Annotated in this window: 216 protein-coding genes, 1 tRNA gene, 1 rRNA gene, 1 pseudogene and 1 riboswitch (1 of these 220 cut by a window edge); of the genes and pseudogenes, 97 read left to right on the top strand and 122 right to left on the bottom strand. The window is 69.9% G+C overall.

What is annotated here, in order from left to right:
* On the bottom strand, positions 1-948 hold the 5' portion of the coding sequence (locus ACFYXF_RS22345) for an NCS2 family permease (RefSeq protein WP_389351605.1). It extends 465 nt beyond the left edge of the window; 948 of the gene's 1,413 nt are visible here — the first part of the coding sequence; it begins with the start codon at positions 946-948; the stop codon falls past the left edge of the window.
* Between the two features lie 113 nt (positions 949-1,061).
* On the opposite strand from ACFYXF_RS22345, the gene ACFYXF_RS22340 reads away from it, so the two are divergent.
* Both ACFYXF_RS22340 and ACFYXF_RS22335 read left to right on the top strand, forming a co-directional pair.
* Positions 1,062-1,322: a DUF2530 domain-containing protein gene (locus ACFYXF_RS22340; protein ID WP_389351603.1), complete on the top strand. Its 261-nt coding sequence runs from the start codon at positions 1,062-1,064 to the stop codon at positions 1,320-1,322.
* Positions 1,323-1,542: 220 nt separating this feature from the next.
* On the top strand, positions 1,543-3,963 hold the full coding sequence (locus ACFYXF_RS22335) for a cation-translocating P-type ATPase (protein WP_389351602.1): 2,421 nt from the start codon (positions 1,543-1,545) through the stop codon (positions 3,961-3,963).
* A gap of 15 nt (positions 3,964-3,978) precedes the next feature.
* Here the strand turns inward: ACFYXF_RS22335 and ACFYXF_RS22330 are convergent, their stop codons facing one another.
* The 4 genes from ACFYXF_RS22330 to ACFYXF_RS22315 form a co-directional block, all read right to left on the bottom strand.
* Complete coding sequence (locus ACFYXF_RS22330) at positions 3,979-4,905, bottom strand: hypothetical protein (protein ID WP_389351600.1); 927 nt, start codon at positions 4,903-4,905, stop codon at positions 3,979-3,981.
* A gap of 195 nt (positions 4,906-5,100) precedes the next feature.
* Positions 5,101-6,027 carry a hypothetical protein gene (locus ACFYXF_RS22325; RefSeq protein WP_389351598.1) on the bottom strand — a complete coding sequence of 309 codons (927 nt, stop codon included), beginning with the start codon at positions 6,025-6,027 and terminating at the stop codon, positions 5,101-5,103.
* A gap of 15 nt (positions 6,028-6,042) precedes the next feature.
* A complete protein-coding gene (locus ACFYXF_RS22320) occupies positions 6,043-6,840 on the bottom strand; it encodes a hypothetical protein (RefSeq protein WP_389351596.1) in 798 nt (265 codons plus the stop codon).
* Positions 6,841-7,064: 224 nt separating this feature from the next.
* Positions 7,065-10,208, bottom strand: coding sequence for a sacsin N-terminal ATP-binding-like domain-containing protein (locus ACFYXF_RS22315; protein ID WP_389351594.1), 3,144 nt, complete (start codon positions 10,206-10,208; stop codon positions 7,065-7,067).
* Between the two features lie 185 nt (positions 10,209-10,393).
* Here ACFYXF_RS22315 and ACFYXF_RS22310 point away from each other — a divergent pair, with 185 nt between their 5' ends.
* Entirely contained in the window at positions 10,394-11,278 is an 885-nt protein-coding gene (locus ACFYXF_RS22310) for a prohibitin family protein (protein ID WP_389351592.1), read from the top strand.
* Between the two features lie 122 nt (positions 11,279-11,400).
* Complete coding sequence (locus tag ACFYXF_RS22305) at positions 11,401-11,817, top strand: hypothetical protein (protein ID WP_389351590.1); 417 nt, start codon at positions 11,401-11,403, stop codon at positions 11,815-11,817.
* Between the two features lie 4 nt (positions 11,818-11,821).
* Here ACFYXF_RS22305 and ACFYXF_RS22300 read toward each other — a convergent pair whose 3' ends face one another.
* Positions 11,822-12,784: a DUF3027 domain-containing protein gene (locus tag ACFYXF_RS22300; RefSeq protein WP_389351588.1), complete on the bottom strand. Its 963-nt coding sequence runs from the start codon at positions 12,782-12,784 to the stop codon at positions 11,822-11,824.
* A gap of 438 nt (positions 12,785-13,222) precedes the next feature.
* On the opposite strand from ACFYXF_RS22300, the gene ACFYXF_RS22295 reads away from it, so the two are divergent.
* The 4 genes from ACFYXF_RS22295 to ACFYXF_RS22280 all read left to right on the top strand — a co-directional run bounded on the left by ACFYXF_RS22295 (position 13,223) and on the right by ACFYXF_RS22280 (position 16,720).
* Positions 13,223-14,647 (top strand): MFS transporter, encoded by a 1,425-nt coding sequence (locus ACFYXF_RS22295; RefSeq protein ID WP_389351586.1) that lies wholly within the window; start codon positions 13,223-13,225, stop codon positions 14,645-14,647.
* 72 nt (positions 14,648-14,719) lie between these two features.
* Positions 14,720-15,199, top strand: coding sequence for a DUF2771 domain-containing protein (locus ACFYXF_RS22290; protein WP_389351584.1), 480 nt, complete (start codon positions 14,720-14,722; stop codon positions 15,197-15,199).
* Positions 15,169-15,879 (top strand): futalosine hydrolase, encoded by a 711-nt coding sequence (locus ACFYXF_RS22285; RefSeq protein WP_389351582.1) that lies wholly within the window; start codon positions 15,169-15,171, stop codon positions 15,877-15,879. Before ACFYXF_RS22290 ends, ACFYXF_RS22285 begins: the two co-directional genes overlap by 31 nt.
* Complete coding sequence (locus tag ACFYXF_RS22280; protein ID WP_389351580.1) at positions 15,863-16,720, top strand: 1,4-dihydroxy-6-naphthoate synthase; 858 nt, start codon at positions 15,863-15,865, stop codon at positions 16,718-16,720. Before ACFYXF_RS22285 ends, ACFYXF_RS22280 begins: the two co-directional genes overlap by 17 nt.
* A gap of 26 nt (positions 16,721-16,746) precedes the next feature.
* Here ACFYXF_RS22280 and ACFYXF_RS22275 read toward each other — a convergent pair whose 3' ends face one another.
* Complete coding sequence (locus ACFYXF_RS22275) at positions 16,747-17,130, bottom strand: cold-shock protein (RefSeq protein ID WP_389351578.1); 384 nt, start codon at positions 17,128-17,130, stop codon at positions 16,747-16,749.
* A 175-nt stretch (positions 17,131-17,305) separates the two neighbouring features.
* Between ACFYXF_RS22275 and ACFYXF_RS22270 the strand changes: the two genes are divergently transcribed.
* On the top strand, positions 17,306-17,560 hold the full coding sequence (locus tag ACFYXF_RS22270) for a hypothetical protein (protein WP_369037413.1): 255 nt from the start codon (positions 17,306-17,308) through the stop codon (positions 17,558-17,560).
* On the opposite strand, the gene ACFYXF_RS22265 is transcribed toward ACFYXF_RS22270, so the two are convergent.
* Both ACFYXF_RS22265 and ACFYXF_RS22260 read right to left on the bottom strand, forming a co-directional pair.
* Positions 17,533-18,180 carry an HAD family hydrolase gene (locus ACFYXF_RS22265; RefSeq protein WP_389351575.1) on the bottom strand — a complete coding sequence of 216 codons (648 nt, stop codon included), beginning with the start codon at positions 18,178-18,180 and terminating at the stop codon, positions 17,533-17,535. The two genes, ACFYXF_RS22270 and ACFYXF_RS22265, sit on opposite strands and share 28 nt — an antisense overlap.
* 26 nt (positions 18,181-18,206) lie before the next feature.
* Positions 18,207-19,223: a hypothetical protein gene (locus ACFYXF_RS22260; RefSeq protein WP_389351573.1), complete on the bottom strand. Its 1,017-nt coding sequence runs from the start codon at positions 19,221-19,223 to the stop codon at positions 18,207-18,209.
* Positions 19,224-19,498: 275 nt separating this feature from the next.
* Between ACFYXF_RS22260 and ACFYXF_RS22255 the strand changes: the two genes are divergently transcribed.
* From ACFYXF_RS22255 to ACFYXF_RS22245, 3 genes are all read left to right on the top strand, one after another.
* Positions 19,499-22,042, top strand: a complete 2,544-nt coding sequence (locus ACFYXF_RS22255; protein WP_389351571.1) for a helicase-associated domain-containing protein — start codon at positions 19,499-19,501, stop codon at positions 22,040-22,042.
* 192 nt (positions 22,043-22,234) lie between these two features.
* On the top strand, positions 22,235-22,363 hold the full coding sequence (locus ACFYXF_RS22250) for a hypothetical protein (protein ID WP_369037653.1): 129 nt from the start codon (positions 22,235-22,237) through the stop codon (positions 22,361-22,363).
* Between the two features lie 91 nt (positions 22,364-22,454).
* Positions 22,455-22,676 (top strand): hypothetical protein, encoded by a 222-nt coding sequence (locus ACFYXF_RS22245; protein ID WP_389351569.1) that lies wholly within the window; start codon positions 22,455-22,457, stop codon positions 22,674-22,676.
* A gap of 4 nt (positions 22,677-22,680) precedes the next feature.
* Here the strand turns inward: ACFYXF_RS22245 and ACFYXF_RS22240 are convergent, their stop codons facing one another.
* From ACFYXF_RS22240 to fxsA, 6 genes are all read right to left on the bottom strand, one after another.
* Positions 22,681-23,232, bottom strand: a complete 552-nt coding sequence (locus ACFYXF_RS22240) for a hypothetical protein (protein ID WP_389351567.1) — start codon at positions 23,230-23,232, stop codon at positions 22,681-22,683.
* A 44-nt stretch (positions 23,233-23,276) separates the two neighbouring features.
* Positions 23,277-24,386, bottom strand: a complete 1,110-nt coding sequence (locus tag ACFYXF_RS22235; protein WP_389351565.1) for an aKG-HExxH-type peptide beta-hydroxylase — start codon at positions 24,384-24,386, stop codon at positions 23,277-23,279.
* 174 nt (positions 24,387-24,560) lie between these two features.
* Positions 24,561-25,769, bottom strand: coding sequence for an FxsB family cyclophane-forming radical SAM/SPASM peptide maturase (locus tag ACFYXF_RS22230; RefSeq protein WP_389351563.1), 1,209 nt, complete (start codon positions 25,767-25,769; stop codon positions 24,561-24,563).
* Between the two features lie 108 nt (positions 25,770-25,877).
* On the bottom strand, positions 25,878-29,921 hold the full coding sequence (fxsT, locus tag ACFYXF_RS22225; RefSeq protein ID WP_389351561.1) for an FxSxx-COOH system tetratricopeptide repeat protein: 4,044 nt from the start codon (positions 29,919-29,921) through the stop codon (positions 25,878-25,880).
* A gap of 12 nt (positions 29,922-29,933) precedes the next feature.
* Entirely contained in the window at positions 29,934-31,265 is a 1,332-nt protein-coding gene (gene fsxC / locus ACFYXF_RS22220) for an FxsC protein (protein WP_389351559.1), read from the bottom strand.
* A gap of 132 nt (positions 31,266-31,397) precedes the next feature.
* Complete coding sequence (gene fxsA / locus ACFYXF_RS22215; protein ID WP_389351557.1) at positions 31,398-31,580, bottom strand: FxSxx-COOH cyclophane-containing RiPP peptide; 183 nt, start codon at positions 31,578-31,580, stop codon at positions 31,398-31,400.
* A gap of 206 nt (positions 31,581-31,786) precedes the next feature.
* Here fxsA and ACFYXF_RS22210 point away from each other — a divergent pair, with 206 nt between their 5' ends.
* Positions 31,787-33,436, top strand: coding sequence for a DNA repair helicase XPB (locus ACFYXF_RS22210; protein WP_389351555.1), 1,650 nt, complete (start codon positions 31,787-31,789; stop codon positions 33,434-33,436).
* 40 nt (positions 33,437-33,476) lie between these two features.
* On the opposite strand, the gene ACFYXF_RS22205 is transcribed toward ACFYXF_RS22210, so the two are convergent.
* Positions 33,477-33,662, bottom strand: coding sequence for a hypothetical protein (locus ACFYXF_RS22205; RefSeq protein WP_389351554.1), 186 nt, complete (start codon positions 33,660-33,662; stop codon positions 33,477-33,479).
* 342 nt (positions 33,663-34,004) lie between these two features.
* Between ACFYXF_RS22205 and ACFYXF_RS22200 the strand changes: the two genes are divergently transcribed.
* The 3 genes from ACFYXF_RS22200 to ACFYXF_RS22190 all read left to right on the top strand — a co-directional run bounded on the left by ACFYXF_RS22200 (position 34,005) and on the right by ACFYXF_RS22190 (position 40,441).
* On the top strand, positions 34,005-36,041 hold the full coding sequence (locus ACFYXF_RS22200) for a HelD family protein (RefSeq protein WP_389351552.1): 2,037 nt from the start codon (positions 34,005-34,007) through the stop codon (positions 36,039-36,041).
* A 165-nt stretch (positions 36,042-36,206) separates the two neighbouring features.
* Positions 36,207-36,578: a hypothetical protein gene (locus ACFYXF_RS22195; protein WP_389351550.1), complete on the top strand. Its 372-nt coding sequence runs from the start codon at positions 36,207-36,209 to the stop codon at positions 36,576-36,578.
* A complete protein-coding gene (locus ACFYXF_RS22190; RefSeq protein WP_389351548.1) occupies positions 36,575-40,441 on the top strand; it encodes a hypothetical protein in 3,867 nt (1,288 codons plus the stop codon). Before ACFYXF_RS22195 ends, ACFYXF_RS22190 begins: the two co-directional genes overlap by 4 nt.
* Before the next feature lie 7 nt (positions 40,442-40,448).
* Here ACFYXF_RS22190 and ACFYXF_RS22185 read toward each other — a convergent pair whose 3' ends face one another.
* Both ACFYXF_RS22185 and ACFYXF_RS22180 read right to left on the bottom strand, forming a co-directional pair.
* Complete coding sequence (locus ACFYXF_RS22185; RefSeq protein WP_389351546.1) at positions 40,449-41,141, bottom strand: copper homeostasis protein CutC; 693 nt, start codon at positions 41,139-41,141, stop codon at positions 40,449-40,451.
* Between the two features lie 83 nt (positions 41,142-41,224).
* The gene (locus tag ACFYXF_RS22180) at positions 41,225-41,914 is read right to left on the bottom strand and encodes a maleylpyruvate isomerase family mycothiol-dependent enzyme (protein ID WP_389351544.1); all 690 of its coding nucleotides are present in this window, start codon (positions 41,912-41,914) and stop codon (positions 41,225-41,227) included.
* 46 nt (positions 41,915-41,960) lie between these two features.
* Between ACFYXF_RS22180 and ACFYXF_RS22175 the strand changes: the two genes are divergently transcribed.
* Positions 41,961-42,668: a hypothetical protein gene (locus ACFYXF_RS22175; RefSeq protein WP_389351543.1), complete on the top strand. Its 708-nt coding sequence runs from the start codon at positions 41,961-41,963 to the stop codon at positions 42,666-42,668.
* 51 nt (positions 42,669-42,719) lie between these two features.
* Positions 42,720-43,811: a GNAT family N-acetyltransferase gene (locus ACFYXF_RS22170; protein WP_389351541.1), complete on the top strand. Its 1,092-nt coding sequence runs from the start codon at positions 42,720-42,722 to the stop codon at positions 43,809-43,811.
* A 17-nt stretch (positions 43,812-43,828) separates the two neighbouring features.
* On the opposite strand, the gene ACFYXF_RS22165 is transcribed toward ACFYXF_RS22170, so the two are convergent.
* Both ACFYXF_RS22165 and ACFYXF_RS22160 read right to left on the bottom strand, forming a co-directional pair.
* A complete protein-coding gene (locus ACFYXF_RS22165) occupies positions 43,829-44,101 on the bottom strand; it encodes a DUF4031 domain-containing protein (protein WP_389351539.1) in 273 nt (90 codons plus the stop codon).
* Complete coding sequence (locus tag ACFYXF_RS22160) at positions 44,098-44,490, bottom strand: hypothetical protein (protein WP_389351538.1); 393 nt, start codon at positions 44,488-44,490, stop codon at positions 44,098-44,100. The genes ACFYXF_RS22165 and ACFYXF_RS22160 overlap by 4 nt, the downstream gene beginning before the upstream one ends.
* Positions 44,491-44,546: 56 nt before the next feature.
* Here ACFYXF_RS22160 and ACFYXF_RS22155 point away from each other — a divergent pair, with 56 nt between their 5' ends.
* The 4 genes from ACFYXF_RS22155 to ACFYXF_RS22140 all read left to right on the top strand — a co-directional run bounded on the left by ACFYXF_RS22155 (position 44,547) and on the right by ACFYXF_RS22140 (position 47,759).
* Entirely contained in the window at positions 44,547-45,509 is a 963-nt protein-coding gene (locus tag ACFYXF_RS22155) for a MurR/RpiR family transcriptional regulator (RefSeq protein ID WP_389351536.1), read from the top strand.
* Between the two features lie 45 nt (positions 45,510-45,554).
* Positions 45,555-46,502 carry an N-acetylmuramic acid 6-phosphate etherase gene (murQ, locus tag ACFYXF_RS22150; RefSeq protein ID WP_389351534.1) on the top strand — a complete coding sequence of 316 codons (948 nt, stop codon included), beginning with the start codon at positions 45,555-45,557 and terminating at the stop codon, positions 46,500-46,502.
* A 38-nt stretch (positions 46,503-46,540) separates the two neighbouring features.
* Positions 46,541-47,074, top strand: a complete 534-nt coding sequence (locus ACFYXF_RS22145; protein ID WP_389351532.1) for a GNAT family N-acetyltransferase — start codon at positions 46,541-46,543, stop codon at positions 47,072-47,074.
* Between the two features lie 94 nt (positions 47,075-47,168).
* Entirely contained in the window at positions 47,169-47,759 is a 591-nt protein-coding gene (locus tag ACFYXF_RS22140) for a hypothetical protein (protein ID WP_389351530.1), read from the top strand.
* A gap of 9 nt (positions 47,760-47,768) precedes the next feature.
* Here the strand turns inward: ACFYXF_RS22140 and ACFYXF_RS22135 are convergent, their stop codons facing one another.
* The 3 genes from ACFYXF_RS22135 to ACFYXF_RS22125 all read right to left on the bottom strand — a co-directional run bounded on the left by ACFYXF_RS22135 (position 47,769) and on the right by ACFYXF_RS22125 (position 50,607).
* Positions 47,769-48,038: a PIN domain-containing protein gene (locus ACFYXF_RS22135; RefSeq protein ID WP_389351528.1), complete on the bottom strand. Its 270-nt coding sequence runs from the start codon at positions 48,036-48,038 to the stop codon at positions 47,769-47,771.
* Positions 48,029-48,235, bottom strand: a complete 207-nt coding sequence (locus ACFYXF_RS22130) for a type II toxin-antitoxin system VapB family antitoxin (protein WP_389351527.1) — start codon at positions 48,233-48,235, stop codon at positions 48,029-48,031. The genes ACFYXF_RS22135 and ACFYXF_RS22130 overlap by 10 nt, the downstream gene beginning before the upstream one ends.
* Before the next feature lie 107 nt (positions 48,236-48,342).
* Positions 48,343-50,607: an MMPL family transporter gene (locus tag ACFYXF_RS22125; protein ID WP_389351525.1), complete on the bottom strand. Its 2,265-nt coding sequence runs from the start codon at positions 50,605-50,607 to the stop codon at positions 48,343-48,345.
* Positions 50,608-50,720: 113 nt separating this feature from the next.
* Here ACFYXF_RS22125 and ACFYXF_RS22120 point away from each other — a divergent pair, with 113 nt between their 5' ends.
* Both ACFYXF_RS22120 and ACFYXF_RS22115 read left to right on the top strand, forming a co-directional pair.
* On the top strand, positions 50,721-51,467 hold the full coding sequence (locus tag ACFYXF_RS22120) for a TetR/AcrR family transcriptional regulator (RefSeq protein ID WP_389351523.1): 747 nt from the start codon (positions 50,721-50,723) through the stop codon (positions 51,465-51,467).
* A gap of 125 nt (positions 51,468-51,592) precedes the next feature.
* Positions 51,593-51,889 (top strand): DUF6355 family natural product biosynthesis protein, encoded by a 297-nt coding sequence (locus ACFYXF_RS22115; RefSeq protein WP_389351981.1) that lies wholly within the window; start codon positions 51,593-51,595, stop codon positions 51,887-51,889.
* Positions 51,890-51,937: 48 nt separating this feature from the next.
* Here the strand turns inward: ACFYXF_RS22115 and ACFYXF_RS22110 are convergent, their stop codons facing one another.
* Entirely contained in the window at positions 51,938-52,141 is a 204-nt protein-coding gene (locus ACFYXF_RS22110; RefSeq protein WP_389351998.1) for a hypothetical protein, read from the bottom strand.
* Entirely contained in the window at positions 52,138-52,350 is a 213-nt protein-coding gene (locus ACFYXF_RS22105; protein ID WP_389351521.1) for a hypothetical protein, read from the bottom strand. Before ACFYXF_RS22105 ends, ACFYXF_RS22110 begins: the two co-directional genes overlap by 4 nt.
* Positions 52,351-52,470: 120 nt before the next feature.
* On the opposite strand from ACFYXF_RS22105, the gene ACFYXF_RS22100 reads away from it, so the two are divergent.
* The 4 genes from ACFYXF_RS22100 (at position 52,471) to ACFYXF_RS22085 (ending at position 55,361) form a co-directional block, all read left to right on the top strand.
* Positions 52,471-53,313, top strand: a complete 843-nt coding sequence (locus tag ACFYXF_RS22100) for a Scr1 family TA system antitoxin-like transcriptional regulator (RefSeq protein ID WP_389351519.1) — start codon at positions 52,471-52,473, stop codon at positions 53,311-53,313.
* Positions 53,294-53,503 (top strand): DUF397 domain-containing protein, encoded by a 210-nt coding sequence (locus ACFYXF_RS22095; RefSeq protein ID WP_389351517.1) that lies wholly within the window; start codon positions 53,294-53,296, stop codon positions 53,501-53,503. Before ACFYXF_RS22100 ends, ACFYXF_RS22095 begins: the two co-directional genes overlap by 20 nt.
* Before the next feature lie 293 nt (positions 53,504-53,796).
* Positions 53,797-54,624 (top strand): hypothetical protein, encoded by an 828-nt coding sequence (locus ACFYXF_RS22090; RefSeq protein ID WP_389351979.1) that lies wholly within the window; start codon positions 53,797-53,799, stop codon positions 54,622-54,624.
* A 62-nt stretch (positions 54,625-54,686) separates the two neighbouring features.
* Positions 54,687-55,361: a Uma2 family endonuclease gene (locus ACFYXF_RS22085; protein WP_389351515.1), complete on the top strand. Its 675-nt coding sequence runs from the start codon at positions 54,687-54,689 to the stop codon at positions 55,359-55,361.
* A 29-nt stretch (positions 55,362-55,390) separates the two neighbouring features.
* Here ACFYXF_RS22085 and ACFYXF_RS22080 read toward each other — a convergent pair whose 3' ends face one another.
* Positions 55,391-56,254 carry an NAD(P)H-binding protein gene (locus tag ACFYXF_RS22080; RefSeq protein WP_389351514.1) on the bottom strand — a complete coding sequence of 288 codons (864 nt, stop codon included), beginning with the start codon at positions 56,252-56,254 and terminating at the stop codon, positions 55,391-55,393.
* 135 nt (positions 56,255-56,389) lie between these two features.
* Here ACFYXF_RS22080 and ACFYXF_RS22075 point away from each other — a divergent pair, with 135 nt between their 5' ends.
* Positions 56,390-57,076, top strand: a complete 687-nt coding sequence (locus ACFYXF_RS22075) for a TetR/AcrR family transcriptional regulator (RefSeq protein ID WP_389351512.1) — start codon at positions 56,390-56,392, stop codon at positions 57,074-57,076.
* Between the two features lie 75 nt (positions 57,077-57,151).
* Here ACFYXF_RS22075 and ACFYXF_RS22070 read toward each other — a convergent pair whose 3' ends face one another.
* The 7 genes from ACFYXF_RS22070 to thrC all read right to left on the bottom strand — a co-directional run bounded on the left by ACFYXF_RS22070 (position 57,152) and on the right by thrC (position 65,312).
* Positions 57,152-58,639 (bottom strand): subtype B tannase, encoded by a 1,488-nt coding sequence (locus ACFYXF_RS22070; RefSeq protein ID WP_389351510.1) that lies wholly within the window; start codon positions 58,637-58,639, stop codon positions 57,152-57,154.
* A 223-nt stretch (positions 58,640-58,862) separates the two neighbouring features.
* Positions 58,863-59,996 carry an NADH:flavin oxidoreductase gene (locus ACFYXF_RS22065; RefSeq protein ID WP_389351508.1) on the bottom strand — a complete coding sequence of 378 codons (1,134 nt, stop codon included), beginning with the start codon at positions 59,994-59,996 and terminating at the stop codon, positions 58,863-58,865.
* Positions 59,997-60,159: 163 nt separating this feature from the next.
* Positions 60,160-60,735: a hypothetical protein gene (locus ACFYXF_RS22060; protein ID WP_389351506.1), complete on the bottom strand. Its 576-nt coding sequence runs from the start codon at positions 60,733-60,735 to the stop codon at positions 60,160-60,162.
* 269 nt (positions 60,736-61,004) lie between these two features.
* On the bottom strand, positions 61,005-62,627 hold the full coding sequence (gene groL / locus ACFYXF_RS22055; RefSeq protein ID WP_235477236.1) for a chaperonin GroEL: 1,623 nt from the start codon (positions 62,625-62,627) through the stop codon (positions 61,005-61,007).
* 333 nt (positions 62,628-62,960) lie between these two features.
* Positions 62,961-63,167 carry a cold-shock protein gene (locus ACFYXF_RS22050; RefSeq protein WP_019057200.1) on the bottom strand — a complete coding sequence of 69 codons (207 nt, stop codon included), beginning with the start codon at positions 63,165-63,167 and terminating at the stop codon, positions 62,961-62,963.
* Between the two features lie 454 nt (positions 63,168-63,621).
* A complete protein-coding gene (locus ACFYXF_RS22045; protein ID WP_389351503.1) occupies positions 63,622-63,897 on the bottom strand; it encodes a MoaD/ThiS family protein in 276 nt (91 codons plus the stop codon).
* A 98-nt stretch (positions 63,898-63,995) separates the two neighbouring features.
* The gene (thrC, locus tag ACFYXF_RS22040) at positions 63,996-65,312 is read right to left on the bottom strand and encodes a threonine synthase (protein ID WP_389351501.1); all 1,317 of its coding nucleotides are present in this window, start codon (positions 65,310-65,312) and stop codon (positions 63,996-63,998) included.
* 17 nt (positions 65,313-65,329) lie between these two features.
* Positions 65,330-65,476: riboswitch (SAM riboswitch) on the bottom strand.
* Positions 65,477-65,636: 160 nt separating this feature from the next.
* Here thrC and ACFYXF_RS22035 point away from each other — a divergent pair.
* Both ACFYXF_RS22035 and ACFYXF_RS22030 read left to right on the top strand, forming a co-directional pair.
* A complete protein-coding gene (locus ACFYXF_RS22035) occupies positions 65,637-66,581 on the top strand; it encodes a glucosyl-3-phosphoglycerate synthase (RefSeq protein ID WP_389351500.1) in 945 nt (314 codons plus the stop codon).
* A gap of 99 nt (positions 66,582-66,680) precedes the next feature.
* Positions 66,681-68,090, top strand: a complete 1,410-nt coding sequence (locus ACFYXF_RS22030) for a trehalose-6-phosphate synthase (protein WP_389351498.1) — start codon at positions 66,681-66,683, stop codon at positions 68,088-68,090.
* Here the strand turns inward: ACFYXF_RS22030 and otsB are convergent.
* The 4 genes from otsB to ACFYXF_RS22010 form a co-directional block, all read right to left on the bottom strand.
* A complete protein-coding gene (otsB, locus tag ACFYXF_RS22025; protein ID WP_389351496.1) occupies positions 68,077-68,904 on the bottom strand; it encodes a trehalose-phosphatase in 828 nt (275 codons plus the stop codon). The two genes, ACFYXF_RS22030 and otsB, sit on opposite strands and share 14 nt — an antisense overlap.
* 250 nt (positions 68,905-69,154) lie before the next feature.
* Positions 69,155-69,400 (bottom strand): DUF3263 domain-containing protein, encoded by a 246-nt coding sequence (locus tag ACFYXF_RS22020; RefSeq protein ID WP_389351495.1) that lies wholly within the window; start codon positions 69,398-69,400, stop codon positions 69,155-69,157.
* 36 nt (positions 69,401-69,436) lie between these two features.
* Positions 69,437-70,720, bottom strand: a complete 1,284-nt coding sequence (locus ACFYXF_RS22015) for an extracellular solute-binding protein (RefSeq protein ID WP_389351493.1) — start codon at positions 70,718-70,720, stop codon at positions 69,437-69,439.
* Positions 70,721-70,861: 141 nt separating this feature from the next.
* A complete protein-coding gene (locus ACFYXF_RS22010; RefSeq protein ID WP_389351491.1) occupies positions 70,862-72,115 on the bottom strand; it encodes an ABC transporter substrate-binding protein in 1,254 nt (417 codons plus the stop codon).
* A gap of 156 nt (positions 72,116-72,271) precedes the next feature.
* Between ACFYXF_RS22010 and ACFYXF_RS22005 the strand changes: the two genes are divergently transcribed.
* From ACFYXF_RS22005 to ACFYXF_RS21995, 3 genes are all read left to right on the top strand, one after another.
* A complete protein-coding gene (locus tag ACFYXF_RS22005; protein ID WP_389351490.1) occupies positions 72,272-73,219 on the top strand; it encodes an ROK family protein in 948 nt (315 codons plus the stop codon).
* A gap of 131 nt (positions 73,220-73,350) precedes the next feature.
* Complete coding sequence (gene nagA / locus ACFYXF_RS22000; RefSeq protein WP_389351488.1) at positions 73,351-74,481, top strand: N-acetylglucosamine-6-phosphate deacetylase; 1,131 nt, start codon at positions 73,351-73,353, stop codon at positions 74,479-74,481.
* A gap of 32 nt (positions 74,482-74,513) precedes the next feature.
* A complete protein-coding gene (locus ACFYXF_RS21995) occupies positions 74,514-75,464 on the top strand; it encodes a 1-phosphofructokinase family hexose kinase (RefSeq protein WP_389351486.1) in 951 nt (316 codons plus the stop codon).
* A 108-nt stretch (positions 75,465-75,572) separates the two neighbouring features.
* Here the strand turns inward: ACFYXF_RS21995 and ACFYXF_RS21990 are convergent, their stop codons facing one another.
* Entirely contained in the window at positions 75,573-76,571 is a 999-nt protein-coding gene (locus tag ACFYXF_RS21990; RefSeq protein ID WP_389351485.1) for a CBM35 domain-containing protein, read from the bottom strand.
* 167 nt (positions 76,572-76,738) lie between these two features.
* Positions 76,739-78,484: a diguanylate cyclase CdgB gene (cdgB, locus tag ACFYXF_RS21985; RefSeq protein ID WP_389351483.1), complete on the bottom strand. Its 1,746-nt coding sequence runs from the start codon at positions 78,482-78,484 to the stop codon at positions 76,739-76,741.
* 317 nt (positions 78,485-78,801) lie between these two features.
* On the opposite strand from cdgB, the gene ACFYXF_RS21980 reads away from it, so the two are divergent.
* On the top strand, positions 78,802-79,434 hold the full coding sequence (locus tag ACFYXF_RS21980) for a flavin reductase family protein (protein WP_389351481.1): 633 nt from the start codon (positions 78,802-78,804) through the stop codon (positions 79,432-79,434).
* Positions 79,435-79,524: 90 nt separating this feature from the next.
* A complete protein-coding gene (locus tag ACFYXF_RS21975; protein ID WP_389351977.1) occupies positions 79,525-79,998 on the top strand; it encodes a GNAT family N-acetyltransferase in 474 nt (157 codons plus the stop codon).
* Positions 79,999-80,165: 167 nt separating this feature from the next.
* Here ACFYXF_RS21975 and arfB read toward each other — a convergent pair whose 3' ends face one another.
* Positions 80,166-80,603, bottom strand: a complete 438-nt coding sequence (gene arfB, locus ACFYXF_RS21970) for an alternative ribosome rescue aminoacyl-tRNA hydrolase ArfB (RefSeq protein WP_389351479.1) — start codon at positions 80,601-80,603, stop codon at positions 80,166-80,168.
* A 178-nt stretch (positions 80,604-80,781) separates the two neighbouring features.
* Here arfB and ACFYXF_RS21965 point away from each other — a divergent pair, with 178 nt between their 5' ends.
* Both ACFYXF_RS21965 and ACFYXF_RS21960 read left to right on the top strand, forming a co-directional pair.
* Positions 80,782-81,357: a TerD family protein gene (locus tag ACFYXF_RS21965; protein WP_030043541.1), complete on the top strand. Its 576-nt coding sequence runs from the start codon at positions 80,782-80,784 to the stop codon at positions 81,355-81,357.
* A 142-nt stretch (positions 81,358-81,499) separates the two neighbouring features.
* Positions 81,500-82,000 carry a hypothetical protein gene (locus tag ACFYXF_RS21960; RefSeq protein ID WP_389351476.1) on the top strand — a complete coding sequence of 167 codons (501 nt, stop codon included), beginning with the start codon at positions 81,500-81,502 and terminating at the stop codon, positions 81,998-82,000.
* A 233-nt stretch (positions 82,001-82,233) separates the two neighbouring features.
* On the opposite strand, the gene ACFYXF_RS21955 is transcribed toward ACFYXF_RS21960, so the two are convergent.
* Positions 82,234-82,932, bottom strand: a complete 699-nt coding sequence (locus ACFYXF_RS21955) for a pentapeptide repeat-containing protein (RefSeq protein WP_389351475.1) — start codon at positions 82,930-82,932, stop codon at positions 82,234-82,236.
* A gap of 142 nt (positions 82,933-83,074) precedes the next feature.
* Between ACFYXF_RS21955 and ACFYXF_RS21950 the strand changes: the two genes are divergently transcribed.
* Positions 83,075-84,343, top strand: a complete 1,269-nt coding sequence (locus ACFYXF_RS21950) for an NAD(P)-binding protein (RefSeq protein ID WP_389351472.1) — start codon at positions 83,075-83,077, stop codon at positions 84,341-84,343.
* Between the two features lie 64 nt (positions 84,344-84,407).
* A complete protein-coding gene (locus tag ACFYXF_RS21945; RefSeq protein WP_389351470.1) occupies positions 84,408-85,388 on the top strand; it encodes a zinc-binding dehydrogenase in 981 nt (326 codons plus the stop codon).
* A gap of 143 nt (positions 85,389-85,531) precedes the next feature.
* Here ACFYXF_RS21945 and ACFYXF_RS21940 read toward each other — a convergent pair whose 3' ends face one another.
* Positions 85,532-86,929, bottom strand: coding sequence for an NAD(P)/FAD-dependent oxidoreductase (locus tag ACFYXF_RS21940; RefSeq protein WP_389351468.1), 1,398 nt, complete (start codon positions 86,927-86,929; stop codon positions 85,532-85,534).
* Between the two features lie 11 nt (positions 86,930-86,940).
* Positions 86,941-87,594 carry a rhomboid-like protein gene (locus ACFYXF_RS21935; RefSeq protein ID WP_389351466.1) on the bottom strand — a complete coding sequence of 218 codons (654 nt, stop codon included), beginning with the start codon at positions 87,592-87,594 and terminating at the stop codon, positions 86,941-86,943.
* A 33-nt stretch (positions 87,595-87,627) separates the two neighbouring features.
* Between ACFYXF_RS21935 and ACFYXF_RS21930 the strand changes: the two genes are divergently transcribed.
* Positions 87,628-88,521 carry an aminoglycoside phosphotransferase family protein gene (locus ACFYXF_RS21930; protein WP_389351465.1) on the top strand — a complete coding sequence of 298 codons (894 nt, stop codon included), beginning with the start codon at positions 87,628-87,630 and terminating at the stop codon, positions 88,519-88,521.
* A 3-nt stretch (positions 88,522-88,524) separates the two neighbouring features.
* Here the strand turns inward: ACFYXF_RS21930 and ACFYXF_RS21925 are convergent.
* Positions 88,525-88,601, bottom strand: a tRNA-Thr gene (locus ACFYXF_RS21925).
* 226 nt (positions 88,602-88,827) lie between these two features.
* Here ACFYXF_RS21925 and ACFYXF_RS21920 point away from each other — a divergent pair.
* The 3 genes from ACFYXF_RS21920 to ACFYXF_RS21910 all read left to right on the top strand — a co-directional run bounded on the left by ACFYXF_RS21920 (position 88,828) and on the right by ACFYXF_RS21910 (position 91,546).
* Positions 88,828-89,964: an ABC transporter ATP-binding protein gene (locus tag ACFYXF_RS21920; RefSeq protein ID WP_389351463.1), complete on the top strand. Its 1,137-nt coding sequence runs from the start codon at positions 88,828-88,830 to the stop codon at positions 89,962-89,964.
* A gap of 201 nt (positions 89,965-90,165) precedes the next feature.
* Entirely contained in the window at positions 90,166-90,615 is a 450-nt protein-coding gene (locus ACFYXF_RS21915) for a hypothetical protein (protein ID WP_389351462.1), read from the top strand.
* Positions 90,616-90,814: 199 nt separating this feature from the next.
* Positions 90,815-91,546: an NDP-sugar synthase gene (locus ACFYXF_RS21910; RefSeq protein WP_389351461.1), complete on the top strand. Its 732-nt coding sequence runs from the start codon at positions 90,815-90,817 to the stop codon at positions 91,544-91,546.
* A 90-nt stretch (positions 91,547-91,636) separates the two neighbouring features.
* Here the strand turns inward: ACFYXF_RS21910 and ACFYXF_RS21905 are convergent, their stop codons facing one another.
* The 6 genes from ACFYXF_RS21905 to ACFYXF_RS21880 form a co-directional block, all read right to left on the bottom strand.
* A complete protein-coding gene (locus ACFYXF_RS21905; protein WP_389351459.1) occupies positions 91,637-93,334 on the bottom strand; it encodes a DoxX family membrane protein in 1,698 nt (565 codons plus the stop codon).
* 117 nt (positions 93,335-93,451) lie between these two features.
* On the bottom strand, positions 93,452-94,393 hold the full coding sequence (gene rlmB, locus ACFYXF_RS21900; RefSeq protein ID WP_389351457.1) for a 23S rRNA (guanosine(2251)-2'-O)-methyltransferase RlmB: 942 nt from the start codon (positions 94,391-94,393) through the stop codon (positions 93,452-93,454).
* Between the two features lie 120 nt (positions 94,394-94,513).
* Positions 94,514-95,917 (bottom strand): cysteine--tRNA ligase, encoded by a 1,404-nt coding sequence (gene cysS, locus ACFYXF_RS21895; RefSeq protein ID WP_389351455.1) that lies wholly within the window; start codon positions 95,915-95,917, stop codon positions 94,514-94,516.
* A 388-nt stretch (positions 95,918-96,305) separates the two neighbouring features.
* Positions 96,306-96,821: a 2-C-methyl-D-erythritol 2,4-cyclodiphosphate synthase gene (gene ispF, locus ACFYXF_RS21890; RefSeq protein WP_389351453.1), complete on the bottom strand. Its 516-nt coding sequence runs from the start codon at positions 96,819-96,821 to the stop codon at positions 96,306-96,308.
* Positions 96,811-97,563: a 2-C-methyl-D-erythritol 4-phosphate cytidylyltransferase gene (gene ispD / locus ACFYXF_RS21885; protein WP_389351451.1), complete on the bottom strand. Its 753-nt coding sequence runs from the start codon at positions 97,561-97,563 to the stop codon at positions 96,811-96,813. Before ispD ends, ispF begins: the two co-directional genes overlap by 11 nt.
* A gap of 350 nt (positions 97,564-97,913) precedes the next feature.
* Complete coding sequence (locus ACFYXF_RS21880) at positions 97,914-98,396, bottom strand: CarD family transcriptional regulator (protein ID WP_003953493.1); 483 nt, start codon at positions 98,394-98,396, stop codon at positions 97,914-97,916.
* A 579-nt stretch (positions 98,397-98,975) separates the two neighbouring features.
* Here ACFYXF_RS21880 and ACFYXF_RS21875 point away from each other — a divergent pair.
* A complete protein-coding gene (locus ACFYXF_RS21875) occupies positions 98,976-99,641 on the top strand; it encodes a DUF461 domain-containing protein (RefSeq protein WP_389351449.1) in 666 nt (221 codons plus the stop codon).
* Between the two features lie 107 nt (positions 99,642-99,748).
* Here ACFYXF_RS21875 and ACFYXF_RS21870 read toward each other — a convergent pair whose 3' ends face one another.
* Together ACFYXF_RS21870 and ACFYXF_RS21865 are read right to left on the bottom strand one after the other, a co-directional pair.
* On the bottom strand, positions 99,749-100,429 hold the full coding sequence (locus ACFYXF_RS21870) for a response regulator transcription factor (protein ID WP_235477186.1): 681 nt from the start codon (positions 100,427-100,429) through the stop codon (positions 99,749-99,751).
* Entirely contained in the window at positions 100,426-101,751 is a 1,326-nt protein-coding gene (locus tag ACFYXF_RS21865; RefSeq protein WP_389351447.1) for a sensor histidine kinase, read from the bottom strand. Before ACFYXF_RS21865 ends, ACFYXF_RS21870 begins: the two co-directional genes overlap by 4 nt.
* Positions 101,752-101,953: 202 nt before the next feature.
* On the opposite strand from ACFYXF_RS21865, the gene phoU reads away from it, so the two are divergent.
* The 4 genes from phoU to ACFYXF_RS21845 all read left to right on the top strand — a co-directional run bounded on the left by phoU (position 101,954) and on the right by ACFYXF_RS21845 (position 105,082).
* Positions 101,954-102,643 carry a phosphate signaling complex protein PhoU gene (gene phoU, locus ACFYXF_RS21860; protein WP_389351445.1) on the top strand — a complete coding sequence of 230 codons (690 nt, stop codon included), beginning with the start codon at positions 101,954-101,956 and terminating at the stop codon, positions 102,641-102,643.
* A 612-nt stretch (positions 102,644-103,255) separates the two neighbouring features.
* Positions 103,256-104,392 carry a sugar ABC transporter substrate-binding protein gene (locus ACFYXF_RS21855; RefSeq protein WP_389351443.1) on the top strand — a complete coding sequence of 379 codons (1,137 nt, stop codon included), beginning with the start codon at positions 103,256-103,258 and terminating at the stop codon, positions 104,390-104,392.
* Between the two features lie 143 nt (positions 104,393-104,535).
* A complete protein-coding gene (locus ACFYXF_RS21850; protein ID WP_389351442.1) occupies positions 104,536-104,784 on the top strand; it encodes an SCO4226 family nickel-binding protein in 249 nt (82 codons plus the stop codon).
* A 73-nt stretch (positions 104,785-104,857) separates the two neighbouring features.
* The gene (locus tag ACFYXF_RS21845) at positions 104,858-105,082 is read left to right on the top strand and encodes a hypothetical protein (protein WP_389351440.1); all 225 of its coding nucleotides are present in this window, start codon (positions 104,858-104,860) and stop codon (positions 105,080-105,082) included.
* Between the two features lie 130 nt (positions 105,083-105,212).
* Here ACFYXF_RS21845 and ACFYXF_RS21840 read toward each other — a convergent pair whose 3' ends face one another.
* A complete protein-coding gene (locus ACFYXF_RS21840; RefSeq protein WP_389351438.1) occupies positions 105,213-106,025 on the bottom strand; it encodes a hypothetical protein in 813 nt (270 codons plus the stop codon).
* 162 nt (positions 106,026-106,187) lie between these two features.
* Entirely contained in the window at positions 106,188-106,949 is a 762-nt protein-coding gene (locus ACFYXF_RS21835; protein WP_389351436.1) for a phosphoglyceromutase, read from the bottom strand.
* A gap of 162 nt (positions 106,950-107,111) precedes the next feature.
* On the opposite strand from ACFYXF_RS21835, the gene ACFYXF_RS21830 reads away from it, so the two are divergent.
* Positions 107,112-108,431 (top strand): MDR family MFS transporter, encoded by a 1,320-nt coding sequence (locus ACFYXF_RS21830; protein ID WP_389351434.1) that lies wholly within the window; start codon positions 107,112-107,114, stop codon positions 108,429-108,431.
* Here the strand turns inward: ACFYXF_RS21830 and ACFYXF_RS21825 are convergent.
* Entirely contained in the window at positions 108,406-108,861 is a 456-nt protein-coding gene (locus ACFYXF_RS21825) for a DUF2000 family protein (RefSeq protein WP_389351432.1), read from the bottom strand. The genes ACFYXF_RS21830 and ACFYXF_RS21825 overlap by 26 nt on opposite strands.
* Positions 108,862-108,910: 49 nt before the next feature.
* Between ACFYXF_RS21825 and ACFYXF_RS21820 the strand changes: the two genes are divergently transcribed.
* Positions 108,911-109,720, top strand: a complete 810-nt coding sequence (locus ACFYXF_RS21820; protein WP_389351430.1) for an AraC family transcriptional regulator — start codon at positions 108,911-108,913, stop codon at positions 109,718-109,720.
* A gap of 6 nt (positions 109,721-109,726) precedes the next feature.
* Here ACFYXF_RS21820 and ACFYXF_RS21815 read toward each other — a convergent pair whose 3' ends face one another.
* Both ACFYXF_RS21815 and mshA read right to left on the bottom strand, forming a co-directional pair.
* Positions 109,727-110,218, bottom strand: coding sequence for a YbjN domain-containing protein (locus ACFYXF_RS21815; RefSeq protein ID WP_389351428.1), 492 nt, complete (start codon positions 110,216-110,218; stop codon positions 109,727-109,729).
* Positions 110,211-111,515 (bottom strand): D-inositol-3-phosphate glycosyltransferase, encoded by a 1,305-nt coding sequence (gene mshA / locus ACFYXF_RS21810; protein ID WP_389351427.1) that lies wholly within the window; start codon positions 111,513-111,515, stop codon positions 110,211-110,213. The genes ACFYXF_RS21815 and mshA overlap by 8 nt, the downstream gene beginning before the upstream one ends.
* A 178-nt stretch (positions 111,516-111,693) precedes the next feature.
* On the opposite strand from mshA, the gene ACFYXF_RS21805 reads away from it, so the two are divergent.
* From ACFYXF_RS21805 to ACFYXF_RS21795, 3 genes are all read left to right on the top strand, one after another.
* Positions 111,694-112,506 (top strand): class I SAM-dependent methyltransferase, encoded by an 813-nt coding sequence (locus ACFYXF_RS21805; RefSeq protein ID WP_389351425.1) that lies wholly within the window; start codon positions 111,694-111,696, stop codon positions 112,504-112,506.
* Between the two features lie 221 nt (positions 112,507-112,727).
* Entirely contained in the window at positions 112,728-113,804 is a 1,077-nt protein-coding gene (locus ACFYXF_RS21800) for an NlpC/P60 family protein (RefSeq protein ID WP_389351423.1), read from the top strand.
* 311 nt (positions 113,805-114,115) lie between these two features.
* The gene (locus ACFYXF_RS21795) at positions 114,116-115,531 is read left to right on the top strand and encodes a PP2C family protein-serine/threonine phosphatase (RefSeq protein WP_389351421.1); all 1,416 of its coding nucleotides are present in this window, start codon (positions 114,116-114,118) and stop codon (positions 115,529-115,531) included.
* A 10-nt stretch (positions 115,532-115,541) separates the two neighbouring features.
* Here ACFYXF_RS21795 and ACFYXF_RS21790 read toward each other — a convergent pair whose 3' ends face one another.
* From ACFYXF_RS21790 to ACFYXF_RS21780, 3 genes are all read right to left on the bottom strand, one after another.
* Complete coding sequence (locus ACFYXF_RS21790; RefSeq protein WP_389351419.1) at positions 115,542-115,880, bottom strand: DUF2516 family protein; 339 nt, start codon at positions 115,878-115,880, stop codon at positions 115,542-115,544.
* A 140-nt stretch (positions 115,881-116,020) separates the two neighbouring features.
* Positions 116,021-116,704, bottom strand: coding sequence for a hypothetical protein (locus ACFYXF_RS21785; protein ID WP_389351418.1), 684 nt, complete (start codon positions 116,702-116,704; stop codon positions 116,021-116,023).
* 101 nt (positions 116,705-116,805) lie between these two features.
* Positions 116,806-117,285, bottom strand: a complete 480-nt coding sequence (locus ACFYXF_RS21780; protein ID WP_389351416.1) for a helix-turn-helix domain-containing protein — start codon at positions 117,283-117,285, stop codon at positions 116,806-116,808.
* 99 nt (positions 117,286-117,384) lie between these two features.
* Here ACFYXF_RS21780 and ACFYXF_RS21775 point away from each other — a divergent pair, with 99 nt between their 5' ends.
* The 3 genes and pseudogenes from ACFYXF_RS21775 (at position 117,385) to ACFYXF_RS21765 (ending at position 119,327) form a co-directional block, all read left to right on the top strand.
* Entirely contained in the window at positions 117,385-117,918 is a 534-nt protein-coding gene (locus ACFYXF_RS21775) for an NUDIX domain-containing protein (protein WP_389351415.1), read from the top strand.
* Between the two features lie 89 nt (positions 117,919-118,007).
* A pseudogene (locus ACFYXF_RS21770) lies at positions 118,008-118,534 on the top strand (TetR/AcrR family transcriptional regulator C-terminal domain-containing protein); the annotation flags it as partial.
* Between the two features lie 82 nt (positions 118,535-118,616).
* Positions 118,617-119,327 (top strand): alpha/beta fold hydrolase, encoded by a 711-nt coding sequence (locus tag ACFYXF_RS21765; RefSeq protein ID WP_389351413.1) that lies wholly within the window; start codon positions 118,617-118,619, stop codon positions 119,325-119,327.
* 19 nt (positions 119,328-119,346) lie between these two features.
* Here ACFYXF_RS21765 and gap read toward each other — a convergent pair whose 3' ends face one another.
* The 5 genes from gap to ACFYXF_RS21740 form a co-directional block, all read right to left on the bottom strand.
* A complete protein-coding gene (gap, locus tag ACFYXF_RS21760; protein WP_389351411.1) occupies positions 119,347-120,345 on the bottom strand; it encodes a type I glyceraldehyde-3-phosphate dehydrogenase in 999 nt (332 codons plus the stop codon).
* A 127-nt stretch (positions 120,346-120,472) separates the two neighbouring features.
* On the bottom strand, positions 120,473-121,429 hold the full coding sequence (locus ACFYXF_RS21755) for a GlxA family transcriptional regulator (RefSeq protein ID WP_389351409.1): 957 nt from the start codon (positions 121,427-121,429) through the stop codon (positions 120,473-120,475).
* Between the two features lie 83 nt (positions 121,430-121,512).
* Positions 121,513-121,896 carry a VOC family protein gene (locus tag ACFYXF_RS21750; protein WP_389351408.1) on the bottom strand — a complete coding sequence of 128 codons (384 nt, stop codon included), beginning with the start codon at positions 121,894-121,896 and terminating at the stop codon, positions 121,513-121,515.
* Between the two features lie 20 nt (positions 121,897-121,916).
* Entirely contained in the window at positions 121,917-123,389 is a 1,473-nt protein-coding gene (gene rox, locus ACFYXF_RS21745; RefSeq protein ID WP_389351406.1) for a rifampin monooxygenase, read from the bottom strand.
* Entirely contained in the window at positions 123,382-124,332 is a 951-nt protein-coding gene (locus tag ACFYXF_RS21740; protein ID WP_389351404.1) for a sigma-70 family RNA polymerase sigma factor, read from the bottom strand. The genes rox and ACFYXF_RS21740 overlap by 8 nt, the downstream gene beginning before the upstream one ends.
* Positions 124,333-124,446: 114 nt before the next feature.
* On the opposite strand from ACFYXF_RS21740, the gene ACFYXF_RS21735 reads away from it, so the two are divergent.
* The 4 genes from ACFYXF_RS21735 to ACFYXF_RS21720 all read left to right on the top strand — a co-directional run bounded on the left by ACFYXF_RS21735 (position 124,447) and on the right by ACFYXF_RS21720 (position 128,301).
* Positions 124,447-124,791, top strand: coding sequence for a hypothetical protein (locus ACFYXF_RS21735; protein WP_389351403.1), 345 nt, complete (start codon positions 124,447-124,449; stop codon positions 124,789-124,791).
* Between the two features lie 85 nt (positions 124,792-124,876).
* Positions 124,877-125,359 (top strand): helix-turn-helix transcriptional regulator, encoded by a 483-nt coding sequence (locus tag ACFYXF_RS21730; RefSeq protein WP_389351401.1) that lies wholly within the window; start codon positions 124,877-124,879, stop codon positions 125,357-125,359.
* A 10-nt stretch (positions 125,360-125,369) separates the two neighbouring features.
* Positions 125,370-125,780: a VOC family protein gene (locus ACFYXF_RS21725; RefSeq protein WP_389351400.1), complete on the top strand. Its 411-nt coding sequence runs from the start codon at positions 125,370-125,372 to the stop codon at positions 125,778-125,780.
* Between the two features lie 82 nt (positions 125,781-125,862).
* Complete coding sequence (locus ACFYXF_RS21720) at positions 125,863-128,301, top strand: ATP-binding cassette domain-containing protein (RefSeq protein WP_389351398.1); 2,439 nt, start codon at positions 125,863-125,865, stop codon at positions 128,299-128,301.
* Between the two features lie 386 nt (positions 128,302-128,687).
* On the opposite strand, the gene ACFYXF_RS21715 is transcribed toward ACFYXF_RS21720, so the two are convergent.
* A complete protein-coding gene (locus ACFYXF_RS21715) occupies positions 128,688-130,988 on the bottom strand; it encodes a PQQ-binding-like beta-propeller repeat protein (RefSeq protein WP_389351397.1) in 2,301 nt (766 codons plus the stop codon).
* Positions 130,989-131,123: 135 nt separating this feature from the next.
* Positions 131,124-131,681 (bottom strand): HAD domain-containing protein, encoded by a 558-nt coding sequence (locus ACFYXF_RS21710; RefSeq protein WP_389351395.1) that lies wholly within the window; start codon positions 131,679-131,681, stop codon positions 131,124-131,126.
* Positions 131,682-131,862: 181 nt separating this feature from the next.
* On the opposite strand from ACFYXF_RS21710, the gene ACFYXF_RS21705 reads away from it, so the two are divergent.
* On the top strand, positions 131,863-132,693 hold the full coding sequence (locus ACFYXF_RS21705; RefSeq protein WP_389351393.1) for a nitroreductase/quinone reductase family protein: 831 nt from the start codon (positions 131,863-131,865) through the stop codon (positions 132,691-132,693).
* A gap of 103 nt (positions 132,694-132,796) precedes the next feature.
* Here ACFYXF_RS21705 and ACFYXF_RS21700 read toward each other — a convergent pair whose 3' ends face one another.
* The 4 genes from ACFYXF_RS21700 to ACFYXF_RS21685 form a co-directional block, all read right to left on the bottom strand.
* Positions 132,797-134,869 (bottom strand): HelD family protein, encoded by a 2,073-nt coding sequence (locus tag ACFYXF_RS21700; protein WP_389351392.1) that lies wholly within the window; start codon positions 134,867-134,869, stop codon positions 132,797-132,799.
* A 41-nt stretch (positions 134,870-134,910) separates the two neighbouring features.
* Positions 134,911-135,573 (bottom strand): TetR family transcriptional regulator, encoded by a 663-nt coding sequence (locus ACFYXF_RS21695; RefSeq protein ID WP_389351390.1) that lies wholly within the window; start codon positions 135,571-135,573, stop codon positions 134,911-134,913.
* Between the two features lie 78 nt (positions 135,574-135,651).
* A complete protein-coding gene (locus ACFYXF_RS21690; protein ID WP_389351388.1) occupies positions 135,652-137,829 on the bottom strand; it encodes a phosphotransferase in 2,178 nt (725 codons plus the stop codon).
* Between the two features lie 92 nt (positions 137,830-137,921).
* Complete coding sequence (locus tag ACFYXF_RS21685; RefSeq protein WP_389351387.1) at positions 137,922-139,025, bottom strand: phosphotransferase family protein; 1,104 nt, start codon at positions 139,023-139,025, stop codon at positions 137,922-137,924.
* A 290-nt stretch (positions 139,026-139,315) separates the two neighbouring features.
* On the opposite strand from ACFYXF_RS21685, the gene ACFYXF_RS21680 reads away from it, so the two are divergent.
* Positions 139,316-140,068 (top strand): HAD family hydrolase, encoded by a 753-nt coding sequence (locus ACFYXF_RS21680; protein ID WP_389351385.1) that lies wholly within the window; start codon positions 139,316-139,318, stop codon positions 140,066-140,068.
* 15 nt (positions 140,069-140,083) lie between these two features.
* On the opposite strand, the gene ACFYXF_RS21675 is transcribed toward ACFYXF_RS21680, so the two are convergent.
* Positions 140,084-141,046: a winged helix-turn-helix domain-containing protein gene (locus ACFYXF_RS21675; RefSeq protein ID WP_389351383.1), complete on the bottom strand. Its 963-nt coding sequence runs from the start codon at positions 141,044-141,046 to the stop codon at positions 140,084-140,086.
* Between the two features lie 175 nt (positions 141,047-141,221).
* Between ACFYXF_RS21675 and ACFYXF_RS21670 the strand changes: the two genes are divergently transcribed.
* Positions 141,222-141,404, top strand: coding sequence for a hypothetical protein (locus ACFYXF_RS21670; protein ID WP_389351382.1), 183 nt, complete (start codon positions 141,222-141,224; stop codon positions 141,402-141,404).
* Here the strand turns inward: ACFYXF_RS21670 and ACFYXF_RS21665 are convergent.
* Positions 141,395-142,186 (bottom strand): HAD family hydrolase, encoded by a 792-nt coding sequence (locus tag ACFYXF_RS21665; protein WP_389351380.1) that lies wholly within the window; start codon positions 142,184-142,186, stop codon positions 141,395-141,397. The two genes, ACFYXF_RS21670 and ACFYXF_RS21665, sit on opposite strands and share 10 nt — an antisense overlap.
* Positions 142,186-143,067: a GntR family transcriptional regulator gene (locus ACFYXF_RS21660; protein WP_389351378.1), complete on the bottom strand. Its 882-nt coding sequence runs from the start codon at positions 143,065-143,067 to the stop codon at positions 142,186-142,188. Before ACFYXF_RS21660 ends, ACFYXF_RS21665 begins: the two co-directional genes overlap by 1 nt.
* 170 nt (positions 143,068-143,237) lie before the next feature.
* Between ACFYXF_RS21660 and ACFYXF_RS21655 the strand changes: the two genes are divergently transcribed.
* Positions 143,238-143,426 carry a hypothetical protein gene (locus ACFYXF_RS21655; protein WP_389351376.1) on the top strand — a complete coding sequence of 63 codons (189 nt, stop codon included), beginning with the start codon at positions 143,238-143,240 and terminating at the stop codon, positions 143,424-143,426.
* 25 nt (positions 143,427-143,451) lie between these two features.
* On the opposite strand, the gene ACFYXF_RS21650 is transcribed toward ACFYXF_RS21655, so the two are convergent.
* The 3 genes from ACFYXF_RS21650 to ACFYXF_RS21640 form a co-directional block, all read right to left on the bottom strand.
* Positions 143,452-144,309, bottom strand: a complete 858-nt coding sequence (locus ACFYXF_RS21650) for a winged helix-turn-helix domain-containing protein (protein WP_389351975.1) — start codon at positions 144,307-144,309, stop codon at positions 143,452-143,454.
* 249 nt (positions 144,310-144,558) lie between these two features.
* Positions 144,559-145,833, bottom strand: coding sequence for a GNAT family N-acetyltransferase (locus ACFYXF_RS21645; RefSeq protein WP_389351374.1), 1,275 nt, complete (start codon positions 145,831-145,833; stop codon positions 144,559-144,561).
* 285 nt (positions 145,834-146,118) lie between these two features.
* Positions 146,119-146,700 (bottom strand): aerial mycelium formation protein, encoded by a 582-nt coding sequence (locus tag ACFYXF_RS21640; RefSeq protein WP_389351373.1) that lies wholly within the window; start codon positions 146,698-146,700, stop codon positions 146,119-146,121.
* A 157-nt stretch (positions 146,701-146,857) separates the two neighbouring features.
* Here ACFYXF_RS21640 and dtd point away from each other — a divergent pair, with 157 nt between their 5' ends.
* On the top strand, positions 146,858-147,283 hold the full coding sequence (gene dtd, locus ACFYXF_RS21635) for a D-aminoacyl-tRNA deacylase (protein WP_389351371.1): 426 nt from the start codon (positions 146,858-146,860) through the stop codon (positions 147,281-147,283).
* Between the two features lie 13 nt (positions 147,284-147,296).
* On the opposite strand, the gene ACFYXF_RS21630 is transcribed toward dtd, so the two are convergent.
* The 6 genes from ACFYXF_RS21630 to ACFYXF_RS21605 form a co-directional block, all read right to left on the bottom strand.
* On the bottom strand, positions 147,297-148,262 hold the full coding sequence (locus ACFYXF_RS21630) for a YgfZ/GcvT domain-containing protein (RefSeq protein WP_389351369.1): 966 nt from the start codon (positions 148,260-148,262) through the stop codon (positions 147,297-147,299).
* Between the two features lie 10 nt (positions 148,263-148,272).
* Positions 148,273-148,734: a Fur family transcriptional regulator gene (locus tag ACFYXF_RS21625; protein ID WP_369036179.1), complete on the bottom strand. Its 462-nt coding sequence runs from the start codon at positions 148,732-148,734 to the stop codon at positions 148,273-148,275.
* Positions 148,735-148,750: 16 nt separating this feature from the next.
* Entirely contained in the window at positions 148,751-149,326 is a 576-nt protein-coding gene (locus tag ACFYXF_RS21620; protein WP_369036178.1) for an FABP family protein, read from the bottom strand.
* 258 nt (positions 149,327-149,584) lie between these two features.
* Positions 149,585-150,433, bottom strand: a complete 849-nt coding sequence (locus ACFYXF_RS21615; protein WP_389351366.1) for a hypothetical protein — start codon at positions 150,431-150,433, stop codon at positions 149,585-149,587.
* Positions 150,430-151,296 (bottom strand): hypothetical protein, encoded by an 867-nt coding sequence (locus tag ACFYXF_RS21610; protein WP_389351364.1) that lies wholly within the window; start codon positions 151,294-151,296, stop codon positions 150,430-150,432. The genes ACFYXF_RS21615 and ACFYXF_RS21610 overlap by 4 nt, the downstream gene beginning before the upstream one ends.
* Positions 151,293-152,048 carry a hypothetical protein gene (locus ACFYXF_RS21605; RefSeq protein WP_389351363.1) on the bottom strand — a complete coding sequence of 252 codons (756 nt, stop codon included), beginning with the start codon at positions 152,046-152,048 and terminating at the stop codon, positions 151,293-151,295. Before ACFYXF_RS21605 ends, ACFYXF_RS21610 begins: the two co-directional genes overlap by 4 nt.
* A gap of 131 nt (positions 152,049-152,179) precedes the next feature.
* Here ACFYXF_RS21605 and ACFYXF_RS21600 point away from each other — a divergent pair, with 131 nt between their 5' ends.
* Complete coding sequence (locus ACFYXF_RS21600) at positions 152,180-152,542, top strand: DsrE family protein (protein WP_235477124.1); 363 nt, start codon at positions 152,180-152,182, stop codon at positions 152,540-152,542.
* On the opposite strand, the gene ACFYXF_RS21595 is transcribed toward ACFYXF_RS21600, so the two are convergent.
* The 17 genes from ACFYXF_RS21595 to ACFYXF_RS21515 all read right to left on the bottom strand — a co-directional run bounded on the left by ACFYXF_RS21595 (position 152,536) and on the right by ACFYXF_RS21515 (position 166,830).
* A complete protein-coding gene (locus ACFYXF_RS21595; RefSeq protein ID WP_389351361.1) occupies positions 152,536-152,925 on the bottom strand; it encodes a VOC family protein in 390 nt (129 codons plus the stop codon). The two genes, ACFYXF_RS21600 and ACFYXF_RS21595, sit on opposite strands and share 7 nt — an antisense overlap.
* Positions 152,926-152,935: 10 nt before the next feature.
* Positions 152,936-153,196, bottom strand: a complete 261-nt coding sequence (locus ACFYXF_RS21590) for a DUF3099 domain-containing protein (RefSeq protein WP_389351360.1) — start codon at positions 153,194-153,196, stop codon at positions 152,936-152,938.
* Between the two features lie 76 nt (positions 153,197-153,272).
* Positions 153,273-153,560 carry a DUF1416 domain-containing protein gene (locus ACFYXF_RS21585; protein WP_093780197.1) on the bottom strand — a complete coding sequence of 96 codons (288 nt, stop codon included), beginning with the start codon at positions 153,558-153,560 and terminating at the stop codon, positions 153,273-153,275.
* Between the two features lie 65 nt (positions 153,561-153,625).
* Entirely contained in the window at positions 153,626-154,465 is an 840-nt protein-coding gene (locus ACFYXF_RS21580; protein WP_389351359.1) for a sulfurtransferase, read from the bottom strand.
* 134 nt (positions 154,466-154,599) lie between these two features.
* Positions 154,600-154,680, bottom strand: a complete 81-nt coding sequence (locus ACFYXF_RS21575; protein WP_351335063.1) for an Ms5788A family Cys-rich leader peptide — start codon at positions 154,678-154,680, stop codon at positions 154,600-154,602.
* Between the two features lie 222 nt (positions 154,681-154,902).
* Positions 154,903-155,634 carry a DUF2993 domain-containing protein gene (locus ACFYXF_RS21570; RefSeq protein ID WP_389351357.1) on the bottom strand — a complete coding sequence of 244 codons (732 nt, stop codon included), beginning with the start codon at positions 155,632-155,634 and terminating at the stop codon, positions 154,903-154,905.
* 57 nt (positions 155,635-155,691) lie between these two features.
* The gene (locus ACFYXF_RS21565) at positions 155,692-156,945 is read right to left on the bottom strand and encodes a hypothetical protein (RefSeq protein ID WP_389351355.1); all 1,254 of its coding nucleotides are present in this window, start codon (positions 156,943-156,945) and stop codon (positions 155,692-155,694) included.
* Between the two features lie 20 nt (positions 156,946-156,965).
* Positions 156,966-157,790: an IclR family transcriptional regulator gene (locus tag ACFYXF_RS21560; RefSeq protein ID WP_389351353.1), complete on the bottom strand. Its 825-nt coding sequence runs from the start codon at positions 157,788-157,790 to the stop codon at positions 156,966-156,968.
* Entirely contained in the window at positions 157,787-158,512 is a 726-nt protein-coding gene (locus ACFYXF_RS21555; protein ID WP_389351351.1) for an MBL fold metallo-hydrolase, read from the bottom strand. Before ACFYXF_RS21555 ends, ACFYXF_RS21560 begins: the two co-directional genes overlap by 4 nt.
* Positions 158,503-159,702 carry a M20 family metallopeptidase gene (locus tag ACFYXF_RS21550; protein ID WP_389351349.1) on the bottom strand — a complete coding sequence of 400 codons (1,200 nt, stop codon included), beginning with the start codon at positions 159,700-159,702 and terminating at the stop codon, positions 158,503-158,505. The genes ACFYXF_RS21555 and ACFYXF_RS21550 overlap by 10 nt, the downstream gene beginning before the upstream one ends.
* Complete coding sequence (locus ACFYXF_RS21545) at positions 159,699-160,649, bottom strand: ABC transporter permease (RefSeq protein WP_389351347.1); 951 nt, start codon at positions 160,647-160,649, stop codon at positions 159,699-159,701. Before ACFYXF_RS21545 ends, ACFYXF_RS21550 begins: the two co-directional genes overlap by 4 nt.
* The gene (locus ACFYXF_RS21540; protein ID WP_389351346.1) at positions 160,646-161,599 is read right to left on the bottom strand and encodes an ABC transporter permease; all 954 of its coding nucleotides are present in this window, start codon (positions 161,597-161,599) and stop codon (positions 160,646-160,648) included. Before ACFYXF_RS21540 ends, ACFYXF_RS21545 begins: the two co-directional genes overlap by 4 nt.
* Positions 161,592-163,151, bottom strand: coding sequence for a sugar ABC transporter ATP-binding protein (locus tag ACFYXF_RS21535; protein ID WP_389351344.1), 1,560 nt, complete (start codon positions 163,149-163,151; stop codon positions 161,592-161,594). The genes ACFYXF_RS21540 and ACFYXF_RS21535 overlap by 8 nt, the downstream gene beginning before the upstream one ends.
* A gap of 4 nt (positions 163,152-163,155) precedes the next feature.
* Entirely contained in the window at positions 163,156-164,235 is a 1,080-nt protein-coding gene (locus ACFYXF_RS21530; protein ID WP_389351342.1) for an ABC transporter substrate-binding protein, read from the bottom strand.
* A gap of 277 nt (positions 164,236-164,512) precedes the next feature.
* A complete protein-coding gene (locus ACFYXF_RS21525) occupies positions 164,513-165,637 on the bottom strand; it encodes a hypothetical protein (protein WP_389351340.1) in 1,125 nt (374 codons plus the stop codon).
* Positions 165,638-165,647: 10 nt separating this feature from the next.
* Positions 165,648-165,902 carry a MoaD/ThiS family protein gene (locus ACFYXF_RS21520; RefSeq protein WP_235477113.1) on the bottom strand — a complete coding sequence of 85 codons (255 nt, stop codon included), beginning with the start codon at positions 165,900-165,902 and terminating at the stop codon, positions 165,648-165,650.
* 64 nt (positions 165,903-165,966) lie between these two features.
* Positions 165,967-166,830, bottom strand: a complete 864-nt coding sequence (locus tag ACFYXF_RS21515) for an alpha/beta hydrolase (RefSeq protein ID WP_389351338.1) — start codon at positions 166,828-166,830, stop codon at positions 165,967-165,969.
* 185 nt (positions 166,831-167,015) lie between these two features.
* Between ACFYXF_RS21515 and ACFYXF_RS21510 the strand changes: the two genes are divergently transcribed.
* The 6 genes from ACFYXF_RS21510 to ACFYXF_RS21485 all read left to right on the top strand — a co-directional run bounded on the left by ACFYXF_RS21510 (position 167,016) and on the right by ACFYXF_RS21485 (position 172,864).
* On the top strand, positions 167,016-167,819 hold the full coding sequence (locus ACFYXF_RS21510; protein ID WP_389351336.1) for a response regulator transcription factor: 804 nt from the start codon (positions 167,016-167,018) through the stop codon (positions 167,817-167,819).
* Positions 167,820-167,959: 140 nt separating this feature from the next.
* Positions 167,960-168,985 carry a LacI family DNA-binding transcriptional regulator gene (locus tag ACFYXF_RS21505; RefSeq protein WP_389351334.1) on the top strand — a complete coding sequence of 342 codons (1,026 nt, stop codon included), beginning with the start codon at positions 167,960-167,962 and terminating at the stop codon, positions 168,983-168,985.
* Positions 168,986-169,116: 131 nt separating this feature from the next.
* Positions 169,117-170,337 carry a trypsin-like peptidase domain-containing protein gene (locus ACFYXF_RS21500; RefSeq protein ID WP_389351332.1) on the top strand — a complete coding sequence of 407 codons (1,221 nt, stop codon included), beginning with the start codon at positions 169,117-169,119 and terminating at the stop codon, positions 170,335-170,337.
* 50 nt (positions 170,338-170,387) lie between these two features.
* A complete protein-coding gene (locus tag ACFYXF_RS21495) occupies positions 170,388-170,585 on the top strand; it encodes a hypothetical protein (protein WP_389351330.1) in 198 nt (65 codons plus the stop codon).
* 81 nt (positions 170,586-170,666) lie between these two features.
* Positions 170,667-171,404, top strand: a complete 738-nt coding sequence (locus ACFYXF_RS21490; protein WP_389351328.1) for a response regulator transcription factor — start codon at positions 170,667-170,669, stop codon at positions 171,402-171,404.
* Positions 171,401-172,864 carry an ATP-binding protein gene (locus ACFYXF_RS21485; RefSeq protein WP_389351326.1) on the top strand — a complete coding sequence of 488 codons (1,464 nt, stop codon included), beginning with the start codon at positions 171,401-171,403 and terminating at the stop codon, positions 172,862-172,864. The genes ACFYXF_RS21490 and ACFYXF_RS21485 overlap by 4 nt, the downstream gene beginning before the upstream one ends.
* Positions 172,865-173,189: 325 nt before the next feature.
* Here ACFYXF_RS21485 and ACFYXF_RS21480 read toward each other — a convergent pair whose 3' ends face one another.
* The 6 genes from ACFYXF_RS21480 to ACFYXF_RS21455 form a co-directional block, all read right to left on the bottom strand.
* Positions 173,190-174,068: an ATP-grasp domain-containing protein gene (locus tag ACFYXF_RS21480; RefSeq protein WP_389351325.1), complete on the bottom strand. Its 879-nt coding sequence runs from the start codon at positions 174,066-174,068 to the stop codon at positions 173,190-173,192.
* Positions 174,069-174,437: 369 nt separating this feature from the next.
* On the bottom strand, positions 174,438-174,788 hold the full coding sequence (locus ACFYXF_RS21475) for a hypothetical protein (RefSeq protein WP_389351323.1): 351 nt from the start codon (positions 174,786-174,788) through the stop codon (positions 174,438-174,440).
* A gap of 362 nt (positions 174,789-175,150) precedes the next feature.
* Positions 175,151-175,951, bottom strand: a complete 801-nt coding sequence (locus ACFYXF_RS21470) for a PaeR7I family type II restriction endonuclease (RefSeq protein WP_389351321.1) — start codon at positions 175,949-175,951, stop codon at positions 175,151-175,153.
* Positions 175,952-175,963: 12 nt separating this feature from the next.
* Positions 175,964-177,640, bottom strand: coding sequence for an Eco57I restriction-modification methylase domain-containing protein (locus ACFYXF_RS21465; RefSeq protein ID WP_389351319.1), 1,677 nt, complete (start codon positions 177,638-177,640; stop codon positions 175,964-175,966).
* Positions 177,641-177,700: 60 nt separating this feature from the next.
* Positions 177,701-177,922 carry a DUF397 domain-containing protein gene (locus ACFYXF_RS21460; RefSeq protein ID WP_389351317.1) on the bottom strand — a complete coding sequence of 74 codons (222 nt, stop codon included), beginning with the start codon at positions 177,920-177,922 and terminating at the stop codon, positions 177,701-177,703.
* On the bottom strand, positions 177,919-178,731 hold the full coding sequence (locus ACFYXF_RS21455) for a helix-turn-helix domain-containing protein (RefSeq protein WP_389351316.1): 813 nt from the start codon (positions 178,729-178,731) through the stop codon (positions 177,919-177,921). The genes ACFYXF_RS21460 and ACFYXF_RS21455 overlap by 4 nt, the downstream gene beginning before the upstream one ends.
* A 137-nt stretch (positions 178,732-178,868) precedes the next feature.
* Here ACFYXF_RS21455 and ACFYXF_RS21450 point away from each other — a divergent pair, with 137 nt between their 5' ends.
* The gene (locus tag ACFYXF_RS21450) at positions 178,869-179,141 is read left to right on the top strand and encodes a hypothetical protein (protein ID WP_389351314.1); all 273 of its coding nucleotides are present in this window, start codon (positions 178,869-178,871) and stop codon (positions 179,139-179,141) included.
* A 158-nt stretch (positions 179,142-179,299) separates the two neighbouring features.
* On the opposite strand, the gene ACFYXF_RS21445 is transcribed toward ACFYXF_RS21450, so the two are convergent.
* Positions 179,300-180,277, bottom strand: a complete 978-nt coding sequence (locus ACFYXF_RS21445) for an AraC family transcriptional regulator (RefSeq protein ID WP_389351313.1) — start codon at positions 180,275-180,277, stop codon at positions 179,300-179,302.
* A gap of 151 nt (positions 180,278-180,428) precedes the next feature.
* Between ACFYXF_RS21445 and ACFYXF_RS21440 the strand changes: the two genes are divergently transcribed.
* Together ACFYXF_RS21440 and ACFYXF_RS21435 are read left to right on the top strand one after the other, a co-directional pair.
* Positions 180,429-182,534, top strand: coding sequence for a pectinesterase family protein (locus ACFYXF_RS21440; protein WP_389351311.1), 2,106 nt, complete (start codon positions 180,429-180,431; stop codon positions 182,532-182,534).
* A gap of 171 nt (positions 182,535-182,705) precedes the next feature.
* Positions 182,706-183,428, top strand: a complete 723-nt coding sequence (locus ACFYXF_RS21435; RefSeq protein WP_389351309.1) for a response regulator transcription factor — start codon at positions 182,706-182,708, stop codon at positions 183,426-183,428.
* Here the strand turns inward: ACFYXF_RS21435 and ACFYXF_RS21430 are convergent.
* The 3 genes from ACFYXF_RS21430 to ACFYXF_RS21420 form a co-directional block, all read right to left on the bottom strand.
* Positions 183,386-185,164, bottom strand: coding sequence for an ABC transporter ATP-binding protein (locus ACFYXF_RS21430; protein ID WP_389351307.1), 1,779 nt, complete (start codon positions 185,162-185,164; stop codon positions 183,386-183,388). The genes ACFYXF_RS21435 and ACFYXF_RS21430 overlap by 43 nt on opposite strands.
* An 85-nt stretch (positions 185,165-185,249) precedes the next feature.
* A complete protein-coding gene (locus ACFYXF_RS21425; protein ID WP_389351305.1) occupies positions 185,250-185,378 on the bottom strand; it encodes a hypothetical protein in 129 nt (42 codons plus the stop codon).
* Positions 185,379-185,780: 402 nt separating this feature from the next.
* On the bottom strand, positions 185,781-187,595 hold the full coding sequence (locus ACFYXF_RS21420; RefSeq protein WP_389351303.1) for a bifunctional metallophosphatase/5'-nucleotidase: 1,815 nt from the start codon (positions 187,593-187,595) through the stop codon (positions 185,781-185,783).
* Between the two features lie 190 nt (positions 187,596-187,785).
* Between ACFYXF_RS21420 and mshD the strand changes: the two genes are divergently transcribed.
* From mshD to ACFYXF_RS21370, 10 genes are all read left to right on the top strand, one after another.
* Positions 187,786-188,721 carry a mycothiol synthase gene (mshD, locus tag ACFYXF_RS21415; RefSeq protein WP_389351301.1) on the top strand — a complete coding sequence of 312 codons (936 nt, stop codon included), beginning with the start codon at positions 187,786-187,788 and terminating at the stop codon, positions 188,719-188,721.
* 93 nt (positions 188,722-188,814) lie between these two features.
* Positions 188,815-189,201 (top strand): GntR family transcriptional regulator, encoded by a 387-nt coding sequence (locus ACFYXF_RS21410; RefSeq protein ID WP_389351300.1) that lies wholly within the window; start codon positions 188,815-188,817, stop codon positions 189,199-189,201.
* Positions 189,198-190,088 carry an ABC transporter ATP-binding protein gene (locus tag ACFYXF_RS21405; RefSeq protein ID WP_389351298.1) on the top strand — a complete coding sequence of 297 codons (891 nt, stop codon included), beginning with the start codon at positions 189,198-189,200 and terminating at the stop codon, positions 190,086-190,088. Before ACFYXF_RS21410 ends, ACFYXF_RS21405 begins: the two co-directional genes overlap by 4 nt.
* On the top strand, positions 190,085-191,152 hold the full coding sequence (locus ACFYXF_RS21400) for an ABC transporter permease (RefSeq protein ID WP_389351297.1): 1,068 nt from the start codon (positions 190,085-190,087) through the stop codon (positions 191,150-191,152). Before ACFYXF_RS21405 ends, ACFYXF_RS21400 begins: the two co-directional genes overlap by 4 nt.
* Positions 191,149-192,141, top strand: a complete 993-nt coding sequence (locus ACFYXF_RS21395) for an ABC transporter permease (RefSeq protein ID WP_389351296.1) — start codon at positions 191,149-191,151, stop codon at positions 192,139-192,141. The genes ACFYXF_RS21400 and ACFYXF_RS21395 overlap by 4 nt, the downstream gene beginning before the upstream one ends.
* 299 nt (positions 192,142-192,440) lie before the next feature.
* The gene (locus ACFYXF_RS21390; RefSeq protein ID WP_389351294.1) at positions 192,441-194,672 is read left to right on the top strand and encodes an RNA degradosome polyphosphate kinase; all 2,232 of its coding nucleotides are present in this window, start codon (positions 192,441-192,443) and stop codon (positions 194,670-194,672) included.
* On the top strand, positions 194,653-195,798 hold the full coding sequence (locus ACFYXF_RS21385) for a CHAD domain-containing protein (RefSeq protein ID WP_389351292.1): 1,146 nt from the start codon (positions 194,653-194,655) through the stop codon (positions 195,796-195,798). The genes ACFYXF_RS21390 and ACFYXF_RS21385 overlap by 20 nt, the downstream gene beginning before the upstream one ends.
* A complete protein-coding gene (locus tag ACFYXF_RS21380) occupies positions 195,795-196,220 on the top strand; it encodes an NUDIX hydrolase (RefSeq protein ID WP_389351290.1) in 426 nt (141 codons plus the stop codon). The genes ACFYXF_RS21385 and ACFYXF_RS21380 overlap by 4 nt, the downstream gene beginning before the upstream one ends.
* Before the next feature lie 293 nt (positions 196,221-196,513).
* Positions 196,514-197,359: a hypothetical protein gene (locus ACFYXF_RS21375; RefSeq protein ID WP_389351973.1), complete on the top strand. Its 846-nt coding sequence runs from the start codon at positions 196,514-196,516 to the stop codon at positions 197,357-197,359.
* A 168-nt stretch (positions 197,360-197,527) separates the two neighbouring features.
* On the top strand, positions 197,528-197,716 hold the full coding sequence (locus ACFYXF_RS21370) for a hypothetical protein (protein WP_389351288.1): 189 nt from the start codon (positions 197,528-197,530) through the stop codon (positions 197,714-197,716).
* Between the two features lie 32 nt (positions 197,717-197,748).
* Here ACFYXF_RS21370 and ACFYXF_RS21365 read toward each other — a convergent pair whose 3' ends face one another.
* Positions 197,749-198,069: a metal-sensitive transcriptional regulator gene (locus tag ACFYXF_RS21365; protein WP_389351286.1), complete on the bottom strand. Its 321-nt coding sequence runs from the start codon at positions 198,067-198,069 to the stop codon at positions 197,749-197,751.
* Positions 198,070-198,314: 245 nt separating this feature from the next.
* On the opposite strand from ACFYXF_RS21365, the gene ACFYXF_RS21360 reads away from it, so the two are divergent.
* Together ACFYXF_RS21360 and ACFYXF_RS21355 are read left to right on the top strand one after the other, a co-directional pair.
* Positions 198,315-198,935, top strand: a complete 621-nt coding sequence (locus ACFYXF_RS21360; RefSeq protein ID WP_235477082.1) for a DUF47 domain-containing protein — start codon at positions 198,315-198,317, stop codon at positions 198,933-198,935.
* A 7-nt stretch (positions 198,936-198,942) separates the two neighbouring features.
* Positions 198,943-199,941 (top strand): anion permease, encoded by a 999-nt coding sequence (locus ACFYXF_RS21355; RefSeq protein ID WP_389351284.1) that lies wholly within the window; start codon positions 198,943-198,945, stop codon positions 199,939-199,941.
* Between the two features lie 296 nt (positions 199,942-200,237).
* Here ACFYXF_RS21355 and pstB read toward each other — a convergent pair whose 3' ends face one another.
* From pstB to pstS, 4 genes are all read right to left on the bottom strand, one after another.
* On the bottom strand, positions 200,238-201,014 hold the full coding sequence (gene pstB / locus ACFYXF_RS21350) for a phosphate ABC transporter ATP-binding protein PstB (protein ID WP_105974052.1): 777 nt from the start codon (positions 201,012-201,014) through the stop codon (positions 200,238-200,240).
* A gap of 71 nt (positions 201,015-201,085) precedes the next feature.
* Positions 201,086-202,138 (bottom strand): phosphate ABC transporter permease PstA, encoded by a 1,053-nt coding sequence (gene pstA / locus ACFYXF_RS21345; RefSeq protein ID WP_389351282.1) that lies wholly within the window; start codon positions 202,136-202,138, stop codon positions 201,086-201,088.
* The gene (pstC, locus tag ACFYXF_RS21340; RefSeq protein WP_389351280.1) at positions 202,135-203,142 is read right to left on the bottom strand and encodes a phosphate ABC transporter permease subunit PstC; all 1,008 of its coding nucleotides are present in this window, start codon (positions 203,140-203,142) and stop codon (positions 202,135-202,137) included. Before pstC ends, pstA begins: the two co-directional genes overlap by 4 nt.
* 110 nt (positions 203,143-203,252) lie before the next feature.
* Positions 203,253-204,380, bottom strand: coding sequence for a phosphate ABC transporter substrate-binding protein PstS (gene pstS, locus ACFYXF_RS21335; protein ID WP_389351278.1), 1,128 nt, complete (start codon positions 204,378-204,380; stop codon positions 203,253-203,255).
* Between the two features lie 423 nt (positions 204,381-204,803).
* Here pstS and ACFYXF_RS21330 point away from each other — a divergent pair, with 423 nt between their 5' ends.
* Positions 204,804-206,369: an FAD-binding oxidoreductase gene (locus ACFYXF_RS21330; protein WP_389351276.1), complete on the top strand. Its 1,566-nt coding sequence runs from the start codon at positions 204,804-204,806 to the stop codon at positions 206,367-206,369.
* A gap of 2 nt (positions 206,370-206,371) precedes the next feature.
* Here the strand turns inward: ACFYXF_RS21330 and ACFYXF_RS21325 are convergent, their stop codons facing one another.
* Entirely contained in the window at positions 206,372-207,109 is a 738-nt protein-coding gene (locus ACFYXF_RS21325; protein ID WP_389351274.1) for a CAP domain-containing protein, read from the bottom strand.
* A gap of 636 nt (positions 207,110-207,745) precedes the next feature.
* Here ACFYXF_RS21325 and ACFYXF_RS21320 point away from each other — a divergent pair.
* Complete coding sequence (locus ACFYXF_RS21320; RefSeq protein WP_389351272.1) at positions 207,746-210,943, top strand: alpha-L-rhamnosidase; 3,198 nt, start codon at positions 207,746-207,748, stop codon at positions 210,941-210,943.
* A 227-nt stretch (positions 210,944-211,170) separates the two neighbouring features.
* Here the strand turns inward: ACFYXF_RS21320 and ACFYXF_RS21315 are convergent, their stop codons facing one another.
* From ACFYXF_RS21315 to ACFYXF_RS21300, 4 genes are all read right to left on the bottom strand, one after another.
* Positions 211,171-211,908, bottom strand: coding sequence for a phosphatase PAP2 family protein (locus ACFYXF_RS21315; RefSeq protein ID WP_389351270.1), 738 nt, complete (start codon positions 211,906-211,908; stop codon positions 211,171-211,173).
* A 274-nt stretch (positions 211,909-212,182) separates the two neighbouring features.
* The gene (locus ACFYXF_RS21310; RefSeq protein WP_389351268.1) at positions 212,183-213,190 is read right to left on the bottom strand and encodes an NlpC/P60 family protein; all 1,008 of its coding nucleotides are present in this window, start codon (positions 213,188-213,190) and stop codon (positions 212,183-212,185) included.
* A gap of 87 nt (positions 213,191-213,277) precedes the next feature.
* A complete protein-coding gene (locus ACFYXF_RS21305) occupies positions 213,278-214,054 on the bottom strand; it encodes a trypsin-like serine peptidase (RefSeq protein WP_389351266.1) in 777 nt (258 codons plus the stop codon).
* 95 nt (positions 214,055-214,149) lie between these two features.
* Positions 214,150-214,740, bottom strand: a complete 591-nt coding sequence (locus tag ACFYXF_RS21300) for a hypothetical protein (protein ID WP_389351264.1) — start codon at positions 214,738-214,740, stop codon at positions 214,150-214,152.
* 358 nt (positions 214,741-215,098) lie between these two features.
* On the opposite strand from ACFYXF_RS21300, the gene ACFYXF_RS21295 reads away from it, so the two are divergent.
* The 7 genes from ACFYXF_RS21295 to ACFYXF_RS21265 all read left to right on the top strand — a co-directional run bounded on the left by ACFYXF_RS21295 (position 215,099) and on the right by ACFYXF_RS21265 (position 224,094).
* Positions 215,099-216,457: a peptidase S8 gene (locus ACFYXF_RS21295; RefSeq protein WP_389351262.1), complete on the top strand. Its 1,359-nt coding sequence runs from the start codon at positions 215,099-215,101 to the stop codon at positions 216,455-216,457.
* Positions 216,458-216,875: 418 nt separating this feature from the next.
* Entirely contained in the window at positions 216,876-217,193 is a 318-nt protein-coding gene (locus tag ACFYXF_RS21290; RefSeq protein ID WP_235477065.1) for a hypothetical protein, read from the top strand.
* A gap of 229 nt (positions 217,194-217,422) precedes the next feature.
* Positions 217,423-218,304, top strand: coding sequence for a hypothetical protein (locus tag ACFYXF_RS21285; protein WP_389351260.1), 882 nt, complete (start codon positions 217,423-217,425; stop codon positions 218,302-218,304).
* Complete coding sequence (locus ACFYXF_RS21280) at positions 218,294-219,637, top strand: hypothetical protein (protein ID WP_389351258.1); 1,344 nt, start codon at positions 218,294-218,296, stop codon at positions 219,635-219,637. The genes ACFYXF_RS21285 and ACFYXF_RS21280 overlap by 11 nt, the downstream gene beginning before the upstream one ends.
* A complete protein-coding gene (locus tag ACFYXF_RS21275; RefSeq protein ID WP_389351256.1) occupies positions 219,634-221,193 on the top strand; it encodes an SCO6880 family protein in 1,560 nt (519 codons plus the stop codon). Before ACFYXF_RS21280 ends, ACFYXF_RS21275 begins: the two co-directional genes overlap by 4 nt.
* A 13-nt stretch (positions 221,194-221,206) precedes the next feature.
* On the top strand, positions 221,207-222,640 hold the full coding sequence (locus ACFYXF_RS21270) for an ATP-binding protein (RefSeq protein ID WP_389351254.1): 1,434 nt from the start codon (positions 221,207-221,209) through the stop codon (positions 222,638-222,640).
* A 5-nt stretch (positions 222,641-222,645) separates the two neighbouring features.
* Positions 222,646-224,094: a type IV secretory system conjugative DNA transfer family protein gene (locus ACFYXF_RS21265; RefSeq protein WP_389351971.1), complete on the top strand. Its 1,449-nt coding sequence runs from the start codon at positions 222,646-222,648 to the stop codon at positions 224,092-224,094.
* Here ACFYXF_RS21265 and ACFYXF_RS21260 read toward each other — a convergent pair.
* Both ACFYXF_RS21260 and rrf read right to left on the bottom strand, forming a co-directional pair.
* On the bottom strand, positions 224,083-224,640 hold the full coding sequence (locus ACFYXF_RS21260; protein ID WP_389351252.1) for a GNAT family N-acetyltransferase: 558 nt from the start codon (positions 224,638-224,640) through the stop codon (positions 224,083-224,085). The two genes, ACFYXF_RS21265 and ACFYXF_RS21260, sit on opposite strands and share 12 nt — an antisense overlap.
* A 73-nt stretch (positions 224,641-224,713) precedes the next feature.
* Positions 224,714-224,818 (bottom strand): 5S ribosomal RNA (gene rrf, locus ACFYXF_RS21255); the annotation flags it as partial.

Below are 224,818 nucleotides of genomic sequence, written 5' to 3'. Positions count from 1 at the left end.
GACCTTGTTGATGCCGGGCATATTGCCCCGGGCATCGGTCAACCTGGCCTCGTCACCGACACCCATGATCGTGCCCATGGCGTCGAAGAAGCACGAGAGCAGCACGGTGAACACGAAGAGGGTGCCGGTCAGCACACCGACCTTGTCGAACCCGCCGAAGAGACTGACCTTGCCGATGAGCCCGAAGTCCGGGCTGGCGACCGGGTTGCCGGGCCACTTGGGCGTGGTGAGCCCCCAGGAGGACACGGAAGCGACGGCATCGATGACCATGGCAAGCACGGTCATGGCGACGATGGAGATGAGAATCGCGCCGGGCACCTTGCGGGTGATGAGCGCGAGGGTGAGCAGAGCACCCAGCACGAAGACGAGAACCGGCCAGCCATTGAGATGACCGTCGCCGCCGAGCTGGAGCGGAACGGTGGTCTGGGCGGCATCCGGAATCCGGCTCACGAACCCGGAGTCGACGAGCCCGATCAGCATGATGAACAGCCCGATGCCGATGGAGATGCCCTTGCGCAGCCCGAGCGGCACGGCGTTCATGACCCGCTCACGCAAGCCGGTGGCAACAAGCAGCATCACAACAAAACCCGCGAGTACGACCATGCCCATGGCGTCCGGCCAGGACATACGGGGTGCGAGCTGGAGTGCGACGACGGTGTTGACCCCGAGCCCCGCCGCCAGCGCGATGGGCACGTTGCCGACAACACCCATCAGCAGTGTGGTGAAGGCGGCGGTCACGGCGGTGGCGGTGACCAGCTGACCGTTGTCCAGCTGATGGCCGTACATGTCCTTGGCGCTGCCGAGGATGATCGGGTTCAGCACGATGATGTAGGCCATCGCGAAGAAGGTGGCGAACCCGCCGCGGACCTCCCGGGACAGGGTGCTGCCCCGTTCGGAGATCTTGAAATAGCGGTCGAGGGCGGCCGTGGCGGGGGCCGAGGTGGACATGCGCGCTCATGTTTCTGTTGGCGTTTCGTACGAAAGAAATGAGCCAGGCTCAAGTCGTTTCAGTATGAACATATGAGGCCGGATTGACGAATCGGGCCTCGTAAGCTGTGCCCATGGCGAAGTGGACACCGAAGCACGAGGCGCCGGCACCCCTGGAGGGCCCCGTCGTCGCCACCATCACAGGCGGCACGATCCTCTGGTTCGTCCTCTTCCTGGCCCAGCTCCCCTTCTACGGCTGGTACGCGGACCACAACCACGAGTGGTGGGTGTGGACGTGCCTCGCGGGGGCGGGCCTGGGCCTGATCGGGATTTGGTACGTCCGGAAACGGGACGCGGCGATCAGACGGTCCCATTCCAGCCCGTCCGGCGATTGAGGACGAGCGCGTTCAGCGCGATGGGGGGTCTGGGGGCGCAGCCCCCAGGAACGGGATGGGACGGGCAGGGGCGGCGGGGGCGAAAACCCATCCACCCGCACCCCCTACACACCCCCGACTACAACCACCGCACCATTTCCCACCCCACCCCTCCTCCCCAGGTCGGATCTTTGCCGCACTCAACGGGTGAAGCCCCAAATCCACCCGTACCGTCGAACACATGACGCACATCGACGCCGGCGCCGAACTCGATCCTGTGCACCCCGTACCCCTGCCCCTCCCCAGCGCGCCCCACAGCAGCACCCCCCGCGCACAAGGCCTCACCACCACCGAGGTAGCCGAACGCGTCGCCCGCGGCGAGGTAAACGACGTCCCGGTACGCAGCAGCCGCAGCATCGCCGAGATCGTCCGCGCGAACGTCTTCACCCGCTTCAACGCGATCATCGGCGTCCTCTGGCTGATCATGATGTTCGTCGCCCCGTTCCAGGACACCCTGTTCGGCTACGTCATCCTCGCCAACACCGGCATCGGCATCATCCAGGAGTGGCGGGCGAAGAAGACCCTCGACTCCCTCGCCGTGATCGGCGAGGCCAAACCGACGGTCCGCCGCGACGGCGTCGCCGCGGAGGTCAGCAACTCCGAGATCGTCCTCGGGGACCTGATCGAGATCGGCCCCGGCGACAAGATCGTCGTGGACGGCGAATGCGTGGAGGCAGACGGCCTCGAAATCGACGAGTCCCTGCTCACCGGCGAGGCCGACCCCGTCGTGAAGCAGCCCGGCGACCAGGTCATGTCGGGGAGCTTCGTGGTCGCGGGCGGCGGCGCGTTCACGGCGACGAAGGTCGGCCGCGAGGCGTACGCGGCCCAACTCGCCGAAGAGGCCTCCCGCTTCACCCTCGTCCACTCGGAACTCCGCACCGGCATCTCGACGATCCTCAAGTACGTGACCTGGATGATGGTTCCGGCCGCGATCGGCCTGGTCATCACCCAACTGGTCGTCAAGGACAACGACTTGAAGGACTCGATCGCCCGCACGGTCGGCGGGATCGTCCCGATGGTCCCGGAGGGCCTCGTCCTCCTCACCTCCGTCGCCTTCGCGATCGGTGTCATCCGGCTCGGCCGACAGCAGTGCCTCGTACAGGAGCTGCCCGCCATCGAGGGCCTCGCCCGCGTCGACACGGTCTGCCTGGACAAGACGGGCACGCTGACCGAGGGCGGCATGGACGTGACCGAGCTGCGCGCCCTCAACGGCAGCGACGAGACGTACGTACGCAGGGTCCTGGGCGCCCTCGGCGAATCGGACCCCCGCCCGAACGCCTCCCTCCAGGCCATCATCGACGCCTACCCGGACAGCGAGGACTGGCGCTGCACGGAATCGCTCCCCTTTTCCTCGGCGCGCAAGTACAGCGGCGCGTCGTTCAGCGAGGGCAACGGCGAGAGCAGCACCTGGCTCCTGGGCGCCCCGGACGTGTTGCTCTCGCCCCAGGACCCGGCCCTCGCCGAGACGGACCGCCTGAACCAGGCCGGCCTGCGCGTCCTCCTCCTCACTCGCGCCACCCGCGACCTCGGCCACCCGGAGGTGGCCACCAACACATCCCCAACGGCTCTGGTCGTCCTGGAGCAGCGTCTGCGCCCCGATGCCGCCGACACCCTCCGCTACTTCGCCGAGCAGGACGTCGACGCGAAGGTCATCTCGGGTGACAACGCGGTGTCGGTCGGCGCGGTGGCGAGCAAACTGGGCCTGACCGGCACGACGGTGGACGCCCGCCAACTCCCCACCGAGACACAGGAGATGGCGCAGGCGCTCGACGAGGGCACGGTGTTCGGCCGGGTCACCCCGCAGCAGAAGCGGGACATGGTGGGCGCGTTGCAGTCACGCGGGCACACGGTGGCGATGACGGGCGACGGCGTGAACGACGTACTGGCCCTGAAGGACGCCGACATCGGCGTGGCGATGGGATCGGGTTCGGAGGCGACACGGGCCGTGGCCCAGATCGTCCTGCTCAACAACAGCTTCGCGACGCTGCCTTCGGTGGTGGCCGAGGGCCGCAGGGTCATCGGCAACATCACGCGAGTAGCAACCCTCTTCCTGGTGAAAACGGTCTACTCGGTCCTCCTGGCTGTCCTGGTGGTCTGCTGGCAGGTCGAATACCCCTTCCTGCCACGCCACTTGACCCTGCTCTCCACCCTGACGATCGGCGTCCCGGCGTTCTTCCTGGCCCTGGCCCCCAACAAGGAGCGCGCGAGGCCCCACTTCGTACGCCGGGTCATGCGCTACTCGATCCCGGGCGGCGTACTGGCAGGAGTGGCAACCTTCGCCACGTACCTGATAGCCCGTCACTACTACACAGGAGAGGGCGCGTTGGACGCGGAAACAAGCGCGGCGACGTTGACCCTGTTCCTGATCTCGATGTGGGTGCTGGCGATCATCGCCCGCCCGTACACCTGGTGGCGGATCGCCCTGGTCGCGTCGATGGGCGCGGGCTTCCTGCTGGTGCTGGTCGTACCGCCGCTCCAGGAGTTCTTCGCGCTGAAGCTGGTGGGGACGACGATGCCGTGGATCGCGGTGGGTATCGCGACGGTGGCGGCGGCCATCCTGGAGCTCCTGTGGAGGTGGGTGGACCGCCGCTTCCCGGCGTAGTTCGTACGGGTGCGCCTACTTCACGTCGATGAAGTCGGCGGCGGCGCTGGCGCCCACGGTGGTCTTGGTCCCCGCGAAGACGTACTTGAAGAACCCGTCGGCGGTCGCCTTGACGGTGGTCTTCAGGTCACCCGTGGTGGTCGTCTTGATGGTCTTGACGACGGTGTAGGTGGTGGTGCCGTTCTTACGGAACTGGAGCTGCACCGGCTGGGTCGCGTACCCGGTGTAGTTGGGCCCGTCCCAGTTGGCGCGGGTCAGCTTGCCGGTGACGGTGATGGTCTTGCCCTTCTTCACCGGCTCCGGGGTGGCGTTGACCGTCAGCTTGGAGACGCGCCGCACGGTCGTGGTGCCGAGGTCGCCCTGCTGGGCGATGCCGACCTTGGACGGGTCGAAGGTGTCGCTCTCGGGGTCCTGCCCGTTGAAGGCGATGGCGAGCCCGCCGGCCGTCCAGGTGGCCCCGGCGTCGGTGTTGGTCAGGTCGCCCTCGCCCGGGTAGATGTCGAGGTTGGCCTTGCAGTTGGCGGTCGTGGTCGAGGTGGCCGTGCAGGTGCCGGCCTTCTCGCCGAAGATCACGTTGTCCGGCGTCGCGAAGTCGCCCCGGTACAGGTACGGCCCGCTGTCGAAGTCGGCGGCCTTGATGTTGACCTCGGTGCCGTGGGTCAGCGTGTAGGTGACCGGGACGACGAGGTGTCCACCGGCACCGGCGTTGATCGACTTGGCGACCTTGAAGTTGGAGAAGCTGACGTTCAGCTTGTACGGCTCGTCGGCGGCGACGGGCGAGGTGATGAACGCGGACCTGCCGCCCGCCAGGATCTTCGCGGCGGCCGCGTGGTAGCCGGAGTCGGCACCGGAGGCGTGGACATCGGCCTGCGCGGCCGGCACGGCGAGGGCGGAGAGGGCCAGGGCGCCGGAGACGGCGGCCACAGTGGCACGTATACGCATGCGTGTTCCCCAAGGAGGAGAAGGTGATCGTGGAGCCTGTTGGCCCCCATGATCAGATCCCTTGCGGGGGTGGTTGGTTGCGCGGGGGTGACGTAATTTTGCGCACCCCTTACACACACGCCCGCCGCCGGCCCCGGGAACGCGGGAGCCGGCGGCGGTACACACACTGCGTGGCGGCTACTTCACCCCCGCTGACTACTTCACATCGATGAAGTCGGTCGCGGAACCGAGGGCGGCGGTGGTCGCGGTGCCCGCGAAGACGTACCGGAAGTACCCGTCGACGTTCGCCTTGACGGTCGTCTTCAGGTCACCCGTGGTGGTCGTCTTGATGGTCTTCAGGGTGGTGTAGGTGCTGGTGCCGTTCTTACGGAACTGCAGCTTCACCGGCTGGCTGGCGTACCCGGTGTAGTTGCCGGCGTCCCAGTTGGCGCGGGTCAGCTTGCCGGTGACGGTGATGGTCTTGCCCTTCTTCACCGGCTCCGGGGTGGCGTTGACCGTCAGCCTGGAGTGACGCAGGAGGTTGGGGCCGGCGATGCCGTCCTTCTCGACGTATCCGACCTTCGTGACGTCGAAGTCGTCGCTGCTGAGATCCTGACCGTTCCAGGCGATCGCGTACGCGTACGCCTTCCACTTCCCGGCGGTCTCGTTGAACAGGTCCTCGCTCGGGCTGATCACGATGGACTGGGTGCAGTTGGCGACGGTCGCCGAAACGGCCTTGCAGCTGGCCCAGTCGTCGCCGAACAGCCCGAACTCGGAGTCGATGTACGTCGTGCCGTAGTACAGCTCGACGTCGGTGAAGAAGTCCTCGGCGGCGATGTCGACATCGGCACCGTGGGTCAGCGTGTAGGTGATCGGCACGGTCAGCTTGCCCGTGGTGCCCGCCACGATCGACCTGCCGTTGTTGACCTTGATGTTGGAGAAGGAGGCGTTCAGAACGTACGGCTCGGCGACAGCGGCGGCCGAGGCACTGAACGCGGACTTGCCGGAGGCGGCCTGCCCGGCCTCACGGACCTTGGCGACATCGGCCCGGGACACCGAACCGTCGGCCTGCGCGGCAGGCACGGCAAGGGCGGAGAGGGCCAGGGCGCCGGAGACGGCGGCCACGGTGGCACGTATACGCATGCGTGTTCCTTTTCTCTACTTCACGTCGATGACGTCACCGATGGCCGTGATCGGCGCAGTCGTCGTCGAGCCCGCGAAGGCGAAGCGGTAGGTGCCGTCGACCGACGCCTTGACGGTCGTCTTCAGGGCGCCCGCGGCACCCGCCTTGACCGTCTTGACGGTGGTGTAGGTGCTGGCGCCCGTCTTCTTGAACTGGAGGGTCACCGGGGCGTTGACGTAGCCCCCGTACTTGTTGGTGTTCCAGTTGGCGCGGGTCAGGGTGCCCTTGACCGTGATGGTCGCGCCCTTCCTGACCGGCTCCGGGGTGGCGTCGGTGTTGAGCTTGGAGTGGAACTTGATCTGGGTGGTGCCGAGATCGCCCTGGGCCTTGTATTCGCCCTCGCCCGCGATGTCGACGGCGACGGCGCCCACCTTCCACGTGCGCGCGTCCGTGTTCCGGAGCCTGGCGTCTTCTCCGCTGGTGTGCAGGGCGAAGGTGGACTTGCAGCTGGCGGTGGTCGTCGAGGTGGCCGTGCAGGTCGCGGGGTCTTCACCGCCGAGGCGGACCTTGTCCACGTCGACGGTCCCCACGTAGAGGAACGGAAGGACCAGGAGCTTGTCCGAGCTGATGTCGAGGCCCTCGGCGTGCTTGAACGTGTACGTCACCGGCACGGTCGCGGTCCCGGTGGCCTTGGCCACGATCGGCTTGCCGTTGTTGATCGTCACCTTCGTGAAGGTGACGTCGGGCGCCGAGGCGGCGTGCGCGGCGGGCACGGCGAAGGCGGAGAGGGCCAGGGCGCCGGACACGGCGGCCACAGTGGCACGTATGCGCATGCGTTTCCCCAAGTGGAGAAAGGGGGTCCGGCGGTGGCCGTCCGTACGGAATCCATCCGTCACGGATCGTGGTCGCACCAGGACCCAAATGATCTTGGAGTCTGTTGACTCGCTCGCTCAGATCCGTGACGGATGGGAATGGTTGTACGGAAGTTGCGGAAGTTTTGAAGACCGCGCAGATTTTTACGTACGCATTACCGCAGCACCCCCACCGCCCCCGCGCCTCAGTCGAACCAGCGGTCCCGCGCCAGCTCCGTCGTCCTCGACGGATCCTCCAGCAGCGCCGCCACCTCGAACCGGCGCGGCCACTGGCCGGCCGCCCAGGCGAGCCCCGCCGCGACGCCCTCCAGCGTCGAGGCGTGCAGCACCCCGTCCCGCGTCCGTCGCCAGTCCAGCTCCACGCCGTCGACGACCAGCTCCTCGTGCTCGACGTACGTCGCCGGGGTCGCCGGACCGAGCAGCACCCGTACCGACTCCGGTACGTCGTGCTCCGCGCCCTCCGAGGTCACCTCGCCGGTCACCGACTCGCTGAGCCGCCGTACCTGGAACAGTTCCGCCAGCTCGGCCGCCCGCGCCGGGCGTACGGGGAGCAGCGGCACCCCCGCCGTGAAGGGCAGCAGGTCGGGCGAGTCGACGACCACGGCGTCGGCCGCGTCCACCACCTCCACGTGACCGTCGACCACCGCCCGCAAGTCATCGGGCAGCGTGACCTGTTCGGGGTCGAGGTCGGCCAACGCCCCGTAGAGGGCGTGCAGTTGGACCCCGCTCACGTCCCGGTCCGGGTCGGCGAGGCGGTCGAGGAGTTCGGCCGCGCCGCCCGGCTCGTCGAGGAGCGCGGCCACCGACGTCCGTACGCCCAGTGCCCGCAGCACCTGCTCGTCGTCGAACCCGGTCGCGTCGGCCTCCTCGTACAGGCCGCGCAGGAGCGGGTCGCCGCCCGCCGCGAGGAGACCGGCCGGCCTGCGCCCGTCCAGCACCGGGTTTCCGCGCAGCCACCAAGCCGTGTACGGCCGTACGAGTTCATGCGTGCCGTCGGGCAGCAGGACCCGCACCGGCTGGACGATCGCGTCCCGCAGCGGCGGCTGGGCCAACAGCGCCAGGGCCTGGGGCCAGCGGTCCTCGTCCACCAGGTCCAGGTCCCGTACCGCTACCAGTTCCGTGGCGACGGGAGGCACCGGTGAGTCCGGGAAGCGGTCGAGGATGTCCTCGCTCCACACGTCCACGGCGTCGAGCAGGCCCGGGTCGTCGGGTTCGGCGAAGTCGCTGTCCCGGGGCTCCAGTTCGTCCGGGTCGAGGACGACGTCGGTGGCGCGGACGAGCGCGAAGTTGGCGAGGACTCCGCATGCGGCGAGGGGCTGCTCGCCCCACCTGTCCGCCAACTCGGCGTCCACCGCCGCCAGTTCGCCCTCCCTGATGACCTCGGCGAACGGGCTGCCGGGGAGGACGAGTTCACCGGCGGGGGCCAGCTCGCCGTCCTCGTCGGGGAGAGCGAGGGCGCCGAGCCAGGGCTCGTCACCGGGTTCGAGGCCCGCGTCCCGGACCAGGGCGAGGACCGTGTCGGCCAACTCGTCGGCGTCCGGGGCGTCTTCGTCGTCCCACGCCATGACGGCGTCCTCGTCGAGGGAGGCGGCGACGGCGGCCCGTACCTGGGGAGTCGTGAGGACGGCTCGCGGGGTGGCCGGGAGGGCGCCCAGCTTCTCCAACAGGGGGTGCGCGGCGTCCGGGTGGGCAACCTTGAGGCCGAGGCGGGCGAGCGTCTCGGGTGCGGGCGCGCCCTGCCCCTCCCCACTCGTGGGCAGCAGAACCTGGCGGGGGCCGATGGTCGTACGCCCGTCGGCGAGCGGCACGGGCAGTCCGGTCAGCCGGTCGGGGTCGACGCCGGCCAGGCTGTCGTACAGCCGGTGCCACCACTCGGGCGCCTTCTCCAGGCCCGCAAGCCGGTCGACGGCGTCGGTCAGCGGGACGCGGGCGACGCCCAACGTCCGCAGTTCCACCCGGCGTTCGAGCCCGCCGGGCAGCAGCGTGGGCAGCACCTCGGCGAGGACGCGCACGGTGTCAGCCCCGGCACCCTCGACGACCTCCGCGTCACGGGGCCGGAGGGCGGAGGGCAGTTCCTCATCATCACCCGGGTCAAGTGCGGGCGGCAGGAAGGCGGTTCGCGGCAGCCGTTCGAGGATCGCGTGCCGCAGCTGCCCGTCCAGCTCACCCTTGCCGAGCGAGCCGGGCACGAGCGCGATGATGCCCTCGCCCACCGGGTGCCAGTCGGCGAGGAGTTCGGCGTACGCGTCGGCGGCGCGCTGCACCAGGAAGTCGGCCAGCGGGCCCGGCGCGGCATGCCGGCGGGCGGTGTCCAGCGGCAGCGAGGCGATGAGCAACGCCGGTACGCCCAGGGGCTCGTCGCTAGGTGTGGGCGCGTGTACGACGGGGCTGGTCCGGGGCGGTACGGGAGTGCCGTCGGTGTCGACGGGCACGGCCCAGGTGACCGACCAGAAGGGACGCAGCCGCTCCTCGACCGGCCGCCCGGCCAACAGGGCGGATTCCAGTGGCCCGTGCGCGGAGACGGTACGCCAACGGCTCGTACCGTCCCGCGAGTCCTCCACGAGGGTCAGGGCGTCGTCGGTGAGCCGCCGCAGCGTACGAGGGGCCTGCTCCCCCACCTCGATGACGACCTCCTCCAGACCCGGCAACGTCAGGAGCAGCGCGTCGTCGACGCCGCTGAGCAGCCGCTCCGCGAGATCCTCGGCGGCGGTGTCGCGCAAGGGGAGGATGACGGCCGTGTCGTACGGGTCGGGGGCGGTGCCCTCGGCGGCGAACGGCAGCCGGAGCAGCGGCACATGGCCGTCGCGGCGGCGGATCTCGTCACCGAGTCCGGGGCTGTGCCGGGCGGTCTCGGCGGCCAGCTCGCGGGCCTCGGCGAGCGCCCACCGCACACCGCCGTGCCGTCCGACGACGGCGGGCTCGTCGCTCACGGCGAGCACGGCGGCGAAGCCGACGCCGAACCGTCCGACGGCGCCCGTCTCCTGGCCGTCCTGGGCGTCCCGCTTGGCGGAGGCGCGCAGCGTGGAGAGGGACTCGACGCCGGTGGCGTCCAGCGGTGCACCGGTGTTGGCGGCGACGAGGACGCCGTCGCGGAGGGTGAGACGGAGCCGTCCGGGCACGCCTGCCCGCGCCGCGGCATCGGCGGCGTTCTGGGCGAGCTCGACGACGAGCCGGTCCCGGTACCCGCCGAGGACCAGATCCTCCTCGGCGTTGGCATCCTCACGGAACCTGGCGGGGCTGGTCGCCCAGGCGTCCAGAACACCCCGGCGCAGACGGGCCGTACCGAAAGGGTCCGCGCCCTCAGCTGCTGGCCGCACGAACTTGCTCACGTACGTTCACTCTCCTCATCGGCGTGAGCAAGAAGGTACCGCGCGCCGGACGGGGCCCCCGCCCACCGGACCACGAAACCGGCGCCCCTTACCATTCCCTCCGGATCACGCCCAAGCCGGCGCCGATCCACCGATCCGGCACCCCGTACCCACGGTCGGTTGCCTGTTTCCCAGGGGGGATCCCGATGTTCGTGCTGTCCATCCTGCTGCTCATAGCGGCAGTCGTGCTCTTTCTCGTCGGCCGTGGCAAGGACCGCGGCTGGAAGATCGGGGCCGCGCTCAGCGCCGTCGGAGCCGTGCTGGCCGGTGTCTTCGCCTGCGTCCATGTCGTGAGCGCCTACGAGGTCGGGGTGCCGGTGACCTTCGGGAAGATCGGGAGGCCGCTGAACTCCGGCGTCCAGTTCAAGTCGCCGTTCACCGAGGTCACGTCCTTCTCCACGCGTCCCGTGGACCTCAACCTGTACGACAAGGACGTGGTCGAGGTCCGCTCGGCGCAGGGCGGGGTGCTGTACGCGGACGTCACCATCAAGTGGGCCGTCATTCCGGCCAAGGCGGTCGAGCTGTACCGGCTGGCGGGCAGTGAGGAGGCGGTCGAGGAGCGGCTGGTGCTGCCGGACAGCCGCGAGATCATCCGCAACGTCTTCGCCAAGCACACCAGCGAGGAGGGCTACGCCTCCGCCCGCGAGCAGATCGGCTCGGAGATCGCGGCCCTCGTCAAGGAGCGGCTGGCGCCGCGCGGGATCGACGTCACCAACGTGAACCTGCGCAATGTGAAGCCGTCGGACAAGCTCCAGGACCAGATCGACAAGAAGATCCAGCAGGAGCAGGCCACCGAGCGGGCGGTGGAGGCGGCGCGCACGGCCAAGGCGGAGGCCGAGCGCAAGCGGATCGAGGCGGAGGGCATCGCCCGCGCCAACGAGATCCTCGCGAAGTCGCTGAGCGACAAGGTGCTGTACAACCAGTGCCTGGAGGCCTTCAAGGAGGCCGCCAAGGCCAACCCGGTGTACGCGGTCCCGTGCGGCACGGACGCGAACGGCACCCCGGTCATCGTGGACGGCACCAAGAACTAGACCCTGCCCCCTGTCAGGCCCATCGCGCGCGGGCACCGCCGGAGACGTACGAGAGAAGTACCCAGCCGGAACTGAGTACTTGCGCTCTGTCCGGTGCCCGCGTGGGCCGGGACGCTGGGGCCATGCGACAACGACAAACCGCGCTCCAGCTGTCCGAGGCTCTCCTGCTGGCCGTGGTGGCAGCGGCGATGTGGGCGGCCTGGCTGGGCTGGGACCAGCAGCGTGACGTGCACCCCGACGGTTCGACGACCGGACCGTACGAGGCGTGGCAGGTGATCGGGCTGGTGCTGACCCTGCTGGCGCCGGTGTACTGGGCCGCCTCACGGCGCCACTTCGTGGCCGTGCCCGGCGTCACGGTCGGCCTGACCGCCGCCGCCTTCCACGACTGGTCGGACGACGCCAGCGGCCTCTACGTGATCGGCGTGGGGATGGTCATGCTGGGCAGCCTGGCCGCGACCGCCGCTGTCTCCGCCGTGATCGCCCACGTGAAGCAGGACCGCCGACCGTCACCCCCGGGAATCGCGCCCCTAGGGGTGTAGGCCCCTAGGAGTGCCCCAGCTCCGCCGTGTCCTCGTCCGTCCCGCCCACCGACACCGAACCCGAATCCGCCGCAGGCCTCAGCGGGAACGGGTCCACGATCGTCTCGTCGATCACGTGCGGCGGCGGAACCGGAGGCTTCGGCATGATCGCCGCCTCCGAGTGGCCGCCGCAGCCGTACGCCAGGGACACCACTCGGCCGTCCGCCGGGGCGAACTCGTTCGTGCAGACGCCGAACGCCTGTCCGAGCGAGCCTCCGATGGCCACCAGGAATCCGCAGCTCACACAGGTCGCCGGGGCGGCCTGGGCCATGGGGGTCTTGGGGCCGTAGGCGTCCTCCCAGCGGTCGGCGGCGCTGTGGAGGCCGTACCGGGACAGCACGCGCGCCCGGCGCATGCCCAGTTCCTCCGCCACCGCCGCGATCGAACCGCGGGCCGGCACCACCGTGAAGTCGGACGGTGAGCCCGCCGTGATGTCCGCGTCCTCGGCGTCCGCCAGGTCCGCCGCCAGCTCCACGGAGGCCGAGGCTGCCGCCGAACCGGCCGCCGAGACCACCGAGTTGGGCAGGGGCTCGTCCTCGCCCGAGTAACCCGGCTCCAGGCGCAGATCCTCCGCGTCCGTCGGGAGCAGGTCGCCGGGGCCCATGTCGCCGGGGCGCAGGCGCTCGCTCCACGGCACCCATTCCGGTGCCTGGAGGGCGTCCGGGCCGGGGAGGAGGACCACCTCGTCCAGGGTGACCAGCTTGGCCCGGGACGCCCGGGCGACCGTCACCGCCCAGCGCCAGCCCCGGTAGCCGAACTCCTTGCACTCGAAGAAGTGCGTCACGACGCGGTCGCCCTCGGACATCAGGCCCGAGTGTTCGCCCACCACGCCTGGTGCCGCCGCCTCCTCCGCCGCGGAACGGGCGAGGTCGACGGCCTCGGCGCACAGGCGGTCGGGGGTGCGGCTTCGCGTTGTCGCTGCGCTCACAGGTATCGCTTCTCTCCTACGCCGTCTCACGAGTGCGCCCGTCCCGACGGGGTGCGAACGGTTGCGAACGGAGCGGACCAGAGGGCCGCGTCGACGTCCGCGCCCGATCGCGCTCGGGCGCACCTACGTCATCCATTCTGCGGGATGGCCGAGAGGCGCGCGGCCGAGAACAACCGCCACTGCGCGCTACGCACGCTACCTTCTCCAGAGCCCGGGGCCCACACCGACGGGACGGTTCGCGACGACCGACATCCAACTGTGGCAACTCCGGCCCCTCTCAGACACCGTTCCGACGCGCCTCTCACGCCACTCTTCCCAGCCCCCGATGGCCGGAAAACACCCCACGGGCCCCCGCTCTCCCCCTCCTGCCCCACCTCACTCGGCCCCATACGCGCGGTAACCGCACTAGGTACGGGCTTCTCGGGGCACTATGGCGGGGTGGCAAGCGAGAGGTCGCCCCACGGCGCCACCGGAGTCGGTGGGGTCCAGGGGAGCAACCGGCGTGGCGCACGGGACCGGGTGAACGGGTCCGTGCGTGCCGTCGGGCGTGCCCTGCATTTCCCCGTCACCGGTACCGCCCGCGGAATCCGGAAGGCCACGCACGCGCACGGGGCCGGTGAGTCCGGGCTCGGCAAGCTCATCGAACTGCACGCGGTGAACGGCGCCGGCGACGTCATGATCACCATCGCCCTCGCCTCCACCGTCTTCTTCTCCGTCCCCACCGACGAGGCACGCGGGCGCGTGGCCATCTATCTCGGCATCACCATGGCGCCCTTCACCCTCCTGGCCCCCGTGATCGGCCCCCTCCTCGACCGCCTCCCGCACGGCCGCCGCGCCGCGATGGCCGGCGCGATGCTCGCCCGCGCGATGCTCGCCCTGCTCCTGGCGGGCGCGGTCGCGACGGGCAGCCTTGAGCTGTACCCGGCCGCACTGGGCGTCCTGGTCGCGTCAAAGGCGTACGGCGTCGTCCGCAGCGCAGTGGTCCCCCGCCTCCTCCCACCCCGCTTCTCCCTGGTGAAGGCCAATTCACGGGTCACGCTGAGCGGCCTGCTCGCCACCGGCATCGCGGCCCCCATCGGCGCCGGACTCCAGGTCCTCGGCCCGCGCTGGCCGCTCTACGGCGCCTTCGTGATCTTCATCGCGGGTACGTTCCTGTCCTTCACGCTCCCGTCCAAGGTGGACTCCGCCAAGGGCGAGGACACGGCCCTGCTGGCGGCGGACCCGGATCATCTGCACGGCCCGCACCTGCGCCCCGTCAAACGGCCCGGACTGCGCACGGTCGGTACGGCCGTCACCCACGCCCTCGGCGCCAACGCCGCCCTTCGCTGTCTCTCGGGCTTCCTCACCTTCTTCCTCGCCTTCCTGCTCCGCGAGCATCCGCTGACCGGCGAGAGCGCCGCGTGGTCGCTGGGCATGGTCGCCGTCGCGGCGGGCGTCGGCAACGCGCTCGGTACGGCGGTCGGGGCGGCCGTGAAGCAGCGTGCGCCCGAGCTGATCGTCGTGACGGTCGTCGCCGTGGTCCTCGGCGCCACGATCGTCACCGCGATCTTCTTCGGCGCCGCCCTGGTGGCCTGTCTCGCGGCGGTCGCCGGGTTCTGCCAGGCCCTCGCCAAGCTGTCCCTGGACGCGCTGATCCAGCGGGACGTCCCCGAGCTGGTCCGCTCCTCCGCGTTCGCCCGCTCGGAGACGCTGCTCCAGATGGCCTGGGTGCTCGGCGGCGCGGTCGGTATCGCCCTGCCCCTGGACGGCACCCTGGGCCTCGGGGTGGCCGCCGCGATCGTCGCCACGGGCTGGCTGACCACGGCCAAGGGCCTGATCGGCTCGGCCCGCCACGGCGGCCGGGCCCACCCCCGCGTCGCCTGACACCTCTCACCGGGACCCGGCACGCCGTACCCACGTGACAACCGTGCCCCGGGTGCCCGATAGCCTTCGGCCATGACCTCGTTGCGTTCCGCTTCCACTGCGCGCCGTCGCCGCGCTGTTGCCGCCGTCGGCGCCGTTGGTGCCGGACTGCTCGTCCTGTCCGCCTGCGACAAGCCGACGCCGATCTCCACGATCACCGTCGGCCGTTCCTCGGTGAACTCGGAGGCCTCCTGCTACGACGACGGCAAGGAGCTGAAGACCGCCGACGTGGCCGCGTGCCTCAAGGACACGGACATCAAGAGCATCAAGGTGGACCCGGACGAGACCGTGCGCTTCGGTGTCGACCCGGAGATCGCCGACAAGGGCTGGACGATCCTGATGAACGGTCAGCCGCTGACCGACTCCAGCACCAAGACGTACCGCACGATCCCCGGCAGCGTCTTCTTCAACGCCCAGTACGGCGCCCAGGGCAACTCGACGCTCGTCTCCGTCAAGGAGGGCGAGAACGAGGTCAACGGCCTGTGGTCGTTCCGCCTGAAGAAGGACTCCTGACCACGTCAGGGGTACGAGTCCTGATCGCCACCGCGGTCCCCGCCGAACGGGACGCGGTGGCACAGGCGTTCGCGGATCCGGTGGGGATCGACATCATCGCCGTGGGAGTGGGCCCGGCGGCCTCCGCCGCGTCCACCGCGACCGCCCTCACCACGGCCGCCCTCCGCGGCACCCCGTACGACTTGGTCGTCTCGGCGGGCATCGCCGGCGGTTTCCAGCCGGAGGCGCCGGTCGGCTCGCTGGTCGTCGCCGACGAGATCACCGTCGCGGACCTGGGCGCCGAGACCCCGAAGGGCTTCGTTCCGGTCACGGATCTGGGCTTCGGCACCGTCACCCACAGTCCGCCGGAATCACTCGTACGGGATCTCACGACCGTGACAGGCGCCCGCGCCGGCACCGTCCTGACCGTCTCCACGGTCACCGGCAGCGCCGAGCGCGCCGCCGAACTGCGCGCCCGGCACCCCCGCGCCCTGGCCGAGGCGATGGAGGGCTTCGGGGTCGCCGAGGCCGCCGCAGCGCACGACGTCCCGGTACTGGAGATCCGGGCCGTGTCGAACCCCGTGGGCCCCCGGGACCGAGCCGCCTGGCGCATCGGCGAGGCGCTCACGGCCCTGACGGAGGCGTTCGGGAAGCTCGGACCGGTACTGGAGAGTTGGACCCCACATGAGCCCAAAGCCTGAACAGCCGCTACAGATCGCGTACTCGCCCTGCCCGAACGACACCTTCGTCTTCGACGCCTGGGCCCATGGCCGGGTGCCGGGCGCGCCCGCGCTCGACGTGACCTTCGCGGACATCGACATCACCAACGGCATGGCCGAGCGCGGCGAGTTCGACGTGCTGAAGGTGTCGTACGCCGTGCTGCCGTACGTCCTCGACGAGTACGCGCTGCTGCCCTGCGGGGGCGCGCTGGGCCGGGGCTGCGGCCCGCTGGTGCTGACGCGGGAGGCGGGGGCGGATCTGACCGGCCGTACGGTCGCCGTGCCGAGCGAGCGGTCGACGGCGTACCTGCTGTTCCGCCTGTGGGCGGCGGACACGATCCCCGGCGGAGTCGGACGGGTGGTCGTGATGCCGTTCCACGAGATCATGCCCGCCGTGCGGGACGGGAAGGTCGACGCCGGGCTGGTCATCCACGAGGCGCGCTTCACGTACCAGAACTACGGCCTGCACAAGCTCGCGGACATGGGCGAGCACTGGGAGTCGACGACCGGCCTGCCGATCCCGCTCGGCGCGATCATCGCCAAGCGCTCACTGGGCCCCGAGAAGCTGCAACTCCTCGCCCAGGCCGCCCGGACCTCCGTACGAGCCGCCTGGGACGACCCGGAGGCCTCCAGGGCCTATGTCCTGGAACACGCCCAGGAGATGGACCCGAAGGTCGCCGACCAGCACATCGGCCTGTACGTCAACGAGTTCACCGCCGACCTCGGCGAGGACGGGTATGCGGCGGTCAGGGGGCTGTTGACGCGCGCGGCGGCCGAGGGGCTGGTGCCGCCCCTCGGCCCGAACGCACTCGATTTCCCCTAGGTCTGCTGGAAATCTTCAGGAATGGCTTACACGTCCAACTGGTCGGCGACCGCCCGCAGGAGGCCCGCGATCTTCTTGCCCGAGGTCTTCTCCGGGTAACGGCCCCTTTCCAGCATCGGGGTGATGTTCTCCAGGACGGTCGTCAAGTCCTGGACGATGGAGGCCAGTTCGTCGGGCTTCTTGCGCTGCGCCGCCGCGACCGACGGGGTCGGGTCCAGGATCACGACCGAAAGTGCCTGGTCACCGCGTTGCCCGGCGACAACTCCGAACTCGACGCGCTGGCCCGGCTTGAGGGAATCGACTCCGGCGGGCAGGACCGAGGAATGGACGAAGACGTCACCGCCGTCGTCGCGGGAGAGAAAGCCGAAGCCCTTCTCACTGTTGAACCACTTGACCTTGCCGGTGGGCACGTCTGTTCCTCGTCCTCGTACTCGTCGGAAAACTGCTTCGGGCTGCTGGAGGAAAACGAGCGCTGATAGCACTTGGGCGGGTCGCTGGACCCGCCGGTACCAAGGCTAATGGTCGACAGGCAGGTGACAAGACGTCGCCGGGTTGTTCCTTCGGGCAGGGAACTACCCTGGTCGAGTGCGTGACAAAACCCAAACGAATTCCGCCGCGGCCGGAGATCGGCTGATCCGTGTCGGTGCCATCGTGTTCTTCGTCGGTGCGGTGGCCACTTTGGTCACCGTGGCCCCATTCCTCCTCGGCACGACGCCATTCCCCACGTACATGTTCGGTTTGAGCATGCTGATGGGCGTCGGCTTCCTCGTCGCCGCCGCGGGCGTCCTCCGGTCGGTGGCCGAGGGCAGGCGTCAGGCGCGCGCGTCCACACCGCTGTAGGCGGCCAGCCAGGCCGGGAAGTGGGTGAGGTCGTCGAGGACGACGTCCGCGCCCGCCTCGCGCAGCTCAGCGGCGTCGCAGGGCCCCGTGGGCACGGCCACCGACAGGGCACCGGCGGTGCGGGCGCCGCGCACGTCCCCGACGTGGTCGCCGACGTACACGCTCGCGCCGTGCTCGCGCAGCGCCACCGCCTTCTGCTCGGCCCAGAGGTTCCCGATGACCGCGTCGGGCTCGATCCCGAGGTGCGCGAGGTGCAGCTCGGCGTTCGGTTCGTACTTGGCGGTGACGACGATCGCGCGCCCGCCGGACTCCCGTACGGCCGCTATCGCCTCACGGGCGCCGGTCATCGCGGGGGTCGCGGTGATGGCGATGGCCGGATACATCTCCCGGTAGAGGTCGCTCATCTCCGCGATGCGATCGGCCGGAAACCAGTGCACGAGTTCGTCCGCGAGCGGCGGTCCGAGCCGCGTGATGGCCAGATCGGCGTCGATGAACGTGCCCGTCCGCTCGGCGAGCGCCACGTAACAGGCGTGGATGCCGGGCCGGGAGTCGATGAGGGTCATGTCGAGGTCGAACCCGACGGTGAGCGGGCCGGGGGGTGTGGATGTCATATGCACCATTGTGCGGGAGGCGCGGATCGCGGTCTTCAGCGTGGGCGCTGGGACCGCCAGACCAGGAACAGCGCGGAGGCGACGGCGGCTCCCCGGACGACCCAGGGCCAGGTCTGGCCGATGGCCTCGTTCATGTGCCCCTCGGCGATGGGGTCGCCCCAGCGGCCCTGCGTACGCCCCCACAGCCACCCGGCACCGGCGGCGACCGCCGCGCCCGGGAGGTAGACGACCGCCCACTTGGTCTCGGCCTGGGAGAGCCGGCGCGAGGCGTAGGCGATGGCCCACCCGAGGAGCAGGGCGTAGAGGTTGCCGAGGACCGCTCCCGCGACGAGGAGGGCGGCGGCGAGGAGGAGCAGGGGGTTGGTCCAGCGGCCGGAGGGGACGGGAAGGCGCAGCCGGAGACGCCGCCGGGGAGCGCCCGGCTCGGCCTCCTCCAACTCGGCGGCCTGCTCGACGGGCTCGTCGGCCGGCTTGGCCTGCGGCTTGTCGAGTCTTGGCCGCGTCGGCTTGAGCAGGTCGGGGATCTCGATCCCGCCGACGAACCCGGCCGGAAGGCTGTCGGCGTCCGCGAGCGAGCCCCTGCCGCTACCGCTGCCGGCCAACCACCAGTCCGTGTCACCGGGTTGGTCGGTGCCGGTGAGCTGGGGCGGGGCGGGGTCTCCTTCGGAGGGAAAGGGAGCGAACACCTCGGTCTCGGTCTCGGTCTCGGTCTCCGCGGGGCGCGGGCGCGGTACGAGGCGGCCTAGCCCCTTGCCCTTGCGCTGGGGCTCGTCGCGATCGCGCTGTACGGGGACGGAGGCGCGCGGTGCTTCGGACGCACCGGCGCCGCCGCCGATGCCGGCGACGACCTCGTCGGGGGTGCCGATGCGGTCGAGGATGCGGCGGACGGAGGCGGGGCTGTCGACCGGGGTCTTGGCGCGGCGGCGGTCGATCTCGTCGCGCAGCCCCGAGACGAGGCGCATACGGTCGCCGGACGGCAACTGGCGCTGCTGGGCCAGGTCTCCGACCTTGCTCAGATACTCGTAGACGACCTGGTCGCTCTCGATACCCACGAACCCAGACGTTACCGGCCGGGCCACTTTTCCTCGCCCCCGCCGCCCCTACCCGTTCCCATCCCTGGGTGCTGCGCCCCCAGACCCCCCTTTGTCCTCAAACGCCGGACGGGCTGAAAGATCCAGCCCGTCCGGCGTTTGAGGACGAGCGCGTTCAGCGCGATACGGGGGTTCGGGGGCAGCGCCCCCGAGGATGGGACGGGTAGGGGCGGCGGGGGCGAACCCCTCACGGCGCGCACCCCCACCCACCGGCACCACCCGCTACCGTGGTCAGGATGAGCACCGAGGAGACACCGGCGCCGCGTTCGCTCGCGGAAGCGCTTCGCGCGCGGGACGACGCGTCCCTGGCCGCGCTGCTGCGCAGCCGCCCCGACCTCATCACCCCCGTCCCGACCGACCTCACACAGCTGGCCACCCGCGCCGGCACCCGCGCATCGGTCGTACGGGCCCTGGAACGCCTGGACAGGTTCACCCTCCAGACGGCACAGGCGCTGGCCGTCGCCCCGGACCCGGCGGCGTACGAGGATCTGCTGGCGCTGCTCGCCGGCGACGCGGCCGATCCCGCCGTCGCCGCCGCCCTCCCGCGTGCCCTGACCGTGCTGCGCGAGCAGGCCCTGGTGTGGGGCGGTACGGACCGCCTCCGCCTCGTCCGTACCGCGCGCGAGCTGCTGGCGCCCTCGCCGCAGCATCCGTCCCCGACGGGACTCGGCCCGACGGTCGCGGAGGCGACGGCGGGCATGTCGCCGGGGCGGATCCAGGAGATCGTGACGGCGGCGGGGCTCACGTCGACGCACGACTCGGTGAGCGCGGTGGCCTCGCTGACCGCGCTGTTCACGGACCGGAAGAGGATGGCCGCGCTGCTGGACTCCACCTCGCCGGACTCCGTCGACGTACTGCGGCGGCTGGTCTGGGGGCCGCCGTACGGCCAGGTCACCGCCGAACCGGCCGCGCATCTGCGCCTGTTGCTGGACCGGGGGCTCCTGCTGCCCACGGCGCCCGGCACCGTCGTACTGCCGCGCGAAGTGGCCCTGCATCTGCGCGAGGGCCGGGCGCACCGTACGACCGAGCCGTTGCCGCCGGGTGTCGAGCCGGCCGCGACCCATCGTCCACAGGTTGTGGACAACGCGGCGGCCGGGCAGGCGTACACCGCGCTCGCGACCGTCGAGGAGCTGCTGAAGGAGTGGGACGAGGGCGGCCCGGCGGTGCTGCGGGCCGGTGGGCTGAGCGTCCGTGACCTCAAGCGGACCGCCGTCGCCCTCGACCTCTCCGAGCCGGTGGCCGCCTTCTGGGTCGAACTCGCCTACGCGGCGGGCCTGTTGGCGTCCGACGGCGAGGCCGACGAGCGGTACGCGGCGACCCCGGCGTACGACGAGTGGCTGGAGCTGCCCGCCGCCACGCGCTGGGCACGGCTCGCGGAGGCCTGGCTGACGGCGACCCGGACGGCCGGCGTGATCGGCGGCCGGGACACCAAGGACCGCACGCTGTCCGCGCTCGGGCCCGGCCTGGACCGGTCGGCCGCGCCGGAGGTACGGCACCGGGTGCTGACCCTGCTGGCGGCCCTCCCGGAGGGCACGTCACCGACCGTCGAGTCGGTGCTGGCCCGGCTGCACTGGGAGCGTCCGACGCGCGGCCCGCAGCAGGAGAGGGACGGCGGTGACGAGGATCTGCGCACCCGGCTCGCCCGCTGGGCCCTCTCCGAGGCCGAGTCGCTGGGTGTCACCGGCCGGGGCGCGCTCTCCGCACAGGGCCGGGCCCTGCTGGGCCTCCCCGCGGCTCCCGCGAAAGCGCCCGAGCCGACGGGCCCCGGCGACAAACTCCCGGTCCACCATCACCGGCATCCCGCCCCGGAACCCCTCACCGCCCCCGAACAGGCCACCGCCTCCGCGACGGCCGCACGCCTCCTCACCCCGCTCCTCCCCGAGCCGCTCGACCACGTCCTGCTCCAGGCGGACCTGACGGCGGTGGCCCCGGGCCCGCTCAAGCGCCCGCTGGCCGAGATGCTCGACGTGCTCGCGGACGTCGAGTCGAAGGGCGGCGCGACTGTCTACCGCTTCACCCCGGGCTCCGTACGCCGTGCCCTGGACGCCGGCCGCTCCGCCTCCGACCTGCACGACTTCCTGACCGCCCACTCCCGTACGCCGGTCCCGCAGCCCCTCGCCTACCTCATCGACGACGTGGCCCGCAGACACGGGCATCTGCGGATCGGCGCGGCCTCGGCGTACGTGCGCTGCGACGACGACGCGGTGCTCAGCGAGATCCTCGCCGACAAGCGGTCCGCGAATCTGCGGCTGCGGCGCCTGGCGCCCACGGTGCTGGCCGCCCAGACCGACCCGGCCTCGCTCCTCGACGGGCTGCGCGGCATGGGGTTCGCGCCGGCCGCCGAGTCCGCCGAGGGCGACGTCCTGATCACCCGGGCGCATGCCCATCGCACCCCGCCGCGCACGGCCCCGGACCCGGTGCCGGACGGCCCGCCGGCCCCCGACGGCACGCTGCTCTCGGCGGCGATCCGCGCGATCAGGGCGGGCGACCTGGCCTCGACGACCCCGCGCAAGCCGACGGAGACCCCGGCCACGAACGGCGACCTCCCGCGCACCAGCTCCGCCGAGACCCTCGCCACCATGCAGGCCGCCGTGATGACCGGCGAGGCGGTGTGGATCGGGTACGTCAACGCGGAGGGCTCCGCCAGTCAGCGCGTCATCGCGCCGATCCGCGTGGAGGGCGGCTTCGTGACGGCGTACGACCACACCGCGGACGAGGTACGGACGTACCCGCTGCACCGGGTCACGGGCGTGGCGGAGCTGGCGGACGACCAGCCGTAACCGCCGCCGTCACTCGTACGGGTGGCGCCCCGAATCCATGCGCGCCACGCCGGAGACTTCCCACGCACGAGGGAGCTTCGGGCCTGTCCGGCATCCCTGAACGGACCGCTGGGCAGCCACGGAACGTCCTGATCAAGTGGTGCATCAAGTCCCAAGTGGTGCATCAAGCGCAGTGAGAGGAAGTCCCGTCCCATGCGTTCTGCCCGTCGTGTCGCCACCCTCCTGGCCGCCACCGCCCTGCTGCTCGGCGCCTTCACCACCCAGGCCGCGGCCATCGGCATCGACATCGCCGGCCTGGTCATCGAGACCCCGGCCATCTGACGCGGGCGCCGGGCCCGGCGCCCCGGGCCCGGCCCGCCCCTCCCCCCTTGCTGCAATCCCTGTCTCTGCCGGAAAGGCTTCTGAAGTCCCCATGCGTGCCAAACCCCCCGCCCGCACCCGTTCCGTCGTCGTCCTGACCGCCACCGCCGTGCTGCTCTCCGCTGCGGCCCTCGTCGCCGTACTCGCGCCCGATTCCTCGGCGGCCACGTCCGCGCTGCCGCTTCCGCTGCCCGGTGTGGAGTCCCTGGTCACCGAGGGCGTCACCATCGAAGGACCGCTGGTCAACAACCTGTCTCTGCCCTTGTTGAAATAACCGGTCAGCAGGCCGCGACCCGGGCATCCGAGGGCAGGCCGAAGTGGGCTCGGGCGGCGGTCTCCAGGGGGGTGGACGAGAGGGTGTCGTCGGCGTCGGACTCGGTGAGGAAGCCGAAGTGGGCCTCCGTCCACTCCGCGTACCCCGCGCCGTCCGGCGGCTCCTCCCGCGACACGACGCGGTAGCCGCCGGGGGCGTCGTCGTCCCGTTTCAGCCGCACGACCTGCGGGTATCCGGAGCCGCCGCACTCCACGAGAGCGCCCGCGCGGGTCCCGTACGCCATGCACAGGGTGTTGACACCGGCCCGTACGAATCCGTCGCCGTCCGCACGGAGTTCGAGCGGCTCCGCCCGGCAGAACCACCGCACCCCGCTCCCGGGCACGGTCTCCTCGTAGCCGCTGCCCCGGGAGTCGGCCACGAGCCGGGTCTCGATCACGGGCCGTATCTCGCCCCACAGGCGGGTGTCGATCCCCGTCGGCCACAGCACCCACGCACCCGTGGCCACCAGGACGACCACAGCTCCGACACCGGGTCCCCAGACGCGTACGGACGTCACCGTGAGCTCCTCCCCGCCCGTGCGCACCGCTCGGGTCCGCCCGTTCAGACGGTCGGAGGGGGCTCGAGGTTGCCGGGGACCGCCCTTGAACGGGCGAGGGCGCGGCGCATCTCCTCGGTGAAGCGGCGGCCGGGGGGCAGGAGTTCGCCGCTGCCGAGGAGCGTGCCGACGGCGTCGCGGGTGTGGCCGTACCAGGTGGTGTGCTCCTGCTCAGCCCGGGGGTCGGGCGGGGCGGCGGCCCGTTCGGTGTGCCAGAAGTCGCAGACGCCGAGGTGGGCGTAGGTCCCCTGGAGGAGCGCGTCGAGCGGACGCGGGTCGGGGCGCCAGGGGGCGTCGTAGCGAGCCGGGGAGGGCGGGCCGTACAGCGGGACCAGGTCGAGCAGGGCGCCGAGCTGGACGTGCAGGAACTCGTGGACCAGGGTGAGCGCGAGGAGCACGGGGTCGCCGGGCGGGGAGAGGGCGACGGCGCCGTAGGCCCGGCGGGCGGCCGAACTGACCGACGTACCGCCGGGGGCGGGGTGCAGCGGCACCAGGGTGGCCAGACAGGCGGCGACGGCGCGGGCGTGCCAGGGATGACGGCGCACGAGAACCCGCCAGGCACCGTCCAGCAACCGCTGCCAGTGGCGGACCTCGTCGGCGGTCTGCGGGCCGGCGGGCAGGTGGCCGTGGACGGCGCGGAAGGGGCCCCGGTCGTCGAGCCGGACGCGAAGCACGACGCCGTCGCACTCGGCGGACAGCACCCGCGACCCGGACAGCGCGTCCGGCCCACCCCGCACCAGCTCACCGAACCAGCCGAGATCGGGCCGCCCGCCCTGCGCCGACTCGGCCAGCGCACGGGCCAGCCCCTCGTCCAGGTAGGGGTAGAGCATCGTCCGCCGCCAACGGTCCGGATCCTCGCGGTGCAACTCGGACAGCCGCCTGTACGGCTCCTCGAAGCCGGCGTCGGGGGGCAGTGCCCGACGCAGGGCCACCGCCAGCAGCATGCGTTTGCCCAACTGGCCCCGGCACAGCACAGCGACGGCGGCGGCACCGCCCCGGGCACGGGCGACGGCGTCGAAGAGGTCGGGGTCGAGGTCGTGGGAGGCGAGGGGGCTGGGGGCGGAGGGGGTGTCAGGGGGTGGACCGGCAGGCCGGAGGGAGGCTGGGTCGGACACGGGGGCTCGCTCCTCGCGGGTCGAGGCGGGCGCGGGGCACCGCCGTCATCTCGGAACCGACCGCGCGGGCGTCGTCCCGACACCGGACGCATCGGCGTCGGCTCGGTATCGGCCGCACCGCCTCGGTCTCGGCACCGGACATGCTGCCGTCGCCCGGCACCAGCCGTCCCACCCTCACCCCGGCACCGACCGCGCCGGCGCCACAAGAGCCGGGACGTCCACGCTCAGGCGACCGGCGATGTGGTCGACGAGGACCGCCAGGTCCGGGCAGTAGACCGACGGGGCCGCGAAGGGGGTGGGTGTCGCCCCGGGACGGTAGCGGTGGGCGTACAGGCCGCCGCCGCAGACCTCCGCGCGGGGGCAGGTCGTGCAGACCGGGGAGAGGCCGGCCCTGCCGCGTTGGCGGGCCCGGAACGCCTCGTGGCGGGCCGCGTCCGCGAAGGTGTGGGTGAAGACGTCCAGGCCGGTGGCCGGGGCGCCCGGGTAGGTGACCTTGAGGGAGTCGGCCTGTTCGATCGTGCCGTCGGTCTCCACGACCACCAGGTCGACCGGGGCGAGCCCGACCGACTCGCTGCGGGCGGTGCCGCCGAGCAGCAGGACCGCGATCTCCTCGAAGAGCCGGATACCGGTCCGTCGGCTCGGGGCTCCGTACCAGTGGTCGAACACCGTGCAGAGCCAGCGCGCGTACGGCACCGGCTCCTCCGGATCGGCTCCGGGTGCCGTGCGGGGCGGAGTCGTGCGGCCCGGCAGGCCCGGTGGCGGGGTGTGCCAGGTGGCGTGGGGCAGGAGCAGGTCCAGGCGGGGCGGGGCGAACTCCAGCAGCGCCTCGTACGTCTCCACCGGGTCGGCGGTCAGGTCGATCGCGCACAGTACGCCCGCGTACAGGGGGCGGTACGGGCCGTCGGCGAGCAACCTCAGCGCTCGTGCGACTCCCGCGTGGCTGCCGCGGCCGTCCGGGCGCCTGCGGTGCCTGTCGTGGCTGGCCGGGGTGCCGTCCAGGCTGACGCCGATCCGTACGCCGTACCGGGCCAGGACCGGTAACAGCGCCGGGTCCTCCGCCAGCCGCAGGCCGTTGGTCTGGAGCGTGAGCCGCAGGGCCGCCACCCCGTCCAGGGCGTCGACGAGCACCCCCAGCAGGGCCTCCAGCCGCGCCGCACCCACCAGCAGCGGCTCGCCGCCGTGCAGGATGACCTGGACCTCGGCCAGCCCATGGGCGCGGGCGTGCTCGGCGATGAGGGCGGCGGCGCGGCGGACCGTCGCCAGATCCATGGCCCGGGGACGGTCGCGCCAGCTCTGGTCGGCCGACTCGTACACGTAGCAGTAGTCGCACGCGAGATTGCAACGGCTGTGGATCTTCAGCAGGAACTGCCGGAAGGGAACCATGGTCCGGCCTCGCTGGATCAGGGGGTGCGGCTTGCGGGTGGCGGCAGCCTACCGCCTGTCAGTTACCGCCCGGGCGCCCTCCCATGACGCGGACTCATACCCCTCCGCTCACGTCGTCGGCGGCTCGATGTCCGAGTCCAGCCGTACCCCCTCCGCGATCGCCCGCGTCGTCGGGTGCTCAGGACCCAGCGTGCGCCTGGCCCGCTCCAGGGCGTCCGCGCGCAGGTCGTCCGCCTCCGTCGTGCGGTTCAGGACGCGCAGGCTCAGCGACAGGTTGGAGGTGCAGCCGATGACGTCGTAGTGGTCGGGCCCGAGGACGGGCAGCAGGCCGTCCCGTACGGCGGTCTCCAGGGCGACGGCCTCCTCGGTGCGGCCCACCGCCACCAGGTCGTTGGCGTGGTTGAGCATGCAGCTGTACGTGTACAGGTGCGACTCCCCCAGGACGGCGCGCAGTTGCTCCGTCGTACGCCCCGAGAACGCGAGCGCCTCCTCCACGCGGCCCAGCAGCCGCAGATACACCGCCATGTTGCTGGCGCAGACCAGGGTGACCGGGTGTTCCTCCCCCAGGTAGTCCTTGTAGCGGCCGAGGGCCCGCTCGGCCAGCTCCAGCGCCTGGCCGGTCTCGCCGAGCGCGGCGAAGTCGCTGGCCAGGTTGCAGGCGGCAGCGAGGGTGTCGTAGTGGTCGGCGCCATGGACCAGGAGGAGACGGTTGTAGATGTCCTGGTCGATGTCGTGGGCCTCGCCGTAGCGGCCGTCCCGGCGCAGCGCGACGGCCAGGTTCTTGCGGGCCCGCAGGGTGTCGCTGTGGCCGTCGCCGAGGATCTGCTGGTAGAGGTGGGTGGTGGTCTCCAACAGCCGTAGCGCCTCCGCCAGTTCCCCGGTCTCACGCAGGTCGCGGGCGTAGTTGTTGGCCAGGCTCAGGGTGCGCGGCTTCATGCTGCCCTGGTTCTGGCGCTGCCGTTCGTAGACCGAGCGGTGCAGTGCCAGGGCGGCCCGGCGGTCGCCGGCCAGATACTCGGACATACCGAGGTTGTTGACGTACATCAGAGTCCGCTGGTGGTCCTCGCCGAACTCGCGGCGCGCCACCTCACAGGTGTTCCGGTCCAGTTCGCGGGCCTCCTGGTAGCGGCCGAGGGCCCGCAGGTCGGCGCCGACGTTGTTGGCCGCGGCGAGGGTGGCGGGGTACTCGGCGCCCCTGGTCGCGGTGAACCTCCGCAGCACGTCGGAGTCGAGTTCGTACGCCTCCGCGAGTCTGCCCTGCGAGCGCAGTACGTTGCCCAGCTGGGTGCGGAGCTGCAGGGTGAGCACGTCGTCGGAGCCGCCGCCCGGGAAGCCCGGCCGCCCCCAGCGTTCCAGGGTGCGGGTGGCGAGGTCGTGGGCCGTGCTGTAGAGGCTGCGCTTCCACAGGTAGCGCACCGAGTCGATGATGAGTCTGCGGACGTCGGGGTTGGGGTCGGCCGAGGCGCGCGACGGTTCCAGGTGCGCCACGAGTTCGTTGTACTCGTTCCAGTCGGCGGTCGCGTCCGGGTTGCCGGGGTTGGCGTCCGCCAGTGCCCTGTGCACCACTCCGCGCAGCTCCGTCCAGCGCGGGCCGACGTCGTCCCGGATGACCGCCTGGACCAGCCGGTGCACGGTGAGGGTCTCGCTGCCCTGGTCGGTGCGGGCCAGCCCGAACCTGCTGAGGGCGCGCAGCAGTTGGGCGACGGCCATGTCGTCGCGGAGTTCGTCGCCGTCCGGGGTGAGGGCGCTGGTGACGGCACGGCTGTAGAGGAGCCGCATGGGGATCGGGTCGGGGCCGAAGAAGGAGCAGATCTCCAGCATCTCGGCGGCCGCCTGGTTGCGCTCGCGCAGCTCGGCCACCGCCAGCTTCCAGGTCATGGCGGCGGAGGTGGGGTACTCCCTGGGCGGCAGCGAGGTGTCGTCGAGGATGTCCGTGGGCCGGTCGCGGAGCCGGGCGAGGTACATCTCGACGGGCATGCTGCTCTGGCTCAGCCAGACCGCCGCCTGGCCCACCGCGAGCGGCAGGTCGCCGAGTTCGTGGGCGACCTGTTCGGCATCCTCGACGGCGAGCAGCGGGCTGAACCTGTTGAGGAGTTCGACGCTCTCCGCGCGGGTGAACACCTCCACCTCGGCCCGGCCCACGCTGTTGACCCAGGCCCGGTCGCGGGAGGTGACGAGCACATGCCCGCCGGGCGGCCCCTCGGGCAGCAGGCCCTCCAACTCGTTGGGGCTGCCCGCGTTGTCGTACACCAGGAGCCAGCGTTTGTACGGCCGTCCCTGCCCGAGCGCGCGCAGCACGGCCTCGGCGGTGCTGCCCACGTCCTCGCCCCCCTCCAGGTCGAGGTAGGGGGCGAGGTCGGCGAGGGCGGAGCGGATGTAGCCGGGCTGGGCGGCGTCGATCCACCAGACCACGTCGTAGGCGGACTTGTAGCGGTGGGCGTACTCCAGGGCGGTCTGGGTCTTGCCCATGCCGCCGAGGCCGTACAGCACCTGACTGGGTACGGCCGCCGCGGGGCCGGTGGTGAAGTGGTCGCGAAGCCGCTCCAGGAGCGGGCCGCGTCCGGTGAAGGTGAGGTTGCGGGAGGGCAGGCGCTGGGCCCCGGGTACCGAGCCGGGGAAGCTGGGCAGGGTGGTGCCGGCGGCCGGGGTCGAGCCGTCCGGGAGCCGACGGCCCGGGGGCACTCCGAACACGGTGACGAGCTGGTCGAAGGCCTCGGCCGGGCCGCTGCGGCCGAGGTCGGCGGCCGTGCTGTCGAGGTAGGCCTCGGCGGCGGCCGGTTCGAGGTCCGGAAGGCGGACCGCGAGCATGCCGGGGCCGTCGGCCGTCTCGTGCCCGGCGAGCTGGAAGCGGATCGCGGCGGCCCGGGGCTGGGCCGCGTACTCGGGGGACAGCAGGGCCAGCAGCCGGCCCTGGCCGCCCAGGGTGCCGGCCACCTCGGGGAGCACGCCGCCGACCGGGCCGACGGTGCTGTGCAGCGAGACCTGGTAGCCGACCGACTCCAGGGCCTCCGCCGCCCACTCGGCCCACATGCGGCCGAGCGGTGCGTAGCTGACGTAGATCTGGGTGGGCAGGGTGCGGGGGACGCGCAGATAGGCGGTGCGCAGTTCGGCGCGCCGCTCCGGGGGCAGCGGGGCGAGACGGCGGACCTGCCCCTCCGATATCCATTCGGTGAGCCGCTCGAAGGCGGTGAGCAGCGAGCGTTCCTGGCGCGGCCGGTCGGCGATCGTGGCGGGTATCTCCTCGTAGGCGTAGAACGCCTTGTACGGGATCTCGATCTCGCCCCAGTAGCGGGCGTGCTCCTCCTCGCCCAGCCAGGACAGGAAGGGGGCGAACTCGGTGCGGCTGAAGTCCCGTCCCGCCTCCAGCCGTTCGGTCTCGGCCTCCTCGACCCGCATGGGGACCGGCAGCACCCTGATGGGCCGGGGCGCGGTGCGCTGTACGGCGGCTGCCGCGTCCACGCCGCCCCGGATGCTCTGGACGCTCATGGTGAAGCAGTCGACGAGGATGTCGGGGAGCAGGATCGTGCAGATGCCGGAGGTGTCGCTGACGCCGGTCCGGCTGTCGATCAGTACGTAGTCGTAGGAGGAGATCATCTCCTCGCGCAGGGCCTGGAGGAAGTGCCCGCCGCCGCGCTGGTCGTAGAAGGTGTGCCAGTTGAAGCTGGTGACGGCGGCGGAGTAGGCGGCCGACTGGCGTCCGGCGGGCACGAAGTCGAGCCGGCCGCCGGAGGGCAGCTCCAGGAGCAGTCCGATGGTGTACGGCGACAGGTCGGCGGCGGCCCGCAGCCAGTCGTCGGCCTCGGCGGTGGCGGTGGCGGCCGTGCGTGGCTGCTCCGGACCGCCACCCCCGGCGGCCGTCGCGCGTACCGCGGGCTCCTGGGGGCTCAGCACGGTCCGTACGTACGACTGCACCATGTTGATCAGACCGTTGGAGGAGCGCAGCTCGGGGTCGACCAGCAGCGGGTGCAGATAGCGGTGCAGGCCGGGGGCCTCCAGGTCCCAGTCGACCAGCAGGACCCGGTGGCCGGCGCTGGCGAGGATCCAGCCGACGTTGGCCAGCGCCATGGTGCGGCCGGTGCCGCCCTTGTACGAGTAGAACGTGACGATCTTGCCCGGTCCGGTAGGCCTGGTGGTCATCGTCCTAGTGGTCATCGTCGTGTGTCCTTAGTAGCGAGGCGCGGGCGGTCCGCCGGGCTCCTCGGGGTCGTGGGAGTCGTGGGGGTCGTGTCCGCCGAAGTCCCGGGGCGGCTCCTGCGGAGCCGAGGGCGCCGGGCCCGGGATGGTGAGGCCGTGCAGCGGCGGCGGGGGCGGGCCCACCGGGAGCCGGTAGGGGGTGGTGCTCTCCATCTCCATCAGCCGGTTCTGCGCCACCGTCAGCATCACGGCGAGCCGGTCGTCGAACTCCTCCGCGTCCACACGCACCCGGAACAGCGGGTCGTGCGGATCGTTGCGCCGACGCCAGTTGCGCCACAGCACCTGGCTCAGGTCCCGCCAGATCACCTCGCCGACGGACTCCTCGTCGGCGTCGTGGCAGGGCACAAGGACGCCGGTGGCCGGGCGGTACTGGCCGTCGTACTCGGCGAGCACGTCCCGGTAGGCCTCGGAGCGCACGGCCCACGGGTCGACCAGCAGGATGCTCGTCTGGTTGTTCACCATCGTCTCGTCGAGGCGCCCGCTCAGACCGGCGTCGACGACCTCGATGTTGCTGGTGTAGCCCTCCTCCACGATCACCTTCTGCGCCCGGTGGGCGACCGTGGGGTACTTGGGCGGGTGGTACGGGGTCCACTCGCGCGGGGATCTGCCGTAGTACTCGGGCCGCTGCCGCCCCTCCGGCAGCGGGTCGGCGACCCCGGCGGCCAGGAAGACCTGGACGTGCCCGGTGCCGGGCTCCGCGGGCCGCTGCTGCTCGGCCACCGGGAACACCCCACGCACCTCGCTCAGGTCGAGGCCGGCGGTGAGCGGCAGCCGGAAGCGGTCCGCGGCCACCCGCACCCGGGCGGCGACCTTCTCGACGACCGCCCGATACACCGGCCCCGTCGGGTCGGTGCGCAGGATGTGCATCAGCCCGTGGGTGGCGTAGTCCTGCCCCATCCCGGCCTCGTTGTACTGATAACGGGCGATCCCGTCGGGCAGCTCGCCCTCCATGGGAGCCCACAGCACCGGTACCAGGGCCGGCACGTCGATCTCGGTCTCCTGCCGGTACTTGTCCAGCCGCTCCCGGAACGCCGTCCACTCCTTGCCGCAGTACTCGCTGCTCAGATAGGAGGGGGAGTACAGCGCGACGAACGCGCGGCAGTGCCCGACGGCGCCGCCGAGCACCCGCGCCCAGTCCGCGCCGAGGCCGAGGCGCTCGACGTCCCGGAACGGCGGCTGTGCGGACGGATCGGCGCCGATGCGGCGCAGCTCCAGCGCGAGATCGTCGTAGAACCGCTTCACGAACTCGTCGCGATCGTCCTTCCGCGCATAGCTGAGGAAGAAGTACGGCTCCTGAACCAAAGCGCCCCCCGATACCTCCCGGGCCGACTTGACGGCATGCCGCCTGTATGCCGGTGCACGTCCGGGTCATGGTCATACCCAGAGCGGTACCGGCTCAAGCTGCCCGACCCGATCTCGAATGCCGGTCCGATGTCAGATCGAGGATTCGAAGGCCGCGTACGGCACCCCGACCGGATTGACCGCCTCTTCGGCCACGCGCCGCAACATCGCTCCCAGCGCGTTGTCCGGCAGCTTTTCGAGCAGTTCGTCCAGCGCGTCCATGCTCAGGTCTGTGACATCGAGCAGACATGAGTCGATCCGGGCGCTAGCGTCCATCGGCATCCTTCGCACATACGCGTGCGCTGTCAGGTCCGTGGCACGCGAAACCTGTCGCAGCGTATAGGGACTGGGACGCCTGATCCAGAACAACAACCCACTCCGTAACCTCCGCACAGCCTTTCGTAGCCGACGCCGCCCCCCGGGGTCACCCCCGGGATGGGGCACACTGGACGTTTGACCGTACGGAAGGGATGTGTACGTACGTGAATGGTCCACTCATCGTCCAGTCGGACAAGACCCTGCTCCTTGAGGTCGACCACGAGCAGGCGGGCGAATGCCGTCGGGCCATCGCGCCGTTCGCGGAGCTGGAGCGGGCGCCGGAGCACATCCACACCTACCGGGTCACCCCGTTGGGCCTGTGGAACGCGCGGGCGGCGGGGCACGACGCCGAGCAGGTCGTCGACGCGCTCGTGCAGTACAGCCGCTATCCCGTGCCGCACGCGCTGCTCGTCGACATCGCCGAGACGATGGACCGCTACGGCCGTCTCACCCTCTCCAAGCACCCGGCGCACGGCCTGGTCCTGACGACCACGGACCGCCCGATCCTGGAGGAGATCCTCCGCTCGAAGCGGATCACCCCGCTCGTCGGCGCCCGCCTGGACCCGGACACCGTGGCCGTGCACCCCTCCGAGCGCGGGCAGATCAAGCAGGTGCTGCTGAAGCTGGGCTGGCCGGCCGAGGACCTCGCCGGGTACGTCGACGGCGAGGCGCACCCGATCGAGCTGGCCGAGGACGGCTGGGCGCTGCGCCCGTACCAGCAGCAGGCCGTGGAGAACTTCTGGCACGGCGGCAGCGGGGTGGTCGTACTCCCCTGTGGCGCGGGAAAGACCCTGGTAGGAGCCGGTTCGATGGCTCAAGCCAAGGCCACGACCCTGATCCTCGTCACGAACACGGTCTCGGCCCGGCAGTGGAAGCACGAGCTGGTGAAGCGGACGTCGCTGACCGAGGAGGAGATCGGCGAGTACAGCGGCACGAAGAAGGAGATCCGCCCGGTCACGATCGCGACGTACCAGGTACTGACGACCCGCCGGAAGGGCGTCTACCCGCACCTGGAGCTGTTCGACTCCCGCGACTGGGGCCTGATCGTGTACGACGAGGTGCACCTGCTGCCGGCCCCGGTCTTCAAGTTCACGGCGGACCTGCAGGCAAGGCGACGCCTCGGCCTCACGGCGACCCTCGTCCGCGAGGACGGCCGCGAGTCGGACGTGTTCTCCCTCATCGGCCCGAAGCGGTTCGACGCGCCGTGGAAGGAGATCGAGGCGCAGGGCTACATCGCGCCGGCGGACTGCGTAGAGGTGCGGGTGAACCTCACCGAGTCGGAACGACTGGCGTACGCCACCGCCGAGACGGAGGAGAAGTACCGCTTCTGTGCGACCACCGCGACCAAGCGCAAGGTCACGGAGGCGATCGTGCGCCGCTTCGCCGGGCAGCAGATCCTCGTCATCGGCCAGTACATCGACCAACTGGACGAACTGGGCGAGCACTTGAACGCGCCCGTCATCAAGGGCGAGACCCCGAACTCACAGCGCGAGAAGCTCTTCGAGGCGTTCCGGCAGGGCGAGATCAGCGTGCTGGTGGTGTCGAAGGTCGCGAACTTCTCGATCGACCTGCCGGAGGCGACGGTCGCCATCCAGGTCTCGGGCACGTTCGGTTCACGCCAGGAGGAGGCCCAGCGCCTGGGCCGGGTACTGCGCCCGAAGGCCGACGGCCACAAGGCGCACTTCTACTCGGTGGTAGCCCGGGACACCATCGACCAGGACTTCGCGGCACACCGCCAGCGGTTCCTGGCGGAGCAGGGGTACGCGTACCGGATCGTGGACGCGGACGAGTTGTTGGCTTCGGACGAGAGCTGACGGAGGCTGGGGCTGTTCGGGAGGCTGATGGCGGCGCCGCTCACCTGCGGCGCACGCCCGCCTCCTCCCCGTATTCGCCGAGGAGTACGACGCTCAGGGCGGCGCCGGTGAACACCTTGACGGCGCGGAGGGCGCCGCCGAGGCGGTGGCTGTGGCCGCCCTTGACGGCGGTGGCGCCGGGGCGACGGGAGGACACGGACGCGGGGGTGAAGGTTGCTGCGCTCATGTATCCATGGTTGCCGCCGGGGCTTGCGATGCCATCGGTCTGCGGGGCGAACCTCCGTCGTATCGGCGTACGACTTCGGGTGGACGTCTCCTCTATAGGAAGGTGGAGCCCGCCCCCTAGGGGACTACGGACGACGTAGCCAGGGGCGAGCGTGCTGCGGGCGTCGAAATTGATTGGCGTCCGCCTCATCCCCTCCCCTAGGATCTCCGCTCTTGCCCGCCTCCCGCTCACGGAGTGCCGCCGCCCGGACGGAAACCGGTCGGCTCTCGACGTCACACCCCAGCAGCAGAAGCAGATGCGCAGCAGGTATCCGGAGGCACCCCCTTGTCCAGCCCCATCCCCATGCCCACGTCCGACGACCCCCTCGGCCGCGAACGCTCCCACCTCGCCGCCTCCCGAGGCGCCCTCCGGGCCATGCGTGAGGACGCGGAGGCCCTCGACATCAAGGACGTCACCGCGAACTGGGTCAACGCGGCGGTCCTCTCCCGCCAGATCGAGGAGCGGATCAAGGCCCTCGCCGACCTGAGCCACACCCCGCTGTTCTTCGGCCGCCTCGACTACCTGCACGCTCCCGGCGCCGAGCAGGCCGAGGGTGCGGAGGGGGAACGGTTCTACATCGGTCGCCGGCACGTCCACGACGCCGACGGCGACCCCATGGTCATCGACTGGCGTGCCCCGGTGTCCCAGCCGTTCTACCGGGCGTCCAAGAACGCCCCGATGGACATCGGGCTGCGCCGCCGATTCGGCTACACCGGCGGCGACCTCACGGCCTACGAGGACGAGCACCTCTCCGACCCCGCCGAGGCCGCGGCCACCAGCAAGCTGCTCCAGCAGGAGATCGAGCGCCCGCGCGTGGGCCCGATGCGCGACATCGTGGCGACCATCCAGCCCGAACAGGACGAGATCGTACGCAGCGGGCTGAGCGGCTCGGTGTGCGTGCAAGGGGGTCCGGGTACCGGAAAGACGGCGGTAGGCCTCCACCGGGTCGCCTACCTCCTCTACGCCCACCGCGAGCGACTGGCCCGTACCGGCACCCTGGTCATCGGCCCGAACAGCTCCTTCCTCCACTACATCGAGCAAGTGCTGCCCGCCCTGGGCGAGTTGGAGGTCAAGCAGGCGACGGTCGACGACCTGGTGGCCCACGTGGAGGTGCGCGGCACGGACGACGCGCCGGCGGCGGTCATCAAGGGCGACGCGAGGATGGCGGAGGTTCTCCGCAGGGCGGTGTACTCCCACGTGAGCCTGCCGACGGAACCCGTGGTCGTGGTACGGGGCTCACGCCGCTGGCGAGTCCCGGCGTACGAACTCGAAGTCATCGTCCGGGAGTTGCTGGACCGGGGCATCCGGTACGGCGCCGCCCGCGAGGCCCTGCCGCAACGCATCGCGCACGCGGTACTCGTACAGATGGAACGGTCGGGCGAGGCACCCGACGACCGCGTCCAGGACGCCGTGGCCCGCAACACGGCGGTGAAGGCGGCGGTGAAGACGCTCTGGCCGCCGGTCGACCCCGCGAAACTGGTCCTGCGCCTCCTGACGGACGCCGATTTCCTGGCCGTCCACGCGGCCGGGATCCTCGACGAGGACGAGCAGAAGGAGATCCTCTGGGCGAAGCCGGTTCGGTCGGTGAAGTCGGCCAAGTGGTCAGCCGCGGACGCCGTGTTGATCGACGAGACGACCGACCTGGTCCAGCGCACGCACTCGCTCGGGCATGTCGTCCTGGACGAGGCGCAGGACCTCTCGCCGATGCAGTACCGGGCGGTGGGCCGCCGCTGCACGACGGGCTCGGCGACGGTCCTCGGCGACCTCGCACAGGGCACCACGCCCTGGGCGACGAGGAGTTGGGAGGAGGCGCTCGGTCACCTGGGCAAGGGTGACGCGCTGGTGGAGGAGCTGACGGCAGGCTTCCGCGTCCCGACGGACGTGATCACGTACGCCTCCCGCCTCCTCCCGCACATCGCACCGGGTCTGACCCCGGTGGCGTCGGTCCGCGAGAACCCGGGGTTCTTCGAGGTAAGGGAGATCAGCGATACGCCCGAAGTGGTGAGCGCCTGCGAGGAGTTGCTCCGCAACGAGGGCTCGACGGGCCTGATCGCGGCGGACGCGCGGATCGCGGCGCTGGCGGAGGCGTTGGGGGAGGCGGGCATCGGATACCTGTCCCCGGGCGAGGAGACAACGCAGGAAACCCGACTGACCCTGGTCCCGGCGTCGTTGGCGAAGGGCCTGGAGTACGACTACGTGGTCCTGGACGAGCCCCGGGCGGTGGTGGACGGCGAGCCCGACGAACGCACGGGCCTGCGGCGGCTGTACGTGGGGCTGACGCGGGCGGTCTCGGGGTTGATCGTGACGCATGCGGCTGCGCTGCCACCACAGCTGGCCTAGCAACCGCACGTTCTTTCACGCTTCAACCAAGCCGCCCCGCTCACCGGGCCGTTGGCGCGAAGTCGTATCCCAAAAGGGGTATATTATCCCTATATAGCGGCAATTGCGGGGTTGATGGCAATGGATCCGATCGCAGCATCGGCGGCCACGGCCTTGGTAGGGGCGATGACCAGCGAGGCCTGGCAGCAGATCCGGGCGGCCTTCGTCGACTGGTGGCGTCGCGTCCGCCCCGACGACGCCGACCGCGTGAACACGGAGCTGGACGAGTCCCAGCGCCGCCTGGACGAGGACCGGACGACGGAGGCGGCGCTGGTCTCCGCCTGGCAGGACCGGCTGGAATCGCTGCTCGGCGAGAACCGCGCGCTGGCGGACCAGCTGAGCCACTTGGCCGAGATGGCCGAGCAGGCCAAGCGGGACAGCCCACGCGTGCGCAACGAGACCGGCGACCGCAGCGGGACCCTGGAGCAGCACGCCGAGGCGTCCGGACAGGGCCGGGTCTACCAGGCCGGGCGCGATCAGCACATCCACGAGCCATGACTCCCCCCGGCGGATCCCCACACGGCCTCGGGGGCGGACCCCCCGTCCGAAGCGAGGAGATCCCGCCGGGTGAGGAGATCCGCCTCCAGGCGAACGCCTCTGACCGGGCCAGGATCTACCAGGCCCGGCGGGACATAGTCGTCGCCGAACGGGACCTGCACCTGCACTATGAGGACGGTGTCAGCTCGGCCCACAAGGTGCTCACCGCCTCGGCGTCCGAGGAGTGCCCGTATCCCGGTCTGGCCGCGTTCGGCACCGACCAGGCGCAGTGGTTCTTCGGGCGGGACGCACTGGTGGCCAAGCTGCTGGTCCGCCTCGACGCCTGCCTCGCGGTGGGCGGCGCGCTGGTCGTCGTCGCCCCTTCCGGAGCGGGGAAGTCCTCACTGCTCAGGGCGGGTCTGCTGGCCGAGTTGAAGCGAGGCTCACTGCCCGGTTCCGCGCAGTGGCCACAAGTGTGGCTGACACCGACCTCCCAGCCGATGGCGGCGCTGCGCGGCCACCTGTGGGAGATCATGGGCAGTGGCCCGGACGGCTCTCCCGTCCTGCATACGGACGCACTGCGCCGCACCCTCGCGCGGGGCCCCATGGAACGCCGCGTGATCGTGATCGTCGACCAGTTGGAGGAACTGTTCACACTCTGCCCCGACAAGGAGGAGCGGCGGGACTTCCTGGACGCGGTCCTCGGCATCGCTGACCCGGGCCCGGACGGCGAATCCCCGCTCGGTCTGGTCGTCTTCGGCCTGCGCTCGGACTTCTACTCCCAGTGCACCGCCCATCCCGGCCTCCTGGACGCCGTGGAACGCAACCAGGTGGTCGTGGGACCGCTGTCCCAGAAGGGGGTACGGGAGGCGATCCTGTACCCCGCCCGCAGGGTCGGACTGGACGTCGAACCGGGGCTGGTACAGGTCCTGCTGCGCGACCTGGGCACAACGGAGAGCGGAGCCCACGGCACCGGCGCCTACGAGATCGGGCGGCTCCCCCTGCTGGCCCACGCGCTGCGGGCCACCTGGCTGCGCCGCGCCGGCCATGTCCTCACCGTCGACGGCTATGAGGCGACCGGCGGCATCGCGAACAGCGTGACGGCCGAGGCGGACCGCTGGTTCGACCGGCTGGAACCGCCGGCGCGGGAGACCGCGCGGTCCGTGTTCCTGCGCCTGGTCAAGTTCGGTGAGCGGGGCGCCAGGGACACCCGGTGCCCGGTGCCCTACGACGAACTGCTGAGCCACTGCGCGCGCCCGGAGGAGGCCGCCCAGGTGGTCGAGAAGTTCACCCGGGGCCGACTGCTGACCCGCGAACAGGACACGGTCACCATCACCCACGAGGTTCTCCTCCGGGCCTGGCCACGCCTGCAGCACTGGATCAGCGACCACCGCGACGACTACCTGACCCGGCAACGGCTGGAGGACGCGGCGGCCGCATGGCAGGAGGCCGGTCGGGACACCGGGATGCTCTACCGGGGCGCCCGCCTGGAGGAGGCCGGCGCCCTGGCCGCGGGAGACGGCGGGGACGACAACGGGGAGCGGGGCGGGCTGGGTTCGGTGGCGTCGGAGTTCCTGGCTGTCTCGGTACGGCAATGGAAGCGCAGTCGGCGGATACGGCACGGGGTGATCGCCTGCCTGAGTGTGCTGGCGGTGCTCGCCGCGCTGTCGGCCGTAGTCGCCGTCCTGCAGAGCGGCGCGGCGGATCGCGAGCGCGACACCAAGATCCTTGGCGAGATCAGGCGCAACGCGATCGAGTCGCGCACCACAAACCCTTCGCTCGCCGCCCAACTGGACCTGGTGGCGCACGGCATCAAACCCGATGATTCGACCGAGGTCGACCTGCTCAGCGCCCAGAACCTGCCACTGTCCACGGTGCTGACCGGCCACCGGAGCGAGGTGAACGTCGTGGACTTCAGCCCGGACGGGCGCGTGCTGGCGAGCGCGGACGACAACGGCGTGATCCGGTTGTGGAACACCGCTCGCCAGGGCCACACCGCCGCACTGGGCGATCCTCTGCAGGGTTTCAAGAAGAAGAAGGTGTTCGGGCTTGTCTTCAGCCCTCGCGGGCACTTCCTGGCCGCAGGGGGCGATGCCAACACCATCCGCCTCTGGGACGTCCACGACCCCCGCCACCCCACGGACCTCGGTAGCCCGGTAAAGGTGGGCGGTGGCGGAGTGAACCAGCTCGCGATCAGTCCCGATGGACACACTCTGGCGGCGGGGGGCGTAGACGGCCGTATCCGTATGTGGGACGTCACGGAACCCCGGGCCCCGAAGCCCCTGCCAACGCCGTTGACCGGCGCCGATACCGACTATGGGGTATTTGGTGTCGCGTTCAGCCCGGACAACAGGCTGCTGGCGTCCGCCGGGACCGACGGATCGGTGCGGCTGTGGCGGGTGTCGGACCCGAGGCATCCGTCGGCTGTCCGCCGACTACCGGACCGTATCTCCTCGTCCGGAATCCCCATGAGTGCCAACTGGGTCGATTTCAGCGCGGACAGTCGGACGTTGGCCGCGGCCGGCGAGGACTCCACAGCCCACCTGTGGGATGTGACGAATCCTGATAAGCCATCACCAATCAACCCTCTTTACGCCAACGACGTCGTCGATTCGGTGGCGTTCTCCCCAAGCCGCGACCTCATGGTCTACGGCGGCGACGACGCCTCCATCTGGCTCGCCACCGTGAAGTCCCCCCAAACCGCCCAGAACATCACTCCAGCCCTGAAGGGTCACACCGGACATGTGCTGGCACTTGCCTTCGACCCCACGGGCACCAGGATGGCCAGCGCCGGCGCGGACCACACCGTCAGGCTGTGGACGATCCCGCGCACGCTCCTCACTGGACACAGTGATTTCGTGTCGACACTGGCCCTGAGCCAGGACGGACATCTCCTGGCCTCGGTCGGAGGGGACAACACCGCACGCCTCTGGGACGTCAGCGCCCAGGACGATCCCCGCCGCCTGAACGGGTCGATCCCCGGCGTCATGCCGTACGCCGGCGCCATCGCCTTCGAACCCGGCGGAAAAGTGCTCGCCGTCGTGACCAAACACGAGGTGCAGTTGTGGGACGTCACCAATCCGAACACGCCCCGCCGTCTGGGAAGTGCTCCCCGCGCCAAGAGCGACTTCCTGAGCGTGGCGTTCACCACCGACGGGAACACCTTGGTCGGCGGCAAACGCAACGGAAAAGTCACCCTATGGAACGTCTCGGATACGTCGGAGCCGAAGGCCGTCACCGACCTGAAGACGGGCGCGGGCAATGGGATAGTGCGGGTGGCCGTCAGCCCGGACGGCCACACACTCGCCGCCGCTTCAGCCGCCGGCAGTGCACGGCTCTGGGACATCCGCGATCCCGCCCGCGCCAAGGCACTGGGCGGACTCCTGAAGGTCAGCCAGGAATCGCTGGGTTCGGTCACGTTCTCCCCGGACAGCCGCACACTCGCGACATCCGGCGAGGACACCAAGATCCGGTTGTGGGACCTCGCCGATCCCGCTCGGCCCAGGCAACTCGGCAAGAACCTGACGAATCACACCGGAGCCGTCAACGATCTGGCCTTCACCCGGGACGGCCGCAGCCTGATCAGCAGCGGGACTTCGGACCAGACGATCCGGCTGTGGGACATCCCCCAGGACCCGGCGCACGCGCGGCCCCACGGAGGACCGGTGACCGGGCTTCTCAACTACGTCAACGCGATCGTGCTCTCGCCCGACGGCCGTGTCCTCTTCAGCGCGAACGGCGACTTCACCATTCGCGCCCTGCCCCTGACCGCGGAGAAGGCCATTGACTACATCTGCCGGGCCACCGGAAACCTGCTGACGCCCGAGCTGTGGCGGATGTACGTCCCGCTTCTCCCCTACGATCCTCCCTGCACCGAAAACTGACGCCCCCTCACCCCCGACCCAGAACCCCTCGCCACTCCCCCACGGCCCCCGCCGAAACCGGTTCTCCCCAGCCCCCCGGCCGAGCAGCCCCGCCGATGTGGAACGCATCGATCCCGGCACTCCGAAGCTCAGCCACATGTTCGAGTCGCAGCCCTCCCCCCACCAGAATCGTCTGCTCGTACCCCGGCTCCCCGCCCCGCCGAGCCTCCGCCAGCAGGGTCGGCAGCCCGTCGTCCACTCCCGTCGCCGACCCGGCCGTGAGGTAGGTGTCCAGGCCGGGCATCCCGTACAGCTGCTTGCGCAGGGCGTCCCGGTCGGCGGCCCGGTCGATCGCGCGGTGGAAGGTCCAGCGGCAGCCGTCCAGCGCACCCACCACCCGCTCCACCGCGTCCAGATCCACATCCCCGTCCGCGCCCAGGAACCCGAGCACGAACTCCTCGGCCCCGGCCGCCCGCAGTTCCCCGGCCAAGCCCACCAGCCGGCCGACATCCCCGGCGTCGAACCCGTCCGCCAACCGCAGCATCACCCGCAACGGAATGTCGACAGCCGCCCGGATCTCCGCGAAGGCCGCGACCGTCGGGGTGAGCCCGTCGGCCGCCATGTCGGTCACCAGTTCCAGCCGGTCCGCACCTCCGGCCTGGGCGGCGACGGCGTCCTCGACACCGAGGGCGATCACCTCCAGGACTGCACGCTGGCCCATCGGACCCCTTCCCTTGGTCGCCCTTGGAGCACTACAGGTCTAGTCCAATCCAAGCGTACGCCCATGAGGTCCGCCCCCGTCCCTCACCCCCCGAACATGTTCAGCTCCCCCGCCTCCACCCCCACCAGTTCGAACTCCCCCGCACCCACCACCGACACCGACCGCCCCGCATACAGCCGTACGAGCGCCGCCGCACTCCCGATGAACCGCCCCGGCGTCCGCACCCCGGACACATCCCCCAACCGCAGCGGCTCGTCCAGCTCATCGACATCGGCATGCAGCGGCACCAGCCCACGCTCCCGGCTCAGCCGCGCGAGCAGCGGCAGCGCGTACGCCAGCCCGGGCCCCTCGTACGCCCCCGGCTCACCAAGAGCCTCCCGTACGTCACCGGCGTGCACCCACTCCCCCAGCGCGGCCCCGTCCAGCCGCCCGCCGGCCCTGGCGATCGCATCCCCCGCCTCGCCCATCACCCGCTCCAGCTCGTCCACGACCTGCGCGTTCGTCCAGTCGCCCCGCTCGGCGATGTCCCGGGCATTCGACTCGGGCGAGAAGGCCCCCTTCTCCAGCCGCCCCTCCACCACCCTCAGCAGCACGGCCGAACAGTGCGCGAGCACATCCCGCACGGTCCACTCCGGGCACCCGGAGGTCACGATCCCGAAGTCGGCCTCGGACCGGGTCCGCAGCAGCGGTATCAGCGCGTCGCGCTCGACGATCAGGAGCCGCCCGGGCAGCTCGGGGTCACGTACGTCACGTACATCGGCAGAAGACGTCATGCCTCCCACGCTAGGGGCGGAAGCGGCCGACCGGGAGAATGCCCCCATGCCCGATCAAGCCGATCCAGACACCCTCGGCGCCCTCGACAGCCTTCGCACCCGCTGGGCCCAAGCCCTGAAATCAGCCCAAGCCACCACCCCCCACCGACCCCCCGCCGACCCGACCCCCTACGCCGACAACCTCCTCACCCGCTACCAGGAACCCCAGCGCCGCTACCACACCCTCACCCACCTCACCGCGGTCCTGGACCACATCGACGTCCTGGAGCAGGCCGAAGCCGGGTACGCCCCCGACCCCGCCCTGGTCCGCCTCGCCGCCTGGTTCCACGACGCCGTGTACGCCCCCGACCGCTCCGAGAACGAGGAGCGCTCCGCCCGGCTCGCCGAGCGCGCGCTCCCCGAGGCCGGTGTCTCGGCGGCGGACACGGCCGAGGTGGCCCGTCTGGTCCGCCTGACCGTCACCCACGCCCCGGCGTCCGACGACCACAACGGCCAGGTCCTGTGCGACGCGGACCTCGCGATCCTGGCCGCGCCGCAGGAGACGTACACCGCCTACACGGCCGCCGTCCGCGAGGAGTACGGCTTCGTCCCGGAGGACGCCTTCCGGGAGGGGCGGGCCGCGGTACTGCGCCAACTCCTCGCCCTGCCACGGCTGTTCCGGACGCCGTACGGAGCGCAGGTGTGGGAGGAGGCGGCGCGGGCCAACGTCGCGGCGGAGCTGGGACGGCTCGAAGCCGCACCCGGGCCGCTTTAGTCCCGTTTAATTCCGTGTCCGTGCTCCCACCCGACCACCTATCCTCACCGCATGCTGAGCACGGGTGGAAACGAAGTGAACGAGGCGGTCGCGGGCCTGGTGGCGCTGCTGCGACCGGCGTTGGACCAGGACTGGGCGGAGATCAACGCCGGGCCGCTGGAGTGGAGTTGCCGGCAGACGGCCGAGCACGTCTCCAGTGATCTCATCGCGTACGCCGGGCAGTTGGCGGGGCAGGCGAAGAGCACGTACGTGCCCTTCGACATCACCATCGACGGCCAGGGCGGAATGGACCCCGCCGACAACGCGGGCATCCTCGACGTCCTCACCACGACCGGCGCCCTGCTCAGCGCCGCCATCCGCACCGCGCCCCGCGACGCGCGCGGCTTCCACCCGTACCCCTTCCGCAGCGCGAACCGCGAGGGCTTCGCCGCGATGGGCATCGCCGAGGTGCTGCTGCACGCCCACGACATGGCCGAGGGACTCGGGCTGTCGTACGAACCGCCCGCGCATCTGGCCGAGTTCGTCCTCACCCGGATCTTCCCGGACGTCCGGCCGGGCCCCGACCACTGGCGGAACCTGCTCTGGGCGACCGGCCGCGCCGACCTCCCCGGCCGCGCCCGACTCACCGAGTGGCACTGGACGAACAACCACGTCCTCGACACCGAACGTCTCCGCCTGGAGGGCGTCACCCCGGCCGCCGCAACCGACCTGAGCGCGGGCGGCACCGGCGGCTTCGACTGGATCGACGGCGGCCCCTTCGACGGCACCCGCGAGGCCGCCGGGATGGTGGTCAAGTCGTACGAAGCGGGCATACACCGACCGGAGTTCGGCCTGTACGTCCTCGTACGCCGCGAGGACGACCGCGCGGTCGGCGGCATCGGCTTCCACGGCGTCCCCGACGAGGACGGCAAGGCCGAGGTCGGCTACGACCTCGCGGAAGCAGCCCGCGGCAACGGCTACGCCACGGAGGCGCTGCACGCGCTGAAGGAGTGGGCACTGGCGCGGGGCGACGTACGGTCCCTGTTCGCAACCATCGAACCGGCGAACACCCCCTCCCAGGCCGTGATCGCCCGCGCCGGATTCGTGAAGGTCAGCGAGGAACTCGACGAAGAGGGGCTCCAGGCCTACGAGTTGCGCGGCTGACGACCCGGCCGGCCCCGCTAACGCGACGTGCCCGGCGCCTTCCGTCTGCGCAACCCCGCCCCGTGCAGCAGCCGTACGACCTCACGGCTGCTGACCTCCACCGCCCCGGCCGCCACCACATCCCCGTACCGATGCGACGGAATGTCGTAGTGATCGCGCTCGAAGGCCCGCCGCGGCACCCCCAACTCATCGGCGAACGCGTGCAGTTCGTCGTACGAGACGTCGCTCACGAGGTGCGACCAGAGACGCCCGTGCCCCGGCCAGACCGGCGGATCTATGTACACGGTCACGACGAGGCGAACCCATCGTCGGCCGCGCCCGCAGCGCCCAACGAGCCCAGCGCCGCCACCCTCACCCCCGCCTTGTGGCACACCCACTGCGGGTCGGGGCCCAACTCTGGCTCCACCTCCAGGGCGTGTGGATCGCCGCCGCCGCAGACCGGGCACAGGGGCCAGCGGCCGTAGCTCTCCAGGAGCGCGTCCTGGACGTCCTGGGCGACCAGGCCCGCCACGTACCCGGAACCCTCCGGCCACTGCTCGACCCACCAGCGGCGCTCCACCACCGACGCCTCAACCATCGACACGACGTCCGGCTCGGCGACCTCGCCCGCGGCCAGGTCTGCGAGGACGAGTGCGCGGGCCGTGTGCAGCGCCTGCTCCAAAGGGGTGATGGGGGTCATGCACCCATTGTGCGCACTCTTGACCGTACGTCCGAATGGAAAATATCTTTCATCATGTGACCCAAGACGTGAAGGAAATTTTCGGATCAGCGGCCGCCGTGCCCGGTGGACTCGGTGTCACCCCACCCGCGCCCGCCGCCCTCGCCGCCAAGGTGCGGACGCTGGCGCCCTCGATGACCCGCTCCATGCAGCGCGTCGCCGAGGCGGTCGCCGCCGATCCGGCCGGCTGCGCGGCCCTCACGGTCACCGGCCTCGCCGAACTCACCGGCACGAGCGAGGCGACCGTCGTCCGTACGGCGCGGCTGCTCGGCTACCCCGGGTACCGCGATTTGCGGCTCGCGCTCGCCGGGCTCGCCGCCCAGCAGCAATCGGGGCGCTCCCCCGCCGTGACCGCCGACATCGCCGTCGACGACCCGCTCGCCGACGTAGTGGCGAAACTGGCGTACGACGAGCAGCAGACCCTCGCCGACACGGCCGCCGGGCTCGATGTCGTCCAGCTGTCGGCCGCCGTCAGCGCGCTCGCCGCCGCCCGTCGCATCGACATCTACGGTGTCGGCGCCTCCGGTCTGGTCGCCCAGGACCTCACCCAGAAGCTGCTGCGTATAGGGCTGATAGCGCACGCCCACAGCGACCCGCATCTCGCCGTCACCAACGCCGTGCAGCTGCGCGCGAAGGACGTCGCCATCGCGATCACCCACTCGGGGTCCACGGGCGATGTCATCGAGCCCTTGCGCGTCGCCTTCGAGCGGGGGGCCAGCACCGTCGCGATCACCGGGCGGCCCGACGGGCCCGTCACGCAGTACGCCGACCACATCCTGACCACCTCCACGGCCCGCGAGAGCGAGCTGCGCCCGGCGGCCATGTCGTCCCGCACCAGCCAACTCCTCGTCGTGGACTGCCTGTTCATAGGCGTGGCGCAGAAGACGTACGAGACCGCCGCGCCCGCCCTCTCGGCCTCCTACGAGGCCCTGGCCCACCGCCACACCCCGCGCGGCGGCAGCACGGCAGCACGCCGATAGAACCGAACGACCGTTGGACCGTTAGATCGGAAAGAGCAGCACGCCATGACCTCAACCGCTGACGCCTCCTCCAACAACCGCGCCCTGAAAGAGGAGTTGGAGTCGCTGACGACCGAGGCGTTCCGCCCGGAGCTGGCCGAGATCGACCAGTTGGCCACCCTCGACATCGCCCGGCTGATGAACGCCGAGGACACCACCGTCCCGGCTGCCGTCGCCGAACGGATCCCGGAGATCGCCGCCGCGATCGACGCCGTGGCGGCCCGTATGGCACGCGGCGGCCGGCTGGTCTACGCGGGCGCGGGGACCCCGGGCCGGCTCGGTGTGCTGGACGCGTCCGAGTGCCCGCCCACCTTCAACACCGACCCCGCGCAGGTCACGGGCGTGATCGCGGGTGGACCGGCAGCCATGGTCACCTCTGTCGAGGGCGCCGAGGACTCCAGGGAGCTGGCCGCCGCCGACCTCGACGCGCTCGGCGTCGCCGCCCTGGACACGGTGGTCGGGGTGTCCGCCTCCGGCCGTACGCCGTACGCGATCGGTGCCGTCGAACACGCCCGCGCGCAGGGCGCGTTGACGATCGGGCTGTCCTGCAACGCGCACAGCGCGCTCGCGGCGGCGGCCGACCACGGCATCGAGATCGTCGTAGGACCCGAGCTGCTCACCGGGTCCACCCGCCTCAAGGCGGGGACGGCGCAGAAACTCGTCCTCAACATGCTGTCGACGATCACGATGATCCGGCTCGGCAAGACGTACGGGAACCTGATGGTCGACGTACGGGCGTCGAACGAGAAGCTGCGGGCCCGTTCGCGGCGGATCGTCGCCCTGGCGACCGGGGCGGGCGACGAGGAGATCGAGGCGGCGCTCGCGGCGACGGACGGGGAGACGAAGAACGCGATCCTCGTCGTCCTGGGCGGGGTGGACGGTCCGACGGCCGCCCGGCTCCTCGCGGAGAACGACGGTCACCTGCGCGCTGCACTGGCGGCTGCACCCCACTGATGCGTGGGCGCCTCCGCCCGTCGGGCAGGATGGGCGCCATGACCGAGATCCACACCCCCCGCCTCCTCCTCCGCCGCTGGACCGACGACGACCTCGTGCCCCTGTCGGAGATCCACGCGGACTCCCAGGTCATGCGCTGGATCGACGACGGCTCGGTGCGCGACCTGGAGTACACGGCCGAGGCGATCGAGCGGTGGGAGGAGGAGTGGGACGAGGAGGGCTTCGGCGTCTTCGCCGTCGAACTGCTCGCCTCGGGCGAACTGGCGGGCGCGGTCGGCCTGTCCGTGCCCGAGTTCCTGCCGGAGGTCGCGTCCGACGTGGCGATCGGCTGGCTGCTCGGCTCGCAGTTCTGGGGCCAGGGGTACGCCTCCGAGGCCGCCCACGCGACCCTGGAGTTCGCCCTCCAGGACCGGGGTCTGGACCGGGTGATCAGCGTCAGCAGGGCGGGCGACGACGCCTCCGAGAACGTCATCCGCAAGCTGGGCCTGACAGAGGAACGGCAGACGACCCACCCTGTGTACGGTCATCAGCTGATCGTCCACGCGATCGACCTGACGGAGTTCGAGGCGTAGGTCCGCCTCCGTAGGCATACCCGCACTCGCGCCCGCGTTGTCAGTGGCGTGTGCGACGGTTGGGAGTACCCGGTACACCGAAGGGACGACCACCGTGAACCACGCCCAGCTGACCGCCCTCGGGCGAGCCCTGCGCGTCCTCGGCGAGCACGGGGACGCGCTCGGCTCCGACACCCCCGACGCGAAACTGCAGGAGGTCAAGGCCGATCTGAAGCGGGCCCTGGCGATCCTGGAGGACACGGTGTCCGGGTCGGCGCCCACGACCCGCTGCGGCGAGCATCCGAACGGCCCGGTGGACGAGAGCGCCGTCGACCTGTGCCTGCTCTGCGAGACGCGCCGCCGCAGCGCCCGCCGCAGCGAACAGAACGGCACGTATCCCCAGGCTCGTCCCACCGACCCGGAATCGGCGGCCCCCGAGCGCACGATGTCCCGCTACGGCGTCCGTGCCGACCGCCCCCAGCCCCAGCAGCGCTGGCTCCCCGAGGTCTGGACCGGCCAGGTCTGGCAGCTCTGCGGCACCCCGCGCCGCGACCGCCTGGAGGCCGAGCGCTACCTCTCCGCCGAGCGCCGAGGCGCCCGCCCGGGCATCGCCTACCGCCTGGTCCACGAGTTCACCGACTACGAGGTACTGCGAATCTGGGGTACGCCGGTGAAGGTGGACATCGAGCCGATGGGCAACCTGTAGCCCCCTCACTCACGGCACGGACCCACGCTCCACCACCCACTCGACGGGCTGCCCGGTGACCTCGGCGATGTGCTCGAAGTCGCCGTCGTAGTGCAGCACCGTCACACCGTGCCGCTCGGCCGTGGCGGCGATCAACAGGTCCGGGATGGACGCCTCGCGGTGCATACCTTTCTCCGCCAGAAGCCCCTGCTGTACAAGCGACATCAGCACAGCCCTGACCGACGGGTTTCCGGTACGCGCCCACACGCTCTTGTCGACGAGATACCGCTTCACCGCCACGCTTTCGCCATCACTTCCGGGTCGCCGAGGTCGCTGAAGACCCCGCCTTCCAGCATGTCCATGAACCGCTGCCGCCTCGCCGCCGCCACGAACTCCGCCAGGGCACCGTTCACCGTGGCTCGTTTGGTCGTGGTGCCCAGAATTTCCGCAGCCTCGGCAATGAGTGCATCATCAAGGTCGATCATGGTGCGCGACATGGCATCCTCCAGACACACGTTTCCCTCTTACCAGCATGCGTGGATTCCCCCAGTAGTGGTGTCCGAACCACTACTGGGGGACGGTCTCTCGCGTGCGCGGTCCGAGGTCAGACCCCCGTCGAGTTCTTCGCGTACGGAGACACCGCCTCGGCCCCCGGCGCAGCCACGGAAGCCGACGCGGGTCCCCCCTCGCTGAGGCCGAACCGCCCATGCACCGTCCGCAGGAAACCGGGCGCGTACCAGGCCGAGCGGCCGAGCAGTCGCATCGCGGCGGGGACGAGGACACCTCGTACGGCGACAGCGTCGATGAGGATGGCCAATCCACTCCCCAGACCGAACATCTGCATGAAGCTGATCTTGGACGTGCCGAAGGCGAAGAAGCTCACGGCGAGGAGGCAGGCCGCCGCGGTGACGATGCGGCCGGTGTGCCCGAGGCCGTTGGCCACGGCGGACTCGTTGTCCTCGCCCAGATCGTGGAGCTCCTTGATCCGGCTGGTGACGAACACCTCGTAGTCCATCGACAGACCGAAGGCGATGCAGAACATCAGCACGGTCATCGACACCTCCATCGGCTGCGCCGAGAAGCCGAGCAGCGAGGAGAAGTGCCCGTCCTGGAAGATCCAGGTCATGACGCCGAGGGTCGCGCCCAGGCTGATCACGTTGAGGAGCAGGGCACGCAGGGGCTGGACCACACTGCCCGTGAACAGGAAGAGCAGGACGAAGGTGGTGAGGGCGACCAGGGCCACGGCGATCGGGAGCCGGCCGCTGATGGAGTCCTTGGAGTCGACCAGTACGGCGTCGACACCGCCCACCAGCGGGGCTGATCCGGCGGGCGGGTCGACCGCACGCACCTCACGGACCAGGTCCTGCGCCTCGTCCGACCGAGGCACCAGGTCGCTCACCACACTGATCCGCTGTGCGCCCGGCCGCCCCAGAGCGGAGGCGGACTCCGTCGCCGCGGACCGCCGCCCGTCCGCATACGTACCGACACTGCTCTCGACCCGTACGACCCCGTCGATCCCGGACAGTTCGGCCGCGTACGCGCTCAGGGGAGCCTCGGCGACCGGCCCGTCGACGACGACATGAAGGGCCGACTCGTCGTTGCCGTTGAAGTTCTCGCGCAGGGCGACGGAGACCTGGCGGCTCTCGGCGCCCGCCGGCAGGACGCGTTCGTCCGGGGTGCCGAAGGTGATCCCCAGCAGCGGGCTCGCCGCCACCAGCAGGACCGCGAGCACGGGCAGCGCGGTGAGCGCGGGCCGCCGCATGACGGTACGGGCCAGCCGTCCCCACATCGAAGTACGGGACGTACGAGCGGTCGCGCGCCCGTGCTTCAGCCACGGCAGCCGCCCGCTGTTCACCCGGTGCCCCAGGACCACGAACAGCGCCGGCATCACGAACAGCGTGCTGACGGCCGCGACGGCGACGACACCGACCCCGGCGTAGCCGAACGAACGGAGGAAGTACTGCGGGAACACCAGGAGCGCGGCCAGCGCGGCGGCGACGGTCGCGGCGGAGAACGCGACCGTACGGCCCGCGGTGTGCACCGTCCGCCGTACCGCGTCGTCCACGCTCGCCCCCGTAGCGAGCTGCTCCCGGAACCGGCTGATCATCAGCAGGGCGTAGTCGATGCCCAGGCCGAGGCCCAGCGCCGTGGTGAGGTTGGTCGCCGAGACGGAGACGTCGGTGATGCTCCCGAGGAGCGAGAGCTGGGCGAACGAGCCCAGGATGGCGATGACCGCGATGGCGAGCGGCAGCAGGGCGGCGACCACACTGCCGAAGACGAACAGGAGCAGTACGAGGGTCAGCGGCACGGCGATGGCCTCGGCGAGGACGAGATCGTCGACGACCTGCTTCGACATGTCACCGCCGACGGCGGCGCCGCCTCCGGCCCGGACAGTGAGCCCGTCCCCGTCCCCGTACGTTCCGGTGTAGGCGTCGATGAGGGCGCGGGCGTTCTCCTGCTGCTCGGTCTCGTCGCCCTTCACATGGGCGAGCACGATGGCCTCGCGCCCGTCCCGGGAGCGGAGATCCGCGATGCCGGTGTCCGTGTCCCAGTACGAGACGACGTTCGCGAGGCTCTTCTCCGCCCGCAGGTCGGCCACCAGTTCCCGGCCGCTCCGCGTGGCGGCCGAGGCGTCGACACGCCCGTCCGAAGCCCTGACCAGCAGAACCAGGTTCGTCTCGCCGCCGAACTTCTCGTCGATGACCTTCGCGGCCCGGGTGGACTGCGAGGCGGGGTCGTCGAAGCCGCCCCCGAGCAGTTTGCCGAAGGCGCCGGCGCCCAGGGCACCCATGAGGGCCGTGGCCACGACGGCGACGACGAGGACCAGCCGGGACCGGCGGATCGCCAGCTCGGCTATGCGGTCGAACATGACCGTTCTCCTTTGACAGGAAGGGAGTTGAGAGCGAGGGAAGGGAGTTGACCGGCGCGCCACAGACGAAGTTAGCGGGAGGCAAAAAGATTTGGCAGTGTTAGATTTTCTTCATGCCCACACACAACCCAACGGCTCCTCCCTCCCTGCGGGAGCGGCGCCGGGCCGCAGCAGCCCGGGAGATCCTGGACGCCGCCGAGGTCCACCTCGCCGAGCACGGGCCGCACGCCCTGTCCCTGCGCGCGGTCGCCCGGAGCCTGGGCATGACCGTGCAGGCGCTCTACCACTACTTCCCGAGCCGGGACGCCCTGGTCACGGCGCTGATCACCAAGGCGTACGACGACCTGGCCGATGCCGTGCAGGCCGCCGTCGACGCCGGGGCGGCGGAGCCGGACGGCTCACCGCTACCGGGCACGGTGGTCGCGGCCGAGGGCTACCGCCGATGGGCCCTCGACAACCCCGAGCGGTTCCAACTCCTCTACGGAACGCCGTTGCGGTACTACGAGGCCCCCCAGGACGGCCCGACCACCCAGGCGGTCCGCCGGATGGCCGTGACCTTCCAGCGCGAGCTGTTCGGCGGATTCACCACGGAACAGCTCGCCGCAGCCGACGTCCCCCCGCTCTCACCAGCGCTCCGGGCACACCTGGAACAGATGCCGCCGGACAGCCCGGAAACGGCCGTCCCACCCCCCGCGACCGCGCTCTTCCTCAGCGCGTGGGGACACCTGCACGGCCTGGTCATCCTCCAGGTCTTCGGCCACACCGACTTCCTCGGCGACCACGAGGCCGAGCTCTTCCGCATGGCGATGCGGAACATGCTCCAGGAGATCCACGCCCGTATCCCCGCGCTCAAACCTTGATCCACACGACCGGGTGAACCACGGCCCTCATCCGAGGAAAGTGCCGGACCACCGCGCGTTGATCATCAATGCTGCCGATGTCCGATCCCTTCCTTTCCTTCTCCAGGAGACCGTCCTTGAAGGCCTTGAACGCCCGCCGTGTCCTCACCACCACCCTCGCCGCCATCACCCCCCTGACCAGCGCCCTCCTCCTCGCCGTCGCCGCACCGGCGGCCACCGCCGCCGCGAACCCCTGCGGGTTCTACGAGACGGGCAGCGACGCGTACTACAACCACTGCACGGGTGACGGCTCCCGCATCGTCATCGAGGTGGAGGTGTTCGGCCCGAACTACGAGAAGTGCGTGGGCCCCGGCGACACCTGGCTCGGCAGCAGCAGCAAGATCGACGGCGCGTTCTACGTAGGCCGCCTCTGCTGCCCCTGACCCGAACCGAGCCGGTCGGCCCGGCCTCACCCGGGCCGACCACCCGCCTCAGGGCAACCGCCCCTCCCGATTCACCCGCCGCACCCGCGCCCGCAGCACATCCCCGGGCGCCGCCTCCTCCAACGCCTCCGGCGGACAGTCCCACTCGCGCCCACCGCCGATGGGCCGCAGCTGCACATACCCGCCCTCGCGCCCCATGACCTCGCCGACGCGCCCGTCGCGCACATCAAGGGCGTACGACACGTCACTCACGTTTCGTCGCCGCCCGAGGCCAAGCCCTCCAGCACGGCGGCCAGCCGCGTCGCCGTACGGACGTTGCAGCGCCCGAGGAGCACCAGCGCGAAGGGCTCGTCGCTCGCACCGCTCACGGGATCGACCCCCAGCGACGGCAGGGCGATGCCGACGCCTTTCAAGGCCGCCCGCAATCGCACCACGATTTCCTCGGTCGACAGCAGCTCCATCGTGCCCGTTCCTCTCCACTCTGAGTGTTCGCGTTCTCCACACAGCGTGGCGGTGGGGTGTCTAACCTGGCCAGAGCCGGACCCCCAACAACCCCATGTGTTCAAGAGGGAGTTGCTGCCATGGCAGGACCGAAGGACCTCGACCCCTCCTCCTCACCCCGCGCCTTCCTCGGCGCCGAGCTGCGCCACGCCCGCGAGGCGGCGGGCCTGAGCCAGGAGGAACTGGGCGGACCGCTCTTCGTGAGCGGCTCGTTCATCGGCCAACTGGAGGCCGGTACACGGCGGATGATGCACGAGTACGCCGTCCAGTTCGACAGGATTCTGGACACGAAGGATTTCTTCGAGCGCAACTGCGCGGCTCTCGCCAAGTCGAAGTACCCGGATCACTTCGCCGAGGCGGCAGAGGCGGAAGCGATCGCGACGGCCATCAGGGAGTACGCCCAACTCCTCATCCCCGGTCTATTGCAGACCAAGGCATACGCGGAAGCGGTGTTCCGCGCCTACAAGCCACTGGCTCCAGACGCCGAGATCGACGAGGACGTGGCCAACCGACTCGCCCGCGCCCGCCTCCTCAACAACCCAACAACCCCGTTGTTGTGGTCGGTTCTGGACGAGGCCACCCTCCGGAGGGTGGTCGGCAGCCCGGCGGTCATGGCGGAGGCGTTGCGGCACGTGGCCGCACTGATCCGCGAGCACCGGATCATCGTGCAGGTGCTTCCGTTCGGCGCCGGGGCACATGCGTCGATGCACGGCTCCCTGAAACTCATGGAGTTCGAGGACGCCCCACCCCTCTCCTTCGTCGAGGCGCCTGACATGGGGAAGCTGCTGGACGACCCGGCAACGGTCACCCGACACACCCTGCTGTTCAACCTCCTCCAGGCCACAGCACTTTCGCCTCAAGATTCACTGGCCCTCATCGAGTCGGTGGCGCACGATTACGAGCATGGAGAAGAGCACGCTTGAGCACGCCCTGAACACGGCCACCTGGCACAAGTCGTCGTACAGCGGCGGCGACGGCGGCAACTGCCTCGAAGTCGCCCCCGGCCACCCCACCCTCGTCCCCGTCCGTGACTCCAAGAACCCCCAGGGCCCGAAGCTCACGCTCCGGCCGGAAGCGTGGACGGCGTTCGTCGAAAATCTCAAGCACGCCTGACCTTCCGCCGCCCCGAAGCTCAAACGGCGAGCCCCGAGCCCTCTTTCTGAGGAATGGGAGGCGGGCCTCAACCCGCCCTCCCACCCCGCGTGTTGACTTGACGCGTTCGGCTTGCCACGCAGAGTCACGAGGGGCTAGCGTTCCGAGACAGCAAACAAAAACGACCCCCGCCAGGTGCAGCGAACACCTGACAGAGGTCTGACCGTCGAGATCCACCGCTTAAAGGAAATCCCGTGGCTGAAGCCAAGCCTAGTGCTGCCGTCCTGCCCGCGCACGCGACCCCGCCCCACCCGATGGCCAATCCGGGGTACGGCAAACGCGACGCCCCCGACCAACGCCCCCGCACGAACCACGACTTCGCGCATCTCCCGCCGCGCGAGGCAGCGGTGGCCGCGTACATCGACCGGTTGCCCAGCGGGGCCGACGTCAGCGTGAAGACGCTGGCCAAGCACCTCCCGTACGGCCAATGTGCCCTCCGCACGGCCCTCAACAACCTCCAGCGAGCAGGCCACCTGCGCCGGGGCCGCGAACACCTGACCGGCACCGGAAGCCAACTCTGGATCACCCGAACGTGGTTCACGCGCACGGCAAGAGGCGACGACTGGTGGGCAACGTTCACGCGGGGAGACGTACCGCAGGAGTCACCGGCGGAGGCCCAGGACGAGCAGAGTCGCCGCCCGACCCGCTCCCGCGCGTTCATCCTGCTCGCCGCTCTCGGCCGTAGCACCCCCGCCCTGTCCCTCCCCGAGGCGGACTGCGCGTCGCTGGCCCCGCTGGTCGCGGAGTGGTTCGAGCGAGGCGCGAACGAGGAATCCGTACGACACGCCCTGACCGCCGGCCTGCCGACCCCGGTCCACCACCCGGCCGCCCTGATCCGCAGACGCCTCACCACCAAGCTGCCCCCGGAACCCACTGCCGTACGGCCGCCGCTGCGGATGCTGGAGTGCGCGAAGTGCGGGGTGCCGGGGCGGGCGGAGGCGCTGGCGGGAGGCGTGTGCGGCACCTGTCGGGGCGAGACCCCGCCCCGTACCGCCTCGCCCCTGCCTGCCTCCGCGGTCCACTCCCGCGCGGCCGGTATCCGCGCAGAAATGTCCCGACGACGCGAAAGGCAACACGTATGACCGCTCCAACGGTCCGGAGGCATACAGCCGGGGCACCATGGTGGGAAGGAGGCGAGCCCACCATGACCTTTGGCACCAGGCGCCCGCAGATGTCCCGAGAGGACTTCGAGGAGCTGGCCGGTAAGGCCCCCGAGAACGTACAGCTCGAATTCCTCGATGGACGGCTGTACGTCAAGGGCGATCACATCGAGGTCGAGGACTTCGAGGAGCTCGCCCGTAGGGCTCCCGAGGGCGTGAAGCTCGAACTCATCGACGGAAAGCTAGAGGTCAAGCCGTTGCCGGACAACCGCCACAGGGCCATTGTGGTGTGGCTCATTCGGCTGTTCATGCAACTGCGCCCCGAACTCGCCATGTACCACGAACAGGACCTCAAGATCGGCGCCTACCGCAAAGGGAACGCCACGGCGGACGCCGCGTTGGCTCCGTTGGATCACTTCATCGCCGAGGACAAGAACTGGGCCTCGCCGGAGGGTGTCCTCATGGTCGTGGAAGTCACCTCCCACGACCGCGACACCGACCGACGAGACCGCATCGACAAGGTGCGCGGCTACGCGGAGGCAGGCATCCCGGTCTATCTGCTGATCGACCGGGACAACGACACCCTGGTCGTGTACAGCGAGCCGAAGAACGGGACCTACCAGCAGCACCCTTCGTACCCGTACGGAGCCGTGATCGAACTCCCCGCCCCCGTGAACGTCACCCTCGACACCGAGAAACTCAAGGACTACGCCGGCTGACTCGCCGCCAGCACCTTGACCAGGAGTGTTCACCGGGAGCGCAAGGCGGCCTCCAGGACCTCGTGGACGGTCTTCGCGGGGTGACCGATGACGGTTTCCAGGGTGGGATCGGTGGCGTTGAACTCGCCATTGCGCGATGCCGCGAACATCGTCAAGGAGAACTCCGCAGCCGGCCGAGGCATCCCGCCGGCGACCGCCGCCGATGTCCACTCGTCGTCGTCCATGACGACCCGGGTGATGGTCCGGCCGGTGATGCGGCTGAGGATTTCGGCGACGTCGGCGAAGTCCAGTGTGTGGGGCGCTGTCAGCGGCGGCGTGATCCCGTCGAGTGCGCCGTCCTCGGCCAGGGCGAGGGCCGCGGCTTCCGCCAGGTCCTCGTGGGCCGTCCAGGACACCGGGCCGTCCTGCGGCACGGCGAGCGTGCCGGTCTCCAGCGCCGCGCCGATGTAGTGGCCCAGGGTGGAGGCGTAGAACCCGTTGCGAAGAGCGGTGTAGGGGACTCCTTGCCGCTTGAGGTGCTCCTCGGTGGCCGCGTGGACCTTCTGCGGCGGGAAGAGCGACACGGGAGAGGCGGCCTGGTGGCTGGTGTACAGGATGCCTCGGGCGCCCGCCTCCCGTGCCGCGTCGATGGCGGCCCTGTTGGCGGCCGACGCGCCGTCGCCCCGAATGGCCGCGGAGACGACCAGGACGCGCTCAGCATCCTCGAAGGCGTGCTTCAGGCTGTCGGGTTCGGTGAAGTCTCCCGCTCGGACCCGGACGCCGCGCTCGGCAAGGTCGGCCGCCTTGCTCACGTCGCGCACACTGACGCCGATCCTGTCGGCCGGTACCCGCTTGAGCAGACGGTTGACGATCAGCGACCCGAGGTGGCCGGTGGCTCCCGTGACGATCAGCATCGGTGACTCCAGGAGGTTGTTTCCAACGGAATTGAAATAACGGTAACACTGATATTTCCGTTGGATGCATCCACGTACACTCATCCAGAGATTGACCGAGGAAGGCTTGGTGGTATCAGCGATACCATCGTCTCCATGGCATCGACCACGCAGCGGCGGGACATCACCCGGGACCGCATCCTGAAGACCGCGGCCGACCTGCTGCGCGACCAGGGGCCGGCCGCGGTGACCACCCGCCGCGTGGCCCAGGAGGCCGGGCTTCAGCCTCCCGCCCTCTACCGCTTCTTCCAGGACAAGGACGACCTGCTGGACGCCGCCGCGGAGCGTCTCTTCGCCGAACATGTGGCGAGCAAGCAGACCACCGCGCCCTCGGACGACCCTGTGGAAGATCTCCGCGCCGGCTGGAACACGCAGATCAGTTTTGGCCTGGCCAACCCGTACGTCTACGGCCTGTTGCTCGACCCGGCCCGCGCACGCGACACCCCGGCACAGGTCAAGGGTGTGCTGATCCTCGCCGAGCGTGTGCACAGAATCGCCGCCGCCGGGCGGCTTCGAGTGAGCGAGGAACGCGCCGTCAACCTCATCCGCTCGGCGGGCATCGGAACCGTCCACACCCTGCTGACCCTGCCACCGGAGCAGAGCGACCCGCACCTGGCCGACGCCGCCTTCGACGCGATCGCCCGCGCCATCCTCACGGACGAGCCCGCCGTCCCCACCCAGGACCCGGCGGCCGTCGTCGCGGCCTTCCGCACCCTCCTGCCGGAACTGCCCAGCCTCAGCAAAGCCGAGGCCGCGCTTCTCGACGAATGGCTGCGACGCTGATCCAGCACCGTGCATCAGCAGGGCGGGCGGCCGACCGACCGACGACGGACCGGTCGAACCTACTGAGCCGCTTCCTCAACTCGCCCCGGCGCCCCGCCCCTTCGAGTAACCCGACACCTCACCGATCCACGTCACAAAATCCCCCGGATCCTGATCCGCCCCATGCCCCGCGTCCCAGTAGTACGACGTGTCCACGTCGTCCCCCAACTGCTCCAGCCGCGCGTGCAGATTGCCCGCGACCGTGTGGGACGTGTCCGTGTCCTTTGTGCCGAGGCGGATCCACCAGTGCTTGGAGCGCTTGGCGTTGGCCTTGTCGGCGAGGTGGTGCATCGGGTTCATCAGGGCGAGCTTCTCGGGGATGTCCGCGTCGAGGCGGGCGCTGTCGCCGTTCTCGTGGCGGAGGCTCCAGAGGGTGAAGTGGCGGGCCCGGGTGGTTCCCGTACCGAAGAGGTTGTTCTCGGGGCTGGCCATGTCGAAGGTGTCGAAGGACGGCACGTTCTTCTTCCGCGCGCCCACGTGGGTGAGGAAGTCCGCCCAGGTGAAGCTCGCCCTGCCGCCGGACCAGTTGATGAACGGGTTCGCGGCCAGGTAGGTCGCGCGGGCCTCGTCCGACAGGGCCGTCAGGTACTTCGTCGCCGACGGTTCCATGAACGTCTTGAGGAGGTAGTCGTCGAGGTTGCGGGCCGTGAGTCTGCCGTACCCCTTCGCCCGCAGGCCGAGCGACGCCACGTGTTCGCCGTACGCCGTGCTCAGCTCGGCCGACAGCGTCCGGTCCGCCAGCGCGCCGCTGCCCAGCGGGTTCGTCCCCCAGCACCACTCGTACGCCATGTCCGCGTGTTCGAGGTCCGTGATCGGACACCACGCCCCGGTCCCGAAGATCGCGTCGCTCGCGTCGGCCGCCCCGATCGCCTCCAGATACGGCTCGTACAGCGGGCTGTCGCCGGACGCGCCCAGGAGTGACGACAGGGCCCCGCCCGCGCTGACACCCGACGAGAAGATCCGGTGCACGTTCCCGGGCACCCGCCCCTTGTTGGACTTCAAGTACCGTACGGCGGCCTTGAGATCGACGATCGCGGCCGGCGCAACACCGTAGTAGACGCCCGTCGTCGCGTCGACGAGGGTACGGCCCCGCGCTCCCGGTTCCACGACCACGTACCCGGCGGCCAGCGCGAGCGCCTGGCGGGTGGTGGTGCCGCCCATTCCGGTGGCGGTGATGCCGGTCTTGGCCGACACCGAGGACGGCATGTAGCCGCCGACTGCGTTCGCCAGGAGGATCGGCGCCCCGCTCGCGTCGACCGTCGCGCCGTCGATCCGCACCGGCTCGCAGACGTTCAGGGACTGGTAGGTCGCGTCGACCGGGTTCGCCACGTAGGAGGCGACCTTGTAGAAGCGGTAGACCACCTCGTGGGCGGTACCGGTCGTGTCCGTGACGGTGACCGTCTGCTCGGTGTGGGCGGCCGGGTCGAAGACCAGGGACGCGGTTCGGGCACTGGAGGCGAATCCGACCGTGGGCATCGCAACAGCCGCGGCCGTGAGTCCCATGACCACTGACCTGCGCTTCATCGCTGTCTCCTGTCTTCGCGGCTCGTTCGGACGCCGCACAGTTCAACAGCCGTTTCTTAAGGTTTTCTGTGTGTCTCCGGTGAAGGGGGAGGCGGGTGGCCGACAAGCGGCCAGCAAAGCGAACCAATCGCCCACAAAATTGTCAGCAATTTTGGCGGAATCCTGCGGACGGCATCGGACCGTCTCCGCGGGCGATCGGTTCACCCTGCCGGGCGGGCCTGGATCAGCTCAGCGAACCCAGCGCCGACGCGTCGTACGCCTTCAGCTCACCGGTCCTGCCCTCCAGCACCTTCGCCGCCCACTCCGGGTCCTGGAGCAGCGCGCGGCCGACCGCGACCAGGTCGAACTCCTCGTTCTCCAGGCGGTCCAGCAGGTCGTCGATGCTCTTGAGCGGCGCGCCCTCGCCCGCGAAGCCACGCATGAAGTCGCCGTCGAGGCCGACCGAGCCGACGGTGACGGTCGGCCTGCCGGTGAGCTTCTTCGTCCAGCCGGCCAGGTTGAGGTCGGAGCCGTCGAACTCCGGGAGCCAGTAGCGGCGCGTGGACGCGTGGAAGGCGTCGACGCCGGCCGCCGCGAGCGGGGTCAGGATCGACTCCAGCTCCTCGGGGGTCCCGGCGATACGGGCGTCGTAGATGGGGCCCTTCCACTGGGAGTACCGGAAGATGATCGGGAAGCTCGCGGACACGGCCTCGCGTACGGCGGCCACGATCTCCGCCGCGAACTTCGTACGGGCGACCGGGTCACCCCCGTACGCGTCCGTGCGGCGGTTGGTGCCGGCCCACAGGAACTGGTCGATCAGGTAGCCGTGGGCGCCGTGCAGTTCGACCCCGTCGAAGCCGATGCGCTCGGCGGCCACCGCGGCCTCGACGAACGCGTCGATGACGTCGTCCAGGTCGTCCTGCGTCATCGCCTTGCCGCCGGTACCGACGGTGCCGTCAAGGCGCAGCCCGGACGGGCCGACGGGCGGGGCGTCGGCGTACGGGGGCTGCCCGGCCTCCCTGGTCATGCCGATGTGCCACAGCTGCGGCACGATCTTCCCGCCGGCCGCGTGCACGGCCTCGGCGACCTTCGCCCACCCCGCGAGCTGCTCCTCGCCGTGGAAACGGGGGATGCTGTCGCTCTGCCCGGCGGAGTCGTGCCCGACGTACGTCCCCTCGGTGACGATCAGACCGACGCCCGCACCGGCCCGACGCGAGTAGTACGAGGCCACGTCGTCGCCGGGCACACCCCCCGGCGAGAAGCTGCGCGTCATCGGCGCCATCACGATCCGGTTCGGCACGGTCAGCCCGTTCACCGTGAGGGGCCGGGCGAGGATCTGGGCCGCGCGGGAGGTGTGGGCGGGGGCGGGGGCTGTCACGTGGGGACTCCTAGGGAGGGGGACAGGAAGCAAGCGGAGGTGCGGTTGACGCACAGGGCTGGGCCCATGTGCATGCATGCGCATCAACTACCGCTGAGCGTCCGCTCATTCCGGTACCCGGGCACGACTCACTGTGATCCGGGCCACTGCCTCCGGGGCGCGGTCACTCCGTGGGTGGGGCGTCGGGGGTCCAGACGGTCGCCCAGACCTCCACCCGGCCATCAGGAAGCACGTATTGGACGAACAGGCGGGCTATACGCCCCTCGTCGGTCCGGAGACAGACGGTGTCGTCCGGAAACACCGGAACGGCGGACCGCCTCTGACCGTCATCGGCGAGCAGTTCGGCGCACCCGTCCGGCGACGGGATGTACACGCCGGACGGCGCCTTCACCAAAGCCTGTGCCGACGGTCCCGTGACGTACGTGCCGTTGCCGTCCAGGACGACTTCCACGTCTCCCGACTCGTCGGTCCACGGCGGAGCCTCGTCGAGATCGAGCGGCGACAACGGGTCCAAGGACACGTAGTCCTCGTAGAAGATGTATCCCGCTCCAGGCGGTGGAGCCGGATAAGCCGAGGGAATTGGTTCGGCATCCCCGGGCGTCGGATCGACATCCGCATACGTCTGATCGGGCAAGGGCGAGATCCCGATGACCGACGGATCGGAACCGCCCCCCGCAATCGGTCCGGCCGCCGTCCCCAACAATCCGACGACCAGCCAGGCAAGCACCGCGCCGACCACCCCGAGCCCCGCCCCCACGAACGCCGTATGAACCCCTCGCCCCTTCAGCGGCGCCCGCTCCGGCAGGGACGTCTCGGGCGCGGGCTCGGGAGGCGGCCCCGGTTGGCCAGGACCCTTGGATCCCCCCGAAAACCAACCGCCGCGTCTTCCGCCAGTTCCCCCGAACAGCACCCGTCAATGGTCCCGCAAACGCCCGAGGGCGGCACCCCTCTTGAAGAGAGGTACCGCCCTCGAACTCGTACGCGATGAACTGCCGATCCCCTGAAGGATCAGAAGTCCATGTCACCGCCCGGCATGCCGCCGCCGGCCGGGGCCGCGGCCTTCTCCGGCTTGTCGGCGATGACGGCCTCGGTGGTGAGGAAGAGCGCGGCGATGGACGCCGCGTTCTGCAGCGCGGAGCGCGTCACCTTCGCCGGGTCGATGATGCCCTCGGCGATCATGTCGACGTACTCACCGGTCGCGGCGTTGAGGCCGTGGCCGACGGGAAGGTTGCGCACCTTCTCGACGATGACGCCGCCCTCGAGGCCACCGTTGACGGCGATCTGCTTGAGCGGGGCCTCCAGGGCGAGCCGCACGGCGTTCGCGCCGGTCGCCTCGTCACCCGTCAGCTCCAGCTTCTCGAAGACCGAGGAGGCCTGCAGCAGAGCCACGCCACCACCGGCGACGATGCCCTCCTCGACGGCCGCCTTCGCGTTGCGAACGGCGTCCTCGATGCGGTGCTTGCGCTCCTTGAGCTCGACCTCGGTCGCGGCACCGGCCTTGATGACGGCCACGCCGCCCGCGAGCTTCGCCAGGCGCTCCTGGAGCTTCTCGCGGTCGTAGTCCGAGTCGCTGTTCTCGATCTCGGCGCGGATCTGGTTGACCCGGCCGGCGACCTGGTCGGCGGAGCCGCCGCCGTCGACGATCGTCGTCTCGTCCTTGGTGATGACGACCTTGCGCGCCCGGCCCAGGAGGTCCAGGGAGGTGTTCTCCAGCTTGAGACCGACCTCCTCGGAGATGACCTCGCCACCCGTGAGGATCGCGATGTCGTTCAGCATCGCCTTGCGGCGGTCGCCGAAGCCCGGGGCCTTGACCGCGACGGACTTGAAGGTCCCGCGGATCTTGTTGACGACCAGGGTCGAGAGGGCCTCGCCCTCCACGTCCTCGGCGATGATCAGCAGCGGCTTGCCCGACTGCATGACCTTCTCCAGGAGCGGAAGCAGGTCCTTGACCGAGGAGATCTTGGAGTTGGCGATGAGGATGTAGGGGTCCTCGAGCGACGCCTCCATGCGCTCCATGTCGGTCGCGAAGTACGCCGAGATGTAGCCCTTGTCGAAGCGCATGCCCTCGGTGAGTTCCAGCTCCAGACCGAAGGTCTGGGACTCCTCGACGGTGATGACGCCTTCCTTGCCGACCTTGTCCATCGCCTCGGCGATGAGCTCGCCGATCTGCGTGTCGGCGGCGGAGATGGAGGCGGTCGAAGCGATCTGCTCCTTGGTCTCGACCTCCTTGGCCTGGTCGAGCAGCGCACCGGAGACGGCCTCGACGGCCTTCTCGATACCGCGCTTCAGGGCCATCGGGTTCGCACCCGCGGCCACGTTGCGCAGACCTTCCTTGACCAGCGCCTGGGCCAGGACGGTCGCGGTCGTCGTGCCGTCGCCGGCTACGTCGTCCGTCTTCTTCGCGACTTCCTTGACCAGCTCGGCGCCGATCTTCTCGTACGGGTCCTCAAGCTCGATCTCCTTGGCGATGGAAACACCATCGTTGGTGATCGTGGGGGCGCCCCACTTCTTCTCGAGGACGACGTTGCGGCCCTTGGGGCCAAGGGTGACCTTGACGGCGTCGGCGAGCTGGTTCATCCCGCGCTCGAGACCGCGCCGTGCCTCCTCGTCGAACGCGATGATCTTGGCCATGTGAAGTGGTCCTCCCGGACTGGGGTGGATTGCTCCGGACCGCGTTGGCGCCCGCGACGGACGGCCAGCCTGCCCCGATGGTTCCTTGCACCACCTGGCCTGCGGGCCTCACCGACCCGGTCCTTCGTTATCACTCTCACCTTCAGAGTGCTAACGCCAATGATTAGCACTCGCCCCTGTCGAGTGCAAGCGGCTCTCGAAGATCCGCAGGTGAACAGGGGGACGCCCAGGCACGCCGAAGGGCCCGTACCCCGTGAGGTCCCACGGGGTACGAGCCCTTCGAATCCTTCGATGAAGGAAGAAGAACGTCGCTGCGGTGCGCCGGCGCGTGCTTCAGCTGGTCGCCAGACGGACCATGTCCGCCTGCGGCCCCTTCTGGCCCTGCGAGATCTCGAAATCGACCCGCTGACCTTCCTCGAGGGTGCGGTAGCCGTCCATCTGAATCGCGCTGTAGTGGACGAAAACATCCGCACCACCGTCGACCGCGATGAAGCCGTACCCCTTCTCCGCGTTGAACCACTTGACGGTGCCCTGAGCCATGCCTAACTCCCCTATTACTGGCCCTTGCACGGATCCGCACTTCGCGGATCCGGGTCAGACCTCACCCCCCAACCGGTGGGGGTGTGCGCCGGAACGCGTCGACCGCGGCCGAATGTATCTGTCCAACTGCCCTCTGCAACAGGTCAATCGGACGAGAAATCCGGGCACACCAGGTCATGGAATATGCGGAGAATTCACGCGAATTCAGGGCAAGTCGGGCCCCACAAAGGGAGCAAAAAACGCAAAAGGCCTGCACACTTTGGCTACTTCTCAATGGGTGCGCGGCAGGAATTAACACTCGTGCGGCAAGCGAAGTGGTGGGGCTTCCCCAACTGTACCCCGCTCAACCATACAGAATTGCCCCCTCCGCTTCTCTCACGGAGGGGGCAATTCGATGAACTCTCGGTAATCAAAGTTACCGACGGTTACTACTGACGGGTATCAAGCGGTTTGATCAGCCGCCCGCGACAGCGGGAATGATCGACACACCCGCACCGTCCGGCGTCACCGTCTCCAGCCCCTGCTCGAACCGGACGTCGTCGTCATTGACGTACACATTGACGAACCGCCGCAGCTTGCCCTGATCATCGAGCACCCGGGCGGCGATCCCCGTGTGCTTCTCCTCCAGATCGGCGATGACCTCGGCAAGGGTCCCGCCTTCGGCCGTCACCTCGGCCTGGCCTCCGGTGTACGTGCGCAGGATGGTGGGGATGCGGACGCTAACGCTCATGACTTTCAACCTCCGGTCAGTGGGGCGCCCTGAAGGGGCGCGGGGAACTGCGCGACCAGCCCCCACAGGCCCGCAGACGAACAACGACCTCTTACCTCTTAAGAAGCAAGCCCAGCTTCCCGGAACGACTCAAGACTGGGCCGAATCGTCGCGGTGAGCCCGGTGTCGGCCACAGCGTCCAACGTCTTGAGCCCGTCCCCGGTGTTGAGCACGACGGTCGTGAGGGTCGGGTCCAGCAACCCATTCTCGATCAGCTTCTTCGCCACACCCACAGTCACCCCACCGGCGGTCTCCGCGAAGATCCCCTCGGTCCGCGCAAGCAACCGAATCGCGTCGACGACCTGCTCGTCATTGACGTCCTCGACAGCCCCACCGGTCCGCCGCGCGATATCCAGCACGTACGGCCCGTCCGCGGGATTCCCGATCGCAAGCGACTTCGCGATCGTGTTGGGCTTCTGCGGCCGTACGACGTCATGCCCCGCCTTGTACGCCACGGACACCGGCGAGCACCCCTCCGCCTGCGCCCCGAAGATCTTGTACGGCCTGTCCTCGACGAGCCCGAGCTTGATCAGCTCCTGGAGCCCCTTGTCGATCTTCGTGAGCTGCGACCCGGAGGCGATCGGGATCACCAGCTGGTCGGGCAGCCGCCAGCCGAGCTGCTCGCAGATCTCGTACGCCAGGGTCTTGCTGCCCTCCGCGTAGTACGGGCGCAGGTTGACGTTGACGAAGCCCCAGCCCTCGCCGGCCGGGTCGCCGATCAGCTCGGAGCAGAAGCGGTTCACGTCGTCGTAGTTGCCCTCGATGCCGACCAGCTCACCGCCGTACACCGCGGCCATGACGACCTTGCCCTGCTCCAGGTCGTGCGGGATGAACACGCAGGAGCGGAAGCCGGCGCGGGCGGCGGCGGCGCCGACGGCGCCGGCCAGGTTGCCCGTGGAGGAGCAGGAGAGGGTGGTGAAGCCGAAGACGCGGGCGGCCTCGATGGCCTGGGCGACGACCCGGTCCTTGAAGGAGTGCGTCGGGTTGCCGGAGTCGTCCTTCACGAACAGCTTGCCGGCGTCGACGCCCAGCTCGCGGGCCAGGTTGTCGGCCTGGACGAGCTTGGTCCAGCCGGGGTTGATGTTGGGCTTGGTCGCCACGTCCGCGGGGACGGGCAGCAGCGGCGCGTAGCGCCAGATGTTCGCGGGTCCCGCTTCGATGCGCTTACGGAGCTCTTCGGTGTCGGCCACCGAATGGACGGCGAAGTCGTAGGCGATCTCCAGCGGGCCGAAACACTCCTCGCAGGCGAACACCGGACCGAGCGGGACACGGTGGCCGCATTCGCGGCAGGAGAGCGCGGCGGCGGGACCGAGATCGACGGGGGCGCCGGAGGCAGAAGTCGTGGTGCTGGTGCTCGCTACAGTTTGCGCAGCCATGGAGGGGAGGCCCTTTCTCCTCATCTTCCTCATGGCGCATCTCGCCATGAGACGGATTTGGCACCTTCCCGAGCCGGCAGCCTCGCGCATGACATGCGACAAGACCGGCTGGAGGGTTGCCGGGGCTTCATCGGGCCGTATCCCTCTGCCCCTCTGGATGAGCGGTATGAAGTTGTGAGGTTGTGAACACCGACGACCTCGGACATGCGATGGTCATCCGCGTTGTTCAAGACTGTAACCGAAGGCTTGGATGGTGGTGGGAGCCGTCCGAACCGCGAGATGCGAATCACGCGCTTCCCATGAGAACGCAAGGGAGAGCCGCACGTGCTGGAGAACGTCGAGCGCTGGCTGAGCACGCGCTCCTGGTCCGTTGGTGACCGCCCGCTCAAGAAGCTGATCGCCGCGAAGCGTTCCTCGAACGCCACGGTGAGTGTCGTCCTGCCCGCGCTCAACGAGGAGGCGACGGTCGGCGAGATCGTCGCCGTCATCCGCCGGGACCTGATGCTGAAGGTCCCCCTCGTCGACGAGATCGTCGTCATCGACTCGGGCTCGACCGACCGCACCTCCGAGGTGGCCGCCGCGGCGGGCGCCCGGGTCGTCCACCGCGACGACATCCTGCCGCGCATCCCGGCGGTACCGGGCAAGGGCGAGGTCCTGTGGCGCTCGCTCCTGGTCACCAGCGGGGACATCATCTGCTTCATCGACGCGGACCTGAAGGAGTTCTCGTCGGACTTCGTCTCCGGGATCGTGGGCCCGCTGCTCACCGACCCCGGCGTGGACCTCGTCAAGGCGATGTACGACCGCCCGCTCGGCCAGGCCGCCGGTCAGGGCGGTCGCGTGACCGAACTCATGGCCCGCCCCCTCCTGAACATGCACTGGCCGCAGCTGGCCGGTTTCGTCCAGCCGCTCGGCGGTGAGTACGCGGCCCGCCGCTCGCTCCTCGAACAGCTCCCGTTCCCCGTCGGGTACGGCGTGGAGCTGGGCATGCTGATCGACGCCCTGCACCTGGTCGGCCTGGACGCGCTGGCCCAGGTCGACGTGGGCGTGCGCAAGCACCGCCACCAGGACGGACAGGCCCTGGGCCGGATGTCCGCCGCGATCTACCGCACGGCCCAGCTCCGGCTGGCCCGGGGCCACCTCATCCGCCCCTCCCTCACCCAGTTCGAACGCGGGGAGGACGGTTTCGAGCCGCGTACGTACTCGGTGGACACGGAGGAACGCCCGCCGATGGCGGACATCGCGGAGTACGCGCGAAGGAAGGTCGCGTAGGCCGGCACAGGCCCCCTGGGGGCTTGAAGCGGGCTTGTATACGGCTGAGGCGTACGTGTGTACGTTTGATTGTTTCCGGGCCGGGCTAGGTTGAGGCGTATGGCTTCAACGCAGGGTGTGCACGATGGCTACCGGGTGCTGGTCGCGTCCAACCGCGGCCCGGTCACGTACGAGGTCCGCGAGGACGGCTCGCTGCACGCCAGGCGCGGTGGCGGCGGGCTGGTCTCCGGGCTCTCGGCGATCGGCCCGGACGCGGGCGCCCTGTGGGTCTGCTCGGCCCTCGGCGACGGCGACCGCGAGGCGGTACGGCGCGGAGAGGGCGAGCCGGGCGTACGGATGCTCGCGATCCCGGCCGACGTGCACGCGGACGCGTACAACGGCATCGCCAACTCGGTGCTCTGGTTCGTGAACCACATGCTGTACCAGACCCCGCTGGAGCCAGTCTTCGACGCGGAGTTCCGGCGCCAGTGGGCGTCGTACGAGGCCTACAACCGCGCGTTCGCGGAAGCCCTGGCGAAGGAGGCGGCCGAGGGCGCGTCGGTGGTGGTCCAGGACTACCACCTGTGCCTGGTCCCCGGCATGCTGCGCGCCCTCCGCCCGGACCTCCGCATCGGCCACTTCTCGCACACGCCGTGGGCACCGGCGGACTACTTCCGGATGCTGCCGTACGACATCTCCGAGCAGCTCCTGCGCGGCATGCTCGGCGCGGACCGCCTGGGCTTCCTCACCCAACGCTGGGCCGACGCGTTCACCGCCTGCTGCACGGACCTGGTCGGCGGCCTCGGCGACACCCGGATCGGGGTGCACGGCCTGGGCGCGGACGCGGACTTCCTGCGCCGACGCGCACACGAGCCGGACGTGGCGGACCGAATGGCTGCGCTGCGCGAGGAAATCGGCGGGACTGACGGATCCCGGAAGACCATCGTCCGGGTCGACCGTACCGAGCTGTCGAAGAACATCGTGCGGGGCCTGCTGGCGTACCGGCAGCTGCTGGAGGACAGCCCGGAGTGGCGAGAACGGGTCGTGCACGTGGCGTTCGCGTACCCGTCGCGCCAGGACCTGGCGGTCTACCGCGACTACACGGCGGAGGTGCAGCGGGTCGCGGACGACATCAACGCGACGTACGGCACCCCGACCTGGACCCCGGTGGTCCTCCACGTGAAGGACGACTTCGCCCGCTCCCTGGCGGCCTACCGCCTGGCGGACGTGGCCCTGGTCAACCCCATCCGCGACGGCATGAACCTGGTCGCCAAGGAGATCCCGGTGGTCTCCGACGAGGGGTGCGTGCTGGTGCTGTCGCGGGAGGCGGGTGCGTACGAGGAGCTGGGCGAGGACGCGATCGTGGTGAACCCGTACGACGTGGTCGAGACGGCGCGGGCGCTGGAGGAGGCGCTGAACATGGGGTCGGGGGAACGGGCGGAACGCACGAAACGCCTGGCGGCGGCGGCGACGGCACTGCCGCCGGCCCAGTGGTTCCTGGACCAGCTGAACGCGCTCAAGGGCGAGTGAGGGTCTGCCCGAGGGTGTGGAGCAGCTGTACGACACCGGCGGGCCCGTCGACGACGAGGTCGGCGCGCTCGACCAGTTCCGTGACCTCCTCGGTGCTGTTGCCGCTGCACACCAGTAGCCCCGGGATGCCGTTCTGGCGGAGCTTCTCCACCGCCGCGAACGCCGGGAGGTCGCCGAGGTCGTCGCCGGCGTAGAGGACCGAGGTGGCGCCGGTCTCGCGGACGTACTCCTGGAGGGCGACGCCCTTGTCCATGCCGGGTGGGCGCAGTTCCAGTACGAGGCGGCCGGGTTCGACGATGAGGCCGTGCTTGGTCGCCAGGTCGGCGAGGGGCTCGCGTAGGGCCTCGAAGGCGGCCTGCGGATCGGCGGCACGCCGGGTGTGGACGGCGACGGCCCGCCCCTTCTCCTCGACCCAGGTGCCCTGCGAGGCACCGTGGCGTTCGAGGAACTCAGGGAGTTCGGCGCGGACGGCGGCGACGCCGGGGTGGGGGGCGGGGGCGGTGACCGTGCCGGTCGTGGCGTCCCAGCGTTCGGTGCCGTAGTGGCCGAGGACGGTGAGGTGTTCGAGGCCGCCGAGTCGGACGGCGACGGCGGCGGGGCGGCCGGTGAGGACGGCGACGGCGGCGATGTGGGGGGTGAGGGTGGAGAGGGCGTCGAGGGTTCGGGGGTGGGCGCGGGCCTGCTCGGGGTCGGCGACGATCGGAGCGAGGGTCCCGTCGAAGTCGAGGACGACGACGGCGCCGGTGGGGCGCCGAAGAATGGCGTCCAGCCCGTCACGACCGGCCTGCGTCACGGGCGTAGGCAGCGAGTCCATGGCCCGACCCTATCTTCCTCGCCCCCGCCGCCCCTACCCGTTCCCATCCCTGGGGGCTGCCGCCCCCAGACCCCCGCTGTCGGCCTGAACGGCCTCGTCCTCAAACGCCGGACGGGCTGAAAGATCAAGCCCCGGCCGGGGTTGGTATTTCAGCCCGTCCGGCGTTTGAGGACAAAGGGGGGGTCTGGGGGCGCAGCCCCCAGGGATGGGACGGGTAGGGGCGGCGGGGGCGAAAACAACCCGGCACCCCCTACCGCTCTCCCCTCCTCCCCTCCCGCACCCTCCGCAACCGATTCACCGTCACCGGATCACACGCCAGCGCCCGCTCGTCGTCGAGCAGCGCGTTCAGCAGCTGGTAGTAGCGCACCGGCACCAACCCCAGCTCCTCCCGTATCGCCCGCTCCTTCGCCCCCGGCCCCGCGAACCCCCGCCGCTCCAGCGCGAGAATGTCCTGTTCCCGTTGCCCCAGCCGGCCCAGCCGCTCCCCTTCGTCCATGAAACGAACCGTAGCCCCCACCACCGACACCCGGAGTCACTCCGCCGTCGCCGCCCGCTGTATCGCCCCCAGCACCTCCCCCGGATCACCGTCCCCCAGCACCGCCCCACCGACCGTCTCCTGGATGTTCCGGCTCGTGGCCGCCCACGACGGCTTGCCGACCGGGTACAGCTGGGCGGTGCCGAGCGCGTCCAGGCCGTCCCACAGGTCCTTGTACGTCTTGTTCGCCCGCATCGACGTGGACGCCGACGACGTCACCGGCAGCAACTGGTACGTGCCCGCGAGATCCACCATGTTCTTGTCCTCGTACAGGAAGTTCAGATACGTACCGATCTCCGTGGCATGGCCGCCCTGCTTGAACGCGGCGATCCAGTCCGACGTACCGACCGTCGCCGTCTTCTGCCCCGCCGTGCGGCCCGGCATCGGGACGGCCTCGTACGCCACGGGTTCGACGGACCGCGCGATCTCCCGTACGAGCGCGCCCGGCGCGCTGACCATGCCCGCCTCGCCGTCCACGAAGGCCTGGAGCGCGGCCTTGCGGTTGAGGCGGTCGGGTGGGATCGGGCCGGTCAGTCCCTCGCCCACGAGGCGGTCGCGGAGCCAGGTGAGGGTCGAGACGTTGCGGGCGGAGGCGATGTCGTACTCGCCGGTGTCACCCGTGTATCCGCCGCCTCCGCCGAGCAGCCACTGGAGGGTTTCCGCCTGCGCCTCCTCGGGGCCGAGCGGGAGCGCGTACGGGTATTTCACGCCCCGGTCCTTCAGGACCTCCGCCGCGTTCCTCAACTCCGCCCAGGTGGTGGGGGGTTCGAGGTCGGCCTCGGCGAAGAGGGTCTTGTTGACGTAGAGGAGGCGGGTCGAGGCGAGGAACGGCAGGCCGTACTGGGTGCGGTCCGTGGTGCCCGCGTCGACGAGGTTGGGCAGGAAGTTGCCCTGGACGCGGATGGAGAGCAGGTCGTCGGCCGGGTAGAGGAGGCCGTCGGCGGCGTAGTCCGCGTAGTTGCCGATCTGCGCGATGTCGGGCGGGTCGCCGGCCGCGACCATCTTGGCGACCTGGGCCTCGGCCTCGCCGGGCTCGTACACCTTGACGTCGAGCCGGATGCCGGGGTTGGCGGCCTCGAACGCGGTGTCGACCCGGTTCCAGTACGACTCCGAGTTCTTGACGACGTCGTCGCCGTAGTTCGTGGCGACCACGGTGAGGGTGACCCCGCCGGACCCCTCACCGCTCCCGCCGCAGCCGCCCAGCACCAGGACGGAGGCCAGACTCAGAACCGTCACGGCGGCGAAGACCGGCCGACGGCTCCCGCCCCACACTTCTCGCACGGCAGACCCCTCCCCGGGGAGGCACACGCGTCACGCTCTGTGGACGCGCGTAGAGCCTCCCGCACCATGGGGTCCGGTCCAATGCCCCGGGCGTTTCGGCCGTGCAACATTTCCCGGCCGCCGCACTCGGGGTCCTGCGCCCTATTCGGCGCTGTCGGCCTCGTTCTGCAGGGAGTTGGCCTCCGTCTGAAGCGTCGTCAGGACCGCCTCCGGGCTGCCGTTCGCCACGAACGCCGTACCGATCCGCTTCTTGATGTCCGCGCTGACCTGCGCCCAGGACGTCTTGCCGACCGGGTAGAGCTGGGCGGTCGGGAGTTCCTCCAGGAAGGGAGCGAGGTCCTTGTCCTGGGCGGCGGCGGACATCGTCGCGGAGGCCGAGGTGGTGACCGGCAGCAGGTCGTACTTGCGGGAGAAGGCGAGCACGTTCTTCTCGGCGTAGACGAAGTCGAGGAACTTGCCGACCTCGCTGCGGTGGCCGTTCTGCTTGAACGCCATCATCCAGTCGGCGACGCCCATCGCGGCCCGCGTCGACCTCTCCTCGCCCGGCATCGGCACCATGCCGACGTCCACGCCCTTCGCCACCGCCGTCTTCATCAGCGAGGGATGGCCGTTGAGCATGCCGACCTCCCCGCGCGCGAACGCGGCGAAGGCGTCGGCCCGGTTGAGCTTGCCGGGGGCGACGGGACCGGTGAGGCCCTTGTCGACGAGTTCGTCCTTGAGCCAGGTGAACGTCTTGATGTTCTGCGGGGAGTCGATGCCGTACGTCCCGACGGTGCTGGTGTAGCCGTCGCCGCCGCTGAGCAGCCACTGGAGGGTCTCGGCCTGCGCCTCCTCGGGCCCGAGCGGAAGGGCGTACGGGTACTTCACGCCCGCCTCCTTCAGCGCGGTCGCGTCGGCGGCCAGGTCGCTCCAGGTGGTGGGCGGGGTGAGGCCGGCCTCGGTGAAGAGCTTCTTGTTGTAGAAGAGGAGGCGGGTGGAGGCGGCGAAGGGCATGCCGTACTGCGTGCGCTTGACCTTGCCGGCGTCGGCCAGCTGGGCGACGAAATCGGCCTGCGTCGGGATGGAGAGCAGCTCGTCGGCCTGGTACAGCTCGCCCTTGGCCGCGTAGTCGGCGTACGCGCCGATCTGCGCCAGGTCGGGCGCGTCACCGGCGGCGACCAGCTCCTTGACCTTGCGGTCGACGTCGTTCCAGGAGTAGACGCTGACGTCGACCTTCACACCCGGGTTGGCGTCCTCGTACGCCGCGACCAGGTCGTCCCAGTACTTCTGGGAGCTGTTGGCGTCGGAGTCGCCGTAGTCGGCGGCTACCAGCTTCAGGGTGACCTCACCCGAACCGGTGCCTCCGCAGCCCCCGAGTGCCGCCGTCATCCCGAGTGCGGACGCCGCCGCGATCATGCCTGTCCTGTGCCGCTGCACTGCTTCAACCCCAAACCCCGACCGAACGTTCACAGATGTGTTCATTGGTACGTTCAATTTATTTGTTCGAGCCACCAGCTCTACACTACGTGAGTGGACTAGACCTCTTGCGGGTCGACGGGCCACACTGTCCCCGTGAGACATGTCATCGCCCTCGATGTGGGCGGCACCGCGATGAAAGCCGCCCTGATCGGGTCGGACGGCGCCCTGCTGCACCAGGCGCGCCGTGCGACCGGACGCGAGCGCGGCCCCGACGCCGTGGTCGAGGCGATCCTCGGCTTCGCCGCCGACCTGCGCGCCCATGGCATCGCCCACCTCGGCGAGAGCGCCGTGGCGGCCGGTGTCTCGGTCCCCGGCATCGTCGACGCCGACCACGGCATCGCCGTCTACGCGGCGAACCTCGGCTGGCGTGACGTACCCCTGCGCGCCCTGCTCACCGAACGGCTCGGCCTGCCGGTCGCCCTCGGCCACGACGTCCGCACGGGCGGCTTGGCGGAGGGCCGGATCGGGGCGGGCCAGGGAGCCGACCGCTTCCTCTTCGTCCCCCTCGGCACCGGCATCGCGGGCGCGATCGGCATCGACGGCCGGGTGGAGGCGGGCGCACACGGCTTCGCGGGCGAGATCGGCCACATCGTCGTACGCCCCGACGGCACCCCCTGCCCATGCGGCCAGCGCGGCTGCCTGGAGCGGTACGCGTCGGCGTCGGCGGTGAGCGAGGCCTGGGCGACGGCTTCCGGCTCCCCCGACGCGGACGCGGCGGACTGCGCCAGAGCAGTGGACGCAGGCGACCCACAGGCGCACCAGATCTGGCAGGCAGCGATCGACGCCCTGGCCGACGGCCTGGTCACCGCCCTCACCCTCCTAGACCCCCGCACCCTGATCATCGGCGGCGGCCTGGCAGAGGCGGGCGACACCTTGTTCACACCACTACGCACCGCCGTACAACAGCGGATCACCTTCCAAAAGCTCCCAACCATCGTCCCCGCAGCCCTCGGAGACACAGCAGGCTGCCTCGGCGCGGGCCTCTTGGCCTGGGACCTCCCGACCATTCCCGACCTCGACCCCACGGAGGTATCCGCCTGATGGCAACGGACCCAGCGGCGACAGGTCCAGTGGCGCCTGCCTCACTCTCAACAGGCCTGGCGGCACCCACCCCAGGGGCGCGGGGAACTGCGCGACCAGCCCCCACCGGCCCGCACCACGCACACAACCTGGTGTTCAGGGGCGCCAAGGCAGTACTCCCCACAGGAATCACCGACGGCGCCCAACTGGCCGTCGAGGGCACCAAGTTCACCGAGCACGCCCCCGAGAACGCCCACGAGATCGACGTAAGCGGCCACTGGCTGATCCCCGGTTTCGTGGACCTACACAACCACGGCGGCGGCGGAGCCTCCTTCACTTCCGGCACAGCCGAAGACGTACTCAAGGGCATCCACACCCACCGAACCCACGGCACCACCACCCTCGTCGCCAGCACGGTCACCGGCGACATGGACACCCTCACCGCCCAGGCCGGCCTACTCTCCGAACTGGCCGAGCAGGGCGACATCGCCGGCGTCCACTTCGAGGGCCCCTTCATCTCCCCGTGCCGCAAGGGCGCCCACTCCGAGGCGCTGCTGCGCGACCCGGACCCGGCGGAGGTCCGCAAGCTCATCGACGCGGCGCGCGGCCACGCCCGCATGGTCACCCTCGCCACCGAACTCCCGGGCGGCCTCGACTCCGTACGGCTGCTCACCGAGCACGGCGTCATCGCGGCGATCGGCCACACGGACGCGACGTACGAGCAGACGGTGGAGGCGATCGAGGCGGGCGCCACGGTGGCGACCCACCTGTTCAACGCGATGCCGCCCCTGGGCCACCGCACGCCGGGCCCGATCGCCGCGCTACTGGAGGACGACCGCGTAACGGTAGAACTCATCAACGACGGAACGCACTTGCACCCCGCCTCCCTCCAACTGGCGTTCCACCACGCGGGAGCGGACCGCGTGGCGTTCATCACGGACGCGATGGACGCGGCCGGCTTCGGCGACGGCCGATACCTCCTCGGCCCGCTGGAGGTCGAGGTCAGCGAGGGCGTGGCACGGCTGGTAGAGGGCGGCTCGATCGCGGGCTCGACCCTCACCCTGGACCGCGCGTTCCGACGCGCGGTCACCGTCGACCGCCTCCCGATCACGGACACGGTCGCCGCCCTGTCCGCCAACCCGGCCCGCCTGCTGGGGATGTACGACCGGGTGGGCTCCCTGGAACCGGGCAAGGACGCGGACCTGGTACTCCTGGACGCGGACTTCACGCTCAAGGGCGTGATGCGCAAGGGGAGTTGGGTAGTGAAGCCTCAACTGCCGTAACCGGCCTGTGTCGAGGGAGGGAGGCCGCCCCGGTGATCCTCACGGTCACGCTGAACACCGCGCTGGACATCACGTACCGCGTACGGGAGTTACGCCCGTACGCCTCCCACCGCGTCACCTCGGTGACCGAACGCCCCGGCGGCAAGGGCCTGAACGTGGCCCGGGTCCTGGCCGCCCTCGGCCACGAGGTGACGGTCACCGGCTTCGTGGGCGGCCCGGCCGGTCGGGCCGTACAGGACCAACTCACCGCCACACCAGGCGTGTTGGACGCCCTGCTCCCGGTGTCGGGCTCAACTCGCCGCACGATAGCGGTGGTCGAGGAAGTCGAGGAAACAGCCACGAGCCTGACCCCGGACACGACCCAACTCAACGAACCGGGCCCGCAGATCACCCCGGCCGAGTGGTCGGCCTTCCAGGACGTGTACGAGGGGCTGCTGCCGTCCGTCTCCGTGGTGGCCCTCTGCGGAAGCCTGCCGCCGGGGGTGCCGGTGGGCGCCTACGCCCACCTCATCCGCACCGCACGGGCAGCCGGCGTACCCGTACTGCTCGACACCAGCGGGGAGCCGCTCAGGCGCGGGGTCGCGGCCCGCCCCGACCTGGTCAAGCCGAACGCCGCCGAACTCACCGAACTCACCGGCTCCCACGAGCCGTCACAGGCCACCCGGGACGTCCGCAGACGCGGCGCACGGGCAGTGGTGGCCTCCCTGGGCCCGGACGGCCTGCTGGCGGTAACCCCGGAGGGCCGCTGGCGAGCAACCCCGCCGACCCGCGTCCGAGGCAACCCGACAGGCGCGGGCGACTCAGCGGTAGCGGGCCTGCTGTCGGGCCTGATCGACCAACTCCCCTGGCCCGAACGCCTGGCAAGGGCAACGGCTCTGTCAGCGGCGACGGTAATGTCCCCGGTGGCAGGCGAGTTCGACAGACCGACGTACGAGAAGCTACTGAGCCGGGTAACGGTGACAACTGAAGCAACGGCCGCGTAGGCACGCGCCCAATGGGGCGCGCCCCCTCAGGGGCGCGGGGAACTGCGCGACAAGCCCCCACCGCCCCGCGGCCAAAGCACGAAGCCCAGAAACCCCAAGTCCCAAGCCCTACTCAGCAGCAGCCAGATACAACTGATCCAGATTCACATCGCACTGATCCCCTTGCTCACAGGAGATCTTGATCGTGTTCGTACCCTTGTTCAACTGGACGGACGCCCACGTGTTCGTCCACCCCTTCGCATAGTCGCCCTCGGCAGCCTTGGCGAAGTTGCTCAGGTTCAGCGGCCGAGACTGCGCCGTCCCATTGACCGTCAGCGTCGCGGAGGCGTCCTTGCCGGGCACGCCGTAGTTGACGTACAGCCGGTACTCCCCCTCCTTCGCGATCCCGCTCACGTTCCAAGTGACCGACGCGCCCACGTTGTTGAAGTTGCCCACATAGACACCGCCGGCGGCCTGCGCACCGTCGACGTCCGACACCGCACTGGCGCCACCGCCGAGCAGCAGCGCCTTCGCGTCGATGGTCGGCAGCTCCGCGTCGGCGGACTCCGAGGCGCTGGCCGACGGGGACGGCTCGGCACTCTGCCCGGTCGACGGGGACGCGCTGGCGTCGGCGCCGGTGTCCTTGTCGTCGTCGCCGCCCATCATGGCCACGCCGATCCCGATGACGACCGCGGCGACGACCGCGATCGCGCCGATCAGCAGCCCCTTGGTGTTGGGCCCGCTGCCCCGCCCGCCTCTGCCGCCACCACCGCTGTACGCGTGCTGCTGCTGGGGAGCCGAGGGGCCGCCGCCGAAGGCCTCGGGGGCCTGGTAGTGGGCGTTCGGGCTGCTGCCGTAAGCCCCCTGCTGCTGCGGGACCGTCTGGCCGTACTGCGCGGTCGGGGCGGTCTGGCCGTACGCCGGCTGCTGGCCCTGGCCGGGACCCTGCCCCGGGCCCGCCGACGGGCTGTACTGACGCTCACCGACCGGCCGCACCCGGCCGACCGAGTTCGGGTAGCCGTAACCGCCGGACGGCGGCTGGGCTCCGTTGGCCTGACCGTCCTCGTACAGGTAGCCGAACGGATCGTCGTCCTCGGGCGTGCTCGCGCCGCTGTTGCCGGGCGTCATCCCTTGGTCTCCTCAACAGGTGCGGGTGGGACTACTGCGGGGTGGACCACGAGATCTTGCGAGGTCCTGCGAAACATGCAATGCGAATAGCGAGCCTACCCGCTCCCACTGCCCCAAACGGGTGACTCTGCCCGCACGGGGTCACCGGCAGGCCACTGACCTGGTGATCATCCGGCCCGGCGGTGCTGTTTGGGACGAGATCGTTTCTCGACGTACATCCGTTCGTCGGCCGACTTCAGGACCTCGTCCGCCGTCATCCCGCACTGCGCCCACCCGATGCCGAAGCTCGCGCCGACCCGCATCGCGCGGCCGTCGACCCGGATGGGCTGGATGATCTCGTTGCGCAGCCGTACGGCCAGGTCCTGGGCGTCGGCCCGGCCGAGGCCGTCGGCGAGGACGACGAACTCGTCGCCGCCGAGCCGGGCCACCGTGTCGCCGTCGCGCACGGCACGGCCGAGCCGCCGGGCGACCTCGATCAGTACCGCGTCGCCGGCGTTGTGCCCGAAGCGGTCGTTGATCGACTTGAAGCCGTCGAGGTCGCAGAAGAGCACCGCGAGCCCCTTCGTGCCGTCGTCCTTCTCACCCTCGGGGGCGACCGCGTGGACGTGGTGGTCGTAGGCGCCGTACACCTCGGGGGTGGCGCGGAAGGAGGTGAAGTCATGGCCGTGGCCGTTCACGCCGTACGGCTGGACCGTGCCGTCGGCCGCCACGGGCGCCGCCGTCGCCGTGTACTGGTCGTTGCGGCCGTACGGGTCGGGCTGGGCGTTGCCGTAGGCCGCGTCGACCGACTCGACCAGGCCGGGCTCCGCCGACTGCGGGCGCGGGCAGAGACGGGCGCTGAGCCGGGAGCGCAGTTCGGCGGAGTTGGGCAGGCCGGTCAGGGAGTCGTGGGAGGCGCGGTGGGCGAGCTGCAGCTCGCGGCGCTTGCGCTCCTCTATGTCCTCGACGTGGGTGAGCAGGAAGCGCGGGCCGTCGGCGGCGTCCGCGACGACGGAGTTGCGCAGCGACACCCACAGATAGGAGCCGTCACGGCGGCAGAGCCGGAGTTCGGCGCGTCCGCCCTCGGCGGAGGTGCGGAGCAGGGTGCCGATGTCCTCGGGGTGCACGAGGTCGGAGAAGGCGTAGCGGCGCATCGCGGAGGCGGGGCGGCCCAGGAGGCGGCACAGGGCGTCGTTGGTGCGGAGTATTCGCCCGTGCTGGTCGCCGCCCATCTCGGCTATGGCCATGCCGGAGGGGGCGTACTCGAAGGCCTGCCGGAAACTTTCCTCGCTGGCTCTCAGTGCCTGCTGCTCGCGTTCGAGTCTGACCAGTGCCCGCTGCATATTCGCGCGTAGACGTGCGTTGCTGATAGCGATCGCGGCCTGAAAGGCGTACATCTGGAGCGCTTCCTTGCCCCACGCGCCCGGCCGGCGGCCGTTGCGGGGCCGGTCCACGGACAGGACGCCGATCAGTTCGCCCAGGTTGCTGCTGCCGGGCACGCTGGGCGTGAACATCGGCGCGAAGAGGCGGTCCGAGGGGTGCCACTCGTCCTCGAAGCGCGGGGCGGGGCCGTCGGTGTACCACTGCGGGACGTCGTCGTCGTCGAGGATCCAGCCCTCGGTGTGCGGTATGAAGACCAGCTCGCCCCAGGCCTCGCCCATGGAGAGGCGGCGCTCCCAGGAGTCGCGGGAGCCGACACGGCCGGTGATGAGGGCCTCGGCGGCGGAGTTCCCGGCGAGGGCTGCGACGACGAGATCGCCGTCGGGGCGGACGAGATTGACACACGCCAGCTCGTAACCGAGGCCGTTGACGACCCCGTCGGCGACGGTCTGGAGTGTGTCCGCCAGACTGCGCGCGGTGTTCATGTCCGCCATGACCTGATGCAGCTGCCGCAAGGTCGCGAGACGGACGTACGGCTCCTGGTCGGTCTCCATTCGCCCTCCCTCCGCCTATCCCACCATCCCCGCCACTGAATCACAGCGCGCTGCTCACTCGGTACACAGGGTCAACAAAAAGGGGCTCCTGTGACTCAAGTCACAGCGAAAGATGAGCAATTGAGTGGAGTTTCTGAGTTCTCCCTGTGCGTTTACTGAACGCAAACTTTGTATCTGTGCGGATACTACGAGCGAGGATACGGGGGAGAAGAAGTCGGCGGGGCCGTTCCCGATCATTACCGCCCCTTGGGAGTCGGCAAGGGCGTCGATCGGGTTCTCGGTCGGGAGTCCTAGGTCCGGGTTCGGGCGCTGGTCCGATGTGGTGGGACAGGAACGGCGAATACGTTTCCCGTGTGCTGACTCCCCCTGCCGTACCCACCTCGCCCGCCCCCCATGCCGCCCCTGTCCCTCCTGGCGGGCATCCTGGGGGCGTGAGCAACGACGACTTCCGCGCCGCCATGTCCCGCCTGGCCTCGGGCGTGGTCCTGGTGACCGCGCGGGAGGCGTCCCTCGACGCCGACGACCCCCAGGCGCCGGTCGGCGAGGACGTCGGCATGACGGCGACCGCCTTCCTGTCGGTCTCCCTGGACCCGCCCCTGGTCATGGTCAGCGTTCGCGAGGGCTCCCGGATGGACGACCTGCTCGCCGAACAGCCCCTGTGGGCGGTCTCCGTCCTCTCCGAGAGCCAGCGCCACATCGCGGGTCGCTTCGCGATGAAGGGCCGCATCAGCGACCGTCTCCTCTTCGAGGACATCCCGTACGTCCGGGGCGGCGCGTCCGGCGCTCCCCTGGTGGGCGGCGCCCTGGCGAACCTGGAGTGCCGTACGGAGCAGCGGGTGGAGGCGGGCGACCACACCCTGGTGATCGGCCGCGTCCTGACGGCGACGACACCGAGCGCGGACGGCGGCCCGCTGGCGTACTTCCGGGGCCGCTACCGGCAGCTGGGCTGAACCGGGACCGAGCTCGCCCGACGGGAAACTCGCTGGTCAAGCGGGTCCCGTGCCGCTTAGGTTGCCCGCATGACGAACGTGCCGAACGCGATGAACGTGACGAACGCCTCGCTCAGGCTGGAGCGGATCAGCTCCGACAACTTCGACGCGGCCGTCGCCGTACGGGTCAGCCCCGACCAGGAACACGCGGTCTCGCCGGTCATGAAGTCCCTGGCCGAGGCGTACGTCCATCCGCGCACCGCCTGGCCCCGGCTGATCCTCGACGGCGAGCGGCCCGTCGGTTTCCTCATGGCCTTCTTCGACATCGCCTGGGGCGGCACGGGCGCCGACCTGCGCTCCGGCCTCTGGCGCCTGAACATCGCGGCCGCCGAACAGGGCAAGGGCTACGGCCGCTTCGCCGTCGAGTCCGTCGCCGCCGAGATCCGCCGCCGCGGCGGCACCGACCTCTACGTCACCTGGCACCCCGGCCCGACCGGCCCCGAGCCCTTCTATCTGGCCCTGGGTTTCACCCCGACCGGCGAGACAAGCGGGGGCCAGACGGTCGGGGTGCTGAAACTCACGTAGGCCGAGCGGACAAAGCCTTCGGTGTGATTCGGATCGCACGACCAGAAATTGATTCCCGGGGCCGTTCCACGGTTCTTTCTCCCGGCCGTTCGGAAATTCACGACCGTTCATCCGGAGCCGCCGATCCGGTGATCTTGGCGACCGGTTACCGCCCAACTCCGGTCCCGCTAACCCCAGTCCCGTCCGGTACGGCCACGCTTCACATCCGCGCGCGCCTTTTTCTGCCGCAAACGGCGTTCATTGATTCCGCGCGGGATACGGGTGGGGGTGCGCGGCTTGGGCGGCGGTGCGGTGGCCTCCGCGAGCAGGGCGGCCAGACGTACGGCCGCCGACTCACGGTTGCGCCACTGGGAGCGGTGCTCGGAGGAGCGGACGGTGACGACCCCGTCGACGAGCCGTCCGGCGAGACGCTCCAGCGCGCGCCGCTTCCACACCTCGGGCAGCGCCTCGGTGTTCGCGAGGTCGAGGCTCAGCTCGACCCTGGAGTCACTGGTGTTGACGTGCTGCCCGCCCGGCCCACCGGACCGCGAGAAACGCCACATCAGCTCGGCCTCGGGGAGCGAGACGGAGCCACGGATGAGGTAGGGACCGGACATGCCCACCATCGTCGCGCGGCTGTCCGGTCCACGTCACCCCGTTTTCACCAGGCGGGCCGTCAAGACAGGTAAAGAAAGTAAAGCCGCGCGGAACCTTCGGTACCCCCGTCGGCGTTCAAGGAGGTGACGGTAGCTTCGTCACCGCACGCACGTACGCACGTCAAAAACGAGGGAAGGACTCCCAACAATGGCTGTAAGCCTGTCCAAGGGTGGCAACGTCTCGCTCACCAAGGAGGCTCCGGGCCTGACCGCCGTCACCGTGGGCCTCGGCTGGGACGTCCGCACCACCACCGGCACGGACTTCGACCTCGACGCCTCGGCGATCGCGGTCAACACACAGGGCAAGGTCTATTCCGACGCCCACTTCGTCTTCTTCAACAACAAGCAGACCCCGGACAGCACGATCGTCCACACCGGCGACAACCGCACGGGCGAGGGCGCGGGCGACGACGAGGCGATCAAGGTCAACCTCGCCGGCCTCCCCGCCGACATCGAGAAGATCGTCTTCCCGGTCTCGATCTACGACGCCGAGAACCGCTCGCAGAACTTCGGCCAGGTCCGCAACGCCTACATCCGCATCCTGAACGAGGCCGGCGGCGCGGAGATCGCCCGCTACGACCTCTCCGAGGACGCGGCGACGGAGACGGCGATGGTCTTCGGCGAGCTGTACCGCAACGGCGCGGAGTGGAAGTTCCGCGCGGTCGGCCAGGGCTACGCCTCGGGCCTGGTGGGCATCGCCCAGGACTTCGGCGTCAACGTCTGAGCCGTGGTCTGAGTCGTAACGGCGGCTGAAAAGCCCCCGGCCGAGCGCGATTGGCGTCTGGGCCGGGGGCTTTCGCGGTTCCGGAGGACAACGGAGGACACAGGCTCCCGGGCGGGAATCCCGCCGTGACACCATCACCTCCGTGCTCGATATCGGCTACGCCCTCTCCAACCGCTTCCCGGACCCCCCGCAGACGGACTACCGCCGCGCGGACGTCCACACCCTCCGCCATGATCTGTTCTGCGGTGACGTCTATCTCGCGGACACCAAGGCGGACCGGGAGTTGTCCACAGCCTGGGGATGGGTGCCGGTGCTCGACTTCGCGTGGGCGCTGTGCGACATCGTGGAACAGCTGGACCAGGACCCCGCGGGCTCCCGCGCCTCCCGCCCCCAGTACGCGGAACTGGACTTCACCGAGTCCACCGACCGCATGCTGTTCCAGCGCCGCTTCGGGTGGGTGGACATCGAGTCGGACTGGATGCCGGCGGAGGAGCCCCCGCTCACCTTCTCCCACGCCGAACTCCGCAAGGAGGCAAGGGATTTCCTCCACGACATCCTGGCCGACCTGACGGACCTCCACGAAGCACTAGCCGAAAACCCGGCAATCTGGACACTCCAGTCCCGCTTTCCAAGGGTGCACTGACCACCCCGAAGGATTCTCGCCCCCGCCGCCCCTACCCGTCCCATCCTTCTGGGGGCTGCGCCCCCAGACCCCCCTTTGTCCTCAAACGCCGGACGGGCTAGAAGATCAAACCCCGGCCGGCACCCCCACCCGTCCGGCGTTTGAGGACGAGGCCGTCCAGGCCGACAAGCGGGGGTCTGGGGGCGGCAGCCCCCAGGGATGGGAACGGGTAGGGGCGGCGGGGGCGAGAAAAACTACCCAACCCCCTCCACCCGCACCCCCAACTCCGCCGCGAACACCCCCGCCAGATCAAGCAACTGCACAGGACTGATCACCGCCCCCGCCAACCGATCCACCCCCCGCGCAAACCCCAACTCCGCAGCCCGCCGCAAATCCACATCCCTCAGCGTCGCCGCACTGAAGTCCGCCCCCTTCACCACACACCCCACGAACTCCACCCGCTCCAGCACCGCACCCCCGAAGTCCGGCTCCACCAGCACACACCCCTCGAAGACGACGTCCTTCAACTTCGCCTTGCGCAGGTTCAGATAGTCGATCTTCCCGCCCCGCACGACCACCCGCTCCAGCACAGCCCCATGCAACTGCACCCCACCCAGCCGCGCATCGACCAGCTCCACATCACGCAGAGTCGACTCGGCAAGGTTCGTGCCGACACCCCGTATGCCCGTGAGGACGGAGTCGAGCAGCCGCGCATGGTGCAGCCGGGTCTCGTCCAGCGCACACCCCGTCAGCGCGCAGTCCATGAACCGGGCACCCCCACCGTTCTGCCCCGCGAAGTCGACGTCCCGGAACTCCAGCCCGTCGTAATCCCCGTCTGCCGCCAACTCCCCACCCCCGAACGGCTCCAGCACAGGCAACCGCACCTCGGGCCGCCGAGCCCCCTTCACCCCGGACCCGGAACCACCCGCTCCACCCACCACACGCCTAGCCATGCCCCCATACTGCACCCCACCACTGACAATCCCCCTGACCTGCGGAAACACCCCCGACCCACCCCTCATGTCACATTCCGAACCCCTCAACCAGTCGTACCGACGGAACCCAGAAAGGCACCCACCAGAAGGAGCCCCAAACATGGCCCCCGCCCGCACCAACCCACGCACCCACCCCCGCCCCCACACCCCCCTCACCGTCATAGGCGGCGGCCTCGCCGGCCTCACCGCCGCCATAGCCGCCGCGGAGGCAGGCGCCAAGGTCACCGTGTACGAGGCCCACCACACCCTCGGCGGCCGAGGCCGCACCGCCGAGGGGCCGTACCGTACGAACGACGGCCCGCACGCCCTCTACAGCGGTGGCCCGCACTGGACCTGGCTCACCCGCCGCGACCTCATCGGCCCCCTCGCCCCGCTCCCACCCCTCGAAGCCGCCCGATTCCACTTCCGCCACCAGGGCACCCTGCGCCGCACCCCACCCCTCGCCATGCTCAAGCTGCTCCGCCACAGCGCCCAACAGGCCCCCGTGGACACCGACTTCATGACCTGGGCCACCGAGCAGGCAGGCGAGAAGGGCGCCCAGGCCGCCGCGCACTACTCCGCCGTCACCCTCTTCCACCACGACCCCGGCACCCTCTCCGCCGCCTTCGTCCAGGAACGGCTGCGCCGCGCCGCCACCCTCCCGCCCGAGGCCAACCACCCGCGCGGCGGCTGGGCCACCGTGATCGACCGGATGGCCGCCCGCGCCTGGAACCTGGGCGTACGGATGGAGACCCTGACCCGCGTCGACACGCTCCCCACGGACACCCCGGTCATCGTCGCCACCTCGCTCGACGCCGCCCGCCGCCTCCTCAACGACGACACCCTCACCTGGACCGGAGCCCGCACGGTCCTCCTCGACCTCGCCGTACGGACCCGGCGCGGCGACCCCTACGTCGTCTCCGACCTGGACGCCCCCGGCCGACTGGAACGCTTCACCGCCCAGGACCACACCCTCGCCCCGCCCGGCGAACAGCTCCTCCAGGGCCAGTTCCCGATCGCCCCGGGCGCCTCCCGCGCCGAGGGCATCGCCCGTGCCGAGGAGCTGCTCGACCTGGCCTTCGACGGCTGGCGCGAACGCGTCACCTGGCGCCGCGAGGCCACCTCGAACGGCCGTACCGGCGCGGTCGACCTGCCCGGCACGACCTGGCGCGACCGCCCCGCGATCGAACGCGGCGACGGCGTCTACCTGGCCGGCGACCAGGTGGCCGCCCCCGGAGTCCTGGCGGAGGTCTCGTTCAACAGCGCGCTGACGGCCGTATCACTGGCACTGGGAAACCGCCGACTCCACGGCCGCCCCAACCCCCGCAGGCCCTTCGGCCCGCTCAGCCCCCGCAGCCCCTTCGACCCTCTTGACCTGAAGCAAGCTTGAGGTTGAAGAGTGGGGACTCCTGCGACACCACGCCAAGAGCCACACGCACCCTTGGGGGACCCCCATGCACGCCATCCGCCTGCACACCTTCGGCCCCGCCGAAAACCTCATCTACGAACAGGTGGACGACCCGACCCCCGGCCCGGGCCAGGTCCGTATCGCCGTCGCCGCAGCCGGCGTACACCTCCTGGACACCGCCCTCCGCGAGGGCATGCAGGGCCCGGCACCGGAGCCGACCCCCCTGCCGACCATCCCCGGCCGCGAGGTCGCCGGCACGGTCGACGCCCTCGGCGAAGGCACCCCCGAGCTGTGGCGCGGCAAGCGCGTCGTCGCCCACCTCGGCTTCCAGCCCGGCGGCTACGCCGAACTCGCCGTCACCGACATGGAACGCCTGCACGAGATCCCGGCCGGCCTCGACTTCGCCCAGGCCGTCGCGATGATCGGCACCGGGCGTACGACCATGGGGATCCTGCAGTTCACCGACCTCGGCCCCGACTCCGTGGCCGTCGTACCGGCCGCCGCCGGTGGCATCGGCACCCTTCTCGTGCAGTACGCCCGACATGCGGGCGCCACCGTGATCGGCCTCGCGGGCGGCCCCGCGAAGACGGCCCTCGTCGAGGCGAACGGCGCCGACCTCGCCGTCGACTACACGGACCCCGCATGGCCGGAGAAAGTGCGCGCGTATCTCGGCGGACGGCCCGCCACCGTCGTCTTCGACGGGGTCGGCGGCGAGATCGCCCGCGAGGCCACCGCCCTCCTCTCCCCCACCGGACAGCACCTCGTCTTCGGCTGGTCGGGCGAGGGCCTCCACGACGGCACCCCCTACCTCGTCGAGGGCGTCTCCGAACAGGTCCTCGGCCCGGCGATGCTGAGCAGGGCGGGCGGCCCCGACCCCCTCCGCACCCTGGAACTCCGCGCCCTGGCCGAAGCAGCCGCCGGCCGCCTGACCCCGTCCGTACACCGCTTCCCCCTCACCGAGGCGGCCACGGCCCACCGAGCCCTCGAAAACCGCGGTACGACGGGCAAGGTGGTGCTTGAGCCGTGACTCACGGTGAGGGGAGCCGCCCCGGCCGAGAAGCGCCCGATAGGGGCGCGAGGCTGTATCTATTTGCGGCTCCGCCGCGTGGGCGCGACCAGCCACGACGGCGCCGCACCAACCCAGCACCCAACAACCGCCCCCGCAAAAACTCAGTGCCGCCCAGCCACGCGATCCGCCACCCGAGCCAGCCGCGAAGACCGCTCCCCACCCCCGGCAGACTCCCTCCGATCCGCGGCCCGATACGTCGCGTACATCCCATGCACCCCCACCCACCGCAACGGCTCCGGCTCCCACTTCCGCACCCGGTGCCCGACCCACGGCAGACCGGTCAGCTCGGTACGCCCCGCCTGACCCGAGTCCAGCAGCACCAGATCCCGCAGCGTCCGCGCCGCGAGATTGGCGGTGGCGACGCCCGAACCGACGTAACCCCCCGCCCACCCGAGCCCGGTCGACCGGTCCAGCGTCACCGACGCACACCAGTCCCGAGGCACCCCCAGCACCCCCGACCAGGCATGCGCGACCCGCACATCACGCAGCACCGGAAAGAACCGCACGAGAATCTCCCGCAACGCCTCGACCGTCGCCGCCTGCGTACGCCCGTCGTTGTCCGTCCGCGACCCGAACCGGTACGGCACCCCGCGCCCGCCCAACGCGATCCGCCCGTCCTCCGTCCGCTGCGCGTACATGTACGCGTGCGCCATGTCCCCCAGCGCCTCCCGCCCCGCCCAGCCGATCTCGTCCCACTGCGCGTCCGTCAACGGCTCGGTCGCGATCATCGACGAGTTCATCGGCAGCCAGGTCCGCCGCTGCCCCTTCAACGAGGCTGTGAACCCCTCCGTACAGCGCAGCACATAGGGCGCGCGAACCGTCCCGTACGGCGTGACCGCGTGCTTCGCGAGGATCTCCGTAACGGGCGTCCGTTCGCAGACGACAACACCCAACCCCTCAACAACCGCCGCGAGCCCTTTGACCAGCTTCACCGGATGCACCCGCGCCCCGTGCGGCGTCCACGAAGACCCGAGAGCACCGGCCACCCGCACCCGCTCGGCCGTCGCGTCGGCGCCGTACAACTCACGGTCGTCCTCCCCGTACGACACCTCCACGTCGTGGAAGTCCAGCAGCCGAGCCAACTGAGCGGGGGTACGGGCGACTTCGAGCACACCCCCCTGATGAATGCCGGCGTCGAACCCCTCCTCCCCCACGACCCGCACCACTTCACCAACGGTGTCGTTCATGGCCCGCTGCAGCCGTACGGCGGCCTCATGACCGTGCACGCGCGCGTACCGGTCCCTCCCCGCGACCCCGTTGTACAGCCAGCCCCCGTTGCGCCCGGAAGCCCCGTACCCGCAGAACTCCTTCTCCAGAACGACGATCCGAAGAAAAGGCGCGGCCTTCTTCAGGTAGTAGGCCGTCCACAACCCGGTGTAACCACCCCCGACGATGACGACGTCAGCCGTCACATCCCCATCCAGAGGCGCACGAGGGACAGGCAGCCCGTCCTCCGCGTACCAGAAGGAAACCCGCCCATTGACGATCCCGCTGCTCATAGCGCCGGACGCTAACGCCTGAACGCCCCCATTGTCTCCTTCGGATTCCACACCTCCCCACCCCTCCCACGCGTCAACGGCCAACAGCAGAACCCCACAAGAGCCGCAGTGAAGTGCCCGAGATCGGTGAAGGTACGAGAGAAGACAAGCGGCACCCCGTACACACCCAGAACCCCCACCACATACACATACCGCCAAGGCCGGGCAATCCGATACGCCAGCACGGCGACCACCCCCGCCAGCGCGTAACTCACCCCGAAATCCATCGTGTCGGCCGCCGAGGCCGGAGCCGAACCGTCCCGGATCGCCCGCCACACCGCACCCTGACTGATCAGCGTCGCCAGCACATGCGAGGCCACGCACACCACCAGCCACCGCACGGTCCCGAGCCACCGCTCGACCGTCGCGTGAAACACCGAATACAGCACGACGTACGGGGTCCACCACCCGTCGATCCACATCGCACTGGAGATCAGCACCCGCACCGGATGGTCCGACAGCTCATTGATGTTGGTCGACCGCTGCCGCAGGAACTCCTCCTGGAACTCCGCCGACATGTGATGCACGGCCACAGTCGTGAAGAACAGCACGAGCAGCCACACGTACGTGCCCGGAGCACTACGGACGTAAGCCCACACCCCGCGCGGGCGGACCGGAAATCGCATGCCCCAATTTACGCACGCACATACAGTCGCCCAGTGACCCGCACCCCCGTGGAAGTCCCCGCCGCACTGGCCGCCACACAGCTCAAGTACAACGGGGAGGCGGGCCGCGCCTTCATCACCGAACTCCCCACCCGCACGGCCGACTTCCTGGACCGCTGGAACCTACGCGTGGACGGCCCCTCAATGCACGGCGTAACGGCCCTGGTCCTCCCGGTCGTCACCACGGACAACACCCCGGCGGCCCTCAAACTCCAACTCCTGGACAAGGAGAGCGAAGGCGAGGCACGGGCCCTCCACCACTGGAACGGCAACCACGCGGTACACCTCCTGGACCACGACCCCACCACGGGCACGATGCTCCTGGAACGCCTGGACCACACCCGAATGCTGTCCACGCTCCCGGACGCCCACGAGGCGACCCTGGTCATCGCGACCCTGCTGTCCCACCTCACATCGATCCCCGCCCCACCGGGCATCCGCACCCTCGGCGACATCGCGGAGGGCATGCTGGACCAGGCGCCCACCGCACTGCGCACACTCCCGGACCCCGAAGCCCGCACCCTCCTCACGGACTGCGCGGCAACCCTGCGCGAAGTGGCTCCCGACCCCGGAGACCGCCTCCTCCACTGGGACCTCCACGACGAGAACGTCCTGGCCGCCACCCGCGCCCCCTGGCTGGCCATCGACCCCAAACCCCTGTCAGGAGACCCAGGCTTCGACCTCTGGCCGGCCCTCAACACCCGCTTCGACGCGGACGACATCGCGTGGCGCTTCGACGCAATGACGGACGTACTGTCCCTGGACAGGGAGCGAGCCCGCGCGTGGACCTTGGCCCGGGTGCTGCAGAACGCCCTGTGGAACATCGAGGACGGGGATCCGGTGGAGGAGACGGGGCTGGAGATGGTTCGGCGGCTGCGGAATTCGTAGTGCTGGAGCCCCCTGTCGGATTCGAACCGACGACCTACGCATTACAAGTGCGTTGCTCTGGCCAGCTGAGCTAAGGAGGCCTGACGCGCGCGTGCACAGGCCGTGCAGGCATGCGTGCCCGTGCAGTGTACCCAGGTCCCGGCCGCCCCCCTGTCGAAAATTTCCGCGAAGTTCACACTCCCCCACCTACTGACAGAACCCGAATCCCCAGGTACCGTCCAGATTCAGTCCGCGTATGTGGACTACACCACCTTCCTACAACGGATCGTCCGGCACGTTCCTGCCGGTAGAAGGGGGCCCATCACCATGGCCACTGTTTCGTTCGACAAGGCGACCCGCATTTACCCGGGCACCGAGAAGCCCGCCGTAGATGGTCTGGAGATCGAGGTCGGGGACGGCGAGTTCCTCGTGCTCGTCGGTCCGTCCGGTTGCGGCAAGTCCACCTCGCTCCGCATGCTCGCGGGGCTCGAGGACGTGAACGCCGGCGCCATCCGCATCGGTGACCGCGACGTCACGCACCTGCCGCCCAAGGACCGGGACATCGCGATGGTGTTCCAGAACTACGCGCTGTACCCGCACATGACCGTCGCCGACAACATGGGCTTCGCGCTCAAGATCGCCGGCGTCAACAAGGCCGAGATCCGCCAGAAGGTCGAGGACGCGGCGAAGATCCTCGACCTCACCGACTACCTGTCGCGCAAGCCGAAGGCGCTCTCCGGTGGTCAGCGTCAGCGTGTCGCCATGGGTCGTGCCATCGTGCGTGAGCCCCAGGTCTTCCTCATGGACGAGCCGCTGTCGAACCTCGACGCCAAGCTCCGTGTCTCGACCCGTACGCAGATCGCCTCGCTGCAGCGCCGTCTGGGCATCACCACCGTGTACGTCACCCACGACCAGGTCGAGGCCATGACCATGGGCGACCGGGTCGCCGTGCTGAAGGACGGTCTGCTCCAGCAGGTCGACTCGCCGCGCAACATGTACGACCGCCCGAAGAACCTCTTCGTCGCCGGCTTCATCGGCTCCCCCGCCATGAACCTGATCGAGGTCCCGATCACCGACGGCGGTGTGAAGTTCGGCAACTCGGTCGTCCCGGTCAACCGCGAGGCCCTCACGGCCGCCGCCGACAAGGGTGACACCACCGTCACGGTCGGCGTCCGTCCCGAGCACTTCGACGTCGTCGAGCACAACGGTGCCGCCGCCGACGCCCTGTCCAAGGCCACCGAGGACGCTCCGGCCGGTCTCGCCGTCTCCGTGAACGTCGTCGAGGAGCTGGGCGCCGACGGTTACGTCTACGGCAGCGCCAAGGTCGGCGACGACCTCAAGGACCTGGTCGTCCGCGTCAGCGGCCGTGCCGTCCCGGACAAGGGCGCCACGCTGCACGTCGTCCCGCGTCCGGGCGAGATCCACGTGTTCTCGACCTCCACGGGCGAGCGCCTCACCGACTGAGACACGACCTGAACGGCGAAGGGCCCCGCGGCTTGCTGCGGGGCCCTTCCCCATACCCATGACCCGTGCGTCCGATACCCCGCCACACCGGTCATTTCGAATCATGTGCGTCAACGCCCTACCCACAGAACGGCACCAATTCATCCCCCAAATTGGTGACTAAATGTCGCCAAATCAGCACCGAGCGCTACCCTCACTCGCGTGAAGCACTCCACTAACCAACTGACGCGACGTGGCCGTGGCCCAGCCCGCCGGATCGGCCGTAGCCTCGCCCTTGTCCTGCCCGTCGTCCTGGTGCTGTCCGGGACCCTCGCGGTCACCCGAGTCAACTGGTCGGGGAATCCCTCGGACTCGGTGCTCACGGCGTCCTCCGAGGATCTGGCCGCCCGAGCCGCCGCTGCCCCCGCCCCCCAGGACGTCCTGCGCGACCAACTGCTCCTGGAACTCCAGGACAAGGACCCCGGCACCGCCCTCACCCACCTCCAGCAGGCGGTGAACGGCCACCCGTCCCTGGCGAAGCACTGCACGTCGATCGCCCGCGCCCTCGGCCGCGCCGCCGTCCGCGTGTACGGCCCGTCGCGCGCCCAGTCGTACTCCCGCCCGGTCTGCGACACGTCCTTCGCGACGGGAGTGGCAGCAGCACACAGCTAGCAGTCACCGCGGGTCCGGTGGGGGCTGGTCGCGCAGCTCCCCGCGCCCCTAGGGGGCGGCTGCGCGCCCGCCCAGCTGCGGGGTCACACGCCCCCTGGAAGGCGCCCCGCAGGGGCAGCCTCCCAGGGGCGCGGGGAACTGCGCGCCCAGCCCCCACCGGACCCGCAGCCCCCGCGGAGCGCCCCGTACAGTTCGTGGCATGACCGCTCCCCACGCCACCACGCGCCCCACTCAAGCCGTGGTCCTCGCCGGAGGCCAGGGCTCCAGGCTCCGCCCGTACACCGACGACCGGCCCAAGCCGATGGTCGAGATCCCCGGCACGGGGACGCCGATCATCGGCCATCAGCTCGTCTGGCTGGCCGAGGAGGGCGTGACGGACGTCGTCGTCAGCTGCGGTCACCTCGCCGAGGTCCTCCAGAAGTGGCTGGAGACCACCGACCTGCCGCTGAGCGTCACGACGGTCGTCGAGACCGAGCCCCTCGGCCGTGGCGGCGGCCTCAAGTACGCCGCCGCGCACCTCCCCGCCCCGGACCAGCCCTGGTACGCCACCAACGGCGACATCTGGACCCGCTTCTCGCTGCGCGACATGGCCGACTTCCACGCCGAGCGGGACGCCGTCGCGACCCTCGCGCTGGCCCGTCCCCGGCTGCCCTGGGGCGCCGTCCAGACGGACGGCTTCGGTCACATCACGGACTTCATCGAGTCCCCTCCGTCGACCTTCGAGATCAACGCGGGCGTGTACGTCTTCTCCTCCGAGTTCGCCGCCCTGCTCCCGGAGCGCGGCGACCACGAACGCACCACGTTCCCCCACCTGGCCCGCGAACACCGCCTGGCCGGCTTCCCGATCCCGCACGGCGCCTACTGGCGCGCCATCGACACCGCGAAGGACCTCACGGAGGCCGCGAAGGAGCTGGCGGCGCTGGGCCGTTGAGCCGCCGGTTCGCCAAGGCTCTTTTCCCGTACGTCAATGGGGTCCCGCACTGTGACAGTGCGGGACCCCATTGACGTACAACTACCGCGGCTAGCCGAGCAGTCCACCCACCAGCCCCGGCTGCCCCGTGGAGGAGCCCCCGGTGCTGCCGTCGCCGCTGCCGCCAGTGCTGCTGCCGCCCGTGGAGCCGCCACTCGTGCCGCCCGGCGTGCCCGTGGAGCCGCCCGACGAGGACGGTCCCGCGCTGGTGCTGGGCGCCTCCTGGACCGGGGTGGTCTGCTGAGGCGGGGCCTGGCCGCCGCCATCGCTGCCCTGGGTCTGGCTGGGCCGGCTGCCGGTGACGCTGCCGCTCTCGCGGGCCTCCTCGGGAGTGGTCGCGGCCTCGCCTGTTGTGGGAGTCGCCGAAGTGGCGTCCTGGGTCGGGGGCTTGGTGGCCGCCGAGGGGCTCTTCGAGGCCTGCCGTTCGCCGGACTCCTCGGGGAGCGGTGAGCCGGGGAGTTCGTTGCGCGGGGCCTCGCCGGGGCCGGGTACGACCACCCGGTCGGCGTCGCGGACGGCGCCGCCGAGCAGCGAGCCGACGAGGAGCGTGAGCCCGATGACGACGGCCGTGACGAGGGCGCCGCGCCGCAGGACGTAACTGCGCAGCTCCCAGATGTCCGTACGGGGTCCGAGGCGTCGCCAGGCGCTGCCCGCGAGGCGGCCGTCGATGGAGTAGACGGGGGCGCCGGCGATGATCAGCGGCGACCAGGCGGCCAGGTAGATGATGTCGGGGGCGTCGTAGACGGGGACGCTCTTCCAGCTGACGGTGACCAGCAGCGCGGCGGAGAGCAGGGCGCCGCCGACCGCGGCGACCCGCTGCCACAGGCCCAGGACCGTGAGGACGCCCACGATGACCTGGAGGAAGGCGATGACGAGGCCGGAGCCGACGGGGTGCTGGAGCGCGAACTGCCGTAGTGGCTCGGCGACTTCCCAGGGGTGCAGGGTGTTGAGCCACTTCATCATGGAGCCGCGTTTGCCGCCGTCGAAGTAGACGGGGTCGCAGAGCTTGCCCATGCCCGCGTAGATGGAGATGAAGCCGAGGAAGATGCGCAGCGGGAGCAGGACGACGCCGAGGTTCATCCGGCGGCCGGGGTAATAGGCGTGCCGGACGGGGTCGTTGGCGTGGCGCTTGGCGCCGGTGCGCCGTCCGTCGGCGTCCCGCTCGTAGTCGTCGTAGCCGTCGTCGGCGAACTCGCCGTCCCCGTAGCCGGGTTGGCCGTACGCGGGCTCGTCGTACGCGCTGCCGACGGTGCGCATGTTGGGGAGCAGGCGGCCGGAGTCGGGGCTGTGGGTGCGCTGGCTGCCGACGATGGGCGTCTCGACGGTCTGGTCGAGGGTGCTGCCGGCGTAGTCGAGGTCGTCGTCGCCGATGCGGGGGATGACCTGCGTCGCTCCGGCGTCGACGGCCGGCGGCTGTTCGCCGTGGCGCACGCTGGAGCCCCGTACGGCCTGGAGCAGCCGGTGCGCGCCGGTGTCGTCGGGTGCGGACTTCCCGCTCCAGACGACCGCGCGGCGGCGGCCGGGCGTGGCGCCGCCGGCGCCGACGACGGGGATGCGAGCCGTGTCCTCGGAGGCGCTGAGGTGCCGGGCGACACGGGACGACGGTGCGGCCCGCCGCGTCGAGGCCCCCAACTGCACGCGGAAGCTCGCATGGTTGACGATGACCTGCGCCGGATCGCTCGGCACTTTCACCATGCTCAGCGCGGGAGCGTCGTCGTATCCCGACGGTGTTCTGGTGTCCACACTCATCTAACCGAGTGACGTGTGGTTAGGACACTGCTTTGACTTGGCGGATGTGTCCGGACCGCGTCAAGGTCACGTCACCCGGCCGGATCCGCCCGTACGGGTGACGCTGCGCACGCGTGTTCAGGCGCGTCGGCGGGCCGCTTCGTAGAGCACGATCCCGGCCGCGACACCGGCGTTGAGGGACTCGGTGCCGCCGGGCATCGGGATGCGGACGAGGTGGTCGCAGGTCTCCCCGACCAGTCGGGACAGTCCCTTGCCCTCGCTGCCGACGACGATGACGACGGGCCCGCCGAGCGCGGGCAGGTCGCCGATCTCGGCGTCCCCGTCGGCGGCGAGGCCGACGACGACGATCCCGGCCTTCTGGTACGCCTCCAGGGTGCGCGTCAGATTGGTGGCGCGGGCGACGGGCGTACGGGCGGCGGCGCCGGCGGAGGTCTTCCAGGCGCCGGCGGTCATGCCGGCGGCGCGCCGCTCGGGCACGACGACGCCGTGGCCGCCGAAGGCGGAGACGGAGCGGACGACGGCGCCGAGGTTGCGCGGGTCGGTGACGCCGTCGAGTACGACGATGAGGGGGTCGACGCCGTTGTCGTAGGCGGCGTTGGCGAGGTCCTCGGGGTGCGCGTACTCGTACGGCGGGACCTGGAGGACGAGCCCCTGGTGGTTGAGCCCGTTGGTCATGCGGTCCAGCTCGGGCCGAGGAGCTTCCATCAGGTGAATACCGCCGCGCTCACCGGCCAGCTGAAGCGCCTCACGCACGCGCTCGTCGTTGTCGATGAACTGCTGGACGTACAGCATCGAGGCGGGCACGCCCTCGCGGAGCGCCTCGACGACCGAGTTGCGCCCGACGACGAGTTCGGAGGAGGCCTTCCCGCCGCGTCCCTTGGGTGCGGGCCGCCGCTGGATCTGCTTGGCCTTGGCACCGGCAATACGGTTCTTCTTGTGGCCCTTGCGCATCTCGGCGGGCGGCGTCGGCCCCTTGCCTTCGAGCCCCCGGCGCCGCTGGCCGCCACTGCCGACCTGCGCGCCCTTCTTGCCGGACATGCGGCGGTTGTTAGCGGCCATGACCTACCTGTCTGTGTGAAGGCGTGCGTGTGTACGTCTATGAGTGTGCCGCCCGGGGGCCCGGGCGGCACAATCGATCAAGGAGATGTACGGGTTTGTGGGGAATTTGCGGGGAAATGCTCAGCGCGGACCGAGGGTCCAGCGCGGGCCCTGCGGACCGTCCTCGATGACGAGCCCCGACTGGTTGAGCTGGTCGCGGATGGCGTCGGCGGTGCCCCAGTCCTTGCGCCCGCGGGCCGCCTCGCGCTGATCGAGGACCAGTCGTACGAGGCTGTCGACGACCCCGTGCAGATCCTCGCCCCGGTCGGCGCCGTCCCCGGCCCAGTGCGGGTCGAGGGGGTCGAGGCCGAGGACGCCGAGCATGGCGCGCACCTCGGCGAGGCGGGCCACGGCGGCTTCCTTGTCGTCGGCGGCGAGGGCGCTGTTGCCCTGCCGGACGGTGGTGTGCACGACGGCGAGGGCCTGCGGCACGCCCAGGTCGTCGTCCATGGCCTCGGCGAAGGCGGGCGGCACCTCGGCGGCGGGCTCGACGACGCCCCCGGCCTTCTCGACGACGCGCTGTACGAAGCCCTCGATCCGGGCGAACGCGGACTCGGCCTCGCGCAGGGCCTCCTCGCTGTACTCGATCATCGAGCGGTAGTGCGGGGTGCCGAGGTAGTAGCGCAGGACGATGGGCCGCCAGGTCTTGACCATCTCGCTGACGAGGACGGAGTTGCCGAGGGACTTCGACATCTTCTCGCCGCTCATGGTGACCCAGGCGTTGTGCACCCAGTACGCGGCGAAGTCGTCGCCGAAGGCCTTGGCCTGGGCGATCTCGTTCTCGTGGTGGGGGAAGATCAGGTCGAGGCCGCCGCCGTGGATGTCGAAGGCGGAGCCCAGGTACTTGTGGGCCATGGCGGAGCACTCCAGGTGCCAGCCGGGCCGGCCCCGCCCCCAGGGCGTCTCCCACGTCGGCTCACCGGGCTTGGCGGACTTCCACATGGCGAAGTCACGCGGGTCGCGCTTGCCGGTCTCGCCCTCCCCCGAGGGCTGGAGCAGGTTGTCGAGTTCCTGGTTGGACAGCTGCAGGTACCCGGGGAAGGAGCGCACGTCGAAGTAGACGTTGCCGTCGGCCTCGTACGCGTGTCCGCGCTCGATGAGGCCGCGCATCATCTCGACCATCTCGGTCACGTGCCCGGTGGCACGCGGTTCGTAGGTCGGGGGGAGGCAGCCGAGGGCGCTGTACCCGTCGTTGAAGGCGCGCTCGTTCTCGAAGCCGATGGACCACCAGGGGCGGCCTTGCTCCTCGGCCTTCCTGATGATCTTGTCGTCGATGTCGGTGACGTTGCGGATGAAGGTGACGTCGTATCCGCGGTACGTGAACCATCGGCGCAGGATGTCGAAGTTGAGCCCCGACCGGATATGGCCGATGTGCGGGGCGGCCTGCACGGTGGCGCCACAGAGGTAGATCGAGACACAACCCGGCGTGAGCGGGGCGAAGTCACGGATCTGCCGGGCGCTGGTGTCGTACAGGCGAATGGTCACGAGACAAGGGTAGTGGCCCACACCGAGTGCCCGGCGACCCTTACCCACAAGGGCCACGTATTCGTGACATTCGCCCCCGCCGCCCCTACCCATACCCATCCCTGGGGGCTGCGCCCCCAGACCCCCCTATCGCGCTGAACGCGCTCGTCCTCAAACGCCGGACGGGCTGAAAGATCAACCCCCGGCCGGTGCTGAAGTGCGGCGGGGGCGGGTGGGCGGGGAAAATGGGGCGGGCTGAACGCGGTTGCCCTCGAACGCCCGCCCGCACCCCCACTCAGCCCGTCCGGCGTTTGAGGACGAGGCCGTTCAGGCCGAAGCGGGGGTCTGGGGGCGGCAGCCCCCAGAAGGATGGGACGGGTAGGGGCGGCGGGGGCGAGGAAACCAGGGCTCAGCCCAGGCGGGCCACCAGTGCTGTCGCCACCGCCATCAGGCCCTCGTCGCGGCCCGGGAAGCCGAGGCCGTCCGTTGTCGCGCCGGACACCGACACCGGCGCCCCCACCGCCTCCGACAGCACCTTCTGCGCTTCCTCCCGCCGCTTCCCGATCTTCGGCCGCGGCCCCACCACCTGCACCGCGACATTGCCGATCGTGAACCCGGCCGCCCGTACGATCCGTGCCGCCTCCGTCAGCAGCGTGACCCCGGACGCCCCGGACCACTCCGGGCGCCCGGTGCCGAAGTGCTGACCCAGGTCACCGAGCCCCGCCGCCGAGAACAGCGCGTTGCACGCCGCGTGGGCGACGACGTCCGCGTCGGAGTGGCCCGCGAGGCCCGTCCCCTCGCCCTCCCACTTGAGGCCGGCGCACCACAGTTCCCGGCCCTCCTCGAAAGCGTGAATGTCGGTACCGATGCCGACCTGGGGCAGCACCGGCCCCCCGGAGGAATACGACGAGTATTCAGAAGCCATCGTTGAGCCTCCTCCGGGCCAGTACCGCTTCCGCCAGCACCAGGTCCAGCGGCCGCGTCACCTTGAACGCCTCCTCGTGGCCGGGCACGACCACGACCCGCAGGCCCAGCTGTTCGACCATGCTCGCGTCGTCGGTGACGTTCTCGGTCACCGTCTCGTGGGCCCGGACCAGGGTGTCGAGCGCGAAGCCCTGCGGGGTCTGGACCGCGCGCAGCCGCGCCCGTTCCGGCGTCGCCAGCACGGGCTCCGGTTCGCCGGGCGTCGTGGCCGGCTCGACCTCCTTGACGGTGTCGGCGAGCGGCAGCGCGGGGACGACGGCCTGCGCGCCCTCCCGTACGGCCTCGATGACCGCGTCGACGGTGTCCACCGGGACGAGCGGGCGGGCGGCGTCGTGGACGAGGACGATGTCGATGCCGGGCGGCAGCGCGTCCAGGCCGAGCTTCACCGACTCCTGCCGGGACTCGCCGCCGGGGACGACCAGGAAGTCCGTGCGGTCGGGGAGCGCGTGGGCGTCGAGGAGGGTCTTCACCTCGGCGGCGCCGTCCGGCGGGGCCACGACGACGACCAGGGAGACGGCACGGGACGCGGCCATCGCGCGCACCGCGTGGATGAGCATGGGCGTGCCGTTCAGCGCGCGAAGCGCCTTGGGGGCGCCCGGACCGAGGCGTACGCCCCGGCCGGCGGCCGGAATCACGGCGGCCGTACGTGCCCCGGGCGGTGTGGGGCGCGATTCGTCAGACATCGGTTCCTGTCAGGTTTGTGTGCCGAGCCCTCGTGGGTATGGCCTGGAGGAGTGCCGGGCGCGAGCCTCGATCGGACCCTTCCGTGACATCCGGTCGAGCAGGCTCCGGGCCCGGCACACCAATATCAGTACTTCAGCACTTCAGTACTACTGACTGCCTGAGTCGGAGCTGCTTCAGTCGGTGCTGGAGAATTCACATCCGGGCACGAACATGCCGCAGCGCCCGGCGACATTGGATACGTCATCGGGCACCGCGGCATTTTCACTGTGCTGCTTGAGCTGACTGTGCTGCTAAACCGAGCCAAACCGAGTGGGCGGGTTTTTCAGGGCCTGCGTTCAGTCAGCCGGAGTCAGGACGCGAGCACCTCGTCGAGCAGGGCTTCGGCCTTGTCCTCGTTCGTGTTCTCCGCGAGCGCGAGCTCACTCACCAGGATCTGGCGAGCCTTGGCGAGCATGCGCTTCTCACCGGCGGACAGTCCGCGCTCCCGCTCACGACGCCACAGGTCACGCACGACTTCCGCGACCTTGATGACATCACCGGAGGCGAGCTTCTCCAGATTCGCCTTGTAGCGACGTGACCAGTTCGTGGGCTCCTCGGCGTACGGAGCGCGCAGCACCTCGAAGACCCGGTCCAGCCCGTCCTGACCGACCACGTCACGCACGCCGACGAACTCCGCATTGTCCGCCGGTACACGTACAGTCAGGTCACCCTGGGCGACCTTCAGCACCAAGTAGGTCTTGTCCACGCCTTTGATCTGGCGAGTTTCGATGGCCTCGATCAGCGCGGCCCCGTGATGGGGATAGACCACGGTGTCGCCAACCTTGAACGTCATGTGACAGGTACCCCTTCCGTGGCTATCCAGGGTAACACGGAAACGGCAGCTTCTGAATGGCGTTTTCGCAGGTCAGGGCATATCTCGGGGCTTGACAACAGCAACAGGAACGTGCTTCGGAAGGGCCCCGGAGGCGAAGGGGGAGGGGGTATTCGCAGGTCGGAGCGGCTCTCCGAACGAAGTGAAACCCGGACGTTACACACACCTGGGGACCCCGCCGGGCAACCAAACATCCACTTATGTCCGCTTCCAAGTGTGCGACTTACGCTACTCCGTTCGGTGAGCGGAGTCGGCTGTGCGACGAATCCGGAATTGATCACCGCTTGGCGATCTCCGGGTGATCTCCAGGTGATCTACGGGTGATCAATTTCCGATCCCTTCATTCCCTTCACAGTAAATGTGAATGTCGAAGTGGCTCTTGCGGACAGCCCCGCACTCCCGGGGAACCACCCCCGCCCGTCGTTAGAGGCGGGTCGGGTGCGGTGGCGTGGGAACGGCTCGGTAACCTAAGGCCGCTGACAGACACTTAGGGTGGCTTTACAAGGAGCTGCCCGTGCGTTCCAAGGAGTTGCCGCCGCCGTGAGCAGCAGCCTTCGACGCGGCGCCCTCGCCGCATCCGCCCTCGCGTTCTCGGTCGCCACGCTCGCCGGGTGCGCAGCCGGAAACAACGCCCAGACGCTGGAGATCAAGCCGGACAACGCGGCCACCTCCGTCGGTGACATCAAGCTGCAGAACGTCGTGATCATCACCCAGCCGGAGCTGGAGTCGACCGGCCCGGCCGCCGTCTCCGCGACGGTGTTCAACAGCGGTACGACGGCCCAGACGCTGGAGTCGATCACCGTCCCGGGCACCGGCAAGACCGCCGAGCTGACGGCCGCGAAGGGCGGGAGCCTGAGCATCCCGGCCGGCGGTTCGCTCGTCATCGGCGGCGCGAACAACGCGTCCGCCGTGCTGCCCAGCAGCCGTGAGGCGGTGCAGGACGGCAACGCGCAGAAGATCACCTTCGCCTTCAGCAAGACCGGTGACGTGAGCCTGCGCGCGTTCGTCGTCCCGGCGGAGAGCTTCTTCTCCTCGTGGGGCCCGACCGAGGTCCCGGCGGCCCCCGTCGAGACCAGTCCCGCGCCGACCACCTCCGCGGAGCCGGAGGCGTCCGGTACCCCGACCGGGGCCGCCGAGACGCCCGCGGCGGGGGCGACCCCGAGCACGTCGGCCTCGGAGACGGACACGGCTGCCACCGGCGGCTGAACCCTCGTACACGCCGAAGGGCGGGGCCTCCTCGGGGAGGTCCCGCCCTTCGGCGTACCGGCGCGCACCCTGCGCGTACCGGGCCGTAAAGCTCTGTACGGGCCGGTTTACGGCTCGAACTTGTACCCCAGGCCCCGCACCGTCACCAGGTACCTGGGCGCGCCCGGGTCCGGTTCGATCTTGGCGCGGAGGCGCTTGACGTGGACGTCGAGGGTCTTGGTGTCGCCGACGTAGTCGGCGCCCCAGACCCGGTCGATGAGCTGCATACGGGTCAGTACGCGGCCCGCGTTGCGCAGGAGCATCTCCAGCAGGTCGAACTCCTTGAGCGGGAGGTCGACCTTGGCGCCGGAGACCGTGACCACGTGGCGGTCCACGTCCATGCGGACAGGACCGGCCTCCAGCGCGGCCGGGGTGACCTCCTCGGGCTCGCCGCGGCGGCGCAGGACGGCCCGGATACGGGCGACCAGTTCGCGGGAGGAGAAGGGCTTGGTGACGTAGTCATCGGCTCCTATTTCCAGGCCGACGACCTTGTCGATCTCGCTGTCCTTGGCGGTGACCATGATCACCGGGACGTTGGACTTGCCGCGCAGCTGGCGGCAGACCTCGGTGCCGGGCAGGCCGGGCAGCATCAGGTCGAGCAGGACGAGGTCGGCGCCGTTGCGCTCGAACTCGTCGAGTCCGTCGGGCCCGGTGGCCGCGATGGCGACCTCGAAGCCCTCTTTGCGAAGCATGTACGAAAGGGCGTCGGAGAAGGATTCCTCGTCCTCGACGACGAGCACTCGGGTCACGGAAGGACCTCCGGGGCGTGAAGCGGATCGTAAGGGGATGTGCCGGTGGTCCGGTCGGCCTCTTCGCCGGGGTCGGACGGTCCGTCCCCGGCTTCGGGGTCGGAGTCTGGGAGTGACTCGGGGTGCGAGTCATGGTCGTACAGATGTACCCGGTTCGCACGGGCGCGGCGGGCGGCGCCCGCTTCCGGGAGGCGCAGGGTGAACGTGGAGCCCTGGCCTTCGGAGCTCCACACGGTGACCTCTCCGCCGTGCGAGGCGGCCACGTGCTTGACGATCGCCAGGCCGAGGCCCGTACCGCCGGTGGCTCGGGAGCGGGCCGGGTCGACGCGGTAGAAGCGCTCGAAGATGCGCTCCTTGTCCTTGTCGGAGATGCCGATGCCCTGGTCGGTGACGGCGACCTCGATGAGGTCGCCGCCCGTCGCGCTCACCCGGCGGGCCGCTATCCCGACGCGGGTGGCGGAGGGTGAGTAGTTGACGGCGTTCTCGACGAGGTTGCCGAGGGCGGCGGCGAGCTGGCCGCGGTTGCCCCAGACGCGCAGGTCGGCGGTACCGCCGGCGGCCATGGTGATGTGCTTGGTGCCGGCCTGGTGGCGGCAGCGGTCGACGGCCTCGGCGACGAGTTCGTCGACGCGGACCGGTTCGGCGTCCTCCAGCGGGTCGTCGTTCTGCACCCGGGAGAGGTCGATGAGTTCCTGGACAAGGCTGGTGAGACGGGTCGCCTCGATCTGCATTCGGCCGGCGAAGCGCTCGACGGCCTCGGGGTCGTCCGAGGCGCCCATGACGGCCTCGGAGAGGAGGGAGAGCGCGCCGGTGGGTGTCTTCAGTTCGTGGCTGACGTTCGCGACGAAGTCGCGGCGTACGGCCTCGATGCGGCGGGCCTCGGTGAGGTCCTCGACGAGGAGCAGGACGAGCCGGGAGCCCAGGGGCGCGACGCGGGCGGAGACCGCGAGGGCCTCGCCGCGGCCGGTGCCGCGCCGGGGGAGGTCCAGCTCGACCTGGCGTATCTCACCGTCCCGGCGGGTGTCCCTGGCCATCTTGAGCATCGGGTCCACCGACAGTTTTCCGCCACGGACCAGCCCGAGGGCGTACGCCGCCGAGCTTGCCTTGACGACCGAGTCCGCCTCGTCCAGTACGACGGCCGAGGAGCGGAGCACGGACAGCACCGTGTCCACACCGGGCGGCAGCACGGGGTCCGTGTGCAGCGAGGTGCGGGTGGGGCGCTTCTGGTCGCGCTCGCTCCAGCGGAACGCCAGCATGGCGATGACGCCGGTGAGCACACCGGCGATCGCTGCCGCTGCGGCGACCGCCGCGTTCACGTCCATGCGTCCAGGTTAGGCATGGGGTACGACATGGCCACAGCCATCAGTGTGCGACCTCGAACACTCGTCGCCCAGAGTTCACCTTGGAGCCAGTATTGGTTCATTTGTCGGGGCGGAAAACGACGCGTGCCTGCCCGAACGTGGGAGCGTGGGGGTCACGGGGCCTGGTGCTGCCCCCGAATGGACGTCAAGAGAGGGACACCTGATGCGTGACGCGTACCACGAAGAACTTGACTCGATCGGCGACAGTCTGGTCGAGATGGCCCGTCTCGTCGGGTCGGCGATCGGGCGCGCGACGACGGCGATCCTTGACGCCGACCTGAAGCTGGCCGAGAGCGTGATCGAGGCCGACGCCAGGGTCGACGAGCTGCAGCACGACCTGGAGGGCCGCGCGATAGCGCTGCTGGCCCGCCAGCAGCCGGTCGCCACCGACCTGCGGATCGTCGTCACGTCGCTGCGGATGAGCGCCGACCTGGAGCGTTCGGGCGACCTCGCCCAGCACGTCGCCAAGCTGGCCCGGCTGCGTTTCCCGGAGCGCGCGGTCCCTCGCGACCTGCACGCCACGATCCTGGAGATGGGCCAGCTCGCGCAGCGCCTGATGGCGAAGGCGGCCGAGGTCATCATCACCAAGGACGTCGATCTGGCGCTGCAGCTGGAGACGGACGACGACGAGATGGACCGTCTGCACCGCACCCTCTTCCAGCACCTGATCGACGACCGCTGGAAGCACGGCATCGAGACGGCGGTCGACGTCACGCTGCTCGGCCGCTACTACGAGCGCTACGCGGACCACGCGGTGTCGGTCGCCAAGCGTGTGGTGTTCCTGGTGACGGGCGAGCACGCGGACGAGCTGCAGCCGGACGTGCAACCGCCCACGGGTGTCGAGGGGGCCTGAACCTCCGTACACCTGTGCGCCGTTGACGCGCCTGGCGGAACGGGCATGCAATGGGGAGAAGGCACCAGATCCCCAGGATCCAGCGGATCCGGATCTCCAGGACCACCCTCCAGGAGGGCCCCATGGCCGAGACCCCCAGCACGCCCGACCCGACGCAGGAGCGCGAGACGCAGCATCCCGCCGAGATCAAGCATCTGCCTCTGTTCGGCGCCTGCGGCTGCGGCTCCGGCTGTGGGTGCGGATGCCAGTCGGGCGCCCCTTGCCAGTGCGGTTGACGCTCGGCGCCGGTCACTTCGGCGGCAGTCACCTCGACGTCGGTCACTTCGGCGTCAGTCACAAAGGACCCCGCTCCCTCCCGATGTGGAGAGAGCGGGGTTCTTTTGTGCGCGGTGGTGCCGTTCGCCCTGTTCCGGACCTGGGGACGGCGGCCCCGGTCGTCGCCGAACGGGCATACACTTCACACCAGTTGACGCTCTGGCTCTGTACATGCACAACAGGCACCCTGTTGCCATCTCGTTAACCAGTGCTTCTTGACGTTACGTGCTGTCCCGGCGTTGGCTTCCGTATCTGTATCTGGGTTCGTCATGCTTCCCCGCCTGGAAGGCACCTCCCGTGAACGCTCGTACCCCCCGTCGGATCGCCGCACGTCGTACCGCGATAGCGGTGACGGCTGCCGCCTCGGCCCTCTCGCTCGCCGCGTGCGGCGTCATCGACAGCGCCAGTGGAAGCAGCGGCTCCGCGGCGCCCAAGAAGGGCGACGACATCACTGTGGGGCTCCTTCTGCCCGACAAGAAGACGACGCGTTTCGAGAAGTTCGACTACCCGCTCTTCAAGAAGCAGGTCACCGCCCTCACCAACGGCAAGGGCAAGGTCCTCTACGCCAACGCCGAGGCGAGCAGGACCAAGCAGAACCAGCAGCTCGAAGAGATGATCGCCGAGAAGGTCGACGTCCTCGTGGTGGACGCGATCGACGCCAAGACCATCGCGCCGGCCATCGAGAAGGCCAAGGACGCGGAGATACCGGTCATCGCGTACGACCGGCTCGCGGAGGGCCCGATCGACGCGTACGTCTCCCACGACAACGAGCTCGTCGGCGAGGTGCAGGGCCGGTCGCTCGTCGAGGCCCTCGGCACCAAGGCCGCGACCAGCAAGATCGTCATGATCAACGGCTCGCTCACGGACCCGAACACGGCCCGGTTCGAGACCGGCGCGATGAACGAGCTCCAGGGCAAGGTCCAGATCGCCGCGACGTACAACACCAAGGACTGGCTGCCCGAGGTCGCCAAGGCCAACATGGAGACCGCGATCAGGACCGTCGGGCTGAGCAATATCAAGGCGGTCTACTCGGCGAACGACGACATGGCCGGCGCGGCCATCGACGCGATGAAGGAGGCGGGCGCCAGCGAGATCCCGCCGGTGACCGGGCAGGACGCGAGCCTGGAGGCGGTGCAGCGGATCGTCTCGGGCGAGCAGTACATGAGCGTCTACAAGTCGTTCATCCTGGAGGCCAACAACGCCGCGTCCATGGCGGTGGCCAAGGTCCAGGGCCGCTCGATCGAGTTCGACGCGCTGACCCGCGACAGCGTCGACAGCCCGACGCAGAAGCAGATCCCGTCGATGCTGGTCCCGGTGGTGGCCCTCACCCAGGACAACATCAAGGACACGGTGATCCAGGACGGCATCTACACCGTCCAGGACATCTGCACCCCGGACTACGAGGCGGACTGCGAGCGGATCGGCCTCAAGTAGTGGGCGGGGTCTCTCCGAGGGGCCGGATGGGGTCGCCAGGGCGGTCGTACGGGCAGAGGATGGAAGGCAGGCGGTACCCCGTACGCAAGAAGCTCGTAGATCGGATCAGATCTGATCAGATCAGGGATTGGAGGTGCGACGCCGTGCCCCAGTTCATGGACGTCCACCACAACATGAAGGGCATCACGGCCGATCAGCTGCGTGAGGCCCACAACGCCGACCTCGCCATCGAGAAGGACGAGTCGGTCCACTTCGAGAAGGCCTGGGCGGACCCCGCCTCCGGCACGGTCTACTGCCTCTCGGAGGCACCCTCCGCGGAAGCGGTCCAGCGCATCCACGAACGCTCCGGTCACCTCGCCGACGAGATCCATCCGGTCCCGCTGACGGTGTGAGAACCCGGTGACTCCGCGGACGGACCGCGCACCGGACGCTCGGCTCGCGGTCCGCCCCGGAAGGGAGACCCCCATGAAGCGGACGCTGCCCTCGCAGACGAACACCACGAAGGAATCCCCGGCCGAGGTGCCCCGCGACCTCGATCTCGCCCCGCTGCTCACCGCCTGGGACCGGGCCCACCCCACCGTCGCCGACCCCGACTGGCGCCACCTCCTGGACGAGATCGCCCATCCCCGGACCACGCAGGCCTTCCAGCACCTGGCGGAGGCCGGCGGGGACCGCGGGGCGGGGTCCTGACGGGTGGGGTGGTGCGCCGACGGTGAGGGGGGTCTCGTACGACGGTGAAGGGCCCCGGCGCACATGCCGTGCCGGAGCCCTTCGTCGTGCTACTTCTTCCGGACGGTCACCTCACCGGTCCGTCCGGGCCTCACTTCACATCGACGTAGTCGGTCCAGCCAGCCGCGGGCAGGGTGAGCTTCGTGCCCGCGAAGGTGTAGCGGTACGCGCCGTCCGCCGTCGCCTTCACGGTGGCCTTGGCCCAGCCGTTGCGGTCGGTCTTGATCTTCTGCAGGGTGACGAAGGCGCCGCTCGTGCCCTTGCGGTACTGGAGCAGCACCTGGTGCCCGATGAGGGGCACGTTCGCGTTCTTCTCCCAGCTCGCGACGGTCATCTGCGCCTTGACCGTGAGGTTCTTGCCCTTCGTCACCGGCTCCGGGGTGGCGTCGGTCTGGGTCATGTAGGTCGTGCGCTTGATCCAGGCGAAGGTTGCGGTGTCGAGGCCGTCCGAGCGGGTGACGTTGCCGTCGCCGTCGACGGCGGTGGAGGACAGGAGCCAGAGACCGGCGAAGGCGTTGCTGCGGAAGTTGGCCTTCGGGTCGGCGTACAGGAGGGCCTCGCACCAGGAGGTGATCTCGTTGATCGCGTGGCAGGTGGCGGGCGCGGTGATCATCCCGTCGGCCGTCGCCGGGTCGTCTCCGTGCCTCAGCTCGAACGACACGCTCTTGATGCCGGACGGGTCGGTGACCGTCGCGGAGATCGGGATCGCTCTCTTCTTCGCGGCCTCGACGCCAACGGTGTAGCTCTTCCAGTCGTGGTTGATGTCGAAGTTCGAGAACTTCGAGGCCGAGTCGTCCTGGTCGGCCCCGGCTGCCGGGGCGGCGAGAGCGGTGACGGCCAGAGCGGCGCTGAGGGCAGCGGCGGTAGCTGTGGCGACAGTGGCGCGAGTGGCGCGTAGGCGCATGGCGTGGGTTCCCCTGTTAGGTGAATCGGGTCGTGCCTTCACCTGCGTGAGACTGATGGGGCGGGTGAGGGGTTGTGCACTCTTGCCGACCTACCGGGCCCGGGCCACGAAAATGCCCCCGATCCGCGCCGTGTGCGCAGGTCGGGGGCATGACCGTCATTCCTACTTCTTCTTGCCCTGGTTCTTGACCGCCTCGATCGCCGCCGCGGCCGCGTCCGGGTCCAGGTAAGTGCCGCCCGGCTTCACGGGCTTGAAGTCCGCGTCCAGTTCGTACGCGAGCGGGATGCCCGTCGGGATGTTCAGGCCGGAGATCGCCTCGTCGGAGATGCCGTCCAGGTGCTTGACCAGGCCGCGGAGGCTGTTGCCGTGGGCCGCGACCAGGACCGTACGGCCCGCCAGCAGGTCCGGGACGATGCCGTCGTACCAGTACGGGAGCATGCGGACGACGACGTCCTTCAGGCACTCCGTGCGCGGGCGCAGCTCCGGCGGGATCGCCGCGTAGCGCGGGTCGTCGGACTGGGAGAACTCCGTGCCGTCCTCAAGGGGCGGCGGCGGGGTGTCGTACGAGCGGCGCCACAGCATGAACTGCTCCTCGCCGAACTCGGCGAGCGTCTGGGCCTTGTCCTTGCCCTGGAGGGCGCCGTAGTGGCGCTCGTTCAGGCGCCAGCTGCGGTGTACGGGGATCCAGTGGCGGTCCGCGGACTCCAGGGCCAGCTGGGCCGTGCGGATCGCGCGCTTCTGGAGGGACGTGTGGACCACGTCGGGGAGCAGGCCGGCGTCCTTGAGCAGCTCACCGCCGCGGACCGCCTCCTTCTCGCCCTTCTCGTTGAGGTTGACGTCCACCCAGCCGGTGAACAGGTTCTTCGCGTTCCATTCGCTCTCGCCGTGGCGGAGGAGGATCAGCTTGTACGGTGCGTCGGCCATGCCCAGAGCGTAATAGAACGTCCTGATCCGCTGCCAAGCCGCCCGGCAACCGGACGGTTGACGGGATCTGTTAATTGAGTGGCTCCCCCGAGAGGCCCCCTCGTAAGTTGTCATCACCAGCTGTGCTACTTACGTCGCTGCTTACGTCCGTGGGGGATTCCTGTGTCACTCGCCGCCCTGAAACGCGCCGCCCGAGAGTCCGTCTCCGGGTTGCCCCGCGAGTTCTGGTGGCTGTGGACCAGCACCCTCGTCAACCGGCTCGGGGCCTTCGTCGCCACGTTCATGGCGATCTATCTGACCCTCGACGGCGGGTACTCCGCCTCGTACGCCGGTCTGGTCGTCGCGCTGCACGGGCTCGGCGGGGTGGTGTCGTCGATCGGCGGCGGTGTGATGACCGACCGGCTGGGGCGTCGTCCCACGCTCCTCATCGCGCAGTCGTCCACCGCCTTCTCCGTCGCGCTGCTCGGGTTCATGCACGATCCCGTCGCCATCGCCGCCGTCGCCTTTCTCGTCGGTATGGCCAGCAACGCCTCGCGGCCCGCCGTGCAGGCGATGATGGCCGACATCGTGCGGCCCGAGGACCGCGTCCGCGCCTTCTCCCTCAACTACTGGGCGATCAACCTCGGCTTCGCCGTCTCCTCCGTCGGGGCCGGCTTCATCGTCGAGGTCAGTTACGTCGCCGGGTTCCTCGTCGAGGCCGGTATGACGCTGGCCTGCGCGATCGTCATCTTCCTCAAGCTGCCCGAGTCACGGCCGACACGAGGCACGAAGGCCGAGCAGGCGGAGGAGGCCTCCGTGGGGCTCGGGACCGTGCTGCGCGACGGGCGCTTCATGAGCGTCGTCGGGCTGGCCTTCCTCGTCGCGCTCATCTTCCAGCAGGGCCTGGTCGGACTGCCGATCGCGATGGGCGAGGCCGGGTTCACCCCGGCGGACTTCGGAATGGTCGTCGCCGTCAACGGCGTACTGGTGGTCGTCCTGCAGATCCCCGTCACCCGGTTCATCGAACACCGGGACGCCCGCCGGCTGCTGCTGGCCTCGTCCCTCCTCGCCGGGTACGGGTTCGGGCTCACCGCCTTCGCCGGGTCGGTCGGCGTCTTCATCCTCACCGTGTGCGTCTGGACACTCGCCGAGATCGTCAACGCGCCCACCCAGACCGGGCTGGTCGTCCGGCTGTCCCCGCTGCACGGACGCGGCCGCTACCAGGGCATGTACACGATGTCCTGGTCGGTCGCCGGCCTCGTCGCCCCACTGATGTCCGGCTTCGTCATCGACCACCTCGGCGCGGAGTGGCTGTGGGGGCTGTGCGCGGTCATCGGGACGGTGGCGGGGGTGGGGTACTGGGCGTTGATGGGGCGGGTTCCGGCGGAGGAACCTGTCAAGGACGCGGTGGAGGAACCGGCGGAGGACACGGGCAAGGAGCCCGCGCCCATCGGCCCGGCCCCCACCACCGAAACCGTCACGGGTGCATCCGCGACCCCTTGATCACCTTGCCCACCGCGTTCTTCGGCCCGTACACCGCGAGCCCCACCAGATCCAGCTCCCCCGTCCGTACGGCCCGTACCGCCGCCCGGTTGTCGTGGTCGTTGCCCGTGGCGAAGAGGTCGCCGGTGAACACCGCGCGCGGGAGGGAACGGGACAGCACGCGCGCGTGGGCGGCGGTCAGCGTCTCCTTGGTCGCCTCGAAGACCAGGACCGGCTGGCGGAACATCGGCAGGTAGCGCACGCCGTCTCCGTCCTCGTACGGGTCCCCGATCACCTCCGGGACCGTCGTCCCCAGGCCGCTGACCAGGAACGCCGTCACGTTCAGGCGCTGCCAGGGCTCCAGGTCCTCGCGCAGCAGGACGGCGATCTTCGTGTCGAAGCGGATCGGGGCGGGGGTGGGGGCGGTGCCCGTCGGGGTCTCTGTGCTCATGCTTCGAGACTGCCGACCGTCGTACGACCCCGTCTTGTACGTTCTTTGCATGGCCACCCGGCAGGAAGTCTCCGCCTGGCGCCCGGCCGTGGCGGGCGTCGTCGAGGTCTTCCACGCCCACTTCACCGAGTACGCGTACCCCATGCACGTACACGACTCCTGGACGCTGCTCATCGTCGACGACGGCGCCGTACGGTACGACCTCGACCGGCATGAGCGCGGTACCCCGCACGACACCGTGACCCTGTTGCCGCCGCATGTGCCGCACAACGGGTCGGCCGCGACTCCTGACGGGTTCCGCAAGCGGGTGCTGTACCTCGACTCCACGCACCTCGGCGACGAGTTCATCGGCGCCGCCGTCGACCGGCCCGATCTCCGTGATCCCCTGCTGCGGCTGCGCGTCGGGCAGTTGCACGGCGCCCTCGTGGGGGCCGGGGAGGAGTTGGAGGCGGCCAGTCGGCTGGCGCTCATCGGTGAGCGGCTGCGGGCTCGGTTGCGGGAGACCGACGTATCCCTTCGGCCTCCACCTGCCGATCCGCCGCTCGCCCGCCGGCTGCGCGAGCTGCTCGACGAGCGGCTCGTCGACGGGATCGCGCTCGACGAGGCGGCGCGGCTCGTGCACGCGCATCCCGCGCATCTCGTACGGGCGTTCAGTGCGGCCTTCGGGATGCCGCCGCATCAGTATCTGACCGCGCGGCGGGTCGAGCGCGCCCGGCGGCTGCTGCTCGACGGGCAGGCTCCCGGCGAGGTCGCCGCCGCCACCGGGTTCTACGACCAGGCCCATCTCACGCGGCACTTCAAGAAGTTGGTGGGTGTGCCGCCCGGGCGCTATCGGCTCAGCGGCGGAGTCGGTCCGTAGGCGGAGTCAGTCCGTCGGGCGCCGGGTCAGGTGGGCGAAGGCGTCCAGGTTGCGGGTCGACTCGCCCCGGGACACCCGCCAGGCGTACTCCTTGCGGATCGCCGACGCGAAACCCAGCTCCAGCAGGGTGTTGAAGCCGCCGTCGGCCGCCTCCAGGACCGAGCCGAGCAGGCGGTCGATCTCCTCCGGGGTGATCGCCGAGAGAGGCAGCTTGGAGGTGACGTAGACGTCGCCCAGGCGGTCCACCGCGTAACTCACGCCGTACAGCTTGAGGTTGCGTTCCAGGAGCCAGCGGTGGACGCCCGGTTCGTTCTCGTCGGGGTGGCGGATCACGAACGCGTTCAGGGAGAGGGAGTGCTTGCCCACCAGGAGCGAGACCGTCGTCGACAACTTTCGGGTGCCTGGGAGTTTTACGACGTAGTTGCCGGGGGTCGGGCTCTCCCAGTCCAGGTCCGCCTCGGTGAGGACCTGTTCGATGATCGACGCCGCATCAGCCATGCAGCGAGCGTACGCGACGCCTGTGGGCCTGCATCGCGGCCGTGTAGACGTCCGCCGTGGCCGCCGCCGAGGCGTCCCAGCCGAAGCGCTGCGCGTGCCGGGCCGCCGTCTCGCCCATCCGGGCCGACAGGGTCTCGTCGTCGGCGAAATCGCGCAGCACGCGCGCGTAGGCAGCCGGGTCGTGGCCTTGGACCAGGAATCCCGTACGGCCTTCCGCGACCGCCACCGGGAGGCCGCCGACCGCTGCCGCGAGGACCGGGGTGCCTGCCGCCTGCGCCTCGATCGCCACCAGGCCAAACGATTCGCTGTAGGAGGGCATGACAAGGACGGAGGCCGCCCGGAACCAGTCCGCGAGCTGCTCCTGGCCGACCGGCGGGCGGAAGCGCACGACGTCCGCGATGCCGAGGCGGGCCGCGAGTTTCTGCAGGCCCTCCGGCTTGGCCAGGCCGCTGCCGCTCGGGCCGCCGACTACGGGGACGACGATGCGGGAGCGCAGCTCGGGGCGCTCGTCCAGGAGGACGGCGACCGCGCGGAGCAGCACGTCGGGGGCCTTCAGGGGCTGTATGCGGCCCGCGAAGAGGGGGATCAGGGCGTCCTGCGGGAGGCCGAGACGGGCGCGGGCGGCGGCGCGGCCGTCGGCCGGGGAGAAGCGGTCGAGGTTGACGCCGGGGTGGACGACGGCGACCTTGCGGGGGTCGGCGTCGTAGTGGCGGACTAGTTCGTCGGCCTCTTCGGCGGTGTTGGCGACGAGCCGGTCGGCGGCGGCCACGACCTGCATCTCGCCGATGACGCGGGCGGCGGGCTCGGGGTTGTCGCCGTCGGCCAGGGCGGCGTTCTTGACCTTGGCCATGGTGTGCATGGCGTGCACCAGGGGGGTGCCCCAGCGCTGGGCGGCGAGCCAGCCGACGTGGCCGGAGAGCCAGTAGTGGGAGTGGACCAGGTCGTAGTAGCCGGGGCGGTTGCCTGCCCACGCCTGCATGACGCCGTGGGTGAAGGCGCACAGCTGGGCCGGGAGGTCCTCCTTGGCGAGGCCCTCGTAGGGGCCCGCGTCGACGTGCCGGACGAGGACGCCGGGGGCCAGTTCGACGGCCGGGGGGAGGGCGCCCGTGGTGGCCCGGGTGAAGATCTCGACCTCGATGTTGATCGCGGCGAGGCGCTGCGCCAGCTCGACGATGTAGACGTTCATCCCGCCCGCGTCGCCGGTGCCGGGCTGGTGGAGGGGGGAGGTGTGCACGGAGAGCATGGCGACGCGACGGGGCCTGCGACGGCGCCCCAGCCTGCCGATGTACTGGCTCACGTGGCGTTCCTCCTCCAGCCTCGTTCTCCTGCCGTCCTGCGCGGATCGCTTTTCACAGAGGTCCGACAGAGGTCCGAAGGGTCAACGCCAGGAGAACGCAACCCATTTCCTCTTTGCCCAATCATTACCTTTTACCGCTCAACCGTTCGATACCCGGCCGCCCCTTACCCTCGTGTCCATGGCTGCCCGCGCATCGACGAACCGACCCGTGGGAACAGTCACGCGCGGAACGACCAACCCCAACCGACTGCGCCGGATGGACCGCTGGATCGCGGCCACGCACGGCGCCGCGCTCCGCCGCGCCCCCTCCCCCGTCGCGGTCGACCTGGGGTACGGCGCCGCGCCCTGGACGGCGGTCGAGCTGCTCGCGCGGCTGCGTACCGTGGCACCACGCGCGCGCGTGGTGGGCGTCGAGATCGAACCGGCGCGGGTCGCGGCGGCGAGACCGTACGAGCGCGAGGGGCTCGTCTTCCGGCACGGCGGCTTCGAGATCCCGGTCCCGGAGCGGCCGGCGCTGATCCGCGCGGCGAACGTGCTGCGGCAGTACGAGGAGGGCGAGGTCGCCGGGGTCTGGGCGCGGCTGTGCGCGCGGCTCGCGCCGGCCACCGACGTGCCCGGGGGCGGGCTGCTCGTCGAGGGGACGTGCGACGAGATCGGGCGGCGGCATGTGTGGGTCGCCCTCGGCCCCGAGGGGCCGCGCACGGTCACCTTCGCGGCCCGGCTCGGCTCCCTGGACCGCCCCTCCGACCTCGCCGAGCGCCTCCCGAAGGCCCTCATCCACCGCAATGTCCCCGGCGAGCCGGTGCACGCCTTCCTGCGCGACTTCGACCGCGCGTGGGCGGCGGCGGCACCCTACGCCTCGTACGGGGCACGCCAGCGCTGGATCCGGGCGGTGCGCGACCTGACGGCCGACTGGCCCGTGGTGGACGGGCCGGCGCGGTGGCGGCAGGGGGAAGTGACCGTGGGGTGGGGAGCGTTGGCGCCGCTTTAGATGTTTTCGGCGTATTTGATTACTTCTCTGGCGGCTCAGATTGCTCATGAATCACGGGCAACGATCTCCGCACCTCGTTCGTCACACATGCGGGGAACGAGGGAAGGGCAGGCACCTCGCAGGAAGCCTGTTCGTTTTCGCGGTGACATGTCACCATCCCCCAGGCGTCCGTAAGTTACTGACGGTTAATCAGGTGGGCGAAAGGTTCGGGGGTACGGGGAATGGGAGCCGGCAAGCGGATTTGGGTCGCGGCAGCCGTGGGACTGGTCTGCGCGGTCACCGTCCTCGGCGGTGCGGGCACCGCGTTCGCGGCTCCGGCACCGACCCCGTCGCCCACGACGACCCCGGATGTGACGCTGCCGCCGAACAAGGACCTGGAAGCCGTACGCAAGCGGCTGGAGAAGCTCTACCACGACGCAGCGGTCGCCACGGACGTGTACAACGCGGCGGAGGAGGAGACCGAGCGCCAGTCCACCGAGATCGTCGAACTGGCCCGGGAGATCGTCAAGGGGCAGGAGCGGCTGGCCGAGTTGAAGGACCGCGCGGGTGCCGCCGCCCGCGCCCAGTACCGCTCCGGAGGCCTGCCGCCGGAGGCGCGGCTGTGGCTCAGCGACGATCCGCAGGCCTGGCTGGAGGGTGTCAGCCGGGTCCGGCAGGGCCAGAAGGCGACCACGGGCCTGCTCGCCGAAATGACCCGCACCCAGCAGGACCTGGAGCAGTACGCGCAGGACGCCTCGGCCCAGTGGACGAAGCTGGAGGCCAGCCGGAAGGCCAAGGCCGCCGCCCAGAAGACGATCAAGGAGCAGATCGGGGCGGCCGAGAAGCTGGAGTCCGAGCTGGAGAAGGAGGAGAAGGAACGCCTCGCGGAGCTGGAGCGCGAGGCCGCCTACAAGGCGCAGACCTCCTGGCTCAGCTCCGGCATCCTCGACGACATCGACGGCAGGGCGACCGCACAGGGCAAGAAGGCCGTGGAGTTCGCGACGGCGCAGATCGGCAAGCCGTACGTGTGGGGCGCCGAGGGCCCGGACTCGTTCGACTGCTCGGGGATGACCTCGGCGGCCTGGGCGGCGGCCGGCGTCACCATCCCGCGCACCTCGCAGCAGCAGTGGGCGCAGCTGCCCCGCGTCGACATCGAGGACATGCGCCCCGGCGACCTGATCGTCTACTTCGACGACGCGAGCCACATCGCGATGTACGTGGGCGACGGCGCGATGGTGCACGCCCCGCGGCCGGGGCGGACGGTGACGATCGCGGGGGCGGGGTCGATGCCGATACTCGGAGTGGTCCGGCCCAACTGAGGCCGCGAACCATCACGTACGGCACTTTTCACGCCGTACGGCATATTCCGTACCGCGCGTGACCCGCCACACGTGACCCACCGCACCCACCGGCCCCTCCCAACCCTCCGGAGGACGTGACATTCGTCATCCCCGGACGGGCAACCCGGTGCCCAAGTGCGTTACGGAACACGGCATATGACTCCGGCGCCACCCCGCCGACGCGCCGCCACACCATTCCGTTCCTGCCCCGGCAACCGCTATGGTCCCGGTCGGTGGATCGAGATCCCTCGCCCATCGTGCCCTCGGGGGGAGGGAAGGAACCCACGACGATGCCCGTACCCGTACCGCGGCAGAGAGCGATCCCGGCCGTCGAGAACGGTCAGGCGCAGGCCTCCGCCATGCCCGGAGGGACGCCCCCCGCAGGCGCTCCCGGTGGCCCCGGCCCCCGTGGCCCTTCCGGCGGGACGACACCCGACCCCGACGCCGCCGGCGCCACCGGGATCACCGCACCGACCGCCGCCGGCACGCATCTGACCCTGCTGCTGATCCAGGACGACCCGGGCGGCTCGCCCGTCGTGCCCGAGCTGCTCGACGCCGCGGGCAAGCCGATCCGTATCCGTACGGCCCGCAACCTCACCGAGGCCGAGCGGCTGCTCACGGACGACGTGCACTGCATCCTGCTGGACCTCGCACTGCCCGCGCCCCCGCACCCGGAGGACGGCAACGACGACGAGCTGGCGGTGCTCAAGCACGTCCTGCGGCTCGCACCCCGGCATGCCGTGCTCGCGCTCACCGCCTCCGGCGACGCCGAACGCGGCGCGGAGGCCGTGCGCGTCGGCGCCCAGGACTATCTCTTCCGCGACGAGCTGGACGGCCGGCTGCTGAGCCGCGCGATCCGCTACGCGGTGGAGAGGAAACGTTCCGACAAGGCCGAACGCCGGCTCACCGAGTCCCGGCTGCGGGCCCAGGAGAACGCCCGCCTCGAACGCGGCCTGCTCCCCACCCCGCTCCTCGACGGCTCCTCGCTGCGCTTCGCCGCCCGCTACCGGCCCGGCCGCTCCCGCGCGCTGCTCGGCGGCGACTTCTACGACACGGTCCGCACGCCCGACGGCACGGTCCACGCGATGATCGGCGATGTGTGCGGGCACGGCCCCGACGAGGCTGCGCTGGGCGTGGAGCTGCGGATCGCGTGGCGCGCGCTGACGTTGGCGGGCCTGTGCGGTGACGCGCTGCTGGGCACGCTCCAGCAGGTCCTGGAGCACGAACGAGAGAACGACGAGATCTTCGCGACGCTCTGTACGGTCGACATCGCGCCGGACGGCCGCAGCGCGGGCCTGTGCCTGGCCGGCCACCCGGCCCCGCTGCTGGTGCGCCCGGCGCCCGTGCCGTCGGGGTCTCCGGGTTCCTCGGGGTCCTCGGGGTCCGCTGTGGCGGAACTGCTGCCGTTCGACAACAACGGCCCGGCGCTGGGGCTGCTGCCGGGGGCGCGCTGGCCGCGTACGCAGGTGCAGCTGGGGGCCGAGTGGACACTGATGCTCTACACGGACGGCCTGATAGAGGGCCATGTAGGCGAGGGCCGGGAACGGCTCGGCCAGGACGGCATGGTGGCGATGATCCGCCGCCAGCTGGCCCAGGGCCTGCGCGGCGAGAAGCTGCTGCGGGCGGCCGTGAGCGAGGTGCGCAGACTGAACGGCGGGGAGCTGACGGACGATCTGGCGGTACTGCTGCTGGACCGCGTGGCGTAGCCCTCGGGCTTCAGCGACCGCCGTTGTAGGGGCCGTACGGACCGTCGCTGCTGGAGCCGCCGCCCCTGCGGCTGCGGCCACCGCCCGGGAGACCGCGCAGGGCCGGGCGTACGTCGACCATGTACACGATCGTCGCGACCAGGCCGATGATCGGCAGGAACGACAGGATGTTGAAGATCAGGTTCACCACGAAGGCGAGGGCGAGGACGATCAGCCAGAACGGCTTGGTCTTCTTGTCCGCCGCCCGGTAGGCGTCCTCGCGGCGCACGGCGGCGTCGATCAGCGCGAAACCGCTGAAAACGATCAGGGCCATGCTCAACAGCCACATGAACCCTGCGAACCCCTGCATCAGCACAACGCCCACCACCAAGCTCGGTCAGTTCGTATTCGAATGTGCGGTCACCGTACCCGTATCCGCAATCCCGCTACCCGAAGAACGGGCCGGGCACGCATGGAGTGCCCGGCCCGTCTTCTCACACACCGTTCCGCCTACTTGGCGGGCGGAGTCGTCTTCTTGGCGGCCGGCTTGCGGGCCGGAGCCTTCTTGGCGGCGGTCTTCTTCGCCGGGGCGGGCGCGGCCTTGGCCTCGACGGGGGCGGGCGTCGTCTCCGCGGTCGCCGTCTTGACCTCGGCCGACTCGGCCTTCGGCTCGGACTTCGGCTCGACGGCGATCGCCAGTTCCTCGATCTCCTCGGCGGCCTCGCCGCGCCAGGTCTTCACGGCCTGCTCGCCGTGCTCGGCGACCTTCTCGTACGTCTCGCGCGCCTTCACGGCGTACTCGGCGGCGACGCCGACACCGCGCAGGGCGAGGTCCTGGGCGCTCTCGCCGAGCTTCTTCAGGTCGGCGTCGATCGTGGAGCCGAGCTTCTTCAGGTCGCCGTCCAGCGTGCCGATGAACTCGCCGACCTTGGACTGGATGGTCTCCTGCGCCTCCTTGGCACGGAGGGCGGCCTTCTCCTGCGCCTCCTTGGCACGGGCGGCGGCCTTCTCCTGGACCGCCTTCGGGTCGGTGCCGCGCACGGCCTCGATCCGGGCCGGCGCCTCGGTACGCAGCTGCTCGACCAGGCCGGGGACCTTCTTGGCCTGCTGAAGGGCGAGGTCGGCGGTGCCGGCGGCGAAGTAGAACGGGGTGGGGTCGCTGAAGGTCTTGCGCAGGTCGTCGGTGATGGCCATGGTGATGGTCCTCCCGGGTTGCTTGGGGCTGAGGGTTTTGGTCTGCGGCGAACGTCGGGCCGGTCGCGCGTGCTGCACGTACATCGACTGCATCAACTGCATCAACTGGCCGTCTGTTGCGGGTCGGCGTCGCTGCCGGTGCCTATGTGTTCGCCCGTATCCGCGTCGGCGTCCGGAACGTCCGGCACGGGGACGTCCGTCGAGGCCGGCGCGCTGTCCGGATCGGCGATCTCGAACCCGTTCTCCTTGCGGAAGGACTCGTAGATCTGCAGCAGCACCTGCTTCTGCCGTTCGTTGAGGGTCGGATCGGCGAGGATGACGGCACGCGTCTCCACATCGACCCGGTCACGCTCGGCGTCGAGGATGCCGGCCCGGACGTACAACGTCTCGGCGGAGATCCGCAGCGCCTTGGCGACCTGCTGCAACACCTCCGCGCTCGGCTTGCGCAGCCCGCGCTCGATCTGGCTCAGATACGGATTGGACACCCCGGCGGCATCGGCGAGCTGCCTGAGCGACAGCTGCGCGGTGCGCCGCTGTTCACGCAGATACTCACCAAGATTGCCGACGTTGAGCGATGCCATGCGTCCAGCTTGCCGCACCGCTGCTAACTATTGCAAGCAGGCGCTTGCAAAAGTGCGCTACGCCACTGTGGGTGGGCGCTCCGGCCGGCAGAGGCGGCGTTGTCAGTGGGCCCTGCCAGGGTGTGCGTCGTGGACGAACTGGTGGAGCGTGTCGACGATCAAGATCGTGTGCTGGGGATGGTGGTCAGCCGTCGGCAGGCCGTCCGGGAGGGTTGGCTGCACCGGGTCGCCGTGACGGTGTGTCGTGATGAGCGTGGGCGGATCCTCGTTCACCGGCGGTCGGACCAGCTGTCGCGCTTCCCCGGGCTCTACGAGGTCGTGGTCGGTGGCGCCGTGGATGTCGGTGAGTCCTATGAACAGGCCGCCGCGCGGGAGCTGGCCGAAGAGCTGGGCATCCGTGTGCTGCCCCGCCTGCTGTTCACGTTCCTCAACCGCAGCGGTTTGAGCCCTCACTGGCTCGGCGTGCACGAAGCCGTGGTGCCGGACGCCCTGGCCGCCGATCCTGATGAGGTCGCATGGCATGGCCGGCTGACCGAGCCGGAACTGCGGTCGGCCCTGCTGGAGTGGCCCTTCACCCCCGACAGCCACGAAGCCTTCAGCCGGTATCTCGCGTTCCGGACCGCCCGGTCCTGACCTTGCCCGCCTCGCGGGCCGGGACGCATGCTTGACGCCTGCTTGTGGCCAACGCGCCTTGTCCGAGCGGCTGTTCGTGATGGGGCCACGCCGAGATCCGCCCCGAGGAGCAGCCCGGTGACTGGCGAGAGGCGTCGCGCGTCCTCGCCCGGCGCACCAGGCAGGCCGTTCTCCGTCCCGTATGGATGGCCGACGTGCTCGGCGGTCGCCCGACCCTGGGGCCGAACGGGCTCGCCGTGACCGAGGCCGAGCCGCCACCCTCGACGGGCTCGCCGACCTCGACACCGTCATGCGCGCCGTGGAGACCGTCAGCGCCTACGTCATCGGCGCGATCAGGCGTGAGACCGCGGGCCTGCGGGCCGAGCGCGCGACGGGCCTGTCCAAGCTCGACCGGCGGCACGCCTCCGGCCCCCATGTGACGGGCATGCTGGCCACGGGCCGCTTCCCGGCGCCGGCCAAGGCCGTGCACGACGGCACGGACGTGGACGCCGAGACATCCTTCGCGACCGGCCTGGAGTGGGGCCTCGACGCCGTGGCCGCCAAGATCGCCCGGTCACCGGCGCGACGCTCGCCTCCTGCCACCGTGAACGCCAACCTCACCCGGCCACCGACGTGACACTCGGCTCCTGCCGGCTGGGGTCGTCGCTCCGCTACTACCAGCCGGGCTCGTCCGGTTCTGCCTGACCTACGATGACGCGGTGAAGTTCGTGATGGTGCCAGGTGGTTGGCAAGGCGGGTGGGTGTTCGACTCGGTGGCCGCCGAGTTGCGCCGGGACGGTCATCACGTCGAGGCGGTGACCCTTTCGGGGCTGGAGTTGGACGGCCCGGTCGATGTGAACCGTCCGCCGAACCTCGACACCCATATCGACCAGGTGGCCGAGATCGTCGACCGTAGCGACGGAACCCCACTCGCACTGTGCGGGCACAGCTACGGCGGGATGGTGATCGCCGGTGTCGCGGATCGGCTCGGCCACCGCCTCGATCAGCTCGTCTTCATCGACGCCTATGTCCCGGACGACGGGGATTCGTGCTGGTCCTTGACCAGCGACAGCTTCCGGGAGTCGTTCATCGCGGGCGCCCGCGCCGACGGTCGATGGGTCGCGGTCCCGGAGGGGCTCGACCCTCGCGCGCGACCGCATCCCATGGCGAGCTTCGTCCAGTCGATCAGGCTGGGAGGCAACCCCGGCAGCGCCCTCGGCCGAACGTACATCAGTGGTGGCGCGTGGGCGGGCAGCCCGTTCGTGACCCTGACCGAACGGCTGCGCGACGACTCGGGCTGGCGGGTTCACGAGATTCCCGTCGGTCACAACATCGCCCGCCGCGACCCGCACAGCCTCGCGGCCGTTCTGGGCGCACTGCCGCCCGACGGACAGCCCTGGCCGGCCCGACCTGCCGACCAGAGCACTTGACGGAATTAACGGCGTCCCGTCAGCCGGTGGCGAGGAGTTCGAGCGTGTCGATCACGCGGTTCGAGAAGCCCCACTCGTTGTCGTACCAGGCGACCACCTTGACGTGGCGGCCCTCTACGCGGGTGAGGGCCGAGTCGAAGATCGACGAGGCCGGGTTGCCCACGATGTCCGACGACACCAGCGGGTCCTCCGAGTATTCGAGGACGCCTGCCAGCGGGCCCTCCGCCGCCGTGCGGTACGCGGCCAGCACGTCGTCGCGGGTCACGTCGCGGGCGACCGTCGTGTTGAGTTCGACGATCGAGCCCACCGGCACCGGTACGCGGATCGAGTCGCCCGACAGCTTGCCGTCGAGGTTCGGCAGCACCAGGCCGATCGCCTTGGCGGCGCCGGTCGTGGTCGGCACGATGTTGACGCCGGCGGCCCGGGCGCGACGGGCGTCGCGGTGCGGACCGTCCTGGAGGTTCTGCTCCTGCGTGTAGGCGTGCACCGTCGTCATGAACCCGTGCTCGATACCGGCGAGGTCGTCGAGGACCTTGGCCAGCGGGGCGAGCGCGTTCGTCGTGCAGGAGGCGTTCGAGACGATCGTGTGCACGGCCGGGTCGTACGAGTCGGAGTTGACCCCGAACGCGAGCGTGACGTCGGCGCCGTCCGACGGCGCGCTGACGAGCACCTTGCGCGCACCCGCGTCGAGGTGGGCCTGGGCGGCCTTGGCCGAGGTGAAGCGGCCGGTGGCCTCCAGGACGATGTCGACGCCGAGTTCGGCCCACGGCAGCTGCGCCGGTTCGCGCTCGGCCAGCACCTTGATCCGACGGCCGTCGACGACGAGGGTGTCCCCGTCGACGGTCACCGGGCGGCCGAGGCGGCCGGCCGTGCTGTCGAAGGCGAGCAGCCGGGCGAGCGTGGCGGGCTCGGTGAGGTCGTTGACGGCGACGATCTCCAAGGCGCTGTCGCGCTCCAGCAGTGCGCGCAGCACATTGCGTCCGATGCGGCCGAAACCGTTGATGGCGATGCGAGTCATGAGTGGTGTCCCTTTCCGTCCAGACCCTTCGCCCCCAGGCTCGCGCGCGGTCGGCGCCGCTGACAGTGGCGGGATCGCCATGGTTCGAAAGGATCCCGCCATGACCGCCTGCCGTACCTGGACCGGTCTACTCGCCCCGGGTGAACGTGCGCCGGTACTCGCTCGGCGTCGTCCCGAGGATGCGCTGGAAGTGCAGACGCAGGTTCGCGCCGGTGCCGAGCCCGATGTCGGCGGCGATCTGTTCGACGCCGCGCTCCGAACGCTCCAGCAGTTCACGGGCCAGGTCGATCCGGGCCCGCATCACCCACTGCATCGGCGTGTAGCCGGTCTCCTCGACGAAGCGCCGGGAGAACGTACGCGGCGAGACGCCCGCCTGGCGCGCCAGTATGTCGAGGGTCAGGGGCTCGCCGAGCCGGTGCAGCGCCCACTCGCGGGTGTCGGCGAACCGCTCGCCGAGGGGCTCGGGGACACTGCGCGGCACGTACTGGGCCTGGCCGCCGCTGCGGTAGGGGGCCGCGACCAGCCGCCGGGCTGCGTGGTTGGACGCGGCCACTCCGAGGTCGCCGCGCAGGATGTGCAGGCACAGGTCGATGCCGGAGGCGGCGCCGGCCGAGGTGAGGACACTGCCCTCGTCGACGAACAGCACGTTCTCGTCGACCCGGACGAGCGGATGCCTGGCCATGAGTGCCCGCGTGTAGTGCCAGTGCGTCGTGGCGCGCCGACCGTCGAGCAGGCCCGTGGCGGCCAGCGCGAAGGCGCCCGTCGAGATGGCGGCGAGCCGCGCGCCCCGGTCGTGGGCGGCGATCAGCGCGTCGACGACGGCCTGCGGCGGGTCGTCACGGTCCGGGAACCGATAACCGGGGACGAACACGATGTCGGCCCAGGCGAGCGCGTCGAGCCCGTCGGCGACGTAGTACGCGAGACCGTCCCCGCCGGTCACCAGACCGGGCGCGGCCCCGCACACCCGCACCTCGTACGGCATGCTCCCCCGGGTCGTGAACACCTGCGCGGGAATCCCGACATCGAGCGGCTTCGCACCCTCGAGTACCAGGACGGCGACGCGATGCAGGCGGGGTGCGGGCACAGGAAGAGGTTACGTGGGGCGCGACTCCCTTCTCCTCAACCCCTCGGCTCCTCAACCCTTCGGCTCCTCAACCACTCGGCTCCTCAACCCCTCGGCGAGTCCAGGCAGATGCAGAAGGGATGACCGGCCGGGTCGGTGAGGACCCGGGCCCTGGTGGGGTCGTGCGGCTGGTGATCGGGTTTGCCGGCGCCCAGTTCCAGCAGTCGTGCCTCGGCCTCGTCCAGGTCCGGCACGTCGAAGCACATGTGCGCCTGCTGGGGGACGGTCTGATCGGGCCAGCGCGGCGCCCGGTAGTCGTCGACCCGTTGGAAACCGAGGAGGAGTCCGTCCTCGCGGGTGAGGCCCGCGAAGTCGGCGTCGGACTTCGGGTGGGGTTCGAAGCCGGTGGCCTGCTGGTAGAACTCCGCCAGGGCCAGTGGATCAGGGCAGTCGAGCGTGATCGCGGCCAACTTCATCCTCGTCCTCATCCTCATCCTCGTCTGCGGGGTCATGGCACCTCCGGGCCGAACCACTTCGCCAACCGGTCGAGCAGCTCCCGCTGCTCCGCACCGGCCCACGCCACATACCCGTCCGGCCGCAGCAGCACCGCGGGCACGTTCAACTCCTGTCCGGTGTCCACGACGTGGTCGACCCGGTCCGACCAGCCCGCCGTCGAGAGGCCGCCCGTCCGGTCGAGGAGGAGGCCTCGGCCGGTGCGCATCCGCTCGTACAGGCGTCCCTGCTTCAGGGGTACGTCGCGCAGGCGGCGGCCGAGCAGTTCGTGGCCCTCGCCGAGGTCGTAGTGGACGCCGATCGCGGTGATCTTCTCGATCAGGTGGCGGTTGACGTCCTCGAAGTCCATCAGTTCCGACAGGAGGCGGCGCACCGACCGGGGGCCCGGCTCGGCGGACAGGAGCAGCATCTGTGCGCGGGTGTTGTCCAGGACGTCGGCGGCCACCGGGTGCCGTTCGGCGTGGTAGCTGTCCAGCAGGCCGTCCGGGGCCCGGCCGCGCACCTCGGCGGCCAGTTTCCAGCCGAGGTTGAACGCGTCCTGGATGCCGAGGTTGAGGCCCTGCCCGCCGACCGGCGGGTGGATGTGCGCCGCGTCGCCGGCCAGCAGGACCCGGCCGGTGCGGTAGCGCTCGGCCTGGCGGGTGGCGTCGCCGAAGCGGGAGAGCCAGCGCGGGGAGTGCACGCCGAAGTCGGTACCGGCGTACGCCCGCAGCTGTTGCCTGACCTCGTCGAGGGTCGGCGGCACCGTGCGGTCCTCGGCCACCCCTGCCGCCGGTACGACGACGCGGTACGCCCCGTCCCCGAGGGGCCCGAGGCCGAAGCCCCGGTGCGTCTCGCGGACCTCGGTCACGATGGCGGCCACCGTCTCCTGCGCCGCCTCCACCCGCATCTCGCCGATCAGGGTCTCGACCCGGGCGGACTCGCCGGGGAAGCCGACGCCGAGCAGCTTGCGCACGGTGCTGCGGCCGCCGTCGCAGCCGACGAGATAGCGCGAGCGCAGCCGCGTACCGTCGGCGAGTTCCGCCGTGACCCCGGCCCCGTCGCCCTCGCCCTCTGTCTGGCTCAGCCCGACCAGCTCGCAGCCGCGCCGGATCTCGGCGCCGACTTCGACGGCGTGCTCCTCCAGGAGGCGGTCGGTGAGGGTCTGCGGGATGCCGAGTACGTAGGCGTGCGCGGTGTCGAGGTCGGGCGCGGGCTTGGTGATGCCGGCGAAGAAACCGGCGCCGACCGGGTACTTCTTGCCGTGTTCGAGGAACCGTTCGAGAAGTCCGCGCTGGTCCATCACCTCGATGCTGCGTACGTGCAGACCGAGCGAGCGGACGACCGGGGTCGGTTCCGCGTCCCGCTCCAGCACGACGACGTGCACACCGTGCAGCCGCAGTTCGGCGGCCAGCATCAGGCCGGTGGGACCACCGCCGACCACGATCACGTCAAAGTCACTGTCACTGTCACTGTCACTGTCACTCATGAAAACCCCCGTCCGACGGCCCTGCGAGCCGGTGCGCCGACCGCTCGTACGCCCTCAGTTTCTCGGGCGTCAGGATCCAGTAGAGCCCGTCGATCCCGTCCGGTCCGACGGTGGCGCTCATCAGGGCGACGGCGGTCCCGTCCTGGGTGATCAGCAGGGCGGGGCCGCCGTTGGCCTCGACGATGCCGTAGTCGGCGCCGGGGAAGAACTTCTTGGCGAAGGCGCTGATCATGGCCACGCGTCCGGCGCCCAGTACCGCCAGCCGTGCCGCGCCGCGCATGCCGTTGCCGTCCGCGTAGGCGACGACATCGGCGGACAGTACGTTCTCCAGCGCGGCGACGTCACCGTCCCGGGCCGCCGCGACGAAGGCTTCGAGCAGGCGCCGGTGCTCCGCCGTGTCGACGGGGGCGCGGCGCTCGGCGGCCAGCCGTTTGCGGGCCCGGCTGACGATCTGCCGGGTGTTGGCCTGACCGAGCTGGAGCATGCCTGCGATCTCGTCGTACGGGTAATCGAACGCCTCCCGGAGCACATAGGCCGCCCGTTCCACGGGGTTCAGCTTCTCCAGGACCAGCAGTACGGCCAGTTCCAGCGCCTCCCCGCGCTCCGCGCCGACCTGGGGATCGACCCGGGTGTCCACGAACTCGGGCAGCCACGGCCCGACGTACGCCTCACGGCGGACCCGTGCCGACTGGGCCACGTTGATCGCCAGCCGGGTGGTCGTCTTCGCCAGGAACGCCCCGGGATCCAGCACCGCGCTCCGGTCGGCGCCCTGCCAGCGCACCCACGCGTCCTGCACGACGTCCTCGGCCTCGGACACACTCCCCAGAACGCGATAGGCGATCCCGAACAGCCTCGGCCGCAGCCCCTGGAACACGTCCGCGGCGGCCTCCAGCTCCTCGAGCTCCGCCATCGGGTCGCCGGTGAGCGGCCGTTCGTCGTCCATGGTGCCGATGCCTCCGCCTTCGCAGGTCAACCGGGCGTACTCCGGAGCGAGGACGGCCCGCCCCCCTGGATCCTACGGGGGCTCCCCATTCCGCCGAACACCGATAATCCGATCGTGGACACCTCGGACGACGGCCCGGATCTCGCCCCCGGTCTACGGGAGGCCGGCAACAACCTGTGCGGTGTGCTGCGCGGGCACCTCGAAGCCTCGGCCGTGGCCGAGCACTTCGTCCGGGCCGGCTGGACGTCCCGGTCGTCGTCCTGGGACGCGTACGAGGTCGGGACGAGCTGGTGCCGGGTCGGCCTCGATCCGGCCGACGGGCCGGACATCCTGCTGAACGGTGTCGTCGCCCCGGACAGGCTCGACGCCCTCGCGACGCTCCTCTCCCGGTTCGGACTGCGCTTCGGCCTGGAGCTGTACGACGACGAGGGCGGCCTGTGCCGGGAGATCACCGTCTGATGCCCTCGCGCGGAGGCAGCGACGGCTCCGGGTGCCGGTCGTTCAAGCCCTGACCGGCCCCGTACCCCGGTGGTACGGTCGCCGCATGGACCCGCAGGAACTCGCCAACCTCGCGCATCTGCGTCGGGCACGGGATCTGATCGACCGGGAGTACGCGCGTCCGCTGGACGTGCCGACCATGGCCAAGCACGCGCTGATGTCCCCGGCGCACTTCTCGCGGCGGTTCCGGGCGGCCTATGGGGAGACGCCGTACAGCTATCTCATGACCCGGCGGATCGAGCGGGCGATGACGCTGCTGCGGGGCGGGATGAGTGTGACCGACGCGTGCATGACCGTCGGCTGTACCTCGCTCGGTTCGTTCAGCTCGCGGTTCACCGAGATCGTGGGGGAGACGCCGAGCGCGTACCGCAGCCGGGGGCACGACGCGGTGACGGCGATGCCCGCGTGCGTGGCCAAGGTGTTCACGCGGCCGAGCAGGAACCCCGCGCCGGGCCCGGACGCTCCCGAGTCGTCGGCCGAAAACATGCCGAGCAGGATTCGAGAAGCGGGCCGTACGGCCGCCGCCTAGCGTTGTCGGCATGGACATCGCACTGCAGTACTGCCACATCACGGTCAACGACCCCGACGAGGCGCTCGCCTTCTACCGCGACGCGCTCGGCTTCGAGGTCCGCAACGACGTCGCCTCCGGCGGCTTCCGCTGGGTCACCCTCGGCAGCCCCGCGCAGCCCGACCTCGAACTCGTCCTCTCCGAGCCGCACGCGGGCCGCTCCCCGGCCGACGGCGACGCCCTCCAGGAACTGCTCACCAAGGGCGTCATGCCCATGTTCGTCTTCCGCACCGACGACCTCGACGCCATGTTCGAGAAGGTACGGGCTTCCGGCGCCGAGGTGCTCCAGGAGCCCATGGACCAGCAGTGGGGCCCGCGCGACTGCGCGTTCCGGGACCCGTCCGGCAACCTCGTACGGATCTCGCAGAAGCCGAAGAGCTAGAAGGGCCAGAAGGGCCAGAAGGGCTAGATACGCCGGTAAGAGACCGTAAGTATGTAAGAAAACCGGACGAGACGGAGACCCGATGAGCAGGCCCCTGAAGTCGGCCCAGCAGCCGGCCCCGAAGTCGGCCCCGCAGTCGGCCGCCGCGCCGCACAGTGCCGACAGTCACGATCTGATCCGTGTGTTCGGTGCGCGCGAGAACAACCTCAAGGACGTCAGCATCGAGCTGCCCAAGCGTCGGCTGACGGTGTTCACCGGTGTCTCCGGTTCCGGCAAGAGTTCCCTGGTGTTCGACACGATCGCCGCAGAGTCGCAGCGGCTGATCAACGAGACGTACAGCGCGTTCCTGCAAGGGTTCATGCCGACGCTGGCGCGGCCCGAGGTCGACGTGCTCGAAGGGCTGACGACCGCGATCATCGTCGACCAGCAGCGACTGGGCTCCGACCCGCGCTCCACGGTCGGCACCGCCACCGACGCCAACGCGATGCTGCGCATCCTCTTCAGCCGGCTCGGGCAGCCGCACATCGGCCCGCCGAGCGCGTACTCGTTCAACACGGCGTCGGTGCGGGCGAGCGGCGGGATCACGGTCGACCGAGGCGCGGCCAAAACCAAAACCGTGAAGGCGACCTTCAACCGCACCGGCGGTATGTGCACGCGCTGCGAGGGCCGGGGCGCGGTCTCCGACATCGACCTCACCGAGCTGTACGACGACTCCAAGTCGATCGCCGAGGGCGCGTTCACGATCCCGGGCTGGAAGTCGGACAACGTCTGGACCGTCGGCATCTACGCCGAGTCCGGCTTCCTCGACCCGAACAAGCCGATCCGCCGCTACACCAAGAAGGAGATGCAGGACTTCCTCTACCGCGAGCCGACGAAGGTCAAGGTCAACGGCGTCAACCTCACCTACGAGGGCCTGATCCCGAAGATCCAGAAGTCGTTCCTGTCCAAGGACAAGGAGGCGATGCAGCCGCACATCCGGGCTTTCGTGGAGCGGGCGGTCACCTTCACGACCTGCCCCGAGTGCGAGGGCACGCGGCTGAGCGAGGGCGCCCGTTCGTCGAAGATCGGGAAGATCAGCATCGGCGACGCCTGCGCGATGGAGATCCGGGACCTGGCGGAATGGGTACGAGGCATCGAGGACGCCTCGGTCGCCCCACTCCTCACCGCGCTCCAGCACACGCTGGACTCGTTCGTGGAGATCGGCCTCGGCTATCTCTCGCTGGACCGCGCCTCGGGCACCCTCTCGGGCGGCGAGGCACAGCGCGTCAAGATGATCCGCCATCTCGGCTCCTCCCTCACCGACATCACGTACGTCTTCGACGAGCCGACGATCGGCCTGCATCCGCACGACATCCAGCGCATGAACGACCTGCTGCTGCGGCTGCGCGACAAGGGCAACACCGTGCTCGTCGTGGAGCACAAACCCGAGGTGATCGCGATCGCCGACCATGTCGTCGATCTCGGCCCCGGGGCGGGTACGGCGGGCGGCACGGTCTGTTTCGAGGGCACGGTGGAGGGCCTGCGGACGGGCGGCACGGTAACGGGCCGCCACTTCGACGACAGGTCGTCGCTGAAGGAGACAGTGCGGAAGCCGACGGGCACGCTCCCGATCCGAAACGCCACGAAGCACAACCTCCAGGGCGTGGACGTGGACATCCCGCTGGGGGTGCTGTGCGTGGTGACGGGCGTGGCGGGTTCGGGCAAGAGCTCACTCATCCACGGCTCGCTGGTGGACACCAAGGGTGCGGTCGGCGAGGGCGTGGTGTCGGTGGACCAGACCCCGATCCGCGGCTCCCGACGGAGCAACCCGGCGACGTACACGGGGCTCCTGGACCCGATCCGTACGGCGTTCGCCAAGGCCAACGGGGTCAAGCCGGCCCTGTTCAGCGCGAACTCGGAGGGCGCGTGCCCCACCTGCAACGGTGCCGGTGTCATCTACACGGACCTGGCGATGATGGCGGGGGTGGCGACGACCTGCGAGGACTGTGAGGGCAAGCGTTTCCAGGCGGCGGTACTGGAATACCGCCTCGGCGGCCGGGACATCAGCGAGGTATTGGCGATGTCGGTGACGGAGGCGGAGGAGTTCTTCGGCGCGGGCGACGCGCGTACGCCGGCCGCGCACCGCGTCCTGGACCGCCTGGCCGACGTGGGCCTCGGCTACCTCAGCCTCGGCCAGCCCCTCACCACCCTCTCCGGCGGCGAACGCCAGCGCCTCAAGCTGGCCACGCACATGGGCGACAAGGGGGGCGTATACGTCCTCGACGAGCCGACGACCGGCCTCCACCTCGCCGACGTCGAACACCTGCTCGCCCTCCTCGACCGCCTCGTCGACGCGGGCAAGTCGGTCATCGTGGTCGAACACCACCAGGCGGTGATGGCCCACGCCGACTGGATCATCGACCTGGGCCCCGGCGCGGGCCACGACGGAGGCCGAATCGTCTTCGAGGGAACTCCGGCGGAGCTGGTGGCGGGGCGGTCGACGCTGACGGGGGAGCACTTGGCGGGGTACGTGGGCGACTGAGCAACGTGGTGCGGGGCGGGGGTGGGTCGCGCAGCCCGGCGCTGTACGGGGTGCCGCTGCGCCCACCCGTGCCGCCCCTAGCGGCACGCATGCCCGCAGCTAGGTGCGTTCGACGGGCACCGCCCGTCCTCAGCTGGGCGGGTTGGACGGGCGCGAAGCGCCCTCCTAGGGGCGCGGGGAACTGCGCGACCAGCCCCCACCGGCCCGCAGCCAAACGGATCGGGACGGGCGGGCCTTTCAGGGGCGCGAGGAACTGCGCGCTCAACCCCCACCGGCCCGCAGCCAAACGGATCGGGACGGGCGGGCCTTTCAGGGGCGCGAGGAACTGCGCGACCAGCCCCCACCGGGCCCGCAGCCGAACGTATTGGAGCAGGCGGCCGCACCGGTCAGTTCGAGGCGGCCGGTGTCGGAGGCGTCGACCTACGCGTCACAGCCCCGTCCGCCCGGACAGAGAACGCCGTGTCACCCGCCACGGCCACGATCGCGTCCTTCACCAGCAACACGCTGGGAAACGTGTCCTCCGCCGAAGTCCCCCCATCCCCCAGCTTGTCCGTACTCCACCGCACCCCACCCGTCCCACGATCCAGCGCAAGCAGCCGCCCGTACCGATTGGCGAAGTACAACTGGTCGTACGTCACCGACCACACCGGCGCCGACAGATTCTCCACCTGCGTGCCCACCTGCCACAGCCGTGCCCCGTCACTCACCCCGCTCGCGGTGACGGTCCCGTCGGGCCGTACGCAGTACACCACCCCGTCGACGAGGGTGACCGTGCCGCGCGGTGTCCCCGCCAGCGGGATCTCGACGACCGCACCGCTGGTCGGGTTCACCCGCAGCAGCGCCTTGTACGCCTCGTCCCGCCCGTCGTTCGACTCCCACTCCACCTGCCGCGGCAGCGCGAACAACGGCTGCCCACCGACCACGCCGAGCGGCAGCGCGTTCAGGGGCAGTTCGGCGAGTTCATGCGCCGTACCGTCAGCCGGGTCGAGGCGCAGGAGGGCGCTCGAGCCCTGAGTGGGATCGTCCTCGTCGAGGCACGTGCCGTAGGGCACACCGCCCAGGACCAGCACGTCGCAGGCGGTGCCGGCCGACGACGTCGCCGGTGTCCGCCACATGTCCTTGCCCGTCCTGGCGTCGACGGCGACGAACTCCCTCGCCCCGTCCGGCATCGCCAGGACACCGCCGTCGAACAGGGCGGCGCCACGGCCCGCGTCGATCGCCCGGGTCCAGACCGGTTTCCCGGTCTTCGCGTCGAGGGCGAACAGCCGCTGGGTCGACTGCACGTCGGTCACGTTCGGCTGGTCGGTCCCGTACACGATCCCGTCCCGAACGCCGAGGGGCCGCTCGGCGGACTGGGGGCTGCTGCCGAACCGCCAGTCGACGCGGCCCGAGGCGGCGTCGATCCGGGCGACCGTGAAACCGGTCCCCGAGCAGTACACAGCGGATCCACCGGACGCACAGCCGGAATCCACGCTGTCCGCGTTGAAGATCTGGGACTCGTCCTTGACGGGTCGGAAGAGGCTCGCCTGCCAGGGCCGCCAGCCGGTGGGAAGCGCCGGGGTGGGGGAGGCCGGGGTGTCGGCCGCGGGCGGGCCGTCCGTGGTCCTCGAACTCGACACCAGGTGGTACACCGACGCGCACACCACGGTGACGGCCAGGGCCGCCCCGACGACGACCAGGCGGCGCACCCGTCGCCCGCGACCGCCGCCCCCGCCCCCGGTCGCGGTCGTCGCACCACCGGCCCGCCGGGAGGCCCTCCGGTGCCCTGGACCGGCCGGCGAACCGACCACGCCCGAGGTGGCTGCCATGTCCGGCGGGGTGGCGACCGCGCCCGGAGCGGCGGTGGCCGCGCCCGGAGAAGCGTTGGCCGTGTCCGGCAGCGCCCTGAACAGCCCATACAGCTCGGCGAGTTCGGGCCTGGAGCCAGGATCCTTGTCCAGACAGCGCTCGGCGATGCTCCGCAGGGGCTCGTGCACGCCGTCCAGGGCGGGCTCCGCGTGCATCACCTGATAGCCCGTCATGTACGGGCTCTCCCCGTCGAAGGGACGGTTCCCGGTGGCCGCGTACACCAGCAGCGAGCCCAGCGAGAACACGTCCGAGGCGGCGGTGACGTCCCGGGGCGCCGCGAACTGCTCCGGGGACATGAAGGGCGGGGTGCCGATCAGCCGGCCGGTCACGGTGAGCGTCTGACTGTCGACGGCGCGCGAGATCCCGAAGTCGATGACGCGCGGCCCGTCCTCGGCCATCAGTACGTTGCTCGGCTTGAGATCCCGGTGCACGACACCCGCCCGGTGGATGTCCCGCAGCGCCTCGACGAGCCCGAGAGCGAGAGTACGCAACTCCCGCCCCGCCAACGGCCCTTCCTTGCTGACGATGTCGGCCAGCGTGCGCCCGGGCACGTACAGCGTCGCCATCCAGGGCACTTCGGCGTCCGGATCGGCGTCCACCACCGAGGCGGTGAAGGCCCCGCTGACCCGCCGCGCCGCCGCGACCTCCTGCCGGAACCGGGTACGGAACTCCTCGTCCTGCGCGTACTGCGCGTGCACGACCTTGACCGCGACCTGCCGCCCCGAGGCCGAACGTCCCAGGTAGACGATCCCCATACCGCCACTGCCGAGCCGCTCGCCCAGCACATAACCGCCGACGGACGACCCGACGGCCCCAGATTCCCCGGCGCTCAGCGGCATCGCCGCCCACCTTCCCAAAACCCCTGTGCCGCACAGCTGTTCAGGAGCCACAGAGTAGTACGCGTGCCACAACCACTTCGATGACGAAGGAGTAAGCATCCCGAGCCGAATCCGGAGCCGGAGCCGAATCCCGAATCAGCGCAGCCACGCCTCCACGACCCCGAAGTCCGCGTCCCCCAGCCCATGCCGAGGATCGACCCGATGCAACAGGGCCCGCCCCGGGTGGTGCGCCGCCACCCAGCTCCGATCGCCCCCACCGATCTCGTCATCGAGCCAGACGAAGTCCCGCCCTGCCGCCCACTCGACAAGAGGGCGAGTCTTCCAATGCACGCCAGCCGGCTCGGGCACTCCCTGCGGAGCATCGGAGCCCGGGTCCGGCCAGGCCACCACCGGAAGATCCGGCAGCCCCAGCCACGGCGCGACACACTCGTTCGCCTCGTCCATCCAGGTCGTGGCCCACACCAACTCACAGCCCAGCGCGGCGAGTCGAGGCCCGAGTGCGGGATCGATCCTGGGCAACAGGGGGTTCACCTGGGACGCCGGGAGTCGCGGTCGCCGGGCGGGCCGGTACGTCGGATAGCCGTCCGGATACTCCTCCGGTGTCCCGCCGAACGGGATCAGCGGTCCGTCGACATCCAGGAAGAGCAGTGGGAGGGGACCATGCGCGGCGGCGGAAAAGGAAAGGCTCGTCATCGTCCCCCCTTGATACCGTGATCCCCATGACTGCCGGGTCGGCCTTGTGCCGTGAGCGAGTTGGGTGCCCGGCCTCTGAGTGAGGTCGGGGTGGGCCAGGGGCCCGCCGGTTTCTCTTTTTCCCCTTTCCACGGGGAGTCCGTGTGACCGACAGAGAAACCACTCGCACAGAAAGCAGAGCATGCCCAACGACTTCAACCAGCCCGTCATCGACGAGTTCCGGGCCAACCACGGCAAGGTAGGCGGCTACTTCGAAGGCGCCCGGCTCCTTCTCCTCACCACCACCGGCGCCCGCACCGGAACCCCGCACACCACACCCCTCGGTTACCTCCCCGACGGCGGCGAGCGAGTCCTCGTCATCGCCTCGGCGGCGGGCTCCTCCAGGCATCCCGACTGGTACCGCAACATCCTCGCCCACCCCCAAGTCACCGTCGAGTCAGGCGTGTTCACGTACGACGCCCGTGCCGTCGTCCTCGACCGCGACGAGCGCGACCGGATCTTCGCGCGCGCCGTCGAGGCGGAGCCGGGCTGGGCCACGTACCAGGAGAAGACCGACCGGATCATCCCCGTGGTCGCCCTGTACGGGATCGCGCAGGACGGACCGCCCCGTATCAACGCCTCCGGCATGGCCGAGGCCATCAAGGTCGTCCACGACGCCTTCCGGCGTGAACTCGCCCTGATACGCCAGGAGATGAGCGCCGCCACCGGCAACACCGCACCCCTCGGCGCCCAGTTGCGCGCCAACTGCCTCACCTTCTGCGCGGGGCTGCACAACCACCACACCGGCGAGGACATCGGCCTGTTCCCCTTCCTCGCCGACCGTCACCCGCAGTCGGCCCCCGCCCTGGACCGCCTGCGCACCGAGCACGAGCGGATCGCCGAACTCGTCGAGCAGCTGCGCGGGGTCCTCTCCGGGGAGGGCGCCGCCGTCCGGGCGGAGGTCGAGCGCCTCACCCTCGAACTCGAAGCCCATCTCACCTACGAGGAGGAGCAGTTGATCCCGCTGCTCTGAGGTTCTGAAGCAAAGACAGCTGCTCTGAGGTTCTGAAGCAAGACAGTGGGGCGCCCGCCGCGGCGAGGGCGCCCCACCCTCACCCCGTTCAGACCCACCCCGTTCAGAACGGCAACGCCCGCCCATGCACGACCTCCAGCCGTGACACCGCCCGCGTCAGCACCACGTACAGCCGATGCAACCCCCGCCCGGCCGCACCCTCCCCCTCCCCCTCCCCCTCCACGATCGCCGCCGGCTCCACCACGACCACGTGGTCCCACTCCAGCCCCTTCACGGCCGTCGCCGACATCACCGCGACCCGTCGCTCCTCCCCCAGCGCCCCCAACATCTCCCGCACGGCGGCCACTTCACCCTCCGCCGCGACCACCCCCACCGACCCCTCCGCACCCAACGCCCGCCTCACCGCGGCCACCACCTCCCCGGCGACGTCCGGCGTCTCCACCACCCTCAACTCCCCGTCCCCGCGCAGGGATCGGGCCGGCGGCACCGCCACCTCCAGCTTCGCCAGCAGCCGGTTGGCGAAGTCGACCACCGTCCTCGGCACCCGGAACCCGGTCGTCAGCGGGATCACCGTGGCGTCCGGCTTGCCCAGGTGGCCCAGCAGGGGCCCCCACGCCCGAGCCGCCCACGGTGTGGTGCCCTGGGCCAGGTCGCCCAGGACGGTCAACGAGCCGTAGGGCGCCCGGCGCGCGATCACCCGGCACTCCATCGGGGAGAGGTCCTGCGCCTCGTCGATCACGACATGGCCGTACCCCTCGGGGTGTTCGATCAGACCGGCGACCTCGTCGAGGAGGACCAGATCGGCGGCCGACCAGCGCGCCGACTTCCACGACCTCGGCGGACGCGCCCAACTCACCGCCCGCTGCTCCTCCACCCCCAGCACCCCCTCGGCCGCCCGCGCCAACGCCCGCTCGTCGCCCAGCAGTTCGGCCACCACCTCCTCAGGCCGTACCCTCGGCCACACCGCCTCCACATACGCCCCGACCGGCCGCGCCCGCTCGATCCGCCGTACCCAGCCGTTCGACTGCGCCCCCGCCCGCCGCTCCGCCTCCCGCTGGACACGGGCCACCACCCGCGTCCGCACCCGCTCGCGCCCCACGCCGTACGGCGGCTCCTCGGCCCGTACGCCCGCCACGATCCGCGCCAGCTCCGCCGCAGGGATCCGCCAGCGGTACGAGTCGTCCGGAACCTCAAGGGGATCAAGGGAGTTGGCGTGCTCGTCGGTCGCCACACGTGCGTACAGCGCCCGGCGCAACACCTCCGCCATCCGCACGTCGTGCTTCACGACGGCGGCCCGCTCGTCGTCCTCCGCCCGCACCGGACGGCCAGCACCCGCGATCTCGTCCGTGACCGTGGACTGCCGTACGCCCGTCTCGCCGAGGGCGGGCAGCACCTCCGAGATGTACGAGAGGAACGTGCGGTTCGGCCCGAGGATCAACAGGCCGCCGCGCTGGACGCGTTGGGGGTGGGTGTAGAGAAGGTACGCGGCCCGGTGCAGCCCGACGGCCGTCTTGCCGGTGCCGGGGGCGCCCTGCACACAGACGGAGACGCCGAGATCCGCCCGTACGAGGTCGTCCTGCTCGGGCTGGATCGTCGCGGCGATGTCCCGCATGGGCCCGACCCGGGGCCGGGCGATCTCCCGCGCGACCAGCCCGTCCGCGCCGCCCGCCAACTCCGCCTCCCCCGCGCCCACTTCCGTGAGGTGCTCGTCCTCCAGGCCGGTCAGGTCGGCGGAGTCCCCCGTACTGCCGGGCGCCCAGCCGAACCGCCGCCGTACGGCCACGCCCTGCGGATCACGGGCGCCGGCCTGGTAGAAGGCCCGGGAGACGGGGGCCCGCCAGTCCACGACGAGGGGCGGGCGGGTCGGATGCTCGGAGATCCGCAGCCGCCCGATGTGGTAGCGCGCGCCACGGTGATCGCCCCCGCCGTCCCCCTCGTCGAAGTCCAACCGGCCGAAGAACAACGGCCCTTCGGGCAGTTCGCCCAGTTCCTTCGCCTTGCTGCGCAGCTGGTACCCGAGCACTTCCGCGTCCGCCCCGGAGGCGGAGACGTCCGCACCGGTGACGACATGCTCCTGGGCACCGGCGATCATCGCGGCGAGGGCGGCACGGCAGACGTCGTGATGGGCACGTTCGCGGCGCAGGGAGTCGCGGAGCGGGGAGTCGGGTGGCGTCATTCCAGCAAGCCTACCGAAATAACGTAACCGGGTTAAATATTTTACCCAGTCTTGTCAGTCGCGTTGCCGAGGCCCATGTCCCGAAGCCACGGCAGCCCCGCCTCCAGCTGCCCGAACGCCTCCTCGGCCGCCTCGACCGCGTCCACGCGCACCGCCTCCACCGCCTCCCCCGCGGCTATCCGCCGCCAGTTCTCCTGCGCGAGGATCCGCTGTACGGCGATGATCTGCCCGGCCGCGAGCCGGGCCGCCAGGGTGCCGCCCAGGGCACCGGCGAGTGCGGCCTCCGACCGCTGCTGGTACTCGTACGCCCGTGCGACCAGCGACGGGGTGCCGTAGAGCAGACCGTGGAAGGCGAGCACCCCGGGGGCGTCGTTGAGGCCGGTGACCGGGTCCTCGCGGCTGAGCCCGTCGAGGAACTGCCGGCGCAGCGCGTCGACCGGCGACGCACCCGCGCCCGCCGTCGCACGGGCCGCCCGCACCACCCGCGCAGCCTCGTCCTCGTGGTCCGCGAACCGGTGCAGGACGAGGTCCTCCTTGGCCGGGAAGTACCGGAACAGCGTCGGTTTCGAGATCCCGGCCGCGGCGGCGATCTCCGCGACGGAGACCGCGTCGAAGCCCTTCTCCAGGAAGAGCCCGATCGCGATGTCGGACACGTTCTGGTACGTCTGCCGCTTCTTACGCTCACGCAGCCCGATCTCTGCCATGGAAGGGAGAGTACGCACCACCACGCCGACGCCGGGAAACATGCAGGACGCACGGGGTCCGGGCACGCAGACGAACCCTCACTGGCTGGGCAACGCCCGTCGCAGATAAGGGTTCGCCATCCGCCCCGGCGCCAGGCCCAACTTGGTCAGGGCGGAGCCCAGAGTCCGCTTGACGGACGCCACCGCCCGGTCGACATTGGGTGCCTCCAGATCGGTGCGGGTCACCAGCCGGTCCAGGTCGAGGTACGCGGAACGGACCGTCTCCAGCCGCTCGTACGTCGGCCGGTCACGCTGCCAGCCCCGGGTGTAGTCCACCGGCAGGGTCCCCTCCCAGCGGCGCAGCATGTGGTCCTGCACGACCCTGTCGGCCCGGGTGAGGTGGTGGTGGCGGACCAGGTCGTACAGCGGATCGCCGACCATCGCCAGCTCCCAGTCGATGAGGGACAGAGCGAACCTTTCCTCGTTCAGGCGTACGAGATTCCAGGGGTGCAGGTCGCCGTGCAGCAGGGACGGGGTGCGCGGGCCGGTCCGGTAGCGGGACAGGATCCGGCCGAGGTGCTCCGGGCCGGGCAGCCCGTACTCCTCGGCGAGCCGGCGCGACTTGTCGGGCAGCGACTCGACCATGCGTACGAGGCGGTCCGTCAGCAGCTCGTAGAAGCCGTCGTCGGTCGCCGTCGGGTCGAGACCGCGGTAGTCGACGCGGGTGAGTTCGCAGAGCTGGTCGACCAGGTCGTCGGCCTCGTGCGGCCTGAGGCCGTCCACCGGATGCTCCGGCGGTGCGCTGCCGTCGCCCTGACCGGCGTACGTGTGCACGGCGAAGGGGCCCGCCGGGTCGCCGTCGTCGCCCAGGGCAAGCAGCCCCGGTACCGCCACGCCGACCTTCGCACGCTCGATCTGCCGGAGCACCAAGTGCTCGGTCAGCACGCCCTGTTCACGCCGGGGGCAGCGGCCCTCGGTACGGCGGCGGATGACAACCGGGGTGCACCGGCCGGGCACCCGCACCACCGAGTTCACATACGCCGTACCCCTGTGCACGGCGTGGTCGGGCACCGAGCGCTCCGCGAGCAGCGCGTCGGCGACATGGGCGTCGGTGAAGTCGTCCCGGTAGGGGTGGCCGCGCTCCGGCCGCCAGTCGACGGACTCCGTCGCGCGACCGCCGCCGACCGGTGTGCCGCACCTGAAGCGCGTCCACCGGTCCAGCACGTCCGCGATCTCCGCCGGGTCCGGCACGTCCCGCATGGCGAGCGGGCCGGCGGCCACCGTCAGCGCCCGGTGCACCCGGTGCACGGCGTCCGCGAGGTGCTGCCGGTCGGGCGACCTCTCCAGCTCGTGCGCCGCGCGGATCACGTCCGGGTAGACGGACTGGGCGTGTTCGAAGTCGAGGTAGTGGCACAGGTCCTCGTGCAGCCCGCGCACCGACTCCGGACTGGTCCGCGCCATCGCCTCCGCCCAGCGGGTGATCACCTGCTTCTCCTGGTACGCGGGGTAGCGCGTCCGCACCAGATGGACGGCGAGATCGTGCAACGGGTCACCGTACGTGGCGAGTTCCCAGTCGACGACACGCACCGGCGAGTCACGGACGAACGGAATGATCACGTTGCCGCGGTGCAGATCGCCGTGCAGGAGGCTGTACGGCCGGGAGGTCATCGCGGGCAGCCGGGCGGCCAGCGTCGTCAGACCGTCGTCGGGGATGCCCAGCATCCGGAACAGCAGGCCGTGGACAGGCAGATTGGCCTGCCGGATGTCCCGGTCGGCGAGGCCGGCGAGATGCCGCAGGAAGCCCCGGCTGTCGCCGCTCTCGGGCCAGTTGGCGGGCAGCCGGGGCAGGGCGTCCAGGGGCACAAGCGGCAGAAGTGCCAGTACGCCGGTCATCGCCGCGATCAACTTGCCGTTGACGGGGGTGCCGTCACGGTGGAACGCGGACAGCTCCGCGCCCAACGCGAAGGTGTACAGCTCGGACTCGCCCCAGTCCTCCATCAGACACATCGGCGCGCCCGGCACGACGTCCTTGATGGCGACGAGAATCGCGGCCTCCTCGAACGGCCAGGTCTTGACCGTCACGCTCGGCACGTCGCGTCTGGGTATCCGGACCATGACCTCCGTCCCCTCATTGAGGGAAACGAGCCGGGCCATCTCCGGGGTAAGAAGGTGAACGAAATTCAGGTTGTGCTGCCCGTTGTAAAGCTTTCCATCGCGGCGGGCCAGTTCCACGAACTGGCGGTACACGGTGGGCTGCCGGGCGGGATGTGCGCCCAATGGAGATCCTGTTGTGCTCAGCGCTCCGAACCAGGGGCCACTGACGATAGAGCACTTCTGTGGCCCATGGTGCAGGAGTCACTCAAACGAGCTCACGAGAAGGGGATTTCCCTTTTCCGCCCGTCCCGTTCCCGGTGCCAGCGCACAAGCGATTTCCCGACATGCCGAACAGTCGGTACGTCCGTGAGCCCCAAGGGCTCCTCCGCGCCCACGAGAGCCTTGTGCACCTTGGAGGCCTCGCGATAGAGAAGCGCCCAGTTGAACCTCGTACCGGAGACCAGAATCTGTGTGGCACGAATGGAATCGGTGAATACGGACTGCGCCCGCTTGAAGTCCATGATTTTCGGGAGGTCCGCTTCCCAGTTCTTCGCGCTACCCGGCCTGATCTCCTCGGCGATTGAACTCCAGCGCTCGGCGAGGGAGTTCCGCTGAGCTTCCGGATATCGCATCAGATAGAGATGCGTGGCCAGGTCATAGAGCGGATCCCCGAACATCGCCAACTCCCAGTCGATCGTCCAGAGCCGGCCCGTACGGTCCAGGACGAAGTTCTCCCGGTGCAGGTCGGCATGGAGCAGACAAAAGGGGCGTTCGGTCAGGTCCGAAACGTTCTTTCTGAGCCTTTTGAAAGAGTCCGCGTCGACACCCAGCGCGTCGAAGAGGGACTCGAAGTCCGCAAGGTTCCGCTGATAGACGCGCTCCTCGGCGAAGGCGATGAGCCGTTCCAGGAACTCCGAGCTGTTGGGATCGGTGGCCCGGTCCTCGGGCTCGCACCGGCGTTCCGTCTTCAGGGTGTCCGCCGAGATGGCGAGCATCTGCTCGAAGAGCGCGAGGACCTGGTCGACCACCTCGCCGGGCACCTCCCGGCCCGAGCGGTGGCGCGCGGCCAGCGTCCGCCCCTCGATGAACCGCTGCAACCGCATGTCCCCGGCCTCGATCAGCTCGGGAATGCCGCCGACGCGCCCCTGGAGGTCCGCCAGCAGCTGCTCCTCCGAGACGAAGCAACGCCGGTCGAACCAGAGCAGGTTGGCGCGCGGCTCGCGGACCTTGCCGCGCACCCGGCTGCCGTCCGGGGCGGCCCCGGGGAGCGGGATCACGTGCGTGACATGGTGGTAGCCCTGGAGCGTCTCCTCGGCGGCACTCGCGGGGGTCACATCGACGGCTCGCTCCGGAGCCGGAGACACTCGTTCGGCTGACATCGCCCGCTCTCTTGCCTGAGGACACACAAGGATCCGTGAGGACCCGCCTCGCCCCCCGGAACCCGTGGGGCCCTTTCACGGCACCCCTCGTGACCCGCACCGACGGTCCCGCACCGACGAACCCACGGGGCCCGCGTCCATGGTGGAGGAGTGATGCACGGTACTCCTCCACCGCTCCGTGAATGAGCATGTTGCCAGAAGCCGGTCCCCCGCCCCCGCATCGGTCCCCGCACCGGGCGATTGAGCGCCAGGTGCGCGCCCTACGTACATTCCGACGAACGAGGAGACTCATGAGTGGCGCCCCCGGTGACCCCCGCGCCCAGGACCCGCACCGTCTGCGCGCCCTGTTGCGCGACACCCACGCGGTGCTGATCGACTTCGACGGCCCCGTCTGCGACCTGTTCGGCGGCCGCTCCACCGCGAGCATCGCCGACGAGGTCAAGGCGCGGGCGGAACAGGCGTGGCCCGGCACCGGGTTGGACCCGGACGTCCGGGACTGCGCCGACTCGCACGGCATCCTCCGCGAGCTCGCCGCCATGGCGGACCGGCACGCGCCCGCCCTCGACGGACCGCTCGACTGGGCGGACGCGATCGTCGAGAAGTACGAATACGCCGCCGTGCGTTCGGCTTTGCACTCGGCCAGGGAAACGGTCGGCGCGAGCGAACTCGTGGAGACGCTGCACGCCCGCGAAAAGCCCCTGGCAATTGTGAGCAACAACGCCGAGGGTCCCGTACGGGAATACCTCCGACACATCGGTCTGCTGAGGCGGTTCGAGGCGATCTGCGGACGCGATCCGCACGATCCCCGGCTGATGAAACCCCATCCGGATTCGATCCGGCGGGCATTACGTCTTCTCGGCGACCCGAAGCCGAAGCAAGTCCTGCTCATCGGCGACCAGTTGACGGATCTGACGGCGGCCGAAAGAGCGGGCGTACGTTTCCTGGGATTCACCCCGTACGACGAGCGGGCGCGCGAAATGCTGCGCCGGGGAGCGGATTTCGTGGTGGCCTCGCACGCGCCGGTCGTCGAGGCGGTCGCGTGAATCACCTGCGGGCGGTCAGTCCTCCGCGAGGTGTTTCCAGACCGAGTCGAACCACGACTGCATGCTCGCCACGAACAACGACCCCTGGGATTCCGGCTCGCCGGAATCCGACGCACCGGATTCCGGGGGCTCCTCGCCCCGCACATAGTGCATGAGGGTGGCGCCGATCCCGACGACGTCGATCGCGGCAAGGGGTTTCGTCTCGTCCTCCAGCACGATGGGTCGCTCGACCACCTCGTACATTCCGTGCAGCGCGTCCGTGCCGTTGAGCAGATAGAGCTTGAACGCCGGGACGATCGGCACCCGCCGGATCGCCACCTCGACGTTCTCCACCAGCCCTTCGGCCCGCAGCATGCCCAGCACATGGCGCAGGGAGGTGGCGTGCCGGCCGGTGATGGCCCGGAGCCGGTCCACGGGGCGGGTGTCGGCCGGGTCCCCCAGGGCCCGCGGATACGGCAGCGGCAGATCGTCGGTGGGCAGCAGCATGCGCAGGGCGATGCTCCGCGGGGCGGCGATCTCCCCGGTCCTGATCCGTTCCGCCTGGAGCCAGATGTGCCCCTGGAGGGACTCGGACGTCAACGTGAAGACGTCCAGGGTGACTTCGGGTTTGGTGAACGCCTCGCGGATGTGCGGGGCCAGGGTCGTACGTCCGGGACGCGCGAGCCGTACCGCACCGCCCGGCTGGGCGCCGGCCGTACGCGGCGCGGGCTCCGGTGCGGCGATCACCCGGGAGCCGCTGCCCTGCCGGGACTCGATCAGATTCCGCTCGGTTAGCACGCGCAGCACCCGCTGGACGGTGTCCCTGGACACCCCGAACTCCTGGGCGAGTTCACGCTGGGGAGGCAGCAGGGACCCCAGTGGATAGACGGCGGGCGTCCCCTCGTCGCCGGACATACGGAGGATCAGTTCGGCGAGGATCCGGTCGAACTCCCTGCCGCCGCCCTCGCTGCCACGCTGGTTGTCCTGTTGCTCACCCACAAACCGACCGTACCTCTTCCGGACCGCGGCCACACCAATTTGCGTCAACCAACCAACCACTTGAGCAGGGCAGTTAAGGGATCTCCCGACCAGGGAAGACCAATCCTGAAAGCAACCAGTCCAATTGGAACGACAGTTGAGTGATTGACCGCTGTGGAAGGTGCGGGTGGGGGACATGCTTCTTCTTCAAGTGCTGTGGGCGTTATGCCAGTTCGCGTTGAGCACGCTGGCACAGCTACGGCTCGGGCTCTTCGGCCTGATCCTGCTGAGCACGATCTTCGTCGGGATCAGGTCGCGTCACAACGGCCTGGCCGTCGGGGCGGCGGTGGTGTTCGCGCTGCTGATGACTCAGGCCTGACCGGCCGCCGCCTGGCTGCGGACCGCCCGTAGCACCGGCGCCAGCGACTCCACCATCGTTTCCGCTCCCGCTGCCCTGAGCGTCTTCTCCTTCTCCTCGTTACGCGCGTAGCCCAGGAACGGCACCCCGGCCTCGCGCGCGGCGAAGTAGTCCGAAGGGGTGTCGCCGATCATCAGGGCCGCGGCCGGGGCCGCGCCCATCGCGTTCAGGGCGCGAACCAGGCAGTGCGGGTCCGGCTTGAGGAGATGGAGGTCCTGGGTACGGCCGTAGACGTGCGGCGTGAAGCACCTGGTCAGATTTCGCCCCGCGAGGTAAGTGCTCACCACTCTCGGGGAGTTGTTGGTGGTGATCGCGAGTCTGGCTCCGACGGCCTTCCAGGTCTGTATCAGGATGTCGGCGTACGGAGTGGGCATCGACCTGGGCACCGCCCGGAGTTCCTCCTGGGTGAGGCGCTCCTCCAGCTCCGCCACCAGGTCGCTGCCGGAGTGCCTGCGGTCGACGGCACGCAGGACCTGGTGCGGATCCAGGGATTCCAGCTCACTCGGCGTCAACAGGCCGTGCAGCCCCCGCCCTTCGAGCCAGTCGACCAGTCGGATCGCCACCCGCTCCGCCGAATAGCCCGCGAACAGCCGGCAGATAGGCCCGTCGAAGTCCCAGAGCACCACGCGTGCGGGTGCGATCAGCTGCCGCAGACTCTCCACCAGGTCGTTCTCGATCTCGTTCTCGATCTCGTTCACGGTCTCTGCGGCGCCCGGTCCGGTCTGCCTCGTATCTGAAGTCACTAGGAGAGTGTCAGGTCCGAAGTGATGGTTTCCCAGAGGGCGTCGAACCACTTCTGGGATTGCTCGACGAACGCCGTGTCCCGTTCACCGGCGCCCTTTCCGAACGAGAAGAGCAGCGACTCGGTGCCGAGGGCGTCGTACATGTCGAGCGTGACCCCGCTCTCCACGGCCTCCTCGCGGCGGGCGATCATGTAGTACGCGATCAGCGCCTCGGTCTCGTTGAGCAGGTACAGCTTCACCGGCGGGGTGAACGGCAGCGCCCGGAACGTCACCCGTACGTCGATGCCGTGCGAGTGGCGCAGGGCAAGCAGGTTGTGCCGCAGGACGTGCCCCTGGGCGTTGCGCTGGGCGAGCCAGCGCTGGTGGACCGGGTCGTCGTCGCTGCGGCCCTCCACGGGGACCGGGAACGCCAGCGTGATGTCCCGGGACGGCAGCAGGATGCGTACGTCGATCGACGCGGGGCGGAGGCTGCCCTCGTGGATCAGCCGGACCGGTTCGCCGACGGCCAGCATCAGGGTCTCCGCGGTGAGACAGGCCGCGTCGATCCGGACGTGCGGTGCCGAGAACGCCTCCGTCAGCCGTGGCGCCAGCCCCACCATCGTCGGCTGGGGCCCTTCCCGGGGCAGGGTCGTCGCGGCGACACGCGGCGGGCTGCCCTTGCTGACGTTGGTGAGCAGCTGCTCGGAGTGCAGGATGCGCAGCGCCTCCCGTACGGCACCCCGCTCGACGCCGAACTCCTCGGCCAGCTCGGCCTGAGTGGGCAGCCTGTCGCCCGGCCGCAGGTCGCCGCTGCGGATGCGGTCACGCAGGGCGTCGGCGATCTCCTGGGGCGACTGTCTTCTGCTGCCGTTCACTGCCACGTTCTCCTGGGTCACGACCAAACGCTACAACTTCGATCCATCTATGGGGAGTTGTTTGAAAGTTGTTTATGACTAGGGGCCAAGTGGGGACAACCTATTCAGAGTTGGTTGCCAACTTGATGAAGTTGGCGGAAGTTTTGCCTCCCCTCCACCACCTTGCCACTCCCCTGAAGCTTGAAGGAGGAACCACCATGCCCGCCATCGCCCTCCTCGCCGCCGTCTTCATCAGCGGCTTCCAGCAGCTCATCAGCTGGAAGTACGGCACCTCAGGCGTCGTCGGCCTGCTGCTGCTCACCATAGGCATCAAGGCCAAGAACGCGACCATCAGCTCCATCGGGGCGGTGGTCCTCGCCCTGCTGGTCACGGGCCCCGCCCTGTGACCGTCGCAGACCGCTGTGGGAGACCTCAGTCCGTGAGCGTCAGCTCCGAACTGATCGTCTCCCACAGCGCGTTGAACCACAGGTGCGACTGCTCCACGAACGTCGTGTCCCGCAGCCCGGCACCCTGCTCGAACGCGAACAGCATCGACCGGACGCCCTCGGCGTCGTACATCTCCACCTGCTCGTGGTCGATCTCCGCCGCACGCCTCGTCAGCGTGTAGTACGCGAAGAGCGCCTCCGACTCGTTCAGCAGGTACAGCTTCACCGGTGGCGTGAACGGGAGGGCCCGGAAGGAGACGCGCACGTCGATACCGTGCGTGGCGCGCAGGACCAGCAGATTGTGCCGGAGCACCTGCCCCTGGGCGTTGCGCTGGGCCAGCCAGCGGCGCTGCAGCAGGCCGGTGGCCTCGGACCCGGCCGGGGAACCGTCCGCCAGGGCCACGGGCGCCGGCCACGCGAGGTCGATGTCCCGGCTCGGCAGCAGCACCCGGACGTCGATCCTGGCCGGATTCAGTCGTCCGGCATGGATCTGCCGCAGCGGCTCACCGATGGCGAGGGTGAGCGAGACGGCCGTCAGACACAGGGCGTCGACGGCGACGTGCGGCACCGCGAAGGCGGCCTCGATACGGGGCGCGAGAGCGACGGTGGTGGGCAGCGGCGGGGCGGCGGGGCCGGTCAGCGCGGGTCCCGGATCGGGGGCGACCCTCGCCGGACTCCCCTTGCTGACGTTGGTCAGCAGCTGCTCGGAATGCAGGATGCGCAACGCCTCCCGTACGGCACCCCGCTCGACGCCGAACTCCTCGGCCAGCCTGGCCTGGGTGGGCATGCGCTGGCCGGGCCGCAGCTCACCGGTCCTGATCCGGGTGCGCAGGGCGTCGGCCACCTCGCGGTGTGACCTCTGGGGCTCCACAACCAAACACTACAACTTCCCGCCATCTTTGGGCAGTTCCAGTGAAGGTGGTTATGAGACGCCTACAGATGGAGATAAGTACTGTGAAGTTGGCGGCCAATGACTACCAACTTCGGCAACATGGTCAAACCTTCCACAGGTTGGCTGCCGAACTCTTCTCCGGAGGGGAGCCTGGAGCTCGGCAGCCACCACGAGTTACGGAAGAGAGGTCGGCTCAACGGTTCAGAAGATGTCCGGGCACCAAGGGCGCCTGGACGTACGCAGCAGGGCGTCGGCCACTAGGGCGGCGCCCGCTCGTTCCTCCCGCACCCGCCCCAGCGCGGCGAGCCGCACCGCGGACTCGTCACCGAGCCAGAGCGCCGCCAACTCCCTTACATCAAGGGTGAGTTCGGCGGCGTCGCGCGTTCCGGGCACACATGACCCGACCCCCGCGTCGGACACGTCGAGCCGATACCGCCCACCGGCGAACCCGTCCGCGTCGACGACTTCGAGGACAAGACCGCGACCACTTGCACCGCTGTCGCCGCTGTCGTAGGGCCGAGCCTCCAGAGCCCGTACGACATCCAGGATCCGTACCCACAGCCAGTCCGCGTGTGCGGTGAGCTTCGCGGCGCGTGGGTCCGGCAGGAAGAAGGGGAGCAGGTCGTCCGGGGCGCGCCAGCCCGTCTTGACCTTGGTGATCCAGTCGATCGAGCAGAGGTACTGCCACAGGGCGCGCTCGGCGGCTGGGGTCGCGGCGATCAGCCAGTTCACATCGGCGGTGTCCTGCGGCTGCTTGGCGTCCCACTTGTCGTCGGCCTCGTAGGAGACAAGCCCGTCGACCTCACCCTCCGCCGAACGATAGACGGCGTAGAAGGGCTCGTCCCAGGACCCACCGAACCGCACCGCCCCGGTGTTGACCTGCCACCAGCGCTCGTCACGGCTGACGGCACCGGGCTGCTGCCGCGCGAGCCGCGCGTGCAGCTCGGGACCCAGCTTCCGCACATCCTCCCCGTCCACGAGGTCGATACGGCCGCCGTCCGTCGGGCCCGACCAGCGGGGGTCGAGGCCGGTGCGCGGTACGTCGATGGTCCACTCGGAGGTCCAGGTGGCGGGGCCGAAGCCGTACCGTCCGTAGATCGGGTACTCGGCGGCGATCAGCGTGGCGACGACGTCCCCGCGCTCTTTCGCGGCGGCGAGGTCCTGACCCATCATGCGGGTGAGGATGCCTCGGCGGCGGTGGGTGGGGGAGACGGTGACGTTGGAGATGGCGTCGGCGGGGACGGTGGCGCCGCCCCCGACGCTCAGCTCCTGCGGGAACGAACGGAACGTCCCGACACATCGCCCGCCATCAAACGCACCGAGCGTCCGCCCCGGCAGAAACTGCCCGCGCCGCGCCTCCAGCTCCACATCACTGACCTCGGGCGACCGAAGAAACCCGGTACTCAGAGCCCGGGTCCACTCCCGGAGCCCGTCTTCACTGACGGGGCGTATGTCGATGGCATCACGGGGGGTCATGGGGCCAGGCTAGGGCGGCTGGGGCCGGGGTGTCGCGCGGATTTTTCCTCGCCCCCGCCGCCCCTACCCGTTCCCATCCTCGGGGGCTCCGCCCCCGAACCCCCGCTCCTCAAACGCCGGAGGGGCTGGATGATGCCGGCCGGGGCTTGATCTTCAGCGCGAGCCCAGGCATTTCAGCCCGTCCGGCGTTTGAGGACGAGGCCGTTCAGGCCGACAGCGGGGGTCTGGGGGCGGCAGCCCCCAGGGATGGGACGGGTAGGGGCGGCGGGGGCGAGGAAAGAGCGCTCAGATCAGCAGGTCCTCCACCTGGGCCTCGCCCTCCCGGTACCGCCGCGCGATCTCCCCACTGCAATCGTCCGCCGTCCGCTGCAACCCCTGCCGCCGCCGCGAAACCTGCTGCTCATACCCCACCAACCTCCCCATCGCCGCCGTAAGCTCCGGATCCGTACGCGCATCCAGATCCGACAGCTCGACCTCGGCGAGCATCTCCGCCGCCAGCCGCCCGTACTCCTCACTGTGCGGCGTCCCGAGCGTCACATGCCGCGCAGACGACCGCTGCCGCGCCGGCGCGTCCGTCAGGATCTCCGACAGCCGCTCGACGACCGACCCCTCCCCCACCGCGACCACGGACGTGGGCCCGCGCCGCGCCAGCTCCGCCCGCAGGATGTCGATGCGCCCCTGCAACAGCCGCCGTACGTAACTGAGGTCGGCCTCGTCCCGCTGGGCGTCCCGGCGCAGGGCGCGCAGCTCGGTCAGCCGCAGCACGGTCAGGTCGTGCTCGGGTGGATCGGCGGCCAGCAACGAACCGATCGAAGTCGCCGGAGCGGCGGCGGCCGTATGAGGCCGCCCGGTACTCGGTGTGCTCATGTGCCTCTACCGTCCCCTCGACAGGCGAATGGGAGCATCGTGCCACCCCAAGTGGCCGCTATGTGACCGAGTGCCCCCGAACGGCCCCAGATAGGGGCTTAAGGATCAAAAAGAATCCCGCGACAGAGCCACCGCGTCGGCACGGCATGATGGGCGCATGCGTGCAGTGGTGCAGAGGGTGGACGGCGCGAGTGTCGTCGTGGACGGGGAAGTGACCGGCGAGATCACGGGCGAGGGCCTGTGCGTCCTCGTCGGGGTCACACACGAGGACACGAAGGAGAAGGCGGCCCAACTGGCCCGCAAACTCTGGTCGGTGCGCATGCTCGCGGACGAGAAGTCGTGCTCCGACATCGACGCCCCGCTGCTCGTCATCAGCCAGTTCACCCTGTACGGCGACGCCCGCAAGGGCCGCCGCCCCACCTGGAACGCGGCAGCCCCCGGCGACGTCGCCGAACCCCTCGTCGACGAGGTGGTCGCCCAACTCCGTTCCCTGGGCGCGACGGTGGCGACGGGCCGCTTCGGCGCGCAGATGCGGGTGACCCTGACGAACGACGGCCCGTTCACGGTCCTCCTGGAGATGTGAACGGAGACGTGAGCTACGGCTCGACCACGACCTCCTGCGCCGCCGCAGTCGTGTCCGCGACCAGCCGCGCGTCCAGCGCCACGTTCCGCTTCACCAGCGCCAGCGCGACCGGCCCCAGCTCGTGATGCCGTACGGACGTCGTGATGAAGCCGATCTTCCGCCCGTCGGGCCCGTCGTCCGCGAGCCTCAACTCCGTGCCGGCCGGCGGCAGATGGACCTCGCTGCCGTCCAGGTGCAGGAAGACGAGCCGACGCGGCGGCTTGCCCAGGTTCTGGACGCGGGCGACCGTCTCCTGGCCCCGGTAGCAGCCCTTCTGTAGATGCACCGCCGTGCCGATCCAGCCCAGCTCGTGCGGGATGGTCCGGTGGTCGGTCTCGAAGCCGAGGCGCGGCCGGTGCTGCTCGACGCGCAGCGCCTCGTACGCCAGCAGCCCCGCCGGCGGTCCGGCCTTCTCGGCGTACGACTCCAGCTCGGCGCGTGGCAGGAAGAGATCACGCCCGTACGCGGTCTCGCGTACGACGACACCGGCCGGAACCTCGGAGATCGCCCCCGCGGGGAGGTGGACGACGGCGAACTCACCTGTCCGGTCGGCGACTTCGACGCGGTAGAAGAACTTCATCGACTCCAGGTAGGCGATCAGCGCCTCCTGGGTGTCCGGCTCCACATGGGCCCAGGTGGTCGTGCCGTCGTCGACGAGATACAGGGCGTGCTCGATGTGACCGTTCGCCGACAGCACCAGCGCCTCGGTGGCCTCGCCCACGGGCAGATCGCTGACGTGCTGGGTGAGCAGCAGATGCAGCCAGCTCAGCCGGTCGTCGCCGGTGACGGTGATCACGCCCCGGTGGGAGAGGTCGACGAATCCGGTGCCCTCGGCAAGGGCACGCTGTTCGCGGAACAGTTCGCCGTAGTGGGCGGCGACGCCTTCGTCCACACCCTCGGCGGGGACGGCGCCGGGCAGGGACAGCAGAGGGCTCTTCATACGCACAAGCCTACGACTCGGTAGTTGAAACCTTGGCAGAGGAAGCCTTGGCGGCCTTCTGCGCGCAGTCCTCGCAGCGCCCGAAGATCGCGAAGTGCTTCATGTCGGTCTCGAACCCGAAGGTCTCGCGCAGCTTGGCGGTGAAGTCGGCGGCGACGGCGACATCCGTCTCGATCACGTTGTCGCAGTCGCGGCAGACGAGGTGGATGTGGTGGTGCCGGTCGGCGAGGTGGTAGGTCGGCGCACCGTGCCCGAGGTGGGCATGGCTGACCAGCCCCAGCTCCTCCAGCAGCTCCAGGGTCCGGTAGACCGTGGAGATGTTGACCCCCGACGCCGTCTTCCGCACTTCCACGAGGATGTCGTCGGGGCTCGCGTGCTCAAGGGTGTCCACGGCTTCGAGCACAAGCTGCCGCTGCGGGGTCAGCCGGTAACCGCGCTGCCTGAGGTCGCTCTTCCAATCGGTGCTCACCACACCACAGAGTCTAGGTCTACTTGAAGAAAGCGATCCCGTCGTCCGGCATGTCGTCCGGCAGGGCCTTCGCCCAGCGTTCGACGTCCTCCGGGGTGACGACCTTCTTCAGCTGGGCCGACATGTACGGGCGCAGCTCGACGTCCGGGGTCTGCTTCTCGCCGACCCACATCAGGTCGCTGTTCACATACCCGTACAGGCGCTTGCCGCCGCTGTACGGACCCGAGGCCGCCGTGCGTGCCACGGCGTCGGTCACGATGTCGATCTGGGGCTTCTTGGCGGCCAGCTCGCCGTACCAGACCTCGACGACGCCGTCCTGGCGGACCATGACGACCTCGACCTTGCGGTCGGCGTCGATGCGCCAGTAGCCGGACTCGGACTCCAGGGGCCTGACCTTGTTGCCGTCGGCGTCCAGCACCCACGAGTGGGAGTGGTACTCCAGGAAGTCACGTCCGTCGTGCGTGAAGGTGACCTCCTGCCCGAAGTTGCACTTCTCGGCACCGGGGAAGTCGTGCACACCCGCGCCGGCCCACTTGCCGAGCAGGAAGACGAGCGGCACAAGATCCTTGTGCAGGTCGGACGGGATCTCGATCATGAGCGGCAGTTCCTGCGATTCGTGGTGACGATGATCAGCGCTGACCCTGGTACAGCTTCTTGACCGTCAGACCGGCGAAGGCGAGAACGCCGACGGCGACCAGAACCAGCAGGGCTTCGAAGAATGCCTCAAGCACGGGGTGCTCCTCGGACGATCGGTTGTGTGCACAAGAGCCGGGCCCAAGCTTACGCGGCCCGGGCCCGGCTCTCTCTGCCAGGTGGTTCTGTACTACCGGTACCACCGCTAGTACCGGTGTGCTCAGCCCAGCAGCTGGCTCTGCAGGGTCACCGTCTGCTGGAAGGGCACCGCCGGGGCTTCGCCCTTCCGGGACTGCATGATCAGCGCGAGGGTGTCCCCGGCGGCGAGGTAGGCGTAGCGGACCTGCTCGGCGCCGTACGGCTCGGACTCGGTGTAGACGGCCGGCTGGATGTCCTCCGTCCGGGCGGCTTCCGCCGGGAAGTCCTCATCGACCTCGGTCAGGTCGGCGCCGCGCATCTGGAGTCCCGCGCTGCTGAACGCGGCGAAGTCGGCGGCGAACAGGTCGTCCACGACGGCCGCGCTCTCGAAGCGGAGCAGATAGACGCGGGTGTGCGTACCGTCCTCGGTGGTCCAGCCTCGTGCCGCGATGTGGCGCAGGCCGTCGTCGACGAGCTTCTGCCGGAACGTGTCCCGTTCCCCCGCGTCGGCGAACTCCGTCAGGAGGACCCGCGGCGCGAGCCACCCGTCCGAGCCGCGCAACGCCTTGTCCTCCGTCGCCCCCTCGGGAGCCGGCAGTACGAGGGCGCGCAGATCGGCGTGGTGCGTACCGGCCGTGTTCCCCTCGGCGAACGCCCCCGGGCTGCCGGACGGCAGCGGCGGCAGGCTGATCTCCGGGTACACCCACCGCCCGTCCGACGCGGTCGCCAGCCCCGGTACGTCCGTACGCTCCATCCGCGTGATCCCGTACGCCGCCGACGCCCCGACAGCCGCGAAGACGACCACGGCGGCGGTCCAGCGCAGGGCGGCCCGCAGGACCCGGCGGTCCTTGCGCACCGGGGGTACGGCGACGACGGGCTCCGTAGCCACGGGCTCAGTGACTGCGGTCTCGGTAACTGCGGGCTCGGTCATACCGCCACCCCCGGCTCGGCGATGCGGTCGAGCTGCTCGCTCAGGAGCATCGCGACTCCCTTGGTGTCGAGTGGTGCGGGACCGTCGGCGGTGGCGGTGACCAGGACGTCTCCCTGGTAGGCGGAGCAGTACATGGTTTCGAGGCCGGGACCGTCCGACGCGTCCTCCTCGTCGTCCTCGGGCGGCAGGAAGCACTTGGCGTTCTTGTGGCCCTTGATCTCCGGGCCGGCGCGGTAGATGTCCAGGGCGTCGAGGAACTCCTGCTGGAAGGTTCCGAGGTCCCGTACGGCCGCCGAACTGCCCATCCGCGCCAGCACGACGTTCACCGAGTAGACGCCCTCGTTGTCACTGAGGTCGCTCACCTCCGCGCTGAGGTAGCTGCGCATCGCCATACCCTTGATCCGCTGCCTGTCGATCTGCTTCTCCAGCTGCTTGCGCTGGGTACGGGGCAGCCCGCTCAGGGACTCCTTGCGCAGCGCCGTGGCCTGGGCTCCGCTCAGCTGGGCGTCGTACCCGAACTCGCCGAGGTCGGGCCCCCGGTACCAGCCGCTCTCCCCGTACGGCACGAGCACCCCGGCGAGCCCGGACGCGGCCGCCGCCTTGACGTCGTCGTCGGCCGCGGTCTTCGGGAACTTGAAGACGGGCGCGCCCGCGTCCCGGTCCGCCCCCGCCACGGTGACGACGGTGTACCCAACCCCGGCGACGACGGCCCCGGCCAGCAGGACGGACCCGAGGACTACGGCGACACGGCGCGGGCTCGGACGCAGACGCTTCCTGGGCGGTACAGCCTCGGATTCAGATACGGGTACGGATACAGATACGGGTTCGGACTCAAGTACGGGTACGGACTCGGGCTCGGTCACAGCTGCTCCATCTGGCGCTTGGCGAGGTCCACGATCAGCTGCTTGGAGATCGGCCTGGAGTCGTAGACCCAGATCTCCATGGCGATGTCACCCCGCCAGGCATACGCCTCGGCGTTGTAGGCCGACACACCTTCCAGCTCGGCGACCGGCTCCGTGTGGACGTACGCCATTCCGTCCCCGGTGCCGGGCACCGGGTAGCTCTTGGTGCCGTCCTCCTGCTCGGCCCAGTAGTGGCCGTTCTCGGCGGCCTCGGGGGCGGCGACGGTCTCCTCCTGCCGGTACTGGACCAGCCGGATCTCCACACTGGAGTCACCGGCCGTCCAGCCGGTGACGGCGGCCCGCCGGAACTCGGAGCCGAGGAAGCTTCCGAACATGTTGCCGGACTCGTCGTACTCGGCCGCGTAGCCGGCCAGGTCCATCCAGCCGTCCCCGCCCGTCAGGTACTCGGCCTCCTTCGCCCCCTTCGGCCTCTTCAGCAGCAGCTTCCGCAGGTCCCCGTCGGTCCGTACCCTCCGGTCCTGGGCCGCGGACAACGGCTCTGGTCCCTCCCCCTCGGCCTGCGCGAGCGTGACCTGCGAGAGCGAGGGCAGCGGGGTGGGGTCGCGGTCGGCCTGTACGAGGTAGCCGACGCAGGTTCCGGCGACGAGCCCGAGCACGGCGGCCGTGGCGATCAGCAGGGTGGTACGCCCACGCCGACGCGCAGGTCTTTCCGGTACGTCCGGCACTTTCGGTACGTCCGGTGCTTCCGGCACTTCCAAGACATCCCCCACGCAACGCGAAGCGCGGATTCCCTATCCGCGCGCACAGGAGACCCACGGCCAACGCCCAGAGTTGTAAGCGAGTTGATTACGATTCGGACTACTGTCCGACCTACCATGCGGCCATGGCGAAGAAGCTCGTGATCAAGGTGACAGCGGGGGCCGATGCCCCCGAGCGCTGCTCGCAGGCGTTCACGGTGGCGGCGGTGGCCGTGGCCAGCGGGGTCGAGGTGTCGCTGTGGCTGACCGGCGAGTCGGCGTGGTTCGCGCTGCCGGGCCGGGCCGCCGAGTTCGAACTGCCGCACGCGGCGCCGCTGCCCGACCTGATCGACTCGGTCCTCGCGGCCGGCCGCCTCACCCTGTGCACCCAGTGTGCGGCCCGCCGGGACATCACGGAGAAGGACGTCATCGAGGGCGTACGGATCGCGGGCGCGCAGGTCTTCGTACAGGAGGCGATGGCGGACGGGACTCAGGCGCTCGTCTACTGAGCCTGCGTCTCCACCCACAGGCAGAACGGGTGATCCGACGGGTCCAGCAGGACTCGTACGTCCTCCTGGGGCTGGTACTCGTGGAGGCGAGCGCCCTCCGACACCGCCCTCGCCGTCTCCCCCTCCAGGTCGTCGACCTCGATGTCCAGGTGCAGCATCATCTGCTGGTCGCCGGGGTCGCGGGTGGGCCACACGGGCGGGACGTACGCGCGTTCGGTCTCGAAGGCCAGCGAGACGCCCTGCTCGCCGGGCGGTGGGCCGATGAGGACCCAGTCGGGTTCGTCGGCCCGCACGACGTACCCGAGCAGACGCACATAGAAATCGGCCAGCTCGTGCGCGTCATGCGCGTCGAGCACCACCGTGGAGATCCTCGTGGGCGACATGCCCGCCTTCCTACTGGTGCCGCCGCTTGCCGTCCAGCTCGTCCCACCACTCGTCGGACTTGGGGTCGCCGGACGGGTCGTCCCACCAGCGGTCGTCCGGGCCGCGGCGGTTGGCGGTCATCGCCGCCAGGGGCGGGATCACCATCGCCACCAGACACATGCCGACCGCCACCGGCATCGACCACAGGCGTACGACGGACCAGGCCAGGACGAAGAGCCCGATGCACGTTCCCATCATGGCGAAGTAGACGTGCCGCCGTCGCGCGTACATACGTCCAGAGTAGGCCCGTACACGGCGAAGGGCCGCACCCCGGAACCACGGGGTACGGCCCTTCGGACACCGGGTGTCAGACGGCGATCGCGACCTCGGCGAGGCCGCCCGTCTGCGCGACGACCGTACGGTCCGCCGTGCCGCCGGGGACGAGGGCCCGGACGGTCCACGTGCCCTCGGCCGCGTAGAAGCGGAACTGTCCGGTCGCCGAGGTCGGGACCTCGGCGGTGAACTCGCCGGTCGAGTCCAGCAGGCGGACGTATCCGACCACCGGCTCGCCGTCGCGGGTCACCTGACCCTGGATCGTGGTCTCACCGGGCTTGATCGTCGAGGCGTCCGGGCCGCCGGCCTTCGCTCCACACATGTCTTACTCCAAGAGGGGTTTGACCGGACGGCAGGGAAGGCCGGTCGGGGTGTACGGGGGTTCGCTTACTTGTTGGCGCCCAGCTCGATCGGCACGCCGACCAGGCTGCCGTACTCGGTCCAGGAGCCGTCGTAGTTCTTGACGTTCTCCACGCCGAGCAGCTCGTGCAGGACGAACCAGGTGAGCGCGGAACGCTCACCGATGCGGCAGTAGGCGATGGTGTCCTTCGCCAGATCCACCTGCTCCTCGGCGTAGAGCTCCTTGAGCTCGTCGTCCGACTTGAAGGTGCCGTCGTCGTTGGCGTTCTTCGACCACGGGATGTTGCGGGCGGACGGGACGTGGCCCGGGCGCTGCGACTGCTCCTGCGGGAGGTGGGCAGGCGCGAGCAGCTTGCCGCTGAACTCGTCGGGCGAACGGACGTCGACCAGGTTCTGCGAGCCGATCGCGGCGACCACGTCGTCGCGGAAGGCACGGATGGACTTGTCCTGCGGCTTGGCCTTGTAGTCGGTGGCGGCGCGCGAGGGGACCTCTTCCACGAGCTCGCGGGCGTCCAGCTCCCACTTCTTGCGGCCGCCGTCGAGCAGCTTGACGCTGTCGTGGCCGTACAGCTTGAAGTACCAGTAGGCGTACGAGGCGAACCAGTTGTTGTTGCCGCCGTAGAGGACGACCAGGGTGTCGTTGCCGATGCCCTTCGCCGAGAGGAGCTTCTCGAAGCCCTCCTGGTCGATGAAGTCACGGCGGACCGGGTCCTGGAGGTCCTTGGTCCAGTCGATCCGGATGGCGTTGCGGATGTGGTTCTTCTCGTAGGCGGACGTGTCCTCGTCCACCTCGACGATGGCGATGTCGGCGTTGTCGAGGTTGGCCTCGACCCAGTCGGCGTCGACCAGTACGTCGCTGCGGCTCATGCTGTTTCTCCTCCGGGGCAGTTGCGGGGGCAGGTGTAGCGGGTGTGGCAGGGGTGCGACTCGCGCACGGGCCCTGGGGTGAGGGCGCCGGGGTGCGGAAGGAATGTGGGGCTGCTGAGGCCGCGCGCTTCCGCTCAGAAAGGGCGACAGAGCATGGCGGCGACGCGGCACAGGTCTACTGCCCGCCGCTTCGTGAGGTCCGCCTGTCGCTGCATAGCGTCGATCGTAGGGACGGATTGCCGGGGATGTCACCGGCATGTCGCATGGTGAGATGCGATCGTCCGCAATGTGGGATGGGGAGGAGGGAGGGTGCCCTCGTCGCAAGGGTGCGGGCCGGGGCGGCGGGCATGCGCCCGCCGCCCATCTACTGTACGGACGGTCCCGTCTCGCCAGTTGGACGCCCTCGCCCCGGGCGGCAGTTGTCGGCCTGACGCGTCCTACCCCGCCAGGCTGACGTTCGAACCCTTCACCGTGATGTCCACACCGGTCTTTCCCGCCTCGACCGAGTCCAGCTTGATGCCACCGGGCAGGCCCTCGATTTTCTGTTCGAAGTCGGCGATCGACTGGACCTCGGCGTCGGCGAGCTGGACGTCGTCGTCCAGGCTGGGGATCGAGTCGGCGCGCACCCGGACGGTGTTCCCGTCGACGACGGTGACGCTGCTGAGCAGGTACACGGGCTGCTTCAGGGTGCTCACCTCGACGGCGACCTTGATCTTGCCGTTGCCGCCGTCGGAGAGGCCGACGACCTTCGCGGTGATGCCCAGCGGCAGCTGGGTCTCCTGGGCGTTGGCGGCCTTGAGCAGCTGGTCGTAGGAGATGGCCGCGCTGCCGGTGGCGGTGGCCGCGGTGGCGGAGCTGTAGTCGCCGGTGAACTCGACGCCGCGCATCTGGGCGTTCAGGTCGTCGATGCGGATGTTCTGGCCGGAGACGCCGGTGGTGGCCTCGTAGTCCTTGATGCCGACCTCGACGTCGTCGAGTTCGCCGCCGGCGACCTGGGTGAGGAAGGGGAAGCCGTTGATCGACACGTCCGGGGTGGTGGCCAGGCCCTCGCTGGTCCTGAGCCGGTCCGCGACCTCGTCCTCCGCGAAGCCGACGGCGACGCGGTCGGCGATCACGAAGAGGCCGCCGAGGACGACGGCCACGATGAGGAGTATTCGGAGTGCACGCATGTTCGCGACGGTACCCGGGGGTGGGGGCGGTAGGGGGTGGGGCGAGGAGGTTGTAGATCAGGTGTGACGTTTCCCCGGCACCGCCAGTGCCGCAAGCGCCGCCAGCGCCACCGGGACCCGGTCCAGCACCGGGAACGGCACGAGGCCGTAGTGGTAGAAGTCCACGGCGTCCGCCCCGCCCGGCCCGGTGGCCGCGAGGGTCTTGGCCGCCAGATGCTCGGCGGAGGCGGTGTCGGGGGCTCCCGGCCGCAGCACCACGCGCAGGGCGCAGGAGTCGGGGAGTACGTCCCGATAGGCGGCGGTGTCGGCCGCGACCCGCTGGGCGTCCTGGGCATAGGCGAGCACCACATAACCGGGGACCACCGCGCCGATCCCGGCCGGGTCGACCCCGATCCGCCAGGCCTCGTCGACAGCGAGGACGCCTGTCGGCCGACCGTCCGCGTATCCCTTGACCGCACCGGTCAGATCGAGGAAGAGCAGCTGGGATCCCTCGCCGGCGACGGCGTCGGCGACGGTCGCCGCCAGCGAGGTGACGGTGGCGGCGCGGGTACGGACGTAGGCGGCGAGGGGGGCGGGGAGCGCGTCGATGGCCGTCAGCTCGGCGGCGTGCGGCTCCGCGCCGTCCAGCACCCGGGCGACCAGCCGTGCCGCCTCGGTGCGGGCCGCTTCCGGGTCGGCTCCGGCCGTCCGGGCGCGGGCGGTGCAGTGGGTGCAGAAGCACAGGCCCAGGAGGAAGTCCTCCAGTGGGCCCAGGGGGACGAAGCTGCGTTCGTGGTGGTAGCCGTGGCCGAAGGTGCCGTAGTGGAGGGACTCGGCGACCACCGCGTCCACGCCCTGGCGGGCCACCGCGCGGGCCAGGGCCACGGCGTACGCCCGTACGTCGGGGTGGGCCGGGCACAGGTCGGCCGGGGCGGCGCGGTCGCCGAAGCAGTTCTGCTGGGTGACGTCGGGGTGGGCCAGGCCGAGGGTGGTGTTGTGCAGGAAGACGGTCCAGCCGTGCAGGGCGGCTCCCCGTTCGGCCGTCAGTCGCCGTGTCTCTCGCAGGGGCTCCTCCGCCGCCCCCGGCTGTACGGGCGGGGTGAGGCGCAGGCCGTCGAACAGGTCCGCGGGCGGAACGAAGTGGACGCCGTCCCCGCGCAGGGTGACCCGGGCCGGGCCGTGCGGGGTGACGTCGCGGGCGCGGTGGTAGGCGGCGGCGACGGTGAGGGTGTCGCAGCCGTAGGTGTTCACTACGCGGTCCAGGACTGCGGCGGTGCCCTCGGCTCGTAGGTCCTCTACGAAGACATAGGCCGACGCGGTGGACGTTTCCATGGTGCGGCTCCTTGGGGGAGTCAGTGGCCGTTGTCCTTGTCCCTGGCTCGGGAGGAGCCGAGGACGTGGGAGATCTCCAGGCCTGTTCGGACGACCATCGGGCCGACCTCGCGGACCCGTGTCGGGGTCATCCGGGTGGTGAGGCCCGAGACACTGACCGCCCCGACCGCCGCGTCGGTGTGGTCGAAGACCGGCGCGGCCACGCACCGCACCTCCGGCTCGTTCTCGCGGTCGTCGATGGCATAGCCCTCCCGCCGGACCCGGTCCAGCTCGGCGCGCAGCCGTTGCGGGTCGGTCGTCGTGTGCGGGGTGACCGGGGGCATCCCGGCGGCGACCACGACCTGGAACTCCTCCTCGCCCAGCCAGGCGAGGATCGCCTTGCCCACGGCCGTGCGGTACGCGGGGACCCGGCTGCCCACCCGGGACGCCATCCGGACGTTGGTCTCGTTCTCCACCTTGTCGATGTAGACGATGTCCGGCGGCTGGTAGACGACGAGATGGCAGGTCTCCCCGACGGCGTGCTGGAGCAGCCGCAGCGGTTCCGTCGCCACGGTCCGCAGATCGAGCGAAGAGAGATAGGACTGGCCGAGCCGCAGCGTGCCGTGGCCGAGCCGGAACCAGCCCGTCTCGCGGTCGCGGACCAGCAGGTCGGCGTCGATGAGGGGGGCGGCCAGCCGGAGCACCGTGCTCTTGTTGATGCCGAGATCCTCGGCGAGCCGGGTGAGCGAGATGCCCCGGCCGGGGCCCGCGTGGTCGCGCACGTGCTCCAGGACGGTGAGCGCGCGGCGCAGCGACGAGGACTGGTTGCGGCGGGCCGACGGGCCCGGGGTCGGGGTGTCCGTCATGTCGTACTCCTTGGCAGCAGTCCGCGGGCGACCGTGTCGCGGGCTGCGGCCAGGTGGCGTCCGGCGCGGGCGAGCGAGATCTCGTGGTGGCCGGGGAAGAGGGCGTCGACGTCCAGGGCCGCCAGCCTGGTCAGACTCGCCGCGTACTCGGGTACTCGGCAGTCGTGCAGATTCTGGAGGGAGATACGGCCGCCGGTGAAGACGCAGTCCCCGGAGAAGAGGGCGGTGTAGTCCGGGGTGCGCAGGTGGTAGCAGGTGTGGCCGTCGGCGTGGCCGGGGGTCGCGACCGCGCGCAGTACGACCCCGCCGCCGAGGTCGATCTCCTCGTCGTCGGCGATGGGCTCGACCGTGGGGCAGGGGGTGAAGGTGTAGTCGGGTGGGTAGTAGCCGGCGGCCTTGCCCTTGTCGAGGCTGATGCCCTGTTCGTCGCCCGTTGCGATCCAGGGGACAGCGGTGGCTCCGGCCCTCACGCGCAACTCGGGCCAGCGGGCGGCTAGTTCGGCTGCGCCGCCCGCGTGGTCGGCGTGGGCGTGGGTGAGGAGGAGGTGGTCCGGTTGGGCCACGTCCAGGTCCAGGGGCAGGGGTGTGTTTCCTGCTCCTGCGTCGATCAGGGCGGTGTGCCTGGCGCCCTGTACGAGGTAGGCGTGGCAGTCGAGGGGGTCGGTCAGGTCGAAACCGTATGCTCCGCTGGCTACGAGGGTTACGTGCTCGGTCAGGCGCATGTGGGGGGTCCTTCTGCTGGGGGGCGGCTGCGGGTCCGTTGTGGCTGGTCGCGCAGTTCCCCGCGCCCCTTTGGGGCGCGTCCCCGTGCCGCCGATTTCACAATCCGGGCGGCCAGTTCCACCTCTCCCAGCCCCACCGACTCCTTCGCCGCGTGTGCGTCCCCTACTCTCCCGGGGCCGAAGACCACCGTCGGGATTCCGGCCCTGGCGAGTTTGCTGGCGTCCGTACCAAAAGGCATGCCCTGTAGCTCGTACGGGTGGCCGTGGTCGCGGAGGGCATCGCGCAGGGCGGTGACGATGTCCGCGTCGGATGCCGTCTCCAGGGCCGGGTCCACCGTGAACGGTGGGTCCACCTCCGCGCCCAGGGCGGCCAGTTCGGCCCGGTCGTCGCGCCAGACCGTGTCCAGGTCCTCCCCTGGAAGCGTGCGGCGGTCGATGTCCGCCTCGCACACGCCCGGGATCGTGTTGGGTCCCGTGCCGCCCCGGATACGGGTGACCGTGCGGGTCGCCGGGCCGAGGAGGCGGTGGGGAGGGGCAGTCGGGGCGTGGGCGGCGAGGTGGGCGATGACCGGTGCCATCAGGGTGATCGCGTTCACCGCCTCCTCGGGGCGTGAACTGTGCCCGGCCCGGCCCCTCGTACGGACCGTGTAGCGGACGACCCCCTTGTGCGCCACCGCCGGGACCAGTCCCGTCGGTTCGCCCACGATCGCGCCCACGATCGGGCGGTCCGCCAGCGTCTCCAGCAGGTGCAGCACACCCCTGTACGCGTGCTCCTCGTCGCAGACCCCCGCCAGTACCACCGTGCGCGGCGGCGGCTCCCCTGCCGCCAGTTCGGCGACGGCCAGCATGAACGCCGCCAGCGGACCCTTCGCGTCGCAGGCGCCCCGCCCGTACAGCCGCCCGTCCCGGATCTCCCCCGCGTACGGGTCGACGGTCATGCCGTCCGTCTCGACCGTGTCCAGGTGCGACTCCAGCAGGACCGCCTCCGCGCTGCGGCCCGGTACGACGGCCACGACGTTGTGGCGCCCCGGCATGACCTCGTACAACTCGGCCCGTACGCCTCGCTGTTGCAGCCAGTCCCGGACGTACTCCGCGACAGCCGTCTCGCCCCCGTCGCCCGCCCCGCCACGGGGGTTGACGCTCGGGATGCGCACCAGGTCCCGCAGCAGCCCCTCGACCTCCGTCGTCATGTACGGCGCTCCCTCGCGTACACCAGCAGCAGACCCATGATCAGCAGGCCGAGGACCACCTGCCGTACGCCCTCCGAGAGGTTCCAGGAGGTGAGGAGTGCGGTCAGGAGGGTGAGGAGGAGGGCACCGCCGACCGTGCCGAGTAGGTGGCCTCGACCGCCGAGGATCGATGTGCCGCCCAGCACCACCGAGGCGATCGACAGGAGTTGGTACGGGTTTCCCATGGTCAGGGAGCTGGTGCCGGTGAAGCCGAGGAGCACCAGGCCGGCCACTCCCGCCAGCAGCGCGCAGGCCGTGTACGCGATGAACGCCGTCGTGACCAGTGGCACCCCGGACGCCCTGGCCGCGTCCTCGCCGGCGCCGAGCGCGAAGGCGTACCGGCCCGTGCGGGAGATGTGCAGCAGCCAGAACGCGGCGGCCGTGAGCGCCAGCCACAGCACGAACGCCCAAGGGACGCCCAGCACACGGTCGTTGGCGAGCGCGTCCAGCAGCGGCAGCTGCGCCGAGCTGGGCGAACCGTCCGTGTACACCAGCAGGGCACCGGCCAGGATCGTGCCGCTGGCGAGGGTCATCACCATCGGCGGCACCCGCAGCCACACCACACCGGCCGCGTTCACCGCGCCGACCAGCGCGCACAGCAGCAGCGCCACCGCGATGCCCGTGGCGCCGCCGCCCGTACCGGAGGCGACCTTGGCGCACACCACCGCCGACAGGGCGACCACGCCCGACACCGACAGGTCGATGCCGCTCATCATCACCACAAGCGTCTGGCCGACGGCGACGATGCCCAGGAACGACGCCGTCTGCACCAGGTAGCGGAAGTTGGCGAGGCTGTCGAAGCCGTCCGCGAACAGGACGGCCGCGAGCCAGGTGACCCCGAGCACGCCGAACGCCCAGGCCGCACGACTCCCGCGCAGTGCGGCCACCGATACGGCAAGGCTGCTCATACGGCCGCCTCCCTCGTGAGATACGTCTTCAGGGCGAGCGCGACGACGAGGATCACGCCCTGCGCGACGAGTTGGTAGAACGGCGAGATGCCGGTGAACAGCAACAAGTTGGTGAGCAGGCCGATCACCAGTGCTCCCAGCACCGTGCCGCGCATCCGGCCTACCCCGCCGAAGAAGCTGATGCCGCCCAGCACGGCGGCGGCGATCGAGTTGAGCGTGTAGGGGCTGCCGATCGTCGGATCCGCCGAACCGGTCTGGACGGCCAGTCCGATCCCGGCGAGGCCGGTGAAGGCTCCGGCCAGCGCGTACCCGGAGATCTTCACCGCGCGGGTGTGCAGGCCGCTGGCGTAGGCGCCGTGCTCGTTGCCGCCGACGGCGTAGAGCGCGAGGCCGTGGCGAGTCGTGCGCAGGAGTTTCCAGCCGACGAGCACTACGGCTACGGCCACTGCGGGCAGGGCGACCCCGTTCCAGCCGTTGTTGTACGCGTCGACGAGGCCGCCGGGCACCGTCCCGCCCGGCTGGGGCAGCACCACGAGCGTGACTCCGCCCCAGAGGAAGGACGCGGCGAGCGTCACGACGATCGGGGGCAGTCCGGCGTACGCGACGAGCGTGCCGTTGACGGCTCCGGCGGCGACGGCCACGAGGAGGGCGAGCAACGCGGCGACCAGGACCCCACCCGCGCCCTGGGCGTCGTACGTCGCGAACACGGCCATGGCGAGGCCGAGCACCGCGCCCAGCGACAGGTCGATCCCGCCGAGCAGCATGACCGTCGTCTGTCCGGCCGCCGCCAGGATCAGCGGCAGGAACTGGGCGGACAGGATGGTGATCGACGCGGGGGTGAGGAGAGTCGAGTCGTAGTGCTGGTAGGCGACCAGCAGCACGAGCAACAGGGCGGCCAGGGCGAGGAGGTCGGTGTTGCCGCGCGCGGCACCCGCGAGGCGCTCACGCACGGACCACGCTCCCGGTGCCGTCGGAAGTGGTGCCCATGACCGACGCCCTGACCAGGCGTTCCTCGGTCAGCTCGGGGCCGCTGAGGCGGTCGACGACCGTCCCCTCGTACAGAACGGCGACCTCGTCGCACAGGCCGACCAGTTCCATGGTGTCTCCGGAGGTGACGAGCACCGCGAGGCCGTCGTCGGCGAGGCGGCGCAGCAGATGGTAGATCTCGCGCTTCGTCCCGATGTCGATGCCCCGGGTCGGCTCGGCGAGCAGCAGGACACGGGGTCCGGTCGGCAGCCACTTGGCCAGCGCGACCTTCTGCTGGTTGCCGCCGGACAGCCGCCGTACCTCCTGGGCCGGGGAGGCCGCCTTCACCCGCAGCCGCCCGATCAACTCCTCGACCAGCGCGGCCTCGGCGCCCCGCGAGACGGTGGTGAGCCGCCGGGCCGGGGCGAGTTCGCGCATGCTGGGCAGTACGAGGTTGTCGCGCACGCTGCGCACGGTGTGCACGCCCTCGGTCTTGCGGTCCTCGGGCACGTACGCGATGCGGTGCCGGATGGCGTCCCGGGGAGAGGCGAGGCGCACCGGACGGCCGTCGTGGGTGACGCTCCCGGTGTGCCGGACGAGCCCGAACAGGGCGCGCAACACCTCGCGTTGGCCCTGACCCTGGAGTCCGCCGAGGCCGGTGATCCGCCCGGGGACCAGGTCCAGGTCGATGCCGGAGCAGGCTCGGGGGACGGTGAGACCACGGACCCGGAGGAGAGGCTCGGGAGTGATCCCCGTGTTCTCTGTGTCCTCGCGAGGCGGCGCCTTCGGCGGAAACAGGTCCGACAGCTCCCGGCCCACCATCAGCCGCACGATGTCGTCGTGATCCGTGTGCTCCCGTTCCCGGGTCGCCATCACGGCACCGTCCTTCAGGACCGTCAACCGGTCGCTGATGGCGAAGAGTTCGGCCATGCGATGGCTCACGAAGATCGCCGCGCCGCCCCCCTCACGCAGCTCACGGACCACCCGGAAGACGGCGGCCACCTGGTCCTCGTCCAGCGCCGAGGTGGCCTCGTCCAGGATGAGTAGGCGGGGGTCGCCCGCCAACGCCTTGGCCAGTTCGACCAGTTGCTGCCGGCCCAGGGGCAGCCGTCCGGCCGGGGTGCGCGGGTCGACGTCCAGGCCGACCCGGGCGAGCAGCGGCTCGGCGCGGGCCGCGAGGTCCCGGGCCCGGACCAGGCCCCGCCGGGAGGGCCAGGATCCGAGGAAGACGTTCTCCGCGACGCTCTGGTGCGGGTTGAGGCTCAGCTCCTGGTGCACGGAGCCGATCCCGGCGGCCCGGGCGCGGTGGGGAGACCACGCCCGGGCGACCGGGGCGCCGTCGAAGACGACGCGGCCCGAGTCGGGTGTCAGAAGCCCGGTGATCAGGGAGAGCACGGTGGACTTGCCGGCCCCGTTCTCCCCGACCAGCGCCAGCACCTCCCCGGGCCCGACCTCGAAACTCACGTCCGTGAGCACCCGGTTGCCCGCGAACGACTTCGACACCTTCTCCACGCTCAGCAGCGCCACGGTCGTCACCCGCTCACTTGCCGATGAGCTTGTCGATCTCGGACTGGGAGATGTCGTTGATCGGGTAGGAGTCGTCCGGCTGGTCCGGCTTGGCGTACTGGGTGAGGTTGTCGTCTGTGATCTCGGGCAGCGGGACGGTGATGTCCTGCGGGACGGACGCGCCCTCCCGCTTGGCGATCGCCGCCTCCAGGGCGATCACGGACAGGTAGTTGGGCTGGGCCGTGGCGATCGAGGAGAAACCTTCCTTCCGCTTGCTCTGCCACAGCTTCAGGAAGCCGTTGTAGTTCTCGCCGGTGATCGGGACGAGCTTCTTGTCCTGCTTGACGAGGGTCTGGAGCGCCGCCGCGGACAGCGCCCCGCCCTGCGAGAAGACACCGTCGATGTCCGAGTGGGCGGAGTAGGCGGAGGCGAAGGCCTGCGCGGCCGGGGCGAGGTTGTACTCGCTGTGCACATTGCTGACGATCTTGATGTCCGGGTACTTCTTGAACACCGCCTCGGCGCCCGACCAGCGGTCCTCGCTCACCGCGACCCCGGCGGGCCCGTTCATCGCGATGACGCTGCCCTTGCCGTCCAGCTTCTTCGCCAGCCAGGTGGCCATCATCGAGCCCCAGGCCTTCTGGTCCGTCCCGACCCGGATCACCTTCGTGCTGGTCGGCAACGAGTCGAAGGCGACGACCGTGATCCCGGCGGCGACGGCCTGCTCAAGGGCCGGGTTCAACGCGGTGGACGATCCCGCGTCGACCAGGATCACGTCGTACTTCTGCTGGATCATGGCGCGGATCTGCGCGATCTGCTGCGAGGTGTCGCCGTTGGCGTTGAACGTCTCGAACGCCGACACCTTCCCGCTCGACTTCAGCTTGTCCACGTCGGTCTGCAGCATCTTCAGCGTCTGCTGCATCCACGACGGGGTGAGGTAGATGGTCGACCAGCCGACCTTGAGGTCCTTGGCCTGCGCGGCGCTTGAGGCGCCGGCACTCGCGTCGGCGGCGGTGTCGCTGTCGCTGTCGGACTGGACGTTGCACGCGGCGACGCCGGCCAGCGAACAGAGGGTGGCGGCGACCGCCACCGCACCGCGTACGGAACGTGCGTTCATCGAAGTTCCTCGAATCCCTCGAAGGGTGTCCGGGCCCGTCGAAGGGCCCGGATGACGGGTGAGTGGGGGTGAGGACCGGTCTGTTGAGAGGGGAACGTAGGAGGTACGCACAGCCGAGCACTACATCTGCAATACAAAATTTCGCATTGCACAACACACGTGCTCGGAGGGACTGTTGGCAGGACTGTTCGGGCATGCAAAAAGGCGGACCCGGAGCGCCGAACGCTCCAGATCCGCCTCCGATCCGCCCCGCAGGGGCAGTCGGCTCCTCAGCCCCTCACGCCAGCGCCCGCCCGACCAGATACACCGCCGGAGCAGCCGCCGCCAACGGCAGCGCCACTCCCGCCGTGAAGTGCACGAACCTCGACGGGTAGTCGTAGCTGGCCACCCGGTGCCCGACGAGCGCACAGACGCCCGCCGCGAACCCGAGCAGCGCGCCCTCGCTCCCCAGATCCGTCATCCCGCCGACCGCGACCCCGGCCCCCGCGGCCGCCAGCAGGGCGACCACCACCGAGGCGGCCGTCGGCAACGGCAGCGCCCGGGCGAGCACGGCGACCGCGACCGCGGCCGCCCCGACGCTCACCGCGTCCGGGTCCGCCGCGAGGTGACCGGTCGCGATGATCGTCAGCGCCGCCGAGGCGACCGTCGCCATCAGGCCGTACATCCGGGTGTCCGGATCCGCGTGGGACCGGAGCTGGAGGACCAGGGTCAGCAGGACCCAGACGGCGAGCGTGCCGAGGATCGCCGCAGGACCGTTCTCGCGCCCCGCCGCCAGCAGTGCCACGTCCGCCGTGAGCCCGCCCGCGAAGGCGAGGGCGATGCCCTGCCTGGCCGGCCACATGCCGTTCAGCCGGAACCAGCCGGCCGCGGTGACCGCCTGGAGGACGACGAGCGGCACGACCAGCGCGTACGACCCGATGGCCGCCGTACCGGACAGGAGCAGTCCCAGCACCGCCGTGAGGGCGGCGGGCTGCATCCCGGGCTCGATGATCGGCGAACGCCCTTCGAGGCGGGCCCGCTGCGCGTCGGTGATCCTGGCGTTGCCCGCGACTGTGGCGGGCCCGTACCCGGTGGTGTCCCCGGCAGAGCTCTGCGGCGGCAGGTACGGAGCCTCTGGCACCTCCGCCACCGCGGCCGGGGCAACCTGGGGAGTCTGCACCGGGGCCTGCATCTGGGTCTCCCAGGTCTGGCCCTGCCACTGCTGCGTGTACTGCTGCGCCTGCGCCTCGTCGTACGCCTGCTGCTGCCCCGGCCAGGCCTGCGCCTGGGGCTGCTGCTGTTGGTGCTGCTGCTGATACGGGTCGTAGCCCTGGTTCTGGTTCTGGTTCTGGTACGCGTCGCCGTACTGGCCCTCGTACTGGCCGTCGTACTGCTGCCCGTACGGCTGCTGCTGGTCGCTCATAGCCCTGCGCTCACCCTCCTGCGAACGGCGGGAGCACCTCGACCGTGCCGCCCTCGGCCAGCCGTACCGTCTCATGTTCGCGGGTGCCCACGGGGTCACCGTCGATGAGGAACGAGCATCGGCGCAGGACGCGGACGAGTTCACCGGGGTGTCGCTCGCGGACCTCGTCGAGCGCCTCGGCGAGGGTGGCCGCGTCGTACGGCTCCTCGGCGACCCCGGCCGCGGCCTTCGCGGCGGCCCAGTAGCGCACCGTGACCTTTGGCATCTGCCTGTCTCTGCTTCCTCGATCAGAACGGCTGTGACAGCAATCGGCTGTGACTGCCTTCAGGCTAGCCCGCCTGTGCGACCGCCCAGTCCCCGATGCGCCGCAACAGCTCGTCGTCCGCCGCGTGCTCCGCGTGGCCCATGCCCGGCTCCAGCCACAGTTCGCCCGCGTCCCCCGCCGCCTCCGCGAGCATCCGGGGGTGGTCCACCGGGAAGTAGCCGTCCCGGTCGCCGTGCACGATGAGGAGCGGGGTCGGCGCGATCCGGGGCACCGCCTCCACCGGGGAGAGGGGTACGGGGTTCCAGTCCCGGTGGTGGATGCGCGTACGGAGGCCGTAGCGGCCCACCAGGCGGCCCTCGGGACGGGTCACCAGCCAGTGCACGCGGCGCATGGGGGCCGTACCCCGGTAGTACCAACGGGCCGGCGCACTCACCGAAACCACGGCGTCCGACACCGCGTCCGTGCGCCCCTCGTGCTTCGGCCCGTACAGCGCCGCGTGCCGGAGCACCACCGAGCCGCCCATCGAGAAGCCGACGGTGGCGACCCGGGTGTGCCCGAGTTCACGTGCCCAGCGGACCGCGGCGGCGAGGTCGAGGACCTCGCGGTCGCCGACCGTCGAACGTCCGCCCGAGGCGCCGTGGCCCCGGAAGGAGAACGTCACGACGGCGCCGTACTGCGCGAACGCCTCCGCCACCCGTCGAACGTGCGGGCGGTCCACATCGCCCGTGAAACCGTGCGCGACGACGAACGCCAGATGATCGGAAGATGGCGTCGAAGCGTCGTATACAACGCCTCCCGGCTCGTATACGGCATCGATCGTCACCCCGTCGTCGGTGCTCAGAAACCTCCGCAGAGGGGTGCGATCAGCCGTCTCAGAGTTCGGGACGGGAAAAGATCGCGTCACATGACCTGCCGGACCAGTGCTCATGTGGGCTATTCTGCTGGGCAGAGGACTCGGGCAGCGTAGCCCCCGAGTCCTTTTGTGCTTTCGAATGCGTTGTATACGAAGCGGGAAACTCAAGGTGACCGCAGGTTGTACGGGGCTTCGGGATCGTGCATGCAGTGCCGCAGTGCCGCAAACGTCCTCGCAGGGACCGAGGAGGAACCAGACGTATGAGTTCTCTGCTGCTCCTGACCAATGCCCTTCAGCCGTCGACCGAGGTGCTTCCGGCCCTCGGCCTGCTGCTGCACAACGTGCGCGTGGCTCCGGCCGAGGGACCCGCTCTCGTCGACACCCCCGGTGCCGACGTCATCCTGATCGACGGCAGGCGTGATCTGCCCCAGGTGCGCAGCCTGTGTCAGCTCCTCCGCTCCACCGGACCCGGCTGTCCGCTGATCCTCGTCGTCACCGAGGGCGGCCTCGCGGCCGTCACCGCCGACTGGGGCATCGACGACGTACTGCTCGACACGGCCGGTCCGGCCGAGGTCGAGGCGCGACTGAGACTGGCCATGGGCCGGCAGCAGATCGTCAACGACGACTCCCCCATGGAGATCCGCAACGGCGACCTCTCGGTCGACGAGGCGACGTACAGCGCGAAGCTGAAGGGCCGGGTCCTCGACCTCACCTTCAAGGAGTTCGAGCTGCTGAAGTACCTCGCCCAGCACCCGGGCCGCGTCTTCACGCGCGCGCAGCTCCTCCAGGAGGTCTGGGGCTACGACTACTTCGGTGGCACCCGCACGGTCGACGTGCACGTACGACGGCTGCGCGCGAAGCTCGGCCCCGAGCACGAGTCGCTGATCGGGACCGTCCGGAACGTCGGTTATCGATTCGTTACGCCCGAGAAGGGCGACCGCGCGAGCGACGAGGCGAAGGCCAAGGCCGCGGCCCTCGCGAAGTCGGAGGACGTGGGCGGTACGGGCGACACGGCGGCCCTGGACGCCGTCGAGGCGTCGGCCGAGGTCACCGCCGAGGCGTGACCGCCGGTAGTCGGTCGGTAGCCGGTTGATGGTGGGCCGGCGTCCGGTCGACGGCGCACGGCATGGTCCGCGCTCCGGGTGGGTGGTAACGAAGTCCTCACGCCCTGCCCAGAGCGGGTCCATCCGCGTAGACTCCGCGCGTGGCCAAGGTGACTAGGGATGATGTAGCGCGACTGGCAGGGACGTCGACTGCCGTCGTCAGCTATGTCATCAACAACGGACCCCGGCCGGTTGCCCCGGCCACGCGCGAGCGTGTCCTCGCCGCGATCAAGGAACTGGGGTACCGGCCCGACCGAGTCGCCCAGGCGATGGCATCGCGGCGCACGGACCTCATAGGCCTGATCGTGCCGGACGCCCGCCAGCCCTTCTTCGGGGAGATGGCGCACGCGGTCGAGCAGGCCGCGTCCGAGCGCGGAAAGATGGTGCTGGTCGGCAACTCCGACTACGTCGCCGAGCGCGAGGTCCACTATCTGCGGGCCTTCCTCGGGATGCGGGTCTCCGGGCTGATCCTCGTCAGCCACGCCCTCAACGACAACGCGGCGGCGGAGATCGACGCCTGGGACGCCCGGGTCGTCCTCCTCCACGAACGCCCCGAGGCGATAGACGACGTCGCCGTCGTCACGGACGACCTCGGCGGTGCCCACCTCGCCGTCCGCCATCTGCTGGAGCACGGCTACGAGTACGTCGCCTGTATCGGCGGCATCGCCGAGACCCCGGCGGTCGGCGACCCGGTCTCCGACCACGTCCAGGGCTGGCGGCGCGCGATGGACGAGGCGGGCGTCTCCACGGAGGGCCGCCTGTTCGAGGTCCTGTACAACCGGTACGACGCCTACAAGGCCGCCCTGGAGATCCTCGCCGACCCGGCCACCCGCCCCCCGGCCATCTTCTGCTCCACCGACGACCAGGCGATCGGCCTGCTGCGCGCGGCCCGCGAGCTGCGGATCGACGTACCCGGCGAGCTGGCGGTGGCCGGCTTCGACGACATCAAGGAAGCGGCGCTGGCGGACCCGCCGCTCACCACGGTCGCCTCCGACCGCTCGGGCATGGCCCGCGCGGCCGTGGACCTGGTCCTCGACGACGGCGTACGGGTGGCCGGTTCCCGCCGGGAGCGGCTGAAACAGTTCCCTTCGCGGTTGGTCGTACGGCGTTCCTGCGGCTGCGAATAGCCGCGCGAACGGCGGTTTCCGCAGGTCCGTAGAGAGTCGGCGCGGGTCTTTATTTCGGGCATACGAGGTTCTGTCGGGCTTCTCAGGGAGCACTCAGCCAGCTCTCATGCGGGGGCGACAAGCTCTGTTCCATGACCGAGAGCTTCCGCCGCAGCGGCGAGTACGAGACCCCCCAGGGCCACGAGCCGCAGTCCGCGTACCCCCAGCAGCCCGTTGCCTCTTCTCCTCAGACCTCCTCCCCGGTGAACCCCGAGTGGCCGCCCCCGCCGGCGTACGAGCCGCCGACGGTCCAGCAGCCCGCGTACCAGGAACCGGCGCAGGTACAGCCCCAGGCCCCGCAGACTCCGTACGGCCAGCAGGCCACGTACGAGCAGCCCGCCGCCGCGGCCGCCGCAGCCGCGCCCGGCGCCACGCTCCTGGCCGAGGCCCCGGCCGTCACCCCCGAGGGTGAGGCCGCCCCGTCCCGCAAGAAGCGCGCGAAGGGCCCCTTCGCCCTCCTCGCGGCCGTGGCGATCGTCGCCGCGGCGATCGGCGGCGGAACGGCGTACGGCATCCAGGAGCTGACCAACTCGGACTCCGCCGTGACCTCCAGCAGCACCAGCACCAACGTGGTGCCGTCGAGCGCCAAGGGCACGGTCTCCGGGGTCGCCGCGGCGGTCAGCCCGAGCATCGTCGAGATCAACGCGACCTCGAACGCGGGTTCGTCGACCGGTTCGGGCGTGATCATCACGTCCGACGGCGAGATCATCACCAACAACCACGTCATCTCCGGCGCCTCGTCCATCAAGGTGTCGACGAGCGACGGCAAGTCGTACACCGCGAAGGTCGTCGGCACCGACAGCAAGAAGGACCTGGCCCTCATCAAGCTGGAGAACGCCTCCGGTCTGAAGACGGCGACCCTCGGCGACTCCGCCGGCGTCCAGGTCGGCGACGAGGTCGTGGCGATCGGCTCCCCCGAGGGCCTGACCGGCACGGTCACCAGCGGCATCGTGTCCGCCCTCAACCGTGACGTCACCGTCGCGACGGAGGAGAGCCAGGGCCAGCAGCAGCAACAGCAGGGCGGCGGCAGCGGTGGCGGCTGGCCGTTCGAGTTCGGTGGCCAGGAGTTCAACGGCGACACCGGTACGTCCACGACGACGTACAAGGCCATCCAGACGGACGCGTCCCTCAACCCGGGCAACTCCGGCGGCGCGCTCATCGACATGAATGGCAACATCATCGGCATCAACTCCGCGATGTACTCGGCGAGTTCGTCCTCGTCGGACGCGGGCAGCGCGGGTCTGGGCTTCGCCATCCCGATCAACACGGTCAAGTCCGACCTGGCGACCCTGCGCTCCGGCTCGACCACCTGAAATCTCGACAACAGCGTCTCAGCAACAGATGGATGGATGAGGGGTACGTCATGATCAAGCAGGTTTCGCACAAGCTGACCGCCGGTACGGCTGCCACCGGCCCCGCCGCCCTGGACCTCGCCCTCGGCGTGGCCTTCGCCCTGCACCCGCCGACAGCGGCGGTCCGGGCCCCGGAGGTGGCGACGGTCACACGTACGGCAGCGGCCCGCAGGGCGACGACGCGCAGCCGCCGCCCCGCACTGAGCTGATCCTTCTTCTCCGCAGCAGACCGGAAACGTGCGAGGCTGAAGGCGCCGACACGTCCCACCGCACCCGAGGAATCCACGACCATGAGCCCCGCCGAAGGCGACCGTGACACCCAGCGCATCCTGATCGTCGACGACGAGCCGGCCGTGCGAGAAGCACTCCAGCGCAGCCTCGCCTTCGAGGGATACGACACGGAGGTCGCGGTCGACGGCGCGGACGCCCTGGAGAAGGCGACCGCGTACCAGCCCGACCTGGTCGTCCTGGACATCCAGATGCCGAGGATGGACGGCCTGACGGCGGCCCGCAGGATGCGCGGCGCGGGCACGACCACGCCCATCCTGATGCTGACGGCCCGTGACACGGTCGGCGACCGGGTGACCGGCCTGGACGCGGGTGCGGACGACTACCTGGTCAAGCCCTTCGAACTGGACGAGTTGTTCGCCCGCGTACGGGCGTTGTTGCGCCGCAGCTCATATGCGGCCGCCGCGGTGGCGGGCAGCATCCCGGAGGACGAGGCGCTGACCTTCGCCGACCTGCGCATGGACCTCGCGACACGCGAGGTGACCCGCGCCGGCCGCGCGGTGGAACTGACCCGCACGGAGTTCACCCTCCTGGAGATGTTCCTGGCCCACCCGCGCCAGGTCCTCACCCGCGAGCAGATCCTGAAGGCGGTCTGGGGCTTCGACTTCGAACCGTCCTCCAACTCCCTCGACGTGTACGTCATGTATCTCCGCCGCAAGACGGAGGCGGGCGGCGAGCCCCGCCTCGTGCACACGGTGCGGGGCGTGGGGTATGTGCTGCGTCAGGGCGGCGCGGAATGAGCAGAGTGGTACGCCGGTTCCGCTCGCTGCCGATCCGGGCCCGGCTCTCGATGCTGGTCGCCGCGGCGGTGGCATTCGCGGTGGCGGCGGTGTCGGTGACGTGCTGGTTCATCGTGCAGGGAAAGCTGTACGACGAGGTGGACAACGACCTGCAGAAGGCGACGGCCCGGCCTCAGCAGTACACCGAGGTCGTGGAGGCCCTCAGCAACTGCACCCAGACACCGATCGAGACCAACAACGACTTCCGCGCCCGGGACACCTACTATCTCCAGCTGGTCAAGACCGACGGAACGGCCTGCGTCTCGCTGACCTCCGAAGGCATGATCAAGGTCACCGACAGCGACAAGACCGTCGTCAAGAACGCGGCCAGCGGAAACGGGATCTTCCGCAACGGAACCGACGACGACGGCAACGCCGTACGCGTGCTGACGACCCCCCTGATCATCTCGCAGGGTCCCGGCACTCAGCCGCAGATCTACGAAGGCGCCGCCCTGTCGGTCGCCGTCCCGCTGAAGAGCACCCAGTCGACGCTCAACGAACTTGCGCTGCTGCTCCTCCTCGTCTCCGGCATCGGAGTCGTGGGCGCCGGCGTCGCAGGCCTCGCGGTGGCCCGAGCAGCTCTCCGCCCCGTCGACAAACTCACCGAAGCCGTCGAACACGTGGCCCGCACCGAGGACTTGACGGTCCGCATCCCGGTGAACGAGGAGAGCGCGGACGAGGTCGCCCGCCTCTCCCACTCCTTCAACTCGATGACCTCGGCCCTGGCCAACTCCCGCGAACTGCAACAGCAGTTGATCGCGGACGCGGGCCACGAACTCCGCACCCCCCTGACCTCCCTCCGCACGAACATCGAGCTGCTGACCCGCAGCGAGGAGACGGGCCGCCCCATCCCCGAGGCGGACCGCAAGGCGCTGCTCGCCTCGGTGAAGGCCCAGATGACCGAACTGGCCGCCCTGATCGGCGACTTGCAGGAACTCTCCCGCTCGGAGGGCCAGCGGGGCGAACGCGTCCAGGTGGTGGCCCTGGAGGACACAGTCGAATCCGCCCTGCGCCGAGCCCGCCTGCGCGGCCCGGAACTGACGATCACGGCGGACATCCAACCGTGGTTCGTCCGCGCGGAACCCTCCGCTCTGGAGCGAGCGGTGGTCAACATCCTCGACAACGCGGTGAAGTTCAGCCCCGAGGGCGGCACGATCGAGGTCCAGCTCACGGGGGGCACCCTGACGGTCCGAGACCACGGCCCCGGCATCCCCGCCGACGAGATCCCCCACGTCTTCGACCGCTTCTGGCGCTCACCTTCAGCGCGCGCCCTGCCGGGTTCTGGCCTGGGTCTGTCGATCGTGGCGCGTACGGTGCAGCAGGCGGGGGGCGAGGTCACGTTGGCCCGGGCGGAGGGGGGCGGGACGGTGGCTACGGTGCGGCTGCCGGGGGCGCCCACTCCGCCGCCGGAGACGGTGTAGGGAACTCGATCGCGTCGGCTTCCTGCCAGAAGAGCTCGTACACCAGGATCTGCGGATCCTGGACGCGCCGTTCGAAGCTGTAGACGGCATCGCCCGGGGCCGCTGCCGAGGCAGCTTCGGGTTGTAGCGCAGCCGCGCCTCCGCCCAGAACGGCTCCAGCAGGTTTGTGATGCGCGTTGATCGTCTGCTGACCGCGTTGCTCGGAGACAGGACCGGTGGCCTACGTCGAGGCCGCCACCGCGACACAGACGACTGGCTCTAGCCCACGAGCCGGTCAAGGCCCGACGCACACCACTTGACTTGGTGAGGGGACGGAGCGTACGTGCTACGGACCAACCAGCAGTGCGGCCAACTCGCCTCGGCTGCTCGACTGGTGCAGATCACTGACTTGGCCGTCACCGGCTTCGACGACCCGCCACACCCCGTCCAAGCGAAGGGCCACGTCAGTTGTGACGAACCGGCATCCTAGGCGCCGCACTGCAGGCCCGATGTGATCAAGGTTAGGCACCGGCCCGCGCCCAAACGGGCTATCCGGATGGGGCGTCAGCAGCCTGGGTTCACCATCGAGCCACCAGACGCGCACTTCAGCCGCGACGGACTCAAGCCGCGAGAACGCCTCGAAGGCGCGGAGAACGATCCCACCAGCCAGGAACGCCTCCTGCAACTCAACAAAGCGCTGCACGACCCGCGTCAGCTCCACGGCGTCGGCGAGATCGGGAATGAAGCACGCCTGCTCCCACTCGTGCTTGCGTGATTTGACGTAGTCCTTCACGATTCCCGAGCCAGGCAGCAGGGGCTCGGCGAGAGCAGCCAGGTCGTCGGCGGTCAGCATCTCACCGGGCTTCGTGGGACGCCACACGCTCGCGGGCGTGATGTCGACGAACGTTGCATACCAGCCTGGCAGTTCGTGAGCGGTACGGTATTGCTCCGGTGTCACGAGCAGCTTGGTGCCACGTCGGCTCAGGGCCTCAGCCAACGCGGCGTATCGATCGCTGGGAATCATCCAGCCTCGGTACCACGCGCTTCCCAGCCCAGCAGGAACTTGTGCAACTGCCTGCTGCGCGTCGCCCTGCAACAGCGCGTCGTGGTCGATCAGCCCTACTGGCCCGCCACAGGCGCGGACCTCCCGAGCTTCCAGCGCAAAGTGTTCGTCTACGCGTCGAGGGTTCAACGAATCACGGCAGTACAGGACAGGCGTCGGCATGACCGACACGCTACGGAGCCTCCAGCTCTCGGGCCACGGGTTTCGCGCTGCCAGGCACGGCATCCTGCCATGTGCAGAAAAGAAAGCGCCGCCATCGGTGCAGGTCGAAGGCCGTAGCTGCGGACACTGCCCGCGGAATGACCGCAGGCCAGGAAGCCGCGAAGGAACCGGCGGATCCTCCACCGGCTGGCCCTGCTGGTCCAGGACCATAAGACACACATCCCTCTCCTCAGTTGGCTGTATGTCTCGTACCGGTTGCTACCTCAACGCGTCCCCCGACTCCAGTCGGGTCAAGTAGCTCTTGTCTCGAAGGTGACTAGCGCATCGATCCGCCAATCGCGTGCCAAGGCGACCCCCTCAACCCATCAGTCACTCACCGGGCTCCAGTTCCCGAACCCGGTAGTGAATCTTCGCCGCCTCTTCAAGGAGGGCTTTGGCTTCGGCGATGTCGGTGCACTCGTACGCGGCTCGGTGTTCGAGGCCGCGGACATGCGTGTCCAGCTCGGGGTCGCGGGCGATGGCGTACTGACCCCACCAGCGAGCCATGAACGCCGGCACCGGACCGACGTCGTATGCGTCGGCGATCGCCCACTTCCAGTGCTCGTCGAAGTCAGGGAGGAGTTCGGGCGTGTGCTGGGCGATGGCCTGGCGCAGCGCCTTCGGAGTCCGCTCGGGCATGGGAGGGACGACCGCAACGGTCTCCGCAGCGTGGGCAGCCATGACCGATTCCCTCTTTCCACGCGTTGTGTCTACGACCATGGCCGCGCTCACCGTCCCCGCGCGGTCTGTCCGCGCACTGGCACGTCCGACCCCCCGGTCGGGCGGATCAGCGGTGAGCGGCTGCGTCGCCAAGGGGTCGTTGATCGTGTTCTCTCCCATGACGTCACCGTGACCGGGCCACTCCCCTTCCGGCCCTGATACCCGTCTTCTTCACTCGATGGTGTTCACTTCGGCCTCACCTTTGACCCACTCCACGAACACCGCCCAGTGGTCGGCCGAGAAGACCAGCGGGCGGGCCGCAGGAAGGTGCCGAGGACAGGGCGCAGGGCCCTGCGAAGCCTTCCGCTGGGCCAGTTCAGGGGTCAGGAAGCCTCGGTCTTGGGAATGCCCAGACCTTGGAGATAGGCGATCCGGCCTGCTATGGCAGCGGAGAAGTGCTGCCAGTCGAGTTTGGGGAACAGTTCCTTCGGAGTGGGGTCCTCAGCAGAAGAGGTGACGAAGCAGGCTGCGTCGTACAACTGTTCTTCAACGAGTCGCTCGCAGAAAATCCCGAACCGTTCCTGATACGACTTCCCGTGCAGCTTCTTTCGATTCGGCAGACCGCACGGCTTACCTCCGGTCGCCGAACAGCAGTCGGCAAGCCAGACGTCCGGGATAGGGAACGCTCCCTGGTCGAGGGCGACCGGATACCGGGAGCCAGGCGCGTCCTCCATGATGAAGAAGTAGCCGAGCCACGGCCTCTCGCCCGGGTAGAGCTCCGCCAGCCTGGCCCGCCGAACGTCCACAGCGCTACCGAGGGCTTCCTCGACTCGGTTGTTGAAATTGTTTCCGAACGACGGTCCGCCGAGCGCCTTCAGTTCAAAGGCCGCCACCAGGGTCTCCTCGTAGGTGACGACCACATCCCATCTCTTCGAAGCACGGTAGAAGCCCGGCAGTTCCAGTCGGTCGCTCACCTTCACGCGGATAGAGCCGACAGGGAACTTCGCGTCGAGGAAGAACTGGCGGAGAAGCTCGGCGATCGGATCGAAGTGCTGACCACCCCTGACCTTGCCGGCGGTCCCGGCGCCCACCGCGCCCTTCAGCGTCGACTTCTCGTTCTGGGTGTTCTTGACTCCCCAGTACGCGGCAACCGCTCGTTCGAAGTCCTGCCGGTCGACTGCCAAGACGCTCTGCTCCTAGTCGGGAAGCCCGGCAAGCCCGTAGACACGCAGTGCGGCGTCTGTCGCTGCCTTCACGTCTCTCTTGTCGAAAGCCTCCGCCAGAGCGACCCGGTCGCTCTCGCTGATCGACTCCGGATCGGGGACACGAATCTTACGTAGGTACTGGGCCTGGAAACGAAGGGTTCCCCCACGCATCTTGACCGCGTACGCCTCCACGAACGCCTCTGCGACCTTGGACAGCAACAGGCCACCGAGTACACGCATGTCCCAGACATCCGAGACGATGAAGTACAGGTTGTGGTGAGGGTACAGGCCGCCTTCGTCAAGGACTGGATGGATTCTCAGCTTCATGTCCGGAAACAGAAGCTTCTGTCGGCGCGTAAGCCGGTGATCGACCTTGTCAATGGTCTTGTACCAGCGTTCGGGCTGCTTGACCGCGACGTACCGCCTACGCAGCGCCTCGCTGTGCTGTTCGAAATAGGTGGCGAGGCGCGGGTACGCGGCGAGGTCGACCAGCTCACCGCCGGCGGTCCATGGGTTCACCAGCCATGTGCCGCTCCAGTCGATGGTGCCGTCGGTGGTGTCGCGGACCATCGCCATGGGCAGCAGCCGGTCCTCCTCGACCAGGTCCTCGTCCTTGGTGAGGAAGACCTTGTCCGCACCGGTCGCGATGCCGATCCCCACCCTGGTTCCAGTCCGGGGGTCCTCCAACAGCCGGAATCGCTCGGTCAGGTCCTCAAGCATTGCCAGCCTCGCCGGTGACGCGGCCGGCCACGAGTCCTCGTCAGGGAACCAGTGAGACATGCGGGCGGCCTGAAAGCCGGTCGTGGTGATCGACTCCGGTCCATCGGCCAGGTACCAGGCAGCGAAGTCTCGGGCTTGCTGGGCCCCGAAGGACCGACTGGTGTCCGCGGCAACGGCTTCGCCCTGATCCCTGTTCGAGATGACCGTGATCGCGGGATAGGCCGAAACCTGATCCTCAAAGGCATCGACGTCATGCATGACGAGAGCAAGGTCCATGCTGAAGTCCTTGGTCACCAGCTGCCTCAGCCGCCTCCCATACTGGTTCCTCATCCAGCGGTCGGCGCAGATGAAGCCAAGCCGGCCACCGCGGTTGAGGCTCCGCAGCGCGACCTCGTAGAAACCGATGTAGATGTCGGCTCGACCACCCATGGCAGAACAGGCGCTCCGGTAGGCCGCCATACGGTCGTCAGGTACGTCTTCGAGCCGGATGTACGGGGGGTTGCCGACGACGTAGTCGGCACGATGCTCGTCATCCGACTGAAGCAGATAGTCCCCCTGCGTCACCCACGCCGCTGCCACCGTCTCTGCGTCATCGGGACCCCAGCCGTCCTGCCGCAGTCTTGCCACGACCACAGACCGGCTCTGCTCAACATTGCGGTTCAGGAGGTCGAAGGCTCGTACAGCGTCGATCGCTTCCAAGATCGGGCGCTTGTGCGCTCGGCATGACGCGCTGATTCGGGAAGCGACGACTGCCAAGAACGCGCCGCCGCCGCAAGCAGGTTCCACAAGCCGCAGATCGCACAGATCCTTGTCATCGGTATAGCCGAGAAGATCCAGAATGAGCTCGACAACCCAGGCACGTGTGAACACCTCGCCGTGCTCCACGGCCTCTTGCAGAGACTCGGGAAGGGTGAGGTCGTCGGTGCCGAACAGCGCGATAGTTGCCACGCGAGGACAGTACCGCCCCTGCCTCCGCAGGCCCCGTTTCTATCCACAGAGCGTAGTCGGTTAATAACTTTCCGGGCTGGTCTCCCGCTCGCCCCGCGCCGCCACGAACGACGCCCACGCGCCAGTGCCGAAGATCAAGGCTGGACCGTGCGGGACCTTGCTGTCCCGCACCGGAACCAGGCCCACGTAACCGTCGGCGACCTCGACGCAGTTGTTGTCCCCCCCGTCGCTGTAGGACGACTTGCGCCACGCAGCGGTGCCAAGGTCGGGGGTGTTCTTCATGGTCTGTGTTCCTCCAGTACGCCCTTGACGAACGCAAGCGAGTCCGACGGGGACAACGACAGGTCCCTGAGCCGATCGTAGGACAGTCGGTGCCGCAGGACCTCGTCCGGTTCCTCGGTCAACTCGCCCCGGGTGTTGCCTTCCGTGTAGGCGACAGCACTTCCGTCCTCCTGCCACAGCAGCGTCAATGACGCGCTCATGTGGTGGTGGGCTCCAGCGGAGAAAGGCAGCACCTGAAGCGTCACGTTGGGCCACATCGCGGCGGCCTCGATGTGGAGCAGTTGATCTGTCCAGGTCTTGGCGAGAGCCGCAGGCCGCCGGAACGCGTACTCGTCCATGATGATGCGGACGTTGGGCTCTGGCTTCCGCCGCAGCAGGTACTGCCGTCCGATCCGCGCCGCCACCTGCTCCTCGACCAGCTCCTCGCCCCCAGGCGTTGTCTGGGGCCCGGACAACACCTCCCGTGCGAAGTCCTCGGTCTGCAGGAGTCCGGGCACGCCCGGCGTGAACTTCCGCATGATCCGCGCCGTCGCCTCCAGCCCCATGAACCTCTTGTACTGGTCCTTGAACGCGTCCAGCCGAGCCACCCGCCAGTGACTCACCAGCAGGTCACCGGCCGCGTAATAGGTGTCCAAGTCCTCCATGACCGTCACCTTGGACAGGCGCTCGCCCGACTCCAGCCGGGACAGGTAGCTCTTGTCGTAGCCGGTCTCCTCGGACAGTTGGCCGAGTGACTTTCCCGCCTTCTCGCGCAGGAACTTGAGCGTGCGCCCGAGCACCGCCCGCCCCGAATCAACCTGTTCGCCCATCTCGCTCCTCGCCATTGCCCAGGCCCCCCGGCAACGCCCACCCCCTTCCGCAGCGTACGCCGAAGCAGTGACGATCGAGATACGAACGGTAATCGCCGCTCGTCACAGCCTCCCCCACCGAAGGGCAACCGGCACTCATGCGTCTACTCCCCTGGACCACCCCCGAAGGCAAACCCTGTTACCTCAGCACCGACAGCGGTCTCAGCCGGCTCTCTCTCCTCGCCGATGACATCGAGGCAGCCCAACTGGACTCCGGGGAGCAGGTCTTGATGGGGGCGCGGGCCTTGCTCGATGACCCCAAGGCGGGGGAGCGGGCCGTACGTTTCGGGCTCACGCGGGCCGCCGAGTCACTCGCTGACGTCCTGCGGATCGCGGTCAGCCGGGGTGGGCGGATCCCCGCGGAGTGGTGATACCCAGTACCCGATACCGGGTTCCTCGGTCGCGGAGCCGAGCAGAGGTTCCGCTCCGCGACCGAGATTTCCCCCGTTGCGAGATCAACAATGCCTGGATGGCTTGCCCTTGTCGTTCGCAGTCGGTGCACACTTTCTTGGCCCTGCGTCTACTCCCCTCAGGACAGCCTCTGTTGTCTGTGTTCCCTCGGTGACATCCCGTACTCGGCGCGGAACGCCCTTGTGAAGTCCGACGGGCGCTGGTAGCCCCAGCGGGCCGCGATCACGTGGATCGGTGTGCCGCGCAGGGAGGCCTCCGCCAAGTCCCGGTGCGCGTTCTCCAGGCGTCGGCGCCGGATCCACGCCGCCACCGTCTCGCCGCCCGCCTGCTGCTGGAAGATGCGGTGGAGGTAGCTGAGCGAGATGTTGTGGGCGGTCGCTATCACCGGCGGGGTCAGTTCCGGGTCGTGGAGGTTCTGGCGGATGAAGGCCTGGATCTGGGTCGCCGTGGCCCGTCCTCGGGTCTCCGGCGACAACTCGGCCTCCGCTTCGAGGAGTTGCGCGAACCACGCCGACAGCAGGTCGAGGACCACCGTGCCCAGGCGGGGCGCGTCGGACGGCTGGAGCGTGTCGGCCTGGCGGTCCAGGCCGACGACGAAGTCCGCGAGCAGCGCACCGACCCCCTCCCTCCCCGGCAGGTTCCGGCCCAGCAACTCCCCTACCCGGTGCGGCGGCAGCGGCAGCAGCGTCTTGGGGAAGTCCACGGCCATCCCCGTCACGACACCGCCCTGCCGGTCGTCCGCCGACCTGACGTCGTACGGCCGCGAGCTGTCGGCCAGGTGCAGGTCACGTGACGTGTACGTGCTTTCGCGCCCGGCGTGGTCGAGTGCCAGGCCGCCGTCGATCAGCAGCGTCAGGTGGTACAGCTCGGGGTCGGACTGGCGCACCAGTTTCGGAGTCCGTCGGTAACGCGTCGGCTTGAACGACATCTGGCTCACGACCACCGGACCCAGCTCCAACAGCCGCTGCTCCGCCCAGAATTCGGCGGCATGGGCGCTGACGAGCGCACTGGAGCGCGTCCGGCCGACCAGTTCCTGCCAGTAGTCGAACCTGTCCTCCGCAGGTACGTCGTCCGTACGGAACACCGTCCCGATCATTCCGCCCCCCTCCGTCCGATCTCCGTCCCCGGTCTCCGATCCCGGTCCCGATCTTCTTCGCCGCAGTACGGCAACCTTTCCGCCCCCGGCTGCGACAGCCAAGTGACGTCATGCCCCCTCCAGTTAACCCCTCACTCGATCGGAAGCCGTCGTGAGCGCAACCCGCAGCAAGCCGCCCCGTAGCCGCAGCCGTCACCGCCGGCGCAGAACCGCCCTGGTCGTCGGCGTACCGCTGGCCCTGGCCTCCGCCGGAGCCATGGCCTACGGCGGCGTCCTCGGCGCGTTCGGTGCGGACGCGCAGCCGAAGGCCTCCGCCGCGACCGCCGCCGGCTCCGCGCTCGCGGGTGTCACCGACGTCGCCAACGGCTTCGCCTCGGTCAACGCCATCGGGCAGAACGGGACTTACGGCGGCCGGGACGGCCAGACCGTCACCGTGAAGACGCTCGCCGACCTGGAGAAGTACGCGACCGCGGCCGAGCCGTACATCATCGTCGTCGCCGCCACCATCAACATGGACCCCGTCGGGAAAGAGATCAAGGTCCAGTCCGACAAGACCATCATCGGCGCCGGGACCTCCGGGCAGATCGTCGGCGGTGGCTTCTTCCTCGGGCAGGGTGTCCACAACGTCATTATCCGGAACCTGACGATCCGGGACGCGTACCAGGGTGTCTGGAACGACAAGGAGCACGACTTCGACGCCATCCAGATGGATGGTGCACATCACGTGTGGATCGATCACAACGATCTACGGCACATGGCCGACGGGCTCATCGACAGCCGCAAGGACACCACTTACCTCACCGTCTCCTGGAACAAGCTGAGCCAGGAGAACAAGGCCTTCGGCATCGGGTGGACCGAGAACACCACCGCCGACATCACCATCCACCACAACTGGATCCGTGAGACCGAGCAGCGCAACCCGTCCACCGACAACGTGGCCCACGCGCACCTCTACAACAACTACCTGGAAGACGAGGCCGGCACCACCATCAAGTCCTCGTACGGGAACTACTCCCGCGGCAAGACCAACATGGTGCTGGAGAACTCCTACTTCCAGGGCATGACCAACCCCGTCGTCCGTGACGCGACCGCCACCCTCGTCCAGCGCGGCAACGTCTTCTCGGGGACCACCGGCAAGAACGAGAGCGGGGGGTCCGGCGCCGCCTGGGACCCGAAGAAGTACTACACCTACACCCTGGACAAGGCCGCCGACGTGCCCGCGCTCCTCAAGTCCGGTGTGGGGCCCCGGAGTTCGGTGGCGAAGGCGACGACCGCGACGACAACCGCCGCCGCCGCGACCACGCTCACCGTCGCCGCCGACGGCTCCGGCCAGTACAAGACCGTCCAGGCCGCCGTGAACGCCGTACCCGCCAACAACGCCTCCCGCGTCCTGATCTCCGTCAAGCCGGGCACGTACCGCGAGGTCGTGAAGGTGCCGTCGAACAAGCCGCACGTCACCATCCAAGGCACCGGCGGCAGCCGCAAGGACACGGTCATCGTGTACGGCAACTCCGCCGGCACCCCCAAGTCCGACGGCTCCGGCGGCTACGGCACCCCCGGCAGCGCGACCCTCGCCGTCGAGTCCGACGACTCCCAGGTCCGCAATCTCACCGTCACCAACGACTTCGACGAGGCCAAGAACCAGAGCCAGACCGGTCACCAGGCCGTCGCCCTGCGCACCGGTGCCGACAAGGTCGTCCTCGACAGTCTCATCGTCAACGGCGACCAGGACACCCTGGAGTTGGAGACCGCCGGCAAGGACACCCTCGGCCGCGTCTACATCACCAACTCCTACATCACGGGCAACGTCGACTTCATCTTCGGCCGGGGCACGGTCGTGGTCGACAGGTCCGTCATCACGCTGAAGAAGCGCTGGGACGGCACCTCGGGCGGCTACATCACCGCCCCGAGCACCCCTGCCAACCGCAAGGGCATCCTGATCAACAGCACCACCGTCAACGGTGATGTGGCCTCGGGCACCTTCTTCCTCGGCCGGAACTGGCACGCCGGCGGCGACGCCGCCCTCGACCCGCAGACCACGGTCCGCAACTCCACCCTCGGCGCCGGCATCAAGACCGCGACCCCCTGGTCCGACATGGGCGGCTTCTCCTGGAAGGACGACCGCTTCGCCGAGTACAAGAACACCGGCGCGGGCTCGGGCGCCGCGAGCGCCAACCGTCCGCAGCTGACCGACGCCCAGGCCACCGGCCAGGAGGTCGCCGACTGGCTGGGCGACTGGACGCCGACGGCCGGCTGACCGTCGTACACCCCTGAGAACCGGCCGGGGAGCGGGGCACCGACGCCCAAGGGAGCGCACGTCGGTGCCCCGCTCCCCGGCCCCACCACCACACCGCGCACGCCCCACCTCCCCAGCCCCTCCACACCCCTTTCCCAGGCCCACCACAGCCCGTAGCACCACGTTGTACGGATGGTTGCGCGGAAGATCCTGCTGGCCGACGACGACTCGGCCGTACGTGAAGGGCTCGACCGGGTGCTCCGGTTCGAGGGGTACGAGACCGTCCTCGCCGGGGACGGCCGCGCGGCCCTCGCCTATGTGTCCGCACCGGACACCGCACCCGACCTCGTGCTCATGGACGTCACCATGCCGGGCCTCGACGGGCTCGCCGCCACCCGGCGGCTACGGGCCTCCGGGTGCACGATCCCGATCCTGATGATCACCGGACGGAACGCCGTCGGGGACCGGATCGTCGCCCTCGACAACGGCGCCGACGACTACCTGATGAAGCCCTTCGCCATCGAGGAACTCCTCGCGCGCGTACGGGCGTTACTGCGCCGGAGCCCTCAACGCGTGCCCCCGCCCTCACCGCTCGCGGGCCTCCGCTTCGAGGACGTCCACCTGGACCCGCGGACCCGTACCGTCACCCGCGCCGACCGCCGGCTCGACCTCACCAAGACCGAGTTCGCCCTCCTCGAATACCTGCTGCGGCGGCCCGGCCTGGTCCTCGGGCGCATGCAGATCCTCAAGGACGTCTGGGGCTTCGACTTCGAGCCCACCTCCAACACCCTCGACGTGTACGTCATGTACCTGCGCCGCAAACTGGAGAGCCGGGGCGAACCCCGGCTCATCCACACCGTACGAGGGCTGGGCTACACCCTCAGGGCCAACGTCAGCGTCTCCTCCGAACGGTAGGCGGCCTCCAGGGACGGTGACGCCAGCCGCGCGTACACCCCGCCCCGCGCCATCAGTTCGTCGTGCGTGCCCGTCTCCGCGAGGCGGCCCCCGTCGACGACCAGGATGCGGTCCGCGTCCGGGGCGAGGCTCAGATCGTGGGTGATCATGATGGTCGTACGGCCCGTCATCAGCCGGCGCAGCGCCGGGACGATCCGGCGGGCGGCGATCGAGTCCAGGCCGGCCGTCGGCTCGTCGAGGACCAGGACGGGCGCGGCGCGCAGCATGGCCCGCGCGATGGCGATCCGTTGCAGTTGCCCGCCGGAGAGCGTGGCCGTACCGGGGGCGATCCGCGTGCCGTACCCGTCCGGGAGCGCGGCGACGAAGTCGTGGGCGTCGGCCGCCCGGGCCGCCGCCTCGATCTCCGCGTCGCTCGCGCCGGGCCGCCCGCACTCGATGTTCTCGCGGATCGAGCCGTGCAGGATCAGCGTCTCCTGCGGCAGCAGGGCCACGTTCTCGCGCAGGAAGGTGAGGGGTACGTCGGTCAGCGGGACGCCGTCCAGGCAGATCACGCCCGCTGTGGGGTCGTAGAAGCGGGTGAGGAGTTTCGACAGGGTCGACTTCCCGGCGCCGCTCGCTCCGGTGATGAGGACCAGCTCGCCGGGAGCGGCCGTGAAGGTCACCTCGCGCAACGACTCGCGGTCCGTGCCGGGGTAGGTGAAGGAGGCGCCGTGCACGCTGACCCAGCCGCGCACCGGCCATTCCGGGACGGCTTCCGTCGGATCCGTCACCGCCGGCTCGGCGTCGAGCAGCTCGCCGAGGCGTTCCGCGCCCGCGGTCGCCGCCGTCAGGGTCAGACCGAGCTGGCCGAGGCTGCGGATCGGCGGATAGAGGTAGCCGACGAAGGCGGCGAAGGCGAGGAGCGCGCCCAGGGACATACGCCCGGCGGAGATCTCCCACACACCGAGCCCGATCACCGTCAGCACGCACAGCGTCTCGACGACCTCGACGAACTGCTCGTACATCTCGCTCAGCCGCGCCCCGCGCACACTCGCCCGCATCCAGGCGCGGGCCTCGCGGTCGAGGCGCTTCTCCTCGTCGCGGCGGCGGTTGTAGGCCTGGGTGAGGACGATGTTGCCGAGCGACTCCTCCACCACCGAGGTGATCGCGCCGTCGGCGACCCGCTCGTCCTGGCTCGCCGTCCTGATGCGGCTCGCGAAGCGGCGGGCGGCGAGGAGGAAGAGGGGGGCCAGGAAGAAGGTGACGAGGGCCAGGTCCCAGCGCAGCCAGAGGGCGGCAGCGGAGTAGAAGACGGCGGAGAAGGCGGCGGAGACGGTACCGACGACACCCGACACGACCATCTGTTCGATGGCCTCGACGTCTCCCGTCAGACGCTCCACCAGGTCGCCCTGGCGGTGCTTCTGGAAGAAGTCGGGCGGCAGATCCTGGACGTGCCGGAAGACACCGGCCCGGAGCCGCAGCACGAATCTCTCGGCGGTCCAGGTCGCGAGCGAGTTGCCCGCGTATCCGACGAGCGCGCCGAGCACGGCGACGGCCAGCCAGGCGCCGGCCGGGCCCCAGAAGGCGGAGAGGGAACCGGCCTCAAGGGCGTTGTCCGTCAGCTCCGCGAACAGCAGGATCGCGGCGGTCTCGGCCAGCGCGGACACCACCACGCACGCGACGATCGCCACCAGCCACTTCCGGTCGCCGCGCGTCAGCGGCCAGAACCGGCGGAAGGCCTCGCGGACTTCCCTCATGGTCGACTTCCTTTCCTCACATGCCTGAGGCGGGGCCACCGGGACGATGCGCTCGTCCTCCGGTGACCCCGCCTCATGGCGGGTCTCAGCCCTGGTGTCCGACCGGGCGACGCTGCACCTTCTTGGGAGCCGGCTTCTTCGGCGTCTTCTTCTTCGGCGCGGGGGCGGCGGGCTTGGCGGCCTTCTTGACGGGGACAATCTTGTGGAAGCTCATAGGAATTCCCTCCCGGGTTATGAATTGACTGTTTGCTGCATGGGGTTTGCTGTGTTCTGCGTCAGTCCTTATGGGCGACCGGGCGACGCTTGGGAGTGACCTTCTTCGGAGCGGCCTTCTTGGGGGCCGGGACGGCCTTGCGAGCCTTCTTGACCGGGGCGATCTTCTTGAAGCTCATGGTTTGCTCCTTCTGCCGTTGCTGTTTGCTTTCGACATGGAAAACATTACGGGATTCCGGAGCCAGGAAAAGCCAATTCCGCTTAGACCTCAATGAATTGCGGCTGAGAACGATTTTCAGGACACCGGGGGAACCGATCCGCAATTCACACAGGACTTATTACGGGCATTACAAAGGGCCCAGGGCGACAAGCCCTGGGCCCTTCGAGAAGCAACCGGAGACTACTACTGCACGACCGTGATCCGGTTCGCCGCAGGCGGCGCGATCGGTGTCGTGGCCGTGGAGTTGGCGGTCAGGTAGTCCGCCAGCGCCGCCAGGTCGTCCGTGCCGACCAGGTCGTTCGTGCCCTGGCCCAGCGTCGTGAAGCCGTCACCGCCGCCCGCGAGGAAGCTGTTCGTCGCAACGCGGTAGGTGGCGGCCGGGTCGATCGCCGCACCGTTGAGCTTGACCGAGTCGGCGATCACGCGTGCCGCGCCCGTCTTCGTCAGGTCGAGCGTGTAGGTGAGCCCCGAGGAGATCTGGAGCACCTTCGGCGAGGCCGCGTTGGTGCCGCTCACCTGCTCCTGGAGAACGGAGATCAGCTGGGCGCCGGTGAAGTCCTGGAGGTTGACCGTGTTGGAGAACGGCTGGACCGTGAAGCCCTCGGCGTAGGTGACGACACCGTCGCCCTCGGTGCCCTTGGCCGCGTAGGTCAGACCCGCGCGGATACCGCCCGGGTTCATCAGCGCGAGGTCGGTCTCCGGGTCGAGCTTCTTGCCGTACGCCAGTTGCGCGTCGGCGATGAGGTCGCCCATCGGGGACTCGGTGCCGGTGCTGTTGATGTCACCGGAGATGTAGCCGATGGCGCGGTTGCCGATGGGGGCCGCCAGGGTGTTCCACTTGGCGATCAGCTCGGTCATGTCCGGGGCCTTGGCGACGGTCCGGGTGACCACGTGGTTCGCGGAGGAGACGGCCGTACGGGCGATGTCACCCGTCCAGCGGTCGTACGTCAGCGTGGTGTCCGTGTAGAGGCGGCCGAAGGACGCGGCCGAGGTGACCGTGCGCGGCTTGCCCGACGGGTCCGGGATGGTGCAGGCGTAGGCGGCGTGCGTGTGGCCGGTGACCAGCGCGTCGACCTTCGGGGTGATGTTCTTCGCGATGTCGACGATCGGACCGGAGATACCGGAGCCGCCGCCCGCCGCGTCGCAGTCGTAGTTGTACGCGGAGGAGGCCGGCAGACCGCCCTCGTGGATCAGCGCGACGACCGACTTGACGCCCTGCTTCTCCAGTTCCTTGGCGTACTTGTTGATCGTCTCGACCTCGTCCTTGAACTTGAGGCCCTTCACGCCCTCGGCGGAGACGACACCCGGGGTGTCCTCAAGCGTCACGCCGATGAAGCCGATCTTGACGCCGTTCTTCTTCCACACCCAGTAGGGCTTGAGGATCGGCTTCTTGGTCTTCTCGTCGAGCACGTTCGCGGCGAGGTAGGGGAAGTCGGCACCCTCGAACTTCTCGCCCTTGACGTAGCAGCCGTCCGTCGGGTGACAGCCGCCCTTCTGGAGACGGGCCAGTTCCCTGGCACCCTCGTCGAACTCGTGGTTGCCGACCGAGGTGACGTCCAGCTCAAGGCCGTTGAGCGCCTCGATGGTGGGCTCGTCGTGGAAGAGGCCCGAGATCAGCGGGGAGGCACCGACCATGTCGCCGCCGGCCGCCGTGATCGAGTACGGGTTGTCCTTGCGCGCCTCGCGCAGATGCGTGGCGAGGTACTCGACACCGCCCGCGTCGATCGTCTTCGTCGTGCCGTCGGCCTGGATCTCGGTGACCCGGCCGGAGGAGCCGGACGGCGGCTCCAGGTTGCCGTGCAGGTCGTTGAAGGACAGCAGCTGCACGTCCTGGTAGCGGCTCGGCTTGCTGTGGCCGTGCCCGGGCTTGTACGTCGTCTCACCGGCGCTGGCCGGGAGCGCGGCGGCGAGCGCGCCGACCGTGGCGATACCGGCGGCGCCCGCGATCAGCAGACGTGCGCGTCTGCGGCGGTGGTACGGCTGGGGTGTGGCTGGCATGTGCCCCCCTGAAGTTCGTAAGAGGAGAGGAAGGGACGCCCGAAACGGACGTAAGAAGTGCGTGAGAATTCGGTCCCGTCCCGGCGCAGCCTAGGGTCAACGCGCGTAGCGCGACAGGGGTTCAGGGTTACGGAACGGTTGCCTCCTCGGGAGATTCACCATGAATCGGGCAGGCCTTACCCTCGTAGCCATGACCAGCGACGACACCGCGCCCTCCGGCCCCCCCGTCCTGTCCCGCTCCATCGACACCCTGGCCGCCCTCGCCCCCGGGCAGGCCGACGCCGTTCTCGCGCTGCTCGCGGAGGCCGCCCGGACCGACGGCCAGCAGGCGGTGTCCGAGCAGGGGCGGCTCCAGCTGCGCGGGGGCGCCCGCGAGGGCGTGTCGCACTTCCTGCTCTCCGTCGGCGGCCAACTCGTCGGCTACGCACAGCTGGAGGACACCGACCCGGTCGAGGCCCCGGCCGCCGAACTGGTCGTCCACCCGGCCCACCGCGGCCACGGCCACGGCCGCGCCCTCGGCTCGGCCCTGCTGGCCGCCTCGGGCAAGCGGCTGCGCGTCTGGGCGCACGGCGGCCACTCCGCCGCCCGGCATCTCGCCCAGGTCCTCGGGCTCACCCTGTTCCGTGAACTGCGCCAGCTGCGGCGCCCGTTGACCGACCTGGACCTGCCCGAGCCCAAGCTCCCGGCGGACGTGAGGGTACGGACCTTCGTCCCCGGCGAGGACGACACGGCCTGGCTCGCGGTGAACGCCGCCGCCTTCGCCCACCACCCCGAACAGGGCTCGCTGACCCAGCGCGACCTCGACGACCGCAAGGCGGAGGCCTGGTTCGACCCGGAGGGCTTCTTCCTCGCCTTCCGCGAGGGCGAACTCATCGGCTTCCACTGGACGAAGACGCACGCGGCGGAGGGCCTCGGCGAGGTGTACGTCATCGGCCTGCGCCCGGGAGCCCAGGGCGGCGGCCTCGGTCGGGCGCTGACGACGATCGGCCTGCGCCACCTGGCCGGGAAGGGCCTGCCCACGGCGATGCTGTACGTCGACGCGGACAACACGGCGGCGGTGAGGCTGTACGAGCGGCTGGGCTTCGCGACCCACGAGACGGACCTCATGTACCGCACCGAGTCCTGAACGTAACCCCGTACCGGGGGCGGTGATCTTGACACCGCCCCCTCTCTTGGTTCACCCTTTCACTACTCAATTAGTGAAAGGGTGGTTGTACGCGTGGTCGAGTACCGCATCGACAGGCGCACCGGCGTCGCCACCTACCTCCAGATCGTCCAGCAGACCAAACAGGCCCTGCGCCTGGGCCTGTTGGAACCCGGCGACAAGCTGCCCACGGCCCGTGAGGTCGTGGAGGCCACCGCCATCAACCCGAACACCGTCCTGAAGGCCTACCGCGAGCTGGAGCGCGAAGGCCTGGTCGAGGCCCGCCGGGGTCTCGGCACGTTCGTCCGCAAGTCGCTGGGGGCGGCCCCGGCCGACTCCCCGTTCGGCGCCGAACTCGACGACTGGGCCGAGCGGGCCCGCGCGGCCGGGCTCGAACGGGACGACGTGGCGGCGCTGTTCAACTCCGTACTCGACACGCACTTCAAGGGGGACCAGGGATGAGCGACACCGCCATGGAGGCGGCCGGGCTGGGCAAGCGGTTCGGCCGGCGGAAGGGCTGGGCGCTGCGCGAGTGCGCGTTCCGGCTGCCGGCCGGCCGCGTCTGCGCGGTCGTCGGGCCCAACGGCGCCGGCAAGTCGACGCTGCTGTCCCACGCGGCCGGTCTGCTCAGGCCCACCGAGGGCACGCTCACCGTCCTCGGCACCAGCCCGGCGGCGGCCCGCGAGCGCGTCGCGTACGTCGCCCAGGACAAGCCCCTGTACCCCCAGCTCACCGTCGAGGAAACCCTCCGCTACGGCCAGGAGCTGAACCCCCGGCGCTGGGACAAGGCCGTCGCCGAGCGCGTCGTCGCGGACGGCGCCCTCGACCCCGACGCCAAGATCTGCACCCTCTCCGGCGGTCAGCGCACCCGGGTCGCGCTCGCCCTCGCCCTCGGCAAGCGCCCCGAACTGCTGCTCCTGGACGAGCCGATGGCCGACCTCGACCCGCTCGCCCGGCACGAGCTGATGGGCACGCTGATGGCCGACGCCGCCGAGAACGGCACCACGGTTGTCATGTCCTCGCACGTCGTCGCGGAGCTGGAGGGCTCCTGCGACCACCTCCTCCTCATCGGCGCGGGCCGGGTCCGCCTCGCCGGCGAGCTGGAGGACCTGATCGCCGCCCACACCCTGGTCACCGGCCCGGCCGCCGACCTCGACGGGCACACGGTCGTCGAGTCCCGTACGACGGGCCGCCAGACCACCGCCCTCATACGCCCCGGAGGCCGCCTCGCCGGGACCTGGCAGAGCGCCACCCCCACCCTGGAGGAACTGGTCCTGGCCCACCTCCGCTCCCCCGAGGCCCCGCCGCTGCACCTCGACGCGGACAACTCGGTGGAGGCCGCCGTATGACCGCCCCGACCGGCGCCGAGACCCCGGCGCAGAAGCTCAGCAGAGAAGACACGGACACCTCGGCCGCCCTCACGGCCGCCGAGACCCCGGCGCGGAAGCGGTCCCGGGGCCTGTACCGCCCCCACGGCCTCACCTGGGCCCTCCTGCGTGTCCACCGCTCCGCCCTCTGGTTCTGGCTGCTGTACGTCGCCGTAACCGCCGCCACGATCCTGTGGACGTACGGGCCGGGCGCGACCGCCGCCATGGACGAGCTGGCGGCCTCGGGCTGCCGTGACGGCGGCATGCCCAACCTCGGCTGCGACACGCTCGGACCGGACGGAGCCCGCTGGGACTCGGGCGTCGCCCTCGGCAGCGCCCTCCTCACCGTCGCCCCGCTCCTGATCGCCGCGTGGGCGGGCGGCTCGCTCATCGGCCGCGAACTGGAGGACGGCACGGCCCGGCTGGCCTGGACCCAGTCCGTGTCCCCGGCCCGCTGGCTCGCCGGAAAGCTCGCCGTACCCGCCGTACTGATCATCGCGGGCACGGTCCCGCTCACCCTGCTGCACCGCGTGATGTGGGCGGCCACTCCCGAACTGCGGCAGGACAGCTGGAACTGGTACGACACCGGGATCTTCGAGCCCCACGGCACCCTCACCACCGCCTACGCCCTGCTGGGCCTGGCCCTCGGTGTCCTCGTGGGCCTGGTCGCGCGCCGCTCGCTGCCCGGCCTCGGCATCGCCCTCGTCGCCATGGGAATCGTCGTACAGCAGTTCCAGTCCCTGCGTCCGCACCTGTGGCCGGCCGTGACCCGGACGAGCGCCGTCGGGTTCGAGGACGACGGCAGCATGACGGTCGGCAGGGGCTCGTACACCTCCACCGGCGCCCGCATCCCCGACCTGTTCTGCGACGGCAAGGCCCCGTGCGTCGCCCGCCACGACGTCGCCGGCGTCTACCGCGACTACCACCCGGCCTCGCACTTCTGGCCCCTCCAGCTCGTGGAGACCGGCATCCTCCTCGCCCTCGCGACGGTGGCCACGCTGATCGCGTTCACCCTCGTCAGACGCCGCACGGGAGCCTCCGTATGACCATCACCACCGCACTCGCGGCCCCCGCGCCGCAGCGCACCCGCCGGCTCCCCCACGGCCTGCCCGGGGCGATGCTGATCCTGCACCGCTCGGCCCTGTGGTTCTGGCTGCTGCTGGTCGCGGTGGCCGCCGGGGCGCTGCTGTGGATGTACGGATGGGGCGCCGACGCCGCCTTCGCCGAGTTCTTCCGCAGGGGCTGCGTGGACGGGGTCCTGAACGACGGCTGCGACTACATCGGCCCCGCCTACACCCGCTACGACACCGCCGAGACCGTCAGCGGCGGCCTCATCAACGCCGTCCCGCTGCTCACCGCCGTCTGGGCGGGCGCCGCGCTCATCGGCCGTGAGCTGGAGAACGGCACCGCCCACCTGGCCTGGACGCAGTCCGTGTCCCCGGCGCGCTGGCTCGCCGCCAAGCTCGCCGTACCGGCCGTACTGCTCACCATGGGCACCCTCCTCCTCGTGCTCCTGCACCGGCTGGCGTGGGGCGCGCACACCGAGCTGTTCCGCGGGATGGGCACCCGGCAGTGGCACGACGACGGCACCTACTTCGCGAACGGCACCCTCGCCCCCGCGTACACGCTGCTCGGCCTGGCCGTCGGCGCCCTGACGGCACTGCTCGTACGGCGGTCCCAGGCCGCCATGGGCACCACCTTCTTCGCCTTCCTGACCCTCGAGTTCGTGATCACGTCACAGCGTCCGCACCTGTGGCCGGTCAAGACCCTGACCAGCAAGGACGGCTATCCGGACTACATCGGCATGGTCGTCGACGACGGCGCCCTGACCGCCACCGGGAAGCACATCTCCGACCCGATCTGCGTCGCCGACACCCAGTGCCTCGCAGACCACGACATCGTCGGCTACTTCCGCGACTACCACCCGTCCTCCCACTTCTGGCCCCTCCAGCTCATGGAGACCGGCATCGTCCTCGCCCTCGCCGCCGCCGCGACGGCCGCCGCCTTCTGGCTGCTGCGCCGACGTACGGCCTGAGAACCCCGGGACCCCGTCCGCGTATGCCCCTTCCACCGGGGAGAAGGGGCATACGCGCACCCCGGCCCGCGCCCCCGCTCACCCCTGCGAGCCGCCCCCCGATATCCCGCACGTCATGTCCCCGTAACCAGTGATTCAGCCGAGCTTGCGACGCTCACCCAATGACGCCCGCCGTGCCCGAGCACTCACCGCCCGCAGAGGGCACCCAGGGGACCGGAGCGGCCCAGACTGTCCCGGCCGCGCTCCCGCCCGCGCGCTCCGACGCGCCCGTCCCGGCCCAGGCGCGGAACAATGGGGGCATGAGCCAGCCAAACGCCCAGTCGCAGGTACAGCACGCGCAGCCGTCCGTCGGTTCCCTGACCTCCCACCGCCCGCACACGGTGTCGGCCGTGGTCTCCGACCTGGAACCCGACATCGACGCCGACCTCGACGAGTACGAGGAGGCGCCCTACGACGGCGAGCTGCTGCCGCAGGGCCGCTTCCTCGACCGGGAGCGCAGCTGGCTCGCGTTCAACGAGCGGGTGCTCGAACTGGCCGAGGATCCCAATACGCCGCTCCTCGAACGGGCTAATTTCCTCGCGATCTTCGCGAGCAACCTGGACGAGTTCTTCATGGTCCGGGTGGCCGGTCTCAAGCGCCGCATAGCCACCGGCGTCGCCACCCGGTCCGCCTCCGGTCTCCAGCCCCGCGAGGTCCTGGAGATGATCTGGGCCCGCTCCCGCGAGCTGATGGCCCGGCACGCCGCCTGCTACCAGGAGGACGTCGCCCCTGCGCTCGCCGAGGAGGGCGTGCACCTGGTCCGCTGGGCCGAGCTGACGGAGAAGGAGCAGGCCCGCCTGTTCACCCTCTTCCGCCACCAGATCTTCCCGGTCCTCACCCCGCTGGCCGTCGACCCCGCGCACCCCTTCCCGTACATCTCGGGTCTCTCCCTGAACCTCGCGGTGGTCGTACGGAACCCGGTGAGCGGACACCGCCACTTCGCGCGTGTGAAGGTGCCGCCGCTGCTGTCCCGCTTCCTGGAGGCCTCCCCGAGCCGGTACGTGCCCATCGAGGACGTCATCGCCGCGCACCTCGAAGAGCTGTTCCCCGGCATGGAGGTCCTGGAGCACCACGCCTTCCGCCTCACCCGCAACGAGGACCTGGAGGTCGAGGAGGACGACGCCGAGAACCTCCTCCAGGCCCTGGAGAAGGAACTGATGCGGCGCCGCTTCGGGCCGCCGGTGCGCCTGGAGGTCGAGGAGTCCATCGACCGGTACGTACTCGACCTGCTGGTACGGGAGTTGAAGATCACCGAGGCCGAGGTGTACCCGCTGCCGGGTCCCCTCGACCTCACCGGCCTCTTCGGCATCTCCTCCCTCGACCGGCCCGAGCTGAAGTACCCCAAGTTCATCGCGGGCACCCACCGCGACCTGGCCGAGGTCGAGTCGGCGTCGGCCCCGGACATCTTCGCGGCCCTGCGCGAACGGGACGTACTCCTGCACCACCCGTACGACAGCTTCTCGACCTCCGTCCAGGCGTTCCTGGAGCAGGCGGCCGGCGACGACGACGTCCTCGCCATCAAGCAGACCCTGTACCGGACCTCGGGCGACTCCCCGATCGTGGACGCCCTCATCGAGGCCGCCGAGGCGGGCAAGCAGGTCCTCGTCCTCGTCGAGATCAAGGCCCGCTTCGACGAGCAGGCCAACATCAAGTGGGCGCGCAAGCTGGAGGAGTCCGGCTGCCACGTCGTCTACGGCCTCGTCGGCCTGAAGACCCACTGCAAGCTGTCCCTGGTGGTCCGCCAGGAGGGCGACACCCTGCGCCGCTACTCCCACGTCGGCACCGGCAACTACCACCCGAAGACGGCCCGCCTGTACGAGGACCTGGGCCTCCTGACGGCGGACCAGCAGGTGGGCGCGGACCTCTCGGACCTGTTCAACCGCCTGTCCGGCTACTCCCGCCGAGAGACCTACCGCCGCCTCCTCGTCGCCCCCAAGTCCCTTCGCGACGGCCTGATCGCGCGGATCAACAAGGAGGTCCAGCACCATCGCGCCGGACGTCCCGCGTACGTCCGCATCAAGGTCAACTCGATGGTGGACGAGGCGATCATCGACGCGCTGTACCGCGCCTCCCAGGCGGGCGTCCCGTGCGACATCTGGGTCCGCGGCATCTGTGCCGTACGGCCCGGGGTCCCGGGGCTCTCCGAGAACATACGGGTCCGATCCGTCCTCGGCCGCTTCCTCGAACACTCCCGGGTCTTCGCCTTCGGCAACGGCGGCGAGCCCGAGGTGTGGTTCGGCAGCGCCGACATGATGCACCGCAACCTCGACCGCCGCATCGAGGCGCTCGTCAGGGTCACGGACCCGGCCCACCGGGCCGCGCTCAACCGGATGCTCGAAACCGGTATGTCCGACACCACACAGTCCTGGCACCTGGGCCCGGACGGCGAGTGGACCCGGCACGCGACGGACCCCGAGGGCCACCCCCTGCGGAACGTCCAGGAGATGCTCATAGACGCCCGGAGGCGTAGGCGTGGCACAGCAACACCTTGAACCGACCGACCCCACGACGGCCGGACCCGTGACCGCCGACGCCCTGGCGGACTACCTGAGGGCGCAGGCGACGGAGTTCCTCCGCGCCCTGCGCCTGCACAGGGAGACAGGCACGGCCTCCTCCGCCCCCTCGGCGGAGGAACCCGTGGACGCGGCCCGCGCGCTGCGCCACGCGGCCCGCCGCATCACGGGCACCCTCCACACCTTCCGCCCACTCCTCGACCCCACCTGGTCGGAGACGATGCACCCCGAACTGGCGTGGCTGTCAGGCACCCTGGCCAGGGAACACGCATACGCGGCCCGCTTGGAACGCCTGCTGCTGGCGCTGCAACGCCTGTCGGGGGCGGTACCGTTCCCGGCCCAGGCGAGCGCCGCTGCGGGCAGTCGAACCGCGACCCGCCCCGCTGTGGGCAGTCGTTCCGCTGGGGCGGAACGGGTGGGCACAGCGGAACCCGGCAACGCCGGCCCCCAGACCCACCCGGCCACCCCGGACCGCAGCAACTTGACAGTAGGCGCAGCAAAAGCAGGCGCCTTGCTGGAACGCCAACTGACACTGGCCCGCACCCGAGCCCACTCAGCAGCCCTCCAAGCCCTGGGCTCAAGCCGCTTCCACGCGGTAGCGGACAACGTCGCGGTCCTGGCCAGCGAGGTCCCCCTGACCCCCGCAGCGACAACAAACCCCACCGACCTACGCCCCCTCGCCGCCGCCGCGGACGAACGCCTCTGCGACGCCGTCAAGGCCCTCCCCCTCCTCACCGCCGGCCACCCCTACAACGCCGAGGCCCTCATCCACGGCCTCTCCCCCGACCCGGCCCCCCACCCCCAGGACGCCCCCTGGCACCACGTACGCCTCCTCCTGCGCCTGCGCCGCTACGCCCACGAGGTCCTGGACGGCGACGAGGCCCGCGTCGACGTACGCATGCTGACGGCCGGCACGGCGCTCAACCGCCACCGCGACGCCTCCGAGGCCGCCGCAGCAGCCGCGGCAGCGGCCCGCACCCCGCGCATCGCCCCGGCGACGGCGTACGCCCTCGGCGTGCTCCACGCCGACCAGCGCCACGAGGTCGAGGCGGCCCGGTTCGCGTTCCAGCAGTCCTGGGAGAAGAAGGCGATGAGCACAAGGTGACCTCGGCCCGCGAGGAACCCGTACTGGCGGCGGGCTGCGTCCTGTGGCGCCGCTCGCCGGTGGACGGCGGTCTGGAGATCTGCCTGGTCCACCGGCCGAAGTACGACGACTGGTCGCACCCCAAGGGCCGGCTGAAGCACGACGAGGAGACCCTCGCCGCCGCCCTGCGCGAGGTCGAGGAGGAGACGGGCTACGAGGCCGCCCCCGGCACACCCCTCACGACCACCCACTACGAGGTCAACGGCCGCCCCAAGCAGGTGAGTTACTGGGAGGCGGAGGCGGTGTCGGGCAGCTTCGCCCCGAACGACGAGGTCGACCTCATCCTCTGGCTCACCCCGACGGCGGCCCGGGAACGCCTCACCCAGCCCCGCGACAAGGACCTGGTCGACGAGCTGCTGGCCGTACGCCGGAGTACCGGCTAGAGCCTGTCCCCCTGGTGCCCCTTGCCGTCCGTCCGGGCCAGACTGCGGGCCCGGCGGGCAGGTCCGCGCCAGCCGCAGCTGCATCTCGCGAAGCAGAAAGGCCCGTGTTCCACCATGGAAACGGAGTGTTCTTCGGGGAACTGGGACGATTCGCTTCGATCCTGCTGCGCCACACCGACCACGGTACCCACAGCCGAGTAAAGGGCTGGTATCCGCGTGACAACCTCCCCCACCCCTCGTTAAGCGGAACGACAGGGGCCGTGGACCGCGGCCCGGCTTGGGGGTGGGCGGCGATGGACCGGCGGCGGCACTGGCGAGCGGACGGGGCGGTCGTGACGGCCGCCATGACAACGGGTCTCCTGCTCTGCGCCACCGGCTGCACGGGCAGCGGCGAAGCCGCCACCGGGGACGCGCGCCCGGCCGCAGACGCGATCCGCGTCCTGCACGCCGCCGCCGCGACCCTGGTCGACGCGGGCACCTCCCGGACCACCACGTCCATGGAGATGGCCACCGGCGGCACCCGGGTCACCATCCGGGGCGAGGGCGTCTACGACTACGGCAAGCAGCTCGGCCGCCTCAAGGTGCTGCTCCCCCAGGACCCGGCGGGCGCCAGCCCGCACCGCCCGATCACCGAACTCCTCGCCCCGGGCGCCCTGTTCATGAAGAACCGGGGTGCGGGCGTCCCGGCCGACAAATGGGTACGGGTGGACACGGCGACCCTGTCCGACGGCAACCTGGTGACAGGCGGGGCCACGGACCCCTTCGCCGCCGCCGAGGTCCTGCGCGGGACGCGCGAGGCGACGTACGTCGGCCGGACCCGGGTCGCCGGCACCGAGGTACGGCACTACAAGGGCACCGCCGACCTGGCCAAGGCCGCGAGGAGCGCCTCGCCGGGCAACAGGGGCCCGCTGGGAGCGGCGGCGAAAGGGTTCGCCACCGCCGAGGTCCCCTTCGAGGCCTACCTCGACGACGAGGGCCGTATCCGCAAGCTCCTGCACCGGTTCAGCTTCGTCAACGGGCAGCACAAGGGCACGGTCGCGGTCGCCTCGACGACGCTGCTGTACGACTTCGGGGCCCCCGTGCGCGTACGGCTGCCGCGGCCCGCGGACATCTACGCGGGCCGGATCGCCGAGCAGTGAGACTGCCGTGGTGGGACTGCCGTCCGGAAATGGGGGAAGGTGAGCCGGGCGAGCAACCCGGCCCGCCCGGGCTGCGTCCGCCATGGCGCAAGGACTAGCCCGTCCGTGCCATGCGCGGTGTGTAGACCACTGCCTACTCTAGGAAGCGGTGACGGCAGAGAAGAGGTGATGCACGTGGCTCCGGTCGGCGGTACGGCAGTTCAGGACCACGTGGCCCTCGCCGAGATCGAGCTGTGCGGAGAGCTGATCATCGCGGCCTCGGCGGCCGCCGAGGAGCGGCTCAGCCTGGAGAGCATCGACGAGGTGCTGAAGGTGGCGGAGGAGCGCGAGGGGCGCAAAGTCACGTCGGCTGGCTGAAAAGCGACGGACACCGAGAGGTCGGCCGAGGCTCAGGTACGCAGCAGACGACCGATCGCCTTGGTCGCCTCCTCCACCTTCGCGTCGATCTCCGTACCGCCCTTGACGGCCGCGTCCGCGACACAGTGGCGCAGATGCTCCTCCAGGAGCTGGAGCGCGAAGGACTGCAGGGCCTTGGTGGAGGCGGAGACCTGGGTGAGTATGTCGATGCAGTAGACGTCCTCGTCGACCATCCGCTGGAGCCCGCGGATCTGACCCTCGATCCGGCGCAGCCGCTTCAGGTGCTCGTCCTTCTGCTTGTGGTATCCGTGCACAACGTCGGGCGTCTCCGCGCCGGCCTCTGTGGTCGTCATCGCGTAGTCCTCCCGTTGAACAAGCACCGTTGAACAAACACCTTGAACAAACATGAGACGCAAAAGCGCCTATATACCCCTGCCGGGTATATGGTAACCAACTTTGCTGGGTATAGGGCCGGGTATAGACCACTGTGCAGCCCACACTGTCCGATGGGCGACACTGGGGGACGACCCGTTAGCCGTGGCCGGATGTTGCGCCTAGCATCAGCCTGACCGAACCCGAAGGACTCCGAGGACCCCACGTGCGATTTCGTCTGACCCCCAGGGAGACGAGCTTCTACGACATGTTCGCCGCTTCCGCGGACAACATCGTCACGGGCTCGCGACTCCTCATGGAACTGCTCGGGGCGGACGCCTCCGGCCGGGCCGAGATCGCAGAGCGTATGCGGGCCGCGGAACACGCCGGTGACGACGCCACACACGCGATCTTCCATCAGCTGAACTCCTCGTTCATCACGCCCTTCGACCGCGAGGACATCTACGCGCTCGCATCGTCCCTCGACGACATCATGGACTTCATGGAGGAGGCCGTCGACCTGGTCGTCCTCTACAACGTGGAGGAACTGCCCAAGGGCGTCGAGCAGCAGATCGAGGTCCTGGCGCGGGCGGCGGAGCTGACGGCGGAGGCCATGCCGAACCTCCGCACGATGGAGAACCTCACGGAGTACTGGATCGAGGTGAACCGCCTGGAGAACCAGGCGGACCAGATCCACAGAAAGCTTCTTGCACACCTGTTCAACGGCAAGTACGACGCGATCGAGGTGCTGAAGCTCAAGCAGATCGTGGATGTGCTGGAGGAGGCGGCAGACGCCTTCGAGCACGTGGCGAACACGGTGGAGACCATCGCGGTCAAGGAGTCCTGACCCTTACATGGACACCTTCGCGCTGATCGTGACCATCGGGGTCGCGCTCGGATTCACGTACACGAACGGCTTCCACGACTCGGCGAACGCGATCGCCACATCCGTCTCCACCCGGGCCCTCACACCCCGCGCGGCACTGGCGATGGCCGCGGTGATGAACCTGGCCGGGGCGTTCCTGGGCAGCGGCGTCGCGAAAACGGTCAGCGAGGGCCTGATCGAGACACCCGAGGGCTCCTCGGGCATGGCGATCCTCTTCGCGGCCCTGGTGGGCGCGATCACCTGGAACCTGATCACGTGGTACTTCGGCCTCCCCTCGTCCTCCTCCCACGCCCTGTTCGGCGGCATGGTGGGGGCGGCCCTGGCAGGCGGTACGAAGGTCTACTGGTCCGGGGTCCTGGACAAGGTGGTCATCCCGATGTTCGTCTCCCCACTGGTAGGCCTGGTAGCGGGCTACCTCGTGATGACGGCCATCATGTGGATCTTCCGCAAAGCGAACCCGTCGAAGGCGAAACGAGGCTTCCGCATCGCCCAGACAGTGTCCGCGGCGGGGATGGCCCTGGGCCACGGCCTCCAGGACGCCCAGAAGACGATGGGCATCGTGGTGATGGCCCTGGTCATCGCGGACGTCGAGGACTACGGCGACCCGATCCCGGTCTGGGTCAAGATCGCCTGCGCGGTGACCCTGTCCCTGGGCACGTACGCGGGCGGCTGGCGCATCATGCGCACCCTGGGCCGCAAGATCATCGAACTGGACCCACCCCAGGGCTTCGCAGCTGAAACAACGGGCGCGTCGATCATGTTCGCCACGGCGTACCTCTTCAAGGCCCCGGTCTCCACGACCCACGTGATCACCTCGGCGATCATGGGCGTGGGCGCGACAAAGCGGGTGAAGGCGGTGCGGTGGGGCATCGCCAAGAACATCGTCCTGGGCTGGTTCATCACAATGCCGGCAGCGGGCCTGGTGGCCGCGGCGGGCTACGGGGTCGTGTGGCTGGCGTTCCTGTAGCCGGACCCGGGGCTGGGCCTTGTCCTCAAACGCCGGACGGGCTAAAAGATCAAGCCCCGGCCGGCACCACATCCAGCCCGTCCGGCGTTTGAGGACGAGGCCGTCCAGGCCGACAAGCGGGGGTCTGGGGGCGGCAGCCCCCAGGGATGGGACGGGTAGGGGCGGCGGGGGCGAGAAAAAGCACGAACGGGCCCGCCCCCGGACCGAATCCGGAGGCGGGCCCTATTCGACCTCGCGGTGGCACCGCCATGCAGCACCGCGAGGGGCCTTGCAACACCCCGAAGGGCACGCACCACTCAGCCGAAGCGACCCGAGATGTAGTCCTCGGTCGCCTGAACCGACGGGTTGGAGAAGATGCGCTCCGTGTCGTCTATCTCGATCAGCTTGCCGGGCTGCCCGACCGCCGCGAGGTTGAAGAACGCCGTCTTGTCCGACACACGCGCCGCCTGCTGCATGTTGTGCGTCACGATGACGATCGTGAACCGTTCCTTCAGCTCACCGATCAGGTCCTCGATCGCGAGCGTCGAGATCGGGTCGAGGGCCGAGCACGGCTCGTCCATCAGGAGAACCTTCGGTTCCACCGCGATCGCCCGCGCGATGCACAGCCGCTGCTGCTGACCACCCGACAGCCCCGAACCGGGCTTGTTCAGCCGGTCCTTGACCTCGTTCCAGAGGTTCGCGCCCTTCAGCGACTTCTCCACGACATCGCTCAGCTCGGACTTCTTGTACGAGCCGTTCAGCCGCAGCCCCGCCGCCACGTTGTCGTACACCGACATCGTGGGGAAGGGGTTCGGACGCTGGAAGACCATGCCGACCTCACGCCGCACCGCCACCGGGTCGACCCCGGCGCCGTACAGGTTCTCGTCGTCGAGCATGACCTTGCCGTCGACCCGCCCGCCGGGCGTGACCTCGTGCATGCGGTTCAGGGTGCGCAGGAAGGTGGACTTGCCGCAGCCGGAGGGGCCGATGAAGGCCGTCACCGAACGCGGCTCGACCGTCATCGAGATGTCCTCGATCGCGCGGAAGGAGCCGTAGTAGGCGCTGAGGCCGCTTACGTCGATTCGCTTGGCCATGGATATCACTGCTTCTTTCGAGGGGTCAGCCGGCATCCGGGCCGGCTACAGGTCGCTGTCGTACGGCCGCGTCAGCGACCTGTCTTCGGTGCCTTCCAGCGGGCGATACCGCGGGCACCGAGGTTGAGGATCATCACGAAGGCGATCAGCGTCAGCGACGCCGCCCAGGCCCGGTCGTACGAAGCGTCCGTGCCGCCGCTGTACTGCTGAAAGATGTACAGCGGAAGCGAGGCCTGCGCACCCTCGAAGGGGTTGTTGTTGATGAACGGGTTGCCGAAGACCAGCAGCAGCACCGGCGCCGTCTCACCGGCGATACGGGCCACCGCCAGCATGATGCCGGTGGTGATACCGCCGATGGCGGTCGGCAGGACCACCTTCAGGATCGTGCGCCACTTCGGGATGCCGAGCGCCAGGGACGCCTCACGCAGCTCGTTCGGTACGAGCTTCAGCATCTCCTCGGTCGACCGGACGACCACCGGCATCATCAGGATGGCCAGGGCCAGCGAGCCGGCGAAGCCGAAGGGCTGCATGTCGAACTGCAGCATGATGCTGAGGATGAAGAGACCCGCGACGATCGACGGGATACCCGTCATGACGTCCACGAAGAAGGTGACGGCCTTGGCGAGGTTGCCGCGCCCGTACTCCACCAGGTAGATCGCGGTGAGGACGCCGATCGGCGCACCCATCAGCGTGGCCAGACCGACCTGCTCCAGGCTGCCGATGATGGCGTGGTAGATGCCACCGCCCGTCTCGGAGTCGCCGACCACGCCCATCGAGTGGGACAGGAAGTAGACGTCGAGGACCTTCACACCGCGGACGACGGTCGTCCAGACCAGGGAGACCAGCGGCACGACGGCGAGCAGGAAGGCGACCCAGACCAGCGAGGTCGCGATGCGGTCCTTGGCCTGCCGCTTGCCCTCGACACTCGTGGCGATGACGTACGTACCGACGATGAAGAGGATCGCGGCGATCAGGCCCCACTGGATGCTGCTGTCCAGGCCGGCGGCGAAGCTGATGCCGACCCCGAGCGCGATGGACCCGGCCGCGAGGGCCCAGGGGAACCACTTGGGGAGCCGGGCGCCCTGGAGGGAGCCGGTGGGCTTGTCGGCTACGACGGTGCTCATGCGTTGGCCCCCGAGTACTCGGCGCGGCGGGCGATGATCGCGCGGGCGGCGCCGTTGACCAGCAAGGTGATGACGAACAGGACCAGACCTGAGGCGATGAGCGCGTCACGGCCGAACTCGTTCGCCTCGCCGAACTTGGCGGCGATGTTCTGGGCGAAGGTGCCGCCGCCCGGGTCGAGCAGGCTGGTCTCGATGAGGAAGCTCGGGGAGAGGACGGTGGCGACGGCCATCGTCTCACCCAGCGCGCGGCCGAGGCCGAGCATCGACGCGGAGATCACACCGGAGCGCCCGAAGGGCAGCACCGCCATGCGGATGACCTCCCAGCGCGTGGCGCCGAGGGCCAGCGCGGCCTCCTCGTTCATCCGCGGCGTCTGCCGGAAGACCTCACGGCTGACGTTGGTGATGACCGGCAGGATCATGATCGCGAGCAGGATGCCCACGGTCAGCATCGAGCGGGGCGCGCCCTCTTCCCAGGAGAAGATCCCGGTCCAGCCGAGGTAGTCGTTCAGCCAGCCGAAGAGGCCGTTCATGTTCGGTACGAGGATCAGGGCGCCCCACAGGCCGTACACGATGGACGGTACGGCGGCGAGCAGGTCGATCACGTACGCGATGGGGCCGCTGAGCTTGCGCGGGGCGTAGTGCGTGAGGAACAGCGCGATGGCGACGGCGACCGGGACCGCGATGACCATGGCGATGATCGAGGAGACGATCGTGCCGAAGGCCAGGACGGCGATGCCGAACTTCGGCGGGTCGACGTTGGTGTTCCACTCGAAGGTGGTGAGGAAGTTGGCGTCGTCCTTGCTGATCGCGAGGGTCGCGCGATAGGTCAGGAAGATCGCGATCGCTGCCATGATCGTCAGCAGCAGAATGCCCGAGCCACGGGAGAGACCGAGGAAGATCCGGTCACCGGGTCGGGTGGCGCCACGGGCCGCCCGCTTCTCTTCGACGGCGGTCGGCTGGGGGGCGGGGGGTGGGGTGTCTGAGTTCTTGGTGGTTATGTCCATCGGGTTCTCCGGTCTGCGGGGCCGCACCCGGGGATGCGGCTCCTGGCGGCGGTGCACCGGACGGTGCGGCCGGGACCCACTCGGGGGCGGGTCCCGGCCGCACACTCAGGTCAGGCCAGGCTCTCGACGGTGGTGCGAACCTTGGCGATGATGTCGGCCGGGATCGGGGCGTAGTCGATACCGCTCAGGATGCCCTGGCCGTCTTCGCTGGTGATGTAGCGGAGGAAGGCCTTGGTGGCGGGCAGGGTGTCCGCCTTGTTGCCCTTGTCGCAGACGATCTCGTACGTGACCAGGGTGATCGGGTACGCGCCGTCGGCCTTGGTCTTGTAGTCCAGCTTCAGCGAGTAGTCGTTGCCGGTGCCGACGACCTGGGCGGCCGCGATGGCCTTGGTGGCGCCGTCCGAGGAGGGCTTGACCGGGGCGCTGGCGCCCGTGTCGATGGCCACCGTGGACAGGTCCTTGGCGTACGACTGCTCCATGTAACCGATCGCGCCCTCGGTCTGCTTGACCCCCGCCGCGATGCCGGCGGAACCGGAGGCCGCCTGGCCGCCCTCGGCCTGCCAGGCCTTGCCGCCCTCGTACTTCCAGTTCTCGGGGGTGGTGGCGATCAGGTACTTGGTGAGGTTGTCCGTGGTGCCGGAGTCCTCGGAGCGGTGGAAGGGCTGGATCTTGGTGCTGGGCAGCGTCGCGCCCGGGTTCAGCGCCTTGATCGCGGCGTCGTCCCAGGTCTTGATCTTGCTGTCGAAGATCTTGGCGAGGGTGGGCGCGTCCAGGACCAGGTTGTCGACACCCGGGAGGTTGTAGGCGAGCGCGATGGCGCCGCCGACGGCCGGGAGGTCGATGGCGGTGCCGCCGGTGCAGACCGACTTGGAGGCGGTGACCTCGTCGGGCTTCAGCGCGGAGTCGGAGCCCGCGAAGGCGACCGTGCCCTGCGTGAACGCGGTGACACCGGCGCCGGAGCCGCCGCCCTTGTAGTTGATCTGCACGCCGGAGCAGGCGGCCGTGAAGGCCTTGACCCACGCGTCGATCGCGTTCTTCTGCGCGGAGGAGCCGTCGGCGAGCAGCTGACCCTTGGCGTCGTCGCACTTGATGGTGCTGTTGGCGTTCGTGGTGGCGCTGCCCGTGGCGTCCGTACCGCCGCCGGTGTCGTCGGAGCCGCACGCCGTGAGGGCCAGGGCGCCGGAGACGGCGAGAGCACCGAGGGTGAGGGCCCGCCGGTTCATGCGCTGAAGCTTCACTTTCGGGTGTTCCTTCCAGGAGCCGCCGTCCTGAATTCCGGCGGCGTGCGAGGTAACGAAGAATGGGTGGCGCACAGGCGTCCACAGAGGCACACCGAGCACCGGGTAGGGCCGAAATTAGGCAGATCAGGTGAAGCCACCTACGGGCACAGGTAAACGGGGGGTGAACCCCTGCGGTCGGTGCGGTGAGGTCACGGAATGCTCACGGGGAGAACACGTGTGGGTCCCGACCGGAGGGACGCCCCCGACGGGTCGGCTCGTGCGGTAGAAGCCATGAAGCTGGACGGAAACCTGACGGAACCCATCCTTCCACTTCCTCCCGTGAACGCGTCCGATGATGGAACCCACGATCCATGGAACCCGTCTCGTTCGACGGGAGCCAACGCGGGCTCAAACGGAGGAACCGAGAACCCGAGGAGCACCATGCAGCGGCGTACGTTCATGGGAAGCGGAATGGCCGCCCTGGCGGCGATGACGACGACCGCGTGCACGGGCACGAAGGGAAACGCGGCCGCGAAGGAGAACACGGGAGGCGCGACCCCCGCGACGACCACCCCCCTCACCTCCACGAGCGCCTCGGCCCCCGCCAACTGGACGGCCCTCGGCCGCGACCTCGACGGCCCGCTCGTCCGCCCCGGGGACGCCTCCTGGCCGGCGGCCCGACAGCTCTACAACACCCGCTTCGACGGCCTGAAACCGGCCGCGGTGGCGTACGTCTCCCACGCGGACGACATCCGCACAGCACTCTCGTACGCCCGTGCCCACTCGGTCCCCGTGGCGATCCGCAACGGCGGCCACTCGTACGCGGGCTGGTCCTCGGGCAACGGCCGCCTGGTCATCGACGTGTCGAAGCTGAACCGCGTCCGCGCGAGCGGCGGCACGGCAGTGGTGGGAGCGGGCTCGAAACTGATCGACGTCTACCGCGCCCTGACGGCGAGGGGCGTCACGATCCCGGCGGGCTCGTGCCCGACGGTCGGGGTGTCGGGCCTGACGCTGGGCGGCGGCCACGGGGTGGTGTCAAGGGCGTACGGCCTGACCTGCGACAGCCTGACCCAGGCCACGCTGATCACGGCGGACGGCCGCGAACTGACGGCGAACGCGAGCGAGAACAAGGACCTGTTCTGGGCCCTGCGAGGCGCGGGCAACGGCAACTTCGGCGTGGTCACGGAACTCCACTTCCGCACCCACCCGGCACCGCAGGCGGTGTCGGCGTACATGTCCTGGCCGTGGCGGAAGGCGGCGGCGGTCATGAAGGCCTGGCAGGAGTGGGGCCCGACCCAGCCGGACGAGATCTGGTCGTCGCTGCACGTGGCGAACACGGCCGGCGGCACCCCGACGATCTCGATCTCGGCGTTCTCGCTGGGCACGTACACGGAGCTGCAGAACGCGGTGGACCGCCTGGCGGACAGAATCGGTTCTCCGGCCGCGAGCGTGTCCCTGAAGCGCCGCTCGTACGAGGAGTCGATGGAGGTGTACGCGGGCTGCTCGTCCTTCGCGACGGACGCCCAGTGCCACCTCCCGGGCTCGACCCCGGGCCGCTCCCCCCAAGGAGCCCTGGGCCGGGAGACCTACGCGGCCCGCTCGGACTTCTACGACCGCTCCCTCTCCACGGCGGGCATCCAGACCCTCCTCGCCCAGATGACCTCGGTGCGGGGCGGCTCGGGCAGCATCGCGTTCACGGCACTCGGGGGCGCGGTGAACCGGGTCTCCACGACGGCGACGGCGTTCGTCCACCGCCGCTCCAGGATGCTGGCCCAGTACATCGTGTCCTGGCGCGCGGGCACGACGGGCGGCACGGCCCAGTCCTGGCTGACGAAGGCCCACCGGTCCATGTCCCCGTACGCCTCGGGCGCCGCCTACCAGAACTACACGGACCCCACCCTGAAGAACTGGCGCGAGGCGTACTACGGGGACGCGGCGACCCGCCTGACAAAGCTGAAGCACGAGTACGACCCGAACCGCGTGTTCACGTACCCGCAGGCGCTGTAGGCCTACGCGGTCGACCCGAAGTCCTGGGTCCAGTAGTAGCCCGGCTGCGCCAGGCCGATGCCGATCTCCTTGAAGCCGCAGTTGAGGATGTTGGCCTTGTGGCCGGCGCTGTTCATCCAGCCGTCCATGACGCTCTCGGGAGAGGTGTAACCGGCGGCGACGTTCTCGCCCGCCGACCTGAACGCGTACCCGACCCGGGAGAGCCGGTCGCTCATGGACGAACCGTCGGAACCGGTGTGCGACATGTTCTGGTGGTCGGCCATGTCCTGGCTGTGGTCCTGAGCGGCCTTGGTGAGTTTGGCGTTCTCGGTCAGCGGCGCACAACCCGCCTTCGCGCGTTCGGCGTTGACCAGAACCAGCACCCGATCCGTGGGACCGGATTCCGCACTGGCGGAGGCGCTGGGAGCACTGCTGGTGCTCGTGGCCTCCGGAGTGCTCGACGGGGAACTGGACTCCAGCGTGCCGGCGGTGGGCGTGGCGGTCGGACTGCCGGCCGCCGAGGGCGACGCGCTCGGGGAGGCACTGGCGGGAGAGGCGCTCGGGGTGCCGGACGGAGTGGCGGAGGCAGGGTCGGCCGAGACAGCGGCCGAGACCGACGCGGAGGCGGACGCGACAGGCGACCGCGAGGGCTTCGGGCGGGCCACCGGATCCGACGTGCCCCATCCCCACCAGGAGAACGAGACGACGCTCCAGCCGTCCAGCCCGTTGCCGCTCGCCTGGGCGGCCGAGGGAATGCCCACGGCTCCGACTGCCACCACGACGGCCGCGGCACCGGCTATTTTCCGGCGCTTGGATATCGGGCGTTTCGATTCCCGGCGTTTCGATTTCAGGCGGTGCTTGGTCATACCTGGCCTCATTCACTGGTCGAGAGCCCGGTCATTATGGGGATCGCCGACCACGCCGGGCAACGAACACCCGTACCGCCGCACCCAGAACACAAGACTGCGCGAATCCGGCCGTCCTCGCACTCCCTTGAACACCCGCACACACGTGTGACCAGGCCGAAGACGCTCCCCCGCAACCACGCCCACCGGCCTGAAGGATCAGGGGAATTACCCCACCTGCGGCAACAAGCGCCCGATTGCCCTTCAAAAGAACATAATTACGACCTTCGGCAATCAGCCAATCGACGCCATCACACACAATTCCGGCGTGACGCACATCACTTGAATTCGAGGTGTACGGAATTACACCGCTCCCCACGAGCACCAAATTACCGCCCTCACGACGGCAACCCCACAGCGAACGGCGGCAACTAAAGGTGGGGAAGTCCGTCACAACGATTGACCCCGGCCCCACGCGGCTCTACGTTACCCACGCCTCCCCAGTTTGAATCGATTCAACCATTCCGTGCACAGTGCGAGTGAGGAGTCGTAATGATCAGCAGGAGGAACATTCTCGTGGCCGCGACCGCCACGGCCACAGCCACGGCGGCGACCGTCGCCGGCGTACCCGCGACAGCCGCACCGGCGTCCGGACGGACTCGCGTTCGCGTCACCACCCCGACCGTGGAGTACGTCCGCCACCCCCTCGGCCTCGACGCCCAACACCCCAGGCTGAGCTGGCCGTTGACCTCCGAGAAGACCGGCGTACGACAGACCGCGTACCAGATCCGGGTGGCCACAAGCCCCCGGCTCCTCTCCCGCCCGGACGTCTGGGACAGCGGAAGGGTCACGTCCACCGAGTCCGCCCTCGTGCCCTACGCGGGCCCCGCACTCGCACCACGAACCCGCTACCACTGGTCCGTACGCGTATGGGACACCGACGGACGGATCTCCGGCTGGAGCACGCCCTCCTGGTGGGAGACCGGGCTCATGGACACCGGCCAGTGGACCGCCGACTGGATCTCCGCACCGGCGGACCTCACGGACGCGCCGTCCTTCGAGGGCGGTTCCTGGATCTGGTTCCCCGAGGGCGATCCGACCAACAGCGTCCCGGCGGCCACCCGTTGGTTCCGCGGCAGGGCCCAACTCCCCGACGGGATCACGTCGGCGACCCTCGCCATCACGGCCGACAATGTGTACGCCGTCTCCGTGAACGGCGTCGAGGTGGCCCACACCGACCTCGACACGGACCACGAGGACTGGCGCCGCCCGGCCGTGATCGACGTACTGGACCGCGTTCGGGCCGGTGACAACGTTATCGCCGTCTCCGCCACCAACGCGACCGTGGGCCCGGCGGGACTCGTCGCCGTCCTGGTCGTCCGTACCGCCTCCGGCGAACGGAAGGTGTTCACCGACGGCTCCTGGAAGACCACGGACCAGCAACCCCCGGACAGCTGGCGCGAGTTCGGCTTCGACGACGGCGCCTGGCCGACGGCCAGGGTGGCCGCCGCGTGGGGCGCCGGCCCATGGGGAAGGGTCGTCCCGGTCTCGTACGCCGTCACCCAACTGCGGCACGAATTCCGGCTCCCACGCCGCAAGGTGGCACGCGCACGCCTGTACGCCACGGCGCTCGGCCTGTACGAGGCCCACCTCAACGGCAGCAGAGTGGGCCGCGACCACCTCGCCCCCGGCTGGACGGACTACCGCACCCGCGTCCAGTACCAGACGTACGACGTCACCACGCTCCTCCGCCCCGGCGCCAACGCGATCGGCGCCTATCTGGCACCCGGCTGGTACGCGGGCAACGTCGGCATGTTCGGCCCCGGCCAGTACGGCCAACACCCCTCCCTCCTCGCGCAGTTGGAGGTGGAGTACGCGAACGGCACGACCGAGCGCATCACGTCGGGCACCGACTGGCGGGCCGCCACCGGACCGATCGTCGCCGCCGACCTCCTGAACGGCGAGACGTACGACGCCCGCAAGGAGACCCCTGGCTGGACCTCCCCCGGCTTCGACGACGGCAGTTGGCTCGGCGTACGCGATGCGGGCGACGTCGGCCCCGGCCTGATCGTCGCGCAGGTGGACGGCCCGGTACGCGTGGAACGTGAACTGACGCCGACAGCCGTGACCCAACCCAGGCCCGGCGTCCACGTGTTCGACCTGGGCCAGAACATGGTCGGCTCGGTACGCCTGCGCGTGTCGGGCAACGCGGGGACGACCGTCCGCCTCAGACACGCCGAGGTGCTCAACCCCGACGGCACGATCTACACCACGAACCTGCGAAGCGCGGCGGCGACGGACACGTACACCCTGAAAGGGCAGGGGAAGGAGGAGATCTACGAACCCCGCTTCACGTTCCACGGATTCCGCTACGTCGAGGTGACCGGTTTCCCGGGCACGCCCACCACCAAGACCATCACCGGACGCGTAATGCACACGTCCGCCCCCTTCACACTCGACTTCGAAACCGACGTACCGATGCTCAACCAGCTGCACCACAACATCACTTGGGGCCAGCGCGGCAACTTCCTCTCCGTCCCGACGGACACACCCGCGCGCGACGAACGCCTGGGCTGGACGGGAGACATCAACGTCTTCGCGCCCACGGCCGCGTACACGATGGAGTCGGCCCGCTTCCTGTCCAAGTGGCTCGTCGACCTCCGGGACTCCCGGACCACGGAGGGCGCGTTCACGGATGTGGCACCGGTGGTCGGCACCCTCGGCAACGGCACGGCCGGCTGGGGCGACGCGGGCGTAACGGTCCCCTGGGCCCTCTACCAGGCATACGGCGACCGCCAGGTCCTGGCCGACGCCTGGCCATCGGTCCAAGCCTGGCTGACGTACCTGGAGCGGAACAGCGACCGTCTCCTGCGCCCGGCACAGGGATACGGCGACTGGCTGAACATCGACGACGAGACCCCCAAGGACGTCATAGCCACCGCGTACTTCGCGCACAGCGCCGACCTGGCGGCCCGGATGGCAGGGGAGTTGGGCGAGGACGCCACCCCGTACAGCGACCTCTTCGCACGCATACGCACGGCCTTCCAGACCGCCTACGTCACGTCCGACGCCCGCATCAAGGGCGATACGCAAACGGCGTACGTCCTGGCACTGTCGATGGACCTACTGCCGGAGACGCTACGAACGACCGCAGCGGACCGACTGGTCGCTCTCCTCAGGGCCAAGAACTGGCACCTGTCGACGGGCTTCCTAGGCACCCCCCGCCTACTCCCCGTCCTCACGGACACGGGCCACACCGACGTCGCCTACCGCCTGCTGGAGCAACGCTCCTTCCCCAGCTGGGGCTACCAGATCGACCGGGGCGCGACCACGATGTGGGAACGCTGGGACTCCATCCGCCCCGACGGCAGCTTCCAGACCCCGGACATGAACTCCTTCAACCACTACGCCTACGGCTCGGTGGGCGAATGGATGTACACGAACATCGCCGGCATCGCACCGGGCCGCCCCGGCTACCGCGAGACAGTCATCCACCCCCGCCCAGGCGGCACCGTCACCACCGCCCGCGCCACGTTCAAGTCGCCCTACGGCCCCGTCTCCACCCACTGGCGCCAACGGTCCACCAACTTCACGCTGACGTGCACGATCCCACCCAACACGACCGCCGAGGTATGGATCCCCACGCCCACCCCAAAGACGGTCACCCACACCCACGGAACATTCCTACGCCAGGAGGAGGGCTGCGCGATCTACCGGGTGGGCTCCGGCACCCACCACTTCACCAGCTGATCGGAAGGGTGCAAGATCTCAGCCCGTCCGGCTGATCTTTAGCCCGTCCGCCGTTTAAGGACGGAGGGCCACCCTCCAGCCCGTCCGCCGTTTAAGGACGGAGGGCCACCACCCAGCCCGTCCGGCGTTTGAGGACGAGGCCGTTCAGGCCGATAAGCGGGGGTCTGGGGGCGGCAGCCCCCAGGGATGGGAACGGGTAGGGGCGGCGGGGGCGAAAAACCCGGCGGCTACGCCGCCAAATCCCGCTCCCCGGCCCCCGCCCCCGCCTCCGCCTCGGCCCCCGCCCGAGCCCCCGGCACCACAGCCCCCCGCCCCGCACCCGAACCATCCCCAGACCCAGCCCCCCGAGCCCGAATCAACACCCCACCCCACCCGGACCCCGCCACAGCCCGAGTAACCGGAGTAAGCAGAGCCATGGCCACCGGCGACAGCAACAACGCAACAGCAGTCCCCAGCGCGAACCCACCCACCACATCCGTCGGGTAATGCACCCCCATGTACACCCGACAGAACCCCTCCACCAACGCAAGCCCTATCCCCACCAGCCCGAACCGCCGGTTCGCCACGAACAGCCCGACCCCCATCGCCATGGTGATCGTCGCGTGATCGCTCACGAACGAGTAGTCGGTCTTCCCGGAGACCAGAACCTCAAGCCCCTGATGATCCACAAAAGGACGAGGCCGCTCCACGAACCCCCGTATCGGGATGTTCACCAGCACGGCGATCGCCGCGGCAAGCGGCGCCCAGACCAACGCGGCGACAGAGCCGGCCGCGTCATCCCCACCCCGCCGCCGCACACCCCACCAGCACCAGACCACCAGCACCACCATCGCGGCCAGCAGCCCGTACTCCCCCACGACCTCGACCCCCCGGTCGAACCACCGGGGCGCGTCCTTGGCCAGGCCGTTGATGTCATAGAGCAGGTCGACGTCGGGGTTCGACCCGGATTCGGCGAGTCCAGCCATGGTGCTGCGGCCCCTTCGTCGTCATCTCCAGAACGCACTGGTTCGTGCGCCGTTTCCTGCTCACCCCGTGAAGTAGGAACCCACAGCCGCCGACACCCGACACTCGACACCTGACACGTGACACAAGCGAGCAGGAGCGACCGACAGCGAATCCACTACTGGAACAGGAACGCACGGTCTCCGTTAATACGTTCCACTCTCCACCGAATGATCACGCAGACGTTATCGAAGAGAGATGGATACTCGCAGCTCAGGGGATGGTTTCACGCTGCGCTCACACCGCGGTGGGCAACGCTTTCGCGCCATCTTCCGTCACCCGGGTCGCCCCGAAGTAATCGGGGGTGTCGATCGGGTCGAACCGAATGACCGCACCGGTCCGCGGAGCGTCAATCATGTAACCGCCACCCACATAAATCCCGACATGCCGGATGGCACGGGAGTTGGTGAGGTCGTCGGAGAAGAACACGAGGTCGCCCGGCAGCAGCTCGTCCCGCGAGGGATGCGGCCCGGCGTTGTACTGATCATTGGCGACCCTCGGAAGCTCGATCCCCACCGTCTGGTACGCGGCCTGCGTGAGCCCGGAGCAGTCGAAGCGTCCGCCCTGCTCAGCGGTACCGGTGCCACCCCAGAGGTAGGGCGTGCCGAGCTTCTCCTGGGCGTAGTTGATCGCGCCGGCGGCCTGCTCGGAGGGGTCGACCCGGCCCACAGGAGCCGCAAAGCTGGCCTGTAGCGTGGTGATGGTCTTCACATAGTTCTGGGTCTCCGCATACGGCGGCACACCCCCGTATTTGATGACGGCGTACGCCCCCGCGTTGTAAGCGGCGAGCATGTTGTGCGTCGGGTCTCCGGGAGCGTCCTTCACGTACGAGGCAAGCTCGCAGTCGTACGACGCGGCCGACGGAATCGCGTCATTCGGGTCCCATACGTCGCGGTCGCCGTCACCGTCGCCGTCGATTCCGTGCGTGGCCCAGGTGCCGGGGATGAATTGCGCTATCCCTTCCGCCTTTGCCGGACTCTTCGCATTCGGATTGAATCCGCTCTCCTGGTACAGCTGTGCGGCGAGCAGCGCGGGATTGATGGCGGGGCACAGATTGCCCCACTTCTGCACGAGCGCCGAATACGCGGCCGGCACGGCCCCCTTGGCGAGCGCGACGCTCCCGCTCCCGACCCCACCGGCGACGTTCCCGGCGACGAGATAGACCCCGACGACGAGCAGCATCACGAAGCTGAGGGTGCCCCCGACGGCAACGCTCGCCACGATCCATGCCTTACGCACCGTCAACCGCCCCTCACCGCCCGGGATTACGCCCACGTCAGTGTAGAGGCGCTACCCACTCCTGTGGGTGATCATGACCATTCGCGCCGCCGATCACGAGGACCCGCCGAACCGGGCGGCCTCCCGATACAGAGCGGCAGCCGCACTCCCCAGCACGGCGCTGTAGGACACATCATCGGTCGAGCCCCCCTGCTCGAACCCCCCGAGCACCCCCACGACCTCCCCGGCCCCATCCACCCAGGGACTCCCACTCGTACCGTCCGTAAAATCGGGACACTCGATGCGCTGCTGCGTACGGCTGTGCACGGTAGGCCGATTAGTACAACTGATGGCCGCATCGAGCACATTGGGATACCCGGTGACGACGACATCGCTGACCCCGGTGGCCCGCCCGGAGACAAAGACGTTCGCCCCGACGACGTCCTGCAACTCCCGCCCCCCGCTCTTGGCGACGACGGCAAAGGCGAAGTCACTGTCCTCGTCGGCCCGATCGCTCCAGGCCCCCGGCACAAAGGTCTTGGTCACCCGCCACAGCCCGTACGGCGCCCGCCCGTCCCGATACCCGGGCGCGAAGACGACGTCGGTGTCCCCGTCCCCGCTCAGACAGTGCGCGGCGGTAAGAATCAGATTCCGCCCACCACTACGCACAACGGACGCGGTACAGAAGTGCCCACCTTCCAGATCCCCGTTGAACAGGGCCCCGACCCGAGCACTACGCGGCGGAACCGCACGGACCACGGCGGCAACACCGGGAGAACCCGAGGCGGCACTCCCGGGGGCGGCCCCGGAGACAGAGGTGACGGCCAGCAGCGCGACGACGGGAAGCAGCGCGTGGCGCCGGTTGCCAGGGGGACGAGTGGGGCGCTTCATCACCCCCACACTGTCCCTCCCGGGTGAAAGAAACCCCTCACCCAGCCTGAGAATTTCCCGTTAATCCCGTTAGCGCGAAGCAGGATCTGCGAGCTCTAGAGCCCCTCGGACTCACCCAGCTCCTCCCGCACCCGAGCCCAGGTACGGCTGTCCAGGCTGTCGAACGGCCCGATGCGTGAGAGCTCGGTACCGTCGCGCCCGATGGCCACGACAACGGGACGAGGCCCACGGCTGACCTGAGACCCCTTCCAGGCAGCCACAACCCTGCGCTGCCCCGAAGCCTCGAACCGGCGGTCGCCGACGAGGACATGGCCGACATCCCGCCCGAGGTAGACCAGAACACAGCCGATCCATGGCGCCGTCTCGATGGAGCGCGGCGGGTCAAGACGCCGGGCAAGGCTGAGTATGCCCGCGCCGCCACGTATCTCGATCACGTCGACATCACCGTCGGCAGGACCATCCACGGAACCAGCAGTACCCCCCAGGCACCGCCACCGCCCGCCGTACCACTCCAGGAATTCGACGTGCTCCCGCGGCACGGACTCCCCCGCGGCCCCCGGACGCCACACCATCCACACCGCCCCGACCCCGGCATCGGCGTCGACATCGGCCGACACCACCGTCAGTACGCGCCTCGGCATCCACCACGGCTGCGGCTCACCCCCGCCCAGCACACGTCTCACCACACCCGGCAACACCCGCACCACAACGCCCGCCTGAACCCCCGTCAAACCCCAAGAACCCACGCGCACCCCTCACACACCCCCTATGCGCACCCCGAAAAACCCCTGTCCACAACCTGTGGACCACCTGTGCCCCCGGTCAAGTCACCCCCACCCCCCACCCATCACCCCGTAAGCGACCAGTAACCCCCCACCCCCCTTCAGTCACGCGGAAGTCAGGATTCCGCAACCCATCTTGTTGTCACGTACTCAACAAGCGAAGGTCGTCGGCGGGCCGCCAACCCACCGCCGGGGACACCGCACCGGCGGTAAACCCCCACCCGCACCGCCCCTGACCACCCCCTCACCAGGAGGCTGTACGTTGCGTACGTCACCCCCCAACAGCCAGTCCACGCACGGCAGATGGCACCGCATAGGCACCGCGGCCGTCGCCACCGCCGCGCTCGCCCTCGCCGGACTCGGCACCGCGGCCCACGCCAATGCGGCACCCGCGCCCCAGAAGGTCACCGCCAAGACCATCGCCGCACAGGTCGCCAAGGCCCATGTGAGCTACACCAACCAGTGTGACGCGACCCCCGCGAAGGGCTTCGCGTCCTGCAACGCCCTCCGCGTCACCGGCGGCACCACCGCCTTCCAGGAGGAGCAGGCCGCCAAGAAGGGTCTGACGACCCCCGCGACCATCAAGCCGAACGCCACCGCGGCCACCCCCACCGGCTACGGCCCCAGCGACCTCCAGGACGCCTACGGCCTGACCGACGCCTCCGCCTCCAACGGCTCCGGCGAGACCATCGCGATCGTCGACGCGTACGACGACCCGAACGCCGAGTCCGACCTCGCCGAGTACCGCTCGTACTACGGCCTCTCGGACTGCACCACCGACAACGGCTGCTTCACCAAGGTCAGCCAGACCGGCTCCACGACCTCCCTCCCCACCGCCGACAGCGGCTGGGCCGGTGAGATCTCCCTCGACCTCGACATGGCCAGCGCGATCTGCCCGAACTGCAACATCCTGCTGGTCGAGGCGAAGTCCTCCTCGATGGCCAACCTCGGTACGGCCGTGAACCGCGCGGTCACCCTGGGCGCGAAGTACGTCTCCAACAGCTACGGCGGCTCGGAGTCCTCCTCCGACACCACCTACGACACCTCGTACTTCAAGCACGCCGGCGTCGCCATCACAGTCAGCGCGGGCGACGAGGGCTACGGCGCCGAGTACCCGGCGGCCTCCCGGTACGTCACCTCCGTCGGCGGCACCAAGCTGTCCACCTCCTCCAACAGCCGCGGCTGGACCGAGAGCGTGTGGAAGACCAGCAGCACCGAGGGCACCGGCTCCGGCTGCTCCTCGTACGACGCGAAGCCGACCTGGCAGACCGACGCGACCTGCACCAAGCGCATGATCTCCGACGTCTCCGCCGTGGCCGACCCCGCGACCGGCGTCTCGGTCTACGACACCTACGGCGACGGCACCGGCTGGGTCACCTACGGCGGCACCAGCGCCTCCGCCCCCATCATCGCGGGCGTCTACGCCCTCGCCGGCACCCCCGGCAGCAGCGACTACCCGGCCTCGTACCCCTACGCGGCGGCCGGCACCTCGGCCCTCAACGACGTGACCTCGGGCAACAACGGCACCTGCACCACGAGCTACTACTGCACCGCCAAGTCCGGCTACGACGGCCCGACCGGCTGGGGCACCCCGGAGGGCGTGGACGCCTTCACCGGCTGACCTGAACAATCAGATCCAGCCAATACACAAAACGCCACCGGAGGTCGTGGGGACCACCGGCGGGCACTGGGGAACGGGCCGCGGCTACCAGCCGCGGCCCGTCGCCATGTCCGAGGTCCGCGATAGCCTGGCCTACACCTGGAGACGGACCGTCAGAAACGGTCCGTGACCACCTCCGTGACCACTCTGGTGGCCAGGGGTGGTCAACGACGGAACCACACCACAGGTTTCGCTCACACTTCATTGCCCGGCGTGACCGGCCGTGATACACAGAGTGACGATAAAGGTATTCGTACGAAACCCGCCAATCAATGACTCCAAGTCGACATACGACAGTGTCATTGTCAGCGAGAATGGGCCTGACCTCTGCGCTGCGGCAGGGGGCGCGCGGAACTACCCGACAGGGGCGGTGACTTAGGTGACTTACAAGTGGCTTGCGGCCGAAAAGGGCGACATCAACACCATCATCGGCGGGATCGCTCCGGACTGGGGTCCCTTCGGCAGCCTGGGCACCGAGGCGAAGACGATGGTCCAGGTCGTGATGGCCGTGGCCATCCTGATGTGCCTCGGCATCGCGATCTGGGGTGCGGCGAAACAGCGCATCGGCGCGACCGCCCTGCGCGACACCTTCAGCGCGGAACAGGGCAAGGGCCTCATCATCGCCGGCCTGACGGGCGTGTTCATCATCGGCTCGCTCGGCACCCTCTTCACCATCGTGTACGGCATGGCCGTGTAGCCGGCGCCACCCCCGCGTGGCGCATCTCCAGTCGGACCGCCGGGCGAACCCGGTTCTCCCCTCCCACCACCCACCCACCCGTCGTGCCCACCGACTGAGGTTGCGTCTCCCTGATGTCGAGTCACCACACCGCGCCCGCGCGGGAACCAGCACGGCTACCGTCGTACTGTCACGTGTTCGTTTTCCCGTACACGTGGATTCGACACACGGTCGAGGGGACGGGCACCGCATGAGTCTCGGTGACGGGCAGAGCCAGAGCAACGGCGATTCCGCACGCCCCGACGACGGCGGGTACGGCGGCTCCGGCCAGACCCGGACCCGCTACCACGACCAGGGAAACGGCGGCCTCTACGGCGGCGCGCGGCGCACCAAGTCGTCGCGGGGCATGGTGACGGCGGTCGGCGTGGTCGTCCTGCTGATCGCGGCGATCGCCTTCGCGAACCGTGGAGGAGACGATTCCTCTACGTCCTCGTCCTCCTCCACCGCGGGCAGCGGCTCCGGCAGCGCGAACAGGCCCGACACGGCGGCCACCGCGGCCTCCGGCGAGCAGCCGGTCACGAAGAAGGCGGCGGGCATCCCGGCCGGGTTCGCACACGACCGGCAGGGCGTCCAGTCCGCGGCGGCCAACTACGCGGTGTCCCTGGGCTCGACCGGCATGTTCCGCAAGGACAGCCGCGACAAGATCCTCGACGCCCTCTTCATCACCGAGGCCGCCACGGGACTCAAGACGTCCCTGGACAAGGCCTACTCGGCGAGCTTCCTCACCAGACTGGGCCTCGACGCCGACGGCAACGCCCCCGAGGGCAGCACGTTCGTCTCCCGTGTGACCCCCGTCGGCACGAAGACCGTGGCGTACGGCGACACCACCGCCACCGTCGAGGTCTGGTACCTCGGCCTGACCGGCATCGCCGGCGAGACCTCCACCAGCCCGGTCACCTCGGACTGGAAGACCTGGACCTTCGACATGCGCTGGTCGGGCGACGACTGGAAGATCGTCTCCTACGCGGAGAAGGACGGCCCCACCCCGGTTCCCGGTGACGGCCGGGCCGCCGACTCCGACGAGATCAGCAAGGCCATCGACGAGTACGGAGGGTTCACCTATGCCCGGTAACACGCCAGGTAGGCCCTACCTCGTGCTCAAGCTCGCCGGCGCGGTGACAGCCGTACAGACGGCGGCCGTACTCCTGGCGTCCCAGGCATACGCGGCCCCGACACCGCCCCCCACGGCCTCGCCGTCGGCCTCACCCACGGCGGACAGCACGGACTGCAGCCTGCTCTTCGGCAAGGCCAAGGAACTCTGCGAGACCGAACAGGGCGGTGCCGGCACGGGCTCGGTCACGAGCCCCACCTCCACCCTCGACCCGCTGTCCTCCCTCGCCAAGGGCTGCGCCGACGCCGCCTCCTGGACGGTCGACAAGCTCAGCGAGGCCGTGAAGGACACCGCCAACGTCGACTTCACCAACACCAAGTTCCTCCAGCAGTACGCCGTCGTGTTCGCCGCGTCCACCGTCCTGACCCTGGTGCTGTGGCTGCTCGCGGTCGCCAAGCGGGCCATGCGAGGCGTCCCCCTCACCACGGCCATCTCCGAAGCGATCGGCTTCCTCTGGCTGACCGTCCTGGCCTCCGCGTTCACGCCCCTCATCCTCTACACCGTCGTCTCCGCGACCGACGGCGTCACCGAGGTCCTCGCGAGCGCGACCGGCGACCAGACCGACACGTTCTTCGGCACCTTCTCCGGAGCGCTGGCCAAGGGCGAGGACATCGGCGGCGGCCCGATCATGCTGATCGTGGTCTCCATGGTGTCGATCCTCGCGGCCGGCGTCCTCTGGCTGGAACTGGTCATCCGGGCCGCCCTGTTGTACGTCGGCGCGCTGCTCGGCACGGTGGTGTACGCGGGGCTGGTCGACAAGAACCTGTGGGGGCACGTCCGCCGCTGGGCCGGCATCATGATCGCGGTCATCCTGGTCAAGCCGGTGATCGCCATCGTGCTCGGCCTCGCGGGCGCGCTGGCCACGAACGACGACGGCCCGGACGCCTTCTCGGCGGTCGTCTCCGGCCTCTCCATCATCCTCCTCGCCATCTTCGCGAGCGCGATGATCTACCGCTTTGTCCCGGGCTTCGGCGACGAGATCGCCAACTCCCGCAACAACCGCATCATGCAGGGCGCCGAGAGCAAGGCCGCCGCCGTCATCAGCTCCCCGGCGACCCTCGTCGCCCAGGGCATCAAGACCCACAGCAGCCGGGCGGACAACAACGGGGGCGGTGGAGGCGGCGGCCAGTCGTCCACCCCGCGCCCGGCCAACCCCGCATCCGGCGGCGTGGCCGCGCACAGCTCACGGCCCTCGGGCGGCGGCGGATCTGTCCCCTCCGCCGCACCCCCGCCGCGCAGCGGCCCCGCCGGCAACAGCAACCGATCCAACCGCCCTGGAGGTGACGGGCGTTGACGACCGAGTCCCATGTGTCCCACGTGGTCTCGCCCCGCCGTACGTATCTCATCGGCCGCGCCCGCCCGAACGCGATCGTCGGCCGCAACCGCGAGTCCGGCGAGATCGCGCTCATCATCGTGGGCGCCTTCCTCGGCATGGTGTGCGGCCTGGTCGTCCCCGTGCTGGCCCTGCGCATCGTGCTGCTGACCGGCTTCCCGATGCTGGCACTCGCGGTGGTGTACATCCCGTACAAGCGCCGCACGTTCTACAAGTGGTTCGAGATCAACCGCAGTTACAAGCGATCGCTCCGCCAGGGCACGGCGTACCGCAGCTCCGTCATGGAAGCCGGCACCCAGATCGACGGCCGCGAGGTCGAGATCGGCCCGCCCCCCGGCATCGGCCGCATCAACTGGCTCGCGGCCCCGTTCGGCCCGGACGAGATCGCCGTACTCCTGCACGCGGACCGCCGTACGGTGACGGCGGCGATCGAGATCGAGGGCCCGGGCGTAGGCCTGCGCGACAGCGAGGACCAGGAAGCCCTGGTCGACCGCTTCGGCACCCTCCTGAAACACGTGGCGAACGGCGACGGCTTCGTCACCCGCCTCCAGATGCTCGCCCGCACCCTCCCCGCCGACCCGGACGCCCACGCCAAGGACGTCTCCGTACGCGGCGACGAGAAGTCACCGCCGTGGCTGCAGCACTCGTACGAGCAGCTCCAGTCGATGGTGTCGACGAGCAGCGAACAGCACCGCGCCTACCTCGTCGCCTGTATGCACTTCAACCGCGAACTGGCCGCCGAGGCCCACGCGATGGCCCGCGCGGCCCGCCCCCAGGGCGGCAGGAAGGTCGACCGGGACGCGGGCCTGGCGGTCGTCATGGCCCGCGAGCTGACGGACATCTGCTCCCGCCTCCAGGAGGCGGACATCCGCGTACGCCAGCCCCTGGGCCAGGGCAGGCTGGCCTCCCTGATCCACTCCATGTACGACCCGGACCACCCGATCGACCACATCCAGGCGATGACGAAGCGCAACGCCTGGCCGGCCGAACTGGACGCCATGGAGGCGACGTACCTCCAGGCGAAGACCCGCGAGTCGTCGACCCGCGCCCCCTGGTGCCACTCCACGGCCTGGGTGAAGGAGTGGCCGATGACCCCGGTGGGCGTCAACTTCCTGGCCCCGCTCCTCGTCCACACCCCGGACGTCATCCGCACGGTGGCGGTCACGATGGACCTGGAACCCACCGAGGTGGCCATCGAACGCATGCTCACCGAGAAGACGAACGACGACGCGGAAGCGAGCCGGGCGGCCAAGATGAACCGCACGGTCGATCCCCGCGACGTGGCCTCCCACAACCGCATCGACCAGCGCGGCGAGGACCTCGCGAGCGGCGCGGCCGGCGTCAACCTGGTCGGCTACATCACCGTCTCCTCCCGATCGCCCGAGGCCCTGGCGCGCGACAAGCGCACGATAAGGGCGTCGGCGGGCAAGTCGTATCTGAAGCTGGAATGGTGCGACCGCGAGCACCACCGAGCGTTCGTCAACACACTCCCGTTCGCCACCGGAATCCGAAGGTAGGGCTGATGCGCTGATGCGGGACCCGCTGACCGCCCTCACCGACACCTTCACCTCCTTCCTCTTCGGCAAGATCGAGACGACCCGCCTGCCCGTCCGCACCTCCACGGGCCAGGCCCAGGCCGTCTACCTCCCCACCGCGGCCCCCGGCCTCGGCGACTCCGGCGTCATCATCGGCCGCGAGGTGTACTCCGGAAAGGGCTACATCTACGACCCCTTCCAGCTGTACGGCCAGCAACTCCCCGCCCCGCACTGGCTGGTGCTCGGCGAGTCCGGCAACGGCAAGTCGGCCCTGGAGAAGACGTACGTCCTACGTCAACTCCGCTTCCGCGACCGCCAGGTGGTCGTCCTGGACGCGCAGGGCGAGGACGGCGTCGGCGAATGGAACCTCATCGCGGAGGAGTTGGGGATAACTCCAGTCCGCCTGGACCCGATGGCCGCCCTGGACATGGGTATCCGCCTGAACCCGCTCGACCCCGCGATCACCACAACAGGCCAGCTGGCTCTCCTCCGCACGATCATCGAAGTGGCGATGGGCCACGGCCTCGACGAACGCTCCGGCTTCGCGTTGAAGGTCGCACACGCCTACGTCAACGAGACGATCATCGAACGCCAGCCGGTGCTGATGGACATCGTCGAGCAACTCCGCCACCCCGAGCCGGAGTCGGCGGAGGCGATGAACGTCGCCATAGACGACGTACGGGCCTGGGGCCTCGACGTGGCCCTGGTCCTGGACCGCCTGGTCGACGGTGACCTGCGAGGCATGTTCGACGGCCCGACGACGGTCGGCATCGATCTGGACGCCCCGCTGATCGTCTTCGACCTGAGCCACATCGACCGCAACTCGATCGCGATGCCGATCCTGATGGCGATCATCGGCGTCTGGCTGGAGCACACGTGGATCCGCCCCGACCGGAAGAAGCGCATCTTCCTGGTCGAGGAGGCCTGGCACATCATCAGCAGCCCGTTCGTGGCCCAACTCTTCCAGCGCCTGCTGAAGTTCGGCCGCCGCCTGGGCCTGTCCTTCGTGGCGGTCGTCCACCACCTGAGTGACGTGGTGGACGGAGCGGCGGCGAAGGAAGCGTCGGCGATCCTGAAAATGGCCTCCACACGAACGATCTACGCTCAGAAGGCCGACGAGGCAAGGGCGACGGGCAGGGTGATCGGCCTACCACGCTGGGCGGTGGAGATCATCCCGACCCTGACACCCGGCATCGCGGTCTGGGACGTCAACGGCAACGTCCAGGTCGTCAAACACCTGGTCACGGAGACGGAACGCGCCCTCGTCTTCACCGACCGGGCGATGACGGAGTCGTCCCGCGACCGCGACCTCCAGCTGACCGACGACGCCCTGAGAGCCGCGGAACTGGAGGCCGAAGAACGCGCGGCGGCCTTCGTCGAACAGCACCTCAGCGACCTCGACGACTCCTCCGAGTCCACGGTGGCGTGACGACGATGAGACCGGACGAACGCCAACAGGCCGAACGCGGCGTCTCCGACAGCCTGTTGGTCGGCCTGATCGCCTTCCTCCTCGGCCTGACGGTCCTGGTGTGGACGGCAACAGGCCTGGCGGGCCTGCTCTCCCATGCAGCCTGGCCAGAGGGCGTCACCTTCACCCGCACCCCGGCGGCGCTACGCCACCTGATCACGGACCCACGCGACGTACCGGGCGCCTGGCCGGAGACCCCGGCGGGCCAGCTCTCGGGGTGGGGCCTGTTCTGGGGCCTGTTCATCGGCCAGCTGATGGTCCTCTTCGTCCTCACGATCTTCGTACTGGGCACACTGGCCCGCTGGAAGGCGGTACGGGCGGCACGGAAGGCGGCGCCGGCGCCGGCGCCGACTCAACACGAGGTACCGGTGCAGCGCACGGAACCGCCGGTCGAGATGGAGAAGGAGCCAGAGAAGGCCCCCGAGGAAACTCCGCCGACCGAGACACCCTCAACGCCTGCCGTGGCAAAGGACGTCGAACGGGTGAGCGGGCGAGAAACCGTCTTCTACGGCCCCCAGGACACCCGCACCGCCCCCGCGACCCAAGCCATCCAAGACGCGGAGGGCCCCGCCCTCGTCCTCACCTCCAACCCCACCCTCTGGCAGGAGACAAAGGACGCCCGAGCCAAGCTCGGCCCCACCCTCCTGTACGACCCCACCCACCTCTGCGACACCCCGGCCCGCCTCCACTGGCCCCCCACCACCGGCTGCGAGGACAGACCGACAGCGGCCGCAAGAGCAGCCGCCCTCCTCACGCCGGTCCGCCCCACGGCGAAGATCGACCAGACGACAGCGGAAACCGCGGAAACCCTCCTCCGCAGCTACCTGCACGCCGCCGCCATAGACGCCCGCACGATCCGCCACGTACATCGCTGGGCGCAGGGCACCAACGTCCAGGAAGCCGTACGCATCCTCCGCACCAACCCGAAGGCAGCCCCCGGCGCCGCCGGCGAACTCGAAGCCGCCCTCACCGCGCACCCCGAACGCCGGGACATCGCCCAGGAGTTGACGAGCCGAGCCCTCGCCGCGCTCTCGACGGTGAACATCCGCGAGGCGTGCACGGCGAACCGAAGTGACGCCCTCTCGCTGGATTCCTTCATCGCCGAAGGGGGCACGCTTTATGTGGTCGGTGAACCGATCGAGGACCCCAGGACGAACCCGGGCGCGATGCCCCTCCTGACGGCACTGGCCGCAAGCGTGGTCGAGCGCGGCCGGCGCATGGCCGAACGGTCATCCTCCGGTCGCCTCGACCCACCACTGACGCTCGTCCTGGACGACGTCGCGGCGGTCGCACCCCTCCCCCAGCTCCCGGAACTGCTCACCACCGGAGCGGACCGGGGCATGCCGACCCTGGCCCTCCTCCGGTCAAGAGAACAACTCCGAGCAAGATGGCCCCACCACGACCTACGGGTGTAGCTCGCGCTCCAGCACGAACTCGAGCTCGGAGTCGTCCGAGCCGCTCAGGGGCACGGTGACACCACTGGGCACGAACCCCACCCGCCGATAGAACCGCTGCGCCCGCGCGTTGTCCTGATGAACTATCAACCGCACGCGCTCAACGCCCGCGACCCCCCAGGCCCACTCCAGAGCAGCATCGAAGAGCACATCTGTCAGCCCGCACCCACGATGCTCGGGCTGCATGAACACCCCGACAATGTGCCCCTGCTTCGCCTCGATGGCGAACCCGGCCCAGTCAGTGGTACCAGGCTCCTCGACAAGCACGACGAGCCCCCCGACCCACTCCCCGTCGGGTCCCTGGGCGATGATCTGCTGAGCCCCGGCCGCCCCCTCCGCTCCTCGCTGCGTCCGCTCCTGCCAGAAGGAGTCAGGCCGGCCCACGGCCTCCTCGTACGTCTCCAGGAACGCGAGATGCGCAAGGGGGTCCCGCAAGGCAGCCAGCCGAAGTTCTTTGGCGGCACGCCACTCATCAGCCCGCACGGAGCGAATCACAAAGCTGCTCATAGGGATCACGGTAGTACCCCCCGGAACGCAGAAAACCCCCGCACTCGAAAGTGCGGGGGTTTTCCCAATATTTGTTCGGCGGTGTCCTACTCTCCCACAGGGTCCCCCCTGCAGTACCATCGGCGCTGTAAGGCTTAGCTTCCGGGTTCGGAATGTAACCGGGCGTTTCCCTCACGCT

The sequence above is a fragment of the Streptomyces sp. NPDC002680 genome, assembly GCF_042889145.1.
Taxonomy (GTDB): Bacteria; Actinomycetota; Actinomycetes; order Streptomycetales; family Streptomycetaceae; genus Streptomyces; species Streptomyces adonidis.
Note: the sequence above shows the minus strand (reverse complement) of the source record. Positions and strands in the feature narration are given on the sequence as shown.

What these genes read in the sequence shown, in the direction of transcription:
- ACFYXF_RS21480 (WP_389351325.1), bottom strand. Translation starts at nt 174,068, where the DNA reads ATGCCGACGCCTGTCCTGTACTGCCGTGATTCGTTGAACCCTCGACGC.
- ACFYXF_RS21585 (WP_093780197.1), bottom strand. Translation starts at nt 153,560, where the DNA reads ATGTGTGGAGCGAAGGCCGGCGGCCCGGACGCCTCGACGATCAAGCCC.
- ACFYXF_RS21880 (WP_003953493.1), bottom strand. Translation starts at nt 98,396, where the DNA reads ATGACGTTCAAGGTTGGCGACACCGTGGTCTATCCCCATCACGGGGCC.
- ACFYXF_RS21595 (WP_389351361.1), bottom strand. Translation starts at nt 152,925, where the DNA reads ATGTCGCCCACGAGGATCTCCACGGTGGTGCTCGACGCGCATGACGCG.
- thrC (WP_389351501.1), bottom strand. Translation starts at nt 65,312, where the DNA reads ATGGCTGCGCAAACTGTAGCGAGCACCAGCACCACGACTTCTGCCTCC.
- ACFYXF_RS22085 (WP_389351515.1), top strand. Translation starts at nt 54,687, where the DNA reads ATGACCTTTGGCACCAGGCGCCCGCAGATGTCCCGAGAGGACTTCGAG.
- ACFYXF_RS22105 (WP_389351521.1), bottom strand. Translation starts at nt 52,350, where the DNA reads ATGGAGCTGCTGTCGACCGAGGAAATCGTGGTGCGATTGCGGGCGGCC.
- ACFYXF_RS22090 (WP_389351979.1), top strand. Translation starts at nt 53,797, where the DNA reads ATGGCCAATCCGGGGTACGGCAAACGCGACGCCCCCGACCAACGCCCC.
- ACFYXF_RS21705 (WP_389351393.1), top strand. Translation starts at nt 131,863, where the DNA reads ATGCCCAACGACTTCAACCAGCCCGTCATCGACGAGTTCCGGGCCAAC.
- ACFYXF_RS21430 (WP_389351307.1), bottom strand. Translation starts at nt 185,164, where the DNA reads ATGAGGGAAGTCCGCGAGGCCTTCCGCCGGTTCTGGCCGCTGACGCGC.
- ACFYXF_RS22075 (WP_389351512.1), top strand. Translation starts at nt 56,390, where the DNA reads ATGGCATCGACCACGCAGCGGCGGGACATCACCCGGGACCGCATCCTG.
- groL (WP_235477236.1), bottom strand. Translation starts at nt 62,627, where the DNA reads ATGGCCAAGATCATCGCGTTCGACGAGGAGGCACGGCGCGGTCTCGAG.
- dtd (WP_389351371.1), top strand. Translation starts at nt 146,858, where the DNA reads ATGCGTGCAGTGGTGCAGAGGGTGGACGGCGCGAGTGTCGTCGTGGAC.
- ACFYXF_RS21805 (WP_389351425.1), top strand. Translation starts at nt 111,694, where the DNA reads ATGGCTGCCCGCGCATCGACGAACCGACCCGTGGGAACAGTCACGCGC.
- ACFYXF_RS21600 (WP_235477124.1), top strand. Translation starts at nt 152,180, where the DNA reads ATGGCGAAGAAGCTCGTGATCAAGGTGACAGCGGGGGCCGATGCCCCC.
- ACFYXF_RS21280 (WP_389351258.1), top strand. Translation starts at nt 218,294, where the DNA reads ATGCCCGGTAACACGCCAGGTAGGCCCTACCTCGTGCTCAAGCTCGCC.
- ACFYXF_RS22100 (WP_389351519.1), top strand. Translation starts at nt 52,471, where the DNA reads ATGGCAGGACCGAAGGACCTCGACCCCTCCTCCTCACCCCGCGCCTTC.
- ACFYXF_RS21320 (WP_389351272.1), top strand. Translation starts at nt 207,746, where the DNA reads ATGATCAGCAGGAGGAACATTCTCGTGGCCGCGACCGCCACGGCCACA.
- ACFYXF_RS21450 (WP_389351314.1), top strand. Translation starts at nt 178,869, where the DNA reads ATGCGTCTACTCCCCTGGACCACCCCCGAAGGCAAACCCTGTTACCTC.
- ACFYXF_RS21910 (WP_389351461.1), top strand. Translation starts at nt 90,815, where the DNA reads ATGACCGCTCCCCACGCCACCACGCGCCCCACTCAAGCCGTGGTCCTC.
- ACFYXF_RS21330 (WP_389351276.1), top strand. Translation starts at nt 204,804, where the DNA reads ATGCAGCGGCGTACGTTCATGGGAAGCGGAATGGCCGCCCTGGCGGCG.
- ACFYXF_RS21645 (WP_389351374.1), bottom strand. Translation starts at nt 145,833, where the DNA reads ATGACCCCCCGTGATGCCATCGACATACGCCCCGTCAGTGAAGACGGG.
- ACFYXF_RS21945 (WP_389351470.1), top strand. Translation starts at nt 84,408, where the DNA reads ATGCACGCCATCCGCCTGCACACCTTCGGCCCCGCCGAAAACCTCATC.
- pstB (WP_105974052.1), bottom strand. Translation starts at nt 201,014, where the DNA reads ATGGCCAAGCGAATCGACGTAAGCGGCCTCAGCGCCTACTACGGCTCC.
- ACFYXF_RS21780 (WP_389351416.1), bottom strand. Translation starts at nt 117,285, where the DNA reads ATGGCATCGCTCAACGTCGGCAATCTTGGTGAGTATCTGCGTGAACAG.
- ACFYXF_RS22020 (WP_389351495.1), bottom strand. Translation starts at nt 69,400, where the DNA reads ATGGACGAAGGGGAGCGGCTGGGCCGGCTGGGGCAACGGGAACAGGAC.
- ACFYXF_RS22255 (WP_389351571.1), top strand. Translation starts at nt 19,499, where the DNA reads ATGAGCACCGAGGAGACACCGGCGCCGCGTTCGCTCGCGGAAGCGCTT.
- ACFYXF_RS21490 (WP_389351328.1), top strand. Translation starts at nt 170,667, where the DNA reads ATGAGCCCCGCCGAAGGCGACCGTGACACCCAGCGCATCCTGATCGTC.
- fxsT (WP_389351561.1), bottom strand. Translation starts at nt 29,921, where the DNA reads ATGACCACTAGGACGATGACCACCAGGCCTACCGGACCGGGCAAGATC.
- ACFYXF_RS21560 (WP_389351353.1), bottom strand. Translation starts at nt 157,790, where the DNA reads ATGACGGACACCCCGACCCCGGGCCCGTCGGCCCGCCGCAACCAGTCC.
- ACFYXF_RS22320 (WP_389351596.1), bottom strand. Translation starts at nt 6,840, where the DNA reads ATGCGCATACGTGCCACTGTGGCCGCCGTGTCCGGCGCCCTGGCCCTC.
- ACFYXF_RS22120 (WP_389351523.1), top strand. Translation starts at nt 50,721, where the DNA reads ATGCCCACACACAACCCAACGGCTCCTCCCTCCCTGCGGGAGCGGCGC.
- ACFYXF_RS21260 (WP_389351252.1), bottom strand. Translation starts at nt 224,640, where the DNA reads ATGAGCAGCTTTGTGATTCGCTCCGTGCGGGCTGATGAGTGGCGTGCC.
- ACFYXF_RS22335 (WP_389351602.1), top strand. Translation starts at nt 1,543, where the DNA reads ATGACGCACATCGACGCCGGCGCCGAACTCGATCCTGTGCACCCCGTA.
- ACFYXF_RS21700 (WP_389351392.1), bottom strand. Translation starts at nt 134,869, where the DNA reads ATGACGCCACCCGACTCCCCGCTCCGCGACTCCCTGCGCCGCGAACGT.
- ACFYXF_RS21720 (WP_389351398.1), top strand. Translation starts at nt 125,863, where the DNA reads ATGAGCAGGCCCCTGAAGTCGGCCCAGCAGCCGGCCCCGAAGTCGGCC.
- ACFYXF_RS21955 (WP_389351475.1), bottom strand. Translation starts at nt 82,932, where the DNA reads ATGGCTAGGCGTGTGGTGGGTGGAGCGGGTGGTTCCGGGTCCGGGGTG.
- ACFYXF_RS21515 (WP_389351338.1), bottom strand. Translation starts at nt 166,830, where the DNA reads ATGAGCACTGGTCCGGCAGGTCATGTGACGCGATCTTTTCCCGTCCCG.
- ACFYXF_RS22045 (WP_389351503.1), bottom strand. Translation starts at nt 63,897, where the DNA reads ATGAGCGTTAGCGTCCGCATCCCCACCATCCTGCGCACGTACACCGGA.
- ACFYXF_RS21730 (WP_389351401.1), top strand. Translation starts at nt 124,877, where the DNA reads ATGGACCCGCAGGAACTCGCCAACCTCGCGCATCTGCGTCGGGCACGG.
- ACFYXF_RS21795 (WP_389351421.1), top strand. Translation starts at nt 114,116, where the DNA reads ATGCCCGTACCCGTACCGCGGCAGAGAGCGATCCCGGCCGTCGAGAAC.
- ACFYXF_RS22310 (WP_389351592.1), top strand. Translation starts at nt 10,394, where the DNA reads ATGTTCGTGCTGTCCATCCTGCTGCTCATAGCGGCAGTCGTGCTCTTT.
- ACFYXF_RS22180 (WP_389351544.1), bottom strand. Translation starts at nt 41,914, where the DNA reads ATGACGTCTTCTGCCGATGTACGTGACGTACGTGACCCCGAGCTGCCC.
- ACFYXF_RS22170 (WP_389351541.1), top strand. Translation starts at nt 42,720, where the DNA reads ATGCTGAGCACGGGTGGAAACGAAGTGAACGAGGCGGTCGCGGGCCTG.
- ACFYXF_RS21495 (WP_389351330.1), top strand. Translation starts at nt 170,388, where the DNA reads ATGATCAAGCAGGTTTCGCACAAGCTGACCGCCGGTACGGCTGCCACC.
- ACFYXF_RS21305 (WP_389351266.1), bottom strand. Translation starts at nt 214,054, where the DNA reads ATGAAGCGCCCCACTCGTCCCCCTGGCAACCGGCGCCACGCGCTGCTT.
- ACFYXF_RS21835 (WP_389351436.1), bottom strand. Translation starts at nt 106,949, where the DNA reads ATGGCCGACGCACCGTACAAGCTGATCCTCCTCCGCCACGGCGAGAGC.
- ispD (WP_389351451.1), bottom strand. Translation starts at nt 97,563, where the DNA reads ATGTCTGACGAATCGCGCCCCACACCGCCCGGGGCACGTACGGCCGCC.
- ACFYXF_RS21500 (WP_389351332.1), top strand. Translation starts at nt 169,117, where the DNA reads ATGACCGAGAGCTTCCGCCGCAGCGGCGAGTACGAGACCCCCCAGGGC.
- ACFYXF_RS21740 (WP_389351404.1), bottom strand. Translation starts at nt 124,332, where the DNA reads ATGGACGACGAACGGCCGCTCACCGGCGACCCGATGGCGGAGCTCGAG.
- ACFYXF_RS21580 (WP_389351359.1), bottom strand. Translation starts at nt 154,465, where the DNA reads ATGAGCCGCAGCGACGTACTGGTCGACGCCGACTGGGTCGAGGCCAAC.
- ACFYXF_RS22280 (WP_389351580.1), top strand. Translation starts at nt 15,863, where the DNA reads ATGAGCCCAAAGCCTGAACAGCCGCTACAGATCGCGTACTCGCCCTGC.
- ACFYXF_RS21940 (WP_389351468.1), bottom strand. Translation starts at nt 86,929, where the DNA reads ATGAGCAGCGGGATCGTCAATGGGCGGGTTTCCTTCTGGTACGCGGAG.
- ACFYXF_RS21815 (WP_389351428.1), bottom strand. Translation starts at nt 110,218, where the DNA reads ATGGCTGATGCGGCGTCGATCATCGAACAGGTCCTCACCGAGGCGGAC.
- ACFYXF_RS21520 (WP_235477113.1), bottom strand. Translation starts at nt 165,902, where the DNA reads ATGCCAAAGGTCACGGTGCGCTACTGGGCCGCCGCGAAGGCCGCGGCC.
- ACFYXF_RS21530 (WP_389351342.1), bottom strand. Translation starts at nt 164,235, where the DNA reads ATGAACGCACGTTCCGTACGCGGTGCGGTGGCGGTCGCCGCCACCCTC.
- ACFYXF_RS21395 (WP_389351296.1), top strand. Translation starts at nt 191,149, where the DNA reads ATGACCATCACCACCGCACTCGCGGCCCCCGCGCCGCAGCGCACCCGC.
- ACFYXF_RS22190 (WP_389351548.1), top strand. Translation starts at nt 36,575, where the DNA reads ATGACTCCCCCCGGCGGATCCCCACACGGCCTCGGGGGCGGACCCCCC.
- ACFYXF_RS21865 (WP_389351447.1), bottom strand. Translation starts at nt 101,751, where the DNA reads ATGGACGTGAACGCGGCGGTCGCCGCAGCGGCAGCGATCGCCGGTGTG.
- ACFYXF_RS22185 (WP_389351546.1), bottom strand. Translation starts at nt 41,141, where the DNA reads ATGGGCCAGCGTGCAGTCCTGGAGGTGATCGCCCTCGGTGTCGAGGAC.
- ACFYXF_RS21615 (WP_389351366.1), bottom strand. Translation starts at nt 150,433, where the DNA reads ATGACCGAGCCCGCAGTTACCGAGACCGCAGTCACTGAGCCCGTGGCT.
- ACFYXF_RS21265 (WP_389351971.1), top strand. Translation starts at nt 222,646, where the DNA reads ATGAGACCGGACGAACGCCAACAGGCCGAACGCGGCGTCTCCGACAGC.
- ACFYXF_RS22290 (WP_389351584.1), top strand. Translation starts at nt 14,720, where the DNA reads ATGACCTCGTTGCGTTCCGCTTCCACTGCGCGCCGTCGCCGCGCTGTT.
- ACFYXF_RS21710 (WP_389351395.1), bottom strand. Translation starts at nt 131,681, where the DNA reads ATGACGAGCCTTTCCTTTTCCGCCGCCGCGCATGGTCCCCTCCCACTG.
- ACFYXF_RS21695 (WP_389351390.1), bottom strand. Translation starts at nt 135,573, where the DNA reads ATGGCAGAGATCGGGCTGCGTGAGCGTAAGAAGCGGCAGACGTACCAG.
- ACFYXF_RS21460 (WP_389351317.1), bottom strand. Translation starts at nt 177,922, where the DNA reads ATGAAGAACACCCCCGACCTTGGCACCGCTGCGTGGCGCAAGTCGTCC.
- rlmB (WP_389351457.1), bottom strand. Translation starts at nt 94,393, where the DNA reads ATGGCCGCTAACAACCGCCGCATGTCCGGCAAGAAGGGCGCGCAGGTC.
- ACFYXF_RS21640 (WP_389351373.1), bottom strand. Translation starts at nt 146,700, where the DNA reads ATGAGCACACCGAGTACCGGGCGGCCTCATACGGCCGCCGCCGCTCCG.
- ACFYXF_RS21455 (WP_389351316.1), bottom strand. Translation starts at nt 178,731, where the DNA reads ATGGGCGAACAGGTTGATTCGGGGCGGGCGGTGCTCGGGCGCACGCTC.
- mshD (WP_389351301.1), top strand. Translation starts at nt 187,786, where the DNA reads ATGACCAGCGACGACACCGCGCCCTCCGGCCCCCCCGTCCTGTCCCGC.
- pstA (WP_389351282.1), bottom strand. Translation starts at nt 202,138, where the DNA reads ATGAGCACCGTCGTAGCCGACAAGCCCACCGGCTCCCTCCAGGGCGCC.
- ACFYXF_RS21800 (WP_389351423.1), top strand. Translation starts at nt 112,728, where the DNA reads ATGGGAGCCGGCAAGCGGATTTGGGTCGCGGCAGCCGTGGGACTGGTC.
- ACFYXF_RS21390 (WP_389351294.1), top strand. Translation starts at nt 192,441, where the DNA reads ATGAGCCAGCCAAACGCCCAGTCGCAGGTACAGCACGCGCAGCCGTCC.
- ACFYXF_RS21620 (WP_369036178.1), bottom strand. Translation starts at nt 149,326, where the DNA reads ATGATCGAGATCCCGTCCGACCTGCACAAGGATCTTGTGCCGCTCGTC.
- ACFYXF_RS21935 (WP_389351466.1), bottom strand. Translation starts at nt 87,594, where the DNA reads ATGCGATTTCCGGTCCGCCCGCGCGGGGTGTGGGCTTACGTCCGTAGT.
- ACFYXF_RS22010 (WP_389351491.1), bottom strand. Translation starts at nt 72,115, where the DNA reads ATGATCGCGGCGGCGTCCGCACTCGGGATGACGGCGGCACTCGGGGGC.
- ACFYXF_RS21400 (WP_389351297.1), top strand. Translation starts at nt 190,085, where the DNA reads ATGACCGCCCCGACCGGCGCCGAGACCCCGGCGCAGAAGCTCAGCAGA.
- ACFYXF_RS21965 (WP_030043541.1), top strand. Translation starts at nt 80,782, where the DNA reads ATGGCTGTAAGCCTGTCCAAGGGTGGCAACGTCTCGCTCACCAAGGAG.
- ACFYXF_RS21785 (WP_389351418.1), bottom strand. Translation starts at nt 116,704, where the DNA reads ATGGCCATCACCGACGACCTGCGCAAGACCTTCAGCGACCCCACCCCG.
- ACFYXF_RS21920 (WP_389351463.1), top strand. Translation starts at nt 88,828, where the DNA reads ATGGCCACTGTTTCGTTCGACAAGGCGACCCGCATTTACCCGGGCACC.
- ACFYXF_RS21840 (WP_389351438.1), bottom strand. Translation starts at nt 106,025, where the DNA reads ATGCGCCTACGCGCCACTCGCGCCACTGTCGCCACAGCTACCGCCGCT.
- ACFYXF_RS21270 (WP_389351254.1), top strand. Translation starts at nt 221,207, where the DNA reads ATGCGGGACCCGCTGACCGCCCTCACCGACACCTTCACCTCCTTCCTC.
- fxsA (WP_389351557.1), bottom strand. Translation starts at nt 31,580, where the DNA reads ATGGACGCTAGCGCCCGGATCGACTCATGTCTGCTCGATGTCACAGAC.
- ACFYXF_RS22325 (WP_389351598.1), bottom strand. Translation starts at nt 6,027, where the DNA reads ATGCGTATACGTGCCACCGTGGCCGCCGTCTCCGGCGCCCTGGCCCTC.
- ACFYXF_RS21905 (WP_389351459.1), bottom strand. Translation starts at nt 93,334, where the DNA reads ATGAGTGTGGACACCAGAACACCGTCGGGATACGACGACGCTCCCGCG.
- ACFYXF_RS21680 (WP_389351385.1), top strand. Translation starts at nt 139,316, where the DNA reads ATGAGTGGCGCCCCCGGTGACCCCCGCGCCCAGGACCCGCACCGTCTG.
- ACFYXF_RS22130 (WP_389351527.1), bottom strand. Translation starts at nt 48,235, where the DNA reads ATGTCGCGCACCATGATCGACCTTGATGATGCACTCATTGCCGAGGCT.
- ACFYXF_RS21715 (WP_389351397.1), bottom strand. Translation starts at nt 130,988, where the DNA reads ATGCCGCTGAGCGCCGGGGAATCTGGGGCCGTCGGGTCGTCCGTCGGC.
- ACFYXF_RS21550 (WP_389351349.1), bottom strand. Translation starts at nt 159,702, where the DNA reads ATGACGACGGAGGTCGAGGGGCTGCTGCGGGACCTGGTGCGCATCCCG.
- ACFYXF_RS22330 (WP_389351600.1), bottom strand. Translation starts at nt 4,905, where the DNA reads ATGCGTATACGTGCCACTGTGGCCGCCGTCTCCGGCGCCCTGGCCCTC.
- ACFYXF_RS21670 (WP_389351382.1), top strand. Translation starts at nt 141,222, where the DNA reads ATGCTTCTTCTTCAAGTGCTGTGGGCGTTATGCCAGTTCGCGTTGAGC.
- ACFYXF_RS21405 (WP_389351298.1), top strand. Translation starts at nt 189,198, where the DNA reads ATGAGCGACACCGCCATGGAGGCGGCCGGGCTGGGCAAGCGGTTCGGC.
- ACFYXF_RS21950 (WP_389351472.1), top strand. Translation starts at nt 83,075, where the DNA reads ATGGCCCCCGCCCGCACCAACCCACGCACCCACCCCCGCCCCCACACC.
- ACFYXF_RS21750 (WP_389351408.1), bottom strand. Translation starts at nt 121,896, where the DNA reads ATGAGGACGAGGATGAAGTTGGCCGCGATCACGCTCGACTGCCCTGAT.
- ACFYXF_RS21475 (WP_389351323.1), bottom strand. Translation starts at nt 174,788, where the DNA reads ATGGCTGCCCACGCTGCGGAGACCGTTGCGGTCGTCCCTCCCATGCCC.
- ACFYXF_RS22205 (WP_389351554.1), bottom strand. Translation starts at nt 33,662, where the DNA reads ATGAGCGCAGCAACCTTCACCCCCGCGTCCGTGTCCTCCCGTCGCCCC.
- ACFYXF_RS22305 (WP_389351590.1), top strand. Translation starts at nt 11,401, where the DNA reads ATGCGACAACGACAAACCGCGCTCCAGCTGTCCGAGGCTCTCCTGCTG.
- ACFYXF_RS22160 (WP_389351538.1), bottom strand. Translation starts at nt 44,490, where the DNA reads ATGACCCCCATCACCCCTTTGGAGCAGGCGCTGCACACGGCCCGCGCA.
- ACFYXF_RS22125 (WP_389351525.1), bottom strand. Translation starts at nt 50,607, where the DNA reads ATGTTCGACCGCATAGCCGAGCTGGCGATCCGCCGGTCCCGGCTGGTC.
- ACFYXF_RS21375 (WP_389351973.1), top strand. Translation starts at nt 196,514, where the DNA reads ATGGACCGGCGGCGGCACTGGCGAGCGGACGGGGCGGTCGTGACGGCC.
- ACFYXF_RS21285 (WP_389351260.1), top strand. Translation starts at nt 217,423, where the DNA reads ATGAGTCTCGGTGACGGGCAGAGCCAGAGCAACGGCGATTCCGCACGC.
- ACFYXF_RS21445 (WP_389351313.1), bottom strand. Translation starts at nt 180,277, where the DNA reads ATGATCGGGACGGTGTTCCGTACGGACGACGTACCTGCGGAGGACAGG.
- ACFYXF_RS21510 (WP_389351336.1), top strand. Translation starts at nt 167,016, where the DNA reads ATGAGTTCTCTGCTGCTCCTGACCAATGCCCTTCAGCCGTCGACCGAG.
- ACFYXF_RS22340 (WP_389351603.1), top strand. Translation starts at nt 1,062, where the DNA reads ATGGCGAAGTGGACACCGAAGCACGAGGCGCCGGCACCCCTGGAGGGC.
- ACFYXF_RS21555 (WP_389351351.1), bottom strand. Translation starts at nt 158,512, where the DNA reads ATGCGCCTGACCGAGCACGTAACCCTCGTAGCCAGCGGAGCATACGGT.
- gap (WP_389351411.1), bottom strand. Translation starts at nt 120,345, where the DNA reads ATGACTCGCATCGCCATCAACGGTTTCGGCCGCATCGGACGCAATGTG.
- ACFYXF_RS21370 (WP_389351288.1), top strand. Translation starts at nt 197,528, where the DNA reads ATGCACGTGGCTCCGGTCGGCGGTACGGCAGTTCAGGACCACGTGGCC.
- ACFYXF_RS21435 (WP_389351309.1), top strand. Translation starts at nt 182,706, where the DNA reads ATGGTTGCGCGGAAGATCCTGCTGGCCGACGACGACTCGGCCGTACGT.
- ACFYXF_RS21315 (WP_389351270.1), bottom strand. Translation starts at nt 211,908, where the DNA reads ATGGCTGGACTCGCCGAATCCGGGTCGAACCCCGACGTCGACCTGCTC.
- ACFYXF_RS22250 (WP_369037653.1), top strand. Translation starts at nt 22,235, where the DNA reads ATGCGTTCTGCCCGTCGTGTCGCCACCCTCCTGGCCGCCACCGCCCTG.
- otsB (WP_389351496.1), bottom strand. Translation starts at nt 68,904, where the DNA reads ATGGACTCGCTGCCTACGCCCGTGACGCAGGCCGGTCGTGACGGGCTG.
- ACFYXF_RS22175 (WP_389351543.1), top strand. Translation starts at nt 41,961, where the DNA reads ATGCCCGATCAAGCCGATCCAGACACCCTCGGCGCCCTCGACAGCCTT.
- ACFYXF_RS21980 (WP_389351481.1), top strand. Translation starts at nt 78,802, where the DNA reads ATGTGGTGGGACAGGAACGGCGAATACGTTTCCCGTGTGCTGACTCCC.
- ACFYXF_RS21365 (WP_389351286.1), bottom strand. Translation starts at nt 198,069, where the DNA reads ATGACGACCACAGAGGCCGGCGCGGAGACGCCCGACGTTGTGCACGGA.
- ACFYXF_RS22070 (WP_389351510.1), bottom strand. Translation starts at nt 58,639, where the DNA reads ATGAAGCGCAGGTCAGTGGTCATGGGACTCACGGCCGCGGCTGTTGCG.
- ACFYXF_RS21655 (WP_389351376.1), top strand. Translation starts at nt 143,238, where the DNA reads ATGCCCGCCATCGCCCTCCTCGCCGCCGTCTTCATCAGCGGCTTCCAG.
- ACFYXF_RS22245 (WP_389351569.1), top strand. Translation starts at nt 22,455, where the DNA reads ATGCGTGCCAAACCCCCCGCCCGCACCCGTTCCGTCGTCGTCCTGACC.
- ACFYXF_RS21590 (WP_389351360.1), bottom strand. Translation starts at nt 153,196, where the DNA reads ATGTACGCGCGACGGCGGCACGTCTACTTCGCCATGATGGGAACGTGC.
- ACFYXF_RS21685 (WP_389351387.1), bottom strand. Translation starts at nt 139,025, where the DNA reads ATGTCAGCCGAACGAGTGTCTCCGGCTCCGGAGCGAGCCGTCGATGTG.
- ACFYXF_RS21845 (WP_389351440.1), top strand. Translation starts at nt 104,858, where the DNA reads ATGAAGCGGACGCTGCCCTCGCAGACGAACACCACGAAGGAATCCCCG.
- ACFYXF_RS21425 (WP_389351305.1), bottom strand. Translation starts at nt 185,378, where the DNA reads ATGAGCTTCCACAAGATTGTCCCCGTCAAGAAGGCCGCCAAGCCCGCC.
- ACFYXF_RS21825 (WP_389351432.1), bottom strand. Translation starts at nt 108,861, where the DNA reads ATGAGCACAGAGACCCCGACGGGCACCGCCCCCACCCCCGCCCCGATC.
- ACFYXF_RS21990 (WP_389351485.1), bottom strand. Translation starts at nt 76,571, where the DNA reads ATGACGCCCGGCAACAGCGGCGCGAGCACGCCCGAGGACGACGATCCG.
- ACFYXF_RS22195 (WP_389351550.1), top strand. Translation starts at nt 36,207, where the DNA reads ATGACCAGCGAGGCCTGGCAGCAGATCCGGGCGGCCTTCGTCGACTGG.
- ACFYXF_RS22265 (WP_389351575.1), bottom strand. Translation starts at nt 18,180, where the DNA reads ATGGTGCATATGACATCCACACCCCCCGGCCCGCTCACCGTCGGGTTC.
- ACFYXF_RS21975 (WP_389351977.1), top strand. Translation starts at nt 79,525, where the DNA reads ATGAACGTGACGAACGCCTCGCTCAGGCTGGAGCGGATCAGCTCCGAC.
- ACFYXF_RS21570 (WP_389351357.1), bottom strand. Translation starts at nt 155,634, where the DNA reads ATGCGTGCACTCCGAATACTCCTCATCGTGGCCGTCGTCCTCGGCGGC.
- ACFYXF_RS21565 (WP_389351355.1), bottom strand. Translation starts at nt 156,945, where the DNA reads ATGGAAACGTCCACCGCGTCGGCCTATGTCTTCGTAGAGGACCTACGA.
- ACFYXF_RS21725 (WP_389351400.1), top strand. Translation starts at nt 125,370, where the DNA reads ATGGACATCGCACTGCAGTACTGCCACATCACGGTCAACGACCCCGAC.
- ACFYXF_RS22050 (WP_019057200.1), bottom strand. Translation starts at nt 63,167, where the DNA reads ATGGCTCAGGGCACCGTCAAGTGGTTCAACGCGGAGAAGGGGTACGGC.
- pstC (WP_389351280.1), bottom strand. Translation starts at nt 203,142, where the DNA reads ATGGACATAACCACCAAGAACTCAGACACCCCACCCCCCGCCCCCCAG.
- rox (WP_389351406.1), bottom strand. Translation starts at nt 123,389, where the DNA reads ATGAGTGACAGTGACAGTGACAGTGACAGTGACTTTGACGTGATCGTG.
- ACFYXF_RS21630 (WP_389351369.1), bottom strand. Translation starts at nt 148,262, where the DNA reads ATGAAGAGCCCTCTGCTGTCCCTGCCCGGCGCCGTCCCCGCCGAGGGT.
- murQ (WP_389351534.1), top strand. Translation starts at nt 45,555, where the DNA reads ATGACCTCAACCGCTGACGCCTCCTCCAACAACCGCGCCCTGAAAGAG.
- arfB (WP_389351479.1), bottom strand. Translation starts at nt 80,603, where the DNA reads ATGGTGGGCATGTCCGGTCCCTACCTCATCCGTGGCTCCGTCTCGCTC.
- ACFYXF_RS21790 (WP_389351419.1), bottom strand. Translation starts at nt 115,880, where the DNA reads ATGCAGGGGTTCGCAGGGTTCATGTGGCTGTTGAGCATGGCCCTGATC.
- ACFYXF_RS22230 (WP_389351563.1), bottom strand. Translation starts at nt 25,769, where the DNA reads ATGGTTCCCTTCCGGCAGTTCCTGCTGAAGATCCACAGCCGTTGCAAT.
- phoU (WP_389351445.1), top strand. Translation starts at nt 101,954, where the DNA reads ATGCGTGACGCGTACCACGAAGAACTTGACTCGATCGGCGACAGTCTG.
- ACFYXF_RS21355 (WP_389351284.1), top strand. Translation starts at nt 198,943, where the DNA reads ATGGACACCTTCGCGCTGATCGTGACCATCGGGGTCGCGCTCGGATTC.
- ACFYXF_RS22095 (WP_389351517.1), top strand. Translation starts at nt 53,294, where the DNA reads ATGGAGAAGAGCACGCTTGAGCACGCCCTGAACACGGCCACCTGGCAC.
- ispF (WP_389351453.1), bottom strand. Translation starts at nt 96,821, where the DNA reads ATGGCTTCTGAATACTCGTCGTATTCCTCCGGGGGGCCGGTGCTGCCC.
- ACFYXF_RS21575 (WP_351335063.1), bottom strand. Translation starts at nt 154,680, where the DNA reads ATGCAGCGACAGGCGGACCTCACGAAGCGGCGGGCAGTAGACCTGTGC.
- ACFYXF_RS22145 (WP_389351532.1), top strand. Translation starts at nt 46,541, where the DNA reads ATGACCGAGATCCACACCCCCCGCCTCCTCCTCCGCCGCTGGACCGAC.
- ACFYXF_RS22030 (WP_389351498.1), top strand. Translation starts at nt 66,681, where the DNA reads ATGGCTTCAACGCAGGGTGTGCACGATGGCTACCGGGTGCTGGTCGCG.
- ACFYXF_RS22080 (WP_389351514.1), bottom strand. Translation starts at nt 56,254, where the DNA reads ATGCTGATCGTCACGGGAGCCACCGGCCACCTCGGGTCGCTGATCGTC.
- ACFYXF_RS22200 (WP_389351552.1), top strand. Translation starts at nt 34,005, where the DNA reads ATGCCCACGTCCGACGACCCCCTCGGCCGCGAACGCTCCCACCTCGCC.
- ACFYXF_RS21820 (WP_389351430.1), top strand. Translation starts at nt 108,911, where the DNA reads ATGGCCACCCGGCAGGAAGTCTCCGCCTGGCGCCCGGCCGTGGCGGGC.
- ACFYXF_RS21545 (WP_389351347.1), bottom strand. Translation starts at nt 160,649, where the DNA reads ATGAGCAGCCTTGCCGTATCGGTGGCCGCACTGCGCGGGAGTCGTGCG.
- ACFYXF_RS21420 (WP_389351303.1), bottom strand. Translation starts at nt 187,595, where the DNA reads ATGCCAGCCACACCCCAGCCGTACCACCGCCGCAGACGCGCACGTCTG.
- ACFYXF_RS21525 (WP_389351340.1), bottom strand. Translation starts at nt 165,637, where the DNA reads ATGAGCGACCAGCAGCAGCCGTACGGGCAGCAGTACGACGGCCAGTAC.
- ACFYXF_RS21485 (WP_389351326.1), top strand. Translation starts at nt 171,401, where the DNA reads ATGAGCAGAGTGGTACGCCGGTTCCGCTCGCTGCCGATCCGGGCCCGG.
- cdgB (WP_389351483.1), bottom strand. Translation starts at nt 78,484, where the DNA reads ATGGAGACCGACCAGGAGCCGTACGTCCGTCTCGCGACCTTGCGGCAG.